Here is a 225,986-nt window from a genome sequence, read left to right as displayed (position 1 = left end):
GTGGCGCTCGTCGAGGACCGCGGCTTCGACGAGATCGACGAGATCGCCGTCGTCGCCACCCACGGCCCGTACGACCCGCTGAAGCTGCTGATCGCGGACGCCGTCGCCGAGGAGACCGATGCCGAGATCAACCTCCTTCGGGCGATCCCCGAGAACGCCCCGGCCGAGCGCCGCGAGACGGCGGAGCGATACCACAGCGAGCTGTTGTCGATCCTGACGGTCCCGGGGCGGTCGACGGTGCTCGAAACCGACGATCAGGTCGACGGCCTCGCACGGTTCGTCGGGGACGCGGACCTCCTCGTCACCGGGGTGAGTCGTGGCGGCGTCCTCGACAGACTCCAGGGGAGTCGGGCCGACCAGCTCGTCGAAACCGTCGACTGTACGGCGGTCATGGTCCAGCCGCGTTCCGTCCGGCGGCGCAGCCTGCTGGAGCGGTTCGTCCTCGATCGACTGTTCTGAGATGCGGTGTGCCGTGCACAATCGCGTTCGCCTCAGTGGCAAACCGGAGGCTTAAACCTCCATGAGCGGGTATCGTCGACCGCGTGCGAGGGTAGCCAAGCCCGGAAACGGCGGCGGACTCAAGATCCGCTCCTGTAGAGGTCCGTGGGTTCAAATCCCTCCCCTCGCATCGCCGGGGTCCATCCCCGTGATGCGGAAGACCGCTCTCGGAGCGCTCTTCCCTCGCAACACTCTCATCGACGGCGACCGGGGAGCGACGGCTCTCCGCGATCAACGCGTCACCGCGATCGGCCGAGTCGTGCGAACCGTTAACGTCGTTGAACCGTAACGTCGAGTATGGGAACTAACGGTCCTCGATCCGACCTCCTCGACACGGAGAACCCGACCGGGGGGCTACCCGACTCCGTCTGGCAGTACCTCGCGCTCGCGGTGGCGGTGCTCGTCGGGTTCACCCTACTGAATCAGAGTCTGGTGTTCGGGGTGGCGGTGCTCGCGCTGCTCGTCGTCCTCGTCACGATCGTCAGCGCCGTCGAGATCGTCGACGCCTACGAGAAGGAGGCGCTCACCGTGTTTGGGGAGTACCGACAGCTGCTCGAGCCCGGCGTCCATCTCATCCCGCCGTTCGTCTCGCGGACGTACGCGTTCGACATGCGGACACAGACGATCGACGTCCCGAGCCAGGAGGCGATCACGCGGGACAACTCGCCGGTGACTGCCGACGCGGTCGTGTACATCAAGGTGATGGACGCCAAGAAGGCGTTTCTCGAGGTGGACAACTACAAGCGAGCCGTCTCGAATCTCGCGCAGACGACGCTGCGGGCCGTGCTCGGCGACATGGAGCTCGACGACACGCTCTCCCGCCGCGAGCAGATCAACGACCGGATCCACGACGAGCTCGACGAGCCGACCGACGAGTGGGGGATCCGCGTCGAGGCGGTCGAGGTGCGCGAGGTGAGTCCCTCCCGCGACGTCCAGCGCGCGATGGAACAGCAGACGTCCGCGGAGCGTCGCCGCCGCGCGATGATCCTCGAAGCGCAGGGAGAACGCCGGTCCGCCGTCGAGAAGGCGGAGGGTGACAAACAGTCGAACATCATCCGCGCACAGGGGGAAAAACAGAGTCGGATCCTCGAAGCGCAGGGGGACGCGATCTCCACCGTTCTTCGCGCCCGTGCGGCCGACTCCATGGGTGAGCGCGCGATCATCGAGCAAGGCATGGAGACGCTCGCGGAGATCGGCCAGGGCGAGTCGACCACGTTCGTCCTCCCGCAGGAGCTCACCAGCCTCGTCGGTCGATACGGCAAGTCGCTGTCCGGCTCCGACGTGCAGGCGATGGAGGGGTTAGACGGAAAGCAGTTCGACGAGGAGACGGAGAAGCTGCTGGGGTTAGAGGACATCGAGTCCGCGCTGGAGGAGCTCGACTCGTACACGGACGAGGATCTCGCCGCCGAAAGCGAGGGCGGCGATCCGGCGGGGATCGAAACCGGAGCAGTCGCCGACACGGACGTGGAGCTGGAGACGGAGTCCGAACAGCCCGGACGCTAGGGGGAGCCGTGGAGTGGCGACGGACCGATCGTCAGTCCCGTCCCGAACCGACCGCGACGGTCACCAGTCCAACGAGCCCCCGGACTGGTACTCGGTCACCTGTCGCTCGAAGAAGTTCGCCTCGCGGTTCAGATCGACCGCCTCGGACATCCACGGGAACGGATTCTCGGTCCCGTAACGCTCGTCCATCCCGAGCTGGGTCAGCCGGCGGTCGGCGATGTACTCGACGTACTCGATGAACCCTTCCGCGGACATGCCGAGCAGATCGGGGGGACACGCCGCCTCGGCGTAGGTTGATTCGAGCGCGACTGCCTCGCGGATCAGCTCGTCGATCTCCGCCTCGAACGCGTCGGTCCAGACGCCGGGGTTCTCCTCGCGGATCGTGTTGATGAGGTCGACGCCGAAGTTGAGATGCAACGACTCGTCGCGCATGATGTACTCGAACTGCTCGCCGACCCCGACCATCTTCCCGCGCCGCTTCAGCGCGAGCATCATCGCGAACCCGGCGTAAAAGAAGATCCCCTCCATGATCACGTAGAACCCGACGAGATCACGCAGGAAGGCGCGGACGTCCGCGTCGCCGTCGATCGTGAAGTCGGGACGGTCGATCGCCCGGGTCAGGTCGACGACGAACTCGTCTTTCGCCTCGATCGCGGGAATCCGGTCGTACATCCCGTAGAGGTAGTCGGGCTCGAATCCGAGCGAGTCACAGCAGTAGATGAACGTGTCCGTGTGGATCGCCTCCTCGTACGCCTGTCGAAGCAGATACTGGCGGCACTCGGGGGCAGTGACGTAGTCGTAGACGGCGAGGACGAGGTTGTTCGCCGTCAGCGACTCGGCCGTCGAGAAGAAGCCGAGGTTCCACTCGACGAGCTGGCGCTCCGCCGCCGAAAGCTCGTCGCCTTCCCACTGGTGGACGTCATCGGCCATCGGAATCTCGTCGGGAACCCAGTTGTTGTTGACGCCGTCGGTGTAGTACTCGCGGGCCCAGTCGTACTCGATCGGGAGGATCTTGTTCGGGTCGTGATGTGCGTCGTTGTTGATGATCGGCATGGTGTGTAGAGTGGTGGCTTCGGATGGTTCGTGGTCGCTACTGACAGGACTCGCAGGTCGGGTCCTCGACGGTCGGAAGATCCCTGCGACCGTCGGTCGCGCCGTCGTCGGCGGCGGCTGCTCCGTTGTCGTCGTCCCGCTCGAATCCGGTCGATCGTGACTGGGTGTCGTCGTACTCCGCCATATCGAGCGTCGACTGTTCGATGCTGGACGCGCCCAGCGTGCGGAGATAGTACGTCGTTTTTACTCCGAGCTCCCACGCCGTCTCGTACACGTCGGCGAGCAACGACCCGTCCGTCGAGGGGAAAAAGACGTTGTGCGACTGGCTCTGGTCGATCCAGACTCCTCGACGGGCGGTGAGTCGGAGCTGATGGCGCGGGTCGATCTCGAACGCCCCGCGGTACAGCTCCGACAGTGCTCCCGGAAGATCGAGCCCTCCGACCGCGCCGTCGTGGTACTTCAGCCGGTCGAGCGCCTCCGATCCCCACTGCCCCTCCGCTTTGAGGTCGGCGACGAGCCGTTCGTTGACGACCGTGAAGTCGCCCGACATGTTCGATTTCACGTAGAGGTTCGAGTACAGCGGCTCGATCGACGGCGACGTTCCGGCGATGGTGGAGATCGTCGCGGTAGGCGCGACCGCGGTGGTGTTCGAGTTACGCATCCCGTGGGCCGCGATCCGGTCGCGAACCGCGTCCCAGTCGAGCGTCTCCTCGCGAGCGACCGGAATCTCCCGGCCACGCTCCGCTTCGAGCAGATCGAGAGTGTCCTGCGGAAGCAGATCACGGTCCCATTTGGAGCCCTCGAACGTCTCGTACGCGCCGCGTTCGGCCGCGAGTTTCGCGGAGTTGTCGATCGCGTGATAGCCGAGCAGCTCGCCGGCCTTCCCGGCGAAGCCGAGCGCGCGCTCGGAGTTCATGGGGACGCGTGCGAGCTGAAGCGCCTCGTGGAATCCCATCAGCCCGATGCCGATCGGCCGATGCCGCATGTTGGACCGCTCCGCTTTCTCCGTCGGATAGAAGTTCAGATCGACGACGTTGTCCAGCATCCGCATCGCCGTCTCCACGGTCTCCGCGAACAGCTCGACGTCCAGTTCGGCGGCGTCGCCGTCGACTCCGGGCGCGAACCCGGCATCCGCCTTCGAGGACCCGCGAGCCGCGGCCGCGACGTCGTCCGGGGCGGGGTGTGTCGCAGCGTCGTCGCGGAACGTCATGTGGCGCGCCACGTTAACCGAACCGAGGTTACAGACGGCGGTCTCCTCCGCGCTCGTGTTGAGCGTGATCTCCGTACAGAGGTTCGAGGAGTTGACGACGCCAACGTGATCCTGCGGGGACCGCACGTTACAGGGGTCTTTGAACGTGATCCACGGGTGGCCGGTCTCGAACAGACGCGTGAGCGTCTCCCGCCAGAGGTCGGCGGCGTCGACGCGCTCGAACTGGCGCAGCTCGCCGCGGTCGGCGGCCGCCTCGTACGCCTCGTATCGCTCCCGAAACGCCTCTCCGTAGGTGCCGTGAAGCTCGGGGACCTCGTCCGGCGAGAACAGCGTCCATTCCGCGTCCGCCTCGACGCGCTCCATGAAGAGGTCGGGGATCCACGCCGCGATGTTCATGTCGTGGGTCCGTCGGCGCTCGTCGCCGGTGTTCCGTCGGAGGTCGATGAACGACGGGAAGTCGAGATGCCACGCCGCGAGGTAGGCGGCCGCCGCCCCGCGTCGCTTGCCGGAGCGGTTGATCGCACCCGTCACGTCGTTCGAGATCTTCAGGAACGGCACCGTTCCGGTCGACTCGACGCCCGTCGAGGAGACGAGTGCGCCGTCGGCGCGGACCGGCGTCCAGTCGTTCCCGAGACCGCCGGACCACTTCGAGAGCTTCGCGTGTTCCTTGTACGCATCGAAGATCCCCTCTAGGTCGTCCGGAACCGTCGTGAGATAACACGAGGAGAGCTGCGGGTGAGTCGTTCCGGCGTGGAACAGCGTCGGCGTTGAATGGACGAACCGGAGCGTCGAGAGCACCTCGTAGAACGCCTCTGCGTACGCCGCTCGCTCATCCGGCTCCTCGCGGAGCGCGACTCCCATCGCGACGCGCATCCAGAACACCTGCGGAAGCTCGAACGGCTCGGAGTCGGGCTCCCGGAGATAGTACCGCTGTTCGAGCGTGTCGAGCGCGGTGTAATCGAACAGCGCGTCGCGATCGGGTTCGAGCGCGTCCGCGAGGCGGTCGAGGTCGTACTCGGCCATGCGCTCGTCGAGAAGATCGGCGTCGAGGCCTCGCTCGATAGCCGTACGGAACGCGTCGGCGTACGCAGCCCCGAGCGCCTCGTCGTCCGCCGGCGGGCGCGTGCCGGTCACGCGACGGAAGTAGTCCTCGCGTGCGACGCTCGCGGCCATCCCGTCGTAGGCGGGATCGCGCTCGATCCGCGCCGTGAGCGCGTCGATCGTCGCCGACGCGCGCTCGGTCGGCGTGGCGTCCGCGTACAGCGCGCGGTCGATCTCCGCGACCAGTCGATCGCGAGTGTCGTCGTCTACCACCGTCTCGTACCCGTTTCGTGCCCTGTCGAGCAGGTCACGAACCGCGGTGTCGTGTGTCGTCGTGCTCATGTGAACTCCCGGTCGCGACGGGGAACGACATGCTGCGGACGTCCCGGCGCGGGCAGCAGCGTTGCCACTCGACGGCGATCGCGAGATCGGCGCGAGCGAAGCGCTGCCGGCCGCAGCGACGGGAGCCCGCGGAGCGAGCGCCGCCCGTGCGAACCGTATCCCGTGACTACCGTTCCATCGTCTTAAGTATTACCAACAAATTTGTGATAGGGCAAGTGCAGTTGTTTTCGACGATGGAGACGACGCAGGCCGACATCGACGGAAGGAAGCTGACTTCCCGGGCAACCCGCCGCACGAAGAGCTCAAAACACCACGAACAGGACGATACCGAGCAGGACGAACAGAGCGTAAAGCCCGACCATCACCTCGCGTTTAAGCGGGCTGCCGAGCGGCTCCGCAGTCAGACGACGGATCGGCGGCAGGATGGCGATCCCGCCGAGTATCAGAAACCATGAGTGGAGCGCCGGCACCAACGTGAGCGCGACGACGATCGTTCCGTAGCCGGCGACGTAGCAGCCGCGACGCCAGAGCTGCTCGCGGTCCGATAACGCCTCTGCAGCCGCATCCGCGACGCCGGACGCAGCGGCTCCGTCGCCACCACCCATCCCCGACTCGGCCGCGACCTGCTCGGCCTGTTTTTGAACGTACTCGTCAAGCTCCTCGGCGGCGTCCTCCGTTTGTGGCGCACCGCACTGGACACAGAACCGGGCCGACTCGTCGATCTCGGTTTCACACCGGGGACACGACTTCATCCTCATCGGAACGGCGGCAGCGGCGGGCTTAATTCTTCGGAACGGCCTCGGACGAGCGACCCGGACGCCGTCATCGAGTTCACCGAATCGTCGTGCCCGCGAGCGACGACGTCGTTCTCCGTGCTGATAATCGGGTGGGCACGTTTTTGTCCGGGAGGAACGCAGTTTTGGGTAATTCGCGCTACCGTCGACCCACGACCGCGGTGAGTGCTACGAAACAGTCCGTGGGAACCCACAAATGCCACACGTACACCCCTCCGCCGACACCGATCACCTAAATCGACGCCTGCTCGCTGCCGCGCTACTCGTCGGGATCGGCGTGCTGGCTCTCGCGACGGGCGGCTCCGTCGCGGCAGAAGAGGGGCCCGCGATCGAGGACCCTGCGATCGAGAACGACACCGCGGTCGTCACGGAAACGAAGAAACACAGCGTCTCGTTCGACGTGACGAACGTCGACGACGACACCAACGTTACGGTAACAGTCCGGTTCTCGGAGGCGTACGATGGCGTAGTTGCCGCCGACGGGAACGTCACGGTCGGCAACAACAGTGCGAAACCGAGCGTCGACGGCCAAGAGGTGACTGCCTCAGTCAACGTTGACCAAGGGGGCGACAACAAGGAAGTGACGCTCCCGATCGAGTTGACACACCCGTCCACCGCAGGAAAAAACAGCCTCGACGAGATCGTAGTCGAGATCGACGATGACGAGATCCGCCGTGAGGATCTGAGTAGCCAGAAGATCGAGATCACTCAGATCGGGATCGATGCCACGTTCTCTGACGGTATCGTCGATAACCGTGGAGACGAAACGACGTTTGACATCGAGGAGACAGTGGGGACGGTCGATGAGATCAGCGATACCAACGTCCAACTCGAGGTTTCCGCAGACGGCCTTAGCGACGAGGCGACGCTCAAAGCGTTCGACGCCGACGAACAGGAAGATATCGTCTGGAATGAGAACGCCGTTAGTTTCGACGGTGTCGATCCGGGCGTGTACAAGTTCGAGGCGTTCGTTCCCGGAACGGACGCGTCGGACACCGCAACGATCCGCGTAGAGCGCGCCGAGGTCGACGCGTCGTTCGGGCAAGACGAGTACAGTACGCCCGCGGGCGACCTCGTCGACGTTGATGTCAGCGTCGGAGCTGATGGCGGATACGTCATTATCGGCGGCGACCGAATCAGCGATCCCGACATTCCGTCAGGCTCCCTCGACGTGCTCCACGTCGACGGTGGCGAGACGATCACGATCAACACGAGGCTGCTGGGGACGAGCGCGGGAACGGACTCAGTGTATCCGGACAGTGCCGTCGAGAGCCACGCCCACGGGAATCCGTCCGAGAACGTCACGTTCGTCGACGAAAACGGCGACGAGTTCAGCGATTTCGACGAACTCGCCGGGGCGGCAGAAGCGGGCGGGGTCGCGAACCCGCTGGTACCCCAGCGGTACCGACTTACCGTCGGTGCCGGTGAGACGGTCGTGCTGCGGGAAGACGGCGTCGTCGAGCCGGAGTTCCCGGGCGAACGGTCGCAACTCGTCCTGACGAAGCCGGAGTTCCGCGAGCGAGCGGACGTGTACGCCGCTCCGGGCGCGCCGGCTGACGCCGACGACTCAGTGGGCGATGTGCTCGGCGACGCGAGCGAACGCCGCGCGATCACTGAAAACGAACGTGTCGTGATCGGTTTCGAGGCGACCGGCATGTGGGGCGCGCTCGCGCACCTCGCCGGAGACGACGAGGAGAACGGTGACAGCGGCCTCGATACGATCTACGAGAACGGCGCGGCTGAACCCGATCTCCTGGCGGACCTCCTCTCGGAAGACGAGGGTGTCTCGCTGACGATCAGACAAACCAACCCGGATCGGAACGAACCCCGGACCCGTCTGGATCTCGCGTCGGCCGGCCCGAGCGACGCATATCTTCTGTTTGACGATGTCGAAGAGTTGGAGGCCCCCGGTGACGGGCCGACGGCCGGAACGATGTACCTCGTGATCGACACCGCCGCCGGAGCGTTCACGGAGGAGCTAAAGCCGGGAGACGAGTTCGACGTCGAGCTCGCGTTTGAAGGTGATATCGGGGAACGCTACGAGTTTGACGCGTCCGGTGACCAACCCGAACCGTTCGAGGCACGGTCCGTGACTGACGACAAGATCGACCAGCAGTTCCCCTATTGGACTGCTGACGATGAGAGTCGGGTCGCGACGACTAACTTCACGATCCGGGAACGGAGCCTCACGTACGACCAAGCCAACGATAACGGTGACCTGCTTGTCGATACCGGCGCGGCGACGATTTCGGGGACGACGACCCTAAATCCGAACACGGAGCTGTCGATCGAAGTGGTGTCCGACGGCGGCTCCGAGCCGGCCTACTCTACGGATGACCTAGATATCGACGAGGACGGGGCCTTCTCGTTCACTTTCGGCGCGTTCGTCGACTCCGGCACGGAACTCGTCGTCGAACTGTATAAGTCCGGAGATCTGTACGACAGCCGAACCGCGATCGCCGTCGACGACCCGGAGAACCCGTTCAGCTTCAGCATCGAGGACGAGCCCGGGGATCTGACGGTTACGCGAGGCGACCCGCTGTCGGACGTTGCCGTGACGGTACGCAACGAGGGCGACATCGAGGGGCGCGAGCGGATCAGCCTCAGCATCGGTAACGGCGCGCTCGTCGCCGAGGAGTCCGAGCGGCTGCGAGCTAACCGGACCGCCGAAACGGATTTCGCACGGACGACCGCCGACCTCGAGCCGGCTGAGTACGGGTACACGGTCAGCGTCCCGGGCGATGAGGTGACCGGAACGATCGTCGTCCATCCGGACGAGCTCCCGAGCGAGGACGCAGCGGAATCGGAGAGGTCCGAGGACGTCGACGAGGCGGATACCTCGGATGGCGCAGACGACGCCGGCGACCGGCCGGAGTCCGCCGAGGAGAGGGGATCAGATGCGACGGTCCCGGACGAGACGGGGGCCGACGAGGAGCCGGATGGCGAGGAGCCGCCCGACGAGGGCGGCGATGAGCGTTCGGGCATGCCGCTGCCGTTCGGCGTCGGTGCTCGGGAGGCGTTCGGCGGAACGACGATCGTCGGGGCGACGTACATCCTCGGCCACTGGGTGTGATCGCCACGAGAGAGGGCGCGTCCGCCCGGGCGGACTCTGCCCGGTCGGGGCGATACGGGGCTGGTCACGTCGATTCCGAATCGGCTGCGCCGGTTTCGCCTCCAGCGACATCGCGCTCGAGCAGCCGCGCACCCGTCGGGTCGACGCGACAGACCGCGGGGTCGTAGCCGGCGTCGGAGAGGCCGGTCCCGAGCGCGAACGCGGTGCGGCCGAGCATCGCCATCGACGCCGAGCCGCCGGCCGCCGCAACCGCCTCGATCGCCTCGGCGACCTCCGGAACGAGGAGATCGGCGCGCTCCGCGAACTCGCGTGAGACGCTCATCAGCGTCGGGAGCGTCGGATCACGTCGAAGCTCGGTAAGCGCTCGCTCGCCGGCGTCGGAGAGGAGAGTCGTGTCGCCTGCGAGCACTGCCTCCGTCGACAGCTCTCCGAACGTGACGTACTCGACGCGTGCAGTCGCGGCGATGCCGTCGAGGTCGCCGTGGCCTGGCGCACCCGGTTGGAGCCGAATCGGGATTCCGCCACGGGCCTGTGCGACGACGTCGCCGAGCCCGGTGCCGCGGACGACTTCCGCCTCGTGAGCGATCCGGACGAGCGCGTTCTCCGACCGTCCGGAGTCGAACGCGTCGTTGGCGGCGAGCGCCGTTCCGAGCGCGGCGGCCCCCGAAACGCCGAACCCGGCTCCGACCGGCAGGTCGCTCGCGAGGTCGACCCGGGCAGTCGCGCCCGCGACGCCGAGGGCCGCGAGCACGTCGTCGACGACCCCGATCGTCGCCGGGGTGCCGTTGAGCAAGACTGCGGGTGTAGAATCGGTCGGGGCTGCGGTGTCGATCCCATCGCTGCGGTCGGCAGCGGCGGGAACGACGGTCGCTCGGACGCCGTCCGTCAGCGCGACTCCGGCCCCGCGCGACCCCGCGGCGGCCGGGTCGGCCGCATGATGGGCACTGAAGAACGCGGTGACATGCCCGGGGACGAACGCGGTCGACCGCTCCATAGCCATACGCGTTTGAGACGGAGCGACCGATTAACGGTTATCATCCCGGAGTGATAGAGTGAACTCGCACCCAGTGATCTTCCCGTCTTTGATCGTTGTTAAATCATGCGCCCCACGGTGGAGTTGAACACCGTACTTCGGGCTGTTCTCCGGCTCTATCGCAAAATCGCGTAGCGTACTGTTCGGTTGTCGGGGTGCCGTCATCGTCGTCCCAGCGTCGGTCACGGACGCCTCAAATTCCCTTGCGGCGGCAGTGCGGGCCTACACAGGGAAGCCTCGGGGGGGTTTGTAAGGTGACCCCGAGGTACCTCACACGATCATGCCGACGATCGCGCGCTTCCCGGATGTACGCGAGCACGCGTTCCGGCTGCGGATGATCACTCCCGGGTTTCCTCGTCCTCCCGCAGCGACGAAACGATGAGTCGTTTGGTCCCCCGTCGAATGAGCCCGCCGGCTGCCGGTTGCGAGATATCCAGCGCGGCGGCGACATCGCCGAGCGTCGCATCCCGTGGCTCCTCGAAATAGCCCGCATCGAGCGCGACGAGGAGCGCTTCCCGCTGGCTATCGGTCAGACTCGCGTCCGTCTCCCCCAAACTCGAGTGGTCGTTCACGCGCAGCAGTTCGATGGCGATCCCGTTCGACTCTGCATAGTCCCAGAGGGGAGCGAAGTGTTCCCGATCTGGCAGCCAGATCGTGAACACCCAACCGGTTCCGTCGTTTTGCATATCGAGGACGACCCCGTTTGCGGAGGAGATGATCGGCGAGATTACCTTCGCCTCGTCGGTATATTCGAAGCTATAGATCGCCTTCCCGTCGCTGGTTTCGATCACCCGGTCGAACGCGCCAATCGTGTGATCGGTCCGCAATCCCTCCTCGAACCGATCGAGATCAGCCGACTGGACGCGATAGAAAAACCGCCCCGACGTCGGATCGGTTCCCGCCTCTAACACCGACGTGACCGTCGACCCACGGTCGTGTGCGACCGTCTTCGTGAGCACGATATCGGGATGTTCGACGCGGACAGCGGCGGTAACGTCGGTCATGGCTGTCGGATAGTGAGTCCGGCGGTGTACGGAGGACGTGTATTGCGGTGCAGGACGTGTGTGGGGTGCATGTAGGTACTTAGGCGGCCGTGTCTTTATGATCTACTACCGCGAGAAGTTCGTGAACTGCTGTTCTCACGTCTGTAGAGCCATCTCCCTCAATGCCGTGCTGTTCGACGTTCCACTTGGACGAGTCGTCTGGTTGCTCGGAACCAGTGTCTTCAGCAAAGAAGTCCCTACCTCTCCATCCTGCAAGCACTCCGACGCCAGCTGAAACAGCGGCAAGAAACTCTCTTCGTCGCAGCACAGAGGGAGCCATACATTCACATACTCCGGCTATGCGATAAGTACTCGCTCCCGGCAGTCGACCGGTCCGGGGAGACGCCGACCAGCCGTTTCGACGATCGCGGAGCGTCCTGAAAAGGGCGGACTCTGACACGACGGGCGTCTTGGCTTGACAATGCTGAAATACCCGTCTCGCTTACGGATCGACAGTGTCAACGCAGTTGGCCGAACTCGAGACGCTGTTCCTCCACGAGGCGCGGAGCGACTACACCGTCGTCGCGGTACGCGACGGGAGTCGAGTGCTTCGCGGTCGTCTCGAGCTCAAGGAGACGTCGGCGGGTCCCCGCCCCGGGAAGTTCCGGGTCGTCCGGGACGGCGAGGACCATCCGCGCTCCCCGGACGAGTTCGTCGAGCTCGCGCGGGCGGCGAGTCGGATCCGGATCTCCCAACAGACGTCGCCCGAGGCTCGCAAGCGTCTGGAAGCGATGCTCGACGGCTACCAGCTGGAGGCGCTGACGGTTCGTACCTGTCGGCGCTGCGCGACCGACGGTCGGTACGGACCGATCACCTCGGAGACGGCGATAGCGCACAACGGCGAGTCGATCTGTCGGGACTGCGCCAAACGCGAACTGGAGCGGGAGCTGTCGTACAAAGGGGAGTTCACCGGGGCCGCCGAGGAGCGGCTCGAGGAGCTTCTGTACGACTCGAAGGATCTCGACCGGATCATCAACCTGCTGCAGGGAGGGCTCGACCCCGACCTCACGAAGTACGACGAGGTGTCGGCGAACGTCGACGACGTGACGCCGGTCCGCACCGACGAGCTCGACCTCCACCCGGATCTCGCCACCCACGTCCGAGGGCGGTTCGACGAGCTGTTACCGGTCCAGAGTCTCGCGGTCCGCAACGGTCTGCTCGACGGCACCGACCAGCTCGTGGTGAGCGCGACGGCGACCGGAAAGACTCTCGTCGGCGAGCTGACCGGGATCGATCGGGCGCTGAACGGTGAGGGGAAGCTGCTGTTTTTGGTCCCGCTCGTCGCCCTCGCGAACCAGAAACACGAGGATTTCGAGGACCGCTACGGCGATCTCCTCGACGTCTCGATCCGGGTCGGGGCCTCACGGATCACCGACGACGGAACCCGCTTCGATCCGAACGCGGACGTTATCGTCGGCACGTACGAGGGGATCGACCACGCGCTCCGGACCGGCAAGGATCTCGGCGATGTCGGCACCGTCGTCATCGACGAGGTTCACACGCTCAAGGAGGGGGAGCGCGGTCATCGTCTCGACGGGCTTATCTCCCGTCTGAAGCACTACAGCGAGCGACGACGGGAGACTCACGACGGGTACGGCGGTACCCAGTTCGTTTACCTCTCGGCGACCGTGGGCAACCCCGAGTGGCTCGCCGGAACCCTCGGGGCGACCCTGATCGAGTTCGAGGAGCGACCCGTTCCGATCGAGCGACACGTCACGTTCGCGGACGGTCGGGAAAAGGCCCAAATTGCGGACAAGCTGGTACAACGCGAGTTCGACACGAAATCCTCGAAGGGGTACCGCGGGCAGACGATCATCTTCACCAACTCCCGGCGGCGCTGTCACGAGATCAGCCGGAAGCTTCGATACGACTCCGCTCCGTATCACGCCGGACTCGACTACAAGCGTCGCAAGCAGGTGGAGCGCCAGTTCGGCGATCAGGAACTGTCGGCGGTCGTCACCACGGCGGCGCTGGCCGCCGGCGTCGACTTCCCCGCCTCGCAGGTGATCTTCGACTCGCTGGCGATGGGGATCGAGTGGCTCTCAGTACAGGAGTTCTCCCAGATGCTCGGGCGCGCTGGCCGTCCGGACTACCACGACCGGGGTCGGGTGTACCTGCTCGTCGAGCCGGACGGGGTGTACCACAACTCGATGGACCGAACGGAAGACGAGGTGGCGTTCACGCTGCTGAAAGGCGAGATGGAGAACGTCGCGACCCACTACGACGAGACGGCCGCCGTAGAGGAGACGCTCGCGAACGTCGTCGTCGCCGGCAAGCGGGCGAAACGGCTCAACGACCGCATGATCGGCGAGATTCCGACGACTCACGCGGTCGGCAAGCTGCTCGAGTGGGGGTTCATCGACGGATTCTCTCCGACGCCGCTCGGTCGCGCCGTCTGTCGGCACTTTCTCGCGCCGGACGAGGCGTTCCGGATCCTCGACGCGGTTCGGAAGGGGACCGATCCGTACGACATCGTCGCGGATCTCGAACTACGCGACGACCGATAGCCGGTCGAGATCGTGGGTGACGGACGTCGAACTACCAGGGTTCGTTTTTCAGTCCGAGCTTGTACGCGGCGACGTTCGTCGTCACGTGGAGGACGGGCGTCATCACGACGACGACGGCGAGCACCGGCAGGGTGAACACGGACAGCGCCCAGTCGGGCGCGACGACGAACGCGACGAGGAGCGCACCGGCGACGAAATCGAGCTGGTCCAGCCCGGGAAACGCCGCTCCTCGCTCCCGACCCGACCGGCGTTTGATGAACGACGCGCCGATGTCGCCGAGCATCGCGCCGACCGCGAGCGCGAACGCGGCGTGCAGCTCGAACGCGGGGAGTCCGACTCCCAGAGCGGTGCTCACGGGGGCGTTGATCGCGTTGAGTGCGAGTGCGAGCACGAATCCGGCCGCGGTACCGACCGCGGTGCCGCGCCACGTCTTTCCGTCGCCGAGGATCCGGCTTCCGTTCCACTCTCGACCGCCGTCGATCGGGCGTCCGCCGCCGGCGAGCACCGCGAAGTTGTTGGGGACGTACGCCGGCAGCATCGCCCAGAACGCCGTCGCCACGAGCGAACCGACCATACCGGCTCGATGGGCGTCACTGGTTTATAAACGCTGGATCCGATCCGGCGGCGAGTGGCAAGCGTCAAGACGAGCCCGAAACTACCGTCGGCCATGATCCCCCCGATCGCGAGACGGTTCGTCGCGGGCGAGAGTGCCGCCGAGGCGCTCGAGCATGCACGACAGTGTAACGGGGACGGCATCGCCGCCGTGCTGGCCCTAGCCGGCGAGCACAACGACCGGGCTGGAGCGCGTGCGGACACGACGGCGTACCTCGACCTCATCGACGATCTGGCCGCAACCGACCTCGATGCGTCCCTCTCGGTGACTCCAACGCAGATCGGTCTCGACGTCTCTCCGGAGCTGTTCGAGCGCAACTACCGCCGGATCGTCACCTACGCCGACCGACGGGGAGCGTTCGTCTGGTGTGAGACGACGGACGCCCCGACGACGGAGACGACGGTCGACGTCTTCGAGGAACTGGCGTCGGAGTTTCCGTGGCGGTCCGGGATCCATCTCCGTTCGCGTCTGAAACGCACCCGTGAGGACCTCTCGCGCCTTGTGGACGTCCCCGGAAGCATCCGGATCGGGAAGGGTCCGGCCGGCACGTCCAGCACGTCCGGCCGATCCGACGCGTCAGCCACCGTCGCGTACGCGGACCCTGTCCGAGCTGACGAGGCGTTCCGTGGCGACGTGGAACACCTGTTCGAGCATCGGGACCGGGGTGTCGCGGTCGGGAGCCACGATCCGGAGATACTGTCGCTCGCGACCCGTCTTGGCGACGAGTTCGACACCGACTATGAGATACAGCTGCCGATGGGTGTCCGTCCGGACGCCCAGCGCGACCTCGCCGCGCAGGGTATCACCGTCTCTCAGTACGTTCCGTACGGCGACGCGTGGCTCTCGTATCTCTCCCGCCGTGTCGGCGAGTATGGGGGGATCCTCCCGTTCGCTGTCCGGGTTATCGCCGGTCGATACTCCCGGCGTTCGCGTTCGCTCGCCGACACGTAGAAGGCCTCTTAAGGGTTGCCGCCGCATGTTCACGCGATAGATGTCTACGTGGAAACGCGACTTCGCGAGCGGACTTATCGTGTTGGCTCCGCTACTCGTTCTGCTTCTGGTTCTCCGCTGGATCTACCGACATATCGCGTCGATCCCGTTGATCGATGCGCTCCAGCCCGACATCATCCCGGAGCCGCTGTTGCCGCTCTCCCGCGTCATCATCGCACTCGCGGTCCTCACGACGATCGTCCTCGCGGTCGGCTACTTCATGCGCACGACGCTCGGCCGGATAGCGGAGGCGAAGATGGACGATACGATCAACCGCATCCCTGCGCTCCGCGTCGTGTACAACGCCTCCAAACTCGCCGTCGAAACCGCGCTCTCCGGCACCGACGAGCTGCAGAGCCCGGTGTACCTCGAAACCTGGGCCGGGATCCGGATGACTGCGTTCAAAACGGGAAAGAAGACCCGGGACGGAAAGATCGTGTTGTTCATGCCTACCGCGCCGAACATCACCTCCGGATTCGTCATCGAGGTCGAGCCGGAGCGGATCGAGGAGACGGGCGAAACCGTCGAGGAGGGGATGACCCGGATCCTCTCGGCCGGCTTCGCCGACTCCGCCCATCAGATCCCGGTCGAGGAGGAGCGTCCGTCGGGCCGATCGCAGCCACCCCGGTCCGACTCCGGCTCACGTACGGGGCGGTCCGGATCCGGCACGGGAGAGGGTGGCTCCGGGGGGGCCGGTTCGCATAACGTGGACGTCTCGAGCGAGTAGCTGCTCACGTGGAGCATATCGGAAAACAGTTCACACCGACGGAAGAATCGCTCAGCGTAGCCATCGCGGCGATCGATCTCGGGCGTATATTGTGCATAGTAGAATCGGTGCGTTGTTTATAAAAGTGTATTCAGCGCGGTGAGGAGTGGTATATAAGTGAGCGGTGGAGCAGAGACCGACTTGGAAGCCCCAGCCGCGACGGCTCGCGCGGCTCGCTGCGCGCTTCAGTCGCTCACTTCGCTCGCTCCTTGCAGTGCTTGCTTCGCCGTGCGTCGCCCTCGCGGCTGCCCCTTCCAGTCCCGCCCCGCACCGCAGCCTCGGACCGCCCCAGCCTCGACCGGAGGGGCCGCCGGAACGCTCGGCGGCCCCTCCGGTCTCCCTCGCGCGCTCGCTCACGGGCCGAAGGCCCGCTCGCGGCGCGCGCCACCGCAACCACAAGCAGAGCATTGTTCGGTTATCAGGTGACGGCGGGCGGTCGGCGCGCGCCTCCGAGCGCTCTGGAAAGAGCGCGAGGAGCGCGTGCGAGGGACGCGGTGAGCGCTCGGAGAGCGCGAACCGCGAGGCTGGGGAGGCGTGAGGTGCGGTTGCAGTGCGGTCGGGTGGGGTTGAAAGGGGCAGCCGCGATCCCCGCGAGCGGAGCGAGCGGGGGCTCGGGAGACGCAGTCTCCCGGTGGGGCGACGCCCGCCGCTGTAAGCACCACAGGGAGCGAGCACCGCGAGCGACCGAGGAGCGCAGCAAGGCGCGCGAGCCGTCGCGGCTGGGGCTTTCGGATCGTTCGTCGCGGAGCTATCGCTCTCGCGACTCACTTATAAACGAACACCAACCCCTCCACGGTATCGCTTATAAACCACCCATCCCCACTCGTGAGCGACGTACGCCCGACATCGATCACGAAGCAGGCTCGTTCCGGCGACGATTCGGGCACGCGCTCGTGGAGAAAACCACGGGAAGAGTGCGATGATCCACTATTCGTCGGTCATCGAGCGTCGGATTTCGCTTTCGTCGTCGACCGATCGTCAGGCTCGATGCGGCCGAAGAGCCGGTTGAGCCCGACGCCGGCCACGAACCCGACCGCCATGATCACGCCGATCAGCTCGAAGCGGAGCGACACCTCGAACAGCAGCGGTGCGAGAACCGACACTGCTGCCCCCTCGAGCAGGAACACGCCTTCCGCGACCGCGATCACGCGGAGGACGCTGACCGACACGAGCGCGATCACGAAAGCGAGTGCGACGACTTTTGCCAGAAGCACCTCTCCCTGGAAGTGGAACCCCTCGAGCACGCCGACCGTAACCGCGGACACGATGCCGAGCGCCAGCAGCTCCGAGCGATACTGCTCGACCAGAGCCATTGCGATCGAACACAGAACGCCATCACGTATGACGTTTTCGCCGAACTCGAGCACGCGCTTCGATCGTTCACGGGTCGTTGTGCGCTCCGTGCGGCGAGCACGGAGCCACGTCCGTTCTCGGCACGGGTCCCCGTGAGACGCGCCACGTGGATGGAAAGGTATACGACGCCGACCGCACCACGCGTATATAACCAGATGTCTCAGCACGGCTACGACCACACCGCGGTCGAAGAACGATGGCAGGAGGCGTGGGCGGACGCTTCCGTGTATCGCACGTCGGACGAGGTGGACGACCCAACCTACGTGCTCGGGATGTACCCGTACCCGTCCGGGAAGCTCCACATGGGTCACGTCCGCAACTACACGATCACGGACGCGTACGCCCGGTTCCGTCGAATGCGTGGCGACGACGTGCTCCACCCGATGGGGTGGGACGCGTTCGGGCTCCCGGCGGAGAACGCGGCGAAGGAGCGCGACACCAACCCCCGCGACTGGACGTTCGACTGCATCGACACGATGAAAACGCAGATGCGGTCGATGGGGTTCGGCTACGACTGGGACCGGGAGATCACCACCTGCACCCCGGAGTACTACGAGTGGAACCAGTGGCTGTTCCGCCGATTCCACGAGGAAGGGCTCGCGGAGCGTCGCGACGCCGAGGTGAACTGGTGTCCGGACTGCGAGACGGTGCTCGCCGACGAGCAGGTCGAGGGCGACGAGGAGCTCTGCTGGCGGTGTGACAACCCCGTCGAGCAGCGCGAGCTGGAGCAGTGGTTCCTTTTGATCACGGAGTACGCCGACGAGCTGACGGAGTACATCGACGAGCTGGAGGGGTGGCCCGACTCCGTCCGCCAGATGCAGCGCAACTGGATCGGCCGCCAGTACGGGACGACGCTCACGTTCGAACTGTCGGGCCCCGACCGCGAGTACGGCGATGTCGAGGCGTTCACCACCCGCGCCGACACCGTGTTCGGGGCGACGTTTTTCGCGCTCGCGCCGGACCATCCGATAAGCGAGTCGCTGGTCGAGCGCGACGACGCGGTTCACGAGTTCGTTCACCACGACGCCGACCCCGACGGCGACGAGCCGAACGGCGTCGAAACTGACCTCACGGCAACCAACCCCGTAACCGGCGAGGAGCTTCCGGTCTTCGTCGCGGACTTCGTGCTCTCGGACGTGGGGACCGGCGCGCTGATGGGCGTGCCCGGCCACGACGACCGCGACCACGCGTTCGCCGCGAAGATGGGCGTCCCGATCGAGCCCGTGATCGCGCCGGAGCCGGACGGGTACGACCCGGCCCCCGCGGGGTCGGACGCGGCGGGATCGGAGGCGGCGGGATCGGAGGCGGCGGAGTCGGACGGTCCCGACGTGCCCGGCGGTCTCGACGCGGCTGACGCACCCGACGCGCCCGACGTGAGCGAGACGGCGTTCACCGAGGACGGCGTGCTCGTGAACTCCGGGGAGTACACCGGGATGCGAAGCGCCGACGCCCGCGAGGCGATCACCGACCACACCGCGGGCGCGGAGCTCACCACCCAGTACCGGCTGCGCGACTGGGGGATATCCAGACAGCGGTACTGGGGGACGCCGATCCCGGTGGTCCACTGTCACGGCGACTGCGGCTCCGTGCTGGTGCCCGAGTCGGAGCTCCCGGTCGAGCTTCCGGAGTTCATCAACACGACTGGGAACCCGCTGGACGCCGCCGAGGAGTGGAAGGCGACGAGCTGTCCGGAGTGTGGCGGCCCCGCGACCCGCGAGACGGACACGATGGACACGTTCGTCGACTCCTCGTGGTACTTCCTGCGATACGTCTCGCCCGAGCTCGCGGACGCACCGTACGACCCCGACCGCGCGGACGACTGGATGCCGGTCGACCAGTACGTCGGCGGGATCGAACACGCCGTGATGCATCTGCTGTACAGCCGGTTCGTCACGAAGTTCCTCGCGGACGCCGAGGGGCTCGACCACCGCGAGCCGTTCACGAACCTGCTCGCACAGGGGATGGTCCAACTCGAGGGCGAGAAGATGTCGAAATCCAAGGGGAACGTCGTCTCGCCCCAGCGGATCGTCGAGGAGTACGGTGCCGACACCGCGCGGCTGTTCATGATGGAGGCGGCCCAGCCCGAGCGCGACTTCGACTGGTCGGAGGAAGGCGTTCGGTCCACCCACCGCTTTCTGGCACGACTGTCGGAGCTCGTGGCCCAGTACGTCGCGGGCGACCTCACGGATGATCCGGACGATGTCGCGGATGATCCGGGCGACAGCGAAACCGAACGCGACACGGTCGACGAGTACGTCGACGCGGAGATCGATGCCGCCGTGAGCATCGCCGGCGCGGAGTACGACGACCTCACGTTCAACGTGGCGCTCCGGGAAGCACAGGACTTGGTCGGGACGCTACGGGGATACCGCGAGCACGCCGAGCCGCATCCCGACGTGTTCGAGCGCGGGCTCGACGTCGTGATTCGGCTGCTCGCCCCCGTCACGCCACATCTCGCCGAGGAGCTGTGGGACCGGTTGGGTCGCGACGGGTTCGTCGTCGACGCCGATTGGCCGACCGCGACGGTCGACCGCGACACCGTCGAGCGCCGCCGTCGGCTGGTGGCGAACACCCGCGAGGACGTCCGTGACATCGTCGAGGTCGCGGGCATCGAGGACCCCGAGCGGATCGACGTCGTGGTCGCGCCCGACTGGAAGTACGACGCGCTCAGGATCGCGATCGACAGCGACGCCGACAACCTCATCGGCGAGCTGATGAGCCACGACCACATCCGCGAGCAGGGTGACGCCGCCGCGGCCTACGGACAGGACCTGCAGGCCGAACGGGAGGCGCTCACGGAGACGCTCTCGGGCGACGAGGAGTACGACGCACTGCTCGCGGCCGCGTGGCTCATCGAACGCGAGTTCGACGCACCGGTCGTCGTCACCCGAGCCGAGACGGCCGCCGACGACGTGGTCCGGAAGGCCGAGCCCGGCCGACCGGCCATCGAGATCATCGAATAGGCGACCGCTACCCGAAAGGATTACTCATAGTAATTCTACTCGAAGCGGTTTATTACTAAGAAATGATAAGTTATTACAGCGAGTGTGCACTCTATTGTGGTATGGACGAACACATCGAGAAAACGCTCGACACGCTCGCCGTTACGGAGGGCGAGGAGCCGTTCGGCGTCGGCAGCGAGGCGGGCGACGTCGTCTCGCCGATCCATCTCGCCTCGACGTTCGCGCTGCCCGGCCTCGACACGGAGATGCGTCTGGAGGACGTCGACCCCGACGAGGGGGAGTTCGTCTACTCCCGACTGTCGAATCCGACGCGACACGCGCTCGAGAAACGGCTCGCGGCGCTCGAGGGGGGCGAGCACGGGCTCGCGTTCGCCTCCGGAACGGCAGCGATCTTCACGACGCTTCTCGCGGCCGTCGAGCCCGGCGACCACGTCGTCGCGTTCGAGGACCTGTACGCCGGCACGCGCCGGATGCTCGACGGGGTGTTCGCCGACCGGCTCGGCGTCGACGTGACGTACGTCGACGCGACCGACACCGAGAACGTCGCGGCCGCGCTCCGCGAGGAGACCGCCGTCGTCTGGATGGAGTCGCCGACGAACCCGCGACTGGCGCTGTGTGACATCGCGGGGATCGCCGATCTCACCGCGGACCGCGACGTCCTGTTCGGCGTCGACAACACGTTCGCGAGCCCGTACTTCCAGCAGCCGCTGGCGCTCGGCGCGGACGTCGTCGTCCACAGCACGACGAAGTACCTGAACGGCCACTCGGACGCGGTCGCCGGCGCGGTCGTCACGGATCACGACGCGGTCGCCGAGGAGCTCCGATTCCTCCAGCAGGTCGGCGTCGGCGGCGTGAGCTCACCGTTCGACAGCTATCTCGTGCTTCGCGGTACGAAGACGCTCGCCGCTCGGATGGAGCGTCACGAGGCGAACGCGCTCGCCATCGCGACGTATCTCGACGACCACCCGGCGGTGACGGCGGTTCACTACCCCGGCCTCGAGAGCCACCCTGACCACGCGCTCGCCCGCGAGCAGATGTCCGGCTTCGGCGGCATCCTCTCGTTCGAGCTCGACGGCGAGATCGAGGACGCGAAACGGTTCCTCGAGGCGCTCGAGGAGTTCACGCTGGCCGTCTCCGTCGGCGGCGTCGAGAGCCTCATCGAGCTGCCGGCGGGGATGACACACGAACCGCTCTCCCCGGCGGAGCGGGAGGCGCTCGGGATCACCGATACCCTGATCCGCGTCTCCGTCGGGATCGAGGGGGTCGACGACCTGATCGACGATCTGGACCGCGGCTTCGCGACGATGGAACGTGACTCCGCCTCGGCGACGCTGACCGACTGAGCGAGGACCGCAACGAGCGTGCGCCCGCCTCCCGGCGAGGGCTTTCGAGGTGGAGGTGGGCATGCGTCGATCCGATCGTTATAAGAGTATTCTGTCACTCATGTTCTCACAACAACGCTTTATAGAGCGGGAGAGTACGCGTAATATGAACAATCGGGAGAAACTCTCCGTCTATCGTGGATGCACACCGGTCGTTGATGCGGAATACGACTTCGAGAGTGATAGCTCCGCTACAGAGGATATAATATGGGCACTGTCGGACGCTGTCGGTGTTGATCCAACCGATCTCCCACCGCTGTTCGATTACGTTGATCCGGACGCCCTCAACGCGCTGTGTGACCCTTCCGACAGAACCACGGACGGTCACACTCTCCTCAGTTTTCAGGTAGACACGTGGAACGTGTTCGTCCGCTCCGACGGTCGCATCCGCGTCTGTGATGCGACTCAACCCACCGATCCGGAACCGGTCTTCGAGTCCTCCACCGCCTAACACTCTCTGTGCGGCCAGCACTGCTGATTCATTCGTACTCTTCAGCGAACGGCTGTCTCATAGAGATCCAAGAAGAACGTCTGACTCTTTAAGTGCAGGATGGATCCGACACTACGTTTTACTCGAGCCGTTCGAGAACGAGCTCCTCGACGTCCTCGCGGAACTCGTCGACCGCGATCTCCTCTAAGACGGGGACGAAGAACCCTTCGACGAGCATGTTCCGTGCGGTCAGCGAGTCGATCGACCGGCTCTCCAGATAGAACAGGTCCTCCGCGTCGACCTGTCCGACCGTCGCGGAGTGAGAGGCCTCGGTGTCGTGGTTGTGGATGATCAGCTTCGGTGACGCGTCAGCCTCGGCGTCGTCAGACAGCATCAGCGTGTTCTCACGCTGGTAGCTGGAGGTGTTCCACGCGTCCTCGCCGACGTCTTGGACGCCCTCGTACACGGAGCGTGCCACGTCGTCGAGCACGCCGCGGGTGACGAGGTCGGCAGTCGTGTGCTCGGCTTTGTGCCAGACGCGTGCGTTGATGTCGAAGTGTTGATCCTCGGTGCCGAAGAACGTCCCGACGATCTGGCTCTCGGATCCGTCGCCGTTCAGCTCCGTCTCGACGTCGGAGCGCGTAAGCTTCGAGCCGAAGTTGCTCTCGATCCAGTTGATCGTCGCGTACGTGTCCGTGTCGCCGCGCTTCAGCGCGTACGTGTACGTGTCCTCATCGAGGTTCTGCAGCGAGCCGAACTGGACGTGGGCGTTCTCGCCCGCGACGATCTCCACGAGGTTCGAGAAGTACCGGTCCCCGTCGACGTCGCTCTCGTCTCCGGACGCGATCGACTCGAGAATCGTCACCGACGACGACTCCTCGGCGACGACGAGCGTCTGGCTGAACAGCGATCGGGAGTTCATCTCGGCGCGAACCGTCACGTCTTCCACGTCGACGCCCTCTGGAACGTACACGAACGTGCCGGTCGTGAACAGCGCGACCGACAGCGCAGTCAGGTAGTTCTCCTCGGGATCGAGCACGGAGCCGAAGTTCGCTTCGATCACGTCGCCGTACTCGTCGAACGCCTCGGTAAACGGGAGCACGACGACGTCGTCGTCGCTCGACCGGTCGGTCCGGTCCGACTGGTTCAGCGGATCGACGAGCGACTCGAAGTCGAGCGCTGCAAGGTCGGTCCACTGTCGCCCGGGCGTCCGAATGACGTCCGGCAGTGCGACCGTCTCCAGCGCCTCGAGCGCGTCAAGGCGGGTTTCGAGGAGCCACTCTGGCTCGTCGCGCTCCTCGGCGATGCGTCGTACCGTGTCCTCTGAGAGGCTCTCGATAGCTTTCGTGCTCATGTTATCCAAGCGACCCTTCCATTTCGAGTTCGACGAGTCGGTTGAGTTCGACGGCGTATTCGATGGGGAGTTCTTCGGTGATGGGTTCGATGAAGCCGGAGACGATCATCTGTTTGGCGTCGTCGTCGTCGAGGCCGCGGGACTGGAGGTAGAAGATGTCCTCGTCGCCGATTTTGCCGACGGTGGCTTCGTGTGCGACGTCGACTTTCGACTCGTTGATCTCCATGTACGGCATGGTGTCGGACGTCGACTCGTTGTCGAACATGAGCGCGTCACACTCGACTGCGGTCGAGGAGTTTTCGGCGCCGTCGGCGATGTGGACTAGCCCGCGGTAGTTCGTGCGGCCGCCGTCTTTGGCGATCGATTTCGATTCGATCGTGGATTTGGTGTTGGGCGCGTTGTGGTACACTTTCGCGCCGGTGTCGATGTCTTGCCCTTCGCCCGCGAAGGCGATGGTGATGTGGTTGTCGGAGGCACCGCGGCCTTTGAGGATCGTCGAGGGGTACAGCATGGTGGCTTTCGAGCCCATCGAGCCGGAGATCCACTCCATGCGGCCGTTCTTTTCGGCGATGGCGCGTTTGGTGTTGAGGTTGTAGGTGTTTTTCGACCAGTTTTGGACGGTGGAGTACTGGACGTGTGCGTCCTCGCCGACGAACACTTCGACGCCGCCGGCGTGGAGGTTGAACGCGGAGTATTTGGGTGCCGAGCAGCCCTCGATGTAGTGGACTTCGGCGCCGTCCTCGGCGATGATGAGGGTGTGTTCGAACTGGCCCATCCCTTCGGAGTTCATCCGGAAGTACGCCTGGACGGGCATGTCGACGGTGGTGTTTTCGGGGACGTAGACGAACGAGCCGCCCGACCAGATCGCGCCGTGGAGCGCGGCGAACTTGTTGTCGCTCGGCGGAACACACTTCGTCATGAAGTGCTCTTTGACGAGCTCTTCGTGCTCTTGGACCGCCTTGTCCATGTTACAGAAGATGACGCCTTTCTCCTCCCAGCGCTCCTGCATGTTCTGATAGACGACCTCGGACTCGTACTGAGCACCGACGCCGGAGAGGGCGTTCTTTTCGGCTTCGGGGATGCCGAGTTTGTCGAAGGTGTCTTTGATCTCGTCGGGGAGCTCGGTCCAGTCGTCGACGCCCGCGCGGACGTCGACGTCGGGGCGGATGTACGGGATGATCTCGTTGACGTCGACCTCGGAGATGTCGGGAGCCTCCGGCCAGTCGGTCGGCATCGGCATGGCGTTGAACTGCTCGAGCGCGCGGAGGCGCCGCTCGAGCATCCACTCGGGCTCGTTTTTGTCCTCGGAGATGACCCGGATCGTCTCCTCGGTCAGCCCCTTATCGGCTTTGAAGGCGGATTTCTCCTCCTTTTTGAACTCGAACCGGGCCTCGGTGTTCGTCTCTTTCAGGTGGTCTTGCTCTGAACTCATAGTGTTGGTTTACGTTTCTGGGGGTTTATGTGTGATCAGTAATCATATCCGATTACGCCGCCTCGAACGCCTCCTCGCGGACCCAGTCGTACCCGGCGTCCTCGAGCTCCTCGGCCAGTTCGGCACCGCCGCTTTTGACGACCTCGCCGTCGAGCATCACGTGGACGTAGTCCGGCTCGACGTACTCGAGAATGCGCTGGTAGTGGGTGATCTGGAGGATCCCCGTGCCCTGCTCGTCGCGAAGCGCGTTGATCCCGTTGGAGACGTCCTGCAGTCGGTCGATGTCCAGCCCGGAGTCGATCTCGTCGAGCACGGCGATGGCGGGCTCCAGCATCGCGGCCTGCAGCACCTCGTTCTGTTTTTTCTCCCCGCCGGAGAAGCCGGCGTTGAGATACCGCTGCATGAACTTCTCGTCCATATCGAGGAGCTCCATCTTCGATTTGAGCAGCTCCTGGAACTCGGCGACGCCGATCTCACCGTCGTCGGCCGGTCCTTCCATCGGCGAGGTGTCGTACCCCTCGTCGTCCGCTTCCGTTTCCTCGTCGTCGTCCTCCTCGAACAGCTCCTCGCGCTCCTCCGCTTTGGCGTTGAGCGCCTGTCGGAGGAAGCTCGTCATCGTGACGCCTTCGATCTCCGCGGGATACTGGAAGCCGAGGAAGATGCCGAGCGCGGCGCGCTCGTTCGGCTCCAGGTCGAGCAGCTCCCAGTGGTAGTCCTCGTCGTCGAGCTCCTCGTCGACGTCGGCCACGTCCTCCTCGTCGAGGTGGAGCAGCACTTCGCCGTCCGTGACCTCGTACGCCGGATGGCCAGCGATCACTTTCGCGAGCGTCGACTTCCCGGAGCCGTTCGGTCCCATCAGCGCGTGGATCTCGCCGGTCTCGACTTCAAGGTCGACACCACGAAGGATCCGTTCACCGCCCTCTTCCGCCACCTGTGCGTGGAGGTTGTTGATCTCGAGAGTTGCCATATGTGGTCTGATTCCTCGTACCCGTCGAGAAGGGGTTCGGCCGGTTAATGGTTACGGAATCACCCGTGCAAACGCGCCAATGTTGAAAGAAAAGTTTTGACTATGAAAAACCGCGTTAGTAATATCACATGAACGAGCCGAGCCCAGTCTGCTCTTGGCCCGTTTTGACCTCTTCCCAGCTCATACCGAGCGATTCGATGACCCGGGCGATCGGCCCTTTCAGGGTCTTCTCGAGCATCTTCTCCCAGTCGACCTCGAACTCCTCGGGGACTTGGTCGGCGTACTCGAAACAGATCACGTCCGGATCCCGCTTGAACTCGCCGTACAGGGGATCACGCTGCGGATCGAGTCCCTTTTCGGCCTCCATTCGCTCCCAGAAATCCGGATGCACCTTTTTTATATAGAGCCGCTTCGGCTTCGAGCCGCTCCCGAAGTTCGTCCCGAGCAGGAGATTCGCGTACTTCGCGCCCCGGACCTGCGCGGTCGGCGTCTCGTAGGCGTCGAGGCGCTTGCCGATCCCGCCCGGGATCCCGACCTCCTCGACGTCCATCTCGCCCGCGAGGAACTCCTCGATCACCTCGGAGAGGTACGTCTTTATCTCCTCGAGATCCTCGTCGATGTCGTCACCGGTCACGATCGTCTCGATGACGTGCTGTTGGACCTCCTTCGTGATCCCGGCGATGTCCGACCGCTTGTACTCGAAGCCGGTGATGTCGATGTCGTCGACGTCGTTGCCCTCCTTCCAGATGATGTGCCCCGCGTACCGCTTCTTCTTGCCCGCCTGGAAGAAGCGTCGATAGAGCTTCTCGAACTCGATCTGAAAGCGGTGGAACTCCGCGTTCAACTCCTCGCGAGCGAAGTCGTCGTAGCGCTCGTTGATGTGGTCCTCGATCTCGAAGGAGGTCTCGATCGCCTGTCGTTTGTCCACTCCCTGCCCAAGCGACAACATCACCGAGTCGGTGTTGTGAAGAACGATTCCGCCGACGCCGTCGACGAAGTTCTCGTTCTCGGCGACGCTCAGATCATACACGTATCCGTCGTGGTCGACCTCGTTGACGACCGGGTCGCGACCGCTCCGATAGAAATCACACGTACGGATCGTGTAGCTCCCCTTTCCGTCCCTGTATTTCAGGGAGTGTTTCCGTCCACGCTGGGTCAGCAACGTCGAGAGACCGGCGGCGAGCTCGCGGCTGGTCGTCTCGAAGTCGAAGTTTCGTTCACAGTACTCCGTCCTGTACCGCGGAAACTCTCGTGATCCGTCGCCTTCGACGAGCACGTCAACGAAGATCTGCTGAAGCTCGCTCGGAAGGTTGAATACGAATCCCGGGATGTGTTTCCCGCGCGACGTCTGGCCAGCGAACTCACGGAAGAACACGGCCGACAACTCGTTCATCATCTGGAGTTTCTGCGTCTCGTCGTCGTATGTTGCCGAACGGGTGCCGTCGTCGGTTTCGTATTCGACGGTCCGGGTTTCGGACGTATCCGATCGAATGATGCTTGCCGTCGCCCCATCGAAGAGGCGGAGATAGTCCTCACGAATTCCCTCCAGCCACTCCGCTCTCGATTCGCCGATGCTCGCTCCGAACCGCTTTTCCGTCGTCTCGATCGTTGACGCACTCCCCTCGGTTACGTACGCAGCGAGCAATCGTACGAGCGCTCGTCCGTCCTCGGAGTTGAGTTCGATGTGCCGTCGTACCTTGACCGGCTTTTCTGTCGTGTCGTGATGCGTGTGACCGAACCAGACCCAGTCGTCGTTCGCGTGGACGCGTTTGACTTTCGTCTCCGCGTTCTCGCTGCCGACGCTCCGACCGTCCTCATACTCGCGCGTGTACCCGTTCAAAACCTCATATACGTCGATCGTTTCGACCGATTCGACTTCGGGAAGTCCGGGAACACGCAGTGGTTGCTCGACGTTCTCCGGCGTTGCCTCAACCAGTTCGTCGCCGTCCTCGACGACGTACGAGTGATCCCGCGTCGTCGTCGACTCGCCGAACTTGTGCCGCAGATTGACCACCGGCTTATCCGTCTCGTGCCGGATCACCTGCTCGATCGGTTGCCACTCGACCTCGCCGCTTCCGGCCATCGACAGCGCGTCCCATCCGTCCACGGAGCGCCGCTCCTTGTCGGTCGACGCCGAGGCGACCGGTCCACCGTCCGCGGTGATAACGATATTCTCATCCGAGGTCACGTCCGCACCCTCGAAGAGGTCGGCGATCGGAACGATGCGAACGATCCCGTTCGGATCGCGAACGACGATGGGTCTATCGCCGGTGACGCTGTCCCCGTACGCGACGTCGTGACCCAGTTCGTTCGCGGCCGTCTCGGTGAAGTCGATGACTTCCCGACCGGTCGCCGTGACGGCCGCTGCACCCTCTTTATCGTAGAGTCGGAATCGATCCCATCCCGTTACGCCGTACAACGACTGACCGACAAACTGGAACTTTCCGTTCCGTCCCGCGAGGAGCGTGTGATTGTCCGCGACGGTCACGCAGTAGACGCCGTCTTCGGCCTCGCTTCGCGAGCTGCTCCGGTGCATCCGAAGCGTGTTTTTCGCGTTTTCCGTGACGTAAATCCGCCAGCTCCCGCTGTCGTGGTTGTAACTCGCGGTTATTCCGAGATGCGAACACAGGCGGAGTACGTCGTCCCGCAATTCGTCGCTCGATGTCGTGTATCGCCACGATCCGATCTGGCGGTCACCGTCGCCGTCGATCAGCAGTTCCAAGAACGCTCGTTTTTGTGTTTCCGTCGCCTCGAAAACGAGATCGGGAATTCGCTTCTCGAAGCTCCCGTCGCCACAGTAGTCTCGGAGGAGATCCCCAAGCAGTTTCGACGTAAACTGGTAGCTGCGCTCGTCGACGTAGTAGTCCAATCTCATCCGATCGAGAAGTTCACCGACCGTCGCGTGGTCGGTGTCTCCCCCGTCCGCCACGGCCTCCTGTGCGATCTTCACCGTGGTCGCCGAGTCCCGAAGGTTGTCACCGAATGACTTCGTCTCGGACGTGTACACGTTTCCTTCCGTAATATACCACGCGAGCAGTTCGAGGAAGTCGTCCCCGTCGTAGGTCCGTGGGATCCACTTTCGACCGGATTCACGGTGAATGAAGCTCGTCTCACACACCGACTCGACGTACTCGCGGTGCTCCTCGAACTCCGCCGCCGTGAACACGTATCCAGTCTGCCCGAGATCGGCTTTCGGAACGCGACGTGGAGTCCAGCCGAGTTCGGCCGTAAACGTGTGCCCGTGTACGTCCGGCCGAACCCACACCTCGTACTCTCCATCGATCAGTTCGGTCAGATCCACTTCGTCGATCCGCTCTCCGTCAGGGCCGTCCCAGTCGTGTGGGAGCTCGTAGTTCGTCGCTCGATCGAGGTTTCCCGCTTCGACGAACTCGTATCCGTCCTCGGTGATCCCGTTCGTCTCGTTCTTCCGAACGAGCAGTCGGTGATTCGGGGTGACTCGGAAGTCGATCTTCGATGTCTCGATATCGACGATCTCGCCGCGATACTCCGGATACGCATGCGTCTCCTCGACGCGTTTGACCTCCATCTCCTCCGTTTCGGGATCCAGCGAGTACACCTCGTCGCCGACCGCGAGGTCCGTGATCGACCGCACCCCGGAGGGTGTCACGACCTCGGTGTCCGGGGTGAAACAGTTCATAATAACCTTGACAGCCCCCTGCTGTCTGTCGTACTGGTCGTACGCCTCCGTGCCGGGATCGTGTTCGTTCCGGAGCGCCTTCTTGTCCTCGCGTTCGGAGAGCAGTTCATCGACCATCTCGCGCATGATCCCGTCCGGCTCTTTCCGGAAGTGCGTCCCGTTGGGTGCGACGTACGTCTCGCCGTCGTACGTCTCCGGATCGACTTTCGTCTCCGGCCCCGCGTTGATCGTCACCATGCACATGGGGTAGAGGGATTGACCGACCCACTGCAGATGTCCGTTGCGCCCGGCGAGTATGGCGTGGTTCTCTCGCGCGGTGATGCAGTGTACCTGTCCGTCGTGCGATTCGGTCGTCGCGTTCGCCTTCTTCATCGATCCCCGTTTCCCTATCGAGACGTACCACGTGCCGTCCGACTGTTCGGTCACCGTCGGCTTCTCGCCACAGCGGATCCCGAGACGAACGACGTCCGTTTTCAACTGGTCGCTCTTCGTCCAGAACTTTCCGAGCCCGCTTTGTGCCCGACTACCGTCCCCCGCGATCACCGTTTCGAGTAGCGTGCGGAGATGCTCCGCGTCGAGTTCGAAGACCCATTCAGGTAGCCGCTTCTCGGCGAACCCGTCTCCGCAGTTATCCCGGAACCAATCGTGGAGATACCGGTTCGAGATCTGGAATCGCGCGTCGTCGCTCGCGTAGTTCAACCCCATGCGATCGAGGAGATCGCGGATCGCTTCCCGCCCGTCGGGGTCCTGCTGGTGTACCACCAATCCGGGAACGTCGCGACTGAAACTCCCCTCGGTAACGAACCAGCCGATCAGCTCCAGCCAGTCGTCCATCGCGAACGAGAGCGGCATCTCGGCGTGGCCACGTTCGTACTTGAGATACGTCTCGTCCGCGTGCTCCTCGATCCGTTCCCGGTTCCGTCGATACGCCTCGACCGGAATCAGATATTTACCGGTCTTTCCGTCAGTCGCTGCGAGGCGTGACGTTCCGACCGCTCGATCGAGGTCGGACTCGACTCCCGCCGGCATCGCCGCGCGGAATCCGGTCAACCCGTCGTGAGCGTACACGGCCACGTGTCCGTCCTCGACTGCATCGACCAGGTCGAACCGGTCGCGTTTCGATCCGGCCATCGGCTCGTGGATGGGAAACGCGAACCGTTCGTTCTCCGGGACGTCGCGATACTCGCTGAACGCGAAATCGGACGGGTCGAGTTCGTCCCAGCCACGCGTTTTCGAGAGCAGGAACCGGTGGTTCTCGGTCACTTTGAAATCGTGTGTGTTCCCGCTGACGTGGTGCAGTTGGCCGTACCGGTTCTCGTACGTGTGCGTCTCCTCGACCGGCTTGATCTCACACTCGAACGTCTCCGGGTTCAGCGTGTAGACGGGGTCTCCGACCTCCAGGTCGGATATCCGCTCGAGACCGTCCGGCGTCGCCACGTCCGTGTCGGCACTGAAACACTTCAGGTCCTGTACCGTCACCATCTCCTTGACGCCCGTGATCGGCTCGAAGACGGCTCCGCCCTCGAACTCCTCGGACTCCTGTTGGCCTTTCGTCGGGAGCGCGAACTTGCCGAACGCCTTGTGGAGCACGTACATGTCGACGGTGTCGCCCGGGGTCGGTGCATCCTCGAGCTTGCAGCCGACGAACGTCCGAACCTCGTCCCAGAACGCGATCACGTCCTGTTTCCGGTCGATCTCGACGCAGAGCTCGACGTCGCGGATGCTGTACTCCAGCAGTCGCTCCGGGTCCTGCTCCCACAGATCGCCGATATCGCCCGCGTATCGCTCCTTTCCGGCCCCGAGCTCGCGCTCGCCGACTGCGTCGAGCCGGTACGACTCGAGCTCCGTGAACATCGTCCGCTTGTACGCGTACAGCAGGTCGAAGACGACCCGTCCCTTGATGTCGGGGCCACCCCACCCCGAGCGCCACACCTCGCCGATCCGGGAGAACCGGTCGACCGAGAGATCATACTCGCTTCCCGGATCAAGTTCTTCCATCCGGTCGAGAAAGTACGGGACGTCGAAGTCCTCACAGTTGTGAACGAGGCAATCATCTGCGAAGAAATTGTGCGTGGTCGTCTCGATGTCGTAGGTCGTCTCCGTGCCGACACGCTCCACATCCTCAACCTCCACAAACACGTACTCCGACCACTCGTCGAGAGTCGTTTCGTGCCGTTTGAGATTGATTCCTCGGCGGTGTTTGTCCCGGCCGATCCGTTTCTCGTCACTGCCCGTGTCCGCCTCAAAGAGCGCGTACGGGATGTTCTCGCTCCGTCCACTTTTTCCGCCGTCCAGCGCTTTCAGCGCCTCTCGCTTTTTTGAATGAGAGAGATGCGGGAGGACCCGATCCCTGAGTCGCTGGATCTCACGCTCTGTGTCCGGGATCCGAACCACGTTCTCACGCTGTTCTGCGTAGATGCCAAGCCGGCGGAATAGCTTCACGTACCATTCCCCGATAGATCGATTTTCGGCGGCAACGGTCACCGACGACGAGACGTTCCCGTTCCCGTCGATGACTCCAGCCAGGAACCGTTCTATATGCGATTCTGGCAGTTCGAAAACCGTGGAGAGATCGACTTCTCCCCCGTTTTTGTCGCCGAACGGGATCCCGAGCCCGTTGAACGCGTACATCCGGGCGTAGTCCAGTACGTTCTGTTTGTAGCATCCTTTTCCGTCGGGTTCCAGATGCGGCTCACCGGGGAACTGTTCGTGTAGCTCCTCGCGCGTGTTGTAGAAACGAATCCCGTCGTCGGACGACATCGTCCCGTCGGTAAGAACTAGTCCCGCGAGATACAGTTCGTGTTCGGTAAGTTCCCTGTCAAGGTCGTTCCGCGTGCGGCGGTACTCCCTCCCGCCGTCAGGGAGCGCAACGTCGTACCGATCAGACGCAACCTGGCAGCGCTCCGGAGTCCAGACATCTGTTTTCGGGTGATATAAGGTTCCTGTGGCGAGACCGAACACCTCCGCGAGTTCTGAAACGGCACCGGAAGGAAGTTCGGATTTGAACGATTTGATCGCTTCTTTACTCCTGAATCGCTGGCATTCGGCCGGGACGAGGTCACTGAGGGTTGGGACACGATCCGAATCAACGTTCAATTTCCGCGGTTTGAGGAAGTAGTCTCCGACCTCGATCTCGCTCCCCTCCTTCCAGTCGACCTGATCATCGTCACCAACCATCACACGATGATCCGCTGAACTGCGGAGATCCGTTCCGTCCGCGAGCTTGTATCTGAGAATATCCTTCTCGCTTTCCCACTTGTTCGTGACCGTCGCGGTCGTCGTCTGCTGTTTGTCGTTCCCTATCACCTCGTCTCCGACGGACACGTCCTCGATCCGTTGTTCGGTCCCGTCCCCTTTGAGAATGTGAGTATCCGCCGGCAGACAGTTCCACCCCGTAAAGAGATCCGGGTCGGTGTCGTCGACATACTCGACGAACGCGTCCAACATCGCGGCCTCCTCCGAGAACGTCTCGACGCGGAAGTCGAGCGCCTCGCCGTCCGCCTCGTCGTCGACGACCAGTCGCTCGTAGTCGGGTAGGTCCTGCGGGGGCGGCATCTCGGCGTCGGGCGCTTCGTACAGCCAGACCACGTACTCGTCGTCGTAGGAGTCGTGGCTGGTGAGACAGATGATCGGCTCCTCGCCGTCCTCGGGGAAGCCGCGGCGGTCGTCGACCTCGATGTCGAACGTGTTCACGCGTAACTCGGCGTCGACGTTGGCGGGTTCGAGATGCCCCTCGTGGACCTGTATCGTCCCCTGATCGTCGTCGAGACGGCGCTCCTCGACGCGAATGCCGCCGTTGATCCCGTTGTCGATCAGAAACCGGTTCGGAAAGAGGATGTCCGCCTCGAAGGTTGTCGCGAAGTCGTCGCGGATGTTCCCGACGTCGCGGGGCGTTCGGGTGATGATCCGGGTGAGGGGTTCGCCGCGAATGCTTTCGTACGGCTCCCCGTCGCGGTCCGTCTCGCGAGTTCCGATGACGACGTCGTACTCCTCGACGGGATCGGCGTCGAGATCGGCGGTCGGCACGTAAAAGTACGGCTCGACGCCGAGCACGCGGACGTGTTCCTGCACGTCGTGGGACGTGTCGTCCTGCCCGTCCTCCGCGGGGCGGCGGCCGAACACGTGGACGACCGGGTACTCGTCGCTGCCGTACCCTTCGACGGCGTAGTCGATCTGGGTGATCATCAGCTCGACGGTGCCGGTGGACTCGGGGAACTTCGCGTCCTCGAGATCGACGACGTCGCTGACGCGTCCCCGACCGTTGCCCGCGACGACGCGCGCCTCCTCGGCAGCCACGTCCCCGCGCGAGACACCGTCGCCATCGTCCGCGGCGTCGGTAGATGAGAAATCCGTGAGACCCGACTGGTTCATGCGTCTCCTTCGGCGCACCCCGGTAAAAAGTTCGGCGTTCGCTCGGAGACGCGTTCTGGACTCGAGCGTTCGGGACCGGCAATGACTCGCGGGACGGAAAGGCATTTATTATGGTACATCGTACCACACTCCGTGACCTCGAATCCACACGCGGACGACGGACCGTACCGTTCGGGCAACCGCGACGCGGAGGTGGAGGTGTACGAGGACGACGGGAACGTGGTGATATTCGACGCTGCGAACCCCCTCGCGTGGGTCGAGGCCAGCCGGACGATACGGCTCACCGACGCGACCTGACCTGCCGGACAGTTCGGACGTCGATCGAGCGACAGCCGTCGCCCACCGCGGCGTTCGGTCGCAATTGCTTTGCTCCGTGACCACTTACGTCGCGTCGTGAATCCGTTCGACGAGGACGACGACGGCGAGATCTCCATCGGCGAGCAGTCCGCCGCGGAGCGCGAACTGACGCCGGAGATCCCGAAAGCCCCCGCCGTCAAAACGTTCGAGGAGAACGGTAACTTCGAGTCGGCGTCCGAGGTCGACCGGGACACCCTTCGAGCGTTCATCACCTGCGTGATATATGCGAACGCCGCGCTACTTTTGGTCGCGCTCGGTCCGATGGTCTGGTTCTTCGAAGGGTGGTCACGGGTCGGGCCGGTGCTGCTCGTCGGTGGTCTCCTCGCCGGCTTCCGCACGTATCAGACGTATCGTGCGTGGGACCGGTCGCGCGACGCGACCGAGAACTCGACGGAGGGCTCCGAGCCGCACGGCACGGACGCCCCGGAAGCGTAATCCGTCGTGACAGCCTGGTCCGTAGCATGCAGACGGTTCGTGACGCGGACGGCGGAACGTACCTCCTCGTGAAGCGCTCCGAGGAGTCGAGCCGTGTTCGCGACCCCCATACCGGTGCGGAACGGTACGTGGACAACGCGGAGCTGACGGTCGTCGACGGCACGACAGCGCTCGCCACCGCGGCGGAGGGCGTCCCCGCCTCCGTCCGGCGGGTGCTTCGTGCCGTCCACGACGATCGGTCGCTCGGCCTGCTCGTCGTTCTCGTCGATGCGGGGCCGCTCTCGGTAACTCGTCTCCTTGACGAAACGGAGCTGTGTGAGTCCGATCTGCACGGACGACTCGCCGAGTTCCGCGCTGCCGGTCTGATCGACGAGACCGACGTGTCGGGGCGACGCGGCTACGAGCCGACACCCGTCGCCACGGACGGGGTCGAGCTCCTTCGTTCCGGAGACGACGAGCGGGAGTGACGCCGGACTATCTGTGTTGTTTCTCTACACGAATTAGACGAATTCTCAAACGATAGATCAGCTTATGTCGATCAAAAACCGCTACCAAGGTAGTGAAAGAGGATAGATAATGATAATCGTCTATCCTGTCAAAAATTGTTAAGTAGTAGTGCGTGTAATTTGGGGGTAGACGGAACGAGAACGGCCGAAACGGCCGATTCGACGACCTGTCGAGGACAAAAATCATGTCAGCAGACATTCATTCCGACGACCACGAACCGGCGCTACAACCGAGTACGCTCGCCGACGAGCGGACGGCTGCCCGCGGGAACGGTACGTCGGAGAGCGCGCCGGTCGACACCGCGGAGCTGTTCGACCGCGTGCTGGTCGTGACGGACGGCGAGGCGACGGGGCGGGTAGCGGTTGCGGCGGGCATCGATCTCGCGGCGGCCCACGGCGCAACCGTCGACGCTTTGTACGTCGTCGACACCACCGAACACTGGGACATGGCCGTGGAGCGGCGCGAGCGCACCGGCGAGACCGCCGTCGAGGCGGCCGAGACACGCGGCGAGCGCGCCGGCGTCGACGTCGAGAAGTGGTTCAGATACGGGACCGCTCACGAGGAGGCGATCGACTTCGCCGAGACTCACGACGCGGACGTGATCATCGTCGGGTCGGCCCGCCGGACGGGACTCGACCGGCTGGTCAACCCCGAGACGCTCCCGGTCCGTCTCCAGCGGGGTGCGTCCTGTCCCGTGATGGTCGTCGGAACTGACGACGAGTAGACCGCGTCAGCCCTCCGCTCGCCGAAAGCTATTCACTCGGCGGCGCGCATCCTCGACGCGTGCAGCGGGAGACCCTCGCGACAGCCTTCCTCGCCCTCCTCGTGGTCGTCGCACTCGGCGTTGCGGCCGCGACGCTCGACTCGGCCGTCACGGCCGACGGCGGCGGGATCGGCGGCGCCGGCGGCGACGGACCGATCGGCGCGAGCGACGACACCGCGGTGAGCGCTCCCGGCGAGGCGGCCGCCCAGGAGTCACGCCTCTCTTTGTCCGGCGTCTGCTATCCGGCGCTCCGCGAGCCGCCGGCAGTAGCGATTCTCGTCGGGATCATTATGCTCGTCGGCGGACTCGCGTACCGCGACACCGGGGCCTGGCTGGCCGCACTCGTCGTCGCCGGAGCCGTCGGACTGCCGGTGGTCGGCGTCTGGTATCTCCTGTCGACCTGTGTCGATAGCGCGTTCGAGACGCGGATCGCGATCGGAACGGGTGGTGACGGCGACGGACGCCTCGCGCTCGCCGGCGAGCGCGGCGGCATCGGGGGTGACGGTGCCGCGGTCTCAACGCCGGAGGCGCTTTTTCTCCTCGTCGTCGCCGTGGCGGTGATCGGGAGCCTCCTCGTGCTCCTCGCGACGCGCGGCGACGACGAGGCTTCGGCGACGGACGCCGGCGATTCGGGGATGGACGCGTCCGACGAGCCGGATCTGCAGGAGCTCGCGCGGACCGCCGGCGAGGCGGCCGACCGGATCGAGACGGCGGAGGCCAACAACGAAGTGTACCGTGCGTGGCGGGAGATGACCGCGGTGCTCGACGTGGAACGCCCCGCGTCGTCGACGCCCGGGGAGTTCGCCGCGGCGGCGATCGACGCCGGCGTCGACCCCGAGCCGGTCGACCGCCTGACGGCCGTCTTCGAGGAGGTACGATACGGCGACTCCGAGCCGACCGACGAGCGGGAACGGGCGGCGGTCGAGGCGCTTCGCCGGATCGAGGCTGCCCACGGAGGTGATGCGTGATGCGTCCGCTCACGGCGATCGGGGTTGTAACGACGCTTGCCGGCTTCGTCATCGTGCTCGAGCACGGGTTCGCCGGCGCGATCGACCTTTCCGAGATCGCGGTCACGCTCGTTGGCTTTCTTGCCGTAGTCCAGGGAATACGGTACGCGAGCGCGCGCCGGAACCGCGACCGGACGACCCTCGATCCCGGCGAGCCGGAGCGTCGACGGCGCGCGACGGTTCCCGGCGCGGACGTCGACGACCTGATCGATCGCGTGTCCGGATCGGCAGGTCGCCGACACGGGGCCCGAAGTCGACTCCGTGGACGGGTACACGACGTGGCGATTCCGGCGATTGCACGCGCTCACGACGTCTCCCACGACCGCGCTGTGAAACTCGCGGAGACCGGTGGATGGACGAACGACCGAACCGCCGCCGCGTTTCTCGCGAACGACGCCGCCTACCCCGTCGGGGTTCGACTCCGCGCGGCGCTACTCGGGCGCTCACCGTTCGAGCGCGGGCTTGTGGCCACGATAGCGGAACTCGAACGGATCGATGCGACGGGACGGCTCGATGGGGGCCAACCGTCCGATGCGACCGACGGGTTCGCGACGGGCGTGGGTGAGGATGACCGAGGATCGAGGACGACGATGACCGAGGATCGAGGACGACGATGACCGAGGATCGAGGACGACGATGACCGAGGATCGAGGACGACGATGACCGAGGATCGAGGACGACGATGACCGACGACGGGGCAAGCGATCGGCGACCGCTTACCGCATTCGACACCGGGAGATGGATCGGAGTGATCGGCGTGACGCTGCTCCTCGTCGGCGTGGGCGTCGTTGCGCGTCAGCCGGCCCCGGTGCTCGTCGGTGCGGTCGGCGTCGGGTACGGGCTGTACGCACGGGCGGGGGAGGCGCCGGAGGCGACGCTCCATGCGGAGCGACGGCTGACTGACGAAACGGCGGATCCGGGCGAACGCGTCGTCGTAACTGTCACCGTCCGCAACGTCGGCGAGGCGTTCCTACCGGACGTCCGACTCGTCGATGGTGTTCCGCCCGGACTCGACGTCGTCGATGGGCCGGCCCGCGCGGCGACGGCGCTCGAACCGGGCGCGAGTGCGACGTTCTCATACGCCGTACGGGCGACCCGCGGCACCCACGACTGGGAGCCAGTACGGGTGATCACCCGGAACGCGTCCGGGTCGCGCGAGCGCGAGACGGCGGTTGATGCCGCAGTCGACATCCGGCTTTCGTGTACGCCGTCGCTTTCGGCGGGTGGCGACCTGCCGCTTCGCGGCCTGACCACGCAGTACCACGGTCGCGTTCCGACCGCCATCGGCGGCGACGGCGTGGAGTTCCACGCGACGAGGGAGTATCGCCACGGAGACCCGCTCAGACGGGTCGACTGGAATCGCCGGGCTCGAACCGGAGAGCTGGCGACGACCGAGCATAGGGAGGAGCGCGCCGCGACGGTCGTGCTCCTGATCGACGCGCGGGAGTCGGCGTACGTCGCCCCGGACCCGGACGCCGACACGGCCGTTGAGAGCGCCGTCGACGCCGCGGGGCGGACGTTCTCGGCGCTGCTGTCATCTGGCGACCGCGTGGGGATCGCGGCGCTCGGGCCGCGTGACTGCTGGCTCCCGCCCGGGTCGGGCACGGATCACGCCGCTCGCGGACGCGACACGCTGGCGACGGCCCCGGCGCTCGCGCCGACTCCGAGCGACGACCGGTTCCATCCGTCGTCGTGGTTTCGGCGGTTCAGGCGGCGATTATCGGCGGACGCGCAGGTGCTGTTTCTCACGCCGCTCGTCGACCGGTACGCGGTGGCGCTCGCCCGCCGTATCGACGCGCACGATCATCTCGTCACGGCGCTCTCGCCGAACCCGACGGCGACCGACACCCCGGGCCGCTCGCTCGTTGCACGCGAACGAAGCGAGCGCGTCCGCGAGCTTCGGCAAGCCGGGATTCGAACCGTCGAGTGGGGCGACCGGTCGTTTCCGGTCGCGGCCGCAGCCGCGAAGCGACGGTGGTCGCGATGAGCGGGGTCGGACGCACGCGTCGCGAGGACCACGACCACGCTCGCCGTGCCGAGCGGGACGATCGACCGCCGGTGTCGTCGGTCGTCGCGGCCGCGATCGCCGGGGGTGTCGCGCTCTCGGCCGGGTTCCTCGCCGAGCCGACGGGTGGCGCGCTCGTCGGCGTCGCCGCCGTCGGACTCGTGCTCGGGACGCTCCGCGGGTCACATCGCGTGCTGTCGTGGAGCGCCGGGGCTGGCGTCGTCGGTCTCGGCGTCGCGGGGTATCTGGGTGCGGCTCCCGAGCCGCTGCTCGTCGCGGCCGCCGCGCTCGCGGTCGCATGGGACGTCGGCGATCACGGGGTTTCGCTCGGCCGGCAGGTGGGCCGCGACGCCTCGACCCGGCGGAACGTCGTCGCCCATGCGGGCGTGACCGTACTCGTGGGTGGGACCGCGGTCGGCGTGACGTACGTGGCGTACGTGCTCGCGGCGGGCGGCCAGCCGGTGACTGCGCTCGCGTTCCTGCTTCTCGGGGCAGTCGTCGTCGCGTCCACGCTCCGGTGACGCACCCATACATTGATCAGGATGGCTCGCGGAGAGTTCGGTGTCGGGACTGACGATGGGACGATGGCCGTGGCAAGGCGGAAGCGGCGAGGATGAGACCGGCGGGAGTGACGACGCCGACGCGACCGATCGTCCGGGAGGGATCGACGTCGAGCCGCTCGTCGACTGCGGGTTTCAGGACGGGGATCTCTTCGTGTACGATGACCACGTGCACGTCGAGCGGGACGGACGCTCGCGGTTCGAATCGAAATCGATTCCGATGGACCGGATCCGCGGCGTGGCGTACGACAAAGGGATCACGATCGGTTACATCCAGATCGAGGAGGTCGACTTCGATCACGACACGGCAGGGCTTCTCTCGGACCCGATCGACGCGAACACGCTGCATTTCCAGCGGAACCGACGGAGCTGCGCGCGCGAGGCGAGAGACGAGATCCTCGCGCGGTGTAGCGGGGCCTCCGAGTCGATGTGAGAGCCGTGTGAGCTACAGCGACGTCTCCGCGTCGATGTCCGGCGTCGGGATCCAAACGATCGCGTGGGCGGGTCGCTATACGCCGGTCGAGTAGCGCAGAATCCCGGCGACGCCGCCGAACGCGTCAAGCAGCTGTTCGCCCTTCTCGAAGTCGGTCGAGATGAACTTCGTCTCCGTGCCGCGCTGTTCGGCGATCGCCATCAGGTGTTCGATGACGTCCTCGCGCTTTTGTACCTCGGCTTCCTCGCCACACTCGCTGCACTCGTGGCTCGGGGTCGAATGTCGGGAGTCGACCACCTCGTACTCCTCGGTGCCGTCGGGACACTCGTACACGACGACGTCCGAGCGGAGGTCCTCGGAGATGAGCAGCCGGTCGACCGAGCCCATGATCAGATTCCGACGGGTCTGCTCGAAGCCGTAGGTCGCCTCCTCGCCGGTGTGGAGGTTCTCGAAGAACTCCTCCATCTGGCGTTTGTCGTCGACGATCTCCTGATCGGCGAGTGCCTCGCTCCCCGCGTCGACGAGATCCTTCAGCCCGGACTCGTCGGTGTAGGCGACGTCGAACTTTCCCAACACCTTGTCCTGTAGCTCGTGATGGAGGTAGTCGCCGTCGAGGAACTCGTCTTTCGTCGGCGACGGTCCGCCGACGAGGATCCCGTCGAGCTCGTGCCGCTTCGGGACGAACAGGTCGTTGGCCATCCCCGCGACCTCCTGATAGAAGTTGTCGATCGCCTCGAGGCGAAGCCGGGCGAACCGCTGGGCGGACTGGCCACCCTTCCGCTGTTTGCCGGGGACGAGCGAGGAGGCGGATTTGACCGCCTCGACGCGTTTTCCTTTCAGCCAGCCCACGTTCGCCTCCCGGCGGTCGAGCACGATGAGCCCGAACAGTCCCGAGTCCGCAAGCATGTGTTCGAGCGGATCGGTGAGGAAGTTCGAGTCGCAGTGATAGCGGAACGACTCGACGGGCTCGGGCGGCGACTCCAGCGTCCGCGTCACCATGTCGGTCTGACCGCCGCCGGCGTCGACGGCCCCGGAGAAGATCACCATCCCGTTCTTGGGCGGATAGGTGTCGTAGTACCGCAGGCGGTCCTTGATCGACGTCAGCGCGTCCTGGACGTTCGTTCGCGTCTGTTTCGACTTGATGTTGGCCGCCTCGCTGTGCTCTTGGGTGACGTGGGCGACCACGTCGGAGATCTGTTTATCTTCGGGGATGTAGATGGTGACGAGCTGGGTACCGGAGCCCTCGAACTCCGTGAGCTCCTCGATGACCTTGCGGAACTCGTACTTCCGGCGGTCCTCGCTCGCCTCTTCAGCGTCGCTGCTCATTACGTTCCACTCGCCGCCCGGCGTGTAAGTAACCTTTGACCTCGGGTTCGAGGCCACAAGCGGGAGTCTCGCGACCGATTCGCGTCGCAAGCGCCCGCCGAGCGAACCCGCTACTCCCGGACGGCGCGCACGACGAGATAAACGAACGGCGTGTCGACGACGGCGATCAGCAGCTTCAGCAGGTACTGGCCGACGACGAGCGTGGCGGCCGCGCCGACGGACATCGGCATGCCGATCCCGAGGACGGCGGGCGCGACGACGAACGCGACGCCGATGAAGATCACCGTATCGAGGATCTGGCTCGTCGCCGTCGACGCGAGGTTTCGAAGCCACAGCAGCTCCGGACCGGTCCGGTCACGGATCGCGTGAAACACGACGACGTCGTAGTTCTGGCTGACGACGTACGCGAGCAGGCTCCCGATAACGACGTTGGTGGCCGGGCCGAGCGCGGTGTCGAACGCGGCCGACACCTCCGGGTCGATCCCGGGCGCGGCGAGCGTCGACCACACTAACGCGAGCACGACGAAGTTCATCGCGAACGCAACGTTGACGACGACCTGTGCGGCCCGGCGACCGTACAGCTCGGCGTAACAGTCGGACGCGAAGAACGTGATCGCGTACGCCAGCGCCGCCCCGGGCAGCAGGATCTCCGGCCCGACCGCCGGCAGCGCGACCGGAAGCGGCAGCGCGAGCACCTTCGCGGCGGTCACCTGCGCGGTCGCCAGCGCGGTGACGAAAAGCGCCACCAGCCCGACCTGCGCGATCGCCGCCCGGTCCAGCGGGTCGCCCGCGTACGGGTGATCGCTCATCGATCCGCTCCCGACCGGTCGTCGCCCTCGTCCCCGCCGGGCGAGTCGGCGGATTCGAGCCGACCGTGCCGTTCGTCGATCTCGTCGAGCAGGTCCAGCGTTTTGCGGATCGACGCGCGCACCGCGTCGCTCCGATTGACGAACTTCCCGTCGTCGCCGACGTGCTCGTCGAGGTCCTCGAGCAGTTCCCCCGGAATCTCGACGCTTATCTTCGGCATCAGTTCCGAGAGGTGGCCGCGTTTTCAAGACGCTTCCGATTTGAAGATTACTCGAAGAATACTCGAAGAGTATCGATGGCTCGGAACGACGCCTCGGGGTGATTACGGACGGGGCAGAACACGTCGAAAAGCGAGTCGGCGAACGGAACGAAAAGCGGTCGGCGGAAACGAAGGGGAGCCGAGGGGTTAGCGGTCGCGGCGGGCCGCGATGAACGCGGCGGCCAGCAGCGCGATCAGCGCGACGACGACGCCGAAGCCGGGCGTCTCGAACCCTGCGGGCTCTTCGGGCGTCTCCTCGTCGGGCGTGTCGGGTTCGGGCGTCGGCGTGTCGGGTTCGGGCGTCGGCGTGTCGGGTTCGGGCGTCGGGGTTTCCGGCTCCGGCGTCGGCGTCTCCGGTTCCGGCGTCTCCTCGACGTCCTCGTCGGGATCGTCCGGTGCGCCGAAGTCCTGGTCGAGCGCGCTACCGCGCGGGCTCGGATCCTCTTCCTCCTCCTCGACTTCGGTGACCGTCAGCGTCGCCGGATCGCTCGTGTCGTCGTCGGAGCGCACCCGAACGTCGAACGCGCCGATCTCGGACGGCTGAGCAGAGAGGTCGACCTCCGCCGTCTCGCCGGGGTCGAGCTCGTCGATGGTCTCCGAGTCTTCCACGTTGCCGTCGACGAGCAGCTCGATGTCCTGCCGATCGCTCGCGCCGGAGGTGCCCCCGTCGTTCTCGACGGTGACCTCGATCTCGAACGTCTCGTCCTCCTCGATCTCGAACGCCTCGTCCTCGAACTCGGCGATCGTGAACTCCGCGTTCTCGAACGGGGCCGCAACCGACGTGAACTCGACGTTCGAGAGGATGTCGACGCCGACTTCCGGCCCGGCGGCGCTACCCCACCAGTTGTCCGGCGCGTCGATGAACACCTCGGCGGGCGTCCCCACCGTTTCGATGGCGGCGTCGTTCCGCTCGATGTTGTTCGCCTCCATGAGGTGGGTGCCGGCGTCCGAGAACAGCCCGCGCTCGTTACTGATCAGGTCGACGTTGCGGACGGTGGCGTTCGAGGCTGCGTCCGCGCCGTTTTCGGTCAGCTCGATCGCGTGGACGGCCCCACGGAAGTCGCTGTCGCGGATCGTCAGGTCGTCGCCGGTACTGACCACGCCGTCGCCGCCGGCACCACCGCGGATCACCGCGTATCGGACCAGCGTGTCGGTGCCGGCGTCGTCGATGGCGGGGTCCCACGCGTTGCCCTCGTCGGCGACGAGCGCGACGCCGCGAATCGCCGCGCCCTCCGTGCCGTCGGTCACCTCGACGCCGGTGGCACCGTCGGCGTCGGTCGCCGACAGCAGCAGCCCGTCGAGCGTGACGTCGTCGGCGTCGATCTCGATCGCGGTCGTGGAGACGTCCGGCTCGATCGGCAGGCCGGTGGCGGCCTCCAGGGTGACCCCCTCGTCCGCGATAGTCACCGTCGAGTCGATCGGCGGGTCGGCACCGACGAGCACCGTGTCGCCCTCGTCGGCGTCGTCGACCGCGTCGCCGAGTCCGCCGAACTCGAGGTCGACGCCCGTGCCGGTAATTTCGTCGTCAGCCTCGTCCGACTCGTCGTTCGCGATCGTGACCGTGAGCTCGCCGGGGAAACTGCCGGCGCGGAGCACGTCGTCCTCGAGGTCGGCCTCGAGCGCGACCTCCTCGGTGTCGTCCGCGTCGACCTCGACCGTCTCGGTGACGACGTCGATGATCGGCACGCCTGCACTGGTGGCGTACGCCAGTTCGACGGTCGTCTCGCCGTCGAGCTCGCCGACGTTCTCGACGGTCACCTCGACCTCCTCGCCGTCCTCGATCGACTCGATGTCGATCACCTCGGCGGGATCGTCGAACAGGAGCGTCGCGGGGATCGGCTCCCGAACGAACACGCCCCCGTCGCGTGTCACGTCGTCGGTGCTGAGCTCAAGCGTCGACTCGCCCAGCGGGAGCTCGTCGGCGTCGACCTCGAAGTCGACCGCCTGGTCGTCGTCGCCGTCGAGCTCGACGGTCTCCTCGGCGACGACCTCGCCGCCGACGACGAGTTCGACGTCCTGTTCGTCGGTCTGGTCGCCGACGTTCCGGATGGTGGCGTCGATGTCGAGCGTGTCGCTGCCGCTGGCGATCTCGTCCGCGCCCTGGACGATTTCGGTGGACTCGATCGCCGGGTCCTCGATGCGGAACAGCGGCTCGTCGGGCGCTTCGACCACCTCGACGGTGACCTCGTCCGTGTCACCGTCGTCACCGACGACCTCGAGCGTCACGTCGCCGGGGTCGATCCCTTCGCCGGGCACGTCGAGTTCGAGCGTGATCTGCTCGGTGTCGCCGCCGTCGACCTCGACGTCCGTCTCGGTGTCGACGGTATCATCGTCGAGCTGCAGTTCGACGGTCTCCTCGCCCGTCTCGTCGCCGACGTTCACCACGTCGACGTCGACCTCGAGCGTCTCGTCGTCGAGGACGGGATCGGTGGCGTCGGTGACGAACACCTCGAACGTCGCGGGCGCGAGCACGGTCGTCGGAACGGTCGCCTCCTCGCCGTCGACGGTGACCGTGACCGGTAGCTCGCCGCGGTCGAACGGCCCTTCGAGGGTGAGCGTCACCGCCTCGTCGTCGCCGCCGGCGACGGTGACGTCCTCGGAGGCGGTCGCGTCCCCGGCGGCAGCCTCGACGGTCGTCTCGCCCTCGGCGGCGAGCTCGCTGGGGTTTTCGACCGTCACGTCGACCTCGAGGTCCTCGCTCTGGAGGATCTCGTCTTCGGGGTCGACGTCCGTGATGACGAGGTCGGCGGGCTCGAGGACGGTGACCTCCGCGTCGTCGTCGTCGTCCTCGGTGAACGCCTGCACGACGCGTTCGCCGACGTCGCGGTCGTCGACGTCGACGGTGAACTCGACGGTCTCCTCGTCGTCGGCCGGGACGTCGACCGTGGTGAACGCGACGCGCGAGTCGTCGAACTCGAGCCAGACGCGGGCGGTGCCGCCCTCGTCGCCGTCGTCCTCGACTTCGGCCTCGACGACGAGTTCGTCCTCGCCGGCGACCGGCTCCTCGGTGACGTCGGTGATGTCGATGTCGAACTCGTTCGGTTCCACGACATCGATCGTCTCCTCGTCGCTGTCGTCGGTCGCGCTCTCCAGCCGGAGCTCGATCTCGCCTTCGTCCGCGTCGCCGCGCGTGGGCACGTACGTCAGGTCCTCGGTGGCGGTCTCGTCGGCGGCGAGTTCGAGGTCCACATCGTCGACGGTGTCGCCGTCGACGAGCAGCTCGACGGTGTCGGTGCCGGCTGCGCCGACGTTCTCGATGTCGGCGGTGACGGTCAGTTCGTCGCCGGCGGTGACCTCGTCGTCGGGGTCGAGCGCGTCGATCGCGACGTCGAACTCGGCGTCGGGCTCCTCGACCTGAACGGTCACGGCGCGGTCGTCGTCGGGCTCGACCACGTCGTCGACGGCGTCGACGCCGATGCTGATCTCGCCGGCCTCGGCGTCGGCGCTGCGAGTGCGGTACTCGAACTCCTGGGTGGTGCTGCCGTCGGTGTCGAGGGAGACGGTGCGGTCGTCGAACAGGTCGTCGCGGTCGGAGACGAGCAGGCCGACGGTGCGCTGGAACGAGGAGCCGGGGTTTTCGATCTCGGCTTCGACGGTCACGCGCTCGCCCGCGGTGACCTGTTCGTCCTCGCTCTCGATGTCGACGACCTCGAAGGCGGGGTTGACCGCCTGGCCGACGACGGTGATCTCCTCCATCTCGACGCTGTCGACGTCCTCGCTGACGATGTTGACGCCGAAGGTGACCTCCATGGGGTCATCCTCGTCGGGCGAGAGGATCACGGGGTTGTCCTCGTCGACGGCATCCGGATCGTCCCCGTCGAACTCGTCCATCTGGAAGATCGTCACGTCGTCGTCGACGTCCTCGAAGTGGATGCGTGCTTCCTCCTCGCCGTTGTACTCGGCGGTGAACACGTTGTCCACGCGCGTGTCGGCGAGCTGGTTCACGTCGTCGATCTCGACGCTCAGCTCACCGCCATCGGTGTCGGCGTAGACGTCGCCCTCGGGCGAGTCGGCGGCCTCGAGGACGATCTCGTCGTCGTCGATCTCGACGTCGTCGACGTCCTGGAAGAGGTCGTCGCTCGCGCCGGTGGCGAGGACGCCGCCACCGATGACGAATCCGAGTACCACGACCAGTAGCAGTGTGCGTTTCATATTCTGCGTCCTCCGTCATCCGGTGCTATCGTATCTCCTCCCGAACCGTCGCCACCGGCTGGCGTATCGACCGTGGGCCATCGGCCCGGAGGCGTGCGACGCATCGCGGGTCGTTCGTCCGTCGGAGCGCCGGCTCTTTGGGGTTCCAAGACGGCGACTGACGCAGCGTTGCGGCGTGGGCTCATTAGTCCTCCCCCGGGTCGGCTCCCTGTCGTACCGCGGTGATCTCGATCTCGGCGTCGAACTCATCCGGTTCCTCTTCGTCGGTGGTCTCGGAAACGATGCGGAACCCGACTTCGACCGTCGCCGCCTCTTCGTCACCCTCGTCGTCCTCCTCGTCGTCGAACGCCGGGACGCCGTCGATTTCGGCGTCGTCGTCGCCAGGGGAGGTGACCTGCACGTCATCAGTGTCACTGTCGTCCGACGGCAGAAGCGCCAGGTCGAACTCCTCAATACTCGTACCGTCCAGCCCGTCGTCGCTTGTGTCTCCGAATCCGACGCTAATATCGACCGGTTCGCCGGTCTCGTTCTCGTTCCGGATGACGATGACGCCCTGTTGGAGCGTCCCGGAGTCTTCGAGATCATCGAAGAACCCGTAGGAAACGATCGAACTCCGGCTGAGCTCCTCGGCGTCGAAGTCCAAGACGCCATCATCCTCGTCCACGTCGACGGCCCTCGACGGGAGGTCTTCGTTCGGTGCGATCACGAGCTGACTCGCGTCGTCGTCGGCGAGGTCGACGACGAAGTCACGGTCCGCCTCAACCGTGGTGAACGCGCCCGATCCGAAGACGGCCCCGGCGACGCCCGTTACTCCTGCGGTCATTCCGATGAGTAGCGTTCTACGAGAGGTCATGAGTAATCACCCGTGTTGCACGTCGACGATCCGTCCCGGCGGCCACCGGACCGTCGAGACCACGACGTCCCCTGTCGGCGGACCCATCCACACCCGTCGAAGCGCCCGTCACCGACCATCTGGTCACGGCGTCCGGCCGGCACCGGTGGTGTGGCTGTCGTGTCGGGGCCCGTTCGCCGGGAGGTCGTGGTACGTACATGGTGGTCTATAGGTGGTTATCATCCGGACCCATTTTTTAATGACCCCCGTGAGCGCGCTCGGCCGCCGCCTATGAAGGTTCAGTGTGTGTCTGAGCACCGGTCGATCGGCGCGATCAACGCTCAGGCAGGGTTTGAACATCACCATGCGCGTGCGAATGACGCTCAGAACCGGCCGGATCCGCTTCGATTCGGGTCGTCGGGGTGGCTCGTCGAGTCTCGTCGCGTCCGGATCGGACCCGACGTCACAGCAGCCGGGATCGGAGTCGAGTGCCTGAACGGGAGCTCCGTCGGACGTTCAGCCGGACGTTTTCGTCCCCGGATTGCGAAGGGCGGAGTCCGATCGTCGGCTGGTGGCGTGGATACGCCCCCCGATCGAGGCTTTTCAGACACGTCGTGATCCGGCTCATGCGGCCTATTAAAAAGAGGGTAGGGGACGTTCCCTGTGGTAGCATAACGGGTGTGTACCACCGTCCATGAAACTCAATCGACGAAAGACGCTGCTCGGTCTCGGTGCCGCCGCAGGTGGCGGCGGAATCGTGTTCGGATCGGGGGCGTTCACACAGGTGCAAGCGGACCGGGACGTGACCATCGGCATCGACTCCGACAGCGAGGCGTTGCTCGCATTGAAAGCGAACGACGACGTCACCTCGGTGTTCGAAGACGAGGAATCGGGTGAACTCGTCATCGACACTGACGAACTGAGCGACGATGATGAAGGGTTCAACGTCGGATCAACGGTCACCATCGGACGCATTGAAACCGGTTCCGGCGATTTCGGCACGGTCGTAGAAGGTGAAGAGGCGTTCAAAGTCGTCAACAACTTCGACGAGGTCGGCGGCGGAGAAGACGGTGCGCTCGACGTCGAGATCGACGCGAGTGATATCAATGACCCTGAGGTTGATCCCGAGGAGGACGATCAACATCAACTGATATTCACCATTACGCACAGGGACGAAGACGATAATGTGATCACCGACGACCTTGATTTCAGTGCTGCAAAAGAAGGAAGTATTGCCATCGGGAACGTCGAGTCGGGTGACCAACTCGACGTTGCGATCGGCTTGCTGACGGGTAATGCCCACGCGCCCGACGAACTCAGCGGCGACATCATCTTTGCTGCTGAGCCGGCCTCCGGCGAGTTCATTGAGCCGGCCACCCCGGTTAGAAACACTTCCAGAGAGCCCGCAAGCGAGTACCAGACGCTTTCGGCCGCTGTTGCTGACGCCGGAGACAGTGAGACGCTCGAGCTTGGCGACGCCACGTACACCGATCGGGTCACCATTGAGAACGACGGACTGACGATCGAAGCCGCCGCCGACGAAGCGTCGCCAACTGTCGACGGCCAAGGCGAGATTCCCGTGCTGGTTGACGGCGCAGACGGTGTGACCGTGGACCCCCACGACGATATCGAGTTCCTGTCCGGGATTGACGTGGGCGCTGACTTCAGTGATTACCCCGCCGAACCGGTTGCTGACCGTGGATTGACCGTTGATGTAACTGTTGGCGCTGAGGCCGAGTTCAAGAGTATCGGAGCTGCGCTGAACGGAAAAGGCGCAGACACCACGATTCTCGTAGAATCTGATTACGACGCCAGCAACGAGGATTCGGATAACGCTGGCAGTAGTAGTGCGCTGATCAGTATCGTGCACGAGAACGTTGAGGTCATCTCAGAAGAGGGGCCAGAGGAAACGGTAATTGATGAGAGACCAGATGCGGGCGGTGACGGCCGAGCCGTTGACATCAACGCAGCGAATGTTGTGTTCCAAGGATTCGACGTGGCTGATGCGGCTCAGGAAGGCATCGTTGTCACCGGTGTTGAGGATGCAGAAGGCATCGAAATCACGGATAACAAGGTTACCTCATCCAACGATGGTATTCTGGTCTCGGAGTATGGACCGGAAGGCTTCGAATCCGCCAGTACGGATCAAATACTAATTGCCAATAATGAAGTCCACTCTGACCGCATCGGCATTAGCGTCTCGGACGGCGCTGATGAACCGGTTATCGAGAACAATACGGTGACAGGGGAGAACGCCAACGCAATTCAGGTGTCGGATGAAGCTGAAGATGCAGTTGTTGAGGGTAACTTATCAGCAGGAGACAACAGAGATGACCTTGTTGTCACCGGCTCGGTACAAAAATCGGTGAATAACCACTTTGTTAGCAACGACAGGTATGCCGTTCGACTCACCACTGAGGGAACCCTCAATGTCGCTAACAACTGGTTCGGAACCGAGGACCGAAGCACAATCGAGGATCGTATAGAAGAAGAAGAGAGCGGAGGTGAGGTCACTTTCGACCCATTCGCTGGGGCACCGGTTGATCCGGACGCTGGTGACGACAGCGACAACTAAGTAGGCCACCCGCCTCTTTTTTCGACGTGACCGCTCGGCTAAATGACCGCGATTTCCCATTCTATCACGACCCGAAAGTGACATCCACAGCGCCTATTCGAGCACCGTGAGCCCAGCCTCGTCATGGGTCTTCTTCAACCGCTCCGCGGAGTCGTCCAAGTAGTGCTTTTCGAGAACGCTCGATTTGGTTCTCCTGGAGAGGGCGTCAATATACTTGGCGTCTACACCGAGTCGTGACATCCCCGTGGCAAACCAGCGACGCAGCTTCTGCACCGTCACCCCGGTCGCCTCGGATATCTGCCGAAACTTCCGACTCGCTGGCTGTTTCACCGTCTGGAACACGCGCCCATCGTCCGGATCGCGGTCGGGCTTGAACCGCTCGAACGCCTCGGCCGCCCCGGCGTTGTAAAACGTCACCCACGTCTGCTGCGTTCTCGACCCTCTGTCGGCCACGATCATCCGCTTCGCCTCGTCGATCTCGCCCATCGTCAACGCGACCGGCTCACCGAACCGGTCTCGCTGTTCGAGCTGGTGCGACTCGAAACCGAACTGACCGAGCGACTCGGGGTGGAGGTCGACCTCGTCACGAAGGAGTCGCTGAAGCCGCGAATCGGGGACGCGATCGCCGAGGACGTGCGGTACGTCTGACGACGACGCTCGAGGATGTCGAAACGTAAGCCGCGATCGAGGCGATCGATACGACCGGCAGGAACAGTCATGTATACAAGCCCGTATACGGTCGCACATGGGCAAGAACAAGAGCATTCGCGTGGAGCCAGATACGCACGCGGCGCTCGCCCGGTTAAAAGGGGAGGACGAGACCGTCGACGACCTCCTCTCGCGTCTGGTCCGGGACCGACGCGAGTCCGTCCGCGCGGGTGCCGGGCTGTGGGACGGAACGGACGCGGCCGAAAAGGCTCGGGAGGCCCGCACCGAAATGAAAGACGGCGTGGGTGGACGGTGACGCTGTACGACAGCAGCGTGACCCGACGCGTTCCTCCACGTCGGCACGTCGATCGATGACAACACGGAACGACGGAAGAGCCACCAGCCCAACGGTCCAGTTATAAATACCGGACGGTTGCAGGAACACGGCTTCGCACGCGGAGCGAGCGATCCGGGGTCGTCGGCGTCCGTTCGCGGTTCCGTCGACACACCCACACCACCGTGTCCGGAGTTCGAGGGTGATCGTGGGGAGATTATGTCGGCGAACCAAACTTTCGTCGAGAGATATTGACCGGACACACTACCGCGTCCGCTGTTCGATCGTCGTACCACCGAACACACCACCGTGTCCGCTGTTCCGGATTCGATCGGACGCGGAGGATCACGGGCATCTCGGCTGCACTCGCTTCGACGCACCATCACGACCACCCCACCGACCCCACAACACCGGACACGGTGGTGTCCGTCTCCCACCCAATCGAATATAAACGGACGCCGCGATCCGGGACGCGCACGTCACCGACGAAGCGCGCCATCGGCGGGCACGTTCGCGCAGTCTCGGGCCGCGATCCGCCGTACACCCCCGATTTATACGTCGATGCGGCCGTTTGAGATTACGTAATGCCACGGGAGTCCTCCAACCCCGAGACGGCCGCAGAGACGCTGCTCGATCGCCTGTTCGATGCCGACGTGCTCGTCGTGGACGACGAGGGGCGCGACGACGAGGTGCTCGACCTGACGGCGGAGTTTCGCGCCGACTGGCGGCGGCGGATGGACCACCTGCGGGGTCGCGACCCGACGACGTATCTCGCGTTGTATCGCGGGGCGGATCCGGACGTGCTGGAGTGTGCGGTCTCGGAGCTGGGCGTCGTCGTCGCGCGGGAGGGCGAGCCGATCGGGCGGTGGCCCTCGGAGGCGGCGATGCTCGCGGACGTGGCGGCGTACTCGCTGTGCGACGAACTGGTGGCCGGCTGGCACGAGTTTCCGTCGGCACAGCGCGACGAGCTGGTGGCGCGCCTGCGGGCCTTTATGAATCGGTGTCCGACGTGTAGCGAGGCGGTGGTCGAGAGCGACGGCGTCGATCGCGAGCTGCCGCGCCTGCGCTGTGAGGGGTGTGAGGCGACGCTGCTCGGTGAGGGACGAGAGTAGAGGTATCCGGACGTGTCTTCGGCATGAAGACCTATGGTAGCTTGTTATCAGCCACACCACTATCCCGGTGTGGCACGAGTTTGGGTGTATTGTTCGAATTCAACCCTATTGAACCGGAAAGGACGACGACGGTTCCGTGAATGGTGAACTCTGTAACTGCCGCTGGCAGGTGACGCTCTCGGTGGAAAAAAGAAAACGAGGGGGGAACTCGGTGTCGTGTGACTCGTCAGTCGCCGTCGAGGAGCTCGGCGGTGAACGTGAGTTCAGCCGTGAGATCCTCGGGTGCGTCGTCGGCGTCGACGGCGATGGCGCCGAGGACGCGATCGCCGGGATCCTCCTGTTCGGGATCGAGGTTCGCGGAGATGTCCGCGTCCTCCCCTCCGGCGATCGAGACGGTGTTGTCCGGGTTTTCCGCGGGCGTTTCGGCTATCACGACCGTGATATCGACTTCGTCGGGCGTTTCCTCGAGGCTGACGCCGAGGTCGATCGGGTACGTCCCTTGCGCGCGGACGACGAACGCGCTCTCCTCAACGACGGTCGGATCACGGATGTCGTCGAGGCGACCGAGGGTGAACGCGCTGTTCGTGCTCGCACCGTCGAGATCGATGATGAACTCCCCATCATCGCCGATCTCGGCCGCGTCCGACGCCAGATCATCGTTCGGCTCGATCGTCAAGAGGGCCTCGTCGTCGGCGTCGATACCGATCGAGAGTTCCCGGTCGGCTTCGACCTGGGTGAACGCACCGGTGCTCAACACGGCGGTCAGGCCGGCTGTACCGGCCCCGAGGAAACCGAGAACGCTTCGACGCGACGCTGGACCGTTCATGCTATCACCGAGCGCATCTCGGCCTGCTGGTTCCGATTCCGTTCGTCAAGGACCGAACCCGAACGGCCAGCTACTGACACCGTGCGAACACGTCGGCCGAACCGTCGGTCGATCCCCGTTTGCATGGGTTAGAAATCCCCGAGCGTGGTACCGTCCGGATCGAGGACGAAGGTATCCTCTTCGCTTTCAAGCGTGGATCCGTCGAACGAATCCACGTCGCGCGCGGCGAACCGGTACTCGTCGTCGAACGGCTCGCCGGCACCGGTCCCGGGACCGGTCTCGATCTCGATACTCAGGTTGACACTTTCTCCGTAGCCAAGTTCAACCACGCCTCCGGGATAGTTGTCACCGGCGCTGTCCCGGAGCGCATAGCGGAAGTACTCTCTCTCGTCCCACTGTGGATCATCGGGGACATAATCGTCGGATACGTTGATGTCCCGAACGTCATCATCGCCGACGGTCCTGCCGGAGATCTTACTCTCAAGTTCGGCTCCATTATCAGCTTCTGCAACATCATCCGCACCTCCATCCGATCTGTCGATGGGAGCGAGGATCCGGAGTTGATGAGCTCGAGCCCTATCGTCATCCGCCTTCGCGACGTTCAGGAAGACGGCGTTGTTGCCGTTGTTCTCGACGGTCAGCACGTCGCGGAACAGGTTCACGCCGTCGCCAACCATTCCGCCGCCGTCTTCATCCTGACCGACGGTGATCGAGACGTTTTCCGCCCCTGAACCAGCCTGCTCAACGTCGACTTCGCTCAACTCGTCTTCCTGTGGTCCGGCGGTGAGGGCGAGAGCCGCCTCGTCGTCGTTCGAGAAGTTCAGTGTTACGTCTCTGTCGGACTCGAGCTGGGTGAAGGCTCCGGAGCCGAAGACGGCCCCGCCGCCGAGACCCGTGAGGCCGAGTGTCGCCAGCGCCTTGCGTCGTGTGAATTTCATGGTCGTGTGTTCTTGTGCTCGGTTACAGTCCGGTCGTTCGCGTGCGATGCGTCTCGGTCATTGTACCAGATCCGCCTCGATCGCGCTGATTCGTATCTCGGCGTCGAGCTCCCCGAGCCCGTCGACATCACGGCTGTCGATGATGACCGCTCCGAGGACCGACTCGCTTTCCTGAAGCGTGTCGATCGGGGCTCGCTCACCGGTGTCGGACAGGTCGATGGATGCGAGGGAGTCGCCTCCGGGTTCCGCGAACTCCAATCGGATTTCGGCTCCGGTACCGGCATCGTCGAACTCCCTCGGCGTGAGTTCCAGCGCAACCTCGGTGGTGCCGTTGTTCGTGATCGTGAACGCTTCCGTCTCGATATCCGGTTCGGAGGCTGAGAGGTCGTCGACCCGCCCGACGGATTGGATCGCGCCCGCGGCCGCGATGTCCGTGCTGATCTGGAAGTTGCCATCGTCGTCGAGGCCGACCGTCTCCGAGCCGAGGTCGGGGTTCGCCTCGATCGACAGCGCCGCCTCGTCGTCGACCGAGAAGTGCAACGCGACATCGCGGTCGGCGGTCGTCTGCGTAAACGCTCCTGACCCAAACGTCAGACCAGCCACTCCTGCCGCCGCAGCGACCAGTCGGGTGAGGAGCGTTCGTCGGGGAGGCATATTCAGTGTTGGTTAGTTGGGCGAGAAGTCAGGGGCCCCTTCGTCAACTTGCTCAGCCTCGAATGTGACTACAGATACGGTTTCTCCAGCGCTAGCGGTCTCGGTCAGGATATTGATGTCGAATGTGGGGGTAGCACCTTCTTCGATAATGAGCGTATCACCACTAAGATCTTCACCAGTGTCCTCAATTAGATCATGCCCCTCGTCGGTGAATTCCACTATTTGGTCATCCTCCACACTCACAACAAACTCCACCATATCACCATCTGCATCCACAAGGGGATTAGCGGATAGTTCCAGTCCGTTTTCTGCCAGAGTGATATCATCTTCTCGGTCGACGGCTTGTACTTTTATATTACCATCATCGTCGTTAATTTCGAAGACGCCATCAGCGTCTTGTGTGATGAATTCTGAATCTGCCCCATCAGATGCATCAATCCCCAGCCGACCTTCTGTCGCATCCACGATTTCGACCTGAACTTCACGGTCCGCCTCAAGACTCGTGAGCGCACCTGATCCGAACACTACACCACTACCAGCCGCTGCCGTGCCGAGTCCCAGAAGGACGTTGCGTCGGTTCATGTCTGCCATTGGTTGATCACGTCCGTTATCTCGGACGTACCCATCCATACTGACGATATCCCCTTATTAATAGGCCGAGTGAGAATCATCAGACCGAGTCTGAAGGGACTCATCAAAACACGAACGAGGCTCAAACGGTGCATGAATCACGGGTCGTCAACGGAACCCGATCGAAATATCCGCTATGTGGACTTGCTTCACGCTCAGGGAGGATATGAAAGTCGCCTGAAACCGACGACCATACGGAAAGAAGAGGGAGCAACCCGGCACCGAAGCCAAACGGACGGAGCCGAGCGACCGAAATAAAAGAAAGCAGTTCTCTGAGATGTCGCACATGAGCCTATCGCAGGCTGTCCTGCCCGACGTGGCTGTTTTGCTTCCCGACGTAGCTGTCGGGAGGAGCGCGTCCGGACCCACCGTCTGAGCGACTGATCGACCGGTCGATCACGGTCGTGAAACCGTCGACCGCTGACGCGACGAGTGGCTGGGTTGTCGAGTTCGGAAGTTCAGGCACCCTCTGATCGAGTCGCCGTGAGTCGAACGGCGTCTCGGATGGACACGACAGGCCTCAAGCAGTACCGTCGTCAGCGATCTCTTCGACCACGATACCACTGGGACCCTCACCGACGAGATCGAGTCTTACTGATGCAGTTTCATCATTATCAACGGAAAACTCCAGCGTTACCGAATCTCCATCTGGATCAATTGTTTTCGGTAAATCAACATCCCCTTCCCCTTCAAAACTACCGTTGCCGTCGATAACTTCTACATGATTAAGATCTGTACTGTTGGTATCGTCCTTGTTTGTGACTTCTAACTCTGCATCGGGGCCCTCTTCGTTTCCTGGATTCTCAACCACGTCAAGATCATCAATATCATCGACGATTTCAACCTGAGTTGCTCTGTCGGCCGATAAGCTGGTGAGGCCCGCCGAGCTGAGTATTGCGAGTCCGCCGCCAGCGCCCATCGCGGTGATCGCTCCTCGACGCGTCCACTTCGACAGTCGATCCTCACTCATGCCGACTCACCCCCCACGGGCAGATCCTCACCCAGTCGGTTCCGCTTCGTCTGCACGTAGTGGATCCCCGCCGAGACCGCGAACAGCCCGACGATGAGCGACGCCCACATGTAGCCCGTGATCGCGTCCGGGTACACGCCGAACCACGCCGAGGCCACGAGCGCGGCCGTCACGCCCGACAGCCCCAGATAGTACTCCGCCCACGGGATCTCGTCGCCGGGAACGACCTCCAGATAGAACTCGAGGTCCTCGAGTTTCTCCGTCGGCTCGATCGTCTTCCGCTCGCAGGTGATCACGCCCGCCTCCTCCAGCTTGTCGATGTGCACCTGCTGGAGCGAGCTGTACACCCGCCGCCGCTCCTCGCTCGTGATCCGCGAGATCGGCTTCTCGCACTCGCGCGCCGCAACGTGCTCCGCCAGCTCCCCCAGCTCGATCGGCGTCTCCAGCTCCTGGCACGCCCGCACCGCATACCGCCGCCGCTGGTTGCTCAGCAAACTAAACACGTCCCCTCGTGACGGATGTGTCGCGTTCATATGCCCGGGAACCACTCGTAGTGTCATAACATGGCATTTGATATAAATTTGTGTGTTTGCACAATTTGCAAATATGATAATTGGGAACAATTTCCCGGCAAAGTAAGTTACTGATAACTATAGTAACTGTAGCTTACTCGCAGCCCGCCGCGTCGATCGGGCTGTCGCGCTCTCCGGACGCGATGGGGGACACACCGGGTCTCGTAAGTTGCGACTGTCGAAAGAACAAAGCCCGTCGCCGACCGTGTCGTCCGTATGAAGCGTCGCCGCGGCCGGGCACCCCGTGCGCCACAACACACCGACACGCACCGCCGCTCCACAACCTCCTCTCGCGAGCGACGACCCAGCGATCCGGATCGCAACGCGCGGAAGCGTCACGGGAAGCAATGACCGGTGCCGACGACTCCGCGAGCAGGAGCCCCGGCGACGGGCCCACCGACGATGACGACGATCCCTCGCTCGGCGATCGGTTCAGCTCGCAGGTGGATCGCCTCCGGCCGACGGTCCGCGAGCGCGTGACGGTCGGCGACCGCGCAGTCATTCACAAGTACCTCCCGTACGTCGCGATCGCGTTCCTGCTCGTCGCCGCCGCGGGCGGGGTCGTCGCCCACGAGGAACACACCGCCCCCGAGGTCGAGACGACGACCGAGACCGCCGGCACCTGGACGGTCGACTCCGAGTTCGACCACGGCGCGACCGTCGTCAACGACACCGCCGTCTTCGCCGCGGGCGACCGCCTCGAGAACCGCCCGCTCTACTTCACCCGCCTCGCGCCGGTGCTCGATGGCGAGTACCGGCTCACCCACGACGGCGACGCCGAGCCCGCGACCGGCACGGTCGACGTCGAGATCGTCGTCGAGGCCACCGACGAGATCACCGGCCCCGACGGCGAGGAGCGGACCGTCACGCACTGGCGCGAGACCGAACCCGTCGCCACTGACGACGTCGAGGCGCTCGACCCCGGCGAGGTCCACACGGTCACGTTCGACGCCGACGTCGTCGCCCTGGTCGACCGCATCGAGGCGATCGAGGAGGAGCTCGGCGCGTCGCCGGGCACCACCCGCATCTCGGTCGTCGCCGAAAGCGACATCGAAACCGAGGTCGCGGACGACCGCTTCGTCGACGGCCGCACCGATCGCCTCGAGCTCGAGCCCGGCGGCGGTACCTACGAGGTCGAGGCCGACACCGAGGGCACCGGCAGCTACGAGGCCACCCGCACCGTGGAGGTCCCGGTCGAGTCCTCGCCGCTCCGGCTGTACGGCGGCGCGCTGCTCGCGGTCGTCGGCCTCCTCGGCGCGATCGCGACCGGCGTGGCCCGCCGCGAGGAGCTGTTCGCGGTCGGGGACCACGAACGTGCTCACCTGGAGTACCGGCGCACCCGTTCGGACATGGACAAGTGGATCTCGGCCGGCAGCGTGCCCGACGACGACGATCGCACCGTCGTCGAACTCGACTCGCTCCGCGATCTCGTCGACGTCGCAGTCGACAGCGACCGCCGCGCCATCGAACGCGCCGACCAGCGCCCCCGCTTCGTCGTCCTCGACGACGACGTCCGCTACGTGTACGACCCGCCGCCCGAGCTGCTCGCACCGGGCCGGGCCACCCCCGAGGGCGACGACCGCACCGAGTCGGACTCCCCGACGCCGCCGACCGACGGGAAGACGCCCTGGGAAGACCCGACGATCGCGGACGACGGTGGCCCCTCACAGGCCGCCACCGACGGTGACGGTCGGCGGCGCGACGAGCCGTGAGTCGGGTCGTTCCGTGTCGCTGCCGCCCGGACGTCGGCTCGCGCGTTGCGGACGTTACCGGACGAAACGAGGGGTGTCCGAGCGCGTCACAGCGACTAACAGCCCGTCGAAACCGAGGAACGAACGCGCCGGCTCGCGCGAACGGCAGACGCTGGCCCGACCCATCCATGCGATCCGTTTCACCGCAACGGCCGCTTCACCGCAACGACCGCTTCACCGCAACAGCCGCTTCACGCGGACGCTCAGCGGGACGTCGCGGGAGGTGTCCCGGTGCCGGACCTGATTGAAGCCGATCAGTCCGCCGACGAAGCCGAGGAACGCGCCGCCGATGAACAGATTCAGCGCGGCCAGCGCCGCGTACGGCGACACCGAGTGGAGCCACGTCAGCACCCCTTCGGGCATGACGACCAGATAGCGATGCTCCTCGATCGTGATCGTTCGCTCGCCGCCCGGTTCGGGCGCGGGCGCGGAAACCGTCGCGGTCGCTCCCTCCCCGACCGGGACGGCAAGGGAGTCGGGTTCGACCGCCACGTCGTCGTCCGTCGGCTCGAACACGAGCAGCAGGGTGATCAGTCCGCCGTTTCGCGCGTCGAACTCGGCTTCCACCGTGTCGCCCGGGTCGACCCCCTCGGCGTCGGCCACCTCGTCGCCGTCGATGACGACGTCCGTCGGCCCGCTCGGCACGATCATCGCGGCGTTCGCGGGGACGAGCACCACGACGAGCAGCAGGATCGCGACCGTCCGTCCGTCGATACCGTCCGGACCGTCCAGCGATCGGCTCATGTCACGCTCCGGGCCGGAGTCGGAATCGGAGCGGAACGAGGCAACGAACAGCACCGCGCCGAGCACGAAGATCCACACGCCGACCGTGCCCGGCGAGACGTCGGAATCGAGTCCCAGCGTGTCGATGACCGCGACCACCGTGCCGAACACGACCCCCTGTATGCCCTCGATCCCGGTGCCGAGATGCGGGATCGTCACCACCGTATCGCCGATCTGCAGCGCCTGGGCGACGATCCGGTCGTCACCCACCGGCGGCTCGCCACCGTCCTGGTCGGTGAAGGGGTTGGCGTCGCCACGCGTGATATATCCCTCGTCGGTTTCGCCGACCACCCGATGGGTCGTGAGTCCGCCGCCCTCGATCTCCTCGGCGTGGAACGTGATCACGTCACCCTCGCTCGGCGGACCGGTCACCGCGGCCGGGATCGCGACGAAGCCGTCGCCCTCGTCTATCGTCGGCTCCATGCTGCCGGAGTCGACGTACGCGATGAGCGTCGGCTGACCGAACACCTGCCCGAGCACGAGCGCGACGAACACGACCACGAGAAGCGCGACGCCGACCCGTTCGACCGTCCGACGAACCATGCGATGCGCGCTACTTGTTCGCCGGCTAACGTGAATGTCGCGTGTGACCGCGAGACACGTCGGAGACGGAACGAAGCCCTTACAACCGAGAGGGTGGTACAGCCGCTAACTCGCTGGTCGGACGTCCAGCGGGCACTCGCCACCGGTTCCGGTCGGTTCGTCACCGAGACGAACGACCTCGAGGCCGGGACGAGACGAGATGTGGCCGCATGGCGGCTGAATCGCAAGCGTCCGTGGATAACCATGGCACGAAGCTTCTACTCGCACATCAAGGACGCATGGCAGTCCCCCAAGGAGGGGAAACTCGCGGAGCTGCAGTGGCAGCGCAAACAGGAGTGGCGCGACCAGGGCGCGATCGAGCGCATCGAGCGCCCCACCCGCCTCGACAAGGCCCGCGAGCTGGGCTACAAGGCGAAACAGGGCATCGTCGTCGCCCGCGTGAGCGTCCGCAAGGGCGGCTCGCGCAAGCAGCGCTTCAAGGCCGGTCGCCGCTCGAAGCGCCAGGGCGTCAACCGCCTCTCGCGCCGCAAGTCGATCCAGCGCATCGCCGAGGAGCGCGCCTCCCGCAAGTACCGCAACCTGCGCGTGCTCAACTCCTACTGGGTCGGCGAGGACGGCTCCCAGAAGTGGCACGAAGTGATCCTGGTGGACCCAGCCCACCCCGCGATCGAGAACGACGACGACCTCAACTGGATCTGCTCGGACGACCACAAGGGTCGCGCGTTCCGCGGACTCACCTCCGCCGGCACCAAGGGCCGCGGCCAGCGCAAGCGCGGCAAAGGTACCGAACACACCCGCCCGTCGATCGGCGGCGACCGACGGCGCGGAAACTGACCGGCCGGCGCTGAGCTCCGCTTTTATACGGCCTCGACGACCACGTAGCTGCAGCACGCGGACCGATTCGGCCCCGACGACCGCGTTGGGGGGAACGTTTTCGAGGATCGCCGTCGTTTCCCCGATATGGAACGGATCGTTACGGTGGTCCCGGAGGCCGGACTGCACGCGCGGCCCGCCTCGAAGCTGGTTCGGGCGGCGAAGGAGTTCGACGCCGAGACGACGATCGAGCCGGTCGACGGCGACATCGCGCCCGCGAGCGCGGCCAGCATGCTCTCGGTGACCGGATTGAACGTCGCACAGGGCGATCGGGTCCGGATCGTCGCCGAGGGTCCCGACGCGGCGGCGGCGCTGGACGCGATCGAGGCCATCCTTACCGAGCCGGTCGACGAGGGTGACGACGACACTGGCGAGAAAGAGGGCGTCGACCACGAATGACGGCCACGATCGAGGGTGTCGGCGTGACGCCTCGGACCGCCGTGGGCGAGGCCCGCTGGCTCGCCGACCGTGATCCGACGGATCTCGCGGAGCCGCCTGCGCCGGGGACTGTCGACGCCGACGTCGAGCGTGACCGGTTCGAGCGCGCTCGCGAGTCGGTTCGGACCGCGCTAGAGGCCGAACGCGATCGCACTGCCGAGCGCGTCGGCGAGGAGGAAGCGGGGGTGTTCGACGCGCATATCGAGTTCCTCCTCGATCCCGGCATCGAGGACGGCGTGACCGCGGTGATCGCCGACGGGCTCCCGGCCGACCACGCCGTCGTTCGCGCGTTCGCCGACCCGATCGAGCAGTTCGAGGGGATGGACGGCCGGATGGCCGAACGCGCGGACGACCTGCGAGAGGTTCGCAACAGGCTCCTTCGCGAACTCGACCGAAACGGGGGTGACGACGATGGCGACCGAGACGCTCCGGCGACCCATCCGGACGGTGCGGTCCTGCTGGCGGATCGGCTGACGCCCGGAGACGTCACCGCGCTCGACCCGGATCGCGTCGCCGGCGTCGTCGCCGCGACCGGCGGCGGAACGGCCCACGCCGCGATCCTCCTGCGGTCGATGGCGATTCCCGCGGTCGTCGGCGTCGGCGAGACGCTCCACGAGCTCACCGACGGGACGCCGCTCGGCGTCGACGGCCGAAACGGCGTCGTCCACGTCGACCCGGACGAGAAGGTGCGCGCCGAGCTCGACGCGTCGGGCACGACGGAAGCGATCCACGACCGCGTCAGCACTCGCGACGGGACGCCTATCGAGGTGGCCGCGAACGTCGGCTCCGCGCCGGAGGCGGCGGCCGCGGCGCGTGAGGGAGCCGACGGCGTCGGCCTCTTCCGGACGGAGTTCCTCTTTCTCGATCGCGAGTCGCCGCCGGACGAGACGGAACAGTACGAGGCGTACCGAGCCGCGCTCGAGGCGTTCGAGGAGAACGGGGACGGCGAAGGCGACCGTGTCGTGGTCCGGACGCTCGACGTCGGCGGCGACAAGGACGTTCCGTACCTCGATCTCGACCCCGTCGAGAACGGGTTTCTGGGCGTTCGCGGGATCCGGTTCTCGCTGTCGGATGCCGGGGAGGAGCTCTTCGAGACGCAGCTCCGGGCGCTCTGTCGGGCGGCGGCGCACGGCCCGCTCGCGGTCATGTTCCCGCTGGTCTCCACGCCGGCGGAGCTCGACGCCGCGATCGACGCGGTCGATCGGGTTCTCGCGGAGCTCCGATCGGCGGGGGTCGACTGCGCGCGTCCCGAGCTCGGCGCGATGGTGGAGACGCCGGCGGCGGCGCTGTCGGCCCGCACGCTCGCGAAACGGGTGTCGTTCCTCTCGATCGGGACGAACGACCTGTCGGCGTACGTGATGGCGGCCCAGCGCGACCTCGAATCCGTCGCCGGGATCGCTGACCCACTTCAGCCGGCGGTGCTGTCCGCGATCGACCGCACCGTCCGCGGCGCACACGCCGAGGACGCGTGGGTCGGCGTCTGCGGGGAGGCGGGCGGCGACCCGGCGCTCACCCCCCTTCTCGTCGGGCTCGGCGTCGACGAGCTGAGCATGAACGCGGTGAGCGTCCCCCGCGTCAAATCGGCGGTGAGGAGCGTCGACGACGACGCGGCCGCGGAGCTCGCCGCCGCGGCGCTGGACGCCGAGACGCCGGAGCAGGTCCGATCGCTGCTGCCGGCACCCGACGAGTAGCCAGCGACGGCCGGTGTGCTCCCCGTGCGGATCAGCCGAGCTTTCGGGTGTCCCACGTGCGCTCGGCCGCCTCGACGACCTCGGCGAGCGTCGCGTCCGGAGCCGACGCCTCGACGGCGGCCTCGACTGCCCCCTCGAGCACTGGCGCGTCGGCGATCTCGGCGTCGACCGACCCGGATTCGATCGCGAGATCGGCGTTCATCACCGCGCTGCCGAGATCGACGAGGACGACGACCCCGTCCCCGTCGTCGGCCGCCTCGATGGCCTCCCCGATCCGCGGTGCGGACGTGCCGATCCCGCCGTCGGCCTCGCCGCCGGCCGCGACGATCGACGCGTCCTCGCCGGCCATCTGTGCCGCGACCTCGACGATTCCGGACGCGGCGTCGTGGCTGTGTGAGACGACGACCAGCCCGACCATCACTCCGCCTCCGTGCCTTCGGCGTCTTCAGCCGGATCCTCCCCGGCCTCCTCGACCGCCTCGGCGAGCTCCATCCCTTTCTCCTCGGCGGTGATCACCGCCGGGTCGCGGGCGTCGCGCTCCACGTCGCCGTCGAGATACGCCGCCGCGACGTCGAGGATCGCCTCGGCGATGATCAGCGTGCTCGTCGCGCCCGGATCCTGGTGGCCGACGGACCGCCAGTCCAGATAGGAGGCGCGTCCCTTCCGAGCCCGGAGGGGGACGGTGTACTCGACGCCGCGCTCGCAGGCGTCGACCGCCTTCGCGAGCGCCTCCAGGGGTGGAAGGTCGTCGACCTCGATCGACTTTTTGTACGTGTGGACCGCCGGCGTCACGGCGTCGACCATCGTCTTGTCGCCGATGCGCGCATCGCCGCGGTCGGTGAGCTTTTCGAGGTACGCCTCCGCGAACGCGACGCTCGTCTCCGCGGTGACGCCCTCGGAAAGCTCCGTGCTCGCGCTCATGATCGACCCGCCGTACAGAGGTCCGGCTGCGCCGCCGACCTCCGAGATGATCGTGGTACCGACCGTCTTGACGATCGTTGCCGGATCCGGGTCGTCGAGATCGGCCAGCTTCTCGTCGATCGTACCGAACCCGCGCGACATGTTCGCCCCGTGGTCCGCGTCACCGATCGCGGAGTCCAGATCCGTCAGGTGCGTTTTGTTCTCCTCGATCCGCTCGGCGACCTCCCGTACCGCCTCGCGTACCGCTTCGGTCTCTCGATCGACGTCGTCTGCCATGACCGAGGGATCGTCACACACCCACAAGAGAGTAGCGGCGAATCCCCGCAAACGAAATCCGACGGAAACACGGCCGCAGTCCCGCGATCCCCGTCGTGCTCGCGGTCGTTGTGGGCCGATTTCGCGGTCGCTATCGGTCGGTTTCCGCGGCGTCGGCGTCGATGTCCGCTTCGGTCTCGTCGGCGTCTAACGTTTCGGAGCCGGCCTCGACGGCCTCGATCAACAGCTCCGCGACGTCGACGATCTCGATCGACTCCTCGAAGCCGCCGGTTTTGCGCCCGTCCTCGAACATCGTTGTACACATCGGACAGGCGACGACGAACTTCTCGACGGCGTCGCCCGCGCTCGTGTCCTCGAGCGCCTCCCGAAGCCGCTCCTCGCTCGGTTTGGTCTCCTCGTCGATATCCATCCAGAGACCACCGCCGCCGCCGCCACAACAGAACGAGTCGTTGTGCGAACGCGGCATCTCGAACAGCGCCGCGCCGGTCGCGCGGATCAGCTCGCGGGGTGCCTCGTACTCGTCGTTGTACCGTCCGAGGTGGCAGGGGTCGTGGTAGGTGACGGTGTACTCGAGCTCGTCGCCCGACAGCCCGAGCCGACCGTCGGCGACCAGTTCCTCGACGGCCTGCGTCCAGTGTTGGACCTCGATCTCGCCGTCGGGGTTCCACGGCTCCTCGCGGTCGAACGGCATCACGGGATCGTCGGCGAACTCGGCCAGGTCGAGCTCGGGGTACTCGTTTCTGATCGTGTTGTACGAGTGCGGATCCGTACAGACGATCCGGTCGAACTCGCAGTCGGCGAACGTCTCGACGTGGTGCCCGGCGAGTTCGAGATAGAGGAACTCCTCGCCGATCCGGCGAATGTCGTTGCCGGCGTTCTTCTCGTCGTCGAAGAGGATGCCGAATTCGACGCCCGCCTCGTCGAACAGCTTCGCAAGCGCTCGCGCCACCTTCTTGTTGCGATCGTCGTAGCTCGGGAAGTCGCCGACGTACCAGAGGTACTCCACCTCCGTCTCGCGAGCGTCCGCGACGTCGACGTCGACGTCCTCCGTCCAGTCACCGCGGTTCGCCGCCTGATCGCCGAACGTGTTGCCGGTGCGCATCACGTCCTGGAACACGTCCTGTAGGTTCGAGTCGACGGACCCCTCGTCGGTGAGCTGGCGGTTGAGCCGGGTGAACGTCGTGAGATGCTCGATGTCGACCGGGCAGGCGTCCATACATGCCATACACGACATACACGACTCCATCGACGCGGCGTCTATCACGCCGCCGCCCTCGGCGACGATTGGAACGGAGCCGCCGTCGGCCGCCGCGGTCCCGCCATCAGTCGCGACGCCGTCGCCAGCGCGACCGACGACCGGGTCGTCGCTGACGGACTCCCGGTACGCTTTGAGGTCGAGGATGACGTCACGCGGGTCGAGCGGGCGGCCGGACGCTTTCGCGGGACACACCGACGAGCACCGGCCGCATTTGGTACAGGCGTCGCCGTCCAGCAGCTCCTTCCAGGTGAAATCCTCGATCGACTCCGCGTTCGTGTGCTCGAGGTCCGCGGGGACGTTCGGGAGCCGCGAGCCGGCCTGCTCGTCGCGCGCGACGACGTTCGCGAACGAGGAGATCATGTGGAACGGCTTCGCGTACGGGATCCACGCGATGAACGCGAACGCTAACAGCGAGTGGTGCCACCAGATCACGCCGTAGGCGGCCTCCGCGCCGCCCTGCGTCAATCCGGCCCACTGGAGCCCGCCGGCCATCGCCATCCCGACGAAGCTCACCGTCTCGCCCGCGCGCTCCGGCTGGCCGACGATGCCGACCGCCTGCACGAGGAAGCCGCCGACGCCGAGCAGGAACAGCGTCCAGATGAACGCGTCGTCCTCGAGGGAGGTGTGTTTCCCCCAGAGCCGGCCGTCACGGTTGCGGTAGCGTTTATACAACGCCATGCCGACGCCGACGACGAACAGCAGCCCGAACGCGTCGACGACGAACTGGTAGGCGAGATAGAAGTCGCCAACCCAGAACGACTCGCCCATCAGCGGGCGGTAGATGTCGATGTCGAACCCGAGGATCGCGGTTGCGACGACCAACACGAGAAACCCCCACAGCACGAACGTGTGCATCACGCCCGCGTACAGGTCCCTGTCGTACTGGTTCACGTTCGACAACACCGTCTTCGTCGCGGCCATCGTCCGCGACGGGAGCTCCGAAAGCCGGTCCTGCGGATCGGACCGTCCCTGCGCGTACGCCGAGAAGCGGGCGTACACGCCGTAGAGGAACACGAGGATCGCTACCGCCGCGAGCCAGTAGAACGCCGCTTTACCCACCGGCCCGATCGTCCAGAACGTTTCTCGGGTCGCCGCCTGCAGCAGGTACATGATCGATCCCCCGAATAGGATCGGGTTAAATGTTGGCACAACGGCGGGATACGTGGTAACCGTTTCTTCGAACGGATCCGGCGTAAGTCGGCTTCTGCTGGCCGAACGGAGGGTCTCGAGCGTCAGAACTTCTGCAGCAGCTCGGTATAAAAACCCCCGCCACGGTCGTCGGCGAGCTTCTCGACGATGAGCTCCGGCGTCGACCGTGCGAGGTGGTTCTTCTTGGGTGAGCGGTTCACGCGCAGCTCGCCGTCGACGAGGCCGACGGCCTCGATTCCGTCGACCGCGACCTCGGCAGCGGCCGCCTCGCGGATCTCGCGCGCGAGGTGCGAGACGAATACGGCGGTCGCGTCCTGCCCGTCCAGCGCCTCGAGGATCCCGGCGATGATCTTCGCGGACGCGCCGGGTTCGGTGATCGACTCCAGCTCGTCGACCAACACGAGTCGTCCCGACGCGCCCTCGACGAGGTCGCCGAAATCCCGCAGCGTCGCCTCGAACGCCCCCGCGTCGAGCGTCCCCTGCGATTTCGCGTAGTAGTGGAGCTCGGCGAACCGCTCGATCTCCGCCTCCTCGGCGGGCACCGGCATCCCCATCTGGGCCAGTACGACGACGAGCGCGACCAGATCGAGCGTCGACGTCTTCCCGCCGGAGTTGACGCCGGACAAAAGCGTCACCCCCGACACCCCGTAGTCGACCGGGTCGACCTCGGCGAACGGCACGTCGAGCAGCGGCGACCGACCCCCTTCGATCCGGAAGCCGCGCGCGGCCGTCGATCCCGTCCCAGTGGTCGGATCAGCGGCCGACGCGGCGTCCGAGCCGGCGGACGGGTCGTGAACGAGCGGCATCGTGCAGTCGAACTCCCGTGCGAAGCGGGAGATCGCGAGCTCGACGTCGAGTTCGAGCGCATCGCGGACCAGCGTCTCGACCGGCTCGCGAAGCTCGCCGAGCTCCGCCGCCAGCTCCGCTTTCAGTCGGGCCGCCCGTCGATCGCGGGCCGCGGCGAGCTCCGTCCGAAGCCGCGACACCGCCGTCTCGTCGTGCTCGACCGGAAACGTGGGGTCGCCGCCGAACACTCGCTCCGCGAGGTCCGTCTCCTCCGGTTTCAGCCGCAAGGCGTCGACGAGCTGCTCGCGGGCGCGCTCGACCGCGGTGTCGTACTCGTCCGCGAGCTCGCGGTCGAGAAGGGAGTCGACGCGTGCACCCTGCTCGACCAGCGAGAGGAAGTCAGTCCCCTCGATGGTGACGTCGCGTTCCCGGATCGCCTCGCGGAGGTGGTCCTCCGCGACCGATCCCGCCGTCGACACCGCCGCGTCGAGGTCGTCGACCGCGTCGGAAAGCCGCGCCAGCTCCGCGTCGCCAGCGATCGTCCCGTCGTCGTCGAGGCGGTCGAGTGCGTCGCGCAGGCGGTCCGGATCTACGGCGGGGTCGCCTGCTTCGGCGGCGTCGGTTCCTCCGGAGTCATCGCCCGCATCGGCGGCACCTCGGTCCGAACCGGCCTCGACGTTCCGAACCGCCTCGTGGACCGCGGCCGCCGCCTCCAGCCGCTCCCGGTTCTCGGCGAAGAAAGCGAGCACGCGTTCGGGAACCGTCTCCGCCGGCGTTTCGAGCGCGTTCGGCCGAACGTGGACGTCGCCGTCGACGTCCATCCCGGCGAACTCCTCGTCCAACACGATCACGGACGCGTACGAGCGAGCGAGCTCGGCTATCTCCCGCGTGTTCTCCACGGTCTCGACCGACAGCTCCGGCGTCGTCGACTCCGCGCGGGCGTACGTCTCCGCGTCAGCCGTCGCCAGACAGCGGTCGCGAACTCGGACGGTTCCGGGATCGGAGAGTGGTTCGACGCCCTCTAGCGCGTCGAGGACGGCCGGGTCCGGCTCGCGGTCGACGGCCGTCTCGACGAACGCCTGTACCTCCGCGATCCGCGAGGCGGAGCTGCTGGGGTAGAACGTCTCCAGGCGCTTTTCGGCGTACTCGGTGACCGTCCGTTCCTGTAACAGCTCCATCGCGTCGCGGTATATCTCGCGAGCACGGTCCGTCGCGAGAAACCGCCCGTCGTCGTCGTGCCGGCGACGGATCGCGCCGCGAGCGATCCGGGCGGCCCGGGCCTCGTTCACCCCGGGTGCGCGAGCGATCGCGGCGACGTCGCCCGACTCCACGGTCCCAACCGGGTCGTCGAGTTCGCGCAGCGCCGCGGCCGTCTTCGCGCCGACGCCGGGGATCGCCTCCAGCTCCATCTACCCGCGGCTTTCGCGGCAACGGCAAAAAGGATACGGACGCCGAGGACCGCTCCGGTCCTCCGATGGTCTTTTTCGGACCGGTCTCCAAGCGGGCGGCATGACGCAGGACGTTCTCGCGGTCGACGCCGACGGACTTGCCCCGGAGACGGCGGCAAAGGCGGCGACCGCGCGGGATCGGCTCGCCGAGCGCGACGGGGTGCTCGTCGCGTTTTCCGGCGGGGTCGACTCCTCGGTCGTCGCGGCGCTCGCGCACGACGCGCTCGGTACGGACGCGGTCGCGTGTACGGCCCGCAGCGAGACGCTTCCTGCCGCGGAGCTCGACGACGCGGAGCGAGTCGCGGACGAGGTCGGGATCCGACACGACACGGTGACGTTCTCCGAGCTCGATGACCCAAACTTCGTCGAAAACGACGGTGACCGCTGTTATCACTGTCGGACGATGCGGCTCGGCGAGATGTACGACCGGGCCGCCGAGCTCGGGATCGACACCGTCTGTGACGGGACGAACGCCGACGACCCCGGCGAGGGGCACCGTCCCGGACTGCGGGCGGTCGAGGAGCTCGACGTCGTGTCACCGCTGCTCGACGCCGGCATCGAGAAAGCGGAGGTGCGAGCGATCGCCGACGCGTACGGGCTCTCGGTCGCCGAGAAACCGTCGATGGCGTGTCTTTCCTCGCGGATTCCGACCGGCCTCGCGGTGACCGAGGAGCGGCTGACGCGGGTCGAGAAGGCCGAACGCATCCTCCGTCAGTGGGGGTTCGAGGGATTCCGCGTCCGCGATCACGACGGACTTGCCCGGGTGGAGATCGCGCCGGACGAACTGCCGCGCGCCCTCGATCCGGCGTTCGCCGACGCGGTGCACGAGCATCTCTCCGATCTCGGATTCGAGTACGTCACGCTCGACATGGCCGGCTACCGAACCGGTAGCGTGAGCCCGGGCGGAAGTGGCGAGGAGAGCCCGACTCCGAGCGACTCTTCTCCCGACTCCGACGCCGCACCATCCGCCACCGGTGCGGGCGTCGATGTCGACCTCGGTCGCGAGTATCCGCAGTAACGCCACTGTCGTCGCCAACGATCCCAGCGGTACGTTATCAGCTTCGAGATCCCCACGCCAAGAGTTATTATGCTGTTGAAAGAACTGCGGGCCATGAACGACGCGAGCGTGCTCGCGATCATCGCCGGTGGCGTCGGCGGCGCGGTCGGTGCGTTCGTCGGCGGCGCGGTCGGTGGCGACGTCGTCACTGTGATGACGGTCACGTTTGGGGTCGCGCTCGTCGTCGGCGTCGCCGTCGTCGCGAGCGCAGTGATCGCCGGTGACGTCGAGTTCGTCGTCGACGCGGACGCGGAGTAGCGCCGATCGAAACGCACTCGTCGTCCGGCCACCACACCTCGTCCGTGACCGACTCACGTTCCGAGCCGTCCGCCGGGGAGGGGGATGGAGCGTCCGCTCCGAACGACGCCGTTTCCGTCACCATCTACACCCGTGATGGGTGTTCACTGTGCGTCGACGCTCGCGAGACGGTCGAGCGAGTCGCCGACGACATCGGGATCGTGGTCGACATCGAGATGATCGACGTCGACACCGATCCCGGGCTGGCCGCCGAGTACGGCGAACGCGTCCCGTACGTTCTCGTCGACGGTCATCCGTCGTTTAAATACGAGATCGATGAGCGGAAGCTCCGGCTGAAGCTGCTATCGGCGTCGTAGTCGGAGGGCCGCAGTCGGAGAGCCACAGCCGGAGAGCCGCAGTCGGAGAGCCACAGCCGGAGAGCCGACGGCGGCAGGTCGTGTGGATCACTCTTCGGTCTCCGGAAGCGTCCGTCCGGCGCGGTGCTCGGAGATGATCCGGTCGATCCGCTCGGCGTTCTCCTCGCGCTCGCGCCGTTTCGCGCGCTCCGTCCAGTCGTCGACCGCGTCCTCTAGCGCCGACTCGTTGGCCACGGCGAGATCGTCGACCTCGCGGACCGGCACCGAGTCGGCGGGCACGACGGGCACCTCGTGGTCGAAAAGCACCTGATCGGCGACCTCGGAGAGATTACCGTCACGGATCACCGCGCGGGGTTCGTGGCTCGCGAGTCGCTCTGCGGTCCGACGACCCGCGCCGGAGGCGTCCCTGAGGTAGACGACGTCGCCAGAGGCGATCCCGTACGCCTCCTCGGTCGTCTCGATCGCGTCGAGGGTAAACTGCTCGACTACCTTCACGCTCACGAGATCCCGTCCACCGGCGACATCGGTGAAGTTCGAGTGGTCGAGCTTCCAGATCCCTTTTAAACTCTCCACCTTCTCCTCGAGCTCGGCGACCGTCTCGCGAGCCTCGTCCCGCTCCCGTTCGAGCCGATCCGTTTCGCGTTCGAGTCGAGAGACGATCCGACGGCTCCGGGCCTCGATCCGCTCTTGGCGTCTCGCCTCCTCCAGCTCGGCTTCGAGCTCGGCGATCCGATCATCCCGCTCTGCAAGGCGCTCCTCCAGCGTCTCGGTGTGCGCCTCCAGCCGGTCGACGCGCTCGCGGAGACGCCGGATCGTCTCCTCCTCCTCGGTTCGGTCCGGCTCGGTCGGGTCCTCGTCGCCCTCCTGTTCACCGTCGTCGTCGCCGTCGGGTCCGTCCCGAAGCTCCTCGACGACCGCCTCGACGGACGCGCCGCCGGCGACGACGCCCGCGATCACCTCCTCGCGGTCGAGTCTGGGTGGCGTCTTCTCGGCGATCCGGTCGAACTGGTCCGCATGGTCGTCGTAGGCGTACAGCGCGGCCGCCAGCGCGTCCCGTTCGTGGTCGTTCTCGTATGCGACCTCCCGGGTGCGGTGGAGCTTCTCATCGACGGGAAGGTCGGTGGTGGGCTGCCAGCCGGCAGCGTCGAACGAGCGGCGGAACTTCTCGACGGTTTCTGGCATCGGCTCGACGTCGGCGGCGACGATTATCGGCCGTCCCTGCTCGACGATCCACTCCGTCACGTCGGCGGTGTCCGCGGTCCGCGAGGAGTACAGCTCGTGAACGGTGCCGTCGAGTCCCACCACGGCGACCGCGGTCGTGGTTCCGGGGTCGATGCCGACGATCACGCGATCACGCCGCGTCACGAGCGGCTCGTACTCGATCCCGTCGCGGCGCTCGCGCTCGACCTCGACGCGGACGTCTCCCGCCCGCGAGTTCGACACCGGGATCTCCTCGGGACGGGCCTCGACGGCGAACACCGCGTTCGCGTAGCCCCCGTACTTCTCGGTAACCTCCTTTTCGTACGCGAGGTTCGCGGAGCGGAGCTTCGACTCGACCTGTCGGCTCCGCTTTTTGACGTTCCCGTGGATCCGCCGGGTGTACCGGTCCTGACTCCAGCCGCCCTTGCCAGTCGACCGTCCTCGCGACACCTTCACCGTCGTCTCGTCGGTGAACGCGGTCACTTCGTGGCCGACGTTGGCGGCCGCGAGCCGCGCGGCGGCCTCCGCCTCCTTCATCGGCTCCTTTCCGTACGGGATGCCGTGGCGGGAGGCGACTCGTGAGAGCGGCTCCGGCCGCTCCGCGCCGGTTACCTGCACGAGCCGGGTTCCGTCCGGCAGCGATCGGAGGAAGTTCACGAGCGCCCCCTTGTCCGCGGCCAGCTCGTAGGCGTTGTCGGTGGCGACGTACAGCGGCTCGCGGTCGTCGATCAGGCGGCAGAGCTTCCGGAGGGAGACGACGTCGCGGGTGACCCGTGCGAGCGGCCCGTCCGAGTCGGGTGCATCCGGATCGTCGTCGTCGACGGGGTCCAACACGACGAGCGCGTACGACGGGGTATCGCCCCGCACGTCGCCGCTCTGGACGTCGACGCCGAACACCGGCCGGTCGCGGGCGCGGATGGTTCGGGCGGTCACGTCGAGCGATAGGCGATTCGTGCGTATATACCCCACGCCGACGACGGCTTCGATCGCGTCGCGTCGACCGATCTCCAGTCGACTCCTCACGCGGGGCGAACGGTCGTCTCGAGCGTCACCAGCGGGCGGTCGCGAACGAGGAGCCGTACCTCGACGGTCCGTCCCGGCTCGAGCGTCGGGTCGTTCGTCCCGGCCACTGCGAACGATGCGGACTGGCCGGGCCGCCAGACGTCGTCGCTTGCGGGGTTGAACGGGCCAGTCGGTCCCGGTCGAAAGCCGCTCGCGGAGAAGAACGGGACGGCTGGCTGCCGGCCGAGCGACTCGCCGTCGACGCTGACGCGGACGGTCAGCTCCTCGACGCGGATCGGATCACCGGCACGGTGCCGGAGTTCGATCCGGTCTCCCTCGGCCGAGAGCGACAGCGACGCGGTTGGTGTGGGCTCGGTCGGTGCGTCGATCGCCGCCGTCGCGACGCCCGCGGCGAGCACGACGGTCATGGCGACGAGAAGTACGACGGCGATCGGTGCCGTCGCGCGTGACTGACCGGGAGAGTGGTTCCGGAGCGCGGACCGTTCGGAGACGTGAGTCCGAGGCACGGGACGTCTGGGTCGGTTTCCGATGTAAGGAGTCGGATCCCGCTGCCGTCACTCCTGTGCCGGTCACACCATCACTCGCCGCCGTCCTCGTCAGCATCACTCGCCGACGTCCTCGTCGGTCTCACCGCCATCGTCGGTCTCACCGTCATCGTCGAGCTCGTCGGGAGACTCGTCGATCACTCGTGGCGTCTCGATCGGCTCGATCCCGTCGACGACGGCGACTCGCGGCTCGTCGACGACGGTGATCCGATAGCTGTCGGCCGGCGAGAGCGTCCACACGACGCCGTCGTCGTCGGTCGTGCCGATCGCCTCGCTGTCTCCTCCGTCGACACTCTTCGTCACCGTCACGTCGGTCGCCGGATCGCCGTCCTCGTCGTCGACGACGGTCACCTGCACGGGACCGCCGGGGTAGCTCCGGTCGACGGTGGCGTTGAACCCGTCGGCGGTCGTCGAGACGGGGTCGACGTCCGGGAACGCGTCGAGATCGATCCGCTGGTGCTCGACGAACACCTGGTTGCTACCGCCGCTGACGAACGTCCGCAGCTCGCCAGCGTCGTGTGCGATCGTGATCCGTTGGACGGAGCCGGCACCGAACGCGTCAGCTTCGCGGAGTGCGGCAGTCTCCGGGTAGCTCTCCGCGGTGGTGTTTATCGCCTCCTCGCTCCCTATCGTGCCGCCGGCACGGTTCCAACGATCAGTTCGGAACGCCTCGCGGACGTACTGGCCGTCGTGGATCGTCGCGAGCACGACGGCACCCTCACTCGTTTCGACGTGGATGTCGCTGCCGCCGGTCTCGCCGCGGACCGTCGCGAGGGCGTGGTCGCGAACGGGGCCCTCGTACACTTGCAGCTGCACTTGCAGCTCGTCGAGTCGACCCGGCGCGCTGAAGTCGTCGGTTTCGTCGGCGAGCTCGTTGAGCACGTCGAGACGCTCGTCGTACTCGCGGGCCGTGATTCCGATCGTCGCGAGCTCGTCCAGTAGCTCCCTGTCGGAAAGCTCGCCGGCGGCGTGTGCGTCGATCGCCGCGGTCTGTCGGCTGTTGAGGCTCACTTCGTCCTGTTCGACCTCGTTTATCGCGGCGAGGATGCGTCGCTGTCGCTGCGCTTCGGTCTCGGCGTTCTCTATCTCCCGAACGATCGCCTCGGTCTCGAGCGCGGCGTCGACGTCGGCGACCTCCCAGCCGAGCGACGTTCCGAGGTTCGCTCCGTGCCCGTGGATATCCGTTCGCGGCTCCGCATCCGGCGGCGTCGAGAGCACGCGGAACGTCCCTCCGGGTTCGCCGACTGCGGCTGGGGTGACCGCCGTCTCTCCGCCGTCAGTGGCTGTGTCGCGGTCGATATGGGTGGTTGTGTCGCGGTCGGCATGAACATCGACCGCCACGTCGCCGTCCGACTGCGTCAGGTCATGGTCCGGCGTGACGTCCGGCGGCCCGGCCTCCGCCGGAGCGATCGCTCCGGCCACCGGAGCGATCAGCAGTATCAGCGCGACGACGAGCGGGAGGGCTCTCATCACCGTCCGTTCCGCCCCCCAGTACAAAAAATCCACCTCAATGGCCCGACCGACGGAACGCGTTCGTCTCCGGTCACAAAAGCGGTGTATGGAAAGGGCTTTTGTCGACCGCGCGAGAGACACCGTCTGTATGCGGTGCCCCGCCCCTCGTGTTCTCCTCGTGGTGTTCCTCGCCGTTGCCCTCCTTGCGGGGGCCGGCGTCGCCAGTGGCGACGCTCCGGTCCAACCGGCCGAACTCACGACGTCGGCCGACACGTCGGTCTCCTCGGCGGCCGACACGTCGGTCTCCTCGGCGGCCGACACGTCGGTCTCCTCGGCGGCCGACACGTCGACTGTCGGAAGCGTCGGCGGAGCGGTTGCGATGGCGGTCGCCAAGCCCGGGATCGATGACGGCGGACCCGTTGCTCCCGCGCTTGACGGCGCTCCGAACCGTGCACAGGTAGCCGCGTTCGACCGGCCGCCGGAGACGGATATCAGCGTCGATCTCCGACCCAACCGGAACGCTCACTGGGAGGTCGTCGTCCGCTACGAGTTCACCGACGCAAACGAGACGGCCGTGTTCGAGACGGTGAGTGACCGATACCTCGAGGAGGAGCTCGGTCCGAGCGCAACTCAGTTCGAGAACTTTGCCGATGGCGCGAGTCGGAACGCCGATCGTGAAATGGCGATCGAGGCCGTCGACAGGTCGGTGGCGGTTCATCACGACACCGGCGCGTTCGACGTCGACGACGAGGTCGTCGCGGTCGGTGAGCTCCGGCTCACGTTCGTCTGGACCGCGTTCCTCGAGGAGGATGGGGACGACCTCGTGTTGGGTGACGCGCTCACGACGCCGACGAACGACACGTGGCTCCGGTCGCTGTCGGACGGGCAGTCGATCGAGGTGATGACGCCGGCCGGCTACTCCGTCTCCGGGACGCCGGGCGCGACGCTGCCGCTCCGTGACAACGCCGTCGTCATCGAGGGGCCGCGAGCGTTTGACGACGAGGAGCGTGTCGCGGTCGTCTACTCGCCGACTGCGACGGCCGAGACGCCCCCCTGGACGCTGCTTGCCGGTGCGATCGTGTTGGCCGCGCTGGTCATCGCGCTCGGGCTTCTCGCGTATCGACGAGTCGGATCCGACCGGGCCGCGAACGGTCCGCCGGTCTCCGGATCGCCGAACGGTCCGGGCGGCCCTTCGGCTTCTGCCGCCGAGGACGGGGGAGCCAGCGCTGGCGACGACGCCGACGAAGAGCCGGAGGAGGATCTCTCGCTGCTCTCCGACGAGGAGCGCGTCGAACGACTGCTGGAGCTGAACGGCGGCCGGATGCGGCAGGCCGACATCGTTTCCGAGACCGGCTGGTCGGACGCGAAGGTGTCACAGCTGCTCTCGACGATGGCCGACGACGGTCGGGTCGAGAAGCTCCGACTCGGCCGGGAGAACCTCATCTCCCTTCCGGACGACGACGGCGACACCGGCAGTGGGAGTGAAGACGGGGATGGTGATTCCGGAGGCGGGAGGGGAGGCGATACGCCCGGCGCTGACCGCGGCGGTGAGGCTTCCTCCGACGACCGCGAGGACGGCTCGCGGTTCGGGTCCCGGTGACGATCGGATGGACACAACGACGTCTCCCGGGAGAGCCGTTCCGAAAGCCATTACATCACGACCCACGGATCGTCGATCATGAAGGTTCTGGTAACCGTCAAGGAGGTCGGTGAAGCCGACGACGACTTCACGATCGAGGGAACGGAGATCGCCTCTTCGGACCTCGAGTACGACCTCAACGAGTGGGACGACTACGCCATCGAGGCCGCCGTTCGACTCGGCGAGGAGGGGGTCGCCGACGAGGTCGTGAGCGTCACGATCGGTCCGAGCCGCGCGGAGGAGACGATCCGGATGGCGCTCGCGAAAGGGGTCGACCGCGCGGTCCGAGTCTGGGACGACGCGCTCGACGACCAGTTCTCGGACGTCGAGGCGAAGGTCGACGTGCTTGAGGCGGTCGTCGCGGAGGAGGACCCCGACCTCGTGCTCTCCGGCGTGCAGGCCGCCGACAGCGGGTTCGGCGCGACCGGCGTCGCGCTCGCCGAGCGGATCGGCTTCGAGCACGCTGCCGTCGTCAACGACCTCGAACTCGACGTCGACGCCGGCGTCGCCAACGTGCACCGCGAGCTGGAGGGCGGCGTCGAGGAGCTGACCGAGGTCGACCTTCCGGCGGTGCTTACGGTCCAGACCGGGCTCAACGAGCCGCGCTACGCGAGCCTTCGCGGGATCCGGCAGGCACAGCGGAAAGAGATCGCCGGCACGGAGCTCGCCGATCTCGGTCTCGACGCGGCCGACGTCGAGAGCTCGCTGTCGATCGAGTCGATGTACGAGCCCGAAAGCGAGTCCGACGCGGAGATGATCGAGGGCGACGCGGGAGAGGCCGCGACGCGCCTTGCCGAGGTCCTGCGGGAAACGGGGGTGGACGCGTGATGTCCGACGTGGTCGCCGTCGCCGAACATCGCCGTGGCGAGCTGCGCGACGTCTCCTACGAGCTGATCACCGCCGGCCGCGAGCTCGCGGACGCGATCGATGGCGACCTCCACCTCGCCGTGATCGGCGGCGACGTCGACCGATTCGCCGAGACGCTCGATCGGCCCGGCGTCGACACCATCCACACGGTCGCCAACGGCGAGGAGTTCGACCACAACGTCTACCAGTCCGCGGTCGAGACGCTGCTCGCGCGTACCGAGGCGTCGGCGATCGTCGCGCCGAACTCCGTCAACGGGCTCGACTACGTGCCCGCGCTCGCCGAGAGCTACGACCTACCGCTGGTGACGGACGCGATCGGGTTCGAGTACGACGACGGGCTCACCGTCACTCGCGAGATGTACGGCTCGAAGGTCGAGACGACCGTCGACGTCGCCGGTGACCGGTTTGCGCTCACGATCCGCGGCGGCGAGTGGGAGCCCGCGGAGGGCGTCGGCGACGCCGCCGTCGAGTCCGTCGAGGTGGACCTCCCCGAGTCCGGCGCGCGCGTAAAAGGGTTCGAGGAGGTCGCCGGCGGCGACGTCGACATCAGCGAGGCCGAGGTGCTCGTCTCCGTCGGTCGCGGTATCGAGGAGGAGGAGAACCTCGACGTCGTCGAGGAGCTCGCCGAGACGATCGGCGCGACGCTGTCCGCGTCCCGTCCGATCGTCGACAACGGCTGGCTTCCGAAGAACCGACAGGTCGGCCAGAGCGGGAAGGTCGTCACTCCCGAGGTGTACATCGCGGTCGGCATCTCCGGTGCGGTTCAACACGTTGCGGGGATGAAAGGCTCCGACACGATCGTCGCGATCAACACCGACCCCAACGCGCCGATCTTCGACATCGCCGACTACGGGATCGTCGGCGACCTGTTCGACGTCGTCCCCGCGCTCGTCGCTGAGTTCGAGTAGCCTCTCGGTTCGTTTATCACCCCGCCGACCCCTCGATCCGAGTATGAGCGACGCCGAGGAGACGGGAGCGGCGACCGCCGTCGGGCGCGAGATCTGGATCGAGAAGTACCGACCGCAGACGCTCGACGACATCCACGGCCAGGAGGAGATCGTCGAACGCCTCCAGAGCTATATCGAGCAGGACGACGTGCCGCACCTGTTATTTTCAGGCCCTGCAGGCGTTGGGAAGTGTGTCACCGGTGAGACGCCAGTGTTGACGAACGACGGTGTTCGCCCGATCGAGGACGTCGTCGGTCGAGACGTGGAGGGGTTCGAAGAACCGGCCGACGGGCTTGAGGTCGCGACCCTTACCGAGCGAAACGGCTTCGAGTACGTCGAGCCGTCACACGTGTTCGGTACGGAGACCACGGAACTCATCGAGATTCGAACCCGTGACGGCGCTACCCACCGCGTTACCCCGGAACACAAACTGCGCGTCATCAGCCACGACGGGTTCGACTGGGTTCGGGCGGAGGATATCGACGAGAACGACCGGATCGCGCGACCGACGACGCTTCCGGTTCCGTCCGACGCCAGGGAGCTCCGCTGGTACGAGGAGATGGATCCGGAACGGACCGAAGTGACGCTCGATCCCGAGCGTGCGGACGACCTCGGCGTCGACCGACCGGTCACGCTCTCACGGCTTCGGGAGGCCGATGTCGGAGCTGAACACTGGATCGACGCCGTCGACCGGATCGAGTACGTGAACGTCCACGGGGCTCGGTCGCGGTCGATCACTCCGCCGACGAGGATGCATCCGGCGCTCGCTACCTTCGTCGGGCTCGCGATCAGCGAAGCCCAGATAGACGGCGGGCGGATCAAGTTCTACAACACGGACGAGGATCTGCTGGATACGTTCGAGACGGCCGCACGTGAGGTGTTCGACGCTGAAACGACCCGCGGAACACAGAAGGACGTTCCGTTCGTTCGGATCGGGTCCCGAACCCTGACGCATTATCTGGAGTCGGTGTTCGACGTGTTCGCGAGCGCGTCCGGCGAATCCGGGATCGGATCAGCGATCGTGACGGCCGACATGGAGTCCCGCGCTGCGTTCCTCCGCGCCGTGTTCGACGCGGAATCTCACGTCGGGTCCGGAGGAACGATCGAGCTCACGCAGCGAAACGGAGCGCACATCACTCTGCTCTCGTATCTGCTTTCGACGTTCGGGATCGAATCCCGACGTCGGACCGTCCGAAAGGCGGCGACGAACGGAAGCGACACGAAGCGGACCTACCACGTGCTGTACGTTTCCGGGGCCAGTGCGCTACGACGGTTCCGTGACGCGATCGGGTTCTCCATCGGGTACAAATCCGAGCGACTCGCCGAACACGCCGCGAAGGACCGGAATCCGAACTACGACACGATCCCGACCCAAAACGCTCTCAACGAGCTGTGTGACCGGCTCGACGTTCCCGTGACGGAGCATCTCCCGAAGTCGCTGGATACGACGTCGCCGTCGCGAGAACGGTACTGCGACGTGCTCGACGGCGTCGTGGACGCCGCGACCGATCGGATCGACGAGATCCAGCGAGGCATCGAACGGCTAGACGAGTTGGAGCCCGAGATCGAGTCAGTGACGAGCGTTCCGGCCGCCTGGGTCGGAGAACGGGAGCGGCTCGAACCGATCGAGACGCGAAAACTCGTCTCCGAATCGGTCGAGAGCGCTCGCGTCTCTCACGTGAAACGTGAATTGAACGCGTGCGTCGAGATGATCGGCGCGAGCTACGCCGCGGTCGGTGAGGGTCTCTCGATGCATTCCTCGGAGGTCTCGACGTTCCTCGGTCCCGGACAGCCCTCGATCGATTCGCTCACTCGATTCGGCTCGATTCGTGCGCAGCTCCGCGAGCTCGCGACGCAACGACTCAGTCTGGAGGCGATCGAACTCCTCGACGAGGTGAGTCGGATCGCCACCGCCGATCTCCACTACGACCGTATCGAGCACGTCGAACGAGTGGAAACGGACGAACGCGTGTACGACCTGACCGTTCCCGGGACGCGAAGCTACGTCGCCGGATCGGTCCCCACGGTCATGCACAACACCACCGCATCAACGGCGATCGCCCGCGAGGTGTACGGCGAGGAGAACTGGCGAGGCAACTTCCTCGAACTCAACGCCTCCGACCAGCGCGGCATCGACGTCGTCCGCGACCGGATCAAGGGGTTCGCGCGGTCGTCGTTCGGCGGCGACTTCCGGATCGTGTTTCTTGATGAGGCGGACTCGTTGTGCGTGCCGCCGGGAACCGAGGTTGTGACGGGATATCCGTCGAAGCCCGAAGTGAAACCGATCGAGGACGTGAGTGTGGAGGGCGAACCGATCCCGTCCGTCGATTTCGAGACCAACGAGATCCAGTCCGACGAAGGGCAGTTGGTCGACTCCGGCGTCGCGGACTTCTTCGAGATCGAACTCGATGACGGTCGAACGATACTTGCTAGCCCGACACATCCGTTCTTCGTTGTTGGCGAGGACGGTCGGTTGGTCGAGCGGGAGCTGCGAGACCTGTCTCCAGGAGACGAGATCGCGGACTTCGGTGACGAGATCGGCGTATCACGGTGTGAGATGTGCGGCGAGAACGACGAGTTCGATGCCACCGCGGTTACGGATGGCGGTGTTAAATCGGTTCAGACGGCAGGGATCCGCCGGATCGAGTACAGCCATCGCGGCAAGGCGTACAACATCACCATGGAAAACACACCCAACTTCATGCTTGGAAACGGTGTGTTGACACACAACACCGACGACGCCCAGTCGGCGCTTCGCCGGACGATGGAGCAGTTCTCCGACAACACCCGCTTTATCCTCTCGTGTAACTACTCCTCGAAGATCATCGACCCGATCCAGTCGCGGTGTGCCGTGTTCCGGTTCTCGCCGCTGTCGGACGAGGCGGTCGCGACGCAGGTCCGCGAGATCGCCGCCGCGGAGGGGATCGAGGTGACGGACGCGGGCGTCGACGCGCTGGTGTACGCGGCCGACGGCGACATGCGCCGGGCGATCAACTCGCTGCAGGCGGCTGCGACGACCGGCGATGTCGTCGACGAGGAGGCGGTGTACGCGATCACGGCGACGGCGCGACCCGAGGAGATCGAGTCGATGGTGACGGACGCGCTCGACGGGGACTTCACGAAGGCGCGAGCGACGCTGGAGACGCTGATCACGGAGACGGGAATGGCCGGCGGCGACGTGATCGACCAGCTCCACCGCTCCGTCTGGGAGTTCGACCTCACCGAGCGCGAGGCGGTCCGGCTGATGGAGCGTGTCGGCGAGGCGGACTACCGGATCGCCGAGGGGGCGAACGAGCAGGTCCAGCTGGAGGCGTTGCTCGCCTCGCTGACGCTACACGAGGAGTAAACTCGCGACGAGCGGCGGTTTTTTCTTCGTTCCCGTCCGGCTCCGTGCATGGACGTGTACGGACTGATCGGTAATCCGGTCGGCCACTCGCTGTCGCCGCCGATGCACGAGGCGGGATACGACGAACTGGGACTCGACGCGCGATACGTGACGTTCGAGCCGGCTCCCGATGCGGCGGCGCGCGCGGTCGACGCCGCGGCCGCGCTCGGCGTTCGTGGACTGAACGTCACGATACCGTTCAAACGGGACGTGCTCGACGCGGTCGACGCGGACCCCCTCGCGGCGCGGATCGGCGCAGTGAACACGATCGATCTCGGACCGACGACCGACGCGGGCGACAGCGTTCGTCCCCGCGGATACAACACCGACGCCGCCGGCGTCACGCGGGCGCTCGCACACCACGACGTGGATCCGTCCGGCGCGGAGGCGGTCGTGATCGGCGCGGGCGGAGCGGGGCGCGCGGCGGCGTTCGCGCTGGCCGACGCGGATGCGAGCGTTCACGTCGCGAACCGGACCGCCGAGCGCGCACACGAACTCGCCGGGGACGTGCCTCGCGCGACCGGGAGTGGACTCGACGACCTCGAGTCCCGCGTCGCCGGAGCCGACCTGCTGGTCAACGCGACGAGCGTCGGGATGGAGTCCCCGGAGAAGACGCCGGTTCCGGCCGCCGCGCTCCACGGGGATCTTACCGTGCTCGACGCGGTGTACACGCCGATCGAGACGCGGCTGCTTCGGGACGCCGCGGACGCGGGAGCGACGACGGTCGACGGCGCGTGGATGCTGCTGTTCCAGGGCGTCGAGGCGTTCGAGATCTGGACCGGAGCGACGGCTCCCGTGGCGGCGATGAACGCCGCGCTGCGCGATCGGCTCGAGTGAGGCCAGCCGTTCCCGCGAGACGATCGTCGACGCTGGCGCCTGCTCTCGGAAACAAGCGTATCGACACCGCACGTCGAGGGAACTGCTTAAGTCGAAGAGGGACCGACTGCCGCGTATGCGAACGGCCGTATCGACCGAACGGCGACGCCGACGGCGACGGATCTGGACCGGGGGGCTCCAGTGAGCGTCGGACGGCGGGTCTCCTCGGACGATCAGCTCGCACGCCTGCTTCAGATCGGGATCGTGCTGGAAGAGGTCGTCGAGGCGCGGGCGTACCACCATTATCGGAGCGTCGACGACGAGCTCGATTCGGATATCGAGTCGCTGCTGGAGGGCGCCGCGGAGGAGTCCGCGGACCACCGGCGGCAGCTGGAGGCGCTCATCGCGGACCTCGACGTCGAGAGCGTTCCGTTCGACGAGGTGGAGTCGCTCGTCGAGGCGCGCTACGGCCGGACGCAGCCGGACGATTTCGACGGCGTGTTGTACGACCAGCTGTGCAACGAGGAGACGGCGTACAAGTTCTACGACGACCTTATCGAGGCGATCGAGGCGTCCGACGCATCGTTCTCGGTCGACCGCACGGAGCTGCTTGATACGTTAAAAGCGATCCGCGAGGAGGAAGCGGAGGGCGTCAGAGAGGTAACGGAGGTTATGGAGCGACGATGAGCTGCCGATCGCACGGGTTCCATCTTCCCGATGCACGGAGTCTCCGCGCCGCGTGGAACGGCTCCAACGAACGGGGCGGCTCCAACGAACGGGGCGGCTCCGACGGCCGGGGTATCCACGCCGGGAGTGACCTCACTGCGGACACCAACGGAGGACAGTCGTGAACACCGCTGATCAGTATCTCAAGGCGATCTACGTCATCCAGCAGGGGGCCGACGGCCCCGCATCGACCGGCGCGATCGCGGACGCGCTGGACGTTAGCCCGGCCAGTGCCAACGAGATGATCGGCAAACTGGAGAGTCGCGGACTGGCCGAACACGAGAAGTATAAAGGAGTTCGGCTGACCGATGACGGGATCGTCCGTGCTCGAAACGCGCTCCAAACGTACTGTATCATCGAGCGGTTTCTTGCGAACGTGCTCGGCGTCGAGGAGTTCCGTGCGGAGGCGCGCGAGCTTGAGGCGGTCATCGACGACACCGTCGCCGACCGGCTGGACACGATCATCGACAGACGGCCGGAGTGTCCGGACTGCTTCGATCCCGAGGCTGACGCGTGCGGCTGTCTCGAGCTGTCGTTCGAGGCCTCCGAGTAGCCGTCACCGTCGTAACGCCCTACCGTCCGCGCTCGTCTCACTCCTCCGTTCCGTCACGGACGAGCGGCGAGTCCGGATTCGTCCGTCCGGGAAGCCCGCAGACGCCGGCGTCGGCTCCGGCCTGCTCGACTCCCGCGGCGAGACGATCGATCGACCAGCCGGGGCTGTGGCCGGTCTCGGCCTCGTGGTCGGCGACGGCGGTTCGAGCGCGGCGGAGCGAGTCGTACGTCTCCGTGTACTCACAGGAGCCACACCGGACCGTTACGCGCGTTCGCGACATACACCCGATGCTACACTCCCGAGACGGTTATACACCCCGCCCGAGAGCACCATAGAACAGTTCACACACCGACGGAAGCGTCGCCCAGTGCAGCCATCGCGGTGATCGATACCGGGCGTACGTCGCTCACGAGGGGGGATGGGTGGTTTATAAGCGATACCGTGGAGGGGTTGGTGTTCGTTTATAAGTGAGTCGCGAGAGCGATAGCTCCGCGACGAACGATCCGAAAGCCCCAGCCGGGAGGCGGGCGCACGCTTGCTGCGCGCTTCGGTCGCTCACGTCGTTCGCTCCCTGCAGGAGCGTGTCATAGAAAGATTCGCACGCTCTGCTTATCCAAGTCTTGTCAAGACTCGCGTGCAAGATGGAACGCGCATATTCAACACCAACTGTACAATAAAAGAATACTTAATCAAATCAGTCCTATCGAGCTATAATGATAGAATGGCAGCGACGGATTGTCATGTTATTGTCTGCCGTGGCCCTGCTTGTCTTTGTGTACACGCTCCTCTACCAGTGGGCAATGCTCACGTTTGAAGGGGTAGAGATCGCGTTTTTTGATTCCTTACAAGTCGTCATTGAGGCACTCACGACAGCCGGATTCGGTGGCGATACTGGGTACTGGAACACAGCCATCATGAATCTCATCGTCGTTTGGATGAACCTTTCCGGCGTGCTCCTCGTGTTTCTAGCACTACCGCTGTTCGTCGTGCCGCTATTTCAACAAGCCCTCAAAGATAACCCACAGGAATCGACCGAACTTACTGACCACGTCATCATCTGTTCATACAACCCGCGCGAAGATGTCCTTCGGTCTAAGCTTGAGGCAGCGGATGTCCCCTATGTTATTATCGATGATGATCCCAAAACGGTGCTGGATCTGAATACCCGTGGAATCGAAGCGATCTGCGGCGATCCCGAATATGAGCAGACGTTCCGAGCCGCAAACATCAACGAAGCCCAGGCGCTGGTGGCCGATGTTTCTGACGAAGAGAACATCTCAGTAATTCTTACTGCTAGAGAACTCCGGGAAGATCTGATGGTCGTGAGTGTCGCGGAGAATAAACAGGATGCAGAGTATCATCGGTATGCGGGCGCTGACCAGGTGATTCGACCTCGACAAGCCCTTGGTCGCGCGCTCGGCAATAAAGCGACCCTCTCGGTTACAAGAAAACTCCAAGAGACGATTGAACTCGGTGACGATTTTGAACTCGCAGAAATCCTCGTCGAGAAAAACAGCGACCTCGCAGGGCAGACTCTTGCGGAATTGAAACTGCCGAGAGAGCTCGGGATTACCGTCAATGGGATCTGGTCCAATGGTGAGTTCAGTCCTGCTCCGGAGCCCAATACGCGGATTGACGCAAATACGATTTTGCTTGTTGCCGGAAATCACGAGGCCCTCCAAGAGGTGAAGAGCCGAACAATTTCTCCAATGACCCCCGGTAGTGAGCAGGTCATCGTGGCGGGCTATGGTGTCGTTGGGCAAGCAGTCATCGACGTTCTGGAGACAAACGACGTTTCACCCACGGTGGTTGATATAACTGAGGACGACAGAGTCGATATTACCGGCGATATTAATCAGCAGGAAACACTCTCTGAATCCGGTGTCGAAAATGCAAGCGTTGTCGTGTTGGCACTGGATGCCGACACGACCACAATGTACGCTACCGTCGCAATCGAAGAGTTGGCACCCGATATCGAAGTGATAACACGGGTGAACGATGTCGAAAACACAGCAAAACTCTACCGGGCTGGTGCCGAGTACGTGCTCGCCCTTTCGACCGTTACCGGGCGAATGGTCTCATCCGTTCTCTTAGAGGACGAAGAAGGTCTCACACCGGAAACGCAGTTAGAAGTTCTCACACCGGAAACACAGTTCGAAATTATCCGGACAACTGCCCCTGAGCTTGTCGGCAGAACGCTCAAGGAATCGGCTGTCCGCAACCGAACCGGAGCGACCGTCGTCGCCATTGAGCGGAACGGTGAATTGCTGACAAATCCCGGAGCCGGTTCAGTAATCAAAGGAAACGACCGCCTCATTGTCACAGGAAGTGACGACGCTGTCAACGCGTTCATTACAACATTCAGATGAGTCGCTCTGGTGCTACATCACGTTCTGGTGTTCAATCTTGGCCGAGAGTTCCAGCAAATTGTTCCGCTGGGCTCTGACGGAATGAAATACATGTGTTGACTACAGCCTCTGAGCGCGCAAAAAGGGGAGTCCTTAGGGAGTTGATACTGGTTTTCGGGCGGTACAGGCTCTCTTACCAGCAATCATATAGCGAAACCCCCCTTCTCCAATGCCCTCAGCCTCTGGATGCAGACCACCTTCTAACAGCTTGTGAAAATGTCCGTTCAACGGTTGATGGAGAGAAGGCGCATATCGATCACTGATCTTTGGGCAACCCGTATGGGGACGAATCGGTCCTAGATATCCGTGTTACTGCGTCTATCGGTCGGAGCCAACAGTTCAGCAGTGAAACGGCACTATTTTTTCGCATGCGAACCGAACGCAGACACGTGGCAGAATTACTCATTCTCGTGGGATTGCTGGTGGCGGTGTTCGTCGGGTACAATATCGGCGGGTCATCAACCGGGGTCGCCTTCGGACCGGCAGTCGGCAGCCGGGCCGTCAGAAAAGTCACCGCCGGAGCACTGTTTACCGTGTTTGCGTTCCTCGGAGCGTGGACGATTGGGCGGAAGGTCATCACGACGATGAGTACCGAAATCATCGATGCAGCAGCCTTTACACCTGCAGCGAGCGTTGGCGTCCTCTTTTTTACCGGGCTCGCACTCCTGATCTCGAACCTCTACGGTGTCCCGGCGTCAACCTCGATGACAGCCGTCGCAGCAATCGTCGGACTCGGATTGGCAACGGGGACGCTCAACACTGCGCTAATGTTTACCATCCTGTCGGCATGGATCGTCGCCCCGCTGATCGCCGTCTTCACAGGTGTGTTTATTGGCAGATATCTGTACCCGCACCTCGACGCCAAATTCGAATTCGGTCGCTTCACGAACCCGTTGATCGCAATCGATACCCAGGGGAGACTCCCACGGCTATCGGTCAACGATAACGTCTCGCCTCGGGATCTGATCGGGTCGGCGCTTGTGGTGGCAATTGCCTGCTACATGGCGTTCAGTGCTGGGGCCTCGAACGCGGCGAACGCAGTCGCCCCGCTTGTCGGTAACGGTTCCCTTGACCCTAGCCCGGCGATTCTCCTCGCAATTGGGGCCATCAGCGTGGGCGGCTTCACGATTGCCCGGCGGACGCTGGCGACCGTTGGCAACGATATTACTGAGATGCCGATTCTGGCTGCGCTCATTGTTTCGACCGTGGGTGCGACGATTATCACCGTCCTATCGTGGCTCGGAATTCCAGCCAGTCTCGCCGTGAGTACGACCAGTTGTATTATTGGACTCGGGTGGGGCCGTGCAAGCCGAGCGCGGACGCTCGCAGAAATAGTCACACGATCTCCCGCCGATGAATCCGCTCCAAAGTTTACGACTGGTGCACTCAGACTTCACCCAGTTGAAGGCAACAAGGGGGTCAATTCGGGCCCGACTGTGGGCGAACTCGCTGAAGGCGAGACTCCTCACCCGGACAGACAGCACGCATCCGGGGATGGTGTGTCTAGCATCGGCGAAAAAGACCCGGAGGAACTGTCTGCCGAAGGTCTGTTCCACCAGGCAGCGGCAGTTCGCGTTGTGACACTCTGGGTGATCACGCCGATGATGTCGCTCGTGGGATCCTATGCCTTGTTTTCACTTCTCGGCTAAGAGAACCCTTCTGAATCGATGATCGTCGCAATATCCGAAGATTCTTCGACAAGCTTTCGATGCAACTCTCCTTCCATGTGCGTTCTATATCCGGTCGCTACAAAACTCCCATCCTCAAATCCAGAAAGGCGAGACCGATGAATTCACTCTATATCTTGCATACCAGTTCGAATATCAATCGCATTTGGTGGCTCCTTCACCGGTCAGTTCGCAGCTCTACTGATCGTTGTGAACGATTCTATGACACGCTGTCCCTGCAGTGCTTGTGTCGCCTGCGCCCGCCTCCCGGCTGCCCCTTTCAACCCCACCCGACCGCACCGCGACCGCACCTCGCGCCTCCCCAGCCTCGTCGGCGGCTCGCGCGTTCCGCGCTCGCCGCCGCCTCCCTCGCACGCGCTCCTCGCGCTCTTTCCAGAGCGCTCGGAGGCGCGCGCCGACCGCCCGCCGTCACCTGATATATAAATCATGCTCTGCGGTGTGGTTGCGGTGGCGCGCGCCGCGAGCGGGCCAGCGGCCCGCGAGTCGCGAGGGCGACCGGAGGGAGCCCTCGGATGCGAACGGCGAAGCCGTGAGCGAGCGCGCGAGGGAGACCGGAGGGGGCCGCCGAGCGGTGCCGGCGGCCCCCTCCGGTCGAGGCTGGGGCGGTCCGAGGCTGCGGGGCGGTCGGGTGGGACTGGAAGGGGCAGCCGCGAGGGCGACGCACGGCGACGAAAGCACTGCAGGGAGCGAAGCGACCGAAGCGCGCAGCGAGCCGCGCGAGCCGTCGCGGCTGGGGCTTCCGAGGGAGTCTCCTCTCCACCGCTCACTTATATATCGCTCTTCTCCACATCGAGTGAGCCTTTATAAGCATCTACTCGAACTCACACTGCGCAATATACGCCCGAGATCGATCACGAAGCACGCAGCGTCGCACGGCTGCTTTGGGTGTGCAATCGTGGCATACACACCATGGCAAGCGTTCTATGACACCCTCGTCCGTATTACGAATGGGCTGACCTACGCGTTCCGCTCGGTGTAGCGTGCGAGCGCCGACTCGATCGACTCGAGCTGCGTCGTCACTCGATCGTCGGCGACGCGCATGAAGCCGGGAGTGTACGCGTCCGAATAGTCGAAGATGCGATTCACGCCGCGCTTGGGGACGGAGATCGGGCGAAACGACTCGACGGTGTAGATCCGGGTCGCCGGCAGCGCAGTCCAGAACGTACCGCTCACCCACCGGTCATCGTCCTCGAAAGTGGTCCCGATACGGCCGGTGCCGACGTACTCGCCGTCGTGATAAAACAGCAGGAGGTCGCCCTCGCTCATCCGCTCGAACGTCGACCCGTTACCGCCATCGTCGGAGACGGCCCACAGACGCGCCTCGTCGAGTCCCGCCAACGGCTCCGGACGATCCGAGTACTCCGTGAGATCGACCGGGGATCGCACGGTGTTATCGAAGTTCTCGGGGTCGATCGGGACGACAAAGACGTTTTCGCTCATTACCCGTCATTTTACGGGAAGGGGTTTAAAAGCGTTCGTTGCGGTCGTCGCTCACTCTGCGGGTGCGTACTCCTCGTGGATCCGGTCCATCCGAGCGGCCATCACGAAGTCGGTCTTGTGGAGGCCATCGATCTTGTGTGTCCACATCTCGACGCGTGCCTCGCCCCACTCGAGATGCAGATCCGGATGGTGCCACTCCTCTTCGGCCAGCTCACCGACGTCGTAGGTGAACTCCAGCGCGTCCCGGAAATCGTCGAACTGGTAGGTTCCCTCGAGATGGTGCTCCTCCACGACCTCCCACACGTCGTCGTCCAGCTCCGCGAGGTAGTCCGCGTACTCGGATTCAGTGAGCGGTTCGTCATCTGAAGTGCACGCCTCGCACGGCTCGTCCGCAAGCGACTCTGACATGAACGAACCGTTAGGGTGCGACGCGCTTGTACTTTGCGCGGGATCGATGGCTGTCCGTGTGTCGTCGGCCCGGCGTCGTCTGCCGTGTCGACGTTTAAGTGACGACGCCGCGTTCGGAGGAGCATGGAGTTCGCTGCGACGTTCGGGACCCCGCGGCCGGTGGTCGGGATGGTGCATCTCCCGCCGCTGCCGGGGTCGCCGACCGCGGACGACGACGGCGAGCGGGCCATCGAACGGGTCGTTGACCGCGCAGTCGCGGACGCCGAGGCGCTTACCAGCGGCGGCGTCGACGCGGTGATGATCGAGAACTTCGGCGACGTGCCGTTTCATCCGGACGACGTGCCGAAGCACACGGTCGCGTCGATGACTCGCGCGGCAGCAGCGGTCGCGGCCGACATCGACCTCCCGATCGGTATTAACGTGTTGCGGAACGACGCCGACGCGGCCATGAGCGTCGCTGCCGCCGTCGGTGCGGCGTTCGTCCGCGTCAACGTCCACACGGGGTCGCGCGTGACGGATCAGGGGGTCGTCGACGGGCGGGCACACCGGACGCTGCGCCTGCAGGACCGGCTGGGTGTCGACATCGGAGTGTTCGCCGACGTCGACGTGAAACACTCCGCCCCGCTTTCCGATGCGAGCGGAGCGCTGCAGTCGATTCCGGACACGGCCGAACGAGGACTCGCGGACGCGGTGATCGTCTCCGGGCACGGCACCGGCGAGCCGGCCGACGAGACGACGCTGCGGGCCGTCGTCGAGGAACGCGACGCACACGGTCTCGACACTCCCGTGCTCGTCGGGAGCGGCGTTCGGTCGGAGACGGTCGCGGAGACGCTCCGCGTCGCCGACGGCGTCGTGGTGGGTACGGCGCTCAAGGAGGGTGGCGAGACGACCGCCCCCGTCGACCTCGATCGCGTTCGCGAGCTTGTCTCGCGTGCCGACGCCGTGCGGTAGTCCGGCCGCGGGCGGGGACCGCGCTAACCGTCGATGACCATCGACGACCGTGACCTACAGCGAGACGACCGCGTTGAGCGTGATCCGGATCGCGCGCTCGACGTTGTTCTTCGCTTTCTCGGGCAGTTCGTCGTCGGAGTCAGCGCCCTTCTGTGTCCCCTCGACGAGGTTACCGTCGACGGTACAGATCGCGCCCGCCTCTAGGCCCTTGCGGCGAGCGAGCGCGAACACGGTGGCGGCCTCCATCTCGATCGCGAGCAGGTTCGCCGTCTCCCAGTCGGCGACGAACTCGTCGCTCTCGTTGTAGAAGGCGTCGTCGGAGACGATCGGGCCGACGTGGACGTCCTCGTCGTTGTCCTCGGCGGCGTCGACGAGCGCGGAGAGCACGTCGTAGTCGGGAACGGCGGGGTAGACGGCGGACTCGTAGCGCTTGCTCGTCCCCTCCTCTTTGGCCGCGCCGGTCGCGACGACCATGTCGCCGATCTCCATCCCTTTCTGGAGCGCGCCACAGGTTCCACAGCGGACGAATCGCTCGACGCCAACGCGTGCAAGCTCCTCGACCGCGATCGCCGCGGACGGGCAGCCGATTCCTGTCGAGCAGATCGTGAGCGAATCGCCCTGATAGCTCGCGTTCACGACCTTGTACTCGCGATTCTCGGCGACGACCTCGCTGTCGTCACACAGATCCGCGATGCGGTCGACGCGGCCCGGGTCGCCGGGGATGATCGCGGTCTCGTGGACGTCACCCTCCTCGATCAGCAGGTGCGGCTGTTTCGCCATACCGGCGTTGCGCCGGCCGACCGCAAAAACCGACCGGTCCGACGCGGTCGGCGTGGGATGCGAACGGGCGTATTTAAGTTGCCACCGGTTGGGATCCCGGTATGAGCGACGACGAGGCGATCGCCGAGCCCGGGTTCGGAACCATGTTGGGTGCCGGGATCTTCGCGTTTGTGACGGTGACGCTGATCGCCATATATCTTACCGAGTTCAACTCCACGCAGGCGGTGCTGCTCGGCGGCATCTCCGCGGTGATCTCCGGGTGGGCAGCCGTCAAGAGCGGGCAGCGGGCGGCGCGAAAACAGCGAGGGTGAGGCGGGGACGGCCCCGTCGCGACCCCGAGCGCTCCGGCCGGTGACCGAATTTATAAGTATCGCCTCCGGAGGTGAGATAATGCGATTCAGTCACGACCGTCGAGGCCAGTCGGTCGTGGTCGGCGTGGTGATCCTGTTCGGCTTTCTGATCGTCGCGATGGCGGTGTATCAGGCACAGGTCGTCCCACAGGAGAACGCGAACGTCGAGTTCGAGCACAGCCAGCAGGTGGAAAACGACATCGGCGACCTCAGGAACGCGATCCTCCGTGCGGGGTCGACGGGATCCGCACAGCCGGCACGCGTCCGGCTCGGTACGCGATACCCTCAGCGGACGTTCTTCGTGAATCCGGCTCCGGTGACGGGGGAGATCCGCACGACTGAGCAGCGACAGCTCCGGATCGAGAACGTCGATATCGGTGACGGTGTTCACGAGAACGTCGAGGAGTTCTGGGCGACGGATCCGGAGTTCAAGACACGCTCAGTTCAGTACACGCCGAACTACAACGAGTATCGAGAGGGACCGACGCTGACGTACGAACACTCCCTTGTCGTTGCAGAGTTCCCGAACGATGCGACGCTTCTGCGGACGAATCAGACGATTCACCGCAGCGATCGGATCTCGTTGACCGTGCTGTCCGGTGAGGTGTCCGAAAACGGCGTCGAGGCGCGAAGCGTCGATCCGGAGGCCGTCTCACAGGGAACGCGCACGGTTCCGATAGTCGCGAACACTGACAGCGAGATCGTGCTTCCGACTGTCGTCGGCAATGAAGTGGAGTTGGCTAACCGAACGACTGAGCGGTATCCTAACATCGATGCAACTGCCGATCGGGGTAGTGGTGAGATCCGCCTCCAACTCGAGGAAAACGAGGAGTTCCGTCTCCGGCTCTCGGAGGTGAGCGTCGACGGCGAAGGGGAGACCGAGCCGGCGTACATCGTTCCGGTCGGCTCGGAAAACGTGATGGATGATGTGGATGCGAGCGTTGAGGTTCGCGATCGGTACCACAATCCGGTCGAGGGGGCGAGCGTCGACGTGTTCACGAGCACTTCCTCCAACTCCCCGACGAGGACTCTCGAAACGGACGACGACGGCCGAGTCCACTCGGAAACCGGTACGGTGTTCACGATCAACGACGCGGAGGCAGATGACTCCGGATTTGAGCGGGTCGTGTTTACTCGTATCATGGCGGGCGGCGGAGAGGGTGACGCTGTCCGAGGACCGGACGTGTACGATGAGAACGTGGACTCCTCGGAGGTTGGGGTCGGTGAGTCCTTCGAGCTGAGTGCGACTGTCGACAGCGTCGCCCCCGTGAGCGACGACATCTATCGGAGCGGGACCCCGATCCAGAGTGTCGAAGTCGTAGCCGAGGACGGCGAGACGACGGAAAATGAGAATTTCACGTACGATCCGGATCAGACGGACCGACGTGAGGACATCACGGAGATGATTTCGACCGCCGGATGGTCGAACGGAGAGTACGATCTGACGATCCGTGGTCAGGACGCCAGCGGTCGGTGGACTGACGACTCTGAGGCCGGCGAAGCGCAGGTCACCGTGACGGAGCCGGATGAACCGGTCCCACCGGCAGGTTCGATCAGCGGAACCGTAACCGACGCCGACACTGACACCGGAATCGACGGCGCGACGGTCACCGTCTACGACGGCGACAGCACGGACGCTGGAGACGCGGTCACCAGCACGACGACGGCCGGAGACGGAACGTACAGCGTCGAGGTCGATCCGGGCGAGTACACCGTCGAGGCCGATGCAGATGGGTACAATGGCGACACGGAGTTCCCAGTGGATGTTGGAGATGGTGAGGATGAGACCGTCGACTTCATGTTAGATCCCGAAGAAGAAACACCGACCTTTGAAACACTCACTGCTGATGCGTCGGAGGGAGGCAATCAGATCACCGAAGTCGATTTTGATGGGACTATCGACAACGTTGACGAAGACGGCCAGATACGGTTCGAGCTGGACGGAAATGACGGGACGTCGCAGACTGATGAGATATCCATGACAGAAAATGTCGATTTCACTATGGGCCCGTATAGTGGTGGTCAACGCGTGAATAATCCGGCAGACGTAACGATCACGCTGCTTGATTCGGACGGGAACGTATATGAAACGGTGTCGGGAACATTTGATGAGCCGGATGATACGCTGTCCCTCGACAACGGACTAACGCGTGAATAGAGAGCTATTTTATAACCATCAAAACGGTTTACTCGACGAACAAGTCAAACGATCTTACGAGAACCTCGACGAGATGGAGACGTATCGACGACGGCGTGACGAACTCGTCGAAACCCTCAAAAAGGAATCACGAACCGAGTGAGCTCGTCACGGCAGTCCGACGAATCGATCGGTTCTTTTCGCCGGAAGAAATGGAAGATCACGCCGAATGGCTCGAAAAACTCCGAGATATTAGATAGCACTCACCATATATAGATATATAATTGACACTCTCAAGCGATCTCAATCGTTGACGCGCTCGATCAACCTTCCGAACGCAGCACTCTCCTCAAGTTCGTCGTAGTCGTCGTCGGCACCGACTAACAGCGTCACCTCGTTGCCCGCCGCGTTCTCCGCTGCGGCGGCAGCGAGTGCGTAGGCGTCGCCAAGCGCGAGCGTGTGATTTCCCTTTATACTCGCCACGCGCTTCCAGAGATCGTCGACGCCGTACTCGCGTAATCCCATCCGTTTGAGGCCTGCGACGTGTTCGTCCGCTCGCTCCGGCGAGGACAGCCGGGCCGCAACGTACTGCACCTCCGCGAGATTGACGGTCGTGACGTACCCATCGACATTGCCGTCGTACACGTCCGCTAATACCTCCTCGACAGCGTCTGCACCCGGCTCGTCGAAGGCGAACGCGAGTAGTGGCTCGGCGTCGAACAGGACCTTCATTCGTCGCCGCCGACCACACGGGATTCGTCCAACTCTTGGCGGTCGCGCTCGCGATCTGCCCGAAGGAGCTCTGTGGCAGACGCCCCATCGTCGGCGTCCGTCGCGAGTTCTCCCCGCAGTTCGGAGGGGCGCTTCACCGGCCGTATCACCACTTCTCCAGCCTCGTTTTCGACGAACCGGACGCGACCCGGCGTGTCGATCCGGAGTTTCTCTCTGAGCTCTTTCGGTATCGTTGCCTGTCCTTTACTCGTGACGGCGACGGTCGTCCCGTTCTCAGTTTCGCCCATACCCCGAATCGGCTCTATTACTACTTCAATATTAGTATTACTTTTTATTAGTAATAAATTTGGGAACCGGTCTGGCGACGGGTGAGTGTCGGGCATCGCAGTTGGCTTCCACGATCGACGTAACGCCCTATCGACAGGCCCATATGCCCGGTGTATGAAACCCCACACATGACCGCAGTGGGGATCGACGCCATCGAGATCCGTACCGGGAAGCTGAAACTCGACCTGCCGAACACGTTCGCGCCACAGAAGGGCGACGACCCGGAGAAGTACACGAAGGGGCTCGGACTGCACAACTCCTCGTTCCCGGATGTGTACGAGGACATCGTCACGATGGGTGCGAACGCCTCGAAGCGCCTGATGGACCGCAAGGGGCTCGAACCCGACGACATCGGTCGGATCGACGTCGCGACGGAGTCCGCGTTCGACCACTCGAAACCCGTCTCGACGTACATCGCGGGCTGTCTCGAGCAGGTGTACGACGGCGATTTCCGCCACGCCAACAAGGGCGAGCGTAAGTTCGCGTGCGTGGCTGGGACGCAGGCGATCGACGACGCGTACAACTGGATCCGGGCCGAGCGGAACCGCGGCCGGGCGGCGCTCGTGATCGCGACCGACACCGCGCTGTACGCCCGCGGGGACCCCGGCGAGGCGACCCAGGGCGCGGGCGCGGTGGCGATGCTGATCGACGAGGACCCGTCGATCGTCGAGCTATCGACCCATCAGGGGTACGGCTCGATGGACGAGACGGACTTCCTCAAGCCGAACCAGCAGTTCCCCAGCGTCGACGGCAAGCGCTCGATGCAGGTGTATCTCTCGCGGATGCGCGAGGCGCTGGAGGATTACCAGTCGGTCGCGGGGAAGGTCCACCTCGAGGATTTCGTGTACGCCCCCTTCCACACGCCGTTCCCGGGGATGGTCCGCAAGGCGGCGCTTCTGGCGTACCGCCACGTCATCCGCGACACCGAACACGAGGACGCGCTCGCGGAACGAATCGGCCGCCAGCCCCGCGAGGAGGAGTTCGCGGACCGCGAGGCGTTCGAGGAGGCGATCCGCGATCATATGGACGATCTGAAAACGACCGAGGAGTACCAGGCGTGGTACGACGATGTCGTCGAGCCGACGCTCGGGCTCTCGCGGGAGGTCGGCAACTGGTACACGGGGTCGGTCCACATCGCTCGCGCGAGCGCGCTCCGGAACGCGATCGACCGCGACCACGACCTCGTCGGCGAGGCGCTTTTGGTCGGGTCGTACGGCTCCGGCGCGCAGGCGGAGATCCACGCGGAGACGGTCCGGGAGGGGTGGCGCGAGGAGATCGAGGCGCTCGATATCGACGAGCAGCTCGCGGCGCGGTACGATCTCTCGTGGGACGAGTACGAGGACGTCCACGACGTCCACGAGTACGACGTCGACCTTGACCGCGAGATCGAGGAGTTCACCGCACCCGACTCGGAGTTCGTCTTCACCGGCTGGGGTCGGATGAACGAGCGGAAGTACGACTACGTCGCGTAGGCGCGGCCGGCGGCTCGTGGCGGTCCGTCGACTCCTCGTCGGGGCTCGCGACGGTTTGTGGGCGCGAACCGCCCGTCCTCTTCCGCAGCGAGTATCCGGGCGGGAGCGTCGCTGTCCCGTGAAAACGGGTCACACGGGCGTTCCCGAAGACGATGGGTTTAAACGACGCTAGGCTGAACTCCTCCCCAATGGTAACCATCTACGACGTGCCGGCGGATGCCCTCATCGAGGAGCTCGCCGCACGACTCGAAGAGCGGATCGACGAGCCCGCCTGGGTCGGGTTCGCGAAGAGCAGCTCCGGCAACGAGCTGCCGCCCGAGCAGGAGGACTTCTGGTACGTCCGCTCGGCGAGCTTGCTCCGAAAGGTTGCCCAGAACGAGCCCGTCGGCGTCGAGCGGCTCGCCACGGAGTACGGCTCGAAAAAGCGCGGCTCGAACCGTTACGCCGTCCGTCCCGGTGAGCATGCGGGCGGCTCCCGGAAGCTGATCCGTGCCTCGCTACAGGCGCTGGAGGAGGACGGACTCGTCTCCACGGCCTCCGGCGAGGGCCGCCGCATCACCGACGAGGGCGAGGCGTTCCTCTCTGCGGTCGCCGCGGACGTTTTCGAGGATCTCGACCGCCCCGAACTCGAACGCTACGCCTGATCGACGACCGCTCGTTTCGTCCTCCCGTTTTTCGGCACTCACTCGGTTTTAAGTATTCACTCGATAACGAGTGAGTATGGACGAGACGCTCTCACGGATCGCCGACAGCGGCGTCGTCGCGGTGTTGCGCGGAGTCGAGGCCGACCAACTTATCGGGATCGCGGACGCGCTCCGCGATGGAGGCGTCACTGCCATCGAGATCACTGCCGACACGCCGAACGTCGCCGATCTCATCGACGACGTGTCGTCCTCGTTCGCCGACGGCGAGACGATCGTCGGAACCGGAACCGTTCTCGACGCGGAGACCGCACGAACGACGTTGATGGCCGGCGCTGAGTTCGTCGTCTCGCCGAGTCTCCACGAGGACGTGATCGAGACGTGTAACCGCTACGGTGCCGTGAGCGCCCCGGGCGTGATGACGCCGACGGAGGCGATACGCGGGTACGAGGCGGGCGCGGACTTCGTGAAAGTGTTCCCGGCGTCGACGGTTGGGCCGGGCCATCTCGCCGCCATGAACGGTCCGCTCGGACAGATCCCGATGATGCCGACCGGCGGCGTCGGTCTCGACAACGCTGCAGCGTTCGTCGACGCCGGCGCGTTCGCGGTCGGGGCCGGCGGTGCACTGGTCGATTACGAGGCCGCTGCGCGTGGCGACTACGAGTCGATCACGGAGACGGCCCGGGAGTTCACCCGGATCGTCGGAGACGCCCGGGAGAGCTGAACCGACCGCCGTTCCCGACGCCGCCAGCACCGATCACTCCTCCGTCTCGTAATGCTCGCCGGCGGCCGCGGGCAGCCGCGTCCGCCCGACCAACGCGAGCACGAGGATGACGACCACGTACGGGATCGTCTCGACGAGCGAGCTCGGGATCCCGTACCCGAGCTGCTGTAGCCGTAGCTGCGTCGCCTCCAGTCCGGCGAACAGCGCCCCCGCGCCGAGCGCGCCGATCGGATTGTAGTTTCCGAACAGATACGCGACGATGGCGATGAACCCTTTTCCCTGAACCATCGTCTCGCCGGAGCCGATGAACCGACCGACCGTTAACGCGAGCGCACCCCCGCCAGCACCCGCGAACACGCCCGAGAGCATCACGCCGGCGTGTCGGATCTTCGAGACGGAGACGCCCACCGTGTCGAGCGCCTTCGGATTCTCCCCGGCTGCCTTGATATGCTTCCCGAACGCGGTGTGGTTCAGCGTCCACCAGGAGACGGCGGTGCCGACGACGATCAACACGCCCGAGTAGTGCCAGCTGACGTTGCCGACGCCGGGCGTGTTGACGCTGCCGAAAAACACCGTCGAGAGGAACGGCGCGAGTCCCAGAGCGATGAGCCAGATCGCGAGTCCGGCGATGATCTGGTCCGCCTTGAACTCGATACAGACGACTCCGAACACGACGGCGAGCACCGTGCTCGCGAGCACCCCAGCGAGAAACCCGACGAACAGCGCGCTCGAGCCGGTCGCAACGCCGGCGTCGCCGAGGACGAACGCGACGTAGATCGACGTGAACGCCGAGATGATCAACAGCCCCTCCAGCCCGATGTTGATAACGCCGGATTTCTCGGCGAAGATACCGCCGAGCGCGGCCAGTACGATCGGTGCCGAGAGCCGCACCGTGGCGGCGGCGGTTCCGCCGGAGAAGACGATTCCGGCGAGATCACCGACGACCGTCTCGGGGAACAGCAGACCGAGGACGCCGAGCAGCGCGAAGACGCCGACGGTGCCGAGAATGAGCGACCGGACGTACTCCGAGTCGACGAGCTCGTCGAGAAGCGGGACGTCGACGTCCGCGATCGGGTTACGCATCCGTCTCACCTCCGTCGTCCATGGCAGCGACCCCAGGATCGGCCCCCGACTCCGGCTCGTCAACGTCGACGTAGCTTCCGACCATTCGGAAGAACTCCGGCATGGCGACGAACAGGATGATGAGGCCGCGGAGCACCCCGACCAGCTCGGTCGGAACGTCCGTCTGGAAGCCGACCTCAAGCGCCCCGCCCTTCAGAACGCCGAAGAGGGCCGCGGCGGGCGCGACGCCGAGCGGATTGTTGCCGGCGAGGATCGAGACGGCGATACCGTCGAATCCGAGCGCCGGGACCGACTCGATCCACCGGCCCTCGGCCATGAGGATCCACATGCTCCCACCGATCCCGCCGAGCGCGCCGGAGATCGTCATCGCACGAACGGTCGTCAGCTTGCTGTTCACCCCGCCGTACTCCGCGGCGATCGGCTGGATCCCGCTGATTCGTAGATCGTACCCGAACGGAGTGTGCTCGATGAGGACGTACAGTCCGATGACCGCGGCTAGCCCACCGATCAGCGCCAGTTCGGCGAAGTCGCCGTGGCCCGGGAAGAACCACGGATCGATTCGAGCGTACTCCGGAACGCGCTCCGTGGCGACGACGGAGCTCGTCTCGTCGCCGAACGGGCCCGCGACGAGGACGAAGGCGATGTTCGCGGCGATGAAGTTCAGCATGATCGTCGTGATCACCTCGTTCGCGTCGGCGTACGCCTTCAACGCTCCGGGGATCGCTCCCCAGAACCCGCCGCCGACCGCTCCGGCGATGACGCCGAGCGAGATGAGCAGCACGCCGCCGAGACGACCCGCCGGGAAGAACGGTGCGGCGGCGACGACGACGAGCGCGGTCAACAGAGCCCCGACGACGAGCTGCCCCTGGGTGCCGATGTTGAACAGGCCGGCTCGGAACGCGACGGCGACGGACAACCCAGTGAAGATCAGCAGGGTCGTCTCGCTCATCGTGAGCGCAAGGGAGCTGTTAAACGGGCTCCAGCCGGGCATAAGCCCGAGCCACGTGACCGTGAACGGAAGCCAGTCCGGGTTCACGATCGACGGCTGCCACGTGTAAAACGGCTCGCCGAGCGCGCCGTTAAACAGAACGAAGTACACCTCGAACGGGTCATAACAGAAGCCGAGGCCCGTCACCGGCATCGTCCACGCACCCGTCGCACACTCCGCGACCCGGCCGGACGCGAGCACGATAAAGAAGCCGACGACGATCGACAGAAACAGCGCCGCCATGCTGATGAGGATCCGCTCGACTGCGGACAGTCGAACCAGCTTCCGAAGGAAGCCGCGCGCGGCCTCGCGAACCTCCTCGGAGATCACCGCGACCCCTCCGTCTCCTCCTCGAGCCGAGCGTTCCCGATATCGTCGTCCGGATCCGCTCCGGCCATCAGCAGCCCGATCTGCTCTTCAGTGACGGTTGCTGGGTCGACGACGCCCGTAAACTCACCCTCGTGCATCACCGCGAGCCGGTCCGACAGCGACTGCACTTCGTCGAGCTTCGAGGAGACGAGAAGCACCGCGGCCCCTTCCTCGCGAAGCTCGATCAGTCGGTCGTGGATGAACTCCGTCGAACCGATGTCGACACCTCTCGTCGGGTGGGTGGCGATGACGAGGTCGGGATCGCGCTCGAACTCCCGGCCGACGATGAACTTCTGTTGGTTGCCGCCGGAAAAGGAGACGGCCGACACGTCCGGGAGCGGCGGTCGGACGTCGTACTCGTCGATGATCCCGTCGGCGTGGGCTCCCGCGGCGTCCCAGTCGATCCGTCCGCCGTCGGTGAACGCCGCGTCGTGTTGGCTCCCCAGGATCGCGTTCTGGGTGAAGTCGTACGGCATCACGAGCCCCCGCGTCTGGCGGTCCTCGGGTATGTACGCCATCCCCCGGTCGATCCGCGCCTTGCGACTCACACCCGCGAGCGACTCGCCTCGGAACGACACCGTTCCGGCGGTCTGGTCCCGGAGCCCGGTTATCGCCTCGACGAGCTGTGTCTGCCCGTTGCCGTCGACGCCGGCGATGCCGAACACCTCACCCTCGCGGATCGTCGCGGAGACACCGGAGACGGCCTCGACGCCGCGATCGTCTTCGACGGTGAGATCGTCGACTTCGAGGACGCTCTCTCCCGGCACGCCCGTCGCGGAGTCGCGCTCCAACAGCACCTCGCGACCGACCATCATCTCCGCGAGCTCCTCGCGAGTGACGTCGTCCGCGTCGACCGTTCCGACGTGTTTGCCATCCCTGAGCACCGTGATCTCGTCGGCTGCGTGCATCGCCTCGCCGAGCTTGTGGGTGATGAAGATGATCGTCTTCCCTTGGTCGGTAAGCTCCTCGAGGACGGTGTATAGGTCCTCGACCTCCTGTGGCGTCAACACGGCGGTCGGCTCGTCGAGGATCAACACCTCGGCACCGCGATACAGTGCCTTGAGTATCTCGACGCGCTGTTGGACGCCCACCGCGATCTCCTCTATCCTGTCCGTCGGATCGACATCGAAACCGTATCGCTGGCTGAGGTCCCTGACGGCGTCACGTGCGGCGGCCTCGTCGACGCGGAGTCCGAACCATTCGGTGGGTTCGTTGCCAAGAACGACGTTCTCCCACACTCGCATCGGGTCCACGAGCATGAAGTGCTGGTGGATCATCCCGATGCCGGCGTCGATTGCGTCGCGTGGCGAGTCGAACGATCGGGGCTCGCCGTCGACGACGATCCGGCCCTCCGTGGGGCGGTAGAGTCCGTACAGGACGTTCATCAGCGTGGTTTTTCCCGCGCCGTTCTCACCGAGTAGCGCGTGCACGCTCCCACGTTCGACGGCGAGGTCGACATCGTCGTTGGCGACGACCCCGGGGAACCGCTTGGTGATGCCGTCGAGGTGGACCGCGAGGTTCGTCTGACGCCGGCTCATCGTTACCGGTGTTCTCACGTGTGTAAATAAAAGAACGTGGGTTCGTGACGGTCCGCACGAGGCGAGCGACTTGCAGCCGGAACCGCGGACGATGGCTACGAACTGCCGCCCGCGGACGACGGACCACGCACGAGAGATCCGGGGACACGTTCAGCTCACATCAACAGGTGATCGCTTTCGAGCACCGTCGCGAACTCCCCTTGCAGGTGCGCGAGCGCCACGCGGTGGGAGGTCTCCGGGTCGACCCGATCACCGTCGTGTGTCGTCCGTGCGTGTGTCGCCGTGGCGTCGGCAACGACGGCAACGTCGTAGCCGCGGTTCTCGGCCATTCGAACCGTCGTCGACACGCAGTGATCGGTCGTGAGTCCGCAGACGACGAGCCGGTCGTGTCCACCCTCGCGGAGCCACGCGTCGAGGTCGGTGTCGAGGAACGCTCCGTTGACCGATTTCTCGAACGTCGGTTCGTCGGGTGTCGGAGCCGTTTCGGGTATCCACTCGAACCCCGGCTTCTCGGGACGAAGCGGCGAGTCCGGCTCAGTCGACGCGTGCCGCACGTGGACGACCGGCCGATCCCGGTCGCGCCATCGCTCCAATACGGCCGCCGCAACCGCCTCGGCATCCGGGTTGTTGCGCTCGCCGTACGCGGGGTCTTCGAACCCGGTCTGGAAGTCGACGAACACCAGCACGGCGTCGTGAAACCGGTCAGGATCCTCGTCCGGAAGCGTCGTGTCGTCAGTCATCGCCGACTCCGGTCGCCTCCAGCGCCGAGCCGTCCCCGCTCGCGTCACCGTCGAGTCGACGCCACGCGCCCGGCTCGAGCAGCTCGGGCGTGGTTTTCGGGTGCTCGCGAGTTGGCCGGAGCGGACACTCGTCGGGGCTCGCCTCGTCGCGCTCGCGGAACAGGTACTGTTTCCACTCGCGGTCGTCCGCTTTTCCCCAGTCGCCGAGGTCCGCGTGGGGACAGACGCCGTCGTACTCTGCCATCCGCGACTGGATCACCTCACGCGCTTGCTGGCCCGCCTCCGTGTCGGCGGTGATCCCCTCGAACACGGCGCGCGGCTGGAAGGTGATCTCCAGGCCGATCGGCGAGTACCGGCTCCGTCGCTCGTCGTAAAACGGCGCACGGGAGGTCGGGAAGATCGGCTCACCGCCGAAGCAGAACTCCCAGTACGGGTCGTCCGGATCGGTCGGGATATCCGTCGGCCACGGCTCGGGGTCGTGGACGTGGAGAAACTCGAGCACGTGCCACAGCCGCTCGTGATAATGGGCCTCACCGGCTCTGCGCGCGACGCGGGCGTCGCCGTCGGGTGGGCGGAAGAACACTGCCAGCGGCGCACGCTTCGCGTGGTCCTCGTGTACCTCGAGATACTCCAAGAGAACGTCTCGAAGCCGGAGCAGGGCTGCCGGGTCCGTCGTCGACTCGCAGGCAGCGTACAGCAGTTCGCCCTTGCGCTCGACTTCGATACCGAAGTAACACGGGAACGGTGACCCGTCGTGCTCGTCGAGCATCGACTCGCGGAACGTCCGGTAGTGGTCCTGTAGCCACTCGGGCGCGTCGTCGAGCCGATCGTGGAGCGTCTCCTGGTCCAACAGTACGCCCTCGGTCCCGGGCTCGTTCATACGAACGGATGGTGTGGTAGGAATTTCCGTCTTTCGCCGGTTCCATCCGCGTGAGAGGAGTCGTCCCGGAGCCGGTCGCGAAGTAGCGTCTCACGCGCGCCGAAAACGACGCGTCAGTCCCCCGCGACCGCGAACCGTGAGGCGTCGCCGTCGGTCGTCGGGCTGGTGAGCATCGAGACGCCGACGGTGAGCACCGCCGAGAGTGCCATCAGCGCGAGCGCGTAATCCCACCCCGCGTAGCTTCGCGGAAGCGCCGGCACGAACACGAGCGCGAGATACAGCACCTGCGGGACCGCGATGCCGACGGCCATCCCGTCTCGGGTCGTGTGGGGCCAGTAGAGCGCGCAGATAACCGGGAGCGCGAGCAGCGCGAAGCCGGAGAACGCGGTGTCGCCGACCTCGATCAGCGTGCCGGGACGAAGCAGGCTGGCGAGGAACGCAAGCGTGGCGAACGCGGCGACGCCGAGTCGCGCGAGCCACGCCTCACGTTGCGCCGACGCGTCCGGATTGATGAACGGGCGGTAGATGTCGCGAGTGAAGTACGACGACCCGGACAGCAGCATCGAGTCCGACGACGACATCATCGCCGCCATCGCGCCCGCGATCACGAGCGCCGCGAACCACAGCGGCGTGTACTCGTTGAGCACGACCGGCAACACGTTCGCGCCCTCCGGAACGTCGATGGGCATCCCGACCGCCCACGCACCGAGCATGAACGCGGGAAGGAAGAGGAGCAAGACGAGCACGGGCCACAGCGCAAACGACCGTTTCAGCACCGCACCGCTGTCGGCGACGAAGAAGCGCTGGTTGATCTGCGGAAACATCGTCACTCCGAACGCGATGGTGATCGCCGTCGACACGATGAACCCGGGAGTGTACAGGCCGCCACCGAAGCTGCCGAACGCCGGACGCGCCTCGAGCATCGACCCGGTCGCGGCACCGAGTCCGCCGACCGCCGACAACACCCAGACGACGGCGATCCAGACGATAGAGAGCATGAACAGCCCCTGGACGGTGTCGGTCCACGCGACGCCCCGCATCCCCGCGAGTGCGACGTACACGATCATGAACGCGGTGATGAGCGCCGCGCCGCCCCAGTACGGGATCATACCGCCGGAGAGTCCGACGAGCGCTTCGCCGGCACCCATCTGCTGGAGCATCACGTACGGGAACAGCCACATGAGGCTGACGCCGGCGACGAGCGCGCGGAGCCCGGGAGACCCGAACCGGTCACCGAGCATCTCGCCGAGCGTCATATACCCGTTCCGCTTGCCGATCAGCCACTGCTTGTACCCGATAACGTACCACAACACCGCAAACAGCACGCCGTCAAGCGCCCCCATGACGATCAGCCACTCCGGACCCGCCTGGTACGCGAGGTTCGGTCCGCCGAAGAACGTGAACGCGGACAGCAGCGTCGCGAACGTCGTGAACAGCAACACGATCGTCCCGATCGAGCGACTCGCGAGATAGTAGTCCTCTGCAGTCGCCTTTGCGACCCGGTACGCGAGCAGCCCGATCGCCAGCGCGACGAACAGATACCCGACCACGATCCCCAGCTGTAACGCGACGCTCATCGCATCTCACCCCCGGGATCGACCCCCATCCCGCGTTCCCACGCGCCGGTTTCGACGAACCGATAAAACAGGACGGCACAGAGGCCGAGCCACGCGACGTGCCACCAGATCCACACTGGAAGCCCCGCGAGAACGAGATCGACGCCCCACAGCGGCCACGGAACGGCGAATGCGACCAGTATCGCGAACGTCGGAATCCAGATCAGATCTCTTCTTCGACGGCTCATTACAACAGTAATACCTCACGATGGCCTAAAATCTATCGATAGTGTTCGTAAGGTTTGTATGAAGATATTTTTTCTTCATACGCTTGGATCGATGACGATGCGACACGTTCTTTGCTGTAAACGCGGTAGATAAACTCCGGGCCGACCGATCCGCCCGATCATCAGATCATCATCCATCATCCACACGTGAGAGCCACCACATGACCGACACAGACACAGTACGACCGATACAACCACGACCGATACAGCACGACCGATACAGGATGGCCGGTAACGAACACGACCGACGCGGCACGGTCGGTAATAAACAGGACCGACGCAGATTGGTCGATACATTCGTATCATGGACAACACAGCGAAGTATCTGATACACGCGACGATCGCGGCCGACGGCGTCGTCGAGCGAAGCGACGTCGTCGGCGCGGTGTTCGGACAGACCGAGGGGTTGCTCGGCGAGGAGCTCGACCTTCGAGATCTGCAGGAATCATCGAAGGTCGGCCGGATCGATGTCGCCGTCGAGTCCGAGAACGGCCAGTCGTTCGGCGAGGTGACCGTCGCCTCGAGCCTCGATAAAGTCGAGACGGCGATCCTCGGTGCGGCGCTCGAAACGATCGACCGCATCGGCCCGTGTCAGGCGTCCGTCGAAGTGACGAGGATCGAGGACGTGCGCGCGGCGAAACGGCGCGAGATCGTCGAGCGTGCGAAGGAGCTGCTCGCGGACGGGTTCGAGGAGACGAGTCTCGCGAGCACGGACGTGTTAGAGGAGGTCCGCGACGCCGCCCGGATCGAGGGGATCGTCGAGTACGAGGGGCTCCCTGCCGGTCCGCGCGTCGGTGACTCGGACGCGGTGATCGTCGTCGAGGGACGCGCGGACGTGCTCACGCTGCTCGACGGCGGGATCAAGAACGCGATCGCCGTCGAGGGGACGAACGTCCCCGACGCGGTCGCGGAGCTGACCCAGGACCGAACGGTCACCGCGTTCCTCGACGGCGACCGAGGTGGGGAGCTGATTCTCCGCGAGCTCGCACAGGTCGGCGACATCGACTACGTCGCGTTCGCGCCCGCCGGCGAGTCCGTCGAGGATCTCGACCGTGGTGAGGTCTTCGAGGCATTACGCGGCAAAGTCCCGTATCAAACTCTCACTAGCGAGACGAACCTCCGGGAGGCAGCCGACAGAGTCGATCCCGCCGATGGCACGGCGGCCCGTAGCGAGCCCGCGTCGGCTTCACAGAACGGTGCCGGACACGAAACCGACGAGACGAAGAGCGCGTCCGCACCCGGCGGAGGAGCCGAGACGCCTGAGGAAAACGCGGTGAACGGGTCCGCACCGACGGATACCACCGTGGAAGAGACGGGGGAGACCAGCGTGGAAGAGGCGACTGGGGGGGCCGCGACGGGGACGGAGAGCGTCGCCTCGGAAGACGCTACGCCGGCAGAGCGAGCGGAGGCCGCGTTTGATGACGAGCCGAGATCCCTCGAGGAACACGTTCAAGAGGTGATCGACACGGAAAGCGGGGTCGCACGACTCCTCGATGACGGGCTCGGCGTCCTCTCGGAAGCCGACGCCGAGGAGGCGTTCGACGCGGTCGCGAACGCAGCCTCGCCGCCTCACACCGTCGTCGTCGATGGCGAGATCGACCAGCGACTCCTCGACATCGCGGCACAGCGAGGAGTGAGCGAACTGTTCGGTCGCGCCACTGGAGCGTTCGTGAAGCGACCGATCGGTACGAGGGTCCGGACGGTCGGCGACCTCCGAGCGGAGGCGTGACTCCCGCACGTTCCAACGAGGTAGCAGGGCGGACTCTCCGTCCCACTGTGGGCGGGGTTGAAGCCGGTACACGACGGAGTCGAACACGAGAACCATGCGTGAACACGACGAACCCGACGTCGGACTGATCGGCGGTGAGTGGGTCGGTTCGGACCCGCCCGAGGTCACCGTCGGAGAGCTGCTCACCGAACGCGAGGAGACGCTGGCCGTCGCCGAGTCGCTGACCGGCGGGCTGATCGGCTCCCGGCTGACCGACGTCCCCGGGTCGAGCGCGTACTTCGACCGTGGGTACGTGACGTACGCGTACGACGCAAAGCGACGCGAACTTGGAGTCGACCGCGAGACGCTGGACGCACACGGTGCCGTCAGCGCGCCGGTCGCCAGAAAAATGGCTGCGGGGGCGCGGGATCGCGCGGACACGACCTGGGGCGTCTCGGCGACCGGCGTGGCGGGTCCCGAGGACACGGAGGAGAAACCAGCCGGACTCGTGTACGTGGGCGTCGCGTACGCCGCGCCGTGGGGATCGGGCGAATCGTTCGTCAGAAGCGAGCGAGCGCTCCTCGAGGGGACTCGGTCCGAGGTGAAACACGACAGCGTCGACCGCGCACTCGGCGAACTCGTCCGGGCGGTACGGGACCGGGCGGTACGGGACCGGGCTGACCCGGAGTGACGTGGTCGAAATCAGCCGATATAGGAGTGACCGACCACGGCGACGAGGAGCGCGGCGACGACGATCCACGCGAACGGCTCAGCAGCCAGCAGCGCGAACGGGCGGAGTACCGACTCGTCGAACCCGAACAGCAGCCCGGCCGCCAGCGTTCCGGCGAGAACCGTCGCGGCGACGACCACGGCGACTCCGAGTAGCGCGCCGTCCGAGGCGTCCATGGTCCCGTCTCGGGCGCGACGAACATAAACCGAGCCGCTATCGCCGCCGCTTTCTTGCCGATACGCGGTCGAGATATCGCCTCTGATAATCGAAGGTGAATGTATTTCAACACGATCGCTGTCCGACGATGACGCGAGACGGGTTAGCCGACTTCGGGACCGCGGGGAACACGTCGAAGCGCTCGCCGTCGTCGCCGAGCGTATGGACGACCGGCGACGACCCGTCACCGACACGGTCGATTGCGAGGGAAGAGACGAGCCAGGGCAGGGATTTGAACCCCGGAAGTCTCGATTACAAGTCGAGTGCATGAACCACCCATGCTCCCCTGGCGCGGGCGACAGTACTCGGTGCTCCTTTGAGTGACTGTCGCTTTCGGCGTGGGGTCAGTCGGTCTCGTCGAGCCGCTTCCGCAGTACGACGCGATGTGACTCGTACCCGAACCCCCGATAGAACGACCGCGCCCGGTCGTTGGCAGCCATGGCCTCCAGCGTGATTTCGGTCGCACCCGACTCCCGAAGCGCACGTTCCGCGGCGGACAGCAGCGCGGACCCCACGCCCTCCCCGCGACAGGTCGGAGCGACGAAGAGGTTGTCGACGACACCACGAGTCTCGTCGCGCTCGAGGCCACCGTGGTCGAGCGAGAAGCCGACGAATCCGATCGGATCGGTGGCACCGTCGAGAGCGCCGGAGCGATCAACGTCGTCAGGAATCCTGCGGGCGACGAGCAGCTCACCAGTGACGACGCCACGGGCGACCGAGTCACGGACCGCGTTCCGGTTCCCGTCGGCGAGAAGCGTCGATCCGTACGCCCGCTGACCCGATGCTAGATCGACCCATAAATCGGTGACTGCGTCGATGTCGTCCGCGGTAGCCGGCGTGACGCGAATCTGATCGAACGACGTCACACCTGCTGGCAGTCGGGACAAACGACCTGTCCGTTCGTGGTAGAGAGACTGGGAGCGAGCGAGCCGCACACCTCACAGACGCCCTGCGTGGGCGATCCGGAGGCATCGGTCGACTCGGCGCTCATCGTGCGGTCGATCTCGCGGCCCATTTCGGCGTCGATCGTCGGATCCGGCTCCATCGACCGTTCGGGAGCCGAGCCGCCCGCCACGGCCGTCTCCCCGTCCGGTGCAGTGGCGTTGCGTGTCGCACCGGCGGCGAGCACGTCGTGATCGGTGACGACGCCGACCGCCTCGCCGTTCGCGGCGACGACCACGCGGTTTGCACCCTCCGCGACGAGTCGCTCCTCGACCGTCGAGAGCGGCGCATCCGGCCCAACCCGTGGCGGCGGCGAGTCCATCACCTCGCCGACCGTGACCCCGTCGGGATCGGCGGCGAGAACGGCTTCGAGCGCGTCACGGGAGCCGAGTCGCCCCACCGGCTCGCCGCCGCGGACGACGACGAGACAGTCAGTTTCCTCCGAGACCAGCAGCTCCGCGGCGTCCGACAGCGCGTCCGACTCGCTCACCCCCAGAAACTCCCTGTGCATCACGTCGCTGGCTGTGGTATCCGTGCGCATACCGATCGATTCGCACGGAACGGGTAAAACCTGCCCCCGTCATCGTTATAACGTCCCACAACGTAGAATTGGGGTTACAGGTTGGCGACGAAAGGGGAGGGTTCAAACCGCCACCCGTCCGAACGTCGGGCATGACCATACCCTCGTTCGTGATCGGGATCGCCGGGGGAACGGGAGCGGGGAAAACGACCGTGGCCCGTCTCGTCACCCGCAACGTCGACGATGACGTGACCCGGATCCCGCTCGACAACTACTACGAGGATCTCTCGCATCTCGACGTCGAGGAGCGAGAGGCGGTAAACTACGACCACCCGGACGCGTTCGAGTGGGAGCTTCTTCGCGAGCATCTCGAATCGCTGTTGGAGGGCCAGTCGATCCGGATGCCCCAGTACGACTTCGAGGTGCACAACCGGCGCGACGAGCGAGTCGTCGTCGAGCCGACGGACGTGATCGTGGTTGAGGGTATCCTCGCGCTGTACGACGAGGAGATAAACGCGATGATGGATCTCCGGCTGTACGTGGAAACGGACGCGGACGTGCGGATCCTTCGGCGAATCCAGCGCGATGTCGTCGATCGCGGGCGGGATCTCGAGGGAGTCATCGAGCAGTATCTCTCGACGGTGAAGCCGATGCACGAGCAGTTCATCGAGCCGACGAAGAAACACGCGGATCTCATCATTCCGGAGGGTGCAAACAGCGTCGCGGTGAACCTCCTCGAACAGAAGGTGCAGGCCGAGGTCGATGGGGAGGCGGTCAGAAGCTGGGAGCGCGGCAGCCTCGAACGGGAGCTCGCAGAGCAGCGACCCCCGGATCTCGGCGAGTGAGCGTCAGTCCACCCGGTCGGCGAACCCGAATCGCGGTTTGATGTCGTCGACGACGACGGTCACCGTCTCGCCGACGTCGGTCCCAGGCACGAAAAGCGAGTACCCTTCGACGTACGCGATCCCGTCACCCTCCTCGCCAAGCTTCTCGATCTCGACTTCGACGCGGTCGCCCTCCTCGACGGGGGCGGTGATCCGACCCTTCGCGACGAGATACACCTCCGAGGAGGCGTCCCGGGAGGCCGGCGGCGACATCGTCCGCACGTACTCGAACTCCTCGCCGACCTCCTCGCGAAACGCGTCGAGGTCCCGGCCCTGAAACACCTTCACCACGAAGTCGCCACCGGGGGCAAGCAGCTCCTCGGCGACGGCGAACGCCTGCCGAGCGAGGTGGACCGACCGGGCGTGGTCCAGCGAGTACTCGCCGGTCATGTTCGGCGCCATGTCGGAGACGACGACGTCCGCGCCCCGTTCGCCGACCGCCTCCCGAAGGTAGTGTTGTGTTCGCTCCTCGGTCATATCTCCCCGGATCGTCTCGACATCGTGGTCGTCGAACTCGTCGATGCGCTGGAGGTCGACGCCGACGACGGTCCCGGTTTCCCCCACGGCTTCGGCGGCGACCTGTAACCAGCCCCCCGGCGCGGCACCGAGATCGACGACGGTGTCGCCACGCTCAAACAGCTCCGCGTCCTCGTCGATCTGTTTCAGCTTGTAGGAGGCGCGGCTCCGGTAGCCCTGTTGTTTCGCGCGGTTGTAGTAGTCGTCTCGTCGCGTCATGGATGGCTCACCGGACTCCGTGGGTTCCGCGTCGGACCGGTCGGTGAATCCGCGTTCATACGACGGCTGACGCTCCCGACTCGGAAAGGCACATCGGATATCGTCCGTCGCCGACGCTCATGACTCGGCACGGCGATCCACCGACCCGGACGAAGCCGGGCGGGCGGAAGGTGGCCCGTCACATGACAAGAGTACGCGGCCGGTTGGTACGTCGGTCCAGAGGCGACTTCGCGCTTGGGCACGCCGGAGACGTGGAAACACGCCGGCCGCGATGGGTCGCTGACAGTGTATCGATCGAGGTCAACGGGAGTGTGGGGAGGACCCGTCGACATCGCCGTCGACGCCCGGTACGGGCTCCGACCGGGCAGACACCACCGGGAGAGTCGATCCCCGCCGTCGCGGCACGCGAGTGGTGCTGTCGACAACGGATCGAGGCTCGAGCTCGTATTTAGCTCTTATCCTTATATACGAATAATTATCCCCCGATCCTTACGCGTCTACGCAACTAACCTGTTAATTACCTTTACAACATCGCATATATAACCCTTATCAACGATCGATCATTGTGGGTCGACAGCGTCCGCACCGCGACGGTCGAGCAGTTTCGACCACCTCCCGTTCGTGCGATTCGTCCGCACGGGAACCGCCGCCGTCGCGCTCCCGTTCCGGAACCCTTATTTTCTTGTTGCGGGTACGTGTGGGTGAGCGCCGGAGTAGCTCAGCTGGCAGAGCGATTCCTTCGTAAGGAATAGGTCGAGGGTTCAAATCCCTCCTCCGGCTTCGACGTTTTCATCACGAATTCGTGTGCGTTTTCATCACGAATTCGTGTGCGTTTTCATCACGAATTCACCGGAGGATCTTTTCGCGACCCGGATCGAACAGCGGCTCGTCACGCACCGTCGCGTCGTACGTCTCTCCCTCACATCGTACCTGTACCGCGGTGCCGGCCTCGGCGTACTCGTCGGGCACGTACGTGTACGCGATCGACTCGCCGACCGAATAGCCGAAGTCGGCGGCCTGCACGTAGCCGATCGCGTCTCCGTTCTGCATGACGGGGCGACCACTCAGCAGGATGTCCGTCGAGTCGTCGAGAGTGATCGGCGTGATCCGGTTGTCGATCCCCTCCTCGCGGGCGGTGTCGATGGCATCGCGGCCGACGAACTCCGTGTCCATATCGACCGCGAACGGAACTCCCGCCTCGTACGGGTTCGCGTCGGTGTCGATGTCGGTCCCCCACAGTCGGAACCCCTTCTCCAGCCGCATCGACTCGAGAGCGCCGCCACCCATCGGTCGGACGTCTAGATCCTGACCGGCCTCCCACAGCGTCTCCCAGAGTCGCTGGCCGTACTCGACGGGAGCCCACAGCTCCCACCCGAGCTCGCCGACGTACGACACCCGGAGCGCGAGCACGGGCACTTCTCCGACGTACAGTCGCTTCGCGGTGAAGTACGGAAAGCCGTCGTTGCTGACGTCGGCGTCCGTACACCGCTGGAGCAGAAGCCGAGCGTTTGGCCCCCACAACCCGATCGTCGCTCGGGCACCCTCCTCGACGTGGACGGAGACGGTTTCGGGGGCGTGGTCCGCGAGCCAGCCGCCGTGGATCCCCGGGGAGTTGCCGCCGCCCGTGGTCACCACGTACTCCTCCTCGTCGAGGCGCACGACGGTGACGTCGGCAAGGATCCCACCGCCCTCGTTGAGCAGCAGCGAGTACCGCACCTGTCCCACGTCGGCGTCGACATCGTTGCTACACACCGACTGGAGGAACTCGGTGCTGCCCTCGCCTTTGACGACGATCGAGCTGAACGAGGTCATGTCGAACATCGACACCTTCTCGCGGGTGTGGAGATGTTCGGCCGCCTCGATCGGCGAGCGGTTGATCCCCTGCCAGCCGTCCTGTTCGGGGATCCGATCCTCGTACCTGTCGACCAGGTCGGCGTTGTGCTCGTACCACTGCGGGGACTCCCAGCCGCCGCTCTGGTAGAACTCCGCGCCGAGGGACTGCTGCTGGTGGTAGAACGGACTGGTCCGCAGCCCGCGGTGGTCGTCGGGCTGCCAACGTGGCTCGACGATGCTGTACACCTGCTCGTACCGCTTTGCGCCACGGTCGACGAAGTACTCCGTCTCGCCGGCGTGCGGCTCGAACCGGCGAACGTGGATCCCGCCCGTGTCGACCGGGCCGGAAGGGAGCCGTGGAACGCCGTTCTCCATCCACTCGGCGAGGATCCGGCCGTAGCCGCCGGAGTGGGTCCACCAGATCGCGAGCCCGGTCCAGAGCCCGTCGACCTGGGTGGTCTCGCCGACCGCGGGCATCCCGTCGGGTGTGAACACGAAGATCCCGTTCTCGGTCGCCTCGTACTCGAGGTCGGTCGTCGTCGGCAACAGCTCGTCGAACGCCTGCTTGGCCGACTTCTCGCGGTTGCGGTGGGTCGGCTCCTCCCAGTGTTCGCGTGTGAATCCGCGGACGGACGCCTGCCGCTCCGGGGTGTTTGTCCCCATCGCATCGGGGTCGACCGAGAGAGGTTCGTGGTTGTACGAGCCGAGGCCGAGCCGGTCACCGTGAGTCCGGAAGTACAGCGAGTTGTCCTGGTCGCGCCCCACCGGTCGATGCGGTCCCTCGCTCATGAACTCCGCGATGGAGCGGTCGCCGGGCACGTCGAGTCCGGTGGTGTTGTCGCCAACGGAGCTGCCCGCGTCCGCGAGCGCCTCGAGAGGCTCGGTGACGACGTACTGGTGTTCGACCGGCGCGATCGGCAAGTCAAGATCCGCCAGCCGTCCGGTCTGGTACCCCCAGTTGTTCGTCGCGATCACGCAGCGGTCGCAGTCGATACGCCCGCGGTCGGTGACGACGGCGTTGACCTCGCCGCCGGCGACGTCGAGGTCGGTAACCTCGGTGTCTCCGTAGAAATCCGCGCTGGACTGTTCGACGTACCACTGGAGCGCGGCGATCCCATCGACGCGTCCGTCGGTCGGAGAGTAGTAGCCGCCGAGGATCTCCGACGTGTCGACGAGGGGGAGGTGCTCGGCGACCTCCTCGGGGTCAAGCAGCTGCGGTTCCGGCAGGCCGTACGAGGTCGCCCACTCGACGCGTCGTCGGAGAAACTCCATGCGCTCCTCGCTACGTGCGAGCTCGATCCCCCCGACCTCGTCGTACACGTCGGCGTCCGACAGCAGTCGGCTGGTGTAGTGGGCCGTCTTCGTCTGGATCTTCGATGGCGACGTCTGGAAGATGATGCCGGGCGCGTGGACCGAGGAGCCGCCAGTGACCGGCAGCGGGCCCTGGTCGACGACGACGACGTCCTCCGCGCCAAGCTCCGAAAGGTGATACGCGACGCTACAGCCGACCGCGCCGGCACCGATGATGACCGTCTCCGCCCGAGATGGAAGCGTGTCCGTGCTCATGTAGGTCGTTTCCGACTGATGGGGTCGTGGGCATAAACACACCGGTGGGCAGTGTGACCAGCACCGGCAGCATGGCGGAAAACGGCGGGTATAGCTCCTTTAGAGCCGGAATTCTGACCAACGACGAACCGGTCGTGTCCTGCGTTCGACGAACCACATCGGTGCCGTAATCTGACAGGACGAGTTCCGAGCTTGCGAACGGCCGGGTTCGCTACTGCTCGGCCCGCACGGTCAACACCGGGCAGTCAGCGGTCCGAACCACCTTCTCCGTAACGCTACCGAGAAGGTACCGGTCGACGCCGCGTCGTCCGTGGGTTCCCATCACGATCAGGTCGACTCCCTGTTCCTCGGCGTACTGCAGGATGTTTCGATACGGTGACCCACCGGTGACCGACCCACGGACCGACTCGACGCCGGCTTCGGTCGCCCGTTCGCGGGCGTTCTCGAGCGCCGCTTCACCTTCCGCTCTGAGGTCGTCGAGGACGTCGGCCGGCCCGGCCTCCACCGCCGGATACGTCTCCTCGACGACGTACAGCACGTGAAGCGTTGCGTCGTACGTCAACGCGTGGTCGATGGCGTGTTCGAGTGCCGCGCTTGCACCCTCACTCCCGTCCGTCGGGAACAGTACGTCGTGGTACATGTACGATAGTTCGACCGGCGGGTATGTGAACCTCCCGTCGGCAAAGCCGATCGCTGGTCCCGTCCGTATTCGACGAATCGAAGCAGTGGGGCGGATCGGTGTGGCGGTTTAGCTCTCGCGTCGGGCGAACGCGAGATTTCCGGAGACGTTCTTGATGTACGCGCGGACGGTTTCACCCTCCTGTGCGCCGGGGACGAAGACGGTGTACTCGCCGCGCTCGGCGACGCCGTCGCCCTTGCGACCGGTGCCGACGATCTCGAGTTCGTACGTCTTGCCGGACTCGATCGCCTCCTCCTGCCGCTGTGTGGTGGAGGTGGACTGCTTGGCGACCGGACGGAACGCACCACACGCCTCACAGCGTAGCATCGGCGTGCGGTTCTCCGTCTCCAGGCGCGTGTCCGGCAAGCCACACTCCGAGCAGGTGACGAACGATTCGATGTACGAATCGATCGCCGCCTGAAAGTCGCGCTCGCGGAAGTTCCCGTTGTAGCGGGCGCGGCCGTCCTCGTACTGGCCCGCCGTCCCAAGCTCCTGTTGGATCTTCGAGTGTACGTGCTCGGGGTCACGGGAGAGTGCGTCGGCGATCGCCGACAGGTTCGTCAGGCGCGTGAACGCGCCGTCCTTCTGTGCCTCCGGGTCCGGGACCGACAGCCGCTCGTCGGAGCCGCCGAGGTCCGGGACCTCGTCCATCGCGCGGTCGAGGCTCGATTCGTAGTCCATATCGAGCGGAACGAGTGGCCGACGGAAATCGCTTCCGGGTTCCGTACGCGGTCGATAACCAGTTCATCGAGCCCCGCGACTCCGCTCGACACGCCGCGAAGAACTTCACTCGGTTGGAGTCGGGACGGGCGGCGATCCGGGGAGCCGATCGCGGTCGTGCGGTGCCTCCCAGTCGAGGTCGGGGCCGCGCGCGATGATGCCGGACGGCGTCACGTCCGGGTGCGTGGTGTAGTAGTGCTCTTTTATGTGATCCATGTTCACTGTCTCCGTGACGCCCGGTGTCGTGTAGAGATCACGGAGATACGGCCAGAGGTGCTCGTACTGGTGGACGAACGTGGCGTTGCACATGAAGTGGGTGTGGTACACGTGATCGAATCTGACGAGCGTCGTGAACATGCAGACGTCCGCCTCCGTGAGCCGGTCGCCGACGAGGTAGCGTCGGTCGGCGAGATGGTCGTTCCATCTGTCGAGCGCCTCGAACAGGTCGTCGATCGCCTCGTCGTACGCGGACTGTGAACGTGCGAATCCGGCTCTGTACACCCCGTTGTTGATCGGCTCGTAGATCGCCGTGATCACCTCGTCGACCGTCTCGCGTACTTCGGGATCGTCGGGCAGCAGCGAAGCGCCGTTACCGAGGTCCGCGAACGCGGTCGACAGCATCCGGAGGATCTCCCGCGACTCGTTGTTCACGATCGTCTCCTCCTCGGTGTCCCAGAGCACCGGCACGGTCACTCGGCAGGTCGCATCCGGGTCCGCAGCGACGTACAGCTCCCGGAGGTAGTCGCTGTCGTTCACCCGATCCGGCGTGCAGCCGTCCTTTTCGGGCGTGAACTGCCAGCCGTCCTCACCGCGCCACGGATCGACGACCGAAACGCCGATCGCCTCCTCCAGTCCGAGCAGCGACCGCGCGAGCAACGTGCGGTGTGCCCACGGGCAGGCGTACGAGACGTACAGGTGGTAGCGTCCGGCCTCCGGCTGGAAGCGATCGTCGGGCTCGGCATCGACGTGGTCCGGAACGTCGCTGCCGGCGACCCAGCGTCTGAACGTCGTCTCGCCGCGCTGAAACGCGCCCTCCCCGTCTGTGGATTCGTACGCGTCCGTTCGCCATTCGCCGTCGACGAGCTGGTTCATACCGATCGAACGGGCTCGACGTCCATAGTCTGGGTGGGGACACGCGCGTCACCGGGTCACCGGGGATCACACGTCTCTCGACCGGCTGGCCGGGAGAGACACCGAGTAGTTGCGTGAGCAGTCGAGTGAGTAGCGAGATTGGAGCCGCCGGGTGGTCGAGCGAGCAGCGAGGTCGGAGCGGCTCCTCCGCATCCCGAGGTTTTTCAGCACGTCCGTCGGAGCATCGGTATGGCTGATATAAACGGGCGGCAGGCAGCCGGAGGTGGACGGGAGGCCGGTCCGAAGGTCGCCGTCGTCGGAGGCGGTGCGGTCGGCGTCACCATCGCAGCCGATCTCGCGGCCCGCGGCACGGCGGTGACGCTGTTCGATCGCGGGGAGTTGGGCTCCGGAAGCACCGGTCGTGCGGCGGGGGTACTGTACGACGCGTACGCTGAGGACGTCGATGCCGCGTTGGCCGCCCGATCAATGGAGCGGTTCCGGGCGCTGTCCGACTCGCTGCCCGGATTCGAGTTTACCCCGTGCCCGTATGTGATCGCGGTCCGAGCGGACGACGAGGACGCAGAGGCAGTACCGGCGATGGTCGACCGGATGCGCGAGCACGGCAGCAGCGTTTCCGTCGTCGACCCGACGACGCTCGGCGGGCGGTTCCCGCTCCACACGGACGACCTCGCGGTCGCTGCGGTCGCGGAGGGTGCCGGCTGGACCGACCCCGGAAGCTACGTCGCCGCGATGAGCGACCGAGCCCGTCGCGAGGGCGTCACCGTCGAGACCGACGCCGCGGTCACCCTCGATCCGGAGGCGGCCGCGACGGTTCGTGTTGGGGGGTCCGTTCGCGAGTTCGACGCGGCCGTCGTCGCCACGGGCGCACACACCGAGCGCCTGCTCGCGACGGCCGGCGTCGACGTGCCCGTGAAGCCGTACCGGGTGCAGGCGCTCGTCAGCCGCCGCCCGTACGCGGGGCCGATGGCCTACGACGCGACCGCGGGCGTGTATTTCCGTCCGCATTCCGCTGGACTGCTCGCCGGCGATGGTACCGAGCCGGTCGAAGCGGATCCCGACGACTACGACCGGAGCGCCGACGACTGGTTCCTCGAGTCAGTGAGCGAGACGCTTCGCCAGCGGGCGGGTCACGATCCGACGATCGAGCGTGCGTGGGCCGGACTCTGCACGGCCACGCCCGACGGGGATCCGCTCGTCGGGCAGGTCGCACCGGGGTTATTCGTCGCCGCCGGCTGGCAGGGACACGGGTTCATGCGCGCGCCGGCGATCGGGGAGCTGGTCGCGGAGGGCGTCCTCGCGTCGCTGGACGAGGTCGATGCGACCCCTCCGACGTCGCCTTGGATCGACGCGTTCGATCCGACGCGGTTCGACGGCAACGAGACGTTCGAGATCGTCGAGGGGATGACCGTTCGGGAACGCGGGTGAGACGCCAACGACACGCCGACCGTCCGGATGCCATGTAAAAAGTTAACAGACGGCGTGAGAGAGCCCTCCTATGGAACCGAAGCGGGCGGTCGTGCTCATCGGGGTCGGAGCCGTCCTGTTCGCGCTCGTGTTGTCCGCGAACGCGGTCGTGGCGCTCGACCGAACGGCGTTCGACGCCGACCACGCGAAAGAGAGCGCACACGACGCCGAGCTGTACGGGTCGTTCGCCGAGGAGTTCCGCTCGGAGATCGCGGCTGGACCCAACGGGGACGTCGACGACACGCCGCTCGACCGCTCCGAGTCGGAGCTTCTCGGTGCCGCGGTCACCGACGAGTACGTCAGATCGCAACTGGAGCGGAACATCGATGGCGTGTACGACTTCCTCAACGGACGAACCGACGAGCTCCGGATCGCGTTCGACACCGAACCGGTGAAGGAGCGAGTGCTCGCCGAGGTGGAAGCCGACGCCGAGGAGCTGGATCTCGCCGCGGTCGAGATGCCGTTCGGCGAGGAGATCGAGGCGATGGCCGCGGACCCCGACACGTTCGACGAACGACGCGCGACGTTCAGAGAGGAGCAGAAAGCGCGGATACAGGCGGAGACCGAGCGGGACCTGAGCGACGAGGAGCTCGCTGCGCGTCTCGATGCGTCGATGGACGAGATCCGCGCGGAGATGCTTGCGGAGATGGACGCCGAACTCGAGGGACAGTTCGACGGCCCGGAGGCCCCGCTCGAAGCTCCCGTCCGTGAGCTACAGACCGCCCGGATCGACGCGCTGACCGGCGAAGTCACTCACGCCGAGTACGCAAGCCGGGTCGACGAGGCAGAAGAGGAACTCGCGGAGGCGTTCGTCGCGACGTTTGAAGCCGAGCTTGAGGAGAACCTTCCCGAGACCGTCGACAGTACCGAGGAGCTCGGCGAGGAGGAGATGGAGATGCTCGAAACCGCACGTGTGGCCGTCTCGCTTTCCGGCCCGGTCGCGGTCGGCCTCACCGTGCTGGCCATCGCTGTCGCCGGACTGCTCGGCTGGGTTGCGCCCCGATCGACGGCGGCGACCGCGACGGGAGCGTCCACGGCCGCCGCCGGCGCGGTCGGAATCGTCGTCTCGATGGTCGCGATCAACCGGATCCGGTCGTTGCTACAGGGATCGGGTGAAGCGCCGGCCGTCGAGGAGTTCCTCCTGACGTTCGTGACCGGCGTGTTCGACGCGGTGCTGTGGCAGTCCGCTGTGCTGCTTTTCCTCGGCGGGACGCTCGTCGCCGTCGGCGTAGCCATTCGGTACGACTATCTCTAGCCGAGATCCGCGTAGTCGAACACTTGGACCGTCGATCATTCAGGCCTGTCTTGATCGTCGTCCTCGCTCTCCTCGACGACCGACACCTCCTGTGCCCGCTCGTCTTTCGGGATCTCCACCTCGAGTGTCCCGTTACGCGTGAGCGTCGCGTTCGCGCCGTGTGGCGTGACATCGGCGTCCCGGGGGAGATCGGCGCTCCCGGAGAGCGTGAGCCCCCGACCGGGGAACATCATCTCGTACCCGTCGTAGAACTCGCGGAACCGTTCGAGGCGGACCTCGACGGTGTGATCGAGGAACTTCACCTGAACGTCCTCACCGCGGACGCCGGGGGCGTCGAAAACGACGAGATACGCATCGTCGCTCTCGAGGAGGTCCACCGAGAGCGGGCGACGCTCCTGCATGCGGCTCCAGCCACGACCCACTCGCTCGAGCGCCTTGCGGAACGCCGAGCGGCCGGCATCGACGAATCGCGTCACGACGTTACACCTCGATCTCGGCAAGACGACTCCTGCCACAGTACGGACACGCGAGATCAGTGACGCCGTGGTCGTCGGGAACGTCGTACGTGTAGTGGTTCTCGAACATATCGAGCTCGCAGTCGTCGCTCTCGCATTTGACCTCCATCGTCGCGGGCATATGTGAACACTTTGGGTCGGCGACGGCTTAAACGACGTGGGGTGGCGACGGCTTAAACGACGTGGGGTGGCGACGGCTTACACCGCTGGGTGGTCGACCGGAGCGTCACACCGGTCGAGTCGATCAGGGGACCTCCTCGGCGGCCTCGTCGTCTCGCGGCTCAGCGGGCGGCTGTCGCTCCGGCTCCGCATCATCCTCGTCGCTGTCTGGCGGCTGTATCGCCGCGTTCCGGTCGTTCGTCACGAGGAAGTCGGCGAGATTGCCGATCAGCACGTCGTTGTCGGCGCGCTGTGCGTTCTCCGGTGCGAGGAAGTCGCTATCGCCGACCGCGACGACCCCGTCGTTCCGGACGAGAAGCGGGTCGTTCGTGGGCGCGCGAGTGGTCGAGAGCTCCGCACCGTCGGTCGGTCGCAGCTCGTCGGAGCCGCCAGCGGCCGTTCCCACCGGCGTCGCCGTCGCGAACACCGCGCGGTCGACGCCCGCGGTAAGTTCGGAGTCGCCGGTCGGCTCAGCGTACACGCGCTGATAGTTCAGATCGTTGTCCGCCATGTTGTACACGTATCCCGGCTCGGTGGTGATGCCGAGCCGTGCATCCAGCGCAGCCGGACCGGGCTCCTCGAACTCATCGTCGGGGTCGGTCGCAAGCAGCACGTGACCGTCACCCTCGACGAACGTCTCGATATCGTCGATCTCCTCCTCACTGTAATCGGTCCGGAACGTCACGAACGCGTCCGCGTCGGCCAGATCGGCACCGAGCGCCGTGGTGTCTTCGCCGCCCACTCCGCCCGTGTGGACCTCGATATCGTGGCCGTTCTCTATCAGAACGTTCACCATCGGCCGCACGTCGCGGTCGGTGACGTCCGGGCCGGTGGCTCCGAGCAGTAGTAGCGGATCGGCGGGGCCGATGCCCGTATCATCGACTCCCGGGTCGATGACGATCGTCTGTGACGGCTCGGCGCTCGACATCGTCACGTCCGCCTCACCGGGGTCGCGGTCGTGTATCAGCGCCTCGTCGTGGTAGTGGTCGACGTCGATCTCCGGCGGCGCATCCGCGCCGTCACCGGTCACGAAACCGGCGACTGCCGCCCCCGCGAGGATCACGCCGAGGGTGGCGACGAACGCGACCGCGAGTGTTCGTAGCTGGCTCATGGGCTCACACCTCCGCTGATCGCGGGGTTGGTGTCCGTCGTCTCATCGGTCGTGTCGTCGGTTCCAGCATCGGTCGTGTCGTCCGTCCCGTCAGCGGTCCGGCCGTCCGTCGGCGTGCTCGCGCCGACGTCGGCGGCGGCGAACCGCTCGACCGTATCGATGTGTGGGACCGCGTCCTCGTGGACGTAGGCGAGCCCCAGCGGCTCCACCTCACCGTAGCCCGGTTCGTTGTCGTACACGGCGACGATCTGTTCGTCGGTGCGGATCAGGATCGGGAACCCGACGTCCGATCCGGTTTCGCGAGTGTCGACCTGATACGTTCGCAGTCCCGCTCTGTCGGCCGCATCGTGGACCGCCTCGTCGAGCGAGCCGATCTCGTCGGCGAAGCCGTTGTGGACCGCTTCGGTACCGAGGTAGATGTCGGCGTGTGCGACCTCCTCGCGGGGCATCTCGAACTCATCGCCGCGCTCCTCCATCATCGTCTCGACGAACGTGTCGGCGAGCGTCTGCGTCTGGGCCCACTGCTCGATCTCGTTGCTGCCGACTTTGTCGGGACCGCTCGGACCCTCGGTCGGTGGGGAGGGCTGGGGCGCGATCGCGTTCAACCCGATGCTTCCGACCTGCGATGTGGGGAGCACGTAGATCTCGTCGGCCGGGGCCATCGCGTAGTAGCCACCGGACGCGCTCATATCCTGCACGCTGGCTATCACCGGCATCTCCTCGCTCGTCCGTTTCACTGCGGTGTACATTCGCTCGGAGGCGGCGGGTGCGCCACCGCTCGTATCGATTTTCAGTACCACCGCTTCGACCGATTCGTTGTTCCGTACCTCCGTGAGTTCCGCCTCGACGTCGTCAGCGAGGGCCGCATTGACGGGTCCCTCGAGTTCGACGACGGCGACCGTGTCGCTCGGCTCGCTGGTCGCCCCGTAGACGGCAGGAGCGAACACCGCGCCGAGAGCCGCGGCCGCCACGACGACGACGGCGATCTGCTGTCGCGTCGTGAGGACGTCGGAGAGGTTGTCAACTGGCATTCCAACTCACGGTATGGCCTCCATCACTTAGTTGGCTACGCAGACTAAACGAGCCGTTTTACAAACTCCTCTGACGGCGCGTCGGTTTCCTCCCGGATGGTCCACCGTTCGTGACGGGCTTTTCACCAGTCAGCGGCTCTCGCGAACTCCGACCCCCGTTGTTGGCCGGAACGGGCCGACTCCGGAGCAAAATACATTATCCCGGTCACCGATACTCGCGACGAGGCGACCATGCGCGAGGAGAGTCCGCGTGACGAGGTCGGGCACCCCCGTTCGGACGCTCTCGACAGCCCGAACGCCGACGGGTCCGATCACCCGGACGCCGAGGTGTCCGGCGAGCCACCGGAACCCGCGGCGGTTTGGCGACGAAGCGACGGCGACACCGATCCGCCGCTGTATCGGTTCTGTGCGTGTGACCTTTCGTGGCGAGACGACGACGCGGACGGACCGGAGCCGCGGGACGACGATCCACCGGTCCGATACTGTTCGGGAGTCGTCAGGTGGCTTCTCAAGCGGACGCCGCTCATGGTTGCACTCCTGCTCGTCGTCCATCTCTCGTTCGCGCAGCTGCTTCCGGACCACACGAACCCGCTCGACGCCCTCGCGCTCGGCGTCAGCGGCTGGGTGCTTCTCGGCGGTATCGCGTGGGCCGTCATCCTCGCCGGACTGCTGTACGCCGTCGGCGTCGGGCCGAGTCGGGAGTCGTACGACGCGTATCTCACGCTCTCGCTGCTCATCGTGTTGGGCGTCGGTACGGCCACCGCGGTCCTGCTCTCTGCGGGCGCGGAGACGGCGGTGTTCACTGATCCGCCCGTCGAGGAGTGGCCACCCGCGGACACCGAACACCATTATCTCGAGGGGTTCGGGTTCCTCCTGTTGCTCCTGCTCGGCGGATCGCTCGTGTACGACGGTATGCTCCGCACGGAGTCGATGTTCACGAATCTCGACCGGAAGCGAGGAGTGGTGGTGGAAGAGACGTCCGGAGCGTACGCGACGTTCCGAAGCCGGCTGGCGGAAGCGCTCGCACACGACGCGCGGAAAGCCGTGAACGACCGATTCGGGATCGAACGCCGGCTCGGACGCGATCCGGACCCCACCACAGACGGATACCGACCCGTGTATACGAGCTACCTGTTCGCCGTCGTGTTTCTCCTCCCGTTCTTCTTGAGCCGTCTCGGCGTCGAGACGACAGTCGAGCCGGAGGCACTGGTGTCGCTCGCGACCACCGAGCCCATCATCCTGTTAAACGTCGTACCCACGTACGTCGCCAACTTCCTCATCGTCGTCGTGTTCTTCCAGTTTCTCGTGCTGATCACCTTTTTCAACAGGCTGTTGACGAACCACGGGCCACCGGCCGCTGTCGACGACGGTAACGGGGGAGACGCGACGAACCGATCGAACGAAGCGAATACGGCCGAGCGGGCGGCCGAGGACGCCGATGGGGAGGACGATCAGCCCGCCTTCTCCCTCCGATACGATCCCGACCACGTCGATGGGTACGGGGGGTTCAAGGATATCGGCCGGTTCGCGACGCGAGTGAACATGCTGTTGGTGCTCGGAGGGTTTTACTGTGCCTACCGGATCTACGTCTGGGGACTTCCCACGCGGCCGCCGGTCGCGGAGACGTCGTCGTTTCTCGTCTGGAGCGTCCTGTTTCTCGGCCCGCTCCTCGTCTACGCTATAGCGGTGCTCGTGTGGCTGTACTTCTCGTTCTGGCAGATCCATCGAGCGATGCGCCGAGGAAAACAGCGGTACTTCGAGCGTCACGTGGACGGTGAAAGTCGCCTCTCGGAACACCGCGAGGCACCGACGTGGCCCGTCGACGGACGACTGTTCGTGAGTCTCCTGTCGCTCGACGCGCTGCCGCTTTTGAGCCTCCTCCCGCTTATCTAGCCGAGGTGAACGTCTCCGTGCGTCCGGCCCGGGTTGGTTCGTCGTGACCGGATCGGAGCCAACCCGACGCGCTCAAGGTGACCGTTCTCGTAGCCGGGAGTAGTGACTGACGGACTCCTCGCGACGCTTTTCGGTGACCCGTTCGCCGTCATGAACACGATCGGGCTGGTCGCGTTCGCGCTCGTCGGGTCGGCGAAGGCGATCCGCGAGGAGTTCGACCTGTTCGGGATCGCGGTCGTGGGGCTGGCGATGGCGTTCGCGGGAGGTGTGACGCGGGACCTCCTCGTGAACCGCGTGCCGCTCGTGCTACGGTCGCCGATCGAGATCGCCTTAGGACTGTTGGGAGTCGGTCTGGCGATCGGGCTGACCGTCGTGTTGGTCTCGCCCGACGACCACCCGGTGACGGTCGTCGCGGACGCGATCGGGCTCGCCGCGTTCGCCGACATCCTGCTGGACCGGTCCCCGTTCATCCTCTTCGACGACTTCTACGCGACGCCGGCGGTGTTGGGCGGCTGTGCGTACTGGCTCGTCGGCGCAGGCCTCGGCGCTGGAGGTGTCGTCGGTGGAGGTGAGAGTCTCGGCGTGGCCGGGATCGCCGCTGCGGCGTGTGCAGCCGTGACCGTCACGACTCGACTCGTCGCGGTCGCGTACGGCTGGTCGCTCCCGTTGGCCTATAAGGACGGAGTCGAGAGTCCTGTGAGTACCATGCGTCGGCGTCGTCGCACGTCGGTGTCGCACGTCGGCGTCGCACGACGGCGTCTCGGGCCGGGTGATCTCACGGGAACGGGTGATACTCGTGGTCGAGCCGCGGCTCGAATCCCATCGACTTCGGCACCGTGGTCGCGCGCTCACCGAAGAACGGCTCCCCCGTGAACAGGGGTTGTGCGCCCGGCACGAGCACGCGCACCGCCTCGAAGCCGAGCGTCTCCAGATCGCGAGTCGTCGTCCGGACGACGTACGCGTCGAGTCCGACCGCCAGCACTCGGTCGACGACCTCGTCCAACTCCGCCGCACCGGCGAGCTCCGGCTCGCCGATCCCATCACACGACACCGTCGCGTCGGGGTCGAAGAACGCCCGCGTCGCCTCCGGAAATCCGGCGTGATCTCCGATCGCCGCGCTCTGTTTGGCGGCCGCATCCCGCCCCATCGACCGAAGCTCCGTCCAGTTCTGCAGCGCCTCCGCGAGCGCGTTTCGCGCAGCCGCCACCGGGTCCAGGTTCGCGCCGGAGCCCGCTGCGAATCGGGGCCACTTCCCGTCCCGATGAACCCCGACCGCCACGACTGGGACGTCGATGTCGGTCGTCACGAGCAGCGTCGACACCGACAGCGACTCCGCACGGGCTCGCTTGCGAAGCTCATCGAACGTCTCGTCGTCGACATCGAGCTCCAGCGGCTCCGTCGTCGAGTACCACGTCGTCATCGTCGCGTCGCGTTCGATCGTCTCGTACAGCCCCGACAGCGCCGCTTCGGGTCCGGAGTTGCCGAGCCCGAGCCCGGTCGTGATCGCCGGTCGATACCGCTTTTCCGGCGGCGGGAAGTGGACGAACTCCGCCGGCAGCGACGCGACATCGCCGGCTGCGGCCCCTTCGCCGGGCGCGTCGGATCCGGGCGTTTCGTCCGCCGCGCCGGTCGCAAGCGTTTCGCCCGTCGCCCACGGCAGGCGGTCATCCGGATCGTAGACGGGACGGTCGTCCGGTCGAACGAACGCGTCCGGTGGCACCGGATTCGGGACGTCCGCGGCGGTCGCGGTCGTGAACGCGTCCTCGCGATACACGCCCGCGGCGTAGCGCTCCAACCCCTCGCCGAGCGCCTTCATGAACGCGGCGTCCCAGTCGGCGTCGACGCCGGCGGCGAACTCGGCGGCTCTGGCGTCCGAGAAGGGAGTGGTGTCCGCCGTCGCCGCCACGTAGTACGGCACCGGAAACGACGACTGCTCGCCGACCTCGGCGAGCGGTCCGACCCGGGTGTCGACGGCGCGCTCGGCGCGAGCGACCGCGTCCGACAGCGTCGTCGTCCCGTGGTTCCGGGGCAGCGCCTCGCCCGGCTCGGAGCCACATCCGCATCCCGGGACCGGGAGCAGCGTCCGCTCGGGGCCCGAAACTTCGACCAGCGTGTCGGAGACGGGCTCGCCGGCGAGCAGCCGGATCGTCCGCCGGCCTGCCGCCGCGCCGGCGTACCTGACCGCCGAACGCGTGCCACGCGGCGCGTCGGCGGGCTCCGGGTCGCTACTTTCGACGCGCGTCCGGAGGCAGTCGTAGCAGGCGTCCCCGAAGACGGTGATCGCGGCGTCGACGTTGTCAAGCGGGACGCCGCCGATGCCACCCACCTCGACGGCGACCCACCGGTCGAGGGCGTCGTCGGCGACGGTGAACGACTCCGCGCCCGTCGTGTCGGCGACGACCGCGAGGTCGAAGCCGTCGAGCAGCGCGGCCTCGACCGGCATCACGTTCACGTCGACGTCGCCGAGCGCGGGCTTGACAGCGTCGATCGCGGGCCCGTCACCGACCAGTCCGATGTCCATGCCGGTGTCGAACGCACAGCGGAGAGAAAAAGCCCGGGGAGAGGCGCGTGGTCGAGTTCGTATCGCGCTCCCGAAAAGACTGATGTCGGCTCCCGCGAGCACTCCGCGAAACCGTCCGTGAGCACTCCGCGAAACCGTCCGTGAGCACTCCGCGAAACCGTCCGTGAGCACTCCGCGCCGACCTACGCAACCAGATCGTCGGCGACCGCAGCGAACTCGTCCGTGTCGACGCCGACGAGACGGTCGTCCCCGAGCTTGAGACGGAGTCGAGGGCGGCCGACGTCGATCGGCACCTTCTCAGTGTCGATGACCCCGAGATCCTCGAGACGCGTTTTCGTCCGTGAGAAGGTTGCCTTCGAGGCGATCCCGACGTCCTCGCCCCACTTCGAGATATCGTACAACAGCACGTCGTTTTTCGCGGCGACGAGCAGCGAGACGGTCACCTCGTCGAGCGTCGACCCGTCGGCGTCAAGCGCGGCGAGCACGGCGTCGAAATCTGCGCGCGTCTCCTCGCCGATCTCCGCGTCCAGCGTCTCCCGAACCCGGCTGATCGCTGGCGTTCGGAGCTCGTACGCCTCGGCGTCGGCGAACGTTCGTCGATACGTCTCGGCAACCTCCGTGACGAACTCCGCATCGTCCGTCGCGAGCGCGCCGACGCGCTCGCCGGCGGCGACGACCGCCAGCACACGAGAGTCGGAAACGAACAGCGTGTTGTCCACGCTCTCGGGGAGCAGCCGGATCGACAGCGAGCCGTCGGCGACGAGGTCCGCCGTTCGCGACGCAACGAGAAACTCGCGGGTGACATCTTTGAGCGTGCGCTCGTCGACGAGCAACGACAGCCGGGGGAGATCGTCGCGGTCGATGGCCGCCTCGACGATCTCGTTCACCGTATCGGCGGCGGGGTCGACGACGAGAAGCTCCTCCTCGACGTCGGCACACGCCGTGTCAATGAGCTCCGTGACGTCGTCGACAAGCAGATTTGATACCATTCGTTATTATGTATAATAACTACATCTATATTTAATATTAACGGGGTTGAGACGATGAACAACTGTGATATAGGCCCTCAGACGCCCGATATCAGCATAATCGTGTGTTTCGATTGCGCCTGTGGATCTCACGCACGTATCCGTCGCGCTCCAGTGCGTCGGCAGGGCGTCGCTCGGGTGAGCCATCGCTCTCGCGCTCCGCCGGTCAACCGATCCGAGTCCGATGCCGACGGATCCGTATCACCCGTCACGCGGCCGGACGGACAGGCTTATTGTGCAGTCGTTCTCGAATTTCCACATGGAGTACGGGAAGGTTCGAGAGGTCGATCCGGCCGTCGCCGACGCGCTCGTCGGTGAGCGAGACCGACAGGAAGAGACGCTTGCGATGATCGCCAGCGAAAACCACGTCAGCGAGGCGGTGCTGGAAGCACAGGGAAGCGTGCTTACGAACAAGTACGCGGAGGGATACCCCGGCGAGCGCTACTACGCCGGCTGTGAGTACGCCGACGAGGTTGAGTCGCTCGCCGTCGCGCGGGCGAAGGAGCTGTGGGGAGCCGACCACGTCAACGTCCAGCCACACTCCGGGACGCAGGCGAATCAGGCCGTGTATTACTCGGTGCTGGAGCCGGGCGACCGGATCCTCTCTCTCGACCTGACACACGGTGGACATCTCTCGCACGGCCACCCGGCGAACTTCGCCGGGCAGATGTACGACGTCGAGCAGTACGAGGTCGACGCCGACACGGGCCGGATCGACTACGAGGGCCTCCGCGAGATGGCCGAGGAGGTCGACCCGGACATCATCGTCTCCGGCTACTCCGCGTACCCGCGGGCGGTCGACTGGGAGGAGATACAGGCCGCCGCGGACGCGGTCGACGCGTATCACCTCGCCGACATCGCCCACATCACGGGGCTCGTCGCGGCGGGCGTCCATCCCTCGCCGGTCGGCGTCGCCGACTTCGTGACGGGGTCGACACACAAGACGATCCGTGCCGGTCGCGGCGGGATCGTCATGTGCGAGTCGGAGTACGCCGACGACATCGACAACGCGGTGTTCCCCGGCGGGCAGGGCGGTCCGCTGATGCACAACATCGCCGGGAAGGCGGTCGGGTTCAAGGAAGCGCTCGACCCCGAGTTCGAGACGTACGCCCAGTCGGTCGTCGACAACGCGCGGACGCTCGGCGATCGGCTCGCCGAGCACGGACTGTCGCTCGTCTCCGGCGGCACCGACACCCACCTCGTGTTGGCCGACCTCCGTGAGTCGCATCCGGATCTCTCCGGCGGCGACGCCGAGGACGCGCTGGCGGCCGCGAACATCGTTCTCAACGGCAACACCGTTCCCGGCGAGACTCGATCCCCGTTCGACCCGTCCGGCATTCGCGCCGGTACCGCCGGATTGACGACGCGCGGATTCGACGAGGCGGCAATCGAGGAGGTCGCCGACCTGATCCATCGCGTCGTCGACAACGCCGACAGCGAGGACGTTATCTACGAGGTCGGCGAGCGCGTCGTCGAACTCTGCGAGGAGTTCCCGCTGTACGAGTAGACACAGCCGAAACGACGCGATGACCGGACGCCGAGCTGGAGCGGTCGACACGAGATTCACAACCGGGCGATCGTTTCGTCGTCACGCGTCTCGACTTCGATGAGCCCGTCCGCTGCGAGATCCGTGAGTAGCTCTCGAAGCCACTCTCGCCCGTGTTCGCCGTTCAGCGTGTAATCCACCCGAATCCGGTGCCCGAGCGTGTCCAGTTCCATCTCCTCGTGTTCGCTCAGGAGTGTGACGATGCGACCGCGGAACTGCCGGCGACTCCCCTCGAAGCTCGGCTGAGTCGGCACGTCGGGTGCAGTGAAGTCGCCGGTTTGGTACGCGTGACACCACTCGCGCCACGGGCACCCCTCCTCGTCACACCGAGGCGTCTTTCCACACGCCACGCCGCCGAGCTCCATGATCGCGTTGTTCCAGATTCGTGACTCGCCGGGCGGCATGAGTTCGTTTGCAACGGTTTTATACTCCGGATCGTCCGCAGTGCGGATATCCGCAAACACGCGATGTAGCACGCGTTTCACGTTGGTGTCGACGACGGCATCGCCAGCGTCGAACGCGAACGACGCGACCGCGTTCGCGGTGTACGGTCCGACCCCCATCAGCTCCTCGAGCTCCTCGGGCGTCCGCGGGAACGTTCCATCGTACTCCGTCTCGATCTGTGTTGCAGCCTCGTGGAGGTACTTCGCGCGGTTGTTGTACCCGAGCGAGTGGCTCGACCAGAAGGCGACGACGTCGCCGCGGTCGGCGTCCGCGAGCGCCGTCGTCGTTGGCCACCGGTCCAGAAACGCCTCCCACGCGGGGACGACCCGGTCGAGCTGCGTCTGTTGGCTCATCACCTCGCTGACGAGGATCGCGTACGGGTCCTCGGTACGTCGCCACGGGAACTCGCGGTGGTCCGTCTCGTACCAGTCGACGAGCCGCTCTCGAACCGCGTCGATATCGGCCGGCAGCTTTGACGCATCATCTCGGCGCGCGCCGCGTTCCTCGTCGAGTCCGGTCATGCCGATCGGAGGCGCCGGATCCGCTTATAAACAACGACGGTGACCGCCTCGGTCGAGATAGCGTGCGCAACGGGTTGTCGTCGCGTGCGTCGTCGTACCGCTGAAAAAGGTCGATATCGGTTGCGTCGCCGGTCCGGGTGCGGCCGCCTCAGAACGTCTCGAGGTAGCGGTCCTCCTCCCACTCGGACACCTGGGTGAGGTACTCGCTGAACTCCTGGCTTTTCGCTTCCGGGAACTTCTCGGCGACGTGCGGTCCGAGCGCGTCGAGAATGACCTCGTCCTCCTCGAGCTCTTCGACGGCGCGACCGAGGTTCGGCGGGAGCGTCTCGATGCCGTACTCCTCGCGCTTCTCGTCGTCGAACTCGTAGATGTCCTCGCGGACCGGGTCGCCCGGATCCGCGTCAGTCTCGATACCGTGGAGTCCGGCGGAGATGAGCGCCGCGTACGCGAGGTACGGGTTACAGGACGGATCGGGGCTGCGCACCTCGAAGCGCGCGGAGATACCGGCAGCGTCCGGGACGCGGACGAGCGCGGAGCGGTTCGTGTCGGACCACGCGACGTAGATCGGTGCCTCGTAGCCGGGCACCAGCCGCTTGTAGGAGTTCACCGTCGGGTTGGTGACGGCGGTGAACGCCGGCGCGTGGTTGAGCACGCCGCCCATGAAGTTGTAGGCCGTCTCGCTCAGGTTGAACTCGTCGTCGTCGTCCGCGAACGCGTTGTTGCCGTCCTCGTCGAACAGCGAGATGTGGCTGTGCATCCCCGAGCCGTTGATCTCCGCGATCGGCTTGGGCATGAACGTCGCGTGGAGGTCGTGCTGGGCCGCGACCGCGCGGACGACCGCGCGGAACGTCGCGATGTTGTCCGCGGTCGAGAGCGCGTCGTCGTACTTGAAGTTGATCTCGTGTTGGCCCTCGGCGACCTCGTGGTGTGAAGCCTCGATCTCGAAGCCCATATCCTCTAAGGTGAAGATGATCTCCTTGCGGACGTCGCTCGCGAGGTCCTTGGGTGCGAGGTCGAAGTAACCGCCGTTGTCGTGCGGGGTCGTCGTCGCGTTCCCCTCGTCGTCCGTTTTGAACAGGAAGAACTCCGGCTCGGGACCGATGGAGACGGTGTACCCCATATCCTCGGCCTTCTCCAGGACGCTTTTGAGAACTTGGCGCGGGCCGCCGACGAACGGCTCGCCGTCGGTGTCGACGATGTCACAGACGACCCGGGCCGCCGCGGAGCCGTCCTCGCCGCTGCGCCACGGGAGCACCGCGAACGTGTCCGCGTCGGGAACGAGACGCATGTCCGACTCCTGGATGCGTACGAATCCCTCGATCGAGGAGCCGTCGAAGTAGATCCCTTCGGTGAACGCCTTCTCAGCCTGATGGGCCGGGACGGAAACGTTTTTAACGACTCCAAGGATGTCCGTAAACTGGAGCCGAAGGAAATCGACGTTCTGCTCGTCGATCTTGTCGATGACCGCCTGTTCTTCCGCCGTGAGTCCGCCGTCAGTCTTTGCGTGTTCGTCCGTCATGTTCTGGACGGTTAGTTCCTTATCTGCCAGTATAAAGGCCTTGTCGCTTGGTGCATGAACCGCCGCACTCCGGACACCGGTGGACGTTCGTAAAATTCTAAACCCCTCGTACCGTGGTGGAGTGTAATGACGTACGAAAACCTCGACGCCAAGCTCGTGAACTCACTACTCGGCAACGGTCGCGCCAGCCTTCGGAGCCTCGGCGAGGAGTTGGACGTCTCCGTGACGACCGTCTCGAACCACCTCCGTGATCTCGAAGACGAGGAGGTGGTCCGCGGATACACGCCGATCATCGACTACGACAAGCTCGGCTACGACGTGACGGCCGTGCTCCAGCTGAAAGTTGAGGGCAGCGCGCTCCCGGACATTACGGAGAAGCTCCGCCAGGAGAAACAGATGGTGAGCGTGTACGAGGTCACCGGCGACTACGACGTGATCGCGATCGGGAAGTTCACCGACACGGACGGAATGAACGACCAGATCAAGACGCTGCTCACCGACGAGGACATCCGCGAGTCGAACACGAGCGTCGTGTTAAACGCGGTCACGGAGAACGAACAGTTCGACCTCGACATCGACGAGGAGTAAACTCGACATCGACGAGGAGCAGCCCGTTCTCGACCGCCCGAACCCCCACGCGGCCGCGAAAAGACACGATCGGTCGCCGCGACGGTGTGGAGGACGTGAGCTCTCACTCGCCCGACGCGGTTTCGAGCAGTTCGACTGCCGGCAGCGACTCGCCCGTCAGCGCTCGGATGTACGCACCGCCCGCGATCGAGACGTGCGAGAACTCGTCCTCGCTCATCCCGTACAGCTCGATCGCCCGGGAGGTGTCGCCGCCGCCGACGACGGCAAAGCAGTCAGTGTCGGCGATCGCCTCGAGAACGCCGACGGTCCCGTGTGAGAACCGCTCGTCCTCGAACACGCCGAGTGCACCTTTCACGAACACCGCGTCCGACTCCCTGATAAGGGGATCGTACGCGTCGACGGTGTCGGAGCCGACGTCGAGATACGCGTGCGTCTTCTCGTCGATCTCGTCGAGGCGATGCTCCGCGCGGTCGCCGTCGTCCTCGTACGCCAGATCCACCGCGAGGTGGATCTCCTCGCCGCGGTCGGCGAGAATCCCCTCGACCGTCTCGTGGTTTCGCTCCCACTGTTCGTCGAACAGATCCATCCCCTCCAGGTCGTGACCCACGGGATGACCGGCGGCGCGCAGGAACAGCTCGCCGGCGACGCCGCCGAGGAGGAACCGGTCGACTGTCCCCTCCAAAGCGTCCATCACGCCGATCACGTCGGTCGCTTTCGTCCCGCCGACGACCATCGTGACGGGGCCGTCGAACTCCTTCGTGGCGATCGCGGTGTTCGCCTCGTACTCCGTCTCCATCACGCGACCGGCGTACGCGGGTAAGACGAGCGGGAAGCCGACGAGCGATGCGTGTTTTCGATGCGCCGCCGAGTAGGCGTCGTTGACGTACGCGTCGAACTGCGGCGCGAGCGTCTCGACGAACTCGGTGTCGGCTTTCGCTTCGGGCTCCGCCTCCGGGAGTTCGTCCTCGCACATCCGGGTGTTCTCGAGGAGAAGTAGCTCACCCGCGTCGAGCGACTCGATCGCCTCGATCGCCGCCTCGCCGAACGTGTCGGCGACGAACGCAACGTCGCGGTCGACGTGGCGTGCGAGGATTTCGGCGTGCCCCGCGAGCGACGTGAAGTCGTCTCGCCCGGGACGTCCCTGATGCGCGAGGAGGACGACCCGGTGGCCCGCCTCGGCGAGCTCGCGGACCGTCTCCGCGTGGCGCTCGAAGCGTCGGTTATCCTGCGGCTCGCCGTCCTCGATCGGGGAGTTGAGATCGAGACGGACGAGCACGCGCGAGTCTGCCGGCAGGTCGTCGAGGGTTCTGAACGTTGACATGGGCGTAAAGTCGGATGACGGATACTTAGGCGTGTACGGTTCGTTTGCGATTCGGCGACTCTCGACTGCGGCGCTACGACTCGTCCGCGAGATACGTCGCCATGTCGAGCATTCTGTTCGAGAAGCCGTACTCGTTGTCGTACCAGGTGAGGATCTTCAGGAGCTTCCCGCCGGCGACGACGTTCGTCGACTGGAGGTCGACGTACGTGGAAAACGGGAGTCCGACGACGTCGCTGGAAACGACCTCGTCGTCGGTGTAGCCCAGCACGCCGGCGAGCGGGCCGGAATCGGCGGCGTCGCGGAACGCGGCGTTGACCGCCTCCTCGGTGACCGCCTCGTCGAGGCTGACGACGAACTCCGTGATCGAGCCGTTGGGGACGGGGACTCGGACGGCCATGCCGTCGATCTTCCCTTCGAGCTGCGGCAGGATCTCGGTGGCCGCGCCGGCTGCACCCGTCGACGTCGGGACGATGTTCTCGGCGGCGGCTCGCCCGCGGCGCGTCTTCGCCTTCGGCCCGTCGATGAGCGCCTGCGAGCCCGTGTACGCGTGGATGGTGGTCAGCGTGCCTGCTTCGATGCCGAACTCCTCGTCGAGCACCTTCGCGACCGGCGTGATGGAGTTCGTGGTACAGGAGGCGTTCGAGACGACGTCCTCGCCGTCGTACTCGTCGTGGTTGACGCCGTACACGAGCTGTTTGACCGGCTTGTCACCCTTCGGCGGAGCGGAGATGAGCACCGTGTCAGCGCCGCCGTCGAGGTGTGCGCCAGCGTCGTCTCTCGTCCGAAACACGCCGGTACACTCGAGTGCGACGTCGACGTCGAGTTCGTCCCACGGGAGGTCGGCCGGATCCTGAATGTTGAAAAGCGGCACGGACGTCCCGCCGATCGTCAGCGCCTCGTCGTCGAGCTCGATGTCGTCGAGACGGCCCATAACGGTGTCGTACTTCGCGAGGTACGCCATATCCTCGAACTCCATGACGTCATTGATACCCGCCAGTTCGATCCGCGGGCTCTCTATCACCGCACGAAGCAGGTTTCGGCCGATCCGTCCGAACCCGTTGAGCCCCACACGCACCACGTCGTCTTCGGATACGTCCTCCCCGGCGTCCAAGTACGATTTACTCATATCCGAAATAGGGAGGCCCAGATACTTAAAATCGACCGAGTTGTTGCGATCGAACGATCACGAAGAACCCCCTTCGATCGACCGACGGTGAACTGCCTCGCTGTCACCCTCCGATCTCGTCGACGTGACGGACGCTGCTGGCGATGCCGCGGGTGGACGACACCATCTCCGGGCCCGACATCTCCGCGCGGCCGACGGCGAACGCCTTCGGTCCCTCGATGACGACCTCATCTCCGACGCGGATCGTGTCGTCGGCGTCGACGACGCCCGGGGCGAGCACGGAGCCGTGCGGCACGAATCCGTCGATCTCGACGTGTTTCGTCGGCGCGTCGCTGTCGACCCACCGACGTGCCCCCTCGATCGTAAACGAGAGCGTGCCGTACTGCGGAACCATCGTCGCGAGCTGTGCGCCCGGCTCGCCCTCGCGTCGTCCCTCCTCCTCGGGCGCCCACACCTGCAGTTTCGGGTACCGGCCGGTGGTTCGGATTCGCTCGTCGTCGTCCGGCCCGCCGAACAGCTCGTCACCCGCGCCGTCGCCGATCAGATAGTCGGCGATCGACTTCACCGTGTTGTGCTCGCGCTCCCGCTTGCTGTAGGCGGGCTCCCCTTCCAGCGCGGCGTTCAGCTCGCCCAGCGACTCGTCGGTCGTCGGGTGGTCCACGCAGGTAAACTCGAAGGCGACGTCGATCGCGGGGTCGGAAGCGACGCGATCGCAGATCTCCCGATACCCGTGGTCGGGGACGTGGGCGATCACGCGAGAGTAGTCGTTTCGCGTCAGGTACCGCCGGAACACCTCCGCGACGAACGCGATCTCGTCGTCCGACCAGTCGCCGGTGACGACCGAGTCGTAGTGTTGGGCGGGGTAGGTCGTCTCCAGCTCCTGTGGCACCACGCCGATCGGCGACGTCATCGAGACGGTGTGACCGCGCCATTTAACGGCGTCGTGGAACTGTCGGTGGCTCTGGGAGTCGCTGTACGGCTTCGTCGCCGAACAGGGGACCAACACGAGCGGCTGGTCGGTGAACCGATTGCGGTACCGACTCGTCACTCGGTCGGCGAATCGTCGGATCTCGACCCGGTCGAGCGTCTCCGCGGTCGCCGCCGTCAGCTCCGCATCCCGGAGGATCGGCGTGCGCTCCTCGAGATACGCCCACTGGTCGTCGAACTCGCGGAACGCCGCAGTGAGCCACTGCTCGTGGCGGGTCTGTCCCTCGATGTAATCCCGAAGCCGACCCGCACGGATCCGCTCACGGACCCGCCGAAGCTCGGCGGACAGCGCGTTCACGTTGTGCTCGGCGCAGTCGCCGCGATCGAACTCGGAGCGCGACGTCGCGCAGGCGGGGCAGGCGCAGGGAAGCTCCTCGAGGTCCTCGAGGAAGTGCTCCGCGTCCGCGGTGAGGTACTTCCCCTGCGTCCCCTTCGTCCGGGCGAGCGTCCCGTCGACGAGGTCGACGCCCGCGTACGCGAGCAGGGCAACGTTCATCGGGGTGGCGACGCCGGAGAGAAACAGCGCGATGTCGGCCGGCAGTGCCGCCTTCGCAGCCAGGATGGCGTCGCGGAACGCCTCGCCGTGGCCGACGAACCCCGACGCGTCCGAGAGCACGTACGCATCCGCCCCGACGTCTCGGGCACCGACGCTGTCGACGACGGCGGCCGAGGGGAACTCGACGTCCGGATACGCGACCCGGAACGACTCGCGAACCTCCTCGCGGGTTCCGGCCGGAAAGCTTCGGTGCGGGAGCACCGTCAGCTCGGTTTCATCACCTTCGGGGACGCTCCGCTCGCCGGCCCAGAGACTGCCGGCGTCAGCCACGAACGGGTCCGCGAGCGCCGGCGTCGTCACCGGATCGGCGAGGCGCAGCTCGCCGAGACGGGCGGCACCGTCCCGCTCGTGGATCTCGAAGTAGTCGGTCATACACTCTCTCACGGGGGGACCGCCAACTCTCTTGTGTTCCGCGGCCGATGCAGTTCGGCGGGACGCGACGCCGAGGCCGACGACGCGTCTCCCCGATCAGGACCGGTTCGCGTCCCCCCGGTCGGGGAGCCCGCGGAACCGCTCGACGGCGTCGCGGTCGATCTCGACCCCGTGCCCGGGGCGGTCCGGCGGGTGCATCTCTCCCCCTTCGGGCTCGATCGGATCGACCACGATGTCGTCGAACACCTTCACGTCTTGGTCGCGATAGAAGTACTCGACCCACGTGCCGTTCTCGATCGCACAGAGCAGCGACGTGTGGAGGTTCCAGTTGTAGTGTGGCGCGATCGGGACGTCGAACGTCGCCGCCGTGTTGGCGACTTTCAGCCACTCGGAGATCCCGCCGACGACCGTCGCGTCCGGCTGGAGCACGCCCGCGGCGTCGGCACGAAGCAGGTTCGCGAACCCGTAGCGAGTCGACTCGAGCTCGCCGGTCGCGACCGGGTACGACAGCCCGTCGTTGATCCGCGCGAGCAGATCGACGTTGTCCGGCATCGCGGGCTCCTCGATGAAGTACGGGTCGAACTCGGCGAACGCCCGGCAGTTACGCAGCGCCTCCGGCGCCGACGACCACGCGCCGTTGGCGTCCATCAGCAGCGTCCGCTCCTCGCCGATCGTCTCGCGAACGGCCCGCACGCGTTCGACCTCCTCGTGAACCGAGCGGCGGCCGACTTTCATCTTCACGGTGTCGTGACCCGCGTCGACGTATCGCCGAACCTCCTCTCGGAGCCCCTCGTGACCTTTCTCGTCGCGGTAGTAGCCGCCGGAGGCGTACGCCGGGACGGCGTCGGCGTGCGCGCCGAGGAGCTTGTACAGCGGCATGTCCGCCGCCTTGGCGGTGAGATCCCACAACGCGATGTCGACCGAGGAGATCGCCCGGAGATACGCGCCCTTGCGTCCGACCTGTACGGTACCGTCGAACATCTCTCGCCAGAGGCGCTCCGTGTCGCGCGGGTCCTCCCCCTCGACGATCGGAGCGAGTACTCGGTTGACGGCGTCGGCGACCAGATCCGCCGACTCGTAGCCGAGCGAGAAGCCGACACCCTCCGAGCCGTCGGCGGTCCGGACGTACGTGACGACGTGATCGCGGTAGTGGATCGTTCGCGTCGCGAACGACACCGGCGTCTCGAGCGGGATCGCGATGGGGATCGCCTCGACCTCCGTGATCTGCATGTCCGGTCGATCCCCCGGTGTCCGGATAGCTCTTGGGCTGCCGGTGATCGTATCGGAGGTCCCGGTTCCCGCGAGACGACCGCGTTCGACGATGGGTTTAGGATGATTCCGTCCGTGAACGTGATATGAATCTCACCGGTCCGTGGGACCGCGCTCGCATCGACGAGTTCCTCGAGTCGGCGCGGATCCCCGTTCGCGTGAGCTGTCACACCCCCGCCGGCGACCCGTGGATCGTCTCGCTGTGGTTCGCGTGGGACGGAGCGATTCACTGTGCGACCGGCGCGGACGCGGACGTCGTCGAGTTCCTCGCTCACGACGACCACGTCGGTTTCGACGTCTCGACGAACGATCCGCCGTACAAGGGCGTCAGGGGTCGCGGGCGAGCGACGGTCGAACCCGACGTCGACAAGGCGAGACTGCGGTCGCTGATGGAACGCTATTTGGGCGGGACGGACCACCGGCTCGGCGAGCGACTGCTACGTCCCGACCGTGAGGAGGTCCACGTCCGGATCGAGCCGGAGCGGATCCACTCGTGGGACTACACCGGTCGGATGCCCGCGGCGACGTCCGAGTGACCCCGACCTCCGAGGTCTCTACCGACCGAGTTCCTGCAAGTTCTCCGTTTCGACCTCCTCCGGGAGCCGATCGAGTGCGACCGGATCCCAGTCGTCGTGGCCGAGCGTGAGATCGAGATCCGGATTCGTCGCGACCAACTGTGCCACGCCGTCGGCGGCAGCCGTCTGTGCGGTGACGTCCGTCCGCTCCGGCAGTTCGGCCGTAAGCGGATACGTCTCCGAGAGCGCGCGGGGGAACGGGCCAAACGGCGGTTTTATACGCCAGACGGCGTCGTAGTCGTGGGTCGACGGGGGTTTCGACTCGGTGACGAGGAGTCGGTCGGGGGCGTCGAGTCGCGCGATGCGGTCGTGATGGCGACGCACCTCGGGTCGACGGGCGGCCTCGTGGGAGGTGTAAAAGAACGCGTCCTTCGAGACGGGGTCCGTCCGCTCCAGTCGGTCCGCGTAGTCGAGCAACGCCCGGTAGCCGTCGAGCATCGCCGGATGCCCGCGAGCACGCCGGTCGACGAGTTCGAGCAGGTTCCCGCCACGGATCGCCGCCTTGATCCGTCGAAGCTCCTCGAACGTGACGTGGAGGTTGTGCTCGGCGAGGAGACGTTCGGTTTCGTCGTCCGACGCGCGTCTTAGCTCCTCGGGCGTGTGGTCCGTGCACACCGGACACGAGCAGGGGAAGTAGGTCATCTCCTCGATATGCTCGGTGCCGGAGACGGTGAGGTAGCGCCCGTCACGGGCCATCAGTGCGTATGCGGCGGAGTCGAACAGGTCACAGCCCGCCGCGACCGCCAGCGCGAGCATCATCGGGTGGCCCGCCCCGAACAGGTGAACCGGACAATCGGGATCGAGGCCGCGCTTTGCACCCATCACCGCCTCGACGACGTCGGCGTAGCGGTACGCGTTCATCAGCGGGACCATCGCACCGACGGGGAACACGTCGAGGTCGGTGTCGGCGGCGTGCCGGCCGGCCTCCTCGCGAAGCTCCGGATACGTCGATCCCTGAACGGGTGCGTTGACGAGCATCTCTCCCGTTTCGGCCGCCTCGGCGTCGGCCAGCGCCTGCCGGGTGGTCGCGAGCTCCGACTCTGCGCGGTCGCGATCGACGTCCGGCGGCGTCGGCACGTCGACGGGGGTGGCGACGTCGCTGCCGATCCGGCGCTGAAACTCGAGGATCTCGGCGGTCGTCACGTCGATGTCGCCGTACTCCGCGAGCTGGAAGGAGCCGGAGTCGGTCATGATCGCGCCGTCGAACCCGAGGAACTCGTGAAGCCCCTCCTCAAGGACGCGGTCGCGGATCCGGTCGGTGCTGTGGATGATGTAGGAGTTTGTGATCAACATCTTCGCGCCGAACTCCGCACGAAGCCGCGCGGGCTCGATGGTGATCACGTTCGGATTGACGACCGGCAGCAGCGCCGGCGTCTCGACGGTGACGCCCGCGCGAGGGACCTCCAGCCGCCCGATTCGACCGGCTGCGTCGTGGTCCCGGATCTCGAAGTGGTCGCGCATACGTCGAGTCGACGGACGCGAGCGGTAAGCGTTGCGTTCCGGATCGCTGCGGGCGTACCGACTGATCCGCGGCGTCGACACCCGGTGAGTGCCGTGGACGATCCGGTACACGCCACGGCGGATTAACCGTGCGTATACCCCTCGTCCGGCAGGGGTTCGTCGTCGACGGTGACGGGAGCGTCGTCGCCGTCGCCGTCGATATCGACGACGCGACCGACGCGCGTGAGCCCTGCGGGGCACGCCTCGCGGACCGCCTCGAACGCCTCGGCTGGGAGCGTACACACAAGCTCGAAATCCTCGCCGAACGTCGCGGCGAGCGCGAATCGGTCGTCTGGTCCGTCGGCGACGTCGTCGACCGCGGGATGGACCGGGAGCCGGTCGCGCTCGAGGCCGAACCCGACGCCGCTCGCCTCCGCGAGCTGGTGAAGCGACCGCGCGAGCCCGTCCGAGGAGTCCATCATCGCGGTCGAGCGCTTCGCGAGCGCCAGCCCATCTGCGACGCGGGGCGTGAATCGGAACAGGTCGTTCGCGCGCTCGATGACGGCCGCACTCGCGGGATCACTTCCGGGGTCCGCGGAGGGACCGGCGGCGGGGTCAGCGGAGTCGACTGCATCGCTTTGCTCGAACAGTCGAAGCGCGGCGGCGGACCGTCCCCACTCGCCGGTGACACAGAGCAGGTCGCCCGGGCGCGCGCCGGACCGAGGGACCGTTCCCGCGTCGGTGACCGACCCGATCGCGGTCGTTGCCGTCGTGAACTCGGCGTGAGTGTCGAGGTCGCCGCCGACGTACTCGGCGTCGACGGTCGCACAGACGTCGACCGCGCCAGTGACGAACGCGTCGAGCGCGTCGGTGGCGAACGTCTCGTCCGCGTAGACGGCGACGGCGGCCGTGGCGTCCGCACCCATCGCGGCGACGTCCGAGAGGGACGCGCCGACGGCTCGCCAGCCGGCGGTGTACCGGGTCGTTCCGGGCGGGAAATCGGTCCGCTCGTGGAGCATGTCCGTGGTTATCACCGTCCCGTCGACCACGGCAGCGTCGTCGCCGGCGTGTGGCAGGTCGGCAGCCAGCCTCCGGAGGGCCTCGCGCTCGTTCACACCCCGACGTCGACCGCAGCAGGATTATACCCGACGATCCTGACGGCTGGCGCACGGGAAGCCACGTGGCGGCTGGCGCACGGGAAGCCACGCGGCGACGGTTATCCACGGACGTGGATCGACGACCCGAAATACTTGTGGATGACGTCGTCGGCGGAGTCGGCGTTGAACGCATCGAGGTCGTCCGCAATGGCGCGCGTCAGGGCGTCGAGATACGCCTCGCCGGTCCGGAGCTCGCTGAACGCGATCTCCGTGACGTCGACCCCGAGTCGGTCGCTCGCGACTCGTCGCATCGACGGCTCGTCTCCGATTTCGCCGCGCCACAGCCGGTTCCGGAACCGGAGCCAACCGTCCTCGCCGGGGTCGACCGCCGGGATCTCCATGGTCGTCTGGAACCGGTCCGGATCGACCGATACGTCGTCGGGATCGAGTCGGAACGTGACGCGGAACACGTATGCGGCATCCATCGTTTTTGCGTTCGTGGATCGGGTTCTTGGTGGCGGTCGTGTCGCGGATCGGGTTCTTGGTGGCGGTCGTGTCGCGGATCGTGTGTTGGTTCGCTCGCGCGGATGGTTCGATCAGTACTCGTCGTTGCACAGCCCCGCCGACCGAAGATCACGTTTCGTGATTCCGCCGACCTCGTGGGTCGTGTAGCGGATCGTCACGGAGCGGAACTCGATCACGATCGTCGGATGGTGCTGCTGCTCCTCGGCCACCTCGGCCACGGCGTTCGCGAACATGACGCCGTCGAGGTAGTCGTCGAACTCGTAGGTCCGGACGATCTCCGGTCCGTCCCGCTCCCATCCGTCGGGAAGACTCCGATCGACTTCCTCGTCCGAGAGTACGTTCGCCATATCTGGCGATCGCTCGCCCCGCCGATAACGGTTTCCCCGTCGATAATCGCTCCCCACCGTGCAAACGCTCGCTTCCACCGTCAGTGTGCCTGATGGCGATACGCGTGGCGACCGACGCCCGTCCGGTTGGGACGACACGAAAAGGTACATACCCGGCGGCGGCGTGCGTTCGACCATGTCGTCGCGGCTGTACAACGTCGCCGAACGCGGGTACCTCCGCCTGCTTCGCCGCGAGATCGACGCAGTCCCCACGCACGTCGCCATCATTCAGGACGGCAACCGTCGGTACGCCCGCGATCAGGGTGCCGACGCGCCCGACGGTCACCGTGCTGGTGCGGACACGACCGAGCGCGTGCTCGACTGGTGTGCCGACCTCGGGATCGCGGAGCTGACGCTGTACGCGTTCTCGACGGAGAACTTTGACCGACCCGACGAGGAGCTCGAGCCACTGTTCGATCTGCTCGAATCGAAGCTGTTCGAGTTCGCCGACGCCGACCGCGTTCACGACCAGGGGGTGCGTATCCGTGCGATCGGCGATATCCCCAGACTTCCGTCTCGCGTACAAGAAGCCGTCGCGTACGCGGAGCGACGCACCGCCGACAACGATCGGTTCCGGCTCAACGTCGCGCTGGCGTACGGCGGTCGAAACGAGTTGCTCTCGGCGGCTCGCGGCATCGCCCGCGACGTCGACCGCGGCGATATTGCCCCCGACGACGTCGATGTCGACGTCGTCGAGCGACGGCTGTACGATCGGCCGGTTCGAGACGTCGACCTCATCGTTCGGACGGGCGGCGACGAGCGCACCTCGAACTTCCTCCCGTGGCATGCCAACGGCAACGAGGCTGCCGTCTACTTCTGTGCGCCGTACTGGCCGGAGTTCTCGAAGGCCGATTTTCTGCGTGCCATCCGGACGTACCAGTCCAGAGAGGCGTCGTGGCAGCGAGCCCGAACGGAGCGGGCCGTCGCGCTGGTGCGCGCAGTCGCCGAGATCGAACTCGAGGAGGCGAAGCGAGTCGCCACCCGGCTCCGCGAGCGTCTCCCCGGAGTCGACGCGGACGTCGTCGCGTCGGCGGTGCCCGGTGACGACGTCGCTCACGAGTCAGAAACCCCCGACTGAGCTGATAGCAGGCGCTAAGCCCCCTCCCTCAAGGAGCACCGCAGTCCGCGCGCGGACAAGGAGCGCAGTAGGGAGGGGATACAGCGTCCCCAGAAATCGAAGATTTCTGGCGTGCGAACGAATCGCGTCCCGCACGACTTGAGGCCGGGGGCTCCACCTCGAAAGCCGCTGAAAGAGAAGGGCTACAACGTGGGCAGTCTCAACTGGAAGGCACCCAAGGACTTCCGCAGTTTCACCTACGTCCAGTCTGGCTTCGAGTTCGACAAGAAGAACGGTAGTTCACGCGGGGTTCTTTCGACTCAGATCGCTGCCGCAGATCGGGCATCGCTCCTTGTTCTCGTCGAACGTTCTGCTACAGCCGACACACTGGAAGCGCCACTCGCGCTCCTCCGTGATCCCGTCGCGCGCGATCGGTTCGACTGGGACATCGAGTCGCTCGGCGACGTTCTGCATCGCGTAGTCGTCGGTAACGAGCGTGGCGTGCAGCTCCAGCGCGGCGGCGATCAGCCTGATGTCCGTCTCGGAGAGCTCGTCCGCATCGCCGGAGCCGCGTGCCGCACGCTCGACGTTCGTGATCGCCTCGGGCGCCGGCACGTGGATCGTCATCCCCGATCCTTCCATCGCGTCGAACCTGAGCGCGTGTTCACCCTCGAGCTCGTCGTGTACTTCCGGCACCGAGACGACCTCGTCATCGGTGGTGTACTCGTGGATGAACGCGGACGTATCGAGAATCTGCATTAGCGGGCGACGACGATGTAGTCTTTCACCGCCTGCACGTTCGCAACCGGTACCTGGAGTCGCCCCGTCTCGTCCATCTCGAAGCCGGAGCGAGCGGGATCGAGCTGCTCGTCCGGACTGACGAGGAGATGTCGGAGCTGCCCCGATTTGAGGTCCATCGTGATGTTGTACAGGTCGCCGAGCTCCGTTCCGTCAGAACCCATCACGGACTTTCCGGAGAGGTTCTCCGCGAGTATGTCCACCATGCTTGCGATAACCCGGGCGATGCTCTTAAACGCCACGGGCTGTCGGACGCGTGGCTCACGTCAACCACCCGTCTCCCCACCACGCGGGCACCTCCAGTCGTGTAGCGTGCGAGTCCGGAACCACAACGTACCGTCTCGGACGCACAACCGCAACGTGCCGTCTCGGACGCACGTTCCGGTGTGTTCCACGTCGTCGGCGTTTTGAAACACTTAACTGGCGTCCGGGCCGATCCGTATATAACGACCTTCTCGGGGCGATTCTCATGACTGACGACACACAACCGGACACCCTTCGAACGCCGATCGTCGCCGTGCTCGGACACGTCGACCACGGGAAAACGAGCCTGCTCGACAAGATACGCGGATCCGCCGTGAGCGAGGGCGAGGCGGGAGCGATCACCCAACACATCGGCGCGACGGATATCCCGCTGTCGACGATATCGACGATGGCGGGCGAGCTCGTCGATCCGGACGATTTCGACCTTCCCGGCCTCCTGTTCATCGATACGCCCGGTCATCACTCCTTCTCGACGCTGCGGGCGCGCGGCGGTGCGCTCGCCGATATCGCTGTGCTCGTCGTCGACGTCAACGACGGATTTCAGCCCCAGACCGAAGAGGCGATCGACATTCTCCGACGGACGGGGACGCCGTTCGTCGTCGCCGCCAACAAGATCGACACCACACCCGGCTGGAACCCACAGGAGGGCGAGCCGATCCAGCGGAGTCTCGAGGCGCAGTCCGAGCGTGCGGAGTCGATGCTCAACGAGAACCTCTACGAGATCATCGGGCAGCTTTCGGACGCCGGGTTCTCGGCAGACCTCTACTGGCGCGTTCAGGACTTTCAGAAGAACATCGGCGTCGTTCCCGTCTCGGCCATAACCGCGGAGGGAGTTCCGGACCTTCTCACGGTGCTGATGGGTCTCTCACAGCGGTTCATGAGAGACGAGATGGCGATCGACGTCCACGGCCCCGGTGAGGGGACCGTTCTCGAAGTGAAAGACGAGCGGGGCTTCGGGGCGACGGTCGACGCCGTGATCTACGACGGCGTCCTCCGAAACGGCGACACGGTTGTCGTCGGCGGACAGGACGAGCCGATCGTCACCGAGGTCCGTGCGCTGCTGCAGCCGCGTCCCCTCGAGGAGATCCGGACCGAAAAGAAGTTCGAGAAAGTCGCGGAGGTCGGCGCGGCCGTCGGGGTGAAGATCGCCGCCCCGGACCTCGACGACGCGATGGCCGGTGCGCCGGTACGCGTCGTACGAGACCGCCCCGTCGAGGCGGTGATCGAGGACGTGAAAGCCGAGCTCGCCGAGATCGAAGTCGACACCGCGGAGGACGGCGTGGTCGTCAAGGCGGACACGCTCGGCTCGCTGGAGGCGATGGCGAACGCGCTTCAGGAAGCCGAAGTCCCCATCATGCGCGCCGAGGTCGGCGACATCGCTCCTCGGGATATCGCGATCGCCGAGACCGCAAACCAGGTCGAACACAAGGCGATCCTCGGATTCAACGTCGACGTCCTCCCGAACGCGGAGCGCGAACTCGAAAGCGCCGACGTGAAGCTGTTCAAAAACGACGTCATCTACCAGCTGATAGAGGATTACGAGACGTTCGTCGAGGAACGAAAACGCGCCCAACAGGAGACCGTCCTTGATAAGGTCGTCAGGCCCGCTAGGTTCCGCCTCCTTCCCGACCATACGTTCCGCCAGAACGATCCGGCCGTCGTTGGCGTCGAGATCATCTCCGGGACGCTGCAGAACAACCGAAACGTCGGCTACTTCGACGGGAACGAGTTCGAGCGCGTCGGATCGCTCTCAGGAATTCAAAAGCAGGGAGACGACGTCGATGAGGCCCGTGCCGGCGAGCGGGTAAGCATCGCCATCGACGGGCCGACCATCGGTCGCGGCATCGAGGAGGGTGACACCCTCTGGACGGAGCTACCGGAGAAGCATGCCAAGATCTTGGAGCAGGAACTCAGAGAGGAGATAACGGCAGACGAGCGCGAGGCGCTCTCGTCGTATCTCGACACGCGACGGAAACGGGACCCGTTCTGGGGGAAGTGAGGATGCAGCCGACCGGGAAGCTCCGCGGAGGCGTCGTTCGGGTCGGCGGTGATGCACGACAGCGGTTCTACGACTCCCGGGGATACGGCCGCCCGCTTTCGGGAAACGAGATCGAACTCTCGCGGATCGAGGCTGCCCACCTGCTGTTCCGCGGCGACCTCGCCCGCGTCGTGCTCGATGACGGAGACGGTCCGGCGGTCGAGTTCGAGCGATTCTTCGTCGACAGCGCCGCGGCCACCAACCGATTTGCCGTGCGGTATCTCGTGTATGCCGACCTCCGTGACCGTGGGTTTTACTTATCGCCGACACGCGATGGCTGGCCCGGCAGCGACGCTGATTTCGGCGACGATGTCGACCTCATCGCGTACGAGCGTGGGTCGACGCCCGACACGGGGAACGTGTTGTATCCGGTCCGGATCGTCGGCGAACGCGAGCCGATCCCCGCATCCGGCGTGGTCGACAGAACGCTCGCCGTCGTCGACGAGGAGAGCGACATTACGTACTTTACCGCGACGACGCCGGATATTCGTGGAACGACCGCGTACGAGCCGCCGACGGATCTCACCGGCGTTCTTCTTGACGACCGAGTCATCGTCTGGAACGCCCCGAACGAACTCTACGAGCGCGGCTTTTACGGGCAACCGCTGACCGGACGCGCGGCGGCGGTCGAGAATGCCGTCCAGCTCTCGCTGATCGAAGCCGCGTCGCTCGCAAGGCGGGGATCGTTGTCGCTTTCGCGATCGAACGACGACGATCAGCGGGGTACCGGTGCTGCAGCGATCCGGTCACGCGGTCGGGCGGTCGAGGGCGATCGATTCGACCGGCGGTTAACCGTGTATGAGCGACTCCGCGACCGATCTGTCGTTCCTAAAACGGGGTTCAAATTTGGAGCCGACTTCAGGACGTACCTCGACGTCGAGACGGTCGAGGAGCTTCCTCACTCGGAGCAGCTCGTTCGCGTCGTCGCGCCCGACCACGCGTTCGCGCCGCGTGAGCTCTCGCTGGACGTTCGTCTCGCCGGAGGCGTTCGCAAGGAGATGGTGTTCGCACTGACCGACGGGGACGACGTCGAGTGGGTGTCCGTCGGTCGGCTCACGCCGTGACTCCTTCGGTCTCGACCAAACGTCACCAGTCTCGAACGATCGTGTCACGACTCGCCGGTGATGAGGCTCCGACGTTCGGGACGGACGTACTGCCGGCGGAGCGACTGCGGCGACGAACGTCGAACCGGTGACAGTTCCGACACCGCGTTCTTTTGAGGGCGTGGCCCGTTCCGTCGAGTATGAGCGAGCTACCGCATCGCGTCGTTCGTGCGTTCGCCGATCACGGATCCTTCGAGCAGTCAGCCGATCGGGAGTGGACGTCGGCGACAACGGCGTTCGACGGCGATGTCGCCGTCGAGCCCGCTGAGAGTGGTCGGTGTCGGTTCGAGGTGACCGTTCGCGTCCCGGTCCTGTCTGCCGTAACCGCCGATCACGTCGCGGACGTCGTCGAAGACGGATGGGCGGAGACGTTCGAGCGACGCGTCGTCGACGTGGGCGGAGTCACGCGAGGCGATCACGAGTTCGACCCCGAGGTGTCCGGAAACGACGGCGGGATTACGGTGCAATACGTTTTCGAGGAGATCAACGAACGGCTCGCCGTCGACGACGCGAGCGCACTGATCGACTTCGTCGAGGGAACGTACGTGCAGGGGGTGATCCCGGGATACGAGTACGTCGACCCGGTTGCCGGACTGCTCTCTACAGCCCGGGCACAGGGTAGCGGTGGCACGCTGTGAACCACCAACGTGGCGAACAGGTGGGAAACGCGTCGGTTCTCCGGTCGACCTCCCACACACCCGCCTCGACCGAGCCGGAGCGGATCTCAAACCACGTCGGGACTGGCTCGGAATCGGTTATAAACCATCGGTCGGGCTGGAGCGGTCGTCCGATAGGCGGAAATGCTGGCGGATCCTACGTCAACCATGCTCGCGCTGATCGGGTTCACCCTGCTCGTCGGGCTCGTCGCCGTTCACACGCTGATCGCGGGCGTGCTGACACGCTTTTTTCGGCTGCGACTGTCGACGACGTGGGGGTGGATCGTGTACACGGCGGTGTTGAGTCCGATGGTACTGTTCGGGTCGACGCTACTGTTCACCGGCGTGCTCGGAGTCGGGGTCGGCGTCGACCTCGGGAGTCCGGCAGCCGTGTTCGGCCTTCTCGTGTTCCTTCCCGTCGTGCTCGGTGCGACGATCGATTACCTGTACGTGCCGCCGCCGGAGGAGTACGAACTGCCGGACACTCGGTGATCGCGCCGTTCACTCCGTCTCGAGGAGTCGCGAGATAACCGTCTCCACCCGTTCGGTGACCGCCTCCGGAGGCCGCGTGGCGTCGACACGAACGAACCGGTCGGGCTCGGCCTCGATGAGCCGTTCGTAGTTTGCGTGGACGGCAGCAAGGTAGCTGTCGCGTTCGAACTTGTCCGTTCGTCCGGATCGCTTCACGGCCGTCCCCGGTTCGATGTCGAGATAGATCGTCGCATCCGGTGGCCGAGAGAAGGCGTCGTGGACGCCTCGGACGTACTCCAGCGGTCGGGCGATGTCGAGATCGCTTTTCGCCAGCGACGCGGCCTGATAGGCGAACCTGGAGTCCGAGTACCGGTCCGAGACCACGAGATCTCCCGCTTCGAGGGCGGGTCGGATCGTGGTCGCGAGGTGGTTCGCGTGGTCGGCGGTGTATAAAAATAGCTCCGCGAGTGGATCCGCCTCGTCGTCCTCGATCGACCGCCGCACGGCCTCACCGTACCAGCTCTCGGTCGGCTCCCGGGTAAACGTCGCGTCGGGGTACACGTCATGAAGCGCCTTCCAGACCGTCGTTTTTCCGCTCCCGTCGAGCCCCTCCAGCGTGATCAGCATGGTGGCGTTCGGGCGTGATGTGGGATAAGTCGATTGGGTCCGGGATCACCTATAATTCGATTTTGGTTCGGGATCGTCTCTCAGGGGCGTATCCGTCATACGCCCGTCTGACATCGCGGTAAGTTTACGGTTGATCCTCCCGTTTGCGGTTGCATGAAGGTGCTGGTAACCGGCGGGACCGGTTTCATCGGGTCGTACCTGTGTCGAGGGCTTGCCGATGCGGGCCATGAGGTGACGGCACTTTCCCGCTCACCGGCGGACACGCCCGACGGCGTCGCGAGCGCGGTGGGCGACGTTACCGCGTACGACTCGGTCGAACCGGTCGTCGACGGCCACGACGCAGTGGTGAACCTCGTCGCGCTCTCGCCGCTTTTCGAGCCGAAGGGGGGGAACGAGATGCATGATACGGTCCACCGTGGCGGCACCGAGAATCTGGTTCGCGCGTCGGAAGCGAACGATGTGGACCGGTTCGTCCAACTGAGTGCGCTGGGGGCGGATCCGGACGGTGCGACGGCGTACATCCGCGCGAAAGGCCAGGCGGAAGCGATCGTTCGAGAAAGCGACCTCGGCTGGACGATCGTCCGTCCGTCCGTCGTCTTCGGTGAGGGTGGCGAGTTCGTCTCGTTCACCAAACGGCTGAAAGGGATGTTCGCGCCGGGGGTTCCGATGTACCCCCTCCCGGGGGGTGGTACGACTCGTTTCCAGCCGATCCACGTCGAGGACCTCGTACCGATGTTGATCACAATGGTTGACGACGACGAGCACGCGGGCGAAACGTACGAGATCGGCGGACCGGAGAAGCTCACGCTCCGTGATGTGACGAATCTCGTGTACGAGGCGGAACGGAAGGGTGTACGGATCGTGCCGCTCCCGATGCCGCTCGCCAAAGTCGGGCTCACGGTGCTCGGTGCGGTTCCGGGGTTCCCGATGGGACCCGACCAGTACCGCTCGTTACAGTTCGACAACACGACCGCCGACAACGATATCGGTGCGTTCGGGATCGACGAGGCCGAGATGACGACGCTAGCCGAGTATCTGGGCGTCTCATGAGCGTCACACGCCAGTATAGCGTCGTTCACGGGCCGTCGGTGGGGATATCAGAGATGGTAACCCCATCAGAAGCCTTATATTCCACATCCATCTGTGTTTTTTCCAAAGACAAACGGGGCATACAATGAAACTCGCAATGATCGGATTCGGACAGGCAGGGGGTAAAGTCGTTGATAAGTTCTTGGAGTACGACAAGCGGACGGGGTCCGAGATCGTGCGCGCGGCAGCGGCGGTGAACACGGCCAAAGCGGACCTCATGGGGCTCGAGCACATCCCGGAGAATCAGCGCGTGCTCATCGGCCAGTCGCGCGTGAAGGGCCACGGCGTCGGCGCCGACAACGAGCTCGGAGCCGAGATTGCCGAGGAGGATATCGACGAAGTACAGGGCGCGATCGATTCGATCCCCGTCCACGAGGTCGACGCGTTCCTCGTCGTCGCCGGACTTGGCGGCGGTACGGGGTCGGGTGGTGCGCCGGTGCTGGCGAAACACCTCAAACGGATCTACACCGAGCCGGTGTACGGCCTCGGGATCCTTCCGGGAAGCGATGAGGGTGGCATCTACACGCTCAACGCGGCCCGGTCGTTCCAGACGTTCGTCCGCGAAGTGGACAACCTGATGGTGTTCGACAACGACGCTTGGCGGAAAACCGGCGAGTCCGTGCAGGGCGGCTACGAGCAGATCAACGAGGAGATCGTTCGGCGGTTCGGTATCCTCTTCGGTGCCGGCGAGATCCAGCAGGGTCAAGAGGTCGCCGAGAGCGTCGTCGACTCCTCGGAGATCATCAACACGCTTGCCGGAGGTGGCGTCTCGACGGTTGGCTACGCCGAGGAGGAGGTCGAAGAGCGTTCCTCCGGCGGTCTGCTCTCTCGGCTCCGAAACGACGATGGGGGCGACGAACTCGACAGCGCTCACACGACGAACCGCATCACGAGTCTCGTCCGGAAGGCGGCACTCGGTCGGCTTACGCTCCCCTGTGAGATCGAGGGTGCAGAACGGGCGTTGCTCGTGCTCGCCGGACCGCCGGAGTACCTGAATCGGAAGGGAATCGAACGCGGTCGGAAGTGGCTCGAAGAGCAGACCGGCTCGATGGAGGTACGCGGTGGTGATTATCCGTATCGTGGTGCCGGCTTCGTTGCGACCGTGATCCTCCTTGCGGGCGTCACGAACGTGCCTCGTATCAAGGAGCTTCAGCAGGTGGCTATCGAGGCTCAGGATAACCTCGACGAGATCCGCGAGGAGAGCGAGGAGAATCTCGATAATCTCGTCAGCGACGACCAGGACGAACTCGAGTCGCTGTTTTAACCGACTCCCCGGATGGAGGTTCTCGTCCCGTTCTCGGCTGCTGACCCGAAGTCGCGACTATCCGAGGTGCTCGCTCCCGACGAACGCGGCTCCTTCGCCCGCGCGATGCTCGTGGACGTCGCCGACGCCGTGAGCGCCTGTGGAGCCACTCCGCACGTGCTCTCGACGGCACCGGTCGAGGTTTCGACTCCGATCGACGTTCCCGTCACCGTCGACTCCCGGCCATTAACGACGGCGATCAACGATGCTTTCGAAGCAGGTGTCCCCTCGAGCGGCGTCGATCCCGTGGATTCGTCACCGACTGCCGTCGTCATGGCCGATCTCGCACTGGCGACACCGGACGTTCTCGGCCGCTTTTTCGACGCTACTGGGGACGTCGTCATCGCGCCGGGCCGAGGTGGTGGGACCAACGCGCTCGTCGTTCGAGATCCGGCGTTCCGCGTCGACTACCACGGTGCGTCGTACCTCGACCACTTGCGGATCGCAGCCGACATCGATGCGACCGTTCACGCGTTCGACTCACATCGTCTCGCGAGCGACGTCGACACGCCGGCGGATCTCGTGGAAGTGCTCGTCCACGCCGACGGTCGGGCCGCCGAGTGGCTTCGGACCGCCGGATTCGGGCTCGACCGGTCGGATGGACGAGTCGGCATCGGTCGGTGACACCGAGAGAGAGGCCGTCACAGCCGCCGAGGCACGATCGAGCGGGGCGTCGGTCAGCGCTGCCATTTCGCCTCGCTCGATGACTCATCGTCGTTCGGGGCTGGGCCGTCTTCGTCGACAGCGAGGGTTTTAGTGGTCCGAACGCGGACGGTCAAGCGTGTTCCCGGCCGGAGACGAGTACGAAATCGAGATCACCGTCGACGAGACGGACGTCGAGCGGCTGCTCTCGGTAACGCCGGACGACGTCGACCGAGCCTCGCGGCTGTCGTTCGCTCGCAACGTCTTCATTCCGCTGACGACCGCGTGCCGGTACACCTGTACGTACTGTACGTACTACGACCTGCCCGGGGAGGCGACGCTACTGAGCCCCGAGGAGGTGCGTGAACGGTGTCGGATCGGAGCGGACGCCGGCTGCACCGAGGCGCTGTTCACGTTCGGCGATGACCCGGACGACCGCTACACGGAGATCCACGGACAGCTGGAGACGTGGGGGTTCGACTCGATCCACGAGTACCTGTATCGGGCCTGTGAGATCGCGTTAGAGGAGGGGCTGCTCCCGCATTCAAACCCCGGTGATCTGACGGAACGACAGTTCGACCGGCTCCGGGAGGTGAACGCCTCGATGGGTGTGATGCTCGAGACGACCGCCGATGTCGACGCCCACGAGGGGGGCCGTCGAAAAACGCCAGGACAGCGCCTGAACACCATCCGGGCGGCGGGTCGACGGGGCGTCCCCTTCACTACGGGGATTCTCGTGGGGATCGGCGAGACGTGGCGGGACCGCGCCGAGAGCCTGCTTGCGATCAGAGAACTCCACGAGCGGCACGGTCACGTGCAGGAGGTGATCGTCCAGAACGTCGTCTCGAACGAGCGCTCGGATTTCGAGACGCCGGATATCGACGTGGTTCGGCGGACAGTCGCGATGGCTCGAGCGGCGCTGCCGCCGTCGGTGTCGGTCCAAGTGCCGCCGAACCTCTCTCCCGCCGCCGACCTCCTCGACTGCGGAGTCGACGACCTCGGTGGAGTTTCCCCGGTAACCGATGACTACATCAATCCCGCGTACGAGTGGCCGGCGCTGGAGGAGCTCCGTCGGATCGCGGAGCTCGGAGACGTGCCACTCACCGAACGGCTTCCGACCCATGCACCGTATCTCCCGGACGAGTTCCGACCAACGGATGCGCCGGTCGCTGCGGCCCCGGCCGGCCCGGCCGAGTGGCTGTCGAAGACGATCGTCGACCGGCTCCGTCGTGATGATCCGCACGGTCGACGACTCCGCGCCGTCGCATCGAAAGACGGGCCGTTACCCGCAGCACCCCACGTCGAGTACCACGCGTAACGAACTGCGCTGCCAGTAGTTTCTTTAAATAGCAATCCGAACATGACGGCGATGGTACCACTACAGGTCGGCGGGATCGCGAACACGGTCGATATCGGCGGAATCGCAGTGTCGATCGTCGCGTTCGTCGTCGGGTTCGTCGCCGTGCTCCTGCTCGGAAAGTCCCTGTTCGTTCCGGCAGTTCGTCGCATGCTCGGATCGAAGGGGTTCGACGAGGTCGTGCGGAGTCTCGGGACGAGCGTCGCGAACGCGATCGTGTGGGTCGCGGCGATAGCGATCGCCTTCACCGTCGCCGGGTACGGCGCGTTTCTCTCCGCGTTCGCCGTGTTCGGAGGCGCGCTCGCGCTCGCAGTCGGGTTCGCCGCGCAGGAGCTCCTCGGGAACTTCGTCGCCGGGATCTTCATCCTGAAGGACAAGCCGTTCGAGGTCGGCGACTGGATCGAGTGGGACGGAAACGCGGGCCGAGTCGAAGACATCGATCTGCGAGTCTCGCGCATCCGAACGTTCGACAACGAACGAATCACCGTCCCGAACGGTGACCTCGCGAACAACGCGGTGACGAACCCCGTCGCGTACGACACGCTCCGACAGAAGTTCGTGTTCGGAATCGGCTACGACGATGACATCAACAGAGCGACGGAGATCATCATCGAAAAGGCGGTCGAACACGACGACATCCTCGACGAGCCGGAACCGTCGGTACGGCTCGTCGAGCTCGGGGACTCGGACGTCGGTCTTCAGGCACGGTGGTGGATCTCCGAACCCGGCCGTGGCGATTTCGTCAGGGTTCGCTCGGAGTACGTGCAGGCGGTCAAGGAGGCGTTCGACGAGGAGGGGATCGACATCCCGTACGTCCACCGCCAGCTCACCGGAAGCGTCGAGATGGTCGAGTCGGTCGCCGACGACTGACCGGCTCGCGCCTCGTTCGAACGGGGACCGAGCGTCCGACCAGCTCCGTGAAGCGGAACCGTTTTCTCACGACCACCGGATACTACCACCCATGGATCCGTCAACGTGGGGTACGTATCTCGTGACACAGGAGAGCCACTCTCCGGGACGTGACACGGTTTCCGTCGTGGAGGAGGCGCTCGAACACGGCATCGACGCCGTTCAGCTCCGCGAGAAGGGAATGGACGCTCGCCGCCGGTACCGTCTGGGCATCCGACTTCGCGATCTCACCGATGAAGCCGGCGTGCCGCTGATCGTCAACGATCGGATCGATCTCGCCCGGGCTATCGCCGCGGACGGAGTGCATCTCGGCCAGTCGGATCTTCCGGTCGAGATCGCTCGAGATCAGCTCGATTCGGACGCAGTAGTTGGCTGTTCGGCGGCGACGGTCGAGGAGGCGAGGACGGCCGAGACCGCCGGCGCGGACTACCTCGGCGTCGGGGCCGTTTACGGCACCGATTCGAAGGACGTCGACGGGGAAAAGAACGACGTCGGTCCCGAGCGAATCCGGGCGATAGCAGAGGCTGTTGAGCTCCCGATCGTCGGAATCGGCGGCATCGATGCCGGCAACGCCGCTGCCGTCGTCGAGGCGGGAGCCGTAGGTGTGGCGGTGATATCCGCGATCACGACGGCCGACGATCCGGCTGCTGCGACGCGGGAGCTTCGGGAGGTGGTTACGGATGTCCGATGAGCTGCCGATCGATGGGAGAATACTCCGTGAGACGCTGTCGGCACTTCCCGAGGCGTCGCCGCTCGTTCACCATCTCACGAACGACGTGACGACGAGCGAGACGGCCAACGTCACGCTTCACTGGGGTGGGCTCCCCGTGATGGCGAACGCTCCGGCGGAGGCGGGCGACATGGCTGCCGGTGCCGACGCGCTCGTGATCAACACCGGTACCGCGTCGGTCTCGGAGATCGACGCGATGATCGACGCCGGGCGGCGAGCAAACGAGGTCGACGTACCGGTCGTGCTCGATCCGGTCGGGTACGGTGCGACACCGCATCGGATCGAGTCGGTCGGACGCCTGCTCGACGCAGTCACTTTCGATGTCATCAAGGGGAACGCCGGCGAGATCAAGGGACTCGCGGGCGAGGAGGCGGCGGTGCGAGGGGTTGAGTCGGTTGGCGAAGCGACGGGCGTCGCAGAGACGGCGCAGGCGCTGGTCGAGGAAACGGACGCCGTCGTTGTCGTCTCGGGCGAGACGGACGTCGTTGCGGACGGCGAAACCGCGTACGAGCTCGATGTCGGTCACGAGCGGATGGGAACGTTCGTCGGTTCGGGCTGTATGCTCACGAGCACGCTGGCGACGGTGGCGGCGCTAACCCGCGAGACCAACGCTCCAGTTCCCGACACGACCGCCGCGGGACTGGTCGGAACGATCGCGTATGGAGTTGCCGGCGAGCTGGCGGCGGAGACGGAGCCGTCGGGACCGGCGAGCTATCGGACGGCGTTTATGGACGCGGTCGCTGCGATGGCGACCGATCCGCCGTCAGTCACCGTCGGCGACCGGCTCGAACGCCGGTAACGGAAGTTACACGAGAGGGGCGAACAGGTGATGCGTGTGACCGTCGTCCGACTGGTTGCTCGGACACGCGTGACGGCGAGGTACGCACGGGACCGCACCACACACCCGCGTTCCCCCGTGCGGCGGTTCGTCGAAACACGGGGGCTCTGGCCGCCTCATCATTGTTAAGCGGTCGGAAGGCGCTCCGCTCGTTGTACGCTGAGGAGATCGAATCCGGTAATCTGGACGTCGACATCGACGGCTCACGCACCGACGAGTTCGGTCAGCTTTCGACGCTTCTGACGCGGCTCCGCGATACGCTTCGCAACCAGCTGGAGGAGGCCGAACGGCAGGCCGAGGCAGCTGAGACGGCCAGAGCGGAGGCAAAACAGCTGACGGCGCATCTCGAGGAGAAAGCCGACGACTACGGCGATGCGATCGACGCCGCAGCCGACGGCGATCTGACGCGCCGACTCGACACCGAGAGTCAAAGCGACGCGATGGAGTCGATCGGTGAGTCGCTCAACGAGATGCTGGCTGAGATGGAGTCGCTCGTCGTGACGATTCAGGACGCTGTGGAGACGGTCGGTGAGCAGAGTTCCGAGGTGACCGCCTCCGCCGAGGAGATCTCGGCGGGCACCGAGCGTCAGGAGCGGAACCTCTCGACGGCAGCCGGGGAGCTGAACGACCTTTCAGCGACCGTCGAGGAGATCGCCTCCTCGACGAACGAGACGGCTGTACAGGCCGATAGCGCGGTGGAACTCGGCACTGATGGTCAAGAGGTTGCCCGGTCTGCGATCGACCGGATGGATCGGATCGAGGCGGAGATGGGAACCACCATCGACGAGGTGTCCACGCTTCAAAAGGAGGTCCGTCAGATCGGTGAGATCGTCGATCTGATCGACGATATCGCCGACCAGACGAACATCCTCGCGCTCAACGCGTCGATCGAGGCGGCCCGAGCGGGCGAGGCTGGCGAGGGGTTCGCGGTGGTCGCTCGCGAGGTAAAGGATCTCGCCGAGAAGACCGCGGAGGCAACGACGGAGGTCGAGCGTCTGATCTCGGGCGTCTCGGAATCCACCGAGTCGGTTGCCGAGGATATGTTCGCGATGGAAGACGACATCGAGGAAGGGCGTGAGACCGTCGACGAAACGGTCGAAACGCTTGAAGCCATCGTTGAGGAGGTCTCCGACGCCAACGCGAGTATCCAGTCGATCAACGACGCGACGGACGAACAGGCCGACTCCACGCAGGATATCGTCGCGATGGTGGACGAAGTCTCGAGCGTGAGCGAGCAGACGGCCGCCGAGGCCCAGAACGTCTCCGCGGCCGCCGAAGAGCAGACCGCGGCAATCGAACAGATCGCTACCAGCGCCGAGTCGCTCTCGGATCGCTCCGACGAGCTACGTTCGCTCGTCGAGCAGTTCGAGACGGATGCAGCTGCCGAGGGTGACGCGGCTCCGATGACTGACGAGAGATCGGCAGGCGAGGCGTCCGCACCGAGCATCTCGGAGCCGGTCGCTGAGACCGGTCCAGCAGACGACGTGGAATCGAAAACCAACCTACCCGCCGCCGACGGCGGAGTGTCGTCCGCGGGTGGCTCGACGGAGAAAAAGTAATCAGCGCGTCGCCTGCTTCCACTCCCGAAGTCCGAGCCGCTCGCCGTTCAGATCAGCCGGTGGTGCGTCGGTCGCGGCCCAGACGAAAAGCGGCGCGACGCTCTCCGGACTCCGTGCGTTCTCCATTCCCGTGAGGTCGGTCGCGACGAGTCCCGGATCGACGACGCCGACCGTCGCGTCGATGTCGGCCGCGAAGCCACGGGCAACCGCCTCGGCCGCGGCTTTCGAGACCGCGTACGCTCCCATCCCCGCCTTCGACTCGTGGGCGACCGAGCCGGACGGAACGATGATCCGGGCCTCCTCGGCGAGGTGAGGGAGCGCCTCGCGGATCGTCGCGAAGACGCCGCGAGCGTTCGTTCGGATCGTGTCGTCGAACCGGGTGTAAGGGACGTCCTCCATCGGGCTCTCGCCGGGCACGCCGTGGAAGACGGCCGCGTTCGCGAACACGACGTCGATCGCGTCACCCTTGCGGGCAGCGTTCTCGAAGAACCGTTCGAGGTCGTACTCGTCACGGACGTCGACGCGAGCTCCCCAAGCGCTGCCGTCGCTGCCGTCCTCGGTACACTCCGCGACCGTCCGGTCGACGGCGGTCCCGTCGCGTCCGCAGAGCGCAACGAACGCCCCCTCGTCGGCGAACGCCTTCGCAACTGCCCGCCCGATCCCGCTCGTCGCACCGGTGATCGCGACCGTCGAATCCATGTTCCAACGTACGGGCGAGACGGACTTAGGCGTACCCACTGGCATCGTCTCCGCACACCGACCGACATCGTCTGGCAGGTATTTATACCGTCTCCGCCCCACGGATCGAGTATGGACGCGGTCCCGGACACCGACGGCGTAGCTGGTCAGTCCGTCGTCGTTATCGGCGGTGGATTCGGCGGGCTCTCGACGGCGTGCTACCTCGCCGACGCCGGCGCGGATGTCACCCTCCTCGAGAAGAACGAACAGCTCGGTGGACGCGCGAGCCGTCTGGAGATCGACGGATTCCGGTTCGATATGGGTCCCTCGTGGTATCTCATGCCGGACGTGTTCGAGCGATTCTTCGGTCATTTCGGGCGGTCGCCCGAGGAGTTCTACGAACTGACGCATCTTGACCCGCACTACCGCGTGTTCTGGAAGGACGGCGACAGCGTCGACGTGCTTCCGAATCTGGAACGGAACAAGGAGCTGTTCGAGTCGTACGAGCCGGGCGCGGCCGACGCGCTCGACGCCTATCTCGAAAAGTCCGAGTACACGTACGAGGTCGGGATGGAACATTTCGTGTACGAGGATCGTCCACGGCTGCGCGACTACGTCGACCTCGACGTGCTCCGCTACTCGTGGGGGCTCTCGCTTCTGGGAAAGATGCAGGGACACGTCGAGGGGTACTTCTCACATCCGAAGCTCCAGCAGCTGATGCAGTACACGCTGGTGTTTCTCGGCGGGTCGCCGACGAACACGCCCGCGCTGTACAACCTGATGAGCCACGTCGATTTCAACATGGGCGTGTACTACCCGGACGGCGGGGTCGGCGCGGTCGTCGACGGCATGGTCGAACTGGGCGAGGATCTCGGCGTCGAGTTCGTCACCGACGCCGAGGTGACGGCGATAGAGGGTCGCCGTGGCGCGTTCGCAGTCGACACGACAACCGGCGACCGGTATCTCGCCGACCTGGTCGTCTCCAACGCCGACTACGCACACACGGAGCGGGAGCTGCTTCCGCCGAGCAAGCGACAGTACACCGACGAGTACTGGGCGTCGCGGACGTACGCGCCGTCGGCGTTCCTCCTGTATCTCGGCGTTGAAGGGGACGTCGAGGAGCTGGCACACCACACGCTCGTGTTGCCGACCGCGTGGGACGAGCATTTCGCACAGATCTTCGATGACCCCGCGTGGCCAGACGACCCGGCGTACTACCTCTGTGTCCCGTCGAAAACCGACGACACGGTCGCGCCCGAGGGACACAGCAACCTCTTCGCCCTCGTGCCGATCGCGCCGGGGTTGGAGGACACCCCGGAGCTTCGTAACACGTATCGGGATCTCGTCCTCGACGACATCGCCGAGAACACGGGAACCGATCTCCGAGACCGGATCGTCGTCGAGGAGACGTTCTGTGTCGACGACTTCGCGGACCGGTACAACAGCTATCGGGGCTCCGCGCTCGGGCTCGCGCACACCTTGCGACAGACGTCGCTGTTCCGGCCGCCACACGCCTCCACCGTCGTCGACGGGCTCTACTTCACCGGGGCGACGACGACGCCGGGAATCGGGGTGCCGATGTGCCTGATAAGCGGACAGCTAACTGCCGAACGCATCTCGGAAACGATCTGAGAGCCGTGCAAATGAGCAACGACGGCTCCGACGAAGGAGCCACGAACGAGACTGACCGGGAGATCGCCGACGGGAGCGACGAGATTCGCGAACGGCTTCGCTACCTCCTCGTGCTGTCCCGTCCGCGGTTCTGGCTGTATCTCGCCGGCCCGGTCGCCGTCGGCGTGACGTACGGAATCTCCGATGTCGGCGAGCTGTTCACGCCGACGACCGTCGCGCTGGCGGCGTACTTTCTGCTTCCGGCAAACGTGCTTTTATACGGCGTCAACGACGTGTACGACGCCGACATCGACGAGATAAACCCGAAAAAGGAGGACCGCGAGAGCCGGTGGCAGGGGGACCGGCTCGTCGTCGCGGCGGTCGTGGGGTCCGGACTCCTCGGACTGGGAACCTTCGCGATCACGCCGGCGGTCGCGTGGCCGTATCTCGCCGGCTTTTTCGTGCTCGCGATCGGATACAGTGCACCACCGCTGCGATTTAAAACGACGCCGCTCGCCGACTCGGTTTCGAACGGTCTGTACATCCTCCCCGGCGCGGCGGCGTACGCGGCGGTTGCGGGCGCACATCCGCCGCTCGCCGCGCTCGTCGGCGCGTGGCTGTGGACGATGGGGATGCACACGTTCTCGGCGATCCCGGACATCGATCCGGATCGGGCAGCCGGGATCCGGACGACTGCGACCGTGCTCGGCGAGACGCGGACGTACGTCTACTGTCTCGCCTGTTGGACTGCGGCGGCGATCGCGTTCGCGACCCTCGATCTCCGGCTTGGAGCGCTGCTCGCCGCGTACCCGCTTTTCGTCTCGTGGGTTGCGGTCTCGTCGGTGGACGTCGCCCGCGCGTACTGGTGGTTCCCGGCGCTCAACACCGTCGTCGGGACGTTGCTTGCGATGGGCGGTCTCTGGCGGGTGTATCCGATCTGGGAGGTGCTCGGATGACGAGCGACGATGCGGGATCGACGGCGACCGCCGACTCCGGCACTCGCTCGGCTGCCGGTGACTCCGACGCCGCGTCGTCCGCCGAGGCGCGCCGGTCGGTCCGCGAGACGCTGCCCGCGACGCGCGACGAGGCGGAGCGCCTGCTCGACCGGGTCGTCCGGGAGAATCGGTTCACCATCGCGGTGCTGTTCCCGGTCGTCGGGGCGATCACGCTCGTCGGCAGCGCGGAGGGGTGGGTACCGGACCCCCTCGCGTTCAACCCGTGGTTCGTCCTGTTCGGCGTGCTCGTCATGCGCTCCCCGCTCATCGTCGGCGTGTTACCACTTCTCGACCGGCGCGCGGTCGGCTGGATCGGGCTGTTGATCGCGTACACGTATCTCATCGAGCACGTCGGCGTTCGGACCGGGTGGCCGTACGGAAGCTTCGAGTACACGATCAGTCTCGGGCCGATGCTCGGCGGCGTGCCGCTGGCGCTGCCGGTGTTTTTCATCCCGCTCGTGATGAACGCGTACCTGCTGTATCTGCTGTTGGCCGGGTCGCGAGCCGCAGTCGGGTGGATTCGACTGCTCGCCGTGATCGCTGCCGTCGTCACGATGGACGTCGTGTTGGATCCCGGCGCGGTCGCGCTCGGCTTCTGGTCGTTCGGCGGCGGCGCGTTCTACGGCGTTCCCCTCTCGAACTACGCGGGCTGGGTGTTGTCGGCGACCGTCGCCGTCGTCGCGCTCGACCGCGCGTTCGATATGGCCGCCCTCCGCGAGCGACTCGCGAACTGTGAGTTCATGCTCGACGATCTAGTGAGCTTCGTGATCCTCTGGGGAGCGATCAACCTCTGGTTCGGGAACCTCGTTCCCGCGGTCGTCGCCGTCGCGTTCGGCGTCGGACTCGTCCGTGCCGACCGGTTCGACGCACGGCTGTTCACCCCGTGGCGGTGAGCGCAACGACCGTCCCGAGCGCGGCGACGCCGACGGCGAGGAACAGGTAGTTCGCGCGGGGGTTCTTCGCGGGAGTCAGGTCCAGAGTGAGATGAAACCCCGAGAGGGGTCGGAACGGCTGGATCCCCATCGGCGTAAGCGCGTCGCCCGCGATATGGGAACACAGCGTCAGCGTCACGACGCCGCCGACGAACGCGGGGGTCCACGGCGGGACGCCGGCGCCCGCGCCGGCCGCAAGCACGACCGTGGCCGCCAGCGCGGCGACGACGCCCGCTGCGACCGCGAACGCGAGCGTGTGCGTCGGGCCGCGGTGCGGGATCGGCAGCGACTGGTCGACGTCCGGAAGCGGGGCGACGGTGATCGCGATCAGTCCGCCGACGACCGCCAGTCCGAACTCCCCGCTGCCGAGGACGACGCCCGCGACCGGCGCGTACGCCAGCAGTCCGAGTCCGACGTGGCCCCGCCAGTACATACCTGATATCCGCTGCAGAGACGCAAAAAGGCGTCGTCGGAGCCTGTCCGAGTAGCGTTCGGCCGGGCGCGAGCACGGAACTGCTTGGCTCGTCGCGGTTTCAGTCGTCCGCGGGTGTCGCCTGCGAGGCGTCCGACAGCGAGACGTCTCCGGCGTCGACGCCGAGCTCGTCAAGCGCGACCTGTGCGGCCCGTTTTCCGGAAACGAGCATCGCGCCGAACGTCGGCCCCATTCGCGGAAGGCCGTAGGCGGTCGCGGTCGCCATACCCGTCGCAACGAGCCCGTCGTGGACGAGCCCGGTGTGTTCGACGATCGCGTCCTCGCTCTCGTCGACCCACATGGAGTCGTGACCGGGCGAGTCGTGGCCGGGCGCGCCGTACTGGTCGTCATCCGTGGCGTCCATGCCGGTGTTGTGCTCCTTGGCGTGCTGGATGCCGGGCGCGTCGAGGACGCCCCGCTCGTCGAGTTTGCTCACGGCGACGGCGTCGTGACCGGTCGCGTCGATCACGAGGTCCGCCTCGACGGCAATCGGGTCGACGCAGGTGATCTCGCGAGGCAGCGCGTGGACGGGCGTCCAGTTCATCACGATCCCGCCGACGCGATGGTCCTCTCGGATCACGATATCCGTGAACTCCGTCATGTTCTGGATCTTCGCGCCCGCGTCGCAGGCTGCCTTGATGAGCCCGGAGCACGCCTCCGGGCCCGATGCGACGTACAGCCCGTCCGTCCCGCCTGCGGGCTCGAACGCCACGTCGAGATCGGTGAGGATCTCCTGGGACGGGTCGCGGACGGTCACCTTGTTCATCAGGAACCCACCGAGCCAGAACCCCCCGCCGAGATAGTTGTTCTTCTCGACGACCATCGCCTTCACGCCCCGCTCGGCCAACTCCTTCGCGGCCATCAGGCCGGAGGGGCCGCCGCCGACGATTATCACGTCGGACTCGGAGAACTCCATGAACTCGTCGGTCCACTCCTCACCTATTGCGCGCGTTACGTCCGCCTCGTCGACGTCGCTGAATCCGTTGAACCCGTGCATACAACTAGGTAGTATTACTGAGTAGTAAATAGTGTTGTGGTTGACCGTCCTCGGCGGTCGACTGCCGAAATCCGGCGGTTCCGACTCGTAGCCTTTTTACCCGCGCTGGCGGTAGAATGAGCCACTATGGCTGAGGACAAGGCTCGAAGCACCGGCAGTGCGGGTCGATTCGGGGCCCGTTACGGCCGCATCGCTCGCAAGCGGGTACAGGAGATCGAAGAGGAGATGCGCGGCGCGACCGTCGACGGCGACGACGTCAAACGCGTTGGCACCGGCATCTGGGTGAACGAGGAGACCGGCGAGACGTTCACCGGCGGCGCGTACCGCCCGGAGACGCCCGGCGGACGCACCGTGCGCCGGTCGATCCGCGCAGCGCTCACGGACGACGAATAGATGAGCTACAAGTGCTCCCGCTGTAAGCGCGACGTCACCCTCGACGAGTACGGCGGCGTGCGCTGTCCGTACTGCGGCCACCGCGTCCTCCTGAAGGAACGCGGCGGCGGCATCAAGGAAGTCGACGTCGAGTGACCGGTCTCCATTGACCGACACCGCCCCGACGATGTCCCGCGCTCATGACACCGCTCTCCGTATCTCCTACCCGACGGACCGGCGCGCTCGGGTCGTCGCCGACGCGCTCGCGCCCGAAGTCGGCGAGATCGACGACCCCCGGTCGTCCGCGACCGTGCGCCGGGACGGGGCCGTCGTTTGCGTTCGAATCGCCGCCGACGATCTCACCGCGCTTCGCGCCGGAATCAACAGCTGGTCCCGGCTGGTCGAAGTCGCCGAGCGCGTCCCAAGCTAGCAACACCGCGTCCCAAGCTAGCGACACCGCGTTTCGGCAGCCGGCCTCTCAGTGAGACCACCGATATCAACCGTGTAGCAGTATCTAACGCAACATCTCGGTGTCGATGGAGAAGTCGGGGGTTTTTCCGTCCGGGACGCCTCGTCGTATCCATGCAGGGTAATATGCCGCCCGAGGCACAGGAGAAGATCGAGGAACTACAGGAGCTGCAGGAGACTGCACAGCAGGTCGCACAGCAGAAAGAGCAGGCACAGACCGCGCTCAACGAGTCGAAGACCGCCCTCGACGCGTTGGAGGATGTCGACGAGGACGCCGGCATGTACCGCGAGATCGGTGAAGTGCTCGTGGAGACGGATTACGAGAGCGCCTACGACGACTTGGAGAACAAGGTCGACTCGCTCGAGGTCCGTGCCGAGCAGCTCGAAAAGCAGGAGCAGCGCGTCCAAGAGCAGTTCGAGGAGCTTCAAAGCGAGCTCCAGCAGATGCTGCAGGGCGGCGCGGGCGGCGGCCCGATGGGGCCGGGCGGTCCGGGCGCGGGCGGCGCGTAAATGCCGGCCGAGGACGAGTCGAGCGATGAGAGCCCGCGCGACGAGGAAGTCGTTCGAACCGCTGCGGAGGCGGCCGAAGGTGTCGTCTTTTCGTACTACGACCAGTCGGCCGTGACAGATCTCGACGTCACCGTGACGTTCGAGGAGGGCGTCCTCGATGTCGACGTCTACCTCAACGCGCCCGGCGACGCGGACGACGCGCCGGATCCCGACGCGGTGGCCCGCGAGGCGGCCGAGACGGCCGGCGAGGCGGTCGACGAGCTGTTCAGCGCGTAGGGCCGCGGGACCGCCGGAGGTGTTTTTCCGGAGAGTACGGACTATCCGGACGAACGTCTCGCACGTCAGCGCGGAGCGTGATCAAGCCTCGAAATCTGGAAGATCGTCCGGCGCCTCGAACTCCGCCTCCCAGTCGACGTACTCCGCTTTGAGGACCTCACAGACGATCTGACCCAGCTCGGTGAGCCCGGCGTTTATCGACGACACGGTCCCCCACGAGTCGAGGTCGGGGTGGAGCTCCCGTTCTTTCCAGTCTTCTGGGAGCCCGGGCGCGTGATAGCCGACGCGGTCCGCAAAGTCATCCCAGAAGAAGTCGTAGCGCGCGACCAGTTCGAGATCCTCGACGATCCGCCAGTCGGCCTCGTCCATCTCGCTCGTGGCGGCCCACTGCTCGAACGCCTCCTCCCACGCACCCCCGTGAAGGAACGTCTCGAGTTCGTCTCGACGGTAGTCGCCGCCGGCGACCTCCGCGTCCTCGTACTCGTTCGGGTCGACGGACGCCAGTGTCGGCGGATCGGGGGGATCGACGGTGAGTGCCATACCCGAACAACGGCGTGAGTGGGCAAAAACACGGCGGCGATCGGGAGATCCTCGAGCCAGGATACGGCCATCGAACGCAGTTGTACGAGCCGCCGGCATCCGACCGTCTGCGCAGACGAACGGTTGCTCGTCAGTGCGCGCTCACGCGAGTTCGTGAATGTTGGCGACGATCTCGTCGGCGAACTCGCTGGTAGCGAGCTTCTCGCCGCCGTCGATCTGGCGGTGGAGGTCGTAGGTCACTTTTCCGGAGGCGATCGTCTCCTCGACCGCGTCACGCACGAGGTCGGCCGCCTCGGACCAGCCCATGTACTCGAGCATCTCGCGGCCCGAGAGGATCATCGCGGTCGGGTTCACTTTGTCCTCGCCGGCGTACTTGGGCGCGGAGCCATGTACGGGTTCGGCCAGACATCGGCCGTGGCCGCGGTTGATCCCGGGCGCGATCCCGAGCCCGCCGATCTGTGCGCCCGCCGCGTCCGAGAAGTAGTCCCCGTTCAGGTTCATCGTCGCGATCACGTCGTAGTCCGCGGTCCGGGTCAACACCTGCTGGAGCATGTTGTCCGCGATCCGGTCTTTGATCACGACCGTCCCGTCGGGCTGTTCGCCGTCGTGTTCTTCCCACAGCTCGTCTTCGGTGATCACGTCCTCGCCGTACTCCTCGTCGGCCAGCTCGTACCCCCAGTCGCGGAACGCCCCCTCGGTGAACTTCATGATGTTCCCCTTGTGCACCAGCGTCACCGAGTCGCGATCGGTCGCGAGCGCGTAGTCGACCGCCTCGCGGATCAGTCGCTTCGAGCCGAACTCCGTGATCGGCTTGACTCCGATCCCGACCGGCCCGTCGTGGATCACGTCGTCGATACCCATCTCGGATTCGACGAACTCGCGGACCTGCTCGACCTCGTCGGTGCCGGCCTCCCACTCGATACCCGCGTACACGTCCTCGGTGTTCTCGCGGAACGTCACCATATCCATCGCCTCCGGATTCTTTACGGGTGAGGGGACGCCCTCGAGGTGGTAGGTGGGGCGGACGTTCGCGTACAGGTCCAGCGTCTTGCGCAACGCCACGTTCAACGAGCGGAACCCCGCACCCACGGGCGTCGTGAGCGGCCCTTTCAGCCCCACGCGGAACTCGCGAAACGCAGAGACGGTGTCCGCGGGCAAGTTCTCCCCGTCATACCGCTCGCGAGCACTCGCACCCGCGTACACGCGCATCCAGGCGATCGACCGACCCGTCGCTTCCGCGGCCGCGTCCAACACCTGCTGGGCCGCCGGCCCCACGTCCGTCCCGATCCCGTCACCGTGAATGATCGGCACGACCGGCTCTTTGGGAACCGACAGCTCCCCCGTCTCCTCGTCCGCCAGCGTAATCTGCTCACCCTCCTCGGGTACGGCCACCTTATCGTAGCTCATGAACGTTCGTGGGTTCTCACACCGCCCTAAAGTGCCTGCCGTTTCCGCGCTGACGGCTCCCCACCGGCGGATCACCCGACCGGTTTAACATTGCCCACCTCGATCGACCGTCCATGGCGACCATGCGCGTGATCGTTCACGGTGGAGCCGGCGGCGCTCCCGAGGAGCCCGAACCGCGGCAGTCGGTCCTTGATGAGGCCGCGGCCGCCGGCGTCGGAGTCGACTCGCCGCTCACTGCTGTCGAGCGTGCGGTTCGGCTGCTGGAGTCGAGCCCACGTTTCAACGCGGGCGTCGGCGGAGCGGTCCAGTCCGACGGCGTCGTCCGCACCGACGCGGGGGTGATGACGTCGGACCGCGAGATCGGCGCGGCCTGCTCGATGGCGGGCGTCGAACACGCGGTGTCGGTCGCCCGCGTCGTCCACTCGGAGACGCCGCACGTCCTGCTGTCCGGCTCGCATGCCGTCGAGCTCGCGGCCGACTTCGGCGTCGAAACGGACGTCGACCTCCTGACCGCGGAGAAGCGCGACAGATACGAGCGGGACGCACCGCCGAGCGGGAGGTCGCGGGAGCAGCTCGGCTGGCTCGCGGAGCGATTCGGATCGGGGCGCGATCAGGCGGGCGGATCGTCGCGATCGGTGACGGACGATCGGTCCGAGCCGACGGTAGGGGACGAAGCCACGAAGCGAGAGGCTCCGGATCACGACACGGTCGGTGCGGTCGCGTCGGACGGGGAGACGTTCGCGGCGGCGACGTCGACCGGCGGTCGGTCGTTCGCGCTCGCGGGACGCGTCGGCGACGTGCCACAGGTCGGGTCGGGGTTCTTCTGTACCGACGCCGGCGGGGCGAGCGCCACCGGTGCGGGCGAGGACATCACCCGTGTCACGCTGAGCCGGCGCGCGGTCGGTCACCTCGAGGACGGACTCGACGCACAGACCGCAGCCGATCGAGCGATCGAGGCGTTCGAGTCGATAACCGGCTCCGGAGCCGGCGTCATCGTCCTCGACGAGCGGGGAGCCGGCAGCGCGTTCAACACCGACGGGATGCAGACGAGCGTCGCCGTCGACTGATAGACGAGCGTCGCCGTCGACTGATCGGTGTCTCGCCCGCAGGGTTCCGTTTCGCAACGCTTACCACCCGACGCACGGCAGCGACTCGCATGCACGAGCTATCCGATATCGAGCGGGTTGGCGTCGTCGGCGCGGGCACGATGGGTCACGGGATCGCTCAGGTCGCGGCGACCGCCGGCTACGACGTGGCGATGCGTGACGTCGAGCGGGCGTACGTCGACCGCGGACTCGACGCCATCGAGGAGAGCCTCGACCGGCTGGCGGGGAAGGGGCGGCTCGAGGAGGAGCCGGACGCGATCCGAGCGCGGGTGACGGGGACGACCGACCTCGGTGACCTCGCCGACGTCGACCTCGTCATCGAAGCCGTGATCGAGGAGCTCGACGTGAAACGCGAGGTGTTTGCCGACCTCGATGCGACCGTCGCGGACGGCGTCGTGTTGGCGACGAACACCTCGACGCTGTCGATCACGACGATCGCGAGCGCGACGGAGCGCGCGAGCGACGTGGTCGGGCTCCACTTTATGAACCCCGTCCCGGTGATGGACGGCGTCGAGGTGGTCGTGGGCGAACGCACCGACGAGGCGGTCGTCTCGTTCGCACACGCTTTTGCCGAGGACCTCGACAAGGAGACGTGGGAGGCGGACGACAAGCCGGGGTTCGTCACCAACCGTATCCTGATGCCGTGGATCAACGAGGGGATCCGCGCGTACGACGAGGGGGTGGCCTCGAAGACGGATATCGACCGGGGGATGACGCTCGGCACGAACGTGCCGATGGGGCCGCTCGAACTGGCCGATCACATCGGGCTCGACGTCGTGCTTGACGCCAGCGAGACGCTCCACGAGGAGCTCGGCGACCGGTACACGCCCGCGTACCTCCTCAAACGGAAGGTGGCCGCGGGCGATCTCGGGAAGAAGACCGGGCGCGGGTTCTACGAGTACGACTGACCGGAGCGGTCCGGAACTAACCGTGGCGCTATAGGTCGTCGCGGTCGAACTTCAGCAGTCCCGCGAGCGGTGGCGCGAGCGTCCAGAACAGTATCATTGCGGTCGCGGAGATCTGCTGATTCAGCGTCTCGCCCGCGAACAGCTGTTCGCCGAGGAACGCGTTGGTGAGCACCTGGATCCCGGTCGTCGGGTTCGCGACCTCGAGGAACGTCCGGAGCTGGAACTCCGATATCGGCAGTGCCGAGACGACGGGGTCGAACGCGCCGAGCAGCTGGCCGGTGAGCGTGCTCCAGAACAGCACGAACAGGAAGTACACGCCGATGCCGCCGATCAGCGCGCGGCGCTGCGTCGACGCGGCCGCCGAACAGCCGACGGCGATTGCGACGAACACACAGCCCAACACCGCCGCGAACACGGTGTAGCCGAGGAACGCGCCGACGTTGAACGACACGGGGATGACGGCCAGCACGACGGCCGGTAGCAGGAACCCGGCGAACACCGCGAGCGAGACGGCTCCGGCGCGGCCGATCACCTTGCCGAAGACGACGTCCGCCCGCGAGTGCGGCAGCGAGAGGAGCAGCTTCAGCGAGCCGGACTCGCGCTCGCCGCTCACCGCGTTGTAGCCGACGACGACCGCGACGAGCGGAACGAGCGTCGTCACGAGGATCGGACCGACGAAAACGCTCAACAGTAGCTCCGTCGCGAACGCGTCTCCCTCGGGACCGGGGCGGACGGCGTACGCCATCACGGCGACGAGCCCGGAGAACAGCGCGACGAGCAGCACCATCGCCTTCGACCGCACCGTATCCTGAAAGTCCTTCTTCGCGACGGCGACGAGGCTCATCGGGCCACCTCCTCGTCGGCGTCGGTCGACGGATCGGGCCGTTCACCCTCGGTGTACGCCAGGAACAGATCCTCGAGCGACGCCTCCTTGGTGTGGAAGTCGTCGACCGCGACGCCGGCCTCTTCCAGCGTCGCGAGCACCCGCGTCTTCGCGGCGTCGCCGCAGCTCACGCGAAGAGTCGTCCCGTCGACATCGACGTGGGAGACCCCCTCTATGGCAGCCACCGCCTCACGGGTCTCGTCGTCGACGCCGTCGGTGTCGATCTCCAGCGTCTCCTCACCGCCGACGGCGTCGCGGAGTCCCTCGACGGAGTCCTCGGCGACGAGCGTCCCGTCCCTGAGGATGCCGACGCGGTCACAGACGGCCTCGACCTGCCCGAGGATATGTGAGGAGAAGAAGACGGTCGCGCCGCGGTCGGCCTCCTCGCGGACGAGCTCGCGCATCTCCTTTGCGCCGGCCGGGTCGAGTCCGGAGGAGGGCTCGTCGAGAATGAGCAGCTCCGGGTCGTCGACGAGGGCCATCGCCAGCGCGAGCCGTTGTTGCATCCCCTTCGAGTAGCCGCCGGCCTTGCGATCGGCGTCGTCGGCGTCGAGTCCGACCCGCGAGAGCAGCTCGTCGGGGTCGTCGTCCGCCTCCTTCGACTCGATGGCGAACTCGACGTGTTGCCGCCCGGTGAGCCGGTCGTACACCGCGAACCCCTCCGGAAGCACGCCGGTTCGCTCCCGGACTGCGACGCTGTCGGTCGTGGCGTCGCGGCCGAGGACGGTGACTGCGCCGGCCGTCGGACGAACGAGGTCGAGCACCATGTTGATAGTCGTCGACTTGCCCGCGCCGTTCGGGCCGAGAAAGCCGTACACCTCCCCCTCCTCGACGGTGAGGTCGAGGTTCTCGACGGCCGTCACGTCCGCGAACTCTTTGCGGACGCCACGAAGTTCGATCGCGGTCATGGCACACGGTTCCGGCGGCGACGGATAAAGCGTTGTGTCTCGCCGTCTCCGCTACCGATCCACGACAGCGATGCGCTCACTGCGGCCTCACTCGGTCCACTCGTCGAGCGTCGAATCGGGGACGTCCGTGGCTCCGTCACCATCGTCGCTCTCGTTCGCGTCGCCGTCGTCATCCGGCGGCCACGCGATCCCGTGATCGTCGAGCAGGGACGCGAACTCGCGTTCGTCGAGCTGTTCGACCCCCTCCGACTCCGCGTCGTCGCGCTTCGACTGCCCGGGGTTCTCGCCGACGACGAGATAGTCGGTGTTGCCGGAGACGCTGCTCGTCGCCGAGCCGCCGTTGTTCTCGACGACCGTCTCCGCCTCGCTTCGCGTCGTCGACAGCGACCCGGTGAACACGAACGTGAGTCCCTCGAGCGCGTCGCCCGCCTCCGTCTCGACCGGCCGGGGATCGACGCCGCGATCCCGGAGCCCCTCGATCGCGGCGCGGTTCTCCGGCGAATCGAAGAACTCCCGGATCGACGCCGCGACCTCCGGGCCGATGTCGTCGACCGTCCGGAGCTCCGTCTCGTCGGCGTCGAGCAGCGCGTCGAGGTCGCCGAACGTTCGGGCCAGCGCGTCCGCCGTCGTCGCGCCCACGTCCGGGATCCCGAGTCCGGCGAGGAACGCGTCGAGCGGCGGCTCGCGGGTGGCATCGAGCTCCTCGATGAGGTTTCGGGCGCTCGTCTCACCCCACCCGTCGAGCTCGGCGAGCTCCTCGACGGTCAGATCGTACAGCTCCGGCAGTGACTCGACGAGCCCGGTCTCACGGAGCGTCTCCACCCGCTCGGGACCGAGCCCCTCGACGTCGAGGGCGTCACGTCGAGCCCAGTGTTCGATCGCGCGCTCGAGCTGTTCGGGACAGGCGAGCCCGCCCGAACAGAACGCCAGCGGCCCGTCGCGCTCGACGGGCGCGCCACAGACCGGACAGGCGTCGGGGAACTCGTAGCTCCCTTCCGACCGCTTCGCCACGACCTCGGGAACGTACGGAATCACGTCGCCGGCGCGGTAGATCCGAACGCGGTCGCCGACGTTCACGCCGAGCGCCTCGATCTCCGCGGGGTTGTGCAGCGTCGCCCGCGAGACGGTGACGCCGCCGACGTCGACCGGCTCCAGCTCCGCGACCGGCGTGAGCCGCCCCGTCCGGCCCACCTGCACGGTAACGTCCCGGACGGTCGTCGTCGCGGTGCGGGGCGGGAACTTGTACGCGAACGCCCAGCGCGGCGCGCGGGAGGTGGCTCCCAGCGTCTCGCAAGCGTCCCGGTCGTTCAGCTTGATGACGACCCCGTCGACCTCGTAGTTCAGATCGTCGCGCCGATCGAGAATGCGGTCGCGATAGTCGATCGCGGCCTCGATATCGTCGACCAGTTCGACGAGATCGGTCCGGCGGAGCCCGAACGCGTCGAACTGGTCGATCTCGGCCCAGTGGGTGTCGGGTCGGCTCAGCCCGGCGGTGGATCCATCCTCGTCCCACGCCAGCACGTCGAAAAAGAAGACGTCGAGGGGGCGCTCCGCGACGATCTCGGGGTCGAGCTGTCGCAGGGTGCCGGCGGCCGCGTTGCGGGGGTTCGCGAACGGCTCCTGTCCGCGGTCGACGCGCTCCTCGTTGTGCGCCTCGAACGCGTCGCGGGGCATGAACACCTCGCCGCGGACCGCGAGCCGTTCCGGCGGCTCGCCACGGAGTTTCCCGGGAACCGACCGGATCGTACGCACCTGTTCGGTGACGTCGTCGCCCTCGTACCCGTCGCCGCGAGTGGCGGCGCGAACGTACTCGCCATCCTCGTAGACGACCTCGACTGAGAGCCCGTCGAACTTGGGCTCACAGACGTACTCGCGGTTCGCCGGGTCGAAGCCGGCGTCGGCGAGCCCGGCGGCGACGCGCTCGTCGAACTCGCGGACGGCGTCCGCCTCCGCGCCGTTGTCGATCGACAGCATCGGCGCGACGTGTGTAACGGTGTCGAGTTCGTCGAGCGGCTCGCCACCGACGCGACGTGTCGGGGAGGAGTCGGTGTCCAGCCCGAACGCGGACTCGAGCTCCTCGAGGCGAGCGAACAGCCGGTCGTACGTCGCATCCTCGATGAGGGGGTCGGCCTCGACGTAGTAGCGGTGGTCGTGTTCGCGGATCGCCGCACGGAGCTGTTCGGCCTGCCGTTTCGCCTCCGTTTCGGTGAGCTCATCGACCGGAGCGAAGTCGGTCGGCGGGGAGTCCACGTAGGGGTTCTCGTCGGGGTCTGCGTGTCTGGGCGACGAGTTCGTCATTACATCTCCCTTGCGGAGCCGACGTTTAAAAGGGAACGAACCGTGGTCGCGCGACGGAGACGAGAGACCACGCGACGGGTCGAACTGCTCTCGCTTCGCTGTGCAGTGCCGTTACCGGCTCCCGAGGCGTCCAACGGTACGCTGGTCGACTTGCGACGCGACTTCTTCGGTGCTCACGGCCTGATCGTCCGTCGCGTCGGACACTTCCTGGATCCCCTGGGATGCCTCGTAACCGACCCCTCCCTACTTCGCTCGGTCTTTCGACCTCGCTCGTTGAGGGTTCCGTCAGACGAGGTCTGACGACGTGCAGGCTAGGCCCGTTCGGATGGTCAGCGGGACCGACGGTCCCGCACGACTTGAGGCCGGGGGCTCCACCTCGAAAGCCGCTGAACGGCGCGAGTGATGTCTTGCAGCGTGTCCATCGCTTCGGTAACCTGCTCGATCCCCTGATCCACTTCCATGGTCGTTTCCTCGAGGCTGGTGACCGTCTCCGCGGTATCTTCCTTGATCTCCTCCACCACTCCTTCTATCTCGCTGGCATGCTCTTGGGACTCCCCGGCAAGCGATTTCATCTCGTCCGCCATGACGGCGAATCCCTCGTCCGCTTCGCCGGCACGGGCGGCCTCGATCGAGGCGTTGAGCGCCAGTATGTTGGTCTGCTCAGCGATGTCGATGGACCACTCCCGAACGTCGAAGTCCTCGCCGACGACATGCTGGGATCGGCGTTTCGCAACCTGCTGTAAAACGCGGTCGTTCACAACGACAGCGAGGAGCCGGAAGTTATCGTCTCGGCGAGCACTGGCGAGGAGAGCGTCAGAGTTCGTATCGCTGACAACGTCTCTGGTGTCATCATGAACTGACCGACCGCGGAACCGTGGTAGGAAACCTCCGATCGCGGGCGCTCAGCCTTCGATCGCGGGCGATTCGTTCCGCTCGTACTTGTTCTCGAACTCCTGGATGAGCTGGCCCATCTTCGCGTACCAGTCGTTGAGCATCCGCTGCATTTCGTTCGAGATCTGTTCGGGGTCCGTCGGATAGTACACGTGATAGTAGCCGCCCTGATCGTAGTTCACCTGCTCCTTCTGGATGAACCCGGTCTGCAGCAGACGCTGGACGGACCGGTAGGCCGTCGAGCGTTCACGGTCGACGGTTTCGGCGATCTCGTCTATCGTGAGCGGCTCCTCGCTGGCCACGAGCACTCGAAAACACTCCTTATCGAGGGTTTTGAGTCCGTGGAAACACTCGAGTAACCCCTCACACTCCATATCTCGTTGGAGCTGTTCCGACATCGAATCAGGCATGGTATTGTGCCGATGTACGCGACACCCACCTAAAAGGCTTGTGTAGAATGTGTACAATTCTGCCTGCCAACCCATCGATGCGGAGATAACGGTCGGCTTATCAGCGGGCAAGGCCAAACTCGGAGCCATGGGTATCTCGGATCGTCGTGACGAACCGAGTGACGTCGATCCGTCGTTTTTAGAGGCCGTCATCGAGAGCGGGCTCGGGCCGGTCCTCACGGTCGACGACGAGTGTACGGTACGCTACGCAAGCCGCCGTGTGGCGGAGCTGCTCGGGGTGGAGCCGGACGAACTGGTCGGTCGTTCGCTCGCGGCCATCGTCGCACCCACTCTCGAGCCGGACCGAGCGGCGGCGCTTCGCGAGCGATTCTCTTCGGATCGGGTCGGCGCCGACGGCCCGCTCACGTTTCCCGCCGTCTGTGCGGACGGCGTCGAGCGCGTTCTCACGTTCGACGCAAGACGGCACACTCACGACGGCGAGCTGCTGTACTCGGGGAAGCTTCACACCGGCGGACACCTCTCGGCCGCACGGGAAGATCCCGAACGCCCCACGGCCGACGGCGAGACGGACCCCGCGGCTCCGAGAGATCAGATGACGGGGTCGCGTGAGGAGGATGCGTTTCACAAGATCGTCGAGTGCGCGGGTCACGGCATCTACATCACCGACACGGCCGGCGAGATACAGTACGTCAACGCCGCGTTCGAGGAGCTAACGGGATACGAGGCCGCGGAGCTGCTCGGTGAAACTCCGGCCGTGCTCAACTCCGGAGAGATGTCCGACGAGTACTTCGATCGGCTCTGGCGGACGCTCGAACGCGGCGAGGTGTGGACGGAAGAGATCGTCGACCGCCGGAAATGTGGCGAGCTGTATCACGCTCACCAGACGATCGCCCCGGTGTTCGACGGCGACGAAATCGTCCGCTACGTCGCGATCCAGACGGACGTCACACGGCAAAAGGAGACGGAGGAGCGGCTGCGGACGTACCGGAACGTCGTCGAGCTCCTCGAGGACCCGATCATGTTACAGAACCGTGACGGGGAGTTCGAGCTGACGAACGCGGCCGTCTCGGAGTTCGCCGGACGCTCCCGGGTCACACTGCATGGCAACGACGAGTTCGCGTTCATGGACGACTGCTCCGCAACGCGGATCGCCGAGCAGAAGCGGTCGGTGCTCGAAAGCGAAGCGCCGGCGGAGTACGACGTCGATGTAACGTTCCCGTACACCGACTACGAAGCGACGTTTAACACGAAGCGGTATCCGTACTACGACTCCGACGGCGAGCTCGTCGGAACGGTCGCGATCTGTCGGGACGTGACTGCCATCGAGCGTCGCCAAGAGGAGCTCAAACGATACGAACGGGCGATCACCGGTGCGACGGACCTCATCGCCGCCGTCGACGAGGAGAACCGGTACCTGTTCGCGAACCCGGAGTACGCCGATTTCCACGGTATCGACGCTCAGGCGGTGAAAGGGAAACGCATCGACGACGTGCTTCCGAACGCGACGTATGAGAACCTCGAACGGGACCTCGCCCGTGCCCGACGAGGGAAGGAGGTCTCGTTCCGGATGACGCGGACCCATCCCACGAAGGGAGAGCGGACGCTCGACGTGCAGTACTACCCGCTCCAGGAGGACGCCGACACGGCCGGCGTGGTCGCCGTGTTGCGGGACGTCACCGACCGGGAGAATCGGACCCGCCAGCTACGCGTCGTCGACAGGGTGCTCCAGCACAACATCCGAAACGATCTGACGCTCATCACGGGCCACGCGGAACGGATACGCGAGAGCGCACGACCGGAGATCGCCGAGGCCGCAGACGTGGTTCTCGAACACGCCGACGACCTGTTGACGACGAGCGAGAAGTCACGTGCGGTCACCGAGATCCTCAGCGAACCACCGGCACAGCGTCCAGTCGACGTCGCAGCGTCCGTCCGTGCAGTCCGCGATTCGACCGCCCGGTCGCATCCGAACGCACGGCTTTCTGCCGACGTTCCAGCCGAGGCGATGGCGTTATCGACGCCGGAGCTCGACAGGGCGATAGAGGAGCTCGTCACGAACGCGATCGTGCACCACGACCGCGAGGAGCCGAGGATCGACATCGGGGTCGAGAGCCGCGACGACCGGATACTGATCCGCGTGCGGGACGACGGGCCCGGGATATCGGAGATGAACCGTGCCGTCGCCGAGGAGGGAGCGGCCACGGACGCCCTGTATCACGGCAGCGGACTCGGGATGTGGCTGGTGTACTGGGTGCTAACGCGCTCGGGAGGAAGCGTCGATATCAGCGACGTTGAGCCACGAGGCGTCGAAGTGACGCTGTCGGTCCCCGCGTACGGACCGGAGGACGAAGCGGTCGAAATCGTCGATGATCGGTCCGAATCCGTCGATGACCGGTCCGAACCCGACCGGTAGGTGCTCCGGTCGCAGTCTCCGTGGATCGTTATCGGTGGTCGGTCCCAACCGGCAGCGCGTCGGCGAGGTCGTCCCCGTCGGTTTTGAACGCCTCGGCGACGATGAGGTGGCCGCCGAGCGTCGCCGGCGAGATGACGTGGTCAGCGCCGGCTCGCCGTAGTTTCTCGACGTTCTCCCGCTGGGTCGCGGTTGCGACGATCCGGATATCGGGATCGAGCTGGCGGGCCGTAAGCACCGAGAGGGCATCGCGAGCGTCGTCGTCGGTGGCAACGACGACCGCGCGCGCGTCGGTGAGGTGTGCGCGTTCGAGCGGCTCGATGTCGCTCGGATCCGCCGTCAGGACGGGTATCGATCGGTCGCCGAGGGTTCGAGCGGCGGTCTCGTCGTTGGTCACGATCGCAAACTCGGTGACGTTCCGCTCGGTGAGCTCATCCAGTATCAGCTCCGTCATACCGCCGTACCCCAACAGAAGCACGTGATTTTCGAGGAGGTCGAACTGCTTTTCGGTCATCTTCCCCAGCGCCTTCGACAGCTGCGCCTCGATGGCGGGCGTGAGCAGGACCCCGAGCGCCACCGCGAACGCGGCGACGTTCATGACGAGCGAGGAGAGCACGAACAGCTGTGCGATATCCGATGCCGCCCCGGTTTGTGGCGTGATGTCGCCGTATCCGACGGTCGACGCAGTGACGACGGTGAAGTAGAACGCGTCGACGATCGTCTCCACGCCCGCGAACTCCTCGCGAAGGGCGTACGTGCCGACCGTCCCGTACGCGATGGCGGTTCCGAGCGCCGCGCCGGCGGCAAGCTGCGTCGGCGACGGGGCGAACGACCGGTCGAACCGTCCGCGGTTGACCGCCAGCGCCGGCATCGACACCACCGATAACACGACGAGCGGCAGCGAGAACACCGACGCCTGCATCAGACCCTGCACCGCAGTCAGCGGTAGCAACACCGCGGTAGTGTACCAGCCGATCCGATACCTCTTCTTTAGTGCGAACCCGCTGCCGAGCATCGCGAAGCCGGTTATCGTCCCCGTGAATCCGGCCGTGCGCAAAACGATCCCGGGAATGTACGGCGTCAGCGGTCCCTCGACGCTGAAGCCGCTGATGTGGAGGAGTCCGACGACGATGGACAGCAGCGCGACCGCGAACGTCAACGCGATCGACGCTCGGACGGTCACCCACTCACGACTCAGATCCATACGCGGGCCGTTGCCGACCCCGGACTTAAATCCCCCGAGTGCGGCGGATCCTCGGATCGGCCCCGTCCGGATCGACGGAGTTGCTGCCGGTTCGTACCGATGGAGCGGACCGCCTCGAGCGCTACGTCCCGGGCGGTACTGGTTTAACCTAGCCGGCAGTGCGTGAGATATGACGCTCCCGATCGAGATCCTGTTCGGCATCTATCTCGGGATCATCACGGGGATCATTCCCGCGCTGGTCGCCGGCGTGCTGGGATTCGTGTTCAAGTACTTCACCGGCGTGACGATTCCGGGACTGGGGGTCGTCGTGCTGGCGCTCGCCATCGCCGGGATCAACGGCGGACTGCTCGCATTGAACGACGAGACGATCCGGTCGGCCGAGCGCGCGCCGGCGATCCTCACGGCGATCGTCGTCGTGTTGATGCTCTCGCTGTACGCCCACGCGCAGGGCGACACGCTCGGCGCGAACGCGCCGAAACGCGTCTCGCTCAAACAGCTTCGCGACCGAACGCTCTCTTCGGACGTAGTCGAGCTCGTCGGCGGGCGAGGTCGAGTCCGGCTGACCGTGGTCGGCGAGGTCGCCGATATGGAGGGGTATCCACCGGTGTCCGCGGCAACGAGGCAGGCGATCGTCGACGGCGAGTGGACGTTTCCCGCGGACCTGCCGCTCGCTGAACTGGAGAGCCGGTTCGCCGAGCGGCTCCGAACCGAGTTCGACCTGAGCGACGTCTCGGTGTCGATCGACGAGCACGCGCGGGCGACGGTCGCAGCCGCGCCACCCGTCGGTGGTCTCTCGACGCGCGTACCGTCAGGGAAGCGCGCGGTGTCCGTGCCGGCGCTCGTTCCGACGGGCCTTGCCCGCGGCGACGTCGTTCGCGTCGTCACCCCGGATCTGGTCGTGGAGGGGACGCTGTTGTCGGCAAAATCGAGTCCGGAGAACGCGACGAAAGACGGGGGTGGGGAGTCGAGACCCGGGCAAACCGCCACCACGGACGGCGGGAAGACTGTGGCCGACGGCGCACCCGCGTCGGCTACCGCGACGATGGCGACGGCCGGAGGTGCGGGACGCGTGACGGTCGCAGTCGGCCGCTCGGAGGCGAGTGCGCTACTGCGAGCGGGGCGGGGTCGGGTGCTCGTCCTCTCCCGTGGAACGCGACGTGAGTACGAGCTCACGACCCTACTGCGCCGGGCAGGCAAGCGGTTCCGAAAGGTGTCCGTCGTCGCTGGGGGACCGCTTGATGGCCACACGATCGGCGACGTCGGCGTCCGGGAGGTGTACGACGTCGCGATCCTCGCGGCCCGTCACGAGTCGTGGACGGTCGCACCGAGGGGGAACCAGCCGCTGTCGGCGGGCGACGAGCTGTTCGTCGTCGGGAACCGGGACGCGCTGGAGCGGTTCACGGAGGCGGCGAAATGATCGGACGTTCGACGACGGTCTCGGCGCAGGTCACGTTCAGCGACCCGTACAGCGCGGGGGTCACGCTGGTTACGTTCGGGATGCTCGCGCTGCTCACCACCGCTTCGGCCGCGCTCGTCCATCGATGGTACTTCCGGACGGAGCTTCCGGAGGGCGTCGCCGTTCTGCTCGGCGTCGCCGTGGTCGCGCTGTACCTCAACACGACCTCTCTCGGCGAACTGGTCGGGACCACGGATGCGACGCTTCTGACGCCCGAGAGTGTGTTCTTCAACGTCGTTTCGATCGGAGCTGCCGCGGTCGTCTCGCCGGCTGGGCGGTACGTCGGCGACCGCCTCGCGGTCGACGTGTTCGCACTCACCGGGGTCCGCGAGCTCGAGGGGCAGGTGAGCACGGTCGTGCGGTCGGTCGGTCGTGTCACGGTCGTGACGCTGCCGCCGGCGGCGGAGATCGAGGACTTGGACACGTACGAGCCGGTGTCCGACGAGAAGAAGGCGGAGCTGGCTGAAAGGAGCCTGCTGTTTCCCCGCCGGCTCACCGTCGAGGAGCTCCGCGAACAGCTGGTCGAGCGAGTCAAAACGGAGTACGGCGTCGGCTACGTCGACGTCGACCTCGCGGCGGACGGCTCGCTCGAATACGTCGCGGTCGGCTCCCGCGCCACCGGACTCGGGCCGACGCTCGCACCCGGTACGGTCGCCGTCGCGATCGACGCCGATCCGCCGAACAGCGCTACCGTGGGCGACATGGTGCAGGTGTGGCGGACCGATCCGGATCCGAAGCGCGTTGCGACCGGCGAGCTCCGCGGCGTCGCCGGCGACGTCGCCACCGTCGCGCTCGACGAGTCGGACGCCGAGACGCTCTCGGTCGAGCGCGGCTACCGGCTCGTCACGCTTCCAGCGGAGCCGCAGGCGGACCGGGAGTTCGCCTCCCTGCTTCGGAACGCCGACGAGACGATGGCGACGGTCACCGTCTCGCCGGCGAGCAGTCTGGTCGGCTCCGCAGTCGCGGACGTGAGCGCGGTCGTCGCGGCCGTCGAGCCCGCGGACGGCGACGTGCAGGCGATCCCAGCACGCGCGTACACGTTCGCTGCCGGTGACACGGTGTATCTGGTCGGACGACCCGATGCGATACGCCGGTTCGAGGCGACCGCCGCTTCGCCGGGACCGGCCGATGGCGACGGAGCGGGTGGCGGCTCGAACGTCGAGGATACGGACGACGCGTCGCAACGCTCTTAGGCCGACCGACCCGTTGATTTCGCATGGAGTGGAAGCTGTTCGCCGATCTCTCGGAGATAGCCGGCGACCGAATCGTCGAGGTCGACGCCGACCCCGGCGACACCGTCGAAGACGCACTCGATGCCCTGCTGGAGGCACACCCCGACTTGCGCGACCGGATCCTCGAGGACGGGGAGATCGCCGACCACATCAACGTGTTGCGGAACGGCCGAAACGTCGTCCACGGCGACGACCTCGACGCCACGCTCGAGGAGAGCGACGAACTCGCGCTGTTCCCGCCGGTCAGCGGCGGGCGACGCTGAACGCGGCTGACATCGACCCGGTCGCTCCGGTCAGTCGGGTGACCGGTGTCGACTCGGTCAGTCGTGTGGGTGGAACCGCTTGACCGCCCGGTCGACGGCGTCGCTCCCGCCGAGGAACGTCACGCGGTCCCCCTCGCGAAGCACGTGGTCGCCGGTCGGGACCTCCGTCGTTCCGTCCGTATGCGTCAACAGCCCGACGATACAGCCGTCGGGGATCTCGGCGTTCACGTCGGCGATGGTTTTTCCGACGAGATCCGACGCCGTCACCTCGATCTCCTGGACGTCGCCCGTCCGACCGAGTTCGTTCATCCAGCGGACGAGCGACGGTCGCTCGAGCACGTTCTCGAGCGACCAGGCGGTCGCCATCGAGAGGTCGATCGCCCGCACGCCGAGCGACTCGAACGCGTCGACGTTGGCGGGCTGGTTCACTCGCGAGGCGACCGTCTCGACGTCGAACCGCGTCTTCGCGAGCTGGCAGACGAGAAGGTTGACGTCGTCGTCGGGCGTCACGGCGATCACTGCCCGCGAGCCAGCGACGTCCGCGCCGTCGAGGACGTCGGCGTCGGTGCCATCCCCCTCGACCGCCGTGAACCCCCGCTCACGGGCGCGCTCGACCGCCTCGGGGTCGTTGTCGATGATCCGTACGTTCTCTCCGTCCCGTTCGAGTCGTTCCGCGAGCGACAGGCCGACACGGCCCGCGCCGACGATGAGTGTGTGCATTGGTGAAACCTCGAGGTATTCGGCGATCTGTCTCGCGAGGCCGGCCTGGAGGACCACCGTCGCGAAGATGATCAGGAACACGGTGCCGGCGAGCAGTCCCGCCTCCTGCGGGCGGCCGAGCGCCTGTAGCTCGACCGCGAAAAGCGTCGCGACGCTGGCCGGGATGATGCCGCGCGGACCGACCGCGCTCAAGAAGAGCCGCTCGTTCCGTGTGAACCGTTCGTCCGTCGTCGAGAGGTAGATAACCGCCGGCCGCAACACCAGCGTCACGGCGACGACGATGGCGAGCCCGCCGAGCCCAAGCCGGAGGATGTCGTCGAAATCGATGAGCGCCGCGAGCGCGACGAACACGAACGACAGCACGACGACCGACAGATCATCGAGGAAGTCGACGACCGCCTCGTGATGGGGGAGGTCGGCGTTCCCGAGCACGAAGCCGGCCATCGCGGCCGCAGCGATCCCGGTCTCTGTGGCGATGAGCTCCGCGCCGCCGTACGCGACGACGGCGGCCGAAAGCACCACGAGACGCGCGTGAAGCGGTGCAGTGCCGGGGATCCGCGTCACCCGCGTCAGTAGCTTCAACGTCACACCCGCGACGAGCACGCCGACCAGCAGTCCGATCGCGAGCCGACCGACCAGTCCGGCGAGCAGCTCCGTCACCGTCCCGTTGCCGACGATGAGCACCTCGAAGACGACGACGACGAGCACCGCGGCGGTGACGTCGTTGATGATCCCCTCTCCTTCGAGCATCGCTGCGACGTGGTCCCGCACGGTGACGACCTGCAGGATCGGTCCGATGACGGTTGGGCCGGTGGCGACGAGCAGCGCGCCGACGAGCAGCCCGACCGCGATGGAGGTGTCGAGGAACCTGACGACCGCGGCGGCAGTGCCGAGCCACGTGAGCGTCGCGCCGATCGTGACGAGCCGAAACAGCGACTCCGGGACCTCCCGGAGCTTCTCCGTGTTGAGGTGGTACCCGCCCTCGAAGAGGATTATCGCGACGCTGACGCCGACGACGGCGGTGAGCCCGTCGCCGAACGTCTCACGCGAGACGATCCCGAGCAGCTCCGGACCGATCGCGATCCCCGCGAGGATCAAGAATAGGACGCTCGGGATCCGGAGTCGGTCCCCGAGCAGTCGAGAAGCTACCCCGAGTGCGAGTACGAGTGCGATGACGGCGACGGCGTCTGCCATCAGTTGGATCTGATCGGGATACCGGTTATACTCGGTGCCTTACAGAAGCGGGTCGCGTCGGTGGTTGTCATCTTTTGAGGGGTCCAGATCAACGGTACTGTGCTCGGAGCTGTCGTGGTGTCGTCCGCGGAGATCCGTTCGTGGTGTCGACGGATCGGTGGCGTGGCCTCCGAGCGGCCGTCACACGAGCAGTTGGACGTCGGCGTCACCCATATGTTGTAGCGCGGTGGCTGCGCCCACGCCGGTCGTAACGCCGTCGAAGAAGTCGTCCTCGTCGTAGTCCATCAGCTCGATGGTCATCTGACACGCCTGCAGGTCGACACCCTGGTCGAGCGAGAGCTCGATCAGCTCCTCGATCGTTGCGGTGCCGTTCTCGTCGATCTTGTTTCGCATCATGCGCGTCGCCATCGCGTCCATACCGGGGATCGCGGCGACCGCGTTCGGCATCGGCATGCTCGGGTTCCCGACGGCCGAGAGTTTGAGCTCGGACGCCTTCTCCTCGTGGAGGATGTCGAGCCCCCAGAACGTGTGGAACACGACGACGTCCCAGCCGAACGCCGCGGCCGTGCTCGCGAGGATGAGCGGCGGGTACGCCATGTCGAGCGTCCCCTTCGTCGCGATGATCGTCATCTGCTTTTGGCCGTCGTCGACCTCGGCTTCGATGCCGTCGACCTGCTTTTCCAGCTCCTCGATGCGGGCCAGCAGCTCGGCTTCGGTCGGCATCTCCTCGGTCGACTCGTCGGGCTCGGCGGTCGCGTCCGGTTCGGCGGTCGCGTCCGGTTCGGCGGGAGCGTCGGAGCTCATTTCAGGCGGTCTTTTCGACGTAGTGTTTGTACACGTCACCCTCGTCGACCTGATCGAGCAGCTCGACGCCGTCGGTGCCGTTCGCCCAGCCCTGAATGTCGCTCATGCTGCCCGAGTCGGTCGCCAGCACTTCGAGGACGTCGCCGGCGTCGAGCTCGTCGATCGCCTGCTTCGTCTTGACGACCGGCATCGGGCACGATACTCCTTTCACGTCCAGCGTCTCCGTGGTGTCGAATTCTGCGCTCATGGTGAACCGCTCCGTCGTATGTATTGGAGCTAACTCACAATACTGGATGCGGTGTTATAAGAATGTCGATCGTTGTGGATTCCACGAACTTCTCCGAGCTCGAAATGATTCGTCGTCTAAATAATTTGGTTTTTTAAGCAGCCATCTACGCACGAACACACCCCTTTCAGCCACGTCCTGATCCGGAACTGACGGCGATAGTATTGTGGGTATAGTGAAAAACAATCCGAACTCTTATGTAGGTCTATCCGTTAGGTGGGGGTGTACGACATGAATCCCGAAGACTTTCCGACTCCCGTGGTCGAGGTCGAATCGATCGAACCGGACACCCTGAAATCGCAGATCGATTCGGGCGATCCCGTGACGATCCTCGATGCGCGGATGAGCTCCGAGTACGACGAGTGGCACATCGACGACGAGAACGTCGAGTCGATCAACGTTCCGTACTTCGAGTTTCTCGACGACGAGATCGACGACGACGTGCTGGCGCGGATCCCCGACGACGAGCACGTTACGGTGCTGTGTGCGAAAGGCGGCGCGAGCGCGTTCGTCGCCGGCGAACTCGCCGACCGCGGCTACGACGTCGACCATCTCGAGGAGGGAATGAACGGCTGGGCACGGATCTACGAGGCCATCGAGGTGTCGGCGTACGACGGCGCTGGCACGCTCGTTCAGTACCAGCGCCCCTCGTCGGGCTGTCTGGGTTACTTCCTGTACGACGGCGACGAGGCCGCGATCGTCGATCCGCTCCGCGCGTTCACCGACCGCTACCTCGAGGACGCCGCGGAGCTGGGCGTCGATCTCGCGTACGCGATCGACACGCACGTCCACGCAGACCACATCTCGGGCGTTCGCGCGCTCGCGGCGGAGGGCGTCGAGGGCGTCATCCCAGACGCCGCGGTCGACCGCGGCGTCACCTACGCGGACGAGATGACGCTCGCCGCGGACGGCGACGAGTTCGCCGTCGGCGACGCAACGATAGAGACGGTGTTCACGCCGGGCCACACGACCGGTATGACCTCCTACCTGATCGACGACAGCCTGCTCGCGACCGGCGACGGGCTGTTCATCGAAAGCGTCGCCCGCCCCGACCTCGAGGAGGGTGACGAGGGCGCGCCCGATGCCGCCCGAATGCTGCACGAGTCGCTCCAGGAGCGTGTGCTGACGCTCCCCGACGACGTCCTGATCGGTGGCGCGCACTTCAGCGACGCCGCGGTGCCGGCCGACGACGGTACGTTCACCGCACCGATCGGCGACCTGAAAGCACGGATGGACGCACTCTCGATGGACGAGGAGTCGTTCGTCGAACTGGTCCTGTCCGATATGCCGCCGCGGCCCGCGAACTACGAAACGATCATCGCGACCAACCTCGGACAGGAGACCGTCGACGACGAGGAGGCGTTCACCCTCGAACTCGGCCCGAACAACTGCGCCGCGAGCCAGGAGTCGCTCGCGGACGACTAGACCGGAAGCTGAATGGTCACGACAATCGATTCGCTTTCGACCGCGATCGCGCCGCTAGCGACGGCGACGGCGTCCCTGCCGACTGAGCTCGTACCGCTCGTGCTCGCCGACCCGTTCCCACACGGGATCGAGCGATACGCGGTCGGGGGGTTACTCGTCGGGCTCGGCGTCGCGATCATCTATCTCGGAACGGGGATCAGCGCCGGCGCGAGCACGTTCCTCGAGTCGACGCTGTCGTACGTCTCCGACCAGTCCCGGTTCCAGCAGTACGTCACTTCCCGCGACTGGCGGCTCGTATTCACCTTCGGGATCGTTCTCGGCGGTGCGGTGTACGCCGTCGTGTATCAGGGGAGTGCGTGGCTGACGGACGTTCAGCCGTGGCGGCTGTTCGTCGGTGGCCTGCTCGTCGGGATCGGCACCCGAATCGGGAAGGGGTGTACGTCCGGACACGGGATCTGTGGCGTCGGCTCCGCCTCGCGGACCTCGATCGTCGGCGTCGTCACGTTCCTCGTCGTCGCGATCGGCACGGCACAGCTCGTGATGGCACTGGGGGTGACGCCGTGATGACGGCCGACACCCGCCATCCCGCGTTCATTCCGCTGATCCTCGTTGGCGGAGTGATATTCGGGTTCGGCCTCGGCTACAGCCACATGGCACGGCCGGAGGTCGTGCTGGATTTCCTCCAGTTCGACGACTTCGGGCTGCTGTTCGTGATGTTCGGCGGCGCGGCCGTCACCGGGGTGACGTTTTTCCTCGCTCCGCGACTGCTCGACCGGGCGGCCCTGACCGGAGACGGGTTCGAGCGCCGGCTCAAACCGTTCGATCGCAACGTGCTGGTCGGTGGTGCAGTGTTCGGCGTCGGCTGGGGGCTCTCCGGCATCTGCCCGGGTGCCGCCTACGCCAGCCTCGGCATCGGGAACGTTACCATCCTCTGGGCGCTCGCCGGGATGTTCCTCGGGGCGTACCTGCAGGGCTGGTGGCGGAGCGAGTAGTCCCCTCAGATCGCATCGTAATCCTCTCGGAACGTCTCGAGCGTCGCCGCGAGCACCCCGATCACGATGGGGCCCACGAACAGTCCGGTGAAACCGATCGAGTAGATACCGCCGAACACGCCGACGAGGATGATTCCAGGGTTCAGATGCGCCTGCTTGTCGATGACGATCGGACGCGCGTAGTTGTCGACCATCGAGACGACGAGCACGCCGTAGACGGCTAGCAACACGCCCGCAGTCGTCTGGTCGACCACCACGAGATACGCTGCGGCGGGCCCCCACACGAGGAACGCCCCGATGAGCGGCAGCAGTGCGAGGACCGCCATCACGAACGTCCAGAAGACGACGTTCGGAATACCGGCGGCCCAGAGACCGACGCCCGCGACGACCGCCTGCAACAGGGCGACGGAGATGTGCCCGATCACGACTCCCCACGTCGTCGAGTCGATCTTCTCGAACAGCTCGTCGGTGACGGCGGCCGGAAGCGGGATGATGGACCGGAGCCACGCGACGAACTCCGGTCCCTCGATGAGCGTGTAGTACACGACGAACAGGGTCAATGCGAGCCCCAACGACGCCTGCAGCGCACCGCTGACGATCCCGCCGACGCCGCCGAACAGCGTGTCGACCAGCGCGTCCCCGGCGGTTGCGATCCCCGTTTCGATGTCGAACTCCTCGCCGGTGAGTTCGGCGATCCGGGTTTCGATCGCGACGACGTCAAGCCCCGTCTCACCCTCGGCGATGTCGACGAGGTCCTCGACGAAGACGATCGCGATGTACGCGAGCGGTACGATCACGGCGACGATCGACGTGATGATGAGGAAGATCGCCGAGACCATCGACGCGACCGTGCCGTTCACGTAGCGATGTACGGTTTCGAGCCGACGCTCAAGCCGGGCGTGAACCGGATACAGGACGTACGCGAGGATCACCGCGGCGATAACGTACTCGATAAACGGGAGGACGATGAACAGGGTGAGGAGGGCGACCGCACCGATGAGCAACAGCAGGAACGACTGACCACGATTCATACTCGACTCTCATCGTCACGCGTGAAAAGTGTGGGCGGCAACCACTTCCGACAGGACGAGGGCGGCAACCACTTCCGACAGGACGACGCCCGGGCCGGATCCGGCGGGCGTCTTACGCGCTCGCTTCGTCCTCGTCCAGTCCGGGGGCGGCGGCGGGATCGACTTCCTCGGGCTCCTCGGTGTCGCCGCCGACGACCGTCTCGCCGTCGTCAGTTTCGATGTAGACGTCGTCTGCGAACCCGGCGAGCGCGTTCTCGTACTCCGGCGTCTCCAGCTTCCCGGGGGTTTCGGGCGCCGAGGTGATCCCCGACGCCAGTCGGAACTCGCCGAGCGGCTCGTCGATCGTGATCCCGTGTTCGGAGAAGAACGTCTCGTAGCGCCGGTAGTGGTCCTCCAGTTCGTCGCCGGGGATCTCCATCATCTCCGTCCAGCCGTGGTTGAAGAAGTCGAAGTTCGCCTGCACGTGGGTGATCTCCCGGGCCTTCGCCTCCGAGAACCCCGCTTCGAGTGCAGTGACGTACGTGTCCATCGTCGCGTCGAAGAAGTCGTCGAGGTGTGCTCTCCGCTCATCTCGACGCTCCTCGTCCGCCTTGTTGAGGAAGATGCTCGTGTGCAACTCGACGAGTTTGTCGTTGGCGACGTCGCCGACGACTGGGGTCGTTAGCGCCTTTTTTGCGGCCCAGTGACGGATGTTCTGCCGGATCTTCATACCTCCGTTCGGGCCCGAACGCTATTGAATCTGTGGCGATCCGACTCCGTTCGGTGTTTCGTGAGGCGTTACGACCACGAACTGCAGGGGACGCGAGTGAGAAGGCTTATTCGGGCTCACGGACGAGACGGGTTTATGGTAGCGATCGAGGTACCGGAAGTCAACTACACCGACTACTCGAACCGGCAGCTCGTCTTCGTGCCGCTGGTGGTGCTCGCGGTCGCGCTCGCGATCATCGGCGGGTGGTACCTGATGACGGGTGCGCCGGCAAACCTCGGACTGGAGTTCACCGGCGGCGTCGAGCTCCGGATCGCCGACGACGGCGGCGACATGGAAGAACGGATCGAGGCGGCGTTCGCCGACGAGCCCGACTCGATCAGGTCGATTCCAGCTGACGACGTGTACGTCGTGACGTTCCGTGCCGACGCCGACGACCCCGACGGCTTGGCGGGTGATCTGGAGGACCAGGCGGCTGCAGGCGGGTTGACGACGGAGGCGGTCGACCAGGTCTCCGCGAGCTTCGCGGCCGACACGGCTCAGACCGCGCTGTTCGGGATCGCGATCGCGTTCCTCGGGATGAGCGTGCTCGTGTTCGCGCTGTTCCGCACGTTCGTCCCCTCCGTGGCGGTCGTCGCCTCGGCGTTCTCCGACATCGTGATCCCGATCGCCGCGATGAATCTCCTCGGGATCGAGATGACGCTGGGAACCGTCGCCGCACTCCTGATGATCATCGGATACAGCGTCGACTCCGACATTCTGTTGAACAACTCCGTGCTGCGCCGCACCGGCGACTTCTACGAGTCCGTCAGCCGCGCGATGCGAACCGGGGTGACGATGACGGTTACCTCGATGTCCGCGATGATCGTCATGGCGATCGTCGCGACGGCGTTCGGCATCGATCTGCTCCGTAACATCGGGATCATCCTCGCGATCGGGCTCGCAGCCGACATGATGAACACGTATCTGATGAACGTCACGCTGCTTCGCTGGTACAAGTTCGAGGGGGTGAAACGCTAATGTTACAACCAGTCAAGAACAACTGGCGCGTGCTGCTTCTCGTCGTCGTCGTGGTCGCGGCGTCGGTCGCGCTGTTCGCGCCGCAGTTCGCGCCCGAGACCGCCCCCGGCGAAGATGCCGACGAAGCCCAACAGGGGATGACGAACCTCCAGTACGGTCTCGATCTGGCCGGCGGGACCCGCATTCGCGCACCGCTGCTCGGCCACACCGCGACCGGAGTCCAGTTCGACGGCGCCAACCCCACACAGGTCGCCGCCGACGTCGCGGCCGAGCTCGAGGGCGTCTCCACGAGGGAGGTGAACGCGGAGCGTCTTACCGAGGACGGCGGGGAGGTCGAGGTGACCGACCCGGACGTCACCGGAGAGCAGTTCCAGGCGGCGATGGACGCCTCCGGCTACGCGTACACCGACGTCAGACGCGGCGTCACCGAGGAGACGCGAAACGCTGCCGAGCGCGTCATCGAGGGGAAGATCAACGAGGCCGGCCTCTCGGGCGGCAGCGTCCAGCAGGTCCAGTCGATCACCGGGGAGTACTTCGTGCTCGTCGAGGTGCCCGGCGAGGGACGCCAGGACGTGATCGGACTGCTCGAGGAGCGCGGAACGGTCCAGATCGACATCGCCTACCCCGACGCCGACGCCGAGGACGGTCTCGGCGTCGAAGAGGAGGTGCTCGTTCAGGAGGACTTCGAGAACATCGGCACCGCGAGCCGGGACGAGCAAGACCAGCCGTACGTGCCCGTCTCGGTCGTCAACGAGGCGCCCGAGGGTGACCAGTCGCCGGCAGAGCGGTTCCAGAGCGCCGTCGTCGACCGTGATGTCGCCACCTCCGCTGGCGGCGCGCGGTGTACGTACATGCAGGATCCGGTCGGCGAGACGGCGGAGCCGTGTCTGCTCCTCGTCGTCGACGGCGAAGTCGTCAACGCGTTCGGAATGGACGACGGGCTCGCGAGCAGTATGGTCGGCGGCACGTGGGCCGACTCCGGCAACTTCCGGCTGACGACGACCTCGTTCGAGGACGCCCAGCAGGTGTCGATCAACCTGCGCGCCGGCGCGCTCCCGGCGGAACTCGACATCGCCGGCGAGGGGACCTCCTCGTTCATCTCGCCCACGCAGGGTGAGAACTTCCGGATCTACTCGGTGATCACCGGCGTGTTCGCCATCTTCGCGGTCGCGGGAATGGTGTTCCTCCGCTACCGCGAGCCGAAGGTGGCGCTACCGATGATCGTCACCGCGCTCGCTGAGGTGTACGCCCTGCTCGGCTTCGCCGCCTTGGTCGGCTATCCGATCGAGCTCGCCGTCATCGCCGGCTTCATCGCCGTCGTCGGTACCGGGGTGGACGACCTCGTGATCATCGCCGACGAGGTGATGAGCGAGGGCGAGGTGAAATCCCGGAAGGTGTTCGACTCCCGATTCCGCAGGGCGTTCTGGGTGATCGGGGCGGCGGCCGCGACGACGATCATCGCGATGTCACCGCTGATGGTGCTCTCGCTCGGCGACCTCTCCGGATTCGCCATCTTCACCATCCTCGGCGTGCTCATCGGCGTGCTCATCACCCGGCCAGCCTACGGCGACATTCTCCGCCGGCTGCTGACGGTGCGGTAACGGGCGTCGTTCGTTCTCTTCCGGCGTTCGCCGCTGTTCAAAAGTCGCTCAGTCCCGACTGCTCGGCCGCTGCCAGCACGTCCGCACACGTCGACCACGACCGACGCGCGCAGTCGGGAACGTCGCCGTGGTCGGCGACGTACTCGCGTAGAAACGATCGCGTGGTCGGGTCGCTCGGGTAGCCGCTGCCGACGCCGTCGTACGCCGGGTAGGCGTCGTCGATCGCGGCCATGCGCGCGTCGCGTTCGACCTTCGCGACGATGCTCGCTGCGGCGACGACGGGGTCCGACTCGTCGGCTCCGTGACGGGCGGTGACGTCGACGGAAGCGTACGGGTCGTCGTCGCTCTCGTCTGCATCCACCGCGTCGCCGTCGGTCCGGTCCTCGACGGGAGCGGGGACGGGTAACAACGCAGTGAGCCTCCGGGCGAACCGGGTCTCGCTGGTGTCGCCCGCGTCGGCGAGGACGCGATCGCCCGGGCGGACGACCCGCCGGACCGCACGTGCCTGACCGCTCACGGTGAGCGTGTTCATGTCCGTGTCGGGTGCGTCGATCTCGGCGGGCTCGACGACGGCGACCGCGACGGCGACGTCCTCGCGCTCATGAAGCAGTGTCGCGAGTTCCTCGCGGCGCTCCGGCGCGACGCGTTTGGAGTCGTCCACGTCGTCGGGGAGATCCGGGGGATCGGCGCGCACCGCCGCGGCCACCATCGGCCCGAGCACGGGTCCCTTACCGGCCTCGTCGACACCGACGTACACGCTTGTGGCGTCGCAGTCCACGAACTAATAGGTTCAGATCGAGCGAGCGTCGTCGAGGAAGCGGTCCTTGTCCGGGTCGCGGACGACGGACTCAGCGTCCGTGCCGAGTTTAAAGAGTCGGTATTCGGTTCCCCCTGTCGAGTGAGACGGTCTCACGTCCGCCAATCCAGTCAGGTACGTAGTTAATGGCTCTCTACGAACGATATCCCTACACCTAACAGGGAATGAACCCATATCGACACAGTATGGCTGGGACGGTCACACACAATATGACCATTCGACTACACACAGGCATGCGATACGCCGTTGGCTGTGCTCGGACGACGCGAAACGACCCTTTCGAGGGGATGTATGATGAGCTCACACACTGACTCACGCATAAAAACGGGCGTGCCGCGAGCGGACGAGGTACTTATGGGCGGCGTACTGCCGGAGTCCGCGACGCTCGTCAGAGGCGCACCCGGTGCGGGAAAAACGATCTTCGGCCTCCACTTTCTGACGACGACGGCGGACGCTGACGCGACGAACCTCTATATCAATCTCGGCGAACCCGAGGCGTATCTCGAATCGACGGCCGATAGTTTCGGACTGAACACCGACGCGATAGAGTTTCTCAACCTCTCGCCGGCGGGCGAGGAGTTCCAGACGGACTCCACCTACACGCTTTTTGAGTCGAGCGAAGTCGAACGGCCGTCGCTCGTCGAGTCGATCCGTCAGACGGTGACGGCGGTCGAGCCGGAGCGAGTGATGATCGACCCGGTCACGGTGTTGCGACACCTGTCGCCGGACACACGGCAGTTTCGGACGCAGGTTCTGAGCCTGCTTGATTTCCTCAAAGCCGAAGGCGCGACCGTGCTGTTAACGTCGCAAGCGGCGTCGTCCATTTCCGACGACGACCTCCAGTTCCTGGCCGACACCGTGATCACTCTCGACGTCGAGACGGGCCACCGGACGCTGGAGGTGTCGAAGTTCCGCGGCTCCTCGTCGCGGGAGGGACCTCACACCGTTACCATAGACGACGACGGAATGTGCGTGTGGCCGCAACTCGACCCCTCCAGTCACCGACGGGACGGAGCGTCGGACACGCTCTCATCGGGCGTTTCCGAACTCGACCGGCTCCTCAACGGCGGCCTCGTGACGGGCACGATCACGTTCTTGAGCGGTCCGACCGGCTCCGGTAAGACGACCACGGGGCTCCAGTTCATGACCGAGGCCGCAAGCAACGATACGCGGTCCGTGCTGTACAGCTTCGAGGAGGGCCGTACAACGATGCTCGACCGCGCGGACGCCGTCGGGATACCCGCTCAGAGCATGATCGACGATGGAACGCTGGTGATAGAGGAGATCGGCCCGGACGAGCTCTCGGTCGCTGCGTTCACGCATCGACTTCGAACCGAGGTCGAGGAGAACGGGACCGAGATACTCATGATCGATGGTATCAGCGGCTACGAACGCGCGTTCCGGGAACCCCACACCGACACCACACGCCAGCTGATCAAGATCGGACGGTATCTCCGTAATATGAACGTGACGGGACTGATCACGAACGAAGTCCATCAGATCACCGGCGAGTTCCGGGCGACGGAACAGCAGGTGAGCCATCTCGCGGACGGCATCATCGTTCTCCGCCACGTCGAATATAAAGGCGAGCTACGGAAGGTGATCGGCGTGCTCAAGATGCGGTCGAGCGACTTCGAAACGAGGCTCCGGACGCTCGATATCACGGACGATGGGCTCCGTATCGGCGAGCAGCTCTCCGATCTGCGCGGTGTCTTGACCGGAACCCCGGACTGGCAACCGGGTGGGACGTAGCGTGAACCAACACGGATGAACGACACACAGGAACTACGCTCGACGTCGCCGCGTATCTATCCGCTCGTCGCCGACAGCGGCAACGAACGCGTTCTCACACAGTGGCTCACGGACCACGACACGTATCGGCTCGCCGACGTGGACGAGCCGGTGGCTGCTGGGGAGTTCGACCTCTGTATCGTCGATCAGGATGGTCTCGAAGCGTTCACGGACGAGCTCCAGCGAGCCAAATCGGACGCTGAGCCGGTGCTGCTGCCGGTGTTACTGTTGGTGCCGGAAACCCGCGAGGAGATCATTGCAACTGATCGTGGCGAAGTCGCCGACAACGTCTTTCAGGCGGCGATCGACGAGATCGTCTCGCTCCCGATACGACAGATCGAACTCGAGTGGCGTATTCGAGCGCTCCTTCGGCTCCGAAACCAGTCACTGGAGTTAACGTCGAAAACGGAGACGCTCACTCGGTTCAAGCAGGCAGTCGAAGCCTCGGCTCACGGGATATTCATCACCGATCCGGACGGGGAGATCGAGTACGTTAACCCTGCCTTCGAGGAGATCACCGGCTACGACCGGGAGGAGGTGATCGGTCAAACGCCGAACGTGCTCCAGTCCGGCGAGATGTCCGAGGAGTACTACGAGCGGCTGTGGGAGACGATCACGGCGGGCGATATCTGGGAGGCCGAAGTCATCGATCGTCGCAAGGACGGGACGCAGTACACCGCATACCAGACGATCGCACCGATCACCGACGACGAGGGCGATGTCACGGCGTACGTCGCGGTGCAGACGGACGTGACCGAACGCAAAGCGCTACGGGATCGACTCAAAAGACACCGAGACATCGTCCAGCGCCTGGACGACCCGATCATGCTACAGGACGAGACGGGAGCGTTCGAGCTGGTCAACGAGGCGTTAACGGAGTTTGCGGGCCTCTCCGAGGAGGAGCTGCTCGGAACTGATGAGTTCGTGTTCATGGATTCGGACGCGGCGGAGACGATCGCGGAGAAAAAACGGAAGACGATCGACGACGAATCGGCGATCAGCTACTCGATCTCTCCGGAGTTCAATCGCTCCGGCAAGGAGGCGGTCTTCGATACGAGACGCTACCCGTACTACGACGAGGACGGCGAACTCGCCGGCACGATCGCCATCTGTCGGGACGTGACGGAGCTCGAGGAGCAAACGCGACAGCTCCGCGTGATCGACAACATCCTCCGGCATAACCTCCGAAACGACCTGACGGTGATTCGAGGGTTAGCCGATCGGATTCGCTCCAAAGAGTCCGGAGAGACGGCTGCGACGGCCGACAAGATCGTCACCCATGCGGACGCGCTGATGACGACGGGTGAGAAGTCACGGCGGATCACGAAGCTGCTCAGCGACGAGCCGGAGACGAAACGGATCGACGTCACCGAGATGGTCCGGTCCATCGCCGACGAGATCCGCGCCTCCGATCTCAGTGCGGAGGTGACGGTCGAGGCGCCGGAACGCGTCGTCGTCTCGGCGACTGACGACCTGGAGCACGCGATCGCGGAGCTGGTCCGTAACGCGATCATTCACAACGACAGCGCGGAGCCCTCCGTCGAGATACGCGTTGCGACCGCGGACGACACCGCAAGCGTACGCGTTATCGACGACGGGCCCGGGATCTCGGAGATGGACCGCGACGTCTTGGAAACCGGACGGGCGATCGACGCGTTGTATCATGGAAGCGGTCTCGGACTGTGGCTCGTGTACTGGATCGTGAACCGATCCGACGGCTCGATCGATGTGACCGAGGTTGCGCCGCGAGGGACCAACGTTACCGTTACGCTCCCGGCCTCAGGCACGTCGTGACTGCGACCGGCGCGTCACTTTATCCGATCCTGAAGCCCGTCGAGATGCCGGACGCCGTACACGAGTTTGATATCGGTTTCAGGTTCGGAGACACACGGCAAACAGAGATTTTTGCTCTCGACTTCCTCGGACGTGAGGAACTCCTGTTCTGCATCCATGCTAATTTCACCGTCGACGACGAGGGCGGAACACCGGCCACACCGTCCCTTGAGACATTTCAGCGACCAGCTGAGATCCTCGCGCTCGGCCGCATCGAGTATGTTCTCTTCGTGCGACACTTCCATGCGCCCGTGGTCCTCGCAGTCGAGATCGGCTTCCGCAGCTTTCCCGAAGATCTCCGGATCCTGCAGAGTCCAATCGCGCTCTTCGACGACGCCGTAGCTGAGATACTCCACGTCAGGCATTAGCGTTCATTGACTCTCTCCCGCATTATATATTGTGCTTAATGCACAATACACTAGGGCGCCAGAGCACTGTTGTGGTGGTGTATGCCATGATCGCATACCCGAATCAGCCGTGTGACGCTGCGTACCTCGTGATCGATCTCGGGCGTACGTCGCTCACGAGGGTGGATGGGTGGTTTATAAGCGATACCGTGGAGGGGTTGGTGTTCGTTTATAAGTGAGTCGCGAGAGCGATAGCTCCGCGACGAACGATCTGAAAGCCCCAGCCGGGAGGCGGGCGCACGCTCGCTGCGCGCTTCGGTCGCTCACGTCGTTCGCTCCCTGCAGTGCTTGTGTCGCCTGCGCCCGCCTCCCGGCTGCCCCTTTCGATCCCACCCGACCGCACCGCAACCGCACCTCGCGCCTCCCCAGCCTCGTCGGCGGCTCGCGCGTTCCGCGCTCGCCGCCGCCTCCCTCGCACGCGCTCCTCGCGCCCTAGAAAGGGCGCTCGGAGGCGCGCGCCGACCGCCCGCAGTCGCCTGATAAACGAACAATGTTTTGCTTGTGGTTGCGGTGGCGCGCGCCGCGAGCGGGCCAGCGGCCCGCGAGTCGCGAGGGCGACCGGAGGGAGCCCTCGGATGCGAACGGCGAAGCCGTGAGCGAGCGCGCGAGGGAGACCGGAGGGGCCGCCGAGCGGTTCCGGCGGCCCCTCCGGTCGAGGCTGGGGCGGTCCGAGGCTGCGGGGCGGTCGGGTGGGACTGGAAGGGGCAGCCGCGAGGGCGACGCACGGCGACGAAAGCACTGCAAGGAGCGAGCGAAGTGAGCGACTGAAGCGCGCAGCGAGCCGCGCGAGCCGTCGCGGCTGGGGCTTCCAAGTCGGTCTCTGCTCCACCGCTCACTTATATACCACTCCTCGCCGCGCTGAGTACGCCTTTATAAACAACGCACCGATTCTCGTATACGCAATATACGCCCGAAATCGATCGCTGCGATGGCTGCACTGAGCACTGTTTATGTCGATGTGAACTGTGCTATGATTTTCTTGCACAATACTCACTAATACAAACCCGACGACGACGCGACACGCGTGAAGTACCACGGGCGCGGTGGCCCGTGGCTTCGCCGTGGTCTCTGGCGTGGAGCCAGCGAAACGACCGGTGGCGAATTTAATTCCGCCCGCGCTCGTCCCTGTGGGGGACTCGCGTGGAACCGGTAACACCCGAACACACCGGGAGTGCCACCGCAACAGAGGTCGTCTGTTGCAGCCGTGGCGGGTGTGTCCGTGGGCGTCCGCCCCTTCACGAGGGCGCGACACAGGCCCGGCGCACCGCGTCTTACCCCGAAGTGGGTGCGCGGGTTTTGCGAGGCCGATAACGTGGGTTCCATACTGTAGTAGGGCGTCCCGATACTTAAAACAGGGACGTAGCCGAGCGGACGCGCTTCACCCCCGCCCACGGTGGGGCGGGGAACTCGCGCTGCTTTTCGTTTAGATCTCTCTTGGCCTCCCGATTCTTGAACGCCTCCCGGAACCGGTCTCCGGCAGCCGGATCGGTAGCGTCGCCGTACCACCGTCTCCTCCACTGTGGTGTCTCTCACGCCTCGAATCCACTGTGGGGTCACTCCTCGTGGGGGTCGTGTTGCAGCTCCATACGATCGGACACCCACTGCGGAACGGCTACCACGGTCGGCTCGCTTCGCTCGCCGCTTCGTCTTTCTGCGTTCGAATCACTCGGTGATTTCTCTCACTACGTTCGAGAAATGCACCGGCCGAGATTTGAACTCGGGTTGCAACCATGGCAAGGTTGCGTGATACCACTACACTACCGGTGCGTGCTTCGCATTCACTTCTCCGGTCGAGGGATACTTAAGTCTGTCACATCCGGGCGATCACGGCGGTCTCACCGCGTGAACCGTTCCCGCTCCGCCTCGGCAACCGCCGTCCCGTAGCGGTCCACGAGCGGCCGCACGGCCTCGCCGAGCGCCCGCATACACTCCCGCGTCGAGGCGTAGTCGAGCTCTTCGGCAACCGGATCCCACGGACGTCCCTGTAACACCTTCCGAACGAGCAGTCGTTCGGTCCGATCGTCAAGCGCGGTGGCAGTGGCCTCGCTCCCCGCGTCGTCATCGCTGCGGTCCTTCCCGACCCCGTGTATCAGTGCGGCCAGCGCGAGATCCCTGACCGCGCCGGGCGCAACGTCGTACATGCCGGGACCGTACGAGGCACCGACGACGACCCGCCACTCGTGGTCCGTGAGCTCGACGTCGACGGCTGCCGAGCAGGCGCGAAGCGCGCCCCGGACCACGTCGGCGTCGACGTCGCGGTGGATATCCGACAGCGCGTCGCGCTCGCGGTCGCGGAACGTCGCCGCATGCCGTGCCAACAGTTCCGTGCCCGTATCGCTCTCCGGGCGGATCATTATCGCGGAGTGCTCGCCGGAGGCGTCGTTTCGCGTCGCCGAGAGATGTATCGTCCGATAGCCCGCCCGTCGCCAGAATCGAAGCAGGTCGGGAGTCGCGCCGTAGCCGACTGAAAAGTAGTCCACGTCGTCCGCGAACTCCCGATGAATCCGGTCGAGCAGCCGGGAGCCGAGCCCGCGGCCGCGGACCGCGTGATGGGTTGCGATCCTGACGGTTCGGAGTCCGGCCGCCGCCGCGGCGTGCTCGTCGCGAAGCTGGCTCGCGAGGAGGTCCGGTACCATGTTGCCGCGGATGCGCTCGCCCTCGTACACGCGCCGACACGTCTCCGCCGACAACTCCCCCTCTCTGGCGAGCAGCGCCACGGAGACGACGTGGCCGTCCGCGACCAGCGCGCGCGCAGAGAGGTTCGGCGCGTCGAGCAGCCGCGCGAGGTCGTTCGGTTCCGTCCGGTAGTGGGCGACGACGAGCAGCCCGAACGCTTCCGAAAGGAGGTGCTCGTCCGCGAGCAGCTCGTCGGGGTCGAGCGTCCGATACGTACAGTCCGCGGGCGTGACTCCGTCGACCGCCCGCTCGACCGCGGGTCGAGCGTCGAGCATGAGCGCCCGAAACGCCCACGTCTCGACCGGGTCGTTCCGGGCGTATCGGATCGGCTCATCCAGCCGGACGTCACGGACCGCGTGGTCGCTTTCGGTGAGTCGCTCGCGAAACCGGACGGAGAATCCTCGACCCGCTCCCTCGTAGCCGTGGATCGTCGTACAGAAGGCGATGCTTCGGGCTGCGAGCAACGACTCGAGCAGCCGCACCGGCAGCGCCGCCGCCTCGTCGACGATCACTGCGTCCGGCGCGTCGGGCAGCGCGGCGGCGGCCGCGGGCGACCGAAACCGGACGCTGCCGCCGGTCGTCGCGGCGAGCGTGCGGCCGGACGCGTGCTGTGTCCCGGCCAACGCGTCGTGTGCCGTCAACAGCTCTCGCGCCCGCGAGAACAGCTCCGCGGCGTTCTCGAACCGCGGTGCAGTCACGAGCACGTCCCGTCCCGCGAGCGCGAGCGATCCGGCCGCTAACCCCCCCGCGCTCGACTTTCCACGGCCGCGGTCGGACTCGACGACGACCGCTGATCCCGGCGTGGCGAGTCGTTCGAGCGTGCGTACCGCGCGCGACTGGTCGGCGGTCAGACACGCCTCGTACGCCGCCGCCGGAAACGCTGCCGTCGACGGCGCGGGCGGGGGCGAACGCGGCTCCCACGCCGGCGGATCGGTTTGCCCGTTGCACTCGACCGTCGGCGTCGAGCGCGCTGTCCCGCCCGCTCCGTCGTCGGACCGGCCGAGCGAGACGATCGCGACGCCGGGATGCTCCCGGAGGGTGTCGACGATCCGTCGCCGGAACCGTCCCGTCACGTCTCCGAGCGTGAACGGCGGCACCGCGAGCGTCTCGTCGAACCCGTCGCGGACGTCCGACCACGCGTCGAGAGCTGGCGTGAGGAGGAGGAGCAACCCGCCGCCGTCGACCGCGCCGGACACCTGTCCGAGCGCGTTCGGAACGAACCGGTCGTGACAGTCGAGCACGACACAGCGTCGCGTCCGTCCGAGAAGCGCCTCACCGTCGGTCGGCCGAAGCTCGTCGAACCGGAACCCCTCCCTCGTCGAGACGACGGTCACCTCGTCGTCGATTCCGTCTCCGCCGCCGATCGACTCGATGACGTCGTATGCGGCGTCGAACCCGCGGTCACGGTCCCCTGCGAGCACGAGGAGACGACGCTCGTTGGCGCGCTCGGCCTCCCGTTTCAGCTCCGCCGCCAACTCCGCGATCATCGACCGAACGTTGCTCGGGCGCGGGGATGTGTCTTCTCCTCCGTCGTCATCGACGGAGCGGGACGCTTACGGAGACGGAGAGCGTTCAGTGCGGTATGACCACCGTCACGCTCGTCGGAACGCGGCTCGCGGACGTCGGCCGCGAGTTCGTGTACGAGGGGGAAGCGGCCGGCTGTGAGGGCTGTCCGTATCGCAGCCAGTGTCTCAACCTCTCCGAGGGAACCCGCTATCGAATTACCGATATTCGGGAGAACGCACAGACGCTCGACTGCGCGGTCCACGACGACGGCGTCCGGGCGGTCGAGGTCGAGACCGCCCCAGTCCCCGCCACCGTCGCCTCCAAGCACGCGTACGCGGGGAGTCGGTCGTCGCTCGTCGGACCGTGCCCGCATACGGAGTGCCCGAGCCACCAGTACTGCGTCCCCGACGGTGCCGACTTCGACGAGGAGCGCGTCATCGACCAGGTGCTCGGCGAGCCGCCACACGACCACTGTGCGCTCGACCGCGATCTAACGCTGGTGAAGTTCCGCGCTGAGGAGTAGCTCCGGTCGACGCGTCTTGCTCGGCTACCGCTGCTGTCGTCCTTTGGTCTGCCTGTAATCTCGACTCAACACGTTCTCGCGCATGTGGGTGAGAAACGCGTCCGCCCGTTCGTCGGTTAGCTCGGTCGGGGTCATCATGGGAACCAGCTCGAACCCGCGTCCTCGAATCGTCGTCGCGTGCTCGGCGTCGATGTCGAAGGAGTCCGGCCGCCTCGTCGTGTACTCGACCGCGAGCGCCCGCAGCGCACGTTCGCCGACCGGGACGATGATCTGCGGGTTGATCATCCGGATCTCGGCGTTCAAAAACGGCTCGCAGGTCCGTACCTCCTCGTCGGTCGGATCGCGGTCGGGATGTCGACACCGCGTCAGGTTGGTGAAGAACACGTTCTGTACGTCCGGCTCGGAAGCGTCGGGGTCCGAGCGCACGAACCCCAACTCGGCGAAGATCGCCTGTACCTGCTCGCCGCCTCCCGGTCCGGTGAACGGAACGCCGTTTCGCTCGGCGGCCGCGGTGGGTGCCTCGCCAACGACGAGAAACTCCGCGCCGACGTCGCCGTAGCCGTGGATGACCTGCTCCCGCGGGCCGCACAGCTCGGCACAGTTCTCGCAGTCGGTGTCCATCCCGAAGGGGTTCTCGAACTCGCGTTGGTTCGCGTCCACAGCCGTCGTGGGTGCTACTGCGTCGTAAACCCCTCGCTCAGCGAGACGGTTCGCAAGCTCGAACTGATCTCACGAGGACTGTAAAATCGGCTGCTCACGAACCTCCGCCCCGCCGAGAGCGACCACTCACGGCGAAGGCGACCGCGATCGAAGCCGCGGGGGCGTGTTCACGTCGGCGTGTACGTCTCTTGGTCGTGATCGATGAGACCCTCCTTGCGGAGCGTCTTCAGAATGCCGTACAGCGAGATCTTTTTCATGCCGAGCGAGTCGCACATCTCCGAAACGGTCGCCGAACCGTTCGTTGTCAGGTACAGATACACGAGCTTTGCACGGGGAGACTGCAGCTCCGGCGGCAGTGCGGGTGTCGCCGTCGCAGGTGCTGTCTCGGTTTCCAACATCTTGGCTACACCAAGGGGTTCGACGATAATAAACCCCCCATTCAACGATCGTCGAAAGCCGGCGTATCGCCGGAACGCACTGGAGAAACGACGGTTCCGGTCGAATGTGTCGTCGTTTCTCGTCACGGTTACTGAACGTTTCGGCTTCGAGCGGGGTGGATTTCGACCACCGACGGATAGGAAATCGTGATCGATCGGAATCGATCGGGAACGTCGGGCCCGGAGATCAGTACGACCGAACCTTCGGTTCGTACGTTTTTGCCTCACCCTCCAGCACGACGGGTTTGTACCACAGCTCGGGCTCGCCGCCGTTCCACGAGACGAGCGTGTGTTTGAGCCAGTTCTCGTCGTCGCGGATCTGGTTCTCCTGTCGCCAGTGGGCACCCCGGAACTCCTTGCGCGCGAGTGCGCCCATCGTCAGCGCCTCCGCGATGTCGAGCACGTTTCGGGTCTCCATCGTGTGAATGAGGTCCGTGTTGAACGTGCGGGACGGGTCGGACACAGCCACGTCCTTGTACGCCTCCCGTGCCTCGCGGATATCCTCCAGCGCCCGTTTCAGCCCGGACTCCTCGCGGAACACGTTCACGTGGTCGGTCATCGTCTCCTGCACCGCAGAGCGGACCTCCGCGTGGTTCCGTCCGTCCCGCTCCAGCAGCGTCTCGACGCGCTCTTGGGCGCGCTCGACCGCCGCGGACAGTACCGAGTCGGCATCGGTCGCCACCGCGCCACCGTCGGCGGCCGCGGGACCGGCCCCCCCGGTCTCGCCGAGTTCGACCTCGAACTCGTAGTCGGCTGGCTCCCACTCGCCCTCCTTACCGGTCGTGATATCGGCCTCGCCGAGATCCTCTCCGGCGGCGTGGCGACCCGCACGCTTGCCGAACACGGAGAGCTCCGGGAGCGCGTTCCCGCCAAGCCGGTTCGCGCCGTGCACGGACGCACACGCGCACTCGCCGGCCGCGTACAGACCATCGATCACCGTCTCGCCGAACTCGTCCGTCTCGATCCCGCCCATCGCGTAGTGCTGGCCGGGCTTGACCGGCATCGGCTCGGTGAGTCCGTCGGCTCCCTCGAAGTCCTCGGCGAGGTGGAGGATGTTCTCCAGTCGGTCCAGGATTCGGTCCTCGCCCAGATGGCGCATGTCGAGGTGGACGTACTCGTCTTCGATCCCGCGGCCCTCGTTGACCTCCGTCAGCTCGGCGCGGGAGACGACGTCGCGGGAGGCGAGTTCGCCCGCGTTGTTCGCGTAGCCGTGCTCGAACATGAACCGCTCACCCTCCGCGTTGTACAGTATACCACCCTCACCCCGGACGCCCTCCGAGATGAGCACGCCGGTCGAGGGAAGCGTCGTCGGATGGAACTGGATGAACTCCATATCCTCCATCGGAACGCCGGCACGGTACGCCATCGCGACGCCGTCACCGGTGTTTGCCACCGCGTTCGTGGTGTGGTCGTACACCTGACCCATCCCGCCGGTGGCGAGGATCACGCCACCGTCGGCGCGGAAGCCGCTTATTTCGCCGGTTTTGATGTCGTAGGCGACGACGCCATGACAGGTCCGGTCGGCGGGATCGTCCTCGTCGGTGACCGCGAGATCCATCACGTGCCACTCGTCGTACACGGTGATCCCACGTTTCACCACCTGCTCGTACATCGTGTGGAGCATCTGGTGGCCCGTCTCCGCGCCGGCGTACGTCGTTCGCGGGAACGAGAGCCCGCCGAACGGCCGCTGGGAAACGCGACCGTCCTCCTCGCGGGAGAACGGCATTCCCCAGTGTTCGAGCGTGATGACCTCCTCTGGGCTCTCCTTACAGAGCGCCTCGACTGCTGGCGCGTCCCCGAGGTAGTCCGATCCTTTCATCGTGTCGTACGCGTGGTCCTCCCACGAGTCCGCATCGCGGAGCGCGGCGTTGATGCCGCCCTCCGCCGCGCCGGTGTGGGACCGAACGGGGTGGAGCTTCGTGACCATCGCCACGTCGGCTCCGGCCTCCTGTGCCGCGATCGCCGCGCGGAGACCAGCCCCGCCCGCGCCGACCACGATTACGTCGTGTTCGTACATGATTGCTGTATAGTGTGTGGTTGGGTCTGGATGTCCTTGAGCGTGTCTCTCACACTCACCAGAACTTCAGATTGTTCTTGACTGCTTCGCGTTTCAGCTCCTGGATGTGCTCCGTCAGTGGAATGTCCTTGGGACACACGTCGGTACAGGAGAACTGTGTCTGACACCGCCAGACGCCGTGCTCCTGTTCGATGATCTCGAGACGCTTCTGTTTGATATCCTCGCCCTCCCGTTCGTCCATCGCGAACCGGTACGCCTTGTTGATCGCGGCGGGGCCGAGATACTCGTTGTCGCCGGCGGCGATGTTACACGAGGACATACACGCGCCACACCAGATACACCGGGTCGACATCTTCACCTTCTCGCGGTTCTCCCGAGTCTGACGCTGCTCTTCGAGTTCGCCGTCCGGTAGCTCGTTCGTCTGGAAGTACGGCTCGACCGCGTGCATCTGGTCGTAGAAATGCTCCATGTCGACGACCAGATCCTTCGTCACCTCGGCGTGAGGGAGCGGCTCGATCCGGATCGGCTCGTCGAGCTCGGAGATCTGCGTCTTGCAGGCGAGATGTTGGCTCCCGTTGACGAACATCGCGTCCGACCCGCAGATCGCCTGTCGGCAGGAGTGCCGGAAGGTGAGCGAGGAGTCGTACGTATCCCGTGCGTACATCAGCGCGTCGAGTACGGTCATCCCCTTCGTGAAGGGGACGTGGAACGTGTCGAACCGCGGCTCCTGTTTTCCTTCGACCTCGGGATCGTACCGGAACACCCTCAGTTCGACGGTGTTCTCGTCGGCTGCCGCCTTCTCGGCCTCCTCGGCCTGCCGCTGTGCTCGCCGCTCGGCGGCACGTCGGCGTTTCTCCTCGCGACGGGCGTCACCTTTCGAGGGCGTCTCCTCGACTGCGTCCGTCTCGGTCGCTGCGTCCGTGCTCTCCTCTTTCGGAACTTGCGTACTCATGTTCAGAACACCCCGATACCGGCCCACGCGTTGGCCGTTCGGATCCCCTGCACGATGACGACCACGCTGGCGACGACGAGGACCCACTTGACGACCGTTCGCTTCGTGCCGGTCAGTCCCTGGTTGATAAGCGCGTTGTACACGCCGTTGACGCCGTGGAACGTCGCCGTCAGCAGGAACAACACCATCAGTGAGTAGTAGCTCCACGTCTCCATCCGCCCGGCGCTCATGAGGAACGACACCTCGTCGGCGTGGTGGACGAAGTGGAGCAGGAAGAAGTGGAACGAGAGAACGCCGATGAGAAACACTGCCGTCACGCGCTGGAGCAGCCACATCGTGCCGCCCGGCGTGAACGAGGAGTAGCGTTCGGCCATCTTAGAACGCCCCCGCGATGAACGTCGGCACTGACGCGACGGTGATCGCTCCCGTCAGGATCAGCGACGCGTAGAAGCTCTTGTCCTGCGATTCCAGCCCGAGTCCGAGGTCGATCAGGAGGAGCCGCGTCCCGTTAAGTATGTGAAACACCGCCACTGCGAGCAGCCCGACCTCGAGGATACGGACGAGCAGCAGCTCCTCCAGCGTCACGATCGTCTGCGTGTAGACGTCGTCGCCCGCTTGAAGGACTGCTTCCTCGGCACCTGCAGCCGGGATCGCGGTGCTCAACACGGCGATGTGGGTAAACAGATATCCTACGAGCACCCAGCCGGTGAACTTGTGGAATATCCAGGCCCACATCCCCGCCGAGAACTCCCGCCATCTGCCGAAGTCCTCTATGAGGCCCCGATTGTACGACTGACTCATACATGTGATGCTGTGTACCGGGGTCGTATAGTAGTTTCTACCGCGACGAGCGCGTGCCGTCACGCGATACGTGACCGATCCGACAAAACGGGCTGACGTGCCCACACCACGAGTGAAACCCACCGCTCGGCGCTTCCGATCCGGACGGCTGCATGTCAGCCGTTGTCGCTCCGGAGACGGTCACGGAAGCCTTTTAGGTAGGAGACGCAGTTGTACGGATGCAATGGCGAAAGGCGAAGTTGACTTCTTCAACGACACTGGCGGTTACGGCTTTATCGACACTGACGACGCGGACGAGGACGTGTTCTTCCACATGGAGGACGTCGGCGGCCCCGACCTCGAGGAGGGTCAGGAGGTCGAGTTCGACATCGAGGAGGCCGACAAAGGCCCCCGCGCGACGAACGTCACCCGTCTGTAAGCGGACAGGACGACCCGTCGAGGCGTATCGGCTTTTCCATCGACTCACGACCGCGAGCGACGCGTCTCCAGTGTCGTCAGTCGGTCGACCGCGCGGATCGATTGGGCGCGGCCACCACTCGACCGCGCGGATCGATTGGGCGCGGCCACCACTCGACCGCGCGGATCGATTGGGCGCGACTGTCACCCGAACACAAGGAGTGACCGACCGTGACGCTCCGGGCGGCTCTGACCGTCATCGATAGAGATTTACGGATCGTTGACTGACCAGTCAGTCAATGAGTGACGAGCCGAGCGCGGCCGACGAGATCATGGACGGGGTCTATCGCGCGCTGTGTGCTCACGGCTACGCCGGGCTGACGATGCAGGATATCGCCGACGAGTGTTCGAAGAGCAAATCGCTGCTTCATTACCACTACGACACCAAAGAAGAGCTTCTGGTCGCCTTTCTCGATTACGTGATAAGCGACTTCGAGCGGCGTGTCGACGACCGGACCGACCAACCCCCCGCCGAACGGCTGATGGAGTTCGTCGGTTGGTTCGTCTTCGATCCCGACGAGACCGACCGCGAGTCGTTCCACATCGCGCTGCTGGAGCTTCGGTCACAGGGCCCGTTCAACGACCGGATCCGCGAACAGCTCGTGCGAAGTGACCGCCTCCTCCGGGGAACGGTCGTCGAAATCCTCGACGACGGGATCGAGTCCGGGGCGTTCCGCGAGGTCGACGTCGAGGAGACTGCAGCGCTGCTGGTGGCGTCGCTGGACGGGGCTCGGACGCGACAGATCACCCTGGCCGGTGGAGACCCGTCCCAGCCGCCGTACACTCGAGCCGTCGCCGAGGCGGTCGTGAACCGTCTCGTCGAGCCGCTGCTCGTTGATGAAGGCGAGCGGCCGTCGCTCGATGAGACGATCGCGTCGATGCCAGCCCGGACCGGCGAGGAGCCAGGTGACGCCGCGGACACGGACGAATCGTCGACCGACGCCGTGGACGCGACCGGTTCGAACGCAGAAGACGGACCGTAGTCGCCGTGTCCCGGTTCCCGACGTTCGGAATCGAACGCCCGCCGACGGTGCTGCTCGCGGTGATCGCCAGCACCTTCTTCGTCGGATTCGGCGGCGGCGTCGTCTTCCCTATCCTACCGAATCTCGGAGCGGTGCTCGGGATCTCGGCGTTCATGGTTGGGGTCATCCTCTCGGCGAACCGCTGGGTCCGACTCGTGGCGAACGCGCCGGCGGGTGCGCTCGTCGACCGATACGGGACGCGGAAGCCGTTCGTTTACGGGCTGCTCATCGAGGGTATCGCGACGTTCGGATACGTCGTCGCGCTCGTGTTACCGCCGGCCGAGTCGCTTCGGTGGGTGGCTGAGGCGCTGCCGACCGTCGCCGCCGGCCCCATCGGAGTCGGCGTCGACGAGTGGTTCGCGGCGGTAGCGTTCGCGGTCGCACCGGAGACGTGGTTCGTGCTCGCCCGCATCCTGTGGGGGCTCGGATCCGCCGCGGTGTTCGCGACGGCGTACACGATCGCGGCGGACGTTTCCGACAGCGGTTCACGAGGCACGAACATGGGCGTCGTGCGCGGCGGAATCACGATGGGATTTCCGGCGGGGCTCGTGCTCGGCGGGGTCGTCTCCTCGGTTGCGGGCAACGCCGCCGCGTTCGTCGTCGCGGCCGCGTTCGCGCTGGTCGCGAGCGCCGTAGCCTACCGGCTCGTCCCGGAGACGCACGTCACGTCGCCCGGTCAGAAGACCTCCGTGAAGCCGTGGGACGTGGACACGTCGATCCCGGCGGTGACCGTCGGCTTCGTCAACTTCGGGCTGATGTTTGCGTACGTCGGCGCGCTGTTCGCCACCCTCGTCCTCTTTTTAGGCGAACACGATATCTCGCTGCTCGGACTGAACGCACAGGGCACGTCCGGGATCTTCATGGCCGGGACCGTCGTCTCAGCGGCGGTGTTCATGCTGGTCGGGGGACGGATCTCCGACACGAGGGAGTCGCGGACGCCGATCCTTCTCACGTTCCTCGTCGTCTCGTTCGTCGGCTTTCTGCTGTTGGCACGGTCGGCCTCAACGCTCGATCTGGCGCTCGCGTGTCTGTTCATCGGGGCGGGACAGGGCGGAACGAGTGGGCCGATGATGGCGCTTTTGGCCGACCTGACGCCCGACGACCGGATGGGCCGCGCGTCGGGGACGAACAACGTACTCGGCGACGTCGGCGGCGGACTCGGCCCGTTGGTGTCGCTTCCGCTCGTCGAAGCAGTCGGCTTCGCGCCGATCTACGCTGCGTGTGCCGTGGTCCCGCTTCTGGCCGGTGTGACGCTTCTCGTCGGCGTTCGCCGGGAGACGGGGTCGTTTCTCCCCGGTCGGATCGCGTCCGAGGCGTGAGCGGTTCCTCGGACGCACACCGAGTTCCGCCCTCGAGGAGTCGAGCGTGTGCGCGGACCGCTGTCCGTGTGCGCGGACCGCCAGTCCGTGTGCGCGAACCGCTGTCCGTGTGTGAGTGGTACGGAGCGTGTGAACCGCTCTCTCCCCGCGCGTGAAAGAACAACCGTTAAAAGTCGCCACCGGGTTCTAACGGACATGGCTGGAACTATCGAAGTGCTCGTCGCCGGCGGGCAGGCCAATCCCGGTCCGCCACTCGGACCGGAGCTCGGCCCGACGCCGGTCGACGTGCAGGACGTCGTCTCACAGATCAACGAGGAGACTGCCGCGTTCGACGGGATGGAGGTCCCCATCACGGTCGAGTACGAGGACGACGGCTCCTTCAGCATCGAGGTCGGCGTGCCGCCGACGGCGGAGCTCATAAAGGACGAGGCCGGCTTCGACACCGGCTCCGGCGAGCCACAGGATGATTTCGTCGCTGACATGTCCATCGAGCAGGTGAAGAAGGTCGCCGAGCAGAAATCCTCCGACCTGCTCTCGTACGACACGAAAAACGCCGCCAAGGAGGTCGGCGGAACCTGCGCCTCGCTCGGCGTGACGATCGAGGGCGAGGACGCCCGGACGTTCGACGACCGCGTCGACGCCGGCGAGTACGACGACGTTCTCGACGCCTAAGCGGTCCCGACACGTACGCGTTTTTGCGATCTGCGTTCATCGCCGACGGAGGTTCGCCCGGCCGCGGACTGCGCGTTACGGAGAATCGAGTTATCCGGGAGGTGTCAGCGTCTGCGTGACCGTGCCGTACACGCCGAATATGTTCTCGTAGCCGTGTTCGCTCGCGAGAACGGGAACGGTACCATCCCGCTCGACTCGGTGCGTGTAGATGTCGTCCTCCGCGAAGACGGCTCCTTCGGACATCTCTTCGAAGTTCTGGTAGTACACGTGTGGCGTCCCACCCCCTTTCGGAACCTCGCTTTCGCCTTCGACGATCGTCGTTTCAGTGAACGACGGGTTCTCGTCGGTTACGGCACCGTGTGCACGCAGAAACGAGAGCGCGCCCTCGTATCCGACCTCGACGGCCTCCTCGCTCCCTTGTCGCCCGGTCTCGAAGGACACCGTGTGAGGAACGACCGAATCGAGCGTCGTGTCGCGAAGCGACGCCGAATCGAGGACGTACTCCACGGGAAGCGCAGTGACGGTTCGTCTCACGGACTCCGTCAACGTGCTATAAATGGCAAACGGCGGCGGGGCGCTGTGTGAGGTGTGTAACGCAAGCACCGCGTCGCACCCCTCGAGTAGGCGCGTCAAGCGGGCCGCTAACACCGACTCATACGTGTCGCCGTCGAGATCTCCCGGAAACGAGCGATTGAGGTCCGTTTCGGTGTATCGCTCGCCAGCGGCAAGCGCCGGTTCGTTGGCGACGATCAGCTGGACGGTTTTGGGCCCCTCGTTATCGAGCGTTTCTGCCAGCCGTTCGATGATCCGCCGACCCGCTGGCTCGTCGCCGTGAATCCCTCCGACGATCGCAATCCTGTCGGTCCCGTGTCCTCGTTCGATAAGCTTCATAGCTACGTATATTGATTCTGACTTACCAGTCGATGTCATTAAATGGTTCCCCGGTTTCGCGGCATTCAACGCGTGGCAGCCTCGTCGGCGGCCAGCTCCACGACGTTTCGTCCTATCGGGCAGTGTAGTCGTGCGCGCGGTCCTGCGGTCACTTGATCCGCTCGGAGAGTTCGTCGAACAGCTCGATAACGCGTTGCTCCACCTCGTCACGGATCGCTTTCACCTCTGCAAGCTCCTTCTCACCGGGGTCCTCGAGGTCCCAGTCGACGTTTTCGACACCGTCCAGATCGAGCGTCGAACAGCCCATCGTCGCGACGACGTCGCATTCGGCAAGAACGGACTCGTCAATCCGTCGTGGGTTCCGTCCGTTGACGTCGAGCCCCACTTCATCGAGGGCATCGACGACGACGTCGTGCACGTCGTCAGCCGGGTCGGTACCGCCGGTGACGATAGCGATGTCATTCACGAGGTTACGTTCGGCCCGCTCGCGTTCGGCAAAGGCGGTTGCCATCTGGGAGCGCCCGGCGTTTCGGACGCACACGAACGCGACGGTGGTCGTGGCATCGACGGTTCGGTCTGTCGGGTCGTTCGTATCGATAGGTGGCATGGATGGTGTGTCGTGGGTGCGTGTCGGTTGGTACTGTCGCGTCCGATCAGTTCGGTCGTTGTGCTGGTTTCGTGTCATGCTCGCGGCAAGACGCTTGGACTCCTGTATCAGCGATGTTGACGGCGTACTCGGCTGTCCGAGCGAGACTGTCGAGGACACCCGCGAGCGCGTGCCCGTTCGCGAGATCGCGGTCGTAGAGCTCACGATCGAGCGTCTTGGCGGTCGCGACGACTGGCTCAGCGTCGACCATGATCCGTCCTAACGTGTCCGGATCGCGGTCCCCGAGCGTCTCGGCGAGGGCCCGTCGAACGAGTTCACGCGCGTCGGCGGCGATCGTCCGTAGCTCGGCGTCAATATCCTCCGGTGGTGGCGATTCGATGAAAGCGGCCGCCTCGCCGATCGTTTCAGCGTGGTCGGCCACTCGTTCGAGCTGACGGGCGGCATGGTAGTAATCGAACGTCGTGAGCCCGTCTCCCATGCGGTCGAGTCGGATGTCGACGAGCGAGCACTGGAACTCGCGAGAAACGAGTGCGAACAGCCGGTCGACCGAGTCGTCCTGTCCGGCAACGCTTTCTACCGCCGAGCTGTCGGCCGTGAGCACCGCATCGACCGCCTGCTCGTGCATCGACAGGGTGATAGTTTCCATCTGCGCGAGCGTCTGCTTCGGCGAGAGGTCATCGGCGTCCAGCATCGCTCGCGCAACGAGCGTTCGGTCAGTCTCCTCGGTGATCTCCATTCCGAGTAGATCCGAGACCGACTGCCGGACCGTCGCACGGGTCTCCCGGTCAAGCGTGCCGGTAATCCGTATCTCCTCACTGCCAGCGACGTAGGCTGCGGTCACGAGCCGGGAGAGTTCGGCCGGACTGTGACCGGCAGCCGGGACCGTTACCTGTTGTCGCTTATTATCATCCGGGGGTGTAACGAGCAGTCGGTCACCACGAGTGTACAGGTTGACACGGCTTCCAACGTCCATTCCTCGATCTTCGGCCCATTCTTTCGGAAGCGACACCGTGTAGGTGGTGCCACCGGACTGCTGTATCTTCCGCCTGTACGGCTCTGTGTCGGTCATATCAGTAGATCAGTTCGTCGTCGCTTTCGATCATGTACAGCGATCTTGCCGCGATGTTGACGGCGTGGTCCCCGACCCGTTCCAGGTCGCGGACGGTCAACAGCGCGCGGGAGACCTCGTCGAGCGCCGCCGCGAGCTCCGTCCCCCCGGCCGTCGACGTCTCTGCGTTCTGATCGGCGACCAGCTCGCGAACCACCTGCTCGGCGGCCAGCCGACAGCGCTCGTCGAGCCCCTTTTGATAGTTTTCGCGTGGCATTATCCGAACTTGCCGGTGATGTAATCCTCGACTCGGTCGTCGTCCGGGTTCTCGAAGATCTTCGCCGTGTCGTCGAACTCGACGAGCTGGCCGCCGGTGAGGAACACCGCGGTCTTATCGGAGATCCGCGCGGCCTGCTGCATGTTGTGGGTGACGATCACGACGGTGTACTCCTCGACCAGTTCGTCGATGAGGTCCTCGATCTTCGAGGCCGCGACGGGATCGAGCGCGCTCGTCGGCTCGTCCATCAGGATCACCTCCGGGTCCGGCGCGATGGCCCGGGCGATACAGAGCCGCTGCTGTTGCCCACCCGACAGATCGAGCCCGGAGGAGTCGAGCTGGTCTTTCACCTCGTCCCAGAGCGCGGCCCCCTTCAGCGCCTCCTCGACGCGAGCCTCGATATCGCCGTCGAACCCCTGAATGTTCAGGCCGTACGCGACGTTGTCGTGGATCGACTTCGGGAACGGGTTCGGCTTCTGGAACACCATCCCTATCTTCCGGCGCAGAGCCACGGGGTCAACGTCGTCGGCGTACACGTTCTTGCCGTGAAACGAGAGGTCGCCGTCGATCCGACAGACGTCGATCTGGTCGTTCATTCGGTTGATACACCGGAGGAACGTCGACTTACCACAGCCTGACGGGCCGATGATGGCCGTCACTTTGTGCTCCGGGATCTCGATGTCGACCCCGTCGAGCGCCTGGTCGCTGCCGTAGTACACGTCTAGATCGCGCGTCGAGACGACCGTGTTATCGGGGCGGCTCGCGCGGCCGGTCCCGTTGCTCGATACCTCCGTCGTGATGAGTGAGTCCGTGCTCGTGTCGTCGTCTAGGTCTTGTGCTGACATGGTTACACCTCGGTCTCGTATCGGTTCCGCAGGTAGATCGCGACCGCGTTCATCGACAACAGGACGACGAGCAGCACGACGATTCCGACCGCCGCGAGGTGGATGAAGTGCTGGCTCGGTTCGGCCGCCCAGCCGTAGATCTGCGTCGGCATGCCACTGAAGCGGTCGAACGGGCCGCGAGGCATCCGATTGACGAACAGCGCGCCGACCATCAACAGCGGTGCGGTCTCGCCGACCGCCCGTGCGAGCGCGAGGATGGTTCCCGTCATGATCCCCGGCATCGCCGCCGGAAGCACGACCTCGCGGATCGTCTGCCATTTCGTCGCGCCGGTCGCGTACGACCCGTTTCTGACCCCGTCCGGCACCGCGCGGAGCGCCTCCTGTGCGGAGACGATGATGATCGGCATCACGAGCAGGCCGAGCGCGACCGCACCGGCGATGAGGATGGGGCCGGTCCCGATTCCGTTGACGACCGCCGCGAGCGCCAGCAGACCGTACACGATCGAAGGAACGCCGGCGAGATTCGAGAGGTTCGCCTCGATCAGCCGGGTGACTCGGTTGTCAGGCGCGTATTCCTCTAAGTAGATCGCGGAACCGACCCCGACGAAGAAGGCGAGCGCCGCAGTCAGCACCATCAGCATTCCCGATGCGACGATCGCACCGGCGAAGCCGGCGCGTTCGGGTCGCCGGGAGCCGTCGGCCGTGAGGAACTGCACGAGGCTGATCTCGAACTCCGTGATCCCGACGTAAAAGTCGGTCACGACGTCGAGCAACAGCACCGCGAGCGCGACGACGCCGAACATCGCCGCGGCAAAGATGATCCAGAGGAACACCCGGTTCTTCAGGTGCTCCCACCCGAGGTCGATGTCCGTGAACAGCTCTGCGGCGTCCCGACCGTCCGTGACCGTCCCGCCGTCCGCCCTCGGCTGGTTGACGCCGCCGTCCGCTCCCGTGCCGTTCGCTTCGTCGTCTCGTCGCGTTGGTTCCGTCATCGGTACTCCTCCTGGAACCGGCGTTTAAACCAGTCGTTGAGCAGGTTCATCGCGAGCGTCATCGCGAACAGCAGAAAGCCGACCGCGAACAGGCTGTTGTACTCGACGGTACCGACCGCCGACGTTCCGCGGGCCATCGACACCATGTACGCGGTCATCGTCATGATCTCGTCGAAGGGGTTCGCGGTGATGTTGGCGTTGAATCCAGCGGCCAGCGAGACGGCCATCGTCTCGCCGATCGCCCGCGACACCGCGAGGATGTAGGAGGCGAAGATGCCCGACAACGCCGCCGGGGTAACGACGCTCACCGACACGTCGAACCGCGTCGCGCCGAGCGCGTACGCACCGTTCCGGAGGTCGTCCGGAACCGCTTGCATTGCGTCCTCGCTGATCGAGGAGACCATCGGTATCGTCATGATCCCGACGACCAGCATCCCAGACAGCAGGCTGTATCGGCCGATGTTGATCCCGAACACCTCGGCGACGGGTCCGAGCACCACCGGGTTGATGAAGGCGATCGCGAAGTAGCCGTACACGATGGTCGGGATCCCGGCGAGCACCTCAAGCGTCGGCTTGAGCTTGCCGCGCACGCCGGGTGAGGCGTACTCCGAGAGGTAGATCGCGGTCGCCGTGCCGATCGGGATCGAGACGAACGCGGCCCCGATCGTGATCGCGAGGGTGCCGAAGACGATCGGCAAAACCCCGTGCGCCGGCGTCGCGTGGTCGGGTGCCCACCGCGTGCCGGTGAAGAACTCGGTGAACGTGACCGTTCGCTCGGTCGCGGCACCGGTGACGATCTCGGTGAGCCGCGCGCCGAAAAAGTAGCTCGCGGTGTTGTCGACGAGCACGAAGAATATCGCGAGCGTCGTGGCGACGGTCACCGCCGCACAGCCGAACAGCACGCGTCGAGCCCGCCTGTTCGAGGCGTTGTCGGCACTGGCCGTGCCGCTCCCGCCGGTGATGTCCAGGTTAGTGTTCGTGTCCGTGCTCATGGCGTTCGTGCCTCGTTACTCCCGTTGGACAGTGAGGTCGTCCGGCGACGACCCGACCCGATCGAGCCACGAATCGATCTTCTCGTGGTTCTCCTCTCTCACCTCGTCGGGCGCGGCGTAGAATCCCTCATCGCGGGCGTACTGCTCCGCGCCGTTGGTGTAGAACCGGGCGAACGAACCGATGAGGTCCGTGCGCTCTTCGAGGCTCGCGAGGTTGAAAAACGCGAACAGCGGCCGCGCCAGCGGGGAGTACAGCCCGTCTTCGATGTTCTCCTCGTTCGGGAGGTAGAACTCGCCGTCGACGTCGCTCTCGACGGGCACGGCCTCGATCGGCTGGTCGTCTTCGATCTCTCGGAGGTAGCCGAGACCGCCCCAGCCGAACCCGTGGACGTTGTTCGCGACCGCGCCCATGATCTCGTTGGTCTGACTCGTCGCGGAGTAGTCGTCGCGGATGTCGCCGCGCTCGCCGACGACGTTCTCGGTGAAGTAGTCGAACGTCCCCGAGGCGGAGTCCCGCGCGTGCAGCGCGATCTCCTCGTCGGGCCACTCGTCGCGGATGTCCTGCCACGTCTCGACGTCCGACTCGAACTGCCACACGCGACGGAGCTCGTCGAGGGTGATGTTGTCCACCCAGTCGTTCGCGGAGTTCTTCACGACTGCGAGCCCGTCGAGCCCGACTTCGAGGAAGTCGTAGTCGACGTTGTTCTCGCCGCAGAGTTCGATCTCCTCCTCGGTGATCTGTCGGCTCGCGCTCTGTACGTCCGAGTTCGCACGACAGAACTCCTGGAACCCGGCACCGGTTCCCTGGGGGTCGACGTCGACGAGGACGTCCGGGTACGCGTCCTGGAAGTTCTCGCCCGCCCACGAGGTGATCGGCGCGACCGTGTTCGACCCGGACGCGTCGATCGTGCCCGACAGGCCGCCGCCGTCGCCGTTGCCGCCCATACAGCCGGCGACCGCAACCGTGCCGAGTCCGGCGATGGCCGCGAGCGATTTCCGTCGGGTGATGCCACGCGTCGTTCCGTTCTGGCTGGGTGCCATCATCGTATCCTGGCGTGGCTTCGGTTAAGTAGTATGCTATGTGATATATATGTGAAGAGGAAGAACTACAGACGTATTAGATGGGATCATACTGGTATATAGACCAATATAGTGGTCCGTACGCATATGCTAATGAAACTGTTATTTCTTGGCTGTCTGCCGGCAAGTTCCCTACCTCCGGTTGACGTTGTGGCGAGACGCTCTCGGCGTCCCAGCACTGACGGTCCCAGCGTCACAGCTAGAATCCCACACGATACAGCACCGACGACCCTCACGACGGCGTAGTCGGTCGATACCGACGATACCGACGGTAGCGCATCGATTACACATCCGTCACCACGTGCTCGACCTTCGATCCCGGAAGGTTCCGACCAGTAACTGGAATCACAACCGTCTCTCCGTTGATTTCGTCCCGGAGCGTCTCGAGGATTGCGAACGGCGGTGCACACGCACCCTCCATCAGGATCCGCTCCTCACGGAACACCGTCGCAACCGATTCGATGATCGCCGCCTCGCTCACGGTGTACATCTCATCCACGTGTTCGCGCATCAGTTCCATTGGCAGGGCATATGGGACGCGAGCTGCGATACCGTCGGCGAACGTATCGGCTTCCTCTTGTGGAGTCAGATCACCGCTCTGCCACGCCTGGTAGGCTGCGTCCACGTTGGCGGCCTGGACGCCGATCACGTCGGCGTCAGTAATCCGTCCGACCGAGAGACCGTAGCCGGCACCGATGCTACCGGCTCCGATCGGTCCGAGAACCACATCCACCTCAGGGAGCGCCTCGGCGATCTCCAGTCCCGCAGTCCCGGTGCCGGCGATCACCCGCCGCTCATTGCCGGGATGGACGTACCGATACCCTTTCTCAGCAGCCAAGTCGGCGGCCCACTCCGCGGCGTCGTCGTAGTCGGCACCGACGACCTCGACCCGGCCACCGAGCCGTTCGATCCCGTCGATCCGGTTCTGCCCGGTCCCCTCCGGGACGGCGACGATCGCGTCGGTGTCGAACCAGCGGGCGGCTTGCGAGAGCGCTCGCCCATAGTTGCCGGTGCTGGCTGTGACGACACCCTGCTGCCGGAACTCCTCGTCCAATCCGGCGAGGAGACACGTTATCCCACGGATCTTGAACGATCCCGTCGGCAGCGTATCCTCCCGTTTCAGATGGATCTTAGCATCGTACTCGTTGGACAGCCACTCGCTTTTGACGAGCGGCGTCCGGGGGAGCCGGTCGCTGAGCACCCGCCGAGCTCGATACACGTCGGCGGTCGTCGGCGGAGTGAGGTCGTGGTACCCGAAGATCGTTGAGGCGTCGGGTGACTCGACGCGGTGGTGTGGTGACGGCGGCATATCCGGATCTGTGGTCTCGAGACGCCTGAAGCTACCCCTCACGCGGTCGCTTTCCGACGGGCAAAAACTAACATCACCGTCAGCAACGATCACGTATGCCGACGGAAACGGTCAATGGCACGCAGCTGTACTATGAGGAATCAGGTGACGGCACGCCGGTCGTCTTTCTCCATGGCGTCCTGATGGGTAGCCGATTCTTCATCGAACAGCAGGAGGGTATCGCCGATGACCACCGACCAGTCGTGCTCGATTTCCGCGGTCACGGCCGGTCGGCAAAAACCGTGACTGGCCATACACTTCCGACGTACGCCGCTGATCTCGAGGCGTTTCTCGAGCGTCAGGACTTCGAGAGTATCGTGCTCGTTGGCTGGTCGATGGGGTCGCTGGTCGCGTGGGAGTACATCGACCGCTTCGGCACCGACCGACTCTCCGGGTTCGTCTCCGTCGAGCAACAACCGTTGGATCTCGAGCAGGAGGGCTACGAGCATGGCGTGTTCGACTTCGAGGCGCTCGTTGATCTGATGGAACTTGCGCAAACGGACCACCACGAGCTGGGCGCGGTACTAATCGACCAGATGTTCGCTAGCGAGCCGGCTGCCGACGTGCGACAACTCGTGTTCGACGAGATCGCTCGCGTCCCACCCGCGATCAAAAGTGCGATCTTCTTCGATCAGTCGGTTCGTGACTACCGCGACGTGCTTGCGGACGTCGACGTCCCAACGCTCGTCTGCGTCGGCGAAGACGACACGCTGTTGGATCCTGCCGGCGTCGAGTACGTCGCAGAACGGACGCCGAACGCTGATCTCGAACGGTTCGCCGACAGTGGGCACTGTCCGTTCCTCGAGGAACCGGAGCGATTCAACCGGGTGCTGACGACGTTCGTCGATAGCTGCTCCAGCTGATTCGGTCTCGGCGGAATTGCTTTATTTCGGGTCGTTCGATAGGTGTCGTGATCCGAGGAGTGACTCGCGAACGAGTCGGGTGGTTCCCGGCCCTACCGTGTTCGCCGTCCAGTGGCTTCACAGCGACATCGCCGACGCCGGACGTCGGGTCGAAAATGACATTTTGACAAGGCTACAGCCGGAGCCGGACAATCCCCCAGTCATCAGCCCAACCGGGAGTTCAATCTTCTACCTTCCAGCCATTCCAGTGTTTCAATATGACGATCCGGAAGTTCTTCCGGGTCCATCTCACCACCCAGCAGTTCCCGGAGGAGCGATTCAAGCCGTTCGGCCGCGAGCATATCCGGAACGATTACGAATGACGCACCGGACTCACGGAGTGCAGCCGCTTCGTCCGGACCATCGGCTCGCAACAGCACCTCAGTCCCTGCTCCGACCTGCAGAACGTACTCTGAAACACGCCGCTGGGTGGCGGTTGAGATCACGAGGCGAGCATCCTCGACTCCAGCGACCTCCCAGACGTACTCGTACATGCCGTCACCGATGACGAAGTGCTCCGCATCCTGATAGAGGAGCGGACGCATCGAGGGATCGTTCTCGATGACGATGTACTCGCGTCCGGCCTCCTCGCAAGCCGCGACAACTCGCCGTCCGATCCGGCCGTATCCGAGAACCACGACGTGATCAGTCGGGTCGTCCGGAACGCGACACTGCTCGTCGATCTTTCAAAAACGCACCGATTTGCCAAGAACAAGTCTTCGACCAAGACTTCTGACCGTTGGCACTCGTCCTGAGCCTGGGTAAAAGATCGACTGTGCGTCGCTCTCCATCCAATGAATGTCGAAAATTCACACGGAATAATACATCCTGAAAAGACTTATCCAGTTTCAAGTCGAAGCATCCGGTATGGAAGAACCGAGCGCTGAAATCAGACAGGACTCCGAGAAAGAGGACATTCGCCCCGATTTCGGCGCCCTCACCTCGCCTGAGGAAGCGGTCCGCGGCGACAGGACGCGCGACGACTTCTTCGACGCCGTCCTCGGGTTGGACGAGCCGGCTACCGCGAGCGAGGTTGCCGAACTCGCCGGTCGGGGGGTAGATGCCGCACGTGAGTACCTGGAGTGGTTCGAGCGGCTCGGGATCGTGACACAGGTCACTGAGACGCCGGCCACGTACCGGCGAAATCAGGAGTACCTGAACTGGCGGCGAGTCCAGCGTCTCCAAAAGGAGTACTCGTCCGACGAACTCGTCACGTTCCTGAAAACGGAGACGGAGCGTGAAGAGATCTACAGCGAGCGGTTCGACGCTGAATCTCCGGAGGCGGTGTCGATCACGGCAACGGCGTCTGCTACGAGCCAATCGGTACAGGACGTGTGGGAAGACGTGTCCGCCTGGAAAACGACTCGGCGGCGTATCACGCTCCTTGAGCGTGCACTCACGACGGGACGCGGAGACGCTGCGAACGAGCGAACTGCGGTATGACGGAGGGAAGGGACGACGCGGACTCTTCCGCTACCATCAGTGGTGCGCCCGTGGATTTCGACCGTCTCGAAGTCATCCGGGACCGATTGGCGACGGACGACCGCTTCGCTCGGAGCGAAGAGCAACCCGCGTTCGCGCCGGACCGACTGGTGTGCGTCTACGAACAGCGGTTCTACCCTAGACCTGTCGAATCGGCTCATCTTGAGATCGTGTGGTACGAGAACGGCGACTTCTCGTTGCACTACCACGAAGATCACGAGGATGGGGCGTTCGATCACCGGTGGGACCGCCATCCGTCTGACCACAACGAGCGTGATCACGTCCATCCGGGACCTGATGCACCGACACCGGGGGATGACACTGATCACCCCGAGGACTGGCGGGACGTTCTCTCGACGGCTCTCGCTGAGATCGAGGAGCGACAGCGGGCCTTCTGGACTGAGTGAGTCAGTGAAGACCCACCAAACCACAAAAATATTGAATATTTGTCTTTTCACCCATGGATCGCTGCAGATCATCCATCACACGATCCAGTCAACTGCCTCGGGGTCAAGTGGTTCGAGACGCGGAGCGTCTCGTCATCACGGAAATATTTGATTTCCGTACGACCCCGAGGTATCCGCCTTGCTTCTTGATGAAACACCCAACCTCATCTGAACCAAACCACCACAGATGTCCGGTCCCGGAAAGCAACTCGACCGGCTGGTCTCACCGAACGTCCAGCCAATCTTATCCTAGCTATTTATACGAGCCTCGTCGACATATATTCGGATTCCCAGACGGAGGCGACCGACCTACGAAGACCGTATGAGTTACGAGATCTCCGCTGCCCCGAAAACACCGGTGAAAATCACGATTATGGCACCAGAAGGCCTGAAAGTGAGGAAAATACGGTGTTAGAAACCGTACGTACTTCGTATGGGTTGGGGCGGATTCGAACCGCCGGCCTGCTCCGTGTGAAGGAGCCGTCATAACCGGGCTAGACCACCAACCCGCGCGCTTTGATGTATCCGACCTCACAACTTAAGGGTTGCTTTGTCCAGTCGGTTCACGTTTCGGTCGCGCTGCCTACCGATCCGTTGTCCAGTAGGCGTCAACTTCCGTCGGGCGGACTCGGCCGCCAGACGACCGTTGGGGCCGCTCGGTTCGGATACCCGATCGCTCGATCGACGCAGGTGACGGATCAGTACGTCGGTGATTCCTCCGGAACGTCATCTCGGGCGTTGACGACGCGGGCGAGCGTGAAACAGAGGTCCGAGAGTCGATTCAGATAGGTGACGACCGTTTCGTTGATCTCCTCGCGACGTGCGAGCGCGACGCTGCGTCGCTCCGCCCGACGGACCACCGTCCGAAGATGATGCAGTGCCGCTCCCGCCTCACTACCGCCCGGTAGGAGGAAGCTCCGAAGCGGCTTCAGCTCCTCGTCGAACTCGTCGATCCGTTGCTCGACGGTCGTGACGTGCTGTTCCCGGATCCGCGGATCGTCGGGACCTGGGTCGGGGTTCGCGAGATCCGCTTGCACCACGTGCAGGTGGTTCTGGATCGTCGCGAGCAGCTCGTCGACGTCCTCGTACCCGGTTGGGCGTACGGTGCCGACGAGCGCGTTCGCCTCGTCGACGGTGCCGTACGCTTCGATCCGCGGATCCGTTTTCGGGACGCGCGTCATATCCCGCAGGTCGGTCTCCCCGTCGTCACCACGGCCCGTGTAGATCGTCATGTAAGCGTTCGATCGACGTACTCGAGGATGTTCGCGCTTTCGGGCATCGTAACGCCTCGGTGCTCATCGACGAGCACCGGAACCTCCCGTTGGCCGCTCACTCGTTTCACCTCGTTGCGGTCGGAGTGAAGCGCGTCGACCCACACCGTCTCGTACTCGACGCCAGCGTCGACGAGCGCATCGTGGACTGTCTCACACCATGGACAGCCGTCCAGCGCGTACAGCGTGACTGACATACTCGGATCAACACCGGACGACGCATGAATGTATTGTCCACACCGGAGCGACGGTGTTCATCACAGCTCGTGGTACGATCGGATTCGCGCCCGTAACGGCTCGGGTATCGGGCGTGCTTCGCCCGCCGTCGAATCGAAATGCACCTGCGTTGACTCCGCGGTGGCAACGACCTCGTCGGCAGTCTGCAGTTCATACGTCATCGGGAGACTCGAATCACCCAGCTCCGGGACGTCAATATCGACGTTGATCGATTCGTCCGCGAGCTCGACCGGTCGCCGAAACTCGATAGTAAGGGAGGCCAGCACGGTCGATATCGACGACAGGTCCGTCTCCAGCACGTCTCTGAAGTATCGAGTGCGAGCCTGTTCGAGATACGTCGCGTAGACGGCGTTGTTGACGTGGCCCATCGCATCGATATCTCGAAACCGAATCTCGATCTCGGCGGTGTACGTGCTCATACCGGGTCCTCACCCGATATCATCATGAAATCATCGGGTGGAGGTGGTCGACATCGGATTTCGTATCGCAGAGTACGCTTTATAGCTGTCTTGCTGTGGCTGATCCGCGGTACGAAGATCAATGCCGGGCTTCAGGCCGCACAGTCGACACGAGCCATCTGTCGGTGCAGCGGAGGCGGCCAAGCGCTCGAGTCGTCCGACATCCACCCGGCGAACCCAGTCGATGGTTCGACCGTCGGATCGGACATCCGGGATCAGTACGTTAAAATCCGTGCCGGTACGATTCTCACGTATGAGTCTTGAGAAAGACGTCGACTGCCCGTCGTGTGAGGAGACGGTCCCGTTTTATCAGTCCGCATCCATGATGCTTCATCTCGGGGAGAAGACGAAGTGGCGATGCACCGAGTGCGGGTACGGGTTCGTCGAGATCAACGGCATCGACTCGATCACTGCTTGATTTTTGTCCCTCTGCCGCGGTGTTCGGGTGTCCGTCCCGAGAGGCTCGTTTCTGACCGATCCCCGGCTGTTGAACCTCACCGTAAGCCAGCGGAACGAACGAGCGCCCGAGCAACGCCATCGGGAGCGGCAACTCCCATCCGCAGACCGGCGCATACGTTCTGAGGGGAGGATCCCGCGGTCAGTTGTGCTGTAGGTGTATACGGTGTCATGGAGCTTTGTCATGGTGTGGTCCATGCCATGATCGTATACCGAATCAGCCGTGCGACGCTGCGTGCGTCGTGATCGATACCGAGCGTACGTCGCTCACGAGGGTGGATGGGGAGTTTATATGTGACTGTGTGCTGGGATCGTTGGCTGTTTATAAGTGAGTCGCGGGAGCGATAGCTCCGCGACGAACGATCTGAAAGCCCCAGCCGGGAGGCGGGCGCACGCTCGCTGCGCGCTTCGGTCGCTCACGTCGTTCGCTCCCTGCAGTGCTTGTGTCGCCTGCGCCCGCCTCCCGGCTGCCCCTTTCAACCCCACCCGACCGCACCGCAACCGCACCTCGCGCCTCCCCAGCCTCGGCGGCGGCTCGCGCGTTCTGCGCTCGCCGCCGCCTCCCTCGCACGCGCTCCTCGCGCCCTTCTCAGGGCGCTCGGACGCGCGCGCCGACCGCCCGCAGTCGCCTGATAAACGAACAATGTTTTGCTTGTGGTTGCGGTGGCGCGCGCCGCGAGCGGGCCAGCGGCCCGCGAGTCGCGAGGGCGACCGAAGGGAGCCCTCGGATGCGAACGGCGAAGCCGTGAGCGAGCGCGCGAGGGAGACCGGAGGGGGCCGCCGAGCGGTTCCGGCGGCCCCCTCCGGTCGAGGCTGGGGCGGTCCGAGGCTGCGGTTGCGGTGCGGTCGGGTTGGACTGGAAGGGGCAGCCGCGAGGGGGAAGCACGGCGACGTAAGGACCGCAGCGAGCCGCGCGAGCCGTCGCGGCTGGGGCTTCCAAATCGGTCTCTGCTCCACCGTTCAATTATATACCACTCCTCGCCGCGCTACGTACGCCTTTATAAACAACGCACCGATTCTCGTATGCACAATATACGCCCGACATCGAACACGGGGGTCGTCGATCAGATTTCGGCGACGACGAGGAACGTCTCCGGTCGCTCCTCGGCGCGTAGCACCTCGAAGCCGGCGTTCTCGAGCGCCTCGACGGCGTCGACCGCTGCGTACCGCTCCGCCACCGGCGGCCCGTCGACGCCGTCGGCCGCCGCGCTCCAGTCGGCGTGGACGACGCGGCCGCCCGATCGAAGGAGACGGGCGGACTCCGCGGCCGACTCCGGACTCGCAAACTCGTGATACGTCATCGTCGAGAACACGGCGTCAGCACAGTCGTCCGACAGTGGCACGTCGCCCGCCTCGGCGACGACGAGTTCGACGTTTTCGGGAACGCCCCGCTCGCGGTACTGATCGTGCATCTCCGGCTGGACGTCGACGGCGTGAACGGTCCCGACGTGCGGCGCGATGTCGTCGGTGTAAAACCCCGTCCCGCTACCGAGGTCGACCACGGTCGCGTCCGCGTCCGCTCCGAGCGCGGCGACCAGCTCGTCACGCGAGAGAAACCGGTACCGCGACTCGTCGTCAAGCCGGTCGGCCTTCGACGGGTCGAACGTATGAAACCCCACGACTACGCCCCCTGCGAGCTCGGGAGTCGGTTCGAGTCGACGCCACCGAACGCGACGCCACCGCGACTCTGCCGCTCCACAGTAGTGTTGTCCATAAATAACAATACCGACGACGAGGGTAAAAGGATGCGGAAGGGAGACGCCGGCGAGTCGGAGGCCACGGGATCCACACGGATCATCGGCGTGTCGAGACGGCGACGCGACCGCTACTGCAGATATCGCCGCCGGACGCGCTCGACGTGTGTGCCGGCGTGGCGACCGACGCCGAGCGCGGCGACCGCGACCGCGGTTCCGATCGCGGTCCACCCGAGAAGCGTTGCGAGCGCCCGGCCGGGCGCGACGTAGCCGCCGCCCGCATCGAACGCGAGCGCGACGACGTACTCGAAAACGAGGCCACGGAACGCACCGTTCGGGGTCGCCGCGACCAGCCCGGCGAGCTCACCGACTGCGACCGAATCCCCCAGCGAGCGCAACACGGCGAGGTCCCCACCAAACACGCCACCGACGAGCACGACCCCGCCGAGCGCGAGCGCGCTCCGGCGGCTCGACGCCAGCGTCGAGACGGCCGCGGCCGCCGCGAGATACGCCGCGCCGAGACACATCACGAATGCGATAAACCGAACGAAAAGCAGCGGCGAGTCGACCCCGGTGTGGGTCGCGTAGATCCCGGTGTCGGGAGCCGCAGCCGCCCAGATGTAGCCGCCGACGAGGAGGTACGGCACGCCGACGAGCGCCGCAAGCGCGAGCAGCCGCGCGAGCAACACGGCGAGGACGTACGTCACGGCTCCGACGCCGTACGTCCGGATCACGGCGAGCTCCCCGCTCGACGCGTCCGTGAGCAGCGCACGATACCCGATACCGACGGCGACGAGAGGAACGAGCGCCTCCGTCGGCAACAACAGGTCGACGATCGCCGGGACGAATCCGGTCGCGCCGCCACCGCCGACGACCACGAACCCGCCGAGCGCCGCGAGCAGCCCGACCGCCAGCAGGCCGTACCCCGGAGTCCGGAGAACCGTCGCGAGCTCCCGACGGAACACCGCCGAGAACGCCGCTCGACGCCCGGTCATCGGTCGGACACCCCGGCGACGTGCACGCGGTCCGACGCGTCATCATCCGGGTCCTCGCCCTCCGGGTCCGGGTCGCCGTCGACGACCGCACGATACAGCTCCTCGGAGTCGTTGACGCCGTACCGATCGAGCAGCGCCGCACGACCGCCAGCCGCCGCAACCCGACCGCGGTGCAACACGACGATCCCGTCGGCGTGCGCGTCGACGAGTCCGAGATCGTGTGAACTCACCACGACTGCGGCGTCGGCGGCGTGGTCGGCGGCCAGCTCGAACGCTCGTTCGCGCATCCCGGGGTCGAGCCCGCTGGTCGGCTCGTCGAGAACGACGACCGGCGGATCACCGAGCGTCGCCTGCGCGATCCCGAGAAGCCGACGCATCCCCCCGGAGAGCGCGTCGACGCGCCGGGCCGCCGCGTCCGCGAGTCCGACCGTCTCGAGACGTGCGTCGGGGTCGGCGTCGACGAGGCGCGCGTAAAACGCGAGCGTCTCCCGCGCGGTGAACGACCCGCGAAACGGAACGTCCTGCGGGAGATAGCCGACGGGACGCTGCACGTCCGGGCCGGTGTATCTGACAGTTCCTTCCACCGGGGCGGTCTCGCCGGCGAGGATCCGGAGCAGCGTCGACTTGCCGGAGCCGTTCGGCCCGACCACCGCGGTGACCCCGGGACCAACCGCAAGCGACGCCGACCGCAACACCGGGACGCCGCCGTACGCGTGCGTTACATCGCGGATCTCGGCGAGCGATTCGCCACCGTCTGCCGCCGTGTCGTGGTTCATGACGTGTACCCTCCGCGATCGACGGTAGCCGTCCCGTTCGCCGGGTCGGAAAGCGCCGACCGCCAGTCAGCACGGACCTGACTGTCGGCGTCGCCGGTCGCCGCGGCGACCCGGTCCGGCGCGTACGGCTCGGCGGCCGGTGCCGGATCGAGGATGCTCCCAGTCCGCGATCCGGCGGCGGTGCCGACCAGCCGGTCGAGCAGCGTCGCCGCCGGCGACTCCGACAGGGTCACCGCGGCGGGATCCCGGTGGAACGCGGCGTCGACCGGCGAGGTCGGACGGTACCCCCGGTCGCCGGCGTCGGAGAATCTCGCGTCCGCGCCCTCCCAGTAGTTCCCGACGTCGCCGTCCGCCCAGATCCGGAGCGCGCCGGCACCAGCGCCCGCGTGCCGGTCGTTCGCGACGAAGTCGTTCGCCACGACGCGACTGGACGGGACGACCGTGGTCGCGCGTGCGCCCTCCTCGTTGCCGGCGAGGACGTTGCGTTCGTACAGCGACTGCCGGGAGCTGGTCGAGAGTCCGAGCCCGTTGTCCACGAGCGTGTTGTAGCCGACGTACGTCCGGGTGCCGGACGCCTGGATCCCGGCGGCGGAGCCGCGAACGTGGTTGCCGACGATAGCGTTGCCTTCCGGCCGGGTCATCACCGTGATCCCGCCGAACA

At 65.4% G+C, this 225,986-nt stretch carries 208 protein-coding genes, 5 tRNA genes and 4 pseudogenes (2 of these 217 only partly in view); 99 read left to right on the top strand and 118 right to left on the bottom strand.

Going from position 1 to position 225,986, the window contains the following annotated elements; all coding sequences use genetic code 11:
* The 3 genes from ACYQ0R_RS11730 to ACYQ0R_RS11720 all read left to right on the top strand — a co-directional run.
* On the top strand, positions 1–459 hold the 3' end of the coding sequence (locus ACYQ0R_RS11730; RefSeq protein ID WP_459823953.1) for an amino acid permease. It extends 1,878 nt beyond the left edge of the window; only the last 459 of its 2,337 coding nucleotides appear in the window; its start codon lies off the left edge, out of view; its stop codon occupies positions 457–459.
* Between the two features lie 85 nt (positions 460–544).
* Positions 545–628 (top strand) — tRNA-Leu (locus ACYQ0R_RS11725).
* Positions 629–795: 167 nt separating this feature from the next.
* Positions 796–2,001, top strand: a complete 1,206-nt coding sequence (locus tag ACYQ0R_RS11720; protein WP_459823950.1) for an SPFH domain-containing protein — start codon at positions 796–798, stop codon at positions 1,999–2,001.
* 60 nt (positions 2,002–2,061) lie between these two features.
* Here the strand turns inward: ACYQ0R_RS11720 and ACYQ0R_RS11715 are convergent, their stop codons facing one another.
* The 3 genes from ACYQ0R_RS11715 to ACYQ0R_RS11705 form a co-directional block, all read right to left on the bottom strand.
* Positions 2,062–3,054: a ribonucleotide-diphosphate reductase subunit beta gene (locus ACYQ0R_RS11715; protein WP_459823947.1), complete on the bottom strand. Its 993-nt coding sequence runs from the start codon at positions 3,052–3,054 to the stop codon at positions 2,062–2,064.
* A gap of 37 nt (positions 3,055–3,091) precedes the next feature.
* Positions 3,092–5,647: a ribonucleoside-diphosphate reductase subunit alpha gene (locus tag ACYQ0R_RS11710; RefSeq protein WP_459823944.1), complete on the bottom strand. Its 2,556-nt coding sequence runs from the start codon at positions 5,645–5,647 to the stop codon at positions 3,092–3,094.
* 302 nt (positions 5,648–5,949) lie between these two features.
* The gene (locus tag ACYQ0R_RS11705; protein WP_459823941.1) at positions 5,950–6,399 is read right to left on the bottom strand and encodes a zinc-ribbon domain-containing protein; all 450 of its coding nucleotides are present in this window, start codon (positions 6,397–6,399) and stop codon (positions 5,950–5,952) included.
* Positions 6,400–6,637: 238 nt separating this feature from the next.
* On the opposite strand from ACYQ0R_RS11705, the gene ACYQ0R_RS11700 reads away from it, so the two are divergent.
* Positions 6,638–9,514: a BGTF surface domain-containing protein gene (locus ACYQ0R_RS11700; protein WP_459823938.1), complete on the top strand. Its 2,877-nt coding sequence runs from the start codon at positions 6,638–6,640 to the stop codon at positions 9,512–9,514.
* A 64-nt stretch (positions 9,515–9,578) separates the two neighbouring features.
* Here ACYQ0R_RS11700 and ACYQ0R_RS11695 read toward each other — a convergent pair whose 3' ends face one another.
* The 3 genes from ACYQ0R_RS11695 to ACYQ0R_RS11685 all read right to left on the bottom strand — a co-directional run bounded on the left by ACYQ0R_RS11695 (position 9,579) and on the right by ACYQ0R_RS11685 (position 11,870).
* On the bottom strand, positions 9,579–10,514 hold the full coding sequence (locus ACYQ0R_RS11695; RefSeq protein ID WP_459823935.1) for a pantoate kinase: 936 nt from the start codon (positions 10,512–10,514) through the stop codon (positions 9,579–9,581).
* Positions 10,515–10,885: 371 nt separating this feature from the next.
* Complete coding sequence (locus tag ACYQ0R_RS11690) at positions 10,886–11,551, bottom strand: helix-turn-helix domain-containing protein (RefSeq protein ID WP_459823933.1); 666 nt, start codon at positions 11,549–11,551, stop codon at positions 10,886–10,888.
* A gap of 79 nt (positions 11,552–11,630) precedes the next feature.
* A complete protein-coding gene (locus tag ACYQ0R_RS11685; RefSeq protein ID WP_459825810.1) occupies positions 11,631–11,870 on the bottom strand; it encodes a hypothetical protein in 240 nt (79 codons plus the stop codon).
* 175 nt (positions 11,871–12,045) lie between these two features.
* On the opposite strand from ACYQ0R_RS11685, the gene ACYQ0R_RS11680 reads away from it, so the two are divergent.
* Positions 12,046–14,097: a DEAD/DEAH box helicase gene (locus ACYQ0R_RS11680; RefSeq protein ID WP_459823930.1), complete on the top strand. Its 2,052-nt coding sequence runs from the start codon at positions 12,046–12,048 to the stop codon at positions 14,095–14,097.
* A gap of 31 nt (positions 14,098–14,128) precedes the next feature.
* On the opposite strand, the gene ACYQ0R_RS11675 is transcribed toward ACYQ0R_RS11680, so the two are convergent.
* On the bottom strand, positions 14,129–14,671 hold the full coding sequence (locus tag ACYQ0R_RS11675; RefSeq protein WP_459823927.1) for a CDP-2,3-bis-(O-geranylgeranyl)-sn-glycerol synthase: 543 nt from the start codon (positions 14,669–14,671) through the stop codon (positions 14,129–14,131).
* Between the two features lie 93 nt (positions 14,672–14,764).
* On the opposite strand from ACYQ0R_RS11675, the gene ACYQ0R_RS11670 reads away from it, so the two are divergent.
* Both ACYQ0R_RS11670 and ACYQ0R_RS11665 read left to right on the top strand, forming a co-directional pair.
* Positions 14,765–15,661 carry a proline dehydrogenase family protein gene (locus ACYQ0R_RS11670; protein WP_459823924.1) on the top strand — a complete coding sequence of 299 codons (897 nt, stop codon included), beginning with the start codon at positions 14,765–14,767 and terminating at the stop codon, positions 15,659–15,661.
* 40 nt (positions 15,662–15,701) lie between these two features.
* The gene (locus ACYQ0R_RS11665; protein WP_459823921.1) at positions 15,702–16,427 is read left to right on the top strand and encodes a DUF502 domain-containing protein; all 726 of its coding nucleotides are present in this window, start codon (positions 15,702–15,704) and stop codon (positions 16,425–16,427) included.
* A gap of 977 nt (positions 16,428–17,404) precedes the next feature.
* Here the strand turns inward: ACYQ0R_RS11665 and ACYQ0R_RS11660 are convergent.
* Complete coding sequence (locus ACYQ0R_RS11660) at positions 17,405–17,779, bottom strand: hypothetical protein (protein ID WP_459823919.1); 375 nt, start codon at positions 17,777–17,779, stop codon at positions 17,405–17,407.
* A gap of 195 nt (positions 17,780–17,974) precedes the next feature.
* On the opposite strand from ACYQ0R_RS11660, the gene ACYQ0R_RS11655 reads away from it, so the two are divergent.
* The 3 genes from ACYQ0R_RS11655 to ACYQ0R_RS11645 all read left to right on the top strand — a co-directional run bounded on the left by ACYQ0R_RS11655 (position 17,975) and on the right by ACYQ0R_RS11645 (position 22,615).
* Positions 17,975–20,782: a leucine--tRNA ligase gene (locus ACYQ0R_RS11655; protein WP_459823917.1), complete on the top strand. Its 2,808-nt coding sequence runs from the start codon at positions 17,975–17,977 to the stop codon at positions 20,780–20,782.
* A 101-nt stretch (positions 20,783–20,883) separates the two neighbouring features.
* Positions 20,884–22,125 (top strand): trans-sulfuration enzyme family protein, encoded by a 1,242-nt coding sequence (locus tag ACYQ0R_RS11650; protein WP_459823914.1) that lies wholly within the window; start codon positions 20,884–20,886, stop codon positions 22,123–22,125.
* Between the two features lie 145 nt (positions 22,126–22,270).
* The gene (locus tag ACYQ0R_RS11645) at positions 22,271–22,615 is read left to right on the top strand and encodes a HalOD1 output domain-containing protein (protein ID WP_459823912.1); all 345 of its coding nucleotides are present in this window, start codon (positions 22,271–22,273) and stop codon (positions 22,613–22,615) included.
* Between the two features lie 118 nt (positions 22,616–22,733).
* Here ACYQ0R_RS11645 and sufD read toward each other — a convergent pair whose 3' ends face one another.
* From sufD to ACYQ0R_RS11620, 5 genes and pseudogenes are all read right to left on the bottom strand, one after another.
* Positions 22,734–23,948 carry a Fe-S cluster assembly protein SufD gene (gene sufD / locus ACYQ0R_RS11640; RefSeq protein ID WP_459823910.1) on the bottom strand — a complete coding sequence of 405 codons (1,215 nt, stop codon included), beginning with the start codon at positions 23,946–23,948 and terminating at the stop codon, positions 22,734–22,736.
* 1 nt (position 23,949) lies between these two features.
* Positions 23,950–25,380, bottom strand: coding sequence for a Fe-S cluster assembly protein SufB (gene sufB, locus ACYQ0R_RS11635; RefSeq protein WP_459823908.1), 1,431 nt, complete (start codon positions 25,378–25,380; stop codon positions 23,950–23,952).
* A gap of 52 nt (positions 25,381–25,432) precedes the next feature.
* Positions 25,433–26,347 (bottom strand): Fe-S cluster assembly ATPase SufC, encoded by a 915-nt coding sequence (gene sufC / locus ACYQ0R_RS11630; protein ID WP_459823905.1) that lies wholly within the window; start codon positions 26,345–26,347, stop codon positions 25,433–25,435.
* A gap of 124 nt (positions 26,348–26,471) precedes the next feature.
* Positions 26,472–33,311: a DNA polymerase domain-containing protein gene (locus ACYQ0R_RS11625; protein WP_459825752.1), complete on the bottom strand. Its 6,840-nt coding sequence runs from the start codon at positions 33,309–33,311 to the stop codon at positions 26,472–26,474.
* A gap of 90 nt (positions 33,312–33,401) precedes the next feature.
* Positions 33,402–34,190 (bottom strand): annotated as a pseudogene (locus ACYQ0R_RS11620) (3'-5' exonuclease); the annotation flags it as partial.
* A gap of 318 nt (positions 34,191–34,508) precedes the next feature.
* On the opposite strand from ACYQ0R_RS11620, the gene ACYQ0R_RS11615 reads away from it, so the two are divergent.
* From ACYQ0R_RS11615 to ACYQ0R_RS11575, 9 genes are all read left to right on the top strand, one after another.
* Entirely contained in the window at positions 34,509–34,673 is a 165-nt protein-coding gene (locus ACYQ0R_RS11615; protein WP_459823902.1) for a DUF7331 family protein, read from the top strand.
* A 96-nt stretch (positions 34,674–34,769) separates the two neighbouring features.
* Entirely contained in the window at positions 34,770–35,168 is a 399-nt protein-coding gene (locus ACYQ0R_RS11610; RefSeq protein ID WP_459823900.1) for a DUF7322 domain-containing protein, read from the top strand.
* A 26-nt stretch (positions 35,169–35,194) separates the two neighbouring features.
* Positions 35,195–35,635 (top strand): DUF7346 family protein, encoded by a 441-nt coding sequence (locus tag ACYQ0R_RS11605; RefSeq protein ID WP_459823898.1) that lies wholly within the window; start codon positions 35,195–35,197, stop codon positions 35,633–35,635.
* Positions 35,636–35,859: 224 nt separating this feature from the next.
* Complete coding sequence (locus ACYQ0R_RS11600; RefSeq protein WP_459823896.1) at positions 35,860–36,399, top strand: universal stress protein; 540 nt, start codon at positions 35,860–35,862, stop codon at positions 36,397–36,399.
* A gap of 59 nt (positions 36,400–36,458) precedes the next feature.
* A complete protein-coding gene (locus ACYQ0R_RS11595) occupies positions 36,459–37,406 on the top strand; it encodes a DUF4129 domain-containing protein (RefSeq protein WP_459823893.1) in 948 nt (315 codons plus the stop codon).
* A complete protein-coding gene (locus ACYQ0R_RS11590) occupies positions 37,406–38,062 on the top strand; it encodes a DUF7269 family protein (RefSeq protein WP_459823890.1) in 657 nt (218 codons plus the stop codon). The genes ACYQ0R_RS11595 and ACYQ0R_RS11590 overlap by 1 nt, the downstream gene beginning before the upstream one ends.
* 65 nt (positions 38,063–38,127) lie before the next feature.
* Positions 38,128–39,432 (top strand): DUF58 domain-containing protein, encoded by a 1,305-nt coding sequence (locus ACYQ0R_RS11585; protein ID WP_459823888.1) that lies wholly within the window; start codon positions 38,128–38,130, stop codon positions 39,430–39,432.
* Positions 39,429–39,971, top strand: a complete 543-nt coding sequence (locus ACYQ0R_RS11580; protein WP_459823886.1) for a DUF7519 family protein — start codon at positions 39,429–39,431, stop codon at positions 39,969–39,971. Before ACYQ0R_RS11585 ends, ACYQ0R_RS11580 begins: the two co-directional genes overlap by 4 nt.
* 55 nt (positions 39,972–40,026) lie before the next feature.
* Positions 40,027–40,443, top strand: a complete 417-nt coding sequence (locus ACYQ0R_RS11575; protein WP_459823884.1) for a hypothetical protein — start codon at positions 40,027–40,029, stop codon at positions 40,441–40,443.
* Between the two features lie 75 nt (positions 40,444–40,518).
* Here the strand turns inward: ACYQ0R_RS11575 and prf1 are convergent, their stop codons facing one another.
* From prf1 to ACYQ0R_RS11550, 5 genes are all read right to left on the bottom strand, one after another.
* On the bottom strand, positions 40,519–41,769 hold the full coding sequence (gene prf1, locus ACYQ0R_RS11570) for a peptide chain release factor aRF-1 (RefSeq protein ID WP_459823882.1): 1,251 nt from the start codon (positions 41,767–41,769) through the stop codon (positions 40,519–40,521).
* Positions 41,770–41,879: 110 nt separating this feature from the next.
* Entirely contained in the window at positions 41,880–42,578 is a 699-nt protein-coding gene (locus tag ACYQ0R_RS11565) for a queuosine precursor transporter (protein WP_459823880.1), read from the bottom strand.
* Positions 42,575–42,796 (bottom strand): ribbon-helix-helix domain-containing protein, encoded by a 222-nt coding sequence (locus tag ACYQ0R_RS11560; protein WP_459823878.1) that lies wholly within the window; start codon positions 42,794–42,796, stop codon positions 42,575–42,577. The genes ACYQ0R_RS11565 and ACYQ0R_RS11560 overlap by 4 nt, the downstream gene beginning before the upstream one ends.
* 186 nt (positions 42,797–42,982) lie before the next feature.
* On the bottom strand, positions 42,983–46,987 hold the full coding sequence (locus tag ACYQ0R_RS11555; RefSeq protein ID WP_459823876.1) for a CARDB domain-containing protein: 4,005 nt from the start codon (positions 46,985–46,987) through the stop codon (positions 42,983–42,985).
* Positions 46,988–47,171: 184 nt separating this feature from the next.
* Entirely contained in the window at positions 47,172–47,840 is a 669-nt protein-coding gene (locus ACYQ0R_RS11550) for a hypothetical protein (RefSeq protein WP_459823875.1), read from the bottom strand.
* A 673-nt stretch (positions 47,841–48,513) separates the two neighbouring features.
* Here ACYQ0R_RS11550 and ACYQ0R_RS11545 point away from each other — a divergent pair.
* Positions 48,514–50,394 (top strand): right-handed parallel beta-helix repeat-containing protein, encoded by a 1,881-nt coding sequence (locus ACYQ0R_RS11545; RefSeq protein WP_459823873.1) that lies wholly within the window; start codon positions 48,514–48,516, stop codon positions 50,392–50,394.
* Positions 50,395–50,487: 93 nt separating this feature from the next.
* Here ACYQ0R_RS11545 and ACYQ0R_RS11540 read toward each other — a convergent pair whose 3' ends face one another.
* Positions 50,488–50,880 (bottom strand): integrase, encoded by a 393-nt coding sequence (locus ACYQ0R_RS11540; protein WP_459823871.1) that lies wholly within the window; start codon positions 50,878–50,880, stop codon positions 50,488–50,490.
* A gap of 259 nt (positions 50,881–51,139) precedes the next feature.
* Here ACYQ0R_RS11540 and ACYQ0R_RS11535 point away from each other — a divergent pair, with 259 nt between their 5' ends.
* Both ACYQ0R_RS11535 and ACYQ0R_RS11530 read left to right on the top strand, forming a co-directional pair.
* Positions 51,140–51,358, top strand: a complete 219-nt coding sequence (locus ACYQ0R_RS11535) for an antitoxin VapB family protein (protein ID WP_459823868.1) — start codon at positions 51,140–51,142, stop codon at positions 51,356–51,358.
* A gap of 602 nt (positions 51,359–51,960) precedes the next feature.
* A complete protein-coding gene (locus ACYQ0R_RS11530; protein WP_459823865.1) occupies positions 51,961–52,488 on the top strand; it encodes a DUF8054 domain-containing protein in 528 nt (175 codons plus the stop codon).
* Positions 52,489–52,714: 226 nt separating this feature from the next.
* On the opposite strand, the gene ACYQ0R_RS11525 is transcribed toward ACYQ0R_RS11530, so the two are convergent.
* From ACYQ0R_RS11525 to ACYQ0R_RS11500, 6 genes are all read right to left on the bottom strand, one after another.
* The gene (locus ACYQ0R_RS11525; RefSeq protein WP_459823862.1) at positions 52,715–53,314 is read right to left on the bottom strand and encodes a hypothetical protein; all 600 of its coding nucleotides are present in this window, start codon (positions 53,312–53,314) and stop codon (positions 52,715–52,717) included.
* A 128-nt stretch (positions 53,315–53,442) separates the two neighbouring features.
* On the bottom strand, positions 53,443–54,252 hold the full coding sequence (locus tag ACYQ0R_RS11520) for a hypothetical protein (RefSeq protein WP_459823859.1): 810 nt from the start codon (positions 54,250–54,252) through the stop codon (positions 53,443–53,445).
* 57 nt (positions 54,253–54,309) lie between these two features.
* Entirely contained in the window at positions 54,310–54,906 is a 597-nt protein-coding gene (locus tag ACYQ0R_RS11515; protein ID WP_459823856.1) for a hypothetical protein, read from the bottom strand.
* Positions 54,907–54,918: 12 nt separating this feature from the next.
* Positions 54,919–55,497, bottom strand: coding sequence for a hypothetical protein (locus tag ACYQ0R_RS11510; protein ID WP_459823853.1), 579 nt, complete (start codon positions 55,495–55,497; stop codon positions 54,919–54,921).
* A gap of 559 nt (positions 55,498–56,056) precedes the next feature.
* Complete coding sequence (locus ACYQ0R_RS11505) at positions 56,057–56,506, bottom strand: hypothetical protein (RefSeq protein ID WP_459823850.1); 450 nt, start codon at positions 56,504–56,506, stop codon at positions 56,057–56,059.
* Positions 56,503–57,039: a DUF7344 domain-containing protein gene (locus ACYQ0R_RS11500; RefSeq protein WP_459823848.1), complete on the bottom strand. Its 537-nt coding sequence runs from the start codon at positions 57,037–57,039 to the stop codon at positions 56,503–56,505. Before ACYQ0R_RS11500 ends, ACYQ0R_RS11505 begins: the two co-directional genes overlap by 4 nt.
* Positions 57,040–57,425: 386 nt before the next feature.
* On the opposite strand from ACYQ0R_RS11500, the gene ACYQ0R_RS11495 reads away from it, so the two are divergent.
* Entirely contained in the window at positions 57,426–58,790 is a 1,365-nt protein-coding gene (locus tag ACYQ0R_RS11495; protein WP_459823846.1) for a DUF5305 domain-containing protein, read from the top strand.
* Between the two features lie 213 nt (positions 58,791–59,003).
* On the opposite strand, the gene ACYQ0R_RS11490 is transcribed toward ACYQ0R_RS11495, so the two are convergent.
* Positions 59,004–60,155 (bottom strand): signal peptidase I, encoded by a 1,152-nt coding sequence (locus ACYQ0R_RS11490; RefSeq protein WP_459823843.1) that lies wholly within the window; start codon positions 60,153–60,155, stop codon positions 59,004–59,006.
* A gap of 243 nt (positions 60,156–60,398) precedes the next feature.
* Here ACYQ0R_RS11490 and ACYQ0R_RS11485 point away from each other — a divergent pair, with 243 nt between their 5' ends.
* The 3 genes from ACYQ0R_RS11485 to ptsP all read left to right on the top strand — a co-directional run bounded on the left by ACYQ0R_RS11485 (position 60,399) and on the right by ptsP (position 63,157).
* On the top strand, positions 60,399–60,989 hold the full coding sequence (locus tag ACYQ0R_RS11485; protein WP_459823841.1) for a 50S ribosomal protein L15e: 591 nt from the start codon (positions 60,399–60,401) through the stop codon (positions 60,987–60,989).
* A gap of 126 nt (positions 60,990–61,115) precedes the next feature.
* Entirely contained in the window at positions 61,116–61,427 is a 312-nt protein-coding gene (locus ACYQ0R_RS11480; RefSeq protein WP_459823839.1) for an HPr family phosphocarrier protein, read from the top strand.
* The gene (gene ptsP / locus ACYQ0R_RS11475; protein WP_459823837.1) at positions 61,424–63,157 is read left to right on the top strand and encodes a phosphoenolpyruvate--protein phosphotransferase; all 1,734 of its coding nucleotides are present in this window, start codon (positions 61,424–61,426) and stop codon (positions 63,155–63,157) included. The genes ACYQ0R_RS11480 and ptsP overlap by 4 nt, the downstream gene beginning before the upstream one ends.
* A gap of 31 nt (positions 63,158–63,188) precedes the next feature.
* Here ptsP and dhaM read toward each other — a convergent pair whose 3' ends face one another.
* From dhaM to ACYQ0R_RS11455, 4 genes are all read right to left on the bottom strand, one after another.
* Positions 63,189–63,575 carry a dihydroxyacetone kinase phosphoryl donor subunit DhaM gene (gene dhaM / locus ACYQ0R_RS11470; RefSeq protein WP_459823835.1) on the bottom strand — a complete coding sequence of 129 codons (387 nt, stop codon included), beginning with the start codon at positions 63,573–63,575 and terminating at the stop codon, positions 63,189–63,191.
* Positions 63,575–64,354: a dihydroxyacetone kinase subunit DhaL gene (gene dhaL / locus ACYQ0R_RS11465; RefSeq protein WP_459823832.1), complete on the bottom strand. Its 780-nt coding sequence runs from the start codon at positions 64,352–64,354 to the stop codon at positions 63,575–63,577. The genes dhaM and dhaL overlap by 1 nt, the downstream gene beginning before the upstream one ends.
* A 130-nt stretch (positions 64,355–64,484) precedes the next feature.
* A complete protein-coding gene (locus ACYQ0R_RS11460; protein WP_459823830.1) occupies positions 64,485–66,722 on the bottom strand; it encodes a 4Fe-4S dicluster domain-containing protein in 2,238 nt (745 codons plus the stop codon).
* Positions 66,723–66,844: 122 nt separating this feature from the next.
* Positions 66,845–68,956, bottom strand: a complete 2,112-nt coding sequence (locus ACYQ0R_RS11455) for a MutS-related protein (protein ID WP_459823827.1) — start codon at positions 68,954–68,956, stop codon at positions 66,845–66,847.
* A 100-nt stretch (positions 68,957–69,056) separates the two neighbouring features.
* Here ACYQ0R_RS11455 and larE point away from each other — a divergent pair, with 100 nt between their 5' ends.
* The 3 genes from larE to ACYQ0R_RS11440 all read left to right on the top strand — a co-directional run bounded on the left by larE (position 69,057) and on the right by ACYQ0R_RS11440 (position 70,666).
* The gene (gene larE, locus ACYQ0R_RS11450; protein WP_459823826.1) at positions 69,057–70,013 is read left to right on the top strand and encodes an ATP-dependent sacrificial sulfur transferase LarE; all 957 of its coding nucleotides are present in this window, start codon (positions 69,057–69,059) and stop codon (positions 70,011–70,013) included.
* 93 nt (positions 70,014–70,106) lie between these two features.
* Positions 70,107–70,310 (top strand): hypothetical protein, encoded by a 204-nt coding sequence (locus ACYQ0R_RS11445; protein ID WP_459823824.1) that lies wholly within the window; start codon positions 70,107–70,109, stop codon positions 70,308–70,310.
* A gap of 44 nt (positions 70,311–70,354) precedes the next feature.
* Positions 70,355–70,666, top strand: a complete 312-nt coding sequence (locus tag ACYQ0R_RS11440; protein WP_459823822.1) for a glutaredoxin family protein — start codon at positions 70,355–70,357, stop codon at positions 70,664–70,666.
* An 87-nt stretch (positions 70,667–70,753) separates the two neighbouring features.
* Here ACYQ0R_RS11440 and ACYQ0R_RS11435 read toward each other — a convergent pair whose 3' ends face one another.
* From ACYQ0R_RS11435 to ACYQ0R_RS11425, 3 genes are all read right to left on the bottom strand, one after another.
* Complete coding sequence (locus tag ACYQ0R_RS11435) at positions 70,754–72,799, bottom strand: DUF460 domain-containing protein (RefSeq protein WP_459823819.1); 2,046 nt, start codon at positions 72,797–72,799, stop codon at positions 70,754–70,756.
* Between the two features lie 86 nt (positions 72,800–72,885).
* The gene (locus tag ACYQ0R_RS11430; protein WP_488193307.1) at positions 72,886–73,296 is read right to left on the bottom strand and encodes a type IV pilin N-terminal domain-containing protein; all 411 of its coding nucleotides are present in this window, start codon (positions 73,294–73,296) and stop codon (positions 72,886–72,888) included.
* Between the two features lie 195 nt (positions 73,297–73,491).
* Positions 73,492–74,904 carry a DUF7094 domain-containing protein gene (locus ACYQ0R_RS11425; protein ID WP_459823815.1) on the bottom strand — a complete coding sequence of 471 codons (1,413 nt, stop codon included), beginning with the start codon at positions 74,902–74,904 and terminating at the stop codon, positions 73,492–73,494.
* Positions 74,905–75,034: 130 nt separating this feature from the next.
* Here ACYQ0R_RS11425 and ACYQ0R_RS11420 point away from each other — a divergent pair, with 130 nt between their 5' ends.
* From ACYQ0R_RS11420 to ACYQ0R_RS11385, 8 genes are all read left to right on the top strand, one after another.
* Entirely contained in the window at positions 75,035–76,486 is a 1,452-nt protein-coding gene (locus ACYQ0R_RS11420; protein WP_459823812.1) for a helix-turn-helix transcriptional regulator, read from the top strand.
* A 78-nt stretch (positions 76,487–76,564) separates the two neighbouring features.
* Positions 76,565–77,353, top strand: a complete 789-nt coding sequence (locus tag ACYQ0R_RS11415; protein ID WP_459823809.1) for an electron transfer flavoprotein subunit beta/FixA family protein — start codon at positions 76,565–76,567, stop codon at positions 77,351–77,353.
* On the top strand, positions 77,353–78,300 hold the full coding sequence (locus ACYQ0R_RS11410) for an electron transfer flavoprotein subunit alpha/FixB family protein (protein WP_459823806.1): 948 nt from the start codon (positions 77,353–77,355) through the stop codon (positions 78,298–78,300). Before ACYQ0R_RS11415 ends, ACYQ0R_RS11410 begins: the two co-directional genes overlap by 1 nt.
* A 43-nt stretch (positions 78,301–78,343) precedes the next feature.
* Positions 78,344–81,685 carry a replication factor C small subunit gene (locus ACYQ0R_RS11405; RefSeq protein WP_459823803.1) on the top strand — a complete coding sequence of 1,114 codons (3,342 nt, stop codon included), beginning with the start codon at positions 78,344–78,346 and terminating at the stop codon, positions 81,683–81,685.
* A 48-nt stretch (positions 81,686–81,733) separates the two neighbouring features.
* On the top strand, positions 81,734–82,561 hold the full coding sequence (locus ACYQ0R_RS11400; RefSeq protein WP_459823801.1) for a shikimate dehydrogenase: 828 nt from the start codon (positions 81,734–81,736) through the stop codon (positions 82,559–82,561).
* 180 nt (positions 82,562–82,741) lie between these two features.
* Positions 82,742–83,227, top strand: coding sequence for a ferritin-like domain-containing protein (locus ACYQ0R_RS11395; protein ID WP_459823798.1), 486 nt, complete (start codon positions 82,742–82,744; stop codon positions 83,225–83,227).
* Positions 83,224–83,391, top strand: coding sequence for a hypothetical protein (locus ACYQ0R_RS11390; protein ID WP_459823795.1), 168 nt, complete (start codon positions 83,224–83,226; stop codon positions 83,389–83,391). The genes ACYQ0R_RS11395 and ACYQ0R_RS11390 overlap by 4 nt, the downstream gene beginning before the upstream one ends.
* The gene (locus tag ACYQ0R_RS11385) at positions 83,388–83,819 is read left to right on the top strand and encodes a metal-dependent transcriptional regulator (RefSeq protein WP_459823792.1); all 432 of its coding nucleotides are present in this window, start codon (positions 83,388–83,390) and stop codon (positions 83,817–83,819) included. Before ACYQ0R_RS11390 ends, ACYQ0R_RS11385 begins: the two co-directional genes overlap by 4 nt.
* A gap of 37 nt (positions 83,820–83,856) precedes the next feature.
* On the opposite strand, the gene ACYQ0R_RS11380 is transcribed toward ACYQ0R_RS11385, so the two are convergent.
* Entirely contained in the window at positions 83,857–84,099 is a 243-nt protein-coding gene (locus ACYQ0R_RS11380; RefSeq protein WP_459823789.1) for a DUF7542 family protein, read from the bottom strand.
* Between the two features lie 433 nt (positions 84,100–84,532).
* On the opposite strand from ACYQ0R_RS11380, the gene ACYQ0R_RS11375 reads away from it, so the two are divergent.
* Positions 84,533–86,188: a potassium channel family protein gene (locus ACYQ0R_RS11375; protein WP_141463516.1), complete on the top strand. Its 1,656-nt coding sequence runs from the start codon at positions 84,533–84,535 to the stop codon at positions 86,186–86,188.
* A 428-nt stretch (positions 86,189–86,616) separates the two neighbouring features.
* Positions 86,617–87,876: an inorganic phosphate transporter gene (locus ACYQ0R_RS11370; RefSeq protein ID WP_459823786.1), complete on the top strand. Its 1,260-nt coding sequence runs from the start codon at positions 86,617–86,619 to the stop codon at positions 87,874–87,876.
* A gap of 996 nt (positions 87,877–88,872) precedes the next feature.
* Here the strand turns inward: ACYQ0R_RS11370 and ACYQ0R_RS11365 are convergent.
* Together ACYQ0R_RS11365 and ACYQ0R_RS11360 are read right to left on the bottom strand one after the other, a co-directional pair.
* Positions 88,873–89,355, bottom strand: coding sequence for a hypothetical protein (locus tag ACYQ0R_RS11365; protein WP_459823783.1), 483 nt, complete (start codon positions 89,353–89,355; stop codon positions 88,873–88,875).
* 51 nt (positions 89,356–89,406) lie between these two features.
* Entirely contained in the window at positions 89,407–89,763 is a 357-nt protein-coding gene (locus ACYQ0R_RS11360; RefSeq protein ID WP_459823780.1) for a 4a-hydroxytetrahydrobiopterin dehydratase, read from the bottom strand.
* A 123-nt stretch (positions 89,764–89,886) separates the two neighbouring features.
* On the opposite strand from ACYQ0R_RS11360, the gene ACYQ0R_RS11355 reads away from it, so the two are divergent.
* Positions 89,887–90,714: a BtpA/SgcQ family protein gene (locus ACYQ0R_RS11355; RefSeq protein ID WP_459823778.1), complete on the top strand. Its 828-nt coding sequence runs from the start codon at positions 89,887–89,889 to the stop codon at positions 90,712–90,714.
* Positions 90,715–90,768: 54 nt separating this feature from the next.
* On the opposite strand, the gene ACYQ0R_RS11350 is transcribed toward ACYQ0R_RS11355, so the two are convergent.
* Positions 90,769–91,494: a guanosine phosphorylase gene (locus ACYQ0R_RS11350; protein WP_459823775.1), complete on the bottom strand. Its 726-nt coding sequence runs from the start codon at positions 91,492–91,494 to the stop codon at positions 90,769–90,771.
* 101 nt (positions 91,495–91,595) lie between these two features.
* Between ACYQ0R_RS11350 and ACYQ0R_RS11345 the strand changes: the two genes are divergently transcribed.
* Together ACYQ0R_RS11345 and ACYQ0R_RS11340 are read left to right on the top strand one after the other, a co-directional pair.
* A complete protein-coding gene (locus tag ACYQ0R_RS11345) occupies positions 91,596–91,805 on the top strand; it encodes a hypothetical protein (protein WP_459823773.1) in 210 nt (69 codons plus the stop codon).
* Between the two features lie 79 nt (positions 91,806–91,884).
* Positions 91,885–94,002, top strand: a complete 2,118-nt coding sequence (locus ACYQ0R_RS11340) for a carboxypeptidase-like regulatory domain-containing protein (RefSeq protein WP_459823770.1) — start codon at positions 91,885–91,887, stop codon at positions 94,000–94,002.
* Between the two features lie 282 nt (positions 94,003–94,284).
* Here the strand turns inward: ACYQ0R_RS11340 and ACYQ0R_RS11335 are convergent, their stop codons facing one another.
* Positions 94,285–94,713: a PIN domain-containing protein gene (locus tag ACYQ0R_RS11335; protein ID WP_459823768.1), complete on the bottom strand. Its 429-nt coding sequence runs from the start codon at positions 94,711–94,713 to the stop codon at positions 94,285–94,287.
* Positions 94,710–95,096, bottom strand: a complete 387-nt coding sequence (locus ACYQ0R_RS11330) for an AbrB/MazE/SpoVT family DNA-binding domain-containing protein (protein ID WP_459823765.1) — start codon at positions 95,094–95,096, stop codon at positions 94,710–94,712. Before ACYQ0R_RS11330 ends, ACYQ0R_RS11335 begins: the two co-directional genes overlap by 4 nt.
* Positions 95,097–95,168: 72 nt before the next feature.
* Here ACYQ0R_RS11330 and hmgB point away from each other — a divergent pair, with 72 nt between their 5' ends.
* From hmgB to ACYQ0R_RS11315, 3 genes are all read left to right on the top strand, one after another.
* Positions 95,169–96,512: a hydroxymethylglutaryl-CoA synthase gene (gene hmgB, locus ACYQ0R_RS11325; protein ID WP_459823763.1), complete on the top strand. Its 1,344-nt coding sequence runs from the start codon at positions 95,169–95,171 to the stop codon at positions 96,510–96,512.
* A 188-nt stretch (positions 96,513–96,700) separates the two neighbouring features.
* Positions 96,701–97,156 (top strand): 30S ribosomal protein S19e, encoded by a 456-nt coding sequence (locus ACYQ0R_RS11320; protein WP_459823760.1) that lies wholly within the window; start codon positions 96,701–96,703, stop codon positions 97,154–97,156.
* A gap of 76 nt (positions 97,157–97,232) precedes the next feature.
* Positions 97,233–97,877: a bifunctional 4-hydroxy-2-oxoglutarate aldolase/2-dehydro-3-deoxy-phosphogluconate aldolase gene (locus tag ACYQ0R_RS11315; RefSeq protein ID WP_459823757.1), complete on the top strand. Its 645-nt coding sequence runs from the start codon at positions 97,233–97,235 to the stop codon at positions 97,875–97,877.
* A 33-nt stretch (positions 97,878–97,910) separates the two neighbouring features.
* Here the strand turns inward: ACYQ0R_RS11315 and ACYQ0R_RS11310 are convergent, their stop codons facing one another.
* The 7 genes from ACYQ0R_RS11310 to ACYQ0R_RS11280 form a co-directional block, all read right to left on the bottom strand.
* Positions 97,911–98,960 carry an ABC transporter permease gene (locus ACYQ0R_RS11310; protein ID WP_459823754.1) on the bottom strand — a complete coding sequence of 350 codons (1,050 nt, stop codon included), beginning with the start codon at positions 98,958–98,960 and terminating at the stop codon, positions 97,911–97,913.
* On the bottom strand, positions 98,953–100,191 hold the full coding sequence (locus ACYQ0R_RS11305) for an ABC transporter permease (RefSeq protein ID WP_459825750.1): 1,239 nt from the start codon (positions 100,189–100,191) through the stop codon (positions 98,953–98,955). The genes ACYQ0R_RS11310 and ACYQ0R_RS11305 overlap by 8 nt, the downstream gene beginning before the upstream one ends.
* Before the next feature lie 83 nt (positions 100,192–100,274).
* On the bottom strand, positions 100,275–101,855 hold the full coding sequence (locus tag ACYQ0R_RS11300; RefSeq protein WP_459823751.1) for an ABC transporter ATP-binding protein: 1,581 nt from the start codon (positions 101,853–101,855) through the stop codon (positions 100,275–100,277).
* A 155-nt stretch (positions 101,856–102,010) separates the two neighbouring features.
* A complete protein-coding gene (locus ACYQ0R_RS11295) occupies positions 102,011–102,595 on the bottom strand; it encodes a cysteine hydrolase family protein (protein WP_459823748.1) in 585 nt (194 codons plus the stop codon).
* On the bottom strand, positions 102,588–103,475 hold the full coding sequence (locus tag ACYQ0R_RS11290; RefSeq protein ID WP_459823741.1) for a YqcI/YcgG family protein: 888 nt from the start codon (positions 103,473–103,475) through the stop codon (positions 102,588–102,590). The genes ACYQ0R_RS11295 and ACYQ0R_RS11290 overlap by 8 nt, the downstream gene beginning before the upstream one ends.
* A 113-nt stretch (positions 103,476–103,588) precedes the next feature.
* A complete protein-coding gene (locus ACYQ0R_RS11285; protein ID WP_459823738.1) occupies positions 103,589–105,052 on the bottom strand; it encodes a sodium:solute symporter family protein in 1,464 nt (487 codons plus the stop codon).
* The gene (locus ACYQ0R_RS11280) at positions 105,049–105,279 is read right to left on the bottom strand and encodes a DUF3311 domain-containing protein (RefSeq protein ID WP_459823736.1); all 231 of its coding nucleotides are present in this window, start codon (positions 105,277–105,279) and stop codon (positions 105,049–105,051) included. Before ACYQ0R_RS11280 ends, ACYQ0R_RS11285 begins: the two co-directional genes overlap by 4 nt.
* A gap of 343 nt (positions 105,280–105,622) precedes the next feature.
* On the opposite strand from ACYQ0R_RS11280, the gene dnaG reads away from it, so the two are divergent.
* Together dnaG and ACYQ0R_RS11270 are read left to right on the top strand one after the other, a co-directional pair.
* On the top strand, positions 105,623–107,047 hold the full coding sequence (dnaG, locus tag ACYQ0R_RS11275; RefSeq protein WP_459823733.1) for a DNA primase DnaG: 1,425 nt from the start codon (positions 105,623–105,625) through the stop codon (positions 107,045–107,047).
* A 94-nt stretch (positions 107,048–107,141) separates the two neighbouring features.
* A complete protein-coding gene (locus tag ACYQ0R_RS11270; RefSeq protein WP_459823730.1) occupies positions 107,142–107,717 on the top strand; it encodes a CinA family protein in 576 nt (191 codons plus the stop codon).
* Between the two features lie 11 nt (positions 107,718–107,728).
* Here the strand turns inward: ACYQ0R_RS11270 and ACYQ0R_RS11265 are convergent, their stop codons facing one another.
* From ACYQ0R_RS11265 to ACYQ0R_RS11250, 4 genes are all read right to left on the bottom strand, one after another.
* Positions 107,729–107,932, bottom strand: coding sequence for a hypothetical protein (locus ACYQ0R_RS11265; RefSeq protein WP_459823727.1), 204 nt, complete (start codon positions 107,930–107,932; stop codon positions 107,729–107,731).
* 257 nt (positions 107,933–108,189) lie between these two features.
* Positions 108,190–108,263: transfer RNA gene (locus ACYQ0R_RS11260), tRNA-Thr, on the bottom strand.
* A gap of 53 nt (positions 108,264–108,316) precedes the next feature.
* Complete coding sequence (locus ACYQ0R_RS11255) at positions 108,317–108,838, bottom strand: GNAT family N-acetyltransferase (protein WP_459823724.1); 522 nt, start codon at positions 108,836–108,838, stop codon at positions 108,317–108,319.
* Entirely contained in the window at positions 108,835–109,455 is a 621-nt protein-coding gene (locus ACYQ0R_RS11250; RefSeq protein WP_459823721.1) for a CBS domain-containing protein, read from the bottom strand. Before ACYQ0R_RS11250 ends, ACYQ0R_RS11255 begins: the two co-directional genes overlap by 4 nt.
* Positions 109,456–109,586: 131 nt before the next feature.
* Here ACYQ0R_RS11250 and udk point away from each other — a divergent pair, with 131 nt between their 5' ends.
* Positions 109,587–110,279, top strand: coding sequence for a uridine kinase (gene udk, locus ACYQ0R_RS11245; RefSeq protein WP_459823718.1), 693 nt, complete (start codon positions 109,587–109,589; stop codon positions 110,277–110,279).
* A 3-nt stretch (positions 110,280–110,282) separates the two neighbouring features.
* Here udk and ACYQ0R_RS11240 read toward each other — a convergent pair whose 3' ends face one another.
* A complete protein-coding gene (locus tag ACYQ0R_RS11240) occupies positions 110,283–111,053 on the bottom strand; it encodes an RlmE family RNA methyltransferase (RefSeq protein WP_459823715.1) in 771 nt (256 codons plus the stop codon).
* 707 nt (positions 111,054–111,760) lie between these two features.
* On the opposite strand from ACYQ0R_RS11240, the gene ACYQ0R_RS11235 reads away from it, so the two are divergent.
* Positions 111,761–111,833 (top strand) — tRNA-Thr (locus ACYQ0R_RS11235).
* Positions 111,834–111,899: 66 nt separating this feature from the next.
* Here the strand turns inward: ACYQ0R_RS11235 and ACYQ0R_RS11230 are convergent.
* The 4 genes from ACYQ0R_RS11230 to ACYQ0R_RS11215 all read right to left on the bottom strand — a co-directional run bounded on the left by ACYQ0R_RS11230 (position 111,900) and on the right by ACYQ0R_RS11215 (position 116,943).
* Positions 111,900–114,452: a GcvT family protein gene (locus ACYQ0R_RS11230; protein ID WP_459823713.1), complete on the bottom strand. Its 2,553-nt coding sequence runs from the start codon at positions 114,450–114,452 to the stop codon at positions 111,900–111,902.
* Between the two features lie 211 nt (positions 114,453–114,663).
* Entirely contained in the window at positions 114,664–115,092 is a 429-nt protein-coding gene (locus ACYQ0R_RS11225; RefSeq protein ID WP_459823711.1) for a universal stress protein, read from the bottom strand.
* A 108-nt stretch (positions 115,093–115,200) separates the two neighbouring features.
* Positions 115,201–115,812 (bottom strand): translation initiation factor IF-2 subunit beta, encoded by a 612-nt coding sequence (locus ACYQ0R_RS11220; protein WP_459823710.1) that lies wholly within the window; start codon positions 115,810–115,812, stop codon positions 115,201–115,203.
* A gap of 105 nt (positions 115,813–115,917) precedes the next feature.
* A complete protein-coding gene (locus ACYQ0R_RS11215; RefSeq protein WP_459823708.1) occupies positions 115,918–116,943 on the bottom strand; it encodes a glutathione S-transferase family protein in 1,026 nt (341 codons plus the stop codon).
* Between the two features lie 228 nt (positions 116,944–117,171).
* Between ACYQ0R_RS11215 and ACYQ0R_RS11210 the strand changes: the two genes are divergently transcribed.
* Positions 117,172–118,368: an NAD(P)/FAD-dependent oxidoreductase gene (locus ACYQ0R_RS11210; RefSeq protein ID WP_459823706.1), complete on the top strand. Its 1,197-nt coding sequence runs from the start codon at positions 117,172–117,174 to the stop codon at positions 118,366–118,368.
* Between the two features lie 70 nt (positions 118,369–118,438).
* Positions 118,439–119,662, top strand: a complete 1,224-nt coding sequence (locus ACYQ0R_RS11205) for a hypothetical protein (protein ID WP_459823703.1) — start codon at positions 118,439–118,441, stop codon at positions 119,660–119,662.
* A gap of 35 nt (positions 119,663–119,697) precedes the next feature.
* Here ACYQ0R_RS11205 and ACYQ0R_RS11200 read toward each other — a convergent pair whose 3' ends face one another.
* From ACYQ0R_RS11200 to ACYQ0R_RS11185, 4 genes are all read right to left on the bottom strand, one after another.
* Positions 119,698–120,138 (bottom strand): Hsp20/alpha crystallin family protein, encoded by a 441-nt coding sequence (locus tag ACYQ0R_RS11200; protein WP_459823700.1) that lies wholly within the window; start codon positions 120,136–120,138, stop codon positions 119,698–119,700.
* Between the two features lie 4 nt (positions 120,139–120,142).
* A complete protein-coding gene (locus ACYQ0R_RS11195) occupies positions 120,143–120,298 on the bottom strand; it encodes a DUF7559 family protein (protein ID WP_459823697.1) in 156 nt (51 codons plus the stop codon).
* A gap of 123 nt (positions 120,299–120,421) precedes the next feature.
* Positions 120,422–121,447: a DUF4350 domain-containing protein gene (locus tag ACYQ0R_RS11190; RefSeq protein WP_459823694.1), complete on the bottom strand. Its 1,026-nt coding sequence runs from the start codon at positions 121,445–121,447 to the stop codon at positions 120,422–120,424.
* Positions 121,444–122,478, bottom strand: a complete 1,035-nt coding sequence (locus tag ACYQ0R_RS11185; protein ID WP_459823691.1) for a S49 family peptidase — start codon at positions 122,476–122,478, stop codon at positions 121,444–121,446. Before ACYQ0R_RS11185 ends, ACYQ0R_RS11190 begins: the two co-directional genes overlap by 4 nt.
* A gap of 231 nt (positions 122,479–122,709) precedes the next feature.
* Here ACYQ0R_RS11185 and ACYQ0R_RS11180 point away from each other — a divergent pair, with 231 nt between their 5' ends.
* Together ACYQ0R_RS11180 and ACYQ0R_RS11175 are read left to right on the top strand one after the other, a co-directional pair.
* On the top strand, positions 122,710–124,371 hold the full coding sequence (locus ACYQ0R_RS11180; RefSeq protein ID WP_459823687.1) for a hypothetical protein: 1,662 nt from the start codon (positions 122,710–122,712) through the stop codon (positions 124,369–124,371).
* Positions 124,372–124,473: 102 nt separating this feature from the next.
* Positions 124,474–125,055: pseudogene (locus ACYQ0R_RS11175) on the top strand (trimeric intracellular cation channel family protein); the annotation flags it as partial.
* Positions 125,056–125,146: 91 nt separating this feature from the next.
* On the opposite strand, the gene ACYQ0R_RS11170 reads toward ACYQ0R_RS11175, so the two are convergent.
* Both ACYQ0R_RS11170 and tbsP read right to left on the bottom strand, forming a co-directional pair.
* Entirely contained in the window at positions 125,147–126,892 is a 1,746-nt protein-coding gene (locus ACYQ0R_RS11170) for a YcaO-like family protein (RefSeq protein ID WP_459823685.1), read from the bottom strand.
* Between the two features lie 182 nt (positions 126,893–127,074).
* Positions 127,075–127,881: a transcriptional regulator TbsP gene (gene tbsP / locus ACYQ0R_RS11165; RefSeq protein ID WP_459823682.1), complete on the bottom strand. Its 807-nt coding sequence runs from the start codon at positions 127,879–127,881 to the stop codon at positions 127,075–127,077.
* A 298-nt stretch (positions 127,882–128,179) separates the two neighbouring features.
* Between tbsP and glyA the strand changes: the two genes are divergently transcribed.
* A complete protein-coding gene (gene glyA, locus ACYQ0R_RS11160; RefSeq protein ID WP_459823679.1) occupies positions 128,180–129,427 on the top strand; it encodes a serine hydroxymethyltransferase in 1,248 nt (415 codons plus the stop codon).
* A gap of 56 nt (positions 129,428–129,483) precedes the next feature.
* On the opposite strand, the gene ACYQ0R_RS11155 is transcribed toward glyA, so the two are convergent.
* Positions 129,484–130,431, bottom strand: coding sequence for an HhH-GPD family protein (locus ACYQ0R_RS11155; RefSeq protein ID WP_459823676.1), 948 nt, complete (start codon positions 130,429–130,431; stop codon positions 129,484–129,486).
* Positions 130,432–130,579: 148 nt separating this feature from the next.
* Positions 130,580–131,950, bottom strand: coding sequence for a type I glutamate--ammonia ligase (glnA, locus tag ACYQ0R_RS11150; protein ID WP_459823673.1), 1,371 nt, complete (start codon positions 131,948–131,950; stop codon positions 130,580–130,582).
* Between the two features lie 126 nt (positions 131,951–132,076).
* Between glnA and lrp the strand changes: the two genes are divergently transcribed.
* Complete coding sequence (lrp, locus tag ACYQ0R_RS11145; protein ID WP_459823670.1) at positions 132,077–132,538, top strand: HTH-type transcriptional regulator Lrp; 462 nt, start codon at positions 132,077–132,079, stop codon at positions 132,536–132,538.
* Positions 132,539–132,641: 103 nt separating this feature from the next.
* On the opposite strand, the gene ACYQ0R_RS11140 is transcribed toward lrp, so the two are convergent.
* The 4 genes from ACYQ0R_RS11140 to ACYQ0R_RS11125 form a co-directional block, all read right to left on the bottom strand.
* Positions 132,642–133,859: a phosphoglycerate kinase gene (locus tag ACYQ0R_RS11140; protein ID WP_459823667.1), complete on the bottom strand. Its 1,218-nt coding sequence runs from the start codon at positions 133,857–133,859 to the stop codon at positions 132,642–132,644.
* Between the two features lie 73 nt (positions 133,860–133,932).
* Positions 133,933–134,985: a type I glyceraldehyde-3-phosphate dehydrogenase gene (gap, locus tag ACYQ0R_RS11135; protein ID WP_459823665.1), complete on the bottom strand. Its 1,053-nt coding sequence runs from the start codon at positions 134,983–134,985 to the stop codon at positions 133,933–133,935.
* Positions 134,986–135,088: 103 nt separating this feature from the next.
* Positions 135,089–136,900, bottom strand: a complete 1,812-nt coding sequence (gene arcS, locus ACYQ0R_RS11130; RefSeq protein ID WP_459823662.1) for an archaeosine synthase subunit alpha — start codon at positions 136,898–136,900, stop codon at positions 135,089–135,091.
* 96 nt (positions 136,901–136,996) lie between these two features.
* Complete coding sequence (locus ACYQ0R_RS11125; protein ID WP_459823659.1) at positions 136,997–138,130, bottom strand: mandelate racemase/muconate lactonizing enzyme family protein; 1,134 nt, start codon at positions 138,128–138,130, stop codon at positions 136,997–136,999.
* A 125-nt stretch (positions 138,131–138,255) separates the two neighbouring features.
* Here ACYQ0R_RS11125 and ACYQ0R_RS11120 point away from each other — a divergent pair, with 125 nt between their 5' ends.
* Positions 138,256–138,705 (top strand): pyridoxamine 5'-phosphate oxidase family protein, encoded by a 450-nt coding sequence (locus ACYQ0R_RS11120; protein ID WP_459823656.1) that lies wholly within the window; start codon positions 138,256–138,258, stop codon positions 138,703–138,705.
* 18 nt (positions 138,706–138,723) lie between these two features.
* Here ACYQ0R_RS11120 and tgtA read toward each other — a convergent pair whose 3' ends face one another.
* The 4 genes from tgtA to ACYQ0R_RS11100 form a co-directional block, all read right to left on the bottom strand.
* Positions 138,724–140,205, bottom strand: coding sequence for a tRNA guanosine(15) transglycosylase TgtA (gene tgtA / locus ACYQ0R_RS11115; protein WP_459823653.1), 1,482 nt, complete (start codon positions 140,203–140,205; stop codon positions 138,724–138,726).
* A 122-nt stretch (positions 140,206–140,327) separates the two neighbouring features.
* Entirely contained in the window at positions 140,328–141,299 is a 972-nt protein-coding gene (gene thiL, locus ACYQ0R_RS11110) for a thiamine-phosphate kinase (protein ID WP_459823650.1), read from the bottom strand.
* A gap of 101 nt (positions 141,300–141,400) precedes the next feature.
* On the bottom strand, positions 141,401–141,766 hold the full coding sequence (gene lwrS / locus ACYQ0R_RS11105; RefSeq protein ID WP_459823648.1) for an LWR-salt protein: 366 nt from the start codon (positions 141,764–141,766) through the stop codon (positions 141,401–141,403).
* A 111-nt stretch (positions 141,767–141,877) separates the two neighbouring features.
* A complete protein-coding gene (locus ACYQ0R_RS11100) occupies positions 141,878–142,153 on the bottom strand; it encodes a 4a-hydroxytetrahydrobiopterin dehydratase (protein ID WP_459823645.1) in 276 nt (91 codons plus the stop codon).
* A gap of 175 nt (positions 142,154–142,328) precedes the next feature.
* Between ACYQ0R_RS11100 and uppS the strand changes: the two genes are divergently transcribed.
* Positions 142,329–143,270 carry a polyprenyl diphosphate synthase gene (gene uppS / locus ACYQ0R_RS11095; RefSeq protein WP_459823642.1) on the top strand — a complete coding sequence of 314 codons (942 nt, stop codon included), beginning with the start codon at positions 142,329–142,331 and terminating at the stop codon, positions 143,268–143,270.
* Positions 143,271–143,549: 279 nt separating this feature from the next.
* Here the strand turns inward: uppS and ACYQ0R_RS11090 are convergent, their stop codons facing one another.
* Both ACYQ0R_RS11090 and ACYQ0R_RS11085 read right to left on the bottom strand, forming a co-directional pair.
* Positions 143,550–144,008: an NOB1 family endonuclease gene (locus ACYQ0R_RS11090; protein WP_459823639.1), complete on the bottom strand. Its 459-nt coding sequence runs from the start codon at positions 144,006–144,008 to the stop codon at positions 143,550–143,552.
* Positions 144,008–144,253 carry a PRC-barrel domain-containing protein gene (locus ACYQ0R_RS11085; RefSeq protein WP_459823636.1) on the bottom strand — a complete coding sequence of 82 codons (246 nt, stop codon included), beginning with the start codon at positions 144,251–144,253 and terminating at the stop codon, positions 144,008–144,010. The genes ACYQ0R_RS11090 and ACYQ0R_RS11085 overlap by 1 nt, the downstream gene beginning before the upstream one ends.
* A gap of 263 nt (positions 144,254–144,516) precedes the next feature.
* Here ACYQ0R_RS11085 and infB point away from each other — a divergent pair, with 263 nt between their 5' ends.
* From infB to ACYQ0R_RS11065, 4 genes are all read left to right on the top strand, one after another.
* Positions 144,517–146,310 carry a translation initiation factor IF-2 gene (gene infB / locus ACYQ0R_RS11080; protein ID WP_459823633.1) on the top strand — a complete coding sequence of 598 codons (1,794 nt, stop codon included), beginning with the start codon at positions 144,517–144,519 and terminating at the stop codon, positions 146,308–146,310.
* 2 nt (positions 146,311–146,312) lie between these two features.
* A complete protein-coding gene (gene endA / locus ACYQ0R_RS11075; protein WP_459823630.1) occupies positions 146,313–147,413 on the top strand; it encodes a tRNA-intron lyase in 1,101 nt (366 codons plus the stop codon).
* A 179-nt stretch (positions 147,414–147,592) separates the two neighbouring features.
* Positions 147,593–148,090 carry a DUF5813 family protein gene (locus tag ACYQ0R_RS11070; protein ID WP_459823627.1) on the top strand — a complete coding sequence of 166 codons (498 nt, stop codon included), beginning with the start codon at positions 147,593–147,595 and terminating at the stop codon, positions 148,088–148,090.
* A 186-nt stretch (positions 148,091–148,276) separates the two neighbouring features.
* Positions 148,277–148,600 (top strand): DUF7991 family protein, encoded by a 324-nt coding sequence (locus ACYQ0R_RS11065; RefSeq protein ID WP_459823624.1) that lies wholly within the window; start codon positions 148,277–148,279, stop codon positions 148,598–148,600.
* Between the two features lie 9 nt (positions 148,601–148,609).
* On the opposite strand, the gene tmk is transcribed toward ACYQ0R_RS11065, so the two are convergent.
* Positions 148,610–149,206, bottom strand: coding sequence for a dTMP kinase (gene tmk, locus ACYQ0R_RS11060; protein ID WP_459823622.1), 597 nt, complete (start codon positions 149,204–149,206; stop codon positions 148,610–148,612).
* A 153-nt stretch (positions 149,207–149,359) separates the two neighbouring features.
* Here tmk and ACYQ0R_RS11055 point away from each other — a divergent pair, with 153 nt between their 5' ends.
* From ACYQ0R_RS11055 to ACYQ0R_RS11020, 8 genes and pseudogenes are all read left to right on the top strand, one after another.
* Entirely contained in the window at positions 149,360–150,256 is an 897-nt protein-coding gene (locus tag ACYQ0R_RS11055) for a complex I NDUFA9 subunit family protein (RefSeq protein WP_459823619.1), read from the top strand.
* 124 nt (positions 150,257–150,380) lie between these two features.
* Positions 150,381–151,559 carry a tubulin/FtsZ family protein gene (locus tag ACYQ0R_RS11050; protein ID WP_459823617.1) on the top strand — a complete coding sequence of 393 codons (1,179 nt, stop codon included), beginning with the start codon at positions 150,381–150,383 and terminating at the stop codon, positions 151,557–151,559.
* A 12-nt stretch (positions 151,560–151,571) separates the two neighbouring features.
* A complete protein-coding gene (cofC, locus tag ACYQ0R_RS11045; protein ID WP_459823614.1) occupies positions 151,572–152,222 on the top strand; it encodes a 2-phospho-L-lactate guanylyltransferase in 651 nt (216 codons plus the stop codon).
* A gap of 157 nt (positions 152,223–152,379) precedes the next feature.
* Positions 152,380–153,558: a 7,8-didemethyl-8-hydroxy-5-deazariboflavin synthase subunit CofG gene (cofG, locus tag ACYQ0R_RS11040; RefSeq protein ID WP_459823611.1), complete on the top strand. Its 1,179-nt coding sequence runs from the start codon at positions 152,380–152,382 to the stop codon at positions 153,556–153,558.
* Positions 153,559–153,609: 51 nt separating this feature from the next.
* Positions 153,610–154,467: a mechanosensitive ion channel family protein gene (locus ACYQ0R_RS11035; protein ID WP_459823608.1), complete on the top strand. Its 858-nt coding sequence runs from the start codon at positions 153,610–153,612 to the stop codon at positions 154,465–154,467.
* 91 nt (positions 154,468–154,558) lie between these two features.
* A complete protein-coding gene (gene thiE / locus ACYQ0R_RS11030) occupies positions 154,559–155,197 on the top strand; it encodes a thiamine phosphate synthase (protein WP_459823605.1) in 639 nt (212 codons plus the stop codon).
* Entirely contained in the window at positions 155,187–156,035 is an 849-nt protein-coding gene (gene thiM / locus ACYQ0R_RS11025; protein ID WP_459823602.1) for a hydroxyethylthiazole kinase, read from the top strand. Before thiE ends, thiM begins: the two co-directional genes overlap by 11 nt.
* Before the next feature lie 194 nt (positions 156,036–156,229).
* Positions 156,230–157,633 (top strand): annotated as a pseudogene (locus tag ACYQ0R_RS11020) (methyl-accepting chemotaxis protein); the annotation flags it as partial.
* Here the strand turns inward: ACYQ0R_RS11020 and ACYQ0R_RS11015 are convergent.
* On the bottom strand, positions 157,634–158,332 hold the full coding sequence (locus tag ACYQ0R_RS11015; protein WP_459823600.1) for an SDR family oxidoreductase: 699 nt from the start codon (positions 158,330–158,332) through the stop codon (positions 157,634–157,636). It lies immediately after the preceding pseudogene.
* Between the two features lie 111 nt (positions 158,333–158,443).
* On the opposite strand from ACYQ0R_RS11015, the gene ACYQ0R_RS11010 reads away from it, so the two are divergent.
* From ACYQ0R_RS11010 to cruF, 3 genes are read left to right on the top strand one after another with little or no spacing between them, the layout of a single operon-like run.
* Complete coding sequence (locus tag ACYQ0R_RS11010; RefSeq protein WP_459823598.1) at positions 158,444–159,943, top strand: phytoene desaturase family protein; 1,500 nt, start codon at positions 158,444–158,446, stop codon at positions 159,941–159,943.
* An 11-nt stretch (positions 159,944–159,954) separates the two neighbouring features.
* The gene (locus ACYQ0R_RS11005; RefSeq protein WP_459823595.1) at positions 159,955–160,878 is read left to right on the top strand and encodes a prenyltransferase; all 924 of its coding nucleotides are present in this window, start codon (positions 159,955–159,957) and stop codon (positions 160,876–160,878) included.
* Positions 160,875–161,810: a bisanhydrobacterioruberin hydratase gene (cruF, locus tag ACYQ0R_RS11000; protein WP_459823593.1), complete on the top strand. Its 936-nt coding sequence runs from the start codon at positions 160,875–160,877 to the stop codon at positions 161,808–161,810. Before ACYQ0R_RS11005 ends, cruF begins: the two co-directional genes overlap by 4 nt.
* Here cruF and ACYQ0R_RS10995 read toward each other — a convergent pair.
* Together ACYQ0R_RS10995 and ACYQ0R_RS10990 are read right to left on the bottom strand one after the other, a co-directional pair.
* A complete protein-coding gene (locus tag ACYQ0R_RS10995; RefSeq protein WP_459823590.1) occupies positions 161,794–162,282 on the bottom strand; it encodes a metal-dependent hydrolase in 489 nt (162 codons plus the stop codon). The genes cruF and ACYQ0R_RS10995 overlap by 17 nt on opposite strands.
* Before the next feature lie 100 nt (positions 162,283–162,382).
* On the bottom strand, positions 162,383–163,318 hold the full coding sequence (locus ACYQ0R_RS10990) for a sulfide-dependent adenosine diphosphate thiazole synthase (protein ID WP_459823588.1): 936 nt from the start codon (positions 163,316–163,318) through the stop codon (positions 162,383–162,385).
* Positions 163,319–163,444: 126 nt separating this feature from the next.
* Between ACYQ0R_RS10990 and ACYQ0R_RS10985 the strand changes: the two genes are divergently transcribed.
* The 5 genes from ACYQ0R_RS10985 (at position 163,445) to ACYQ0R_RS10965 (ending at position 164,944) form a co-directional block, all read left to right on the top strand.
* Positions 163,445–163,711: an eL43 family ribosomal protein gene (locus ACYQ0R_RS10985; RefSeq protein ID WP_459823585.1), complete on the top strand. Its 267-nt coding sequence runs from the start codon at positions 163,445–163,447 to the stop codon at positions 163,709–163,711.
* A complete protein-coding gene (locus ACYQ0R_RS10980; protein WP_006114270.1) occupies positions 163,712–163,846 on the top strand; it encodes a DNA-directed RNA polymerase subunit P in 135 nt (44 codons plus the stop codon).
* A 31-nt stretch (positions 163,847–163,877) separates the two neighbouring features.
* The gene (locus tag ACYQ0R_RS10975) at positions 163,878–164,120 is read left to right on the top strand and encodes a KEOPS complex subunit Pcc1 (protein WP_459825748.1); all 243 of its coding nucleotides are present in this window, start codon (positions 163,878–163,880) and stop codon (positions 164,118–164,120) included.
* A 164-nt stretch (positions 164,121–164,284) separates the two neighbouring features.
* The gene (locus ACYQ0R_RS10970; protein WP_459825746.1) at positions 164,285–164,668 is read left to right on the top strand and encodes a prefoldin subunit beta; all 384 of its coding nucleotides are present in this window, start codon (positions 164,285–164,287) and stop codon (positions 164,666–164,668) included.
* Positions 164,669–164,944, top strand: a complete 276-nt coding sequence (locus ACYQ0R_RS10965) for a DUF3194 domain-containing protein (protein WP_459823582.1) — start codon at positions 164,669–164,671, stop codon at positions 164,942–164,944.
* An 81-nt stretch (positions 164,945–165,025) separates the two neighbouring features.
* Here ACYQ0R_RS10965 and ACYQ0R_RS10960 read toward each other — a convergent pair whose 3' ends face one another.
* Positions 165,026–165,484, bottom strand: coding sequence for a DUF7992 family protein (locus ACYQ0R_RS10960; protein WP_459823579.1), 459 nt, complete (start codon positions 165,482–165,484; stop codon positions 165,026–165,028).
* A gap of 141 nt (positions 165,485–165,625) precedes the next feature.
* Entirely contained in the window at positions 165,626–166,891 is a 1,266-nt protein-coding gene (gene icd, locus ACYQ0R_RS10955) for an isocitrate dehydrogenase (NADP(+)) (RefSeq protein WP_459823577.1), read from the bottom strand.
* 122 nt (positions 166,892–167,013) lie between these two features.
* Between icd and ACYQ0R_RS10950 the strand changes: the two genes are divergently transcribed.
* A complete protein-coding gene (locus ACYQ0R_RS10950) occupies positions 167,014–167,958 on the top strand; it encodes an isoaspartyl peptidase/L-asparaginase (protein WP_459825744.1) in 945 nt (314 codons plus the stop codon).
* Positions 167,959–168,047: 89 nt separating this feature from the next.
* Positions 168,048–168,905 (top strand): 3-hydroxyacyl-CoA dehydrogenase family protein, encoded by an 858-nt coding sequence (locus ACYQ0R_RS10945; RefSeq protein ID WP_459823574.1) that lies wholly within the window; start codon positions 168,048–168,050, stop codon positions 168,903–168,905.
* A gap of 28 nt (positions 168,906–168,933) precedes the next feature.
* Here the strand turns inward: ACYQ0R_RS10945 and ACYQ0R_RS10940 are convergent, their stop codons facing one another.
* The 5 genes from ACYQ0R_RS10940 to ACYQ0R_RS10920 form a co-directional block, all read right to left on the bottom strand.
* Positions 168,934–169,749: an ABC transporter permease gene (locus ACYQ0R_RS10940; protein ID WP_459823571.1), complete on the bottom strand. Its 816-nt coding sequence runs from the start codon at positions 169,747–169,749 to the stop codon at positions 168,934–168,936.
* Positions 169,746–170,696, bottom strand: coding sequence for an ABC transporter ATP-binding protein (locus ACYQ0R_RS10935; RefSeq protein WP_459823568.1), 951 nt, complete (start codon positions 170,694–170,696; stop codon positions 169,746–169,748). The genes ACYQ0R_RS10940 and ACYQ0R_RS10935 overlap by 4 nt, the downstream gene beginning before the upstream one ends.
* 87 nt (positions 170,697–170,783) lie before the next feature.
* Positions 170,784–172,994 (bottom strand): NAD-dependent DNA ligase LigA, encoded by a 2,211-nt coding sequence (gene ligA / locus ACYQ0R_RS10930; RefSeq protein ID WP_459823565.1) that lies wholly within the window; start codon positions 172,992–172,994, stop codon positions 170,784–170,786.
* A gap of 329 nt (positions 172,995–173,323) precedes the next feature.
* A complete protein-coding gene (locus tag ACYQ0R_RS10925) occupies positions 173,324–173,752 on the bottom strand; it encodes a methyl-accepting chemotaxis protein (protein ID WP_459823562.1) in 429 nt (142 codons plus the stop codon).
* 144 nt (positions 173,753–173,896) lie between these two features.
* Entirely contained in the window at positions 173,897–174,295 is a 399-nt protein-coding gene (locus tag ACYQ0R_RS10920) for a helix-turn-helix domain-containing protein (RefSeq protein ID WP_459823559.1), read from the bottom strand.
* 127 nt (positions 174,296–174,422) lie between these two features.
* Here ACYQ0R_RS10920 and ACYQ0R_RS10915 point away from each other — a divergent pair, with 127 nt between their 5' ends.
* A complete protein-coding gene (locus ACYQ0R_RS10915) occupies positions 174,423–176,708 on the top strand; it encodes a PAS domain S-box protein (RefSeq protein WP_459823556.1) in 2,286 nt (761 codons plus the stop codon).
* Between the two features lie 28 nt (positions 176,709–176,736).
* Here ACYQ0R_RS10915 and ACYQ0R_RS10910 read toward each other — a convergent pair whose 3' ends face one another.
* Entirely contained in the window at positions 176,737–177,909 is a 1,173-nt protein-coding gene (locus ACYQ0R_RS10910) for an NAD-binding protein (protein ID WP_459823554.1), read from the bottom strand.
* A gap of 169 nt (positions 177,910–178,078) precedes the next feature.
* Between ACYQ0R_RS10910 and ACYQ0R_RS10905 the strand changes: the two genes are divergently transcribed.
* Genes ACYQ0R_RS10905 through ACYQ0R_RS10895 form a run of 3 tightly spaced genes read left to right on the top strand, consistent with a single transcriptional unit; the run spans position 178,079 to position 180,860 of the window.
* On the top strand, positions 178,079–179,326 hold the full coding sequence (locus ACYQ0R_RS10905; RefSeq protein WP_459823551.1) for a potassium channel family protein: 1,248 nt from the start codon (positions 178,079–178,081) through the stop codon (positions 179,324–179,326).
* Positions 179,323–180,558: a DUF8167 domain-containing protein gene (locus ACYQ0R_RS10900; protein ID WP_459823548.1), complete on the top strand. Its 1,236-nt coding sequence runs from the start codon at positions 179,323–179,325 to the stop codon at positions 180,556–180,558. Before ACYQ0R_RS10905 ends, ACYQ0R_RS10900 begins: the two co-directional genes overlap by 4 nt.
* Positions 180,559–180,581: 23 nt before the next feature.
* Entirely contained in the window at positions 180,582–180,860 is a 279-nt protein-coding gene (locus ACYQ0R_RS10895; protein ID WP_459823545.1) for a ubiquitin-like small modifier protein 1, read from the top strand.
* 57 nt (positions 180,861–180,917) lie between these two features.
* Here the strand turns inward: ACYQ0R_RS10895 and ACYQ0R_RS10890 are convergent, their stop codons facing one another.
* The 3 genes from ACYQ0R_RS10890 to ACYQ0R_RS10880 form a co-directional block, all read right to left on the bottom strand.
* Positions 180,918–182,774: a cation:proton antiporter domain-containing protein gene (locus ACYQ0R_RS10890; protein WP_459823543.1), complete on the bottom strand. Its 1,857-nt coding sequence runs from the start codon at positions 182,772–182,774 to the stop codon at positions 180,918–180,920.
* A gap of 180 nt (positions 182,775–182,954) precedes the next feature.
* Complete coding sequence (locus ACYQ0R_RS10885; RefSeq protein WP_459823540.1) at positions 182,955–183,578, bottom strand: DsrE/DsrF/DrsH-like family protein; 624 nt, start codon at positions 183,576–183,578, stop codon at positions 182,955–182,957.
* A gap of 1 nt (position 183,579) precedes the next feature.
* Positions 183,580–183,825, bottom strand: a complete 246-nt coding sequence (locus ACYQ0R_RS10880) for a sulfurtransferase TusA family protein (protein WP_459823537.1) — start codon at positions 183,823–183,825, stop codon at positions 183,580–183,582.
* 270 nt (positions 183,826–184,095) lie between these two features.
* Here ACYQ0R_RS10880 and ACYQ0R_RS10875 point away from each other — a divergent pair, with 270 nt between their 5' ends.
* From ACYQ0R_RS10875 to ACYQ0R_RS10865, 3 genes are all read left to right on the top strand, one after another.
* Positions 184,096–185,289 carry an MBL fold metallo-hydrolase gene (locus ACYQ0R_RS10875; RefSeq protein WP_459823534.1) on the top strand — a complete coding sequence of 398 codons (1,194 nt, stop codon included), beginning with the start codon at positions 184,096–184,098 and terminating at the stop codon, positions 185,287–185,289.
* A gap of 75 nt (positions 185,290–185,364) precedes the next feature.
* A complete protein-coding gene (locus ACYQ0R_RS10870) occupies positions 185,365–185,853 on the top strand; it encodes a YeeE/YedE family protein (protein WP_459825742.1) in 489 nt (162 codons plus the stop codon).
* The gene (locus ACYQ0R_RS10865; protein WP_459823532.1) at positions 185,853–186,281 is read left to right on the top strand and encodes a YeeE/YedE family protein; all 429 of its coding nucleotides are present in this window, start codon (positions 185,853–185,855) and stop codon (positions 186,279–186,281) included. The genes ACYQ0R_RS10870 and ACYQ0R_RS10865 overlap by 1 nt, the downstream gene beginning before the upstream one ends.
* Positions 186,282–186,286: 5 nt before the next feature.
* On the opposite strand, the gene ACYQ0R_RS10860 is transcribed toward ACYQ0R_RS10865, so the two are convergent.
* Positions 186,287–187,312: an AI-2E family transporter gene (locus tag ACYQ0R_RS10860; protein WP_459823529.1), complete on the bottom strand. Its 1,026-nt coding sequence runs from the start codon at positions 187,310–187,312 to the stop codon at positions 186,287–186,289.
* 112 nt (positions 187,313–187,424) lie between these two features.
* Positions 187,425–188,021 (bottom strand): DUF6149 family protein, encoded by a 597-nt coding sequence (locus ACYQ0R_RS10855; RefSeq protein ID WP_459823526.1) that lies wholly within the window; start codon positions 188,019–188,021, stop codon positions 187,425–187,427.
* A 135-nt stretch (positions 188,022–188,156) separates the two neighbouring features.
* Between ACYQ0R_RS10855 and secF the strand changes: the two genes are divergently transcribed.
* Together secF and ACYQ0R_RS10845 are read left to right on the top strand one after the other, a co-directional pair.
* Positions 188,157–189,038: a protein translocase subunit SecF gene (gene secF, locus ACYQ0R_RS10850; protein WP_459823523.1), complete on the top strand. Its 882-nt coding sequence runs from the start codon at positions 188,157–188,159 to the stop codon at positions 189,036–189,038.
* Entirely contained in the window at positions 189,038–190,639 is a 1,602-nt protein-coding gene (locus ACYQ0R_RS10845; RefSeq protein WP_459823520.1) for a preprotein translocase subunit SecD, read from the top strand. Before secF ends, ACYQ0R_RS10845 begins: the two co-directional genes overlap by 1 nt.
* Positions 190,640–190,676: 37 nt before the next feature.
* On the opposite strand, the gene rnhB is transcribed toward ACYQ0R_RS10845, so the two are convergent.
* Positions 190,677–191,396: a ribonuclease HII gene (gene rnhB, locus ACYQ0R_RS10840; RefSeq protein ID WP_459823517.1), complete on the bottom strand. Its 720-nt coding sequence runs from the start codon at positions 191,394–191,396 to the stop codon at positions 190,677–190,679.
* Between the two features lie 354 nt (positions 191,397–191,750).
* Between rnhB and ACYQ0R_RS10835 the strand changes: the two genes are divergently transcribed.
* Both ACYQ0R_RS10835 and ACYQ0R_RS10830 read left to right on the top strand, forming a co-directional pair.
* Entirely contained in the window at positions 191,751–193,208 is a 1,458-nt protein-coding gene (locus tag ACYQ0R_RS10835) for an ATPase domain-containing protein (protein WP_459823515.1), read from the top strand.
* Between the two features lie 15 nt (positions 193,209–193,223).
* Positions 193,224–195,041, top strand: a complete 1,818-nt coding sequence (locus ACYQ0R_RS10830) for a PAS domain S-box protein (RefSeq protein WP_459823512.1) — start codon at positions 193,224–193,226, stop codon at positions 195,039–195,041.
* A 14-nt stretch (positions 195,042–195,055) separates the two neighbouring features.
* Here the strand turns inward: ACYQ0R_RS10830 and ACYQ0R_RS10825 are convergent, their stop codons facing one another.
* The 3 genes from ACYQ0R_RS10825 to tmcA form a co-directional block, all read right to left on the bottom strand.
* On the bottom strand, positions 195,056–195,445 hold the full coding sequence (locus ACYQ0R_RS10825) for a 2Fe-2S iron-sulfur cluster-binding protein (protein ID WP_459823510.1): 390 nt from the start codon (positions 195,443–195,445) through the stop codon (positions 195,056–195,058).
* 1,738 nt (positions 195,446–197,183) lie between these two features.
* A tRNA-Gly gene (locus ACYQ0R_RS10820) sits at positions 197,184–197,254 on the bottom strand.
* A gap of 68 nt (positions 197,255–197,322) precedes the next feature.
* Entirely contained in the window at positions 197,323–199,650 is a 2,328-nt protein-coding gene (gene tmcA / locus ACYQ0R_RS10815; RefSeq protein ID WP_459823507.1) for a tRNA(Met) cytidine acetyltransferase TmcA, read from the bottom strand.
* A 95-nt stretch (positions 199,651–199,745) separates the two neighbouring features.
* Between tmcA and ACYQ0R_RS10810 the strand changes: the two genes are divergently transcribed.
* A complete protein-coding gene (locus tag ACYQ0R_RS10810) occupies positions 199,746–200,192 on the top strand; it encodes a UPF0179 family protein (RefSeq protein WP_459823504.1) in 447 nt (148 codons plus the stop codon).
* A 24-nt stretch (positions 200,193–200,216) separates the two neighbouring features.
* Here the strand turns inward: ACYQ0R_RS10810 and ACYQ0R_RS10805 are convergent, their stop codons facing one another.
* The 6 genes from ACYQ0R_RS10805 to sdhC all read right to left on the bottom strand — a co-directional run bounded on the left by ACYQ0R_RS10805 (position 200,217) and on the right by sdhC (position 205,059).
* The gene (locus ACYQ0R_RS10805) at positions 200,217–200,852 is read right to left on the bottom strand and encodes a uracil-DNA glycosylase (RefSeq protein ID WP_459823501.1); all 636 of its coding nucleotides are present in this window, start codon (positions 200,850–200,852) and stop codon (positions 200,217–200,219) included.
* A 167-nt stretch (positions 200,853–201,019) separates the two neighbouring features.
* Positions 201,020–201,250, bottom strand: a complete 231-nt coding sequence (locus ACYQ0R_RS10800) for a helix-turn-helix domain-containing protein (protein ID WP_459823498.1) — start codon at positions 201,248–201,250, stop codon at positions 201,020–201,022.
* 226 nt (positions 201,251–201,476) lie between these two features.
* Positions 201,477–203,306 (bottom strand): FAD-binding protein, encoded by a 1,830-nt coding sequence (locus ACYQ0R_RS10795; protein ID WP_459823496.1) that lies wholly within the window; start codon positions 203,304–203,306, stop codon positions 201,477–201,479.
* 55 nt (positions 203,307–203,361) lie between these two features.
* Positions 203,362–204,258, bottom strand: coding sequence for a succinate dehydrogenase/fumarate reductase iron-sulfur subunit (locus tag ACYQ0R_RS10790; RefSeq protein ID WP_459823493.1), 897 nt, complete (start codon positions 204,256–204,258; stop codon positions 203,362–203,364).
* Between the two features lie 2 nt (positions 204,259–204,260).
* Positions 204,261–204,632: a succinate dehydrogenase/fumarate reductase transmembrane subunit gene (locus ACYQ0R_RS10785; RefSeq protein ID WP_459823490.1), complete on the bottom strand. Its 372-nt coding sequence runs from the start codon at positions 204,630–204,632 to the stop codon at positions 204,261–204,263.
* A gap of 1 nt (position 204,633) precedes the next feature.
* Positions 204,634–205,059, bottom strand: coding sequence for a succinate dehydrogenase, cytochrome b556 subunit (sdhC, locus tag ACYQ0R_RS10780; RefSeq protein ID WP_459823487.1), 426 nt, complete (start codon positions 205,057–205,059; stop codon positions 204,634–204,636).
* 223 nt (positions 205,060–205,282) lie between these two features.
* Here sdhC and ACYQ0R_RS10775 point away from each other — a divergent pair, with 223 nt between their 5' ends.
* The 4 genes from ACYQ0R_RS10775 to ACYQ0R_RS10760 all read left to right on the top strand — a co-directional run bounded on the left by ACYQ0R_RS10775 (position 205,283) and on the right by ACYQ0R_RS10760 (position 208,528).
* A complete protein-coding gene (locus ACYQ0R_RS10775) occupies positions 205,283–205,477 on the top strand; it encodes a cold-shock protein (protein WP_112077413.1) in 195 nt (64 codons plus the stop codon).
* A gap of 277 nt (positions 205,478–205,754) precedes the next feature.
* Complete coding sequence (locus tag ACYQ0R_RS10770; protein WP_459823484.1) at positions 205,755–206,498, top strand: TetR/AcrR family transcriptional regulator; 744 nt, start codon at positions 205,755–205,757, stop codon at positions 206,496–206,498.
* Positions 206,499–206,503: 5 nt separating this feature from the next.
* Positions 206,504–207,856, top strand: a complete 1,353-nt coding sequence (locus tag ACYQ0R_RS10765; protein ID WP_459823481.1) for an MFS transporter — start codon at positions 206,504–206,506, stop codon at positions 207,854–207,856.
* 195 nt (positions 207,857–208,051) lie between these two features.
* Entirely contained in the window at positions 208,052–208,528 is a 477-nt protein-coding gene (locus ACYQ0R_RS10760) for a 50S ribosomal protein L11 (protein WP_459823479.1), read from the top strand.
* Positions 208,529–208,618: 90 nt separating this feature from the next.
* Here ACYQ0R_RS10760 and ACYQ0R_RS10755 read toward each other — a convergent pair whose 3' ends face one another.
* The 9 genes and pseudogenes from ACYQ0R_RS10755 to ACYQ0R_RS10715 all read right to left on the bottom strand — a co-directional run bounded on the left by ACYQ0R_RS10755 (position 208,619) and on the right by ACYQ0R_RS10715 (position 216,569).
* Positions 208,619–209,419 carry a M14 family metallopeptidase gene (locus tag ACYQ0R_RS10755; protein ID WP_459823476.1) on the bottom strand — a complete coding sequence of 267 codons (801 nt, stop codon included), beginning with the start codon at positions 209,417–209,419 and terminating at the stop codon, positions 208,619–208,621.
* A gap of 148 nt (positions 209,420–209,567) precedes the next feature.
* Entirely contained in the window at positions 209,568–210,026 is a 459-nt protein-coding gene (locus tag ACYQ0R_RS10750; protein WP_459823473.1) for an arsenate reductase/protein-tyrosine-phosphatase family protein, read from the bottom strand.
* A 46-nt stretch (positions 210,027–210,072) separates the two neighbouring features.
* Complete coding sequence (locus tag ACYQ0R_RS10745) at positions 210,073–211,095, bottom strand: PhoU domain-containing protein (protein WP_459823470.1); 1,023 nt, start codon at positions 211,093–211,095, stop codon at positions 210,073–210,075.
* A 1-nt stretch (position 211,096) separates the two neighbouring features.
* Positions 211,097–211,321 (bottom strand): annotated as a pseudogene (locus tag ACYQ0R_RS10740) (PhoU domain-containing protein); the annotation flags it as partial.
* Positions 211,322–211,350: 29 nt separating this feature from the next.
* Positions 211,351–212,196: a phosphate ABC transporter ATP-binding protein PstB gene (pstB, locus tag ACYQ0R_RS10735; RefSeq protein ID WP_459823467.1), complete on the bottom strand. Its 846-nt coding sequence runs from the start codon at positions 212,194–212,196 to the stop codon at positions 211,351–211,353.
* A gap of 2 nt (positions 212,197–212,198) precedes the next feature.
* Positions 212,199–213,188 (bottom strand): phosphate ABC transporter permease PstA, encoded by a 990-nt coding sequence (pstA, locus tag ACYQ0R_RS10730; protein ID WP_459823464.1) that lies wholly within the window; start codon positions 213,186–213,188, stop codon positions 212,199–212,201.
* Complete coding sequence (gene pstC / locus ACYQ0R_RS10725; protein WP_459823461.1) at positions 213,185–214,180, bottom strand: phosphate ABC transporter permease subunit PstC; 996 nt, start codon at positions 214,178–214,180, stop codon at positions 213,185–213,187. Before pstC ends, pstA begins: the two co-directional genes overlap by 4 nt.
* 15 nt (positions 214,181–214,195) lie before the next feature.
* Entirely contained in the window at positions 214,196–215,221 is a 1,026-nt protein-coding gene (locus ACYQ0R_RS10720; protein ID WP_459823458.1) for a PstS family phosphate ABC transporter substrate-binding protein, read from the bottom strand.
* 322 nt (positions 215,222–215,543) lie between these two features.
* Complete coding sequence (locus tag ACYQ0R_RS10715) at positions 215,544–216,569, bottom strand: threonine ammonia-lyase (protein WP_459823455.1); 1,026 nt, start codon at positions 216,567–216,569, stop codon at positions 215,544–215,546.
* 95 nt (positions 216,570–216,664) lie between these two features.
* On the opposite strand from ACYQ0R_RS10715, the gene ACYQ0R_RS10710 reads away from it, so the two are divergent.
* Positions 216,665–217,471: an alpha/beta fold hydrolase gene (locus tag ACYQ0R_RS10710; protein ID WP_459823452.1), complete on the top strand. Its 807-nt coding sequence runs from the start codon at positions 216,665–216,667 to the stop codon at positions 217,469–217,471.
* Between the two features lie 203 nt (positions 217,472–217,674).
* Here the strand turns inward: ACYQ0R_RS10710 and ACYQ0R_RS10705 are convergent, their stop codons facing one another.
* Positions 217,675–218,148: an NAD(P)-binding protein gene (locus tag ACYQ0R_RS10705; protein ID WP_459823449.1), complete on the bottom strand. Its 474-nt coding sequence runs from the start codon at positions 218,146–218,148 to the stop codon at positions 217,675–217,677.
* Between the two features lie 229 nt (positions 218,149–218,377).
* Between ACYQ0R_RS10705 and ACYQ0R_RS10700 the strand changes: the two genes are divergently transcribed.
* Positions 218,378–218,953 carry a DUF7342 family protein gene (locus ACYQ0R_RS10700; RefSeq protein WP_459823447.1) on the top strand — a complete coding sequence of 192 codons (576 nt, stop codon included), beginning with the start codon at positions 218,378–218,380 and terminating at the stop codon, positions 218,951–218,953.
* Positions 218,950–219,399, top strand: a complete 450-nt coding sequence (locus ACYQ0R_RS10695; RefSeq protein ID WP_459823444.1) for a toxin-antitoxin system TumE family protein — start codon at positions 218,950–218,952, stop codon at positions 219,397–219,399. Before ACYQ0R_RS10700 ends, ACYQ0R_RS10695 begins: the two co-directional genes overlap by 4 nt.
* Before the next feature lie 473 nt (positions 219,400–219,872).
* Here ACYQ0R_RS10695 and ACYQ0R_RS10690 read toward each other — a convergent pair.
* The 4 genes from ACYQ0R_RS10690 to ACYQ0R_RS10675 form a co-directional block, all read right to left on the bottom strand.
* Positions 219,873–219,947: transfer RNA gene (locus ACYQ0R_RS10690), tRNA-Val, on the bottom strand.
* A 189-nt stretch (positions 219,948–220,136) separates the two neighbouring features.
* Entirely contained in the window at positions 220,137–220,670 is a 534-nt protein-coding gene (locus ACYQ0R_RS10685) for a cob(I)yrinic acid a,c-diamide adenosyltransferase (RefSeq protein WP_459823441.1), read from the bottom strand.
* Complete coding sequence (locus ACYQ0R_RS10680; protein WP_459823438.1) at positions 220,667–220,906, bottom strand: glutaredoxin family protein; 240 nt, start codon at positions 220,904–220,906, stop codon at positions 220,667–220,669. Before ACYQ0R_RS10680 ends, ACYQ0R_RS10685 begins: the two co-directional genes overlap by 4 nt.
* Positions 220,907–220,966: 60 nt before the next feature.
* Positions 220,967–221,365, bottom strand: a complete 399-nt coding sequence (locus tag ACYQ0R_RS10675; RefSeq protein WP_459823435.1) for an acyl-CoA thioesterase — start codon at positions 221,363–221,365, stop codon at positions 220,967–220,969.
* 292 nt (positions 221,366–221,657) lie between these two features.
* Between ACYQ0R_RS10675 and ACYQ0R_RS10670 the strand changes: the two genes are divergently transcribed.
* On the top strand, positions 221,658–221,822 hold the full coding sequence (locus ACYQ0R_RS10670; RefSeq protein WP_459823432.1) for a DUF7838 family putative zinc beta-ribbon protein: 165 nt from the start codon (positions 221,658–221,660) through the stop codon (positions 221,820–221,822).
* 1,102 nt (positions 221,823–222,924) lie between these two features.
* Here ACYQ0R_RS10670 and ACYQ0R_RS10665 read toward each other — a convergent pair.
* The 4 genes from ACYQ0R_RS10665 to ACYQ0R_RS10650 all read right to left on the bottom strand — a co-directional run.
* Positions 222,925–223,479 (bottom strand): class I SAM-dependent methyltransferase, encoded by a 555-nt coding sequence (locus tag ACYQ0R_RS10665; protein WP_459823430.1) that lies wholly within the window; start codon positions 223,477–223,479, stop codon positions 222,925–222,927.
* Positions 223,480–223,685: 206 nt separating this feature from the next.
* Positions 223,686–224,549, bottom strand: coding sequence for a copper ABC transporter permease (locus ACYQ0R_RS10660; protein WP_459823427.1), 864 nt, complete (start codon positions 224,547–224,549; stop codon positions 223,686–223,688).
* Complete coding sequence (locus ACYQ0R_RS10655) at positions 224,546–225,325, bottom strand: ATP-binding cassette domain-containing protein (protein WP_459823424.1); 780 nt, start codon at positions 225,323–225,325, stop codon at positions 224,546–224,548. Before ACYQ0R_RS10655 ends, ACYQ0R_RS10660 begins: the two co-directional genes overlap by 4 nt.
* On the bottom strand, positions 225,322–225,986 hold the end of the coding sequence (locus ACYQ0R_RS10650) for a NosD domain-containing protein (protein ID WP_459823421.1). The gene runs 1,408 nt beyond the window's last position; only the last 665 of its 2,073 coding nucleotides appear in the window; its start codon lies off the right edge, out of view; the stop codon is at positions 225,322–225,324. Before ACYQ0R_RS10650 ends, ACYQ0R_RS10655 begins: the two co-directional genes overlap by 4 nt.

Source organism: Halorubrum luteum (assembly GCF_054652935.1).
The sequence above is the reverse complement of the archived record's forward strand: the minus strand, read 5'-3'. Positions and strand labels throughout refer to the sequence as shown.

What these genes read in the sequence shown, in the direction of transcription:
- ACYQ0R_RS10660 (WP_459823427.1), bottom strand. Translation starts at nt 224,549, where the DNA reads ATGACCGGGCGTCGAGCGGCGTTCTCGGCGGTGTTCCGTCGGGAGCTC.
- ACYQ0R_RS11240 (WP_459823715.1), bottom strand. Translation starts at nt 111,053, where the DNA reads ATGACGCGACGAGACGACTACTACAACCGCGCGAAACAACAGGGCTAC.
- ACYQ0R_RS10775 (WP_112077413.1), top strand. Translation starts at nt 205,283, where the DNA reads ATGGCGAAAGGCGAAGTTGACTTCTTCAACGACACTGGCGGTTACGGC.
- cruF (WP_459823593.1), top strand. Translation starts at nt 160,875, where the DNA reads ATGACGAGCGACGATGCGGGATCGACGGCGACCGCCGACTCCGGCACT.
- ACYQ0R_RS11250 (WP_459823721.1), bottom strand. Translation starts at nt 109,455, where the DNA reads ATGCGCACGGATACCACAGCCAGCGACGTGATGCACAGGGAGTTTCTG.
- ligA (WP_459823565.1), bottom strand. Translation starts at nt 172,994, where the DNA reads ATGACGAACTCGTCGCCCAGACACGCAGACCCCGACGAGAACCCCTAC.
- ACYQ0R_RS11430 (WP_488193307.1), bottom strand. Translation starts at nt 73,296, where the DNA reads ATGACCGTCGTGCTCGCCGCGGGCGTCGCGACGGCGGCGATCGACGCA.
- ACYQ0R_RS10755 (WP_459823476.1), bottom strand. Translation starts at nt 209,419, where the DNA reads ATGAAGCTTATCGAACGAGGACACGGGACCGACAGGATTGCGATCGTC.
- ACYQ0R_RS11340 (WP_459823770.1), top strand. Translation starts at nt 91,885, where the DNA reads ATGCGATTCAGTCACGACCGTCGAGGCCAGTCGGTCGTGGTCGGCGTG.
- ACYQ0R_RS10720 (WP_459823458.1), bottom strand. Translation starts at nt 215,221, where the DNA reads ATGGCACCCAGCCAGAACGGAACGACGCGTGGCATCACCCGACGGAAA.
- ACYQ0R_RS11665 (WP_459823921.1), top strand. Translation starts at nt 15,702, where the DNA reads ATGTCTACGTGGAAACGCGACTTCGCGAGCGGACTTATCGTGTTGGCT.
- ACYQ0R_RS11185 (WP_459823691.1), bottom strand. Translation starts at nt 122,478, where the DNA reads ATGCCAGTTGACAACCTCTCCGACGTCCTCACGACGCGACAGCAGATC.
- sdhC (WP_459823487.1), bottom strand. Translation starts at nt 205,059, where the DNA reads ATGAGTCAGTCGTACAATCGGGGCCTCATAGAGGACTTCGGCAGATGG.
- ACYQ0R_RS11695 (WP_459823935.1), bottom strand. Translation starts at nt 10,514, where the DNA reads ATGGCTATGGAGCGGTCGACCGCGTTCGTCCCCGGGCATGTCACCGCG.
- ACYQ0R_RS11360 (WP_459823780.1), bottom strand. Translation starts at nt 89,763, where the DNA reads ATGTCAGAGTCGCTTGCGGACGAGCCGTGCGAGGCGTGCACTTCAGAT.
- dhaM (WP_459823835.1), bottom strand. Translation starts at nt 63,575, where the DNA reads ATGGTCGGGCTGGTCGTCGTCTCACACAGCCACGACGCCGCGTCCGGA.
- ACYQ0R_RS10655 (WP_459823424.1), bottom strand. Translation starts at nt 225,325, where the DNA reads ATGAACCACGACACGGCGGCAGACGGTGGCGAATCGCTCGCCGAGATC.
- ACYQ0R_RS10915 (WP_459823556.1), top strand. Translation starts at nt 174,423, where the DNA reads ATGGGTATCTCGGATCGTCGTGACGAACCGAGTGACGTCGATCCGTCG.
- ACYQ0R_RS11505 (WP_459823850.1), bottom strand. Translation starts at nt 56,506, where the DNA reads ATGAGTGAGGATCGACTGTCGAAGTGGACGCGTCGAGGAGCGATCACC.
- ACYQ0R_RS11310 (WP_459823754.1), bottom strand. Translation starts at nt 98,960, where the DNA reads ATGCGTAACCCGATCGCGGACGTCGACGTCCCGCTTCTCGACGAGCTC.
- ACYQ0R_RS11685 (WP_459825810.1), bottom strand. Translation starts at nt 11,870, where the DNA reads ATGGCTCCCTCTGTGCTGCGACGAAGAGAGTTTCTTGCCGCTGTTTCA.
- ACYQ0R_RS11005 (WP_459823595.1), top strand. Translation starts at nt 159,955, where the DNA reads ATGAGCAACGACGGCTCCGACGAAGGAGCCACGAACGAGACTGACCGG.
- pstA (WP_459823464.1), bottom strand. Translation starts at nt 213,188, where the DNA reads ATGACGGAACCAACGCGACGAGACGACGAAGCGAACGGCACGGGAGCG.
- ACYQ0R_RS11415 (WP_459823809.1), top strand. Translation starts at nt 76,565, where the DNA reads ATGAAGGTTCTGGTAACCGTCAAGGAGGTCGGTGAAGCCGACGACGAC.
- ACYQ0R_RS11540 (WP_459823871.1), bottom strand. Translation starts at nt 50,880, where the DNA reads ATGGGCGAGATCGACGAGGCGAAGCGGATGATCGTGGCCGACAGAGGG.
- ACYQ0R_RS11270 (WP_459823730.1), top strand. Translation starts at nt 107,142, where the DNA reads ATGCGTGAACACGACGAACCCGACGTCGGACTGATCGGCGGTGAGTGG.
- ACYQ0R_RS11485 (WP_459823841.1), top strand. Translation starts at nt 60,399, where the DNA reads ATGGCACGAAGCTTCTACTCGCACATCAAGGACGCATGGCAGTCCCCC.
- ACYQ0R_RS11330 (WP_459823765.1), bottom strand. Translation starts at nt 95,096, where the DNA reads ATGCCCGACACTCACCCGTCGCCAGACCGGTTCCCAAATTTATTACTA.
- ACYQ0R_RS11010 (WP_459823598.1), top strand. Translation starts at nt 158,444, where the DNA reads ATGGACGCGGTCCCGGACACCGACGGCGTAGCTGGTCAGTCCGTCGTC.
- ACYQ0R_RS11455 (WP_459823827.1), bottom strand. Translation starts at nt 68,956, where the DNA reads ATGGAGCTGGAGGCGATCCCCGGCGTCGGCGCGAAGACGGCCGCGGCG.
- ACYQ0R_RS11070 (WP_459823627.1), top strand. Translation starts at nt 147,593, where the DNA reads ATGAGCGAGCTACCGCATCGCGTCGTTCGTGCGTTCGCCGATCACGGA.
- glyA (WP_459823679.1), top strand. Translation starts at nt 128,180, where the DNA reads ATGGAGTACGGGAAGGTTCGAGAGGTCGATCCGGCCGTCGCCGACGCG.
- ACYQ0R_RS11590 (WP_459823890.1), top strand. Translation starts at nt 37,406, where the DNA reads ATGCGTCCGCTCACGGCGATCGGGGTTGTAACGACGCTTGCCGGCTTC.
- infB (WP_459823633.1), top strand. Translation starts at nt 144,517, where the DNA reads ATGACTGACGACACACAACCGGACACCCTTCGAACGCCGATCGTCGCC.
- ACYQ0R_RS11565 (WP_459823880.1), bottom strand. Translation starts at nt 42,578, where the DNA reads ATGAGCGATCACCCGTACGCGGGCGACCCGCTGGACCGGGCGGCGATC.
- ACYQ0R_RS11380 (WP_459823789.1), bottom strand. Translation starts at nt 84,099, where the DNA reads ATGTCGCGAACGCGCGTAACGGTCCGGTGTGGCTCCTGTGAGTACACG.
- ACYQ0R_RS10990 (WP_459823588.1), bottom strand. Translation starts at nt 163,318, where the DNA reads ATGCACGGGTTCAACGGATTCAGCGACGTCGACGAGGCGGACGTAACG.
- ACYQ0R_RS10900 (WP_459823548.1), top strand. Translation starts at nt 179,323, where the DNA reads ATGATCGGACGTTCGACGACGGTCTCGGCGCAGGTCACGTTCAGCGAC.
- ACYQ0R_RS10860 (WP_459823529.1), bottom strand. Translation starts at nt 187,312, where the DNA reads ATGAATCGTGGTCAGTCGTTCCTGCTGTTGCTCATCGGTGCGGTCGCC.
- pstB (WP_459823467.1), bottom strand. Translation starts at nt 212,196, where the DNA reads ATGTCAGCACAAGACCTAGACGACGACACGAGCACGGACTCACTCATC.
- uppS (WP_459823642.1), top strand. Translation starts at nt 142,329, where the DNA reads ATGTCGTCGCGGCTGTACAACGTCGCCGAACGCGGGTACCTCCGCCTG.
- ACYQ0R_RS11365 (WP_459823783.1), bottom strand. Translation starts at nt 89,355, where the DNA reads ATGAGCGAAAACGTCTTTGTCGTCCCGATCGACCCCGAGAACTTCGAT.
- ACYQ0R_RS11585 (WP_459823888.1), top strand. Translation starts at nt 38,128, where the DNA reads ATGACCGACGACGGGGCAAGCGATCGGCGACCGCTTACCGCATTCGAC.
- ACYQ0R_RS11700 (WP_459823938.1), top strand. Translation starts at nt 6,638, where the DNA reads ATGCCACACGTACACCCCTCCGCCGACACCGATCACCTAAATCGACGC.
- ACYQ0R_RS11295 (WP_459823748.1), bottom strand. Translation starts at nt 102,595, where the DNA reads ATGACTGACGACACGACGCTTCCGGACGAGGATCCTGACCGGTTTCAC.
- ACYQ0R_RS11405 (WP_459823803.1), top strand. Translation starts at nt 78,344, where the DNA reads ATGAGCGACGCCGAGGAGACGGGAGCGGCGACCGCCGTCGGGCGCGAG.
- ACYQ0R_RS10770 (WP_459823484.1), top strand. Translation starts at nt 205,755, where the DNA reads ATGAGTGACGAGCCGAGCGCGGCCGACGAGATCATGGACGGGGTCTAT.
- ACYQ0R_RS10760 (WP_459823479.1), top strand. Translation starts at nt 208,052, where the DNA reads ATGGCTGGAACTATCGAAGTGCTCGTCGCCGGCGGGCAGGCCAATCCC.
- ACYQ0R_RS11550 (WP_459823875.1), bottom strand. Translation starts at nt 47,840, where the DNA reads ATGACCTCTCGTAGAACGCTACTCATCGGAATGACCGCAGGAGTAACG.
- ACYQ0R_RS10750 (WP_459823473.1), bottom strand. Translation starts at nt 210,026, where the DNA reads ATGCCACCTATCGATACGAACGACCCGACAGACCGAACCGTCGATGCC.
- dhaL (WP_459823832.1), bottom strand. Translation starts at nt 64,354, where the DNA reads ATGGCAGACGACGTCGATCGAGAGACCGAAGCGGTACGCGAGGCGGTA.
- ACYQ0R_RS11125 (WP_459823659.1), bottom strand. Translation starts at nt 138,130, where the DNA reads ATGCAGATCACGGAGGTCGAGGCGATCCCCATCGCGATCCCGCTCGAG.
- ACYQ0R_RS11510 (WP_459823853.1), bottom strand. Translation starts at nt 55,497, where the DNA reads ATGGCAGACATGAACCGACGCAACGTCCTTCTGGGACTCGGCACGGCA.
- ACYQ0R_RS10670 (WP_459823432.1), top strand. Translation starts at nt 221,658, where the DNA reads ATGAGTCTTGAGAAAGACGTCGACTGCCCGTCGTGTGAGGAGACGGTC.
- pstC (WP_459823461.1), bottom strand. Translation starts at nt 214,180, where the DNA reads ATGAGCACGGACACGAACACTAACCTGGACATCACCGGCGGGAGCGGC.
- ACYQ0R_RS11460 (WP_459823830.1), bottom strand. Translation starts at nt 66,722, where the DNA reads ATGTACCTGCTGCAGGCGGCGACCCGAGAAACGTTCTGGACGATCGGG.
- thiE (WP_459823605.1), top strand. Translation starts at nt 154,559, where the DNA reads ATGGATCCGTCAACGTGGGGTACGTATCTCGTGACACAGGAGAGCCAC.
- sufB (WP_459823908.1), bottom strand. Translation starts at nt 25,380, where the DNA reads ATGAGTTCAGAGCAAGACCACCTGAAAGAGACGAACACCGAGGCCCGG.
- ACYQ0R_RS11480 (WP_459823839.1), top strand. Translation starts at nt 61,116, where the DNA reads ATGGAACGGATCGTTACGGTGGTCCCGGAGGCCGGACTGCACGCGCGG.
- ACYQ0R_RS10905 (WP_459823551.1), top strand. Translation starts at nt 178,079, where the DNA reads ATGACGCTCCCGATCGAGATCCTGTTCGGCATCTATCTCGGGATCATC.
- ACYQ0R_RS10875 (WP_459823534.1), top strand. Translation starts at nt 184,096, where the DNA reads ATGAATCCCGAAGACTTTCCGACTCCCGTGGTCGAGGTCGAATCGATC.
- ACYQ0R_RS10685 (WP_459823441.1), bottom strand. Translation starts at nt 220,670, where the DNA reads ATGACGATCTACACGGGCCGTGGTGACGACGGGGAGACCGACCTGCGG.
- ACYQ0R_RS10995 (WP_459823590.1), bottom strand. Translation starts at nt 162,282, where the DNA reads ATGTACTGGCGGGGCCACGTCGGACTCGGACTGCTGGCGTACGCGCCG.
- tmcA (WP_459823507.1), bottom strand. Translation starts at nt 199,650, where the DNA reads ATGATCGCGGAGTTGGCGGCGGAGCTGAAACGGGAGGCCGAGCGCGCC.
- ACYQ0R_RS11525 (WP_459823862.1), bottom strand. Translation starts at nt 53,314, where the DNA reads ATGAACGGTCCAGCGTCGCGTCGAAGCGTTCTCGGTTTCCTCGGGGCC.
- ACYQ0R_RS11320 (WP_459823760.1), top strand. Translation starts at nt 96,701, where the DNA reads ATGGTAACCATCTACGACGTGCCGGCGGATGCCCTCATCGAGGAGCTC.
- ACYQ0R_RS10985 (WP_459823585.1), top strand. Translation starts at nt 163,445, where the DNA reads ATGGCTGAGGACAAGGCTCGAAGCACCGGCAGTGCGGGTCGATTCGGG.
- secF (WP_459823523.1), top strand. Translation starts at nt 188,157, where the DNA reads ATGGTAGCGATCGAGGTACCGGAAGTCAACTACACCGACTACTCGAAC.
- ACYQ0R_RS10810 (WP_459823504.1), top strand. Translation starts at nt 199,746, where the DNA reads ATGACCACCGTCACGCTCGTCGGAACGCGGCTCGCGGACGTCGGCCGC.
- ACYQ0R_RS11390 (WP_459823795.1), top strand. Translation starts at nt 83,224, where the DNA reads ATGAGCTGCCGATCGCACGGGTTCCATCTTCCCGATGCACGGAGTCTC.
- ACYQ0R_RS11645 (WP_459823912.1), top strand. Translation starts at nt 22,271, where the DNA reads ATGAACAATCGGGAGAAACTCTCCGTCTATCGTGGATGCACACCGGTC.
- tgtA (WP_459823653.1), bottom strand. Translation starts at nt 140,205, where the DNA reads ATGCGCGACCACTTCGAGATCCGGGACCACGACGCAGCCGGTCGAATC.
- ACYQ0R_RS11515 (WP_459823856.1), bottom strand. Translation starts at nt 54,906, where the DNA reads ATGCCTCCCCGACGAACGCTCCTCACCCGACTGGTCGCTGCGGCGGCA.
- thiM (WP_459823602.1), top strand. Translation starts at nt 155,187, where the DNA reads ATGTCCGATGAGCTGCCGATCGATGGGAGAATACTCCGTGAGACGCTG.
- larE (WP_459823826.1), top strand. Translation starts at nt 69,057, where the DNA reads ATGACGCAGGACGTTCTCGCGGTCGACGCCGACGGACTTGCCCCGGAG.
- ACYQ0R_RS11335 (WP_459823768.1), bottom strand. Translation starts at nt 94,713, where the DNA reads ATGAAGGTCCTGTTCGACGCCGAGCCACTACTCGCGTTCGCCTTCGAC.
- ACYQ0R_RS10795 (WP_459823496.1), bottom strand. Translation starts at nt 203,306, where the DNA reads ATGTACGAACACGACGTAATCGTGGTCGGCGCGGGCGGGGCTGGTCTC.
- ACYQ0R_RS11425 (WP_459823815.1), bottom strand. Translation starts at nt 74,904, where the DNA reads ATGAGAGCCCTCCCGCTCGTCGTCGCGCTGATACTGCTGATCGCTCCG.
- ACYQ0R_RS10835 (WP_459823515.1), top strand. Translation starts at nt 191,751, where the DNA reads ATGAGCTCACACACTGACTCACGCATAAAAACGGGCGTGCCGCGAGCG.
- ACYQ0R_RS11085 (WP_459823636.1), bottom strand. Translation starts at nt 144,253, where the DNA reads ATGGTGGACATACTCGCGGAGAACCTCTCCGGAAAGTCCGTGATGGGT.
- ACYQ0R_RS11530 (WP_459823865.1), top strand. Translation starts at nt 51,961, where the DNA reads ATGCCACGGGAGTCCTCCAACCCCGAGACGGCCGCAGAGACGCTGCTC.
- ACYQ0R_RS11215 (WP_459823708.1), bottom strand. Translation starts at nt 116,943, where the DNA reads ATGAACCAGCTCGTCGACGGCGAATGGCGAACGGACGCGTACGAATCC.
- ACYQ0R_RS11050 (WP_459823617.1), top strand. Translation starts at nt 150,381, where the DNA reads ATGAAACTCGCAATGATCGGATTCGGACAGGCAGGGGGTAAAGTCGTT.
- ACYQ0R_RS11170 (WP_459823685.1), bottom strand. Translation starts at nt 126,892, where the DNA reads ATGGACATCGGACTGGTCGGTGACGGGCCCGCGATCGACGCTGTCAAG.
- ACYQ0R_RS10700 (WP_459823447.1), top strand. Translation starts at nt 218,378, where the DNA reads ATGGAAGAACCGAGCGCTGAAATCAGACAGGACTCCGAGAAAGAGGAC.
- ACYQ0R_RS10830 (WP_459823512.1), top strand. Translation starts at nt 193,224, where the DNA reads ATGAACGACACACAGGAACTACGCTCGACGTCGCCGCGTATCTATCCG.
- ACYQ0R_RS10885 (WP_459823540.1), bottom strand. Translation starts at nt 183,578, where the DNA reads ATGAGCTCCGACGCTCCCGCCGAACCGGACGCGACCGCCGAACCGGAC.
- ACYQ0R_RS10880 (WP_459823537.1), bottom strand. Translation starts at nt 183,825, where the DNA reads ATGAGCGCAGAATTCGACACCACGGAGACGCTGGACGTGAAAGGAGTA.
- ACYQ0R_RS11605 (WP_459823898.1), top strand. Translation starts at nt 35,195, where the DNA reads ATGCAGACGGTTCGTGACGCGGACGGCGGAACGTACCTCCTCGTGAAG.
- ACYQ0R_RS11675 (WP_459823927.1), bottom strand. Translation starts at nt 14,671, where the DNA reads ATGGTCGGTTCGCTCGTGGCGACGGCGTTCTGGGCGATGCTGCCGGCG.
- ACYQ0R_RS11655 (WP_459823917.1), top strand. Translation starts at nt 17,975, where the DNA reads ATGTCTCAGCACGGCTACGACCACACCGCGGTCGAAGAACGATGGCAG.
- ACYQ0R_RS10920 (WP_459823559.1), bottom strand. Translation starts at nt 174,295, where the DNA reads ATGCCTGATTCGATGTCGGAACAGCTCCAACGAGATATGGAGTGTGAG.
- ACYQ0R_RS10975 (WP_459825748.1), top strand. Translation starts at nt 163,878, where the DNA reads ATGTCCCGCGCTCATGACACCGCTCTCCGTATCTCCTACCCGACGGAC.
- ACYQ0R_RS10910 (WP_459823554.1), bottom strand. Translation starts at nt 177,909, where the DNA reads ATGGATCTGAGTCGTGAGTGGGTGACCGTCCGAGCGTCGATCGCGTTG.
- ACYQ0R_RS11195 (WP_459823697.1), bottom strand. Translation starts at nt 120,298, where the DNA reads ATGCCCGCGACGATGGAGGTCAAATGCGAGAGCGACGACTGCGAGCTC.
- ACYQ0R_RS10855 (WP_459823526.1), bottom strand. Translation starts at nt 188,021, where the DNA reads ATGAAGATCCGGCAGAACATCCGTCACTGGGCCGCAAAAAAGGCGCTA.
- ACYQ0R_RS11300 (WP_459823751.1), bottom strand. Translation starts at nt 101,855, where the DNA reads ATGAGCCGGCGTCAGACGAACCTCGCGGTCCACCTCGACGGCATCACC.
- gap (WP_459823665.1), bottom strand. Translation starts at nt 134,985, where the DNA reads ATGAGTAAATCGTACTTGGACGCCGGGGAGGACGTATCCGAAGACGAC.
- glnA (WP_459823673.1), bottom strand. Translation starts at nt 131,950, where the DNA reads ATGACGGACGAACACGCAAAGACTGACGGCGGACTCACGGCGGAAGAA.
- cofC (WP_459823614.1), top strand. Translation starts at nt 151,572, where the DNA reads ATGGAGGTTCTCGTCCCGTTCTCGGCTGCTGACCCGAAGTCGCGACTA.
- lrp (WP_459823670.1), top strand. Translation starts at nt 132,077, where the DNA reads ATGACGTACGAAAACCTCGACGCCAAGCTCGTGAACTCACTACTCGGC.
- ACYQ0R_RS10940 (WP_459823571.1), bottom strand. Translation starts at nt 169,749, where the DNA reads ATGAGCCTCGTCGCCGTCGCGAAGAAGGACTTTCAGGATACGGTGCGG.
- ACYQ0R_RS11345 (WP_459823773.1), top strand. Translation starts at nt 91,596, where the DNA reads ATGAGCGACGACGAGGCGATCGCCGAGCCCGGGTTCGGAACCATGTTG.
- ACYQ0R_RS11420 (WP_459823812.1), top strand. Translation starts at nt 75,035, where the DNA reads ATGCGGTGCCCCGCCCCTCGTGTTCTCCTCGTGGTGTTCCTCGCCGTT.
- ACYQ0R_RS11580 (WP_459823886.1), top strand. Translation starts at nt 39,429, where the DNA reads ATGAGCGGGGTCGGACGCACGCGTCGCGAGGACCACGACCACGCTCGC.
- ACYQ0R_RS10715 (WP_459823455.1), bottom strand. Translation starts at nt 216,569, where the DNA reads ATGCCGCCGTCACCACACCACCGCGTCGAGTCACCCGACGCCTCAACG.
- ACYQ0R_RS10680 (WP_459823438.1), bottom strand. Translation starts at nt 220,906, where the DNA reads ATGTCAGTCACGCTGTACGCGCTGGACGGCTGTCCATGGTGTGAGACA.
- endA (WP_459823630.1), top strand. Translation starts at nt 146,313, where the DNA reads ATGCAGCCGACCGGGAAGCTCCGCGGAGGCGTCGTTCGGGTCGGCGGT.
- ACYQ0R_RS11670 (WP_459823924.1), top strand. Translation starts at nt 14,765, where the DNA reads ATGATCCCCCCGATCGCGAGACGGTTCGTCGCGGGCGAGAGTGCCGCC.
- ACYQ0R_RS10800 (WP_459823498.1), bottom strand. Translation starts at nt 201,250, where the DNA reads ATGTTGGAAACCGAGACAGCACCTGCGACGGCGACACCCGCACTGCCG.
- ACYQ0R_RS11410 (WP_459823806.1), top strand. Translation starts at nt 77,353, where the DNA reads ATGTCCGACGTGGTCGCCGTCGCCGAACATCGCCGTGGCGAGCTGCGC.
- ACYQ0R_RS10890 (WP_459823543.1), bottom strand. Translation starts at nt 182,774, where the DNA reads ATGGCAGACGCCGTCGCCGTCATCGCACTCGTACTCGCACTCGGGGTA.
- arcS (WP_459823662.1), bottom strand. Translation starts at nt 136,900, where the DNA reads ATGACCGACTACTTCGAGATCCACGAGCGGGACGGTGCCGCCCGTCTC.
- ACYQ0R_RS10845 (WP_459823520.1), top strand. Translation starts at nt 189,038, where the DNA reads ATGTTACAACCAGTCAAGAACAACTGGCGCGTGCTGCTTCTCGTCGTC.
- ACYQ0R_RS11375 (WP_141463516.1), top strand. Translation starts at nt 84,533, where the DNA reads ATGATAGAATGGCAGCGACGGATTGTCATGTTATTGTCTGCCGTGGCC.
- ACYQ0R_RS11500 (WP_459823848.1), bottom strand. Translation starts at nt 57,039, where the DNA reads ATGAACGCGACACATCCGTCACGAGGGGACGTGTTTAGTTTGCTGAGC.
- ACYQ0R_RS11445 (WP_459823824.1), top strand. Translation starts at nt 70,107, where the DNA reads ATGAACGACGCGAGCGTGCTCGCGATCATCGCCGGTGGCGTCGGCGGC.
- ACYQ0R_RS11660 (WP_459823919.1), bottom strand. Translation starts at nt 17,779, where the DNA reads ATGGCTCTGGTCGAGCAGTATCGCTCGGAGCTGCTGGCGCTCGGCATC.
- ACYQ0R_RS11055 (WP_459823619.1), top strand. Translation starts at nt 149,360, where the DNA reads ATGAAGGTGCTGGTAACCGGCGGGACCGGTTTCATCGGGTCGTACCTG.
- ACYQ0R_RS11495 (WP_459823846.1), top strand. Translation starts at nt 57,426, where the DNA reads ATGACCGGTGCCGACGACTCCGCGAGCAGGAGCCCCGGCGACGGGCCC.
- sufD (WP_459823910.1), bottom strand. Translation starts at nt 23,948, where the DNA reads ATGAGCACGAAAGCTATCGAGAGCCTCTCAGAGGACACGGTACGACGC.
- ACYQ0R_RS11720 (WP_459823950.1), top strand. Translation starts at nt 796, where the DNA reads ATGGGAACTAACGGTCCTCGATCCGACCTCCTCGACACGGAGAACCCG.
- lwrS (WP_459823648.1), bottom strand. Translation starts at nt 141,766, where the DNA reads ATGGATGCCGCATACGTGTTCCGCGTCACGTTCCGACTCGATCCCGAC.
- ACYQ0R_RS10675 (WP_459823435.1), bottom strand. Translation starts at nt 221,365, where the DNA reads ATGAGCACGTACACCGCCGAGATCGAGATTCGGTTTCGAGATATCGAT.
- ACYQ0R_RS11350 (WP_459823775.1), bottom strand. Translation starts at nt 91,494, where the DNA reads ATGGCGAAACAGCCGCACCTGCTGATCGAGGAGGGTGACGTCCACGAG.
- ACYQ0R_RS11205 (WP_459823703.1), top strand. Translation starts at nt 118,439, where the DNA reads ATGGAACCGAAGCGGGCGGTCGTGCTCATCGGGGTCGGAGCCGTCCTG.
- ACYQ0R_RS11490 (WP_459823843.1), bottom strand. Translation starts at nt 60,155, where the DNA reads ATGGTTCGTCGGACGGTCGAACGGGTCGGCGTCGCGCTTCTCGTGGTC.
- ACYQ0R_RS10710 (WP_459823452.1), top strand. Translation starts at nt 216,665, where the DNA reads ATGCCGACGGAAACGGTCAATGGCACGCAGCTGTACTATGAGGAATCA.
- ACYQ0R_RS11290 (WP_459823741.1), bottom strand. Translation starts at nt 103,475, where the DNA reads ATGAACGAGCCCGGGACCGAGGGCGTACTGTTGGACCAGGAGACGCTC.
- ACYQ0R_RS11120 (WP_459823656.1), top strand. Translation starts at nt 138,256, where the DNA reads ATGAATCTCACCGGTCCGTGGGACCGCGCTCGCATCGACGAGTTCCTC.
- ACYQ0R_RS11575 (WP_459823884.1), top strand. Translation starts at nt 40,027, where the DNA reads ATGGGACGATGGCCGTGGCAAGGCGGAAGCGGCGAGGATGAGACCGGC.
- ACYQ0R_RS11355 (WP_459823778.1), top strand. Translation starts at nt 89,887, where the DNA reads ATGGAGTTCGCTGCGACGTTCGGGACCCCGCGGCCGGTGGTCGGGATG.
- ptsP (WP_459823837.1), top strand. Translation starts at nt 61,424, where the DNA reads ATGACGGCCACGATCGAGGGTGTCGGCGTGACGCCTCGGACCGCCGTG.
- ACYQ0R_RS10790 (WP_459823493.1), bottom strand. Translation starts at nt 204,258, where the DNA reads ATGAGTACGCAAGTTCCGAAAGAGGAGAGCACGGACGCAGCGACCGAG.
- ACYQ0R_RS11650 (WP_459823914.1), top strand. Translation starts at nt 20,884, where the DNA reads ATGGACGAACACATCGAGAAAACGCTCGACACGCTCGCCGTTACGGAG.
- ACYQ0R_RS11230 (WP_459823713.1), bottom strand. Translation starts at nt 114,452, where the DNA reads ATGAGCACGGACACGCTTCCATCTCGGGCGGAGACGGTCATCATCGGT.
- ACYQ0R_RS11015 (WP_459823600.1), bottom strand. Translation starts at nt 158,332, where the DNA reads ATGGATTCGACGGTCGCGATCACCGGTGCGACGAGCGGGATCGGGCGG.
- ACYQ0R_RS11400 (WP_459823801.1), top strand. Translation starts at nt 81,734, where the DNA reads ATGGACGTGTACGGACTGATCGGTAATCCGGTCGGCCACTCGCTGTCG.
- ACYQ0R_RS11535 (WP_459823868.1), top strand. Translation starts at nt 51,140, where the DNA reads ATGGGCAAGAACAAGAGCATTCGCGTGGAGCCAGATACGCACGCGGCG.
- udk (WP_459823718.1), top strand. Translation starts at nt 109,587, where the DNA reads ATGACCATACCCTCGTTCGTGATCGGGATCGCCGGGGGAACGGGAGCG.
- prf1 (WP_459823882.1), bottom strand. Translation starts at nt 41,769, where the DNA reads ATGAGCAGCGACGCTGAAGAGGCGAGCGAGGACCGCCGGAAGTACGAG.
- ACYQ0R_RS10970 (WP_459825746.1), top strand. Translation starts at nt 164,285, where the DNA reads ATGCCGCCCGAGGCACAGGAGAAGATCGAGGAACTACAGGAGCTGCAG.
- ACYQ0R_RS10935 (WP_459823568.1), bottom strand. Translation starts at nt 170,696, where the DNA reads ATGACCGCGATCGAACTTCGTGGCGTCCGCAAAGAGTTCGCGGACGTG.
- ACYQ0R_RS11180 (WP_459823687.1), top strand. Translation starts at nt 122,710, where the DNA reads ATGCGCGAGGAGAGTCCGCGTGACGAGGTCGGGCACCCCCGTTCGGAC.
- ACYQ0R_RS10825 (WP_459823510.1), bottom strand. Translation starts at nt 195,445, where the DNA reads ATGCCTGACGTGGAGTATCTCAGCTACGGCGTCGTCGAAGAGCGCGAT.
- ACYQ0R_RS11220 (WP_459823710.1), bottom strand. Translation starts at nt 115,812, where the DNA reads ATGGACTACGAATCGAGCCTCGACCGCGCGATGGACGAGGTCCCGGAC.
- ACYQ0R_RS11065 (WP_459823624.1), top strand. Translation starts at nt 148,277, where the DNA reads ATGCTCGCGCTGATCGGGTTCACCCTGCTCGTCGGGCTCGTCGCCGTT.
- ACYQ0R_RS11710 (WP_459823944.1), bottom strand. Translation starts at nt 5,647, where the DNA reads ATGAGCACGACGACACACGACACCGCGGTTCGTGACCTGCTCGACAGG.
- hmgB (WP_459823763.1), top strand. Translation starts at nt 95,169, where the DNA reads ATGACCGCAGTGGGGATCGACGCCATCGAGATCCGTACCGGGAAGCTG.
- ACYQ0R_RS11155 (WP_459823676.1), bottom strand. Translation starts at nt 130,431, where the DNA reads ATGACCGGACTCGACGAGGAACGCGGCGCGCGCCGAGATGATGCGTCA.
- ACYQ0R_RS10695 (WP_459823444.1), top strand. Translation starts at nt 218,950, where the DNA reads ATGACGGAGGGAAGGGACGACGCGGACTCTTCCGCTACCATCAGTGGT.
- ACYQ0R_RS11225 (WP_459823711.1), bottom strand. Translation starts at nt 115,092, where the DNA reads ATGTACCACGACGTACTGTTCCCGACGGACGGGAGTGAGGGTGCAAGC.
- dnaG (WP_459823733.1), top strand. Translation starts at nt 105,623, where the DNA reads ATGGACAACACAGCGAAGTATCTGATACACGCGACGATCGCGGCCGAC.
- ACYQ0R_RS11600 (WP_459823896.1), top strand. Translation starts at nt 35,860, where the DNA reads ATGTCAGCAGACATTCATTCCGACGACCACGAACCGGCGCTACAACCG.
- ACYQ0R_RS10950 (WP_459825744.1), top strand. Translation starts at nt 167,014, where the DNA reads ATGCGCGTGATCGTTCACGGTGGAGCCGGCGGCGCTCCCGAGGAGCCC.
- ACYQ0R_RS11520 (WP_459823859.1), bottom strand. Translation starts at nt 54,252, where the DNA reads ATGAAATTCACACGACGCAAGGCGCTGGCGACACTCGGCCTCACGGGT.
- ACYQ0R_RS11210 (WP_459823706.1), top strand. Translation starts at nt 117,172, where the DNA reads ATGGCTGATATAAACGGGCGGCAGGCAGCCGGAGGTGGACGGGAGGCC.
- ACYQ0R_RS11090 (WP_459823639.1), bottom strand. Translation starts at nt 144,008, where the DNA reads ATGCAGATTCTCGATACGTCCGCGTTCATCCACGAGTACACCACCGAT.
- icd (WP_459823577.1), bottom strand. Translation starts at nt 166,891, where the DNA reads ATGAGCTACGATAAGGTGGCCGTACCCGAGGAGGGTGAGCAGATTACG.
- ACYQ0R_RS11100 (WP_459823645.1), bottom strand. Translation starts at nt 142,153, where the DNA reads ATGGCGAACGTACTCTCGGACGAGGAAGTCGATCGGAGTCTTCCCGAC.
- ACYQ0R_RS11265 (WP_459823727.1), bottom strand. Translation starts at nt 107,932, where the DNA reads ATGGACGCCTCGGACGGCGCGCTACTCGGAGTCGCCGTGGTCGTCGCC.
- tbsP (WP_459823682.1), bottom strand. Translation starts at nt 127,881, where the DNA reads ATGGTATCAAATCTGCTTGTCGACGACGTCACGGAGCTCATTGACACG.
- ACYQ0R_RS11555 (WP_459823876.1), bottom strand. Translation starts at nt 46,987, where the DNA reads ATGAAACGCACACTGCTACTGGTCGTGGTACTCGGATTCGTCATCGGT.
- ACYQ0R_RS11140 (WP_459823667.1), bottom strand. Translation starts at nt 133,859, where the DNA reads ATGTCAACGTTCAGAACCCTCGACGACCTGCCGGCAGACTCGCGCGTG.
- ACYQ0R_RS11705 (WP_459823941.1), bottom strand. Translation starts at nt 6,399, where the DNA reads ATGAAGTCGTGTCCCCGGTGTGAAACCGAGATCGACGAGTCGGCCCGG.
- sufC (WP_459823905.1), bottom strand. Translation starts at nt 26,347, where the DNA reads ATGGCAACTCTCGAGATCAACAACCTCCACGCACAGGTGGCGGAAGAG.
- ACYQ0R_RS11560 (WP_459823878.1), bottom strand. Translation starts at nt 42,796, where the DNA reads ATGCCGAAGATAAGCGTCGAGATTCCGGGGGAACTGCTCGAGGACCTC.
- ACYQ0R_RS11285 (WP_459823738.1), bottom strand. Translation starts at nt 105,052, where the DNA reads ATGAGCGTCGCGTTACAGCTGGGGATCGTGGTCGGGTATCTGTTCGTC.
- ACYQ0R_RS11035 (WP_459823608.1), top strand. Translation starts at nt 153,610, where the DNA reads ATGGTACCACTACAGGTCGGCGGGATCGCGAACACGGTCGATATCGGC.
- ACYQ0R_RS10785 (WP_459823490.1), bottom strand. Translation starts at nt 204,632, where the DNA reads ATGGCCGAACGCTACTCCTCGTTCACGCCGGGCGGCACGATGTGGCTG.
- ACYQ0R_RS10865 (WP_459823532.1), top strand. Translation starts at nt 185,853, where the DNA reads ATGACGGCCGACACCCGCCATCCCGCGTTCATTCCGCTGATCCTCGTT.
- tmk (WP_459823622.1), bottom strand. Translation starts at nt 149,206, where the DNA reads ATGCTGATCACGCTGGAGGGGCTCGACGGGAGCGGAAAAACGACGGTC.
- ACYQ0R_RS11715 (WP_459823947.1), bottom strand. Translation starts at nt 3,054, where the DNA reads ATGCCGATCATCAACAACGACGCACATCACGACCCGAACAAGATCCTC.
- ACYQ0R_RS11190 (WP_459823694.1), bottom strand. Translation starts at nt 121,447, where the DNA reads ATGAGCCAGCTACGAACACTCGCGGTCGCGTTCGTCGCCACCCTCGGC.
- ACYQ0R_RS11545 (WP_459823873.1), top strand. Translation starts at nt 48,514, where the DNA reads ATGAAACTCAATCGACGAAAGACGCTGCTCGGTCTCGGTGCCGCCGCA.
- ACYQ0R_RS10945 (WP_459823574.1), top strand. Translation starts at nt 168,048, where the DNA reads ATGCACGAGCTATCCGATATCGAGCGGGTTGGCGTCGTCGGCGCGGGC.
- ACYQ0R_RS11315 (WP_459823757.1), top strand. Translation starts at nt 97,233, where the DNA reads ATGGACGAGACGCTCTCACGGATCGCCGACAGCGGCGTCGTCGCGGTG.
- ACYQ0R_RS10745 (WP_459823470.1), bottom strand. Translation starts at nt 211,095, where the DNA reads ATGACCGACACAGAGCCGTACAGGCGGAAGATACAGCAGTCCGGTGGC.
- ACYQ0R_RS10960 (WP_459823579.1), bottom strand. Translation starts at nt 165,484, where the DNA reads ATGGCACTCACCGTCGATCCCCCCGATCCGCCGACACTGGCGTCCGTC.
- ACYQ0R_RS10965 (WP_459823582.1), top strand. Translation starts at nt 164,669, where the DNA reads ATGCCGGCCGAGGACGAGTCGAGCGATGAGAGCCCGCGCGACGAGGAA.
- ACYQ0R_RS11280 (WP_459823736.1), bottom strand. Translation starts at nt 105,279, where the DNA reads ATGAGCCGTCGAAGAAGAGATCTGATCTGGATTCCGACGTTCGCGATA.
- ACYQ0R_RS10895 (WP_459823545.1), top strand. Translation starts at nt 180,582, where the DNA reads ATGGAGTGGAAGCTGTTCGCCGATCTCTCGGAGATAGCCGGCGACCGA.
- ACYQ0R_RS11690 (WP_459823933.1), bottom strand. Translation starts at nt 11,551, where the DNA reads ATGACCGACGTTACCGCCGCTGTCCGCGTCGAACATCCCGATATCGTG.
- ACYQ0R_RS10980 (WP_006114270.1), top strand. Translation starts at nt 163,712, where the DNA reads ATGAGCTACAAGTGCTCCCGCTGTAAGCGCGACGTCACCCTCGACGAG.
- ACYQ0R_RS11305 (WP_459825750.1), bottom strand. Translation starts at nt 100,191, where the DNA reads ATGGCGGCGCTGTTTCTGTCGATCGTCGTCGGCTTCTTTATCGTGCTC.